Source organism: Rhodococcus sp. KRD175 (genome assembly GCF_017168275.1).
Taxonomy (GTDB): Bacteria; Actinomycetota; Actinomycetes; order Mycobacteriales; family Mycobacteriaceae; genus Rhodococcoides; species Rhodococcoides fascians.
The window spans coordinates 289,241-519,926 of record NZ_JABFAQ010000002.1 but is presented as its reverse complement, the minus strand read 5'-3'; the positions used below and the strand labels follow the sequence as shown (position 1 = coordinate 519,926).

Annotated in this window: 179 protein-coding genes, 1 tRNA gene and 1 riboswitch (1 of these 181 only partly in view); of the genes, 64 read left to right on the top strand and 116 right to left on the bottom strand. The window is 65.5% G+C overall.

Translation table 11 applies throughout. The features are described 5' to 3' along the window. The 5 genes from J1M81_RS02930 to J1M81_RS02910 all read left to right on the top strand — a co-directional run. Positions 1 to 524, top strand: partial view of a benzoate/H(+) symporter BenE family transporter gene (locus J1M81_RS02930; RefSeq protein WP_052061588.1) — the 3' end only. The gene continues 694 nt to the left of window position 1, outside the view; 524 of the gene's 1,218 nt are visible here — the last part of the coding sequence; its start codon lies beyond the left edge, outside the window; it ends in the stop codon at positions 522 to 524. A gap of 113 nt (positions 525 to 637) precedes the next feature. Further along, positions 638 to 982, top strand: coding sequence for a nuclear transport factor 2 family protein (locus tag J1M81_RS02925; RefSeq protein ID WP_032370559.1), 345 nt, complete (start codon positions 638 to 640; stop codon positions 980 to 982). Then, positions 979 to 1,818, top strand: a complete 840-nt coding sequence (locus tag J1M81_RS02920; RefSeq protein ID WP_206497554.1) for an SDR family NAD(P)-dependent oxidoreductase — start codon at positions 979 to 981, stop codon at positions 1,816 to 1,818. Before J1M81_RS02925 ends, J1M81_RS02920 begins: the two co-directional genes overlap by 4 nt. Positions 1,819 to 1,957: 139 nt before the next feature. After that, positions 1,958 to 2,404, top strand: coding sequence for a VOC family protein (locus tag J1M81_RS02915; RefSeq protein WP_206497553.1), 447 nt, complete (start codon positions 1,958 to 1,960; stop codon positions 2,402 to 2,404). 443 nt (positions 2,405 to 2,847) lie between these two features. Further along, positions 2,848 to 4,446: a TPM domain-containing protein gene (locus tag J1M81_RS02910; RefSeq protein ID WP_032400737.1), complete on the top strand. Its 1,599-nt coding sequence runs from the start codon at positions 2,848 to 2,850 to the stop codon at positions 4,444 to 4,446. A 51-nt stretch (positions 4,447 to 4,497) separates the two neighbouring features. On the opposite strand, the gene J1M81_RS02905 is transcribed toward J1M81_RS02910, so the two are convergent. The 4 genes from J1M81_RS02905 to J1M81_RS02890 all read right to left on the bottom strand — a co-directional run bounded on the left by J1M81_RS02905 (position 4,498) and on the right by J1M81_RS02890 (position 7,415). Further along, on the bottom strand, positions 4,498 to 6,135 hold the full coding sequence (locus tag J1M81_RS02905; protein WP_206497552.1) for a cation:proton antiporter family protein: 1,638 nt from the start codon (positions 6,133 to 6,135) through the stop codon (positions 4,498 to 4,500). Between the two features lie 202 nt (positions 6,136 to 6,337). Beyond that, the gene (locus J1M81_RS02900) at positions 6,338 to 6,793 is read right to left on the bottom strand and encodes a tellurite resistance TerB family protein (RefSeq protein ID WP_027497122.1); all 456 of its coding nucleotides are present in this window, start codon (positions 6,791 to 6,793) and stop codon (positions 6,338 to 6,340) included. A 142-nt stretch (positions 6,794 to 6,935) separates the two neighbouring features. Then, positions 6,936 to 7,268 (bottom strand): hypothetical protein, encoded by a 333-nt coding sequence (locus tag J1M81_RS02895; protein ID WP_027497121.1) that lies wholly within the window; start codon positions 7,266 to 7,268, stop codon positions 6,936 to 6,938. A gap of 6 nt (positions 7,269 to 7,274) precedes the next feature. After that, on the bottom strand, positions 7,275 to 7,415 hold the full coding sequence (locus J1M81_RS02890; protein WP_155290166.1) for a hypothetical protein: 141 nt from the start codon (positions 7,413 to 7,415) through the stop codon (positions 7,275 to 7,277). 30 nt (positions 7,416 to 7,445) lie between these two features. On the opposite strand from J1M81_RS02890, the gene J1M81_RS02885 reads away from it, so the two are divergent. From J1M81_RS02885 to pabB, 3 genes are all read left to right on the top strand, one after another. Further along, complete coding sequence (locus J1M81_RS02885) at positions 7,446 to 7,784, top strand: RNA polymerase-binding protein RbpA (RefSeq protein WP_027497120.1); 339 nt, start codon at positions 7,446 to 7,448, stop codon at positions 7,782 to 7,784. 276 nt (positions 7,785 to 8,060) lie between these two features. Further along, the gene (locus J1M81_RS02880) at positions 8,061 to 8,456 is read left to right on the top strand and encodes a chorismate mutase family protein (protein ID WP_027497119.1); all 396 of its coding nucleotides are present in this window, start codon (positions 8,061 to 8,063) and stop codon (positions 8,454 to 8,456) included. Between the two features lie 10 nt (positions 8,457 to 8,466). Next, complete coding sequence (gene pabB / locus J1M81_RS02875; protein WP_032400739.1) at positions 8,467 to 10,542, top strand: aminodeoxychorismate synthase component I; 2,076 nt, start codon at positions 8,467 to 8,469, stop codon at positions 10,540 to 10,542. Between the two features lie 54 nt (positions 10,543 to 10,596). On the opposite strand, the gene J1M81_RS02870 is transcribed toward pabB, so the two are convergent. The 7 genes from J1M81_RS02870 to J1M81_RS02840 form a co-directional block, all read right to left on the bottom strand. After that, complete coding sequence (locus J1M81_RS02870) at positions 10,597 to 11,193, bottom strand: hypothetical protein (protein ID WP_206497551.1); 597 nt, start codon at positions 11,191 to 11,193, stop codon at positions 10,597 to 10,599. 99 nt (positions 11,194 to 11,292) lie between these two features. Next, positions 11,293 to 38,046 carry a non-ribosomal peptide synthase/polyketide synthase gene (locus tag J1M81_RS02865; RefSeq protein WP_206497550.1) on the bottom strand — a complete coding sequence of 8,918 codons (26,754 nt, stop codon included), beginning with the start codon at positions 38,044 to 38,046 and terminating at the stop codon, positions 11,293 to 11,295. Positions 38,047 to 38,682: 636 nt separating this feature from the next. Beyond that, positions 38,683 to 40,260: an apolipoprotein N-acyltransferase gene (gene lnt / locus J1M81_RS02860; protein WP_206497549.1), complete on the bottom strand. Its 1,578-nt coding sequence runs from the start codon at positions 40,258 to 40,260 to the stop codon at positions 38,683 to 38,685. Further along, positions 40,250 to 41,845: an amidohydrolase gene (locus tag J1M81_RS02855; RefSeq protein ID WP_032400741.1), complete on the bottom strand. Its 1,596-nt coding sequence runs from the start codon at positions 41,843 to 41,845 to the stop codon at positions 40,250 to 40,252. The genes lnt and J1M81_RS02855 overlap by 11 nt, the downstream gene beginning before the upstream one ends. A gap of 17 nt (positions 41,846 to 41,862) precedes the next feature. Next, on the bottom strand, positions 41,863 to 42,399 hold the full coding sequence (locus J1M81_RS02850) for an FxsA family protein (RefSeq protein ID WP_032400742.1): 537 nt from the start codon (positions 42,397 to 42,399) through the stop codon (positions 41,863 to 41,865). Between the two features lie 81 nt (positions 42,400 to 42,480). Beyond that, positions 42,481 to 43,137 carry a response regulator transcription factor gene (locus tag J1M81_RS02845; protein WP_027497113.1) on the bottom strand — a complete coding sequence of 219 codons (657 nt, stop codon included), beginning with the start codon at positions 43,135 to 43,137 and terminating at the stop codon, positions 42,481 to 42,483. Between the two features lie 16 nt (positions 43,138 to 43,153). Next, positions 43,154 to 44,314, bottom strand: a complete 1,161-nt coding sequence (locus J1M81_RS02840; protein WP_032400743.1) for a sensor histidine kinase — start codon at positions 44,312 to 44,314, stop codon at positions 43,154 to 43,156. Between the two features lie 17 nt (positions 44,315 to 44,331). Here J1M81_RS02840 and J1M81_RS02835 point away from each other — a divergent pair, with 17 nt between their 5' ends. The 3 genes from J1M81_RS02835 to J1M81_RS02825 are packed head-to-tail and all read left to right on the top strand — an operon-like array spanning position 44,332 to position 47,994. Further along, complete coding sequence (locus J1M81_RS02835) at positions 44,332 to 45,099, top strand: TSUP family transporter (RefSeq protein ID WP_032370548.1); 768 nt, start codon at positions 44,332 to 44,334, stop codon at positions 45,097 to 45,099. Between the two features lie 10 nt (positions 45,100 to 45,109). Next, positions 45,110 to 46,636 (top strand): TldD/PmbA family protein, encoded by a 1,527-nt coding sequence (locus tag J1M81_RS02830; RefSeq protein ID WP_032382028.1) that lies wholly within the window; start codon positions 45,110 to 45,112, stop codon positions 46,634 to 46,636. After that, positions 46,633 to 47,994 carry a metallopeptidase TldD-related protein gene (locus J1M81_RS02825; protein WP_032372417.1) on the top strand — a complete coding sequence of 454 codons (1,362 nt, stop codon included), beginning with the start codon at positions 46,633 to 46,635 and terminating at the stop codon, positions 47,992 to 47,994. The genes J1M81_RS02830 and J1M81_RS02825 overlap by 4 nt, the downstream gene beginning before the upstream one ends. Before the next feature lie 39 nt (positions 47,995 to 48,033). Here the strand turns inward: J1M81_RS02825 and J1M81_RS02820 are convergent, their stop codons facing one another. The 3 genes from J1M81_RS02820 to cobN all read right to left on the bottom strand — a co-directional run bounded on the left by J1M81_RS02820 (position 48,034) and on the right by cobN (position 52,552). Further along, positions 48,034 to 48,459, bottom strand: a complete 426-nt coding sequence (locus J1M81_RS02820; protein ID WP_027497108.1) for a VOC family protein — start codon at positions 48,457 to 48,459, stop codon at positions 48,034 to 48,036. Between the two features lie 88 nt (positions 48,460 to 48,547). After that, positions 48,548 to 48,928 carry a PPOX class F420-dependent oxidoreductase gene (locus J1M81_RS02815; RefSeq protein WP_027497107.1) on the bottom strand — a complete coding sequence of 127 codons (381 nt, stop codon included), beginning with the start codon at positions 48,926 to 48,928 and terminating at the stop codon, positions 48,548 to 48,550. Positions 48,929 to 48,946: 18 nt separating this feature from the next. Further along, entirely contained in the window at positions 48,947 to 52,552 is a 3,606-nt protein-coding gene (gene cobN, locus J1M81_RS02810; protein ID WP_032372418.1) for a cobaltochelatase subunit CobN, read from the bottom strand. 67 nt (positions 52,553 to 52,619) lie between these two features. After that, positions 52,620 to 52,751, bottom strand: a riboswitch (cobalamin riboswitch). A gap of 82 nt (positions 52,752 to 52,833) precedes the next feature. Here cobN and cobG point away from each other — a divergent pair. Genes cobG through J1M81_RS02795 form a run of 3 tightly spaced genes read left to right on the top strand, consistent with a single transcriptional unit; the run spans position 52,834 to position 56,135 of the window. Then, positions 52,834 to 53,964: a precorrin-3B synthase gene (cobG, locus tag J1M81_RS02805; protein ID WP_045841901.1), complete on the top strand. Its 1,131-nt coding sequence runs from the start codon at positions 52,834 to 52,836 to the stop codon at positions 53,962 to 53,964. Between the two features lie 54 nt (positions 53,965 to 54,018). Further along, positions 54,019 to 54,645, top strand: a complete 627-nt coding sequence (locus tag J1M81_RS02800) for a precorrin-8X methylmutase (RefSeq protein WP_032372419.1) — start codon at positions 54,019 to 54,021, stop codon at positions 54,643 to 54,645. Then, positions 54,642 to 56,135 (top strand): precorrin-2 C(20)-methyltransferase, encoded by a 1,494-nt coding sequence (locus J1M81_RS02795; protein ID WP_032372420.1) that lies wholly within the window; start codon positions 54,642 to 54,644, stop codon positions 56,133 to 56,135. The genes J1M81_RS02800 and J1M81_RS02795 overlap by 4 nt, the downstream gene beginning before the upstream one ends. On the opposite strand, the gene J1M81_RS02790 is transcribed toward J1M81_RS02795, so the two are convergent. From J1M81_RS02790 to J1M81_RS02780, 3 genes are read right to left on the bottom strand one after another with little or no spacing between them, the layout of a single operon-like run. Beyond that, positions 56,118 to 56,864 carry a cobalt-precorrin-6A reductase gene (locus tag J1M81_RS02790; RefSeq protein WP_206497548.1) on the bottom strand — a complete coding sequence of 249 codons (747 nt, stop codon included), beginning with the start codon at positions 56,862 to 56,864 and terminating at the stop codon, positions 56,118 to 56,120. The genes J1M81_RS02795 and J1M81_RS02790 overlap by 18 nt on opposite strands. Further along, positions 56,861 to 58,153: a precorrin-6y C5,15-methyltransferase (decarboxylating) subunit CbiE gene (gene cbiE / locus J1M81_RS02785; RefSeq protein ID WP_241257591.1), complete on the bottom strand. Its 1,293-nt coding sequence runs from the start codon at positions 58,151 to 58,153 to the stop codon at positions 56,861 to 56,863. Before cbiE ends, J1M81_RS02790 begins: the two co-directional genes overlap by 4 nt. After that, a complete protein-coding gene (locus J1M81_RS02780; protein WP_206497547.1) occupies positions 58,126 to 58,884 on the bottom strand; it encodes an SDR family NAD(P)-dependent oxidoreductase in 759 nt (252 codons plus the stop codon). Before J1M81_RS02780 ends, cbiE begins: the two co-directional genes overlap by 28 nt. Before the next feature lie 64 nt (positions 58,885 to 58,948). Between J1M81_RS02780 and J1M81_RS02775 the strand changes: the two genes are divergently transcribed. Beyond that, positions 58,949 to 59,362, top strand: a complete 414-nt coding sequence (locus J1M81_RS02775) for a TIGR03618 family F420-dependent PPOX class oxidoreductase (RefSeq protein WP_032365855.1) — start codon at positions 58,949 to 58,951, stop codon at positions 59,360 to 59,362. Here the strand turns inward: J1M81_RS02775 and J1M81_RS02770 are convergent. Both J1M81_RS02770 and J1M81_RS02765 read right to left on the bottom strand, forming a co-directional pair. Then, entirely contained in the window at positions 59,359 to 59,892 is a 534-nt protein-coding gene (locus J1M81_RS02770; protein WP_230595113.1) for a nucleotidyltransferase family protein, read from the bottom strand. The two genes, J1M81_RS02775 and J1M81_RS02770, sit on opposite strands and share 4 nt — an antisense overlap. Positions 59,893 to 59,942: 50 nt before the next feature. Further along, on the bottom strand, positions 59,943 to 61,073 hold the full coding sequence (locus J1M81_RS02765) for a Xaa-Pro peptidase family protein (protein ID WP_032372424.1): 1,131 nt from the start codon (positions 61,071 to 61,073) through the stop codon (positions 59,943 to 59,945). A gap of 27 nt (positions 61,074 to 61,100) precedes the next feature. Between J1M81_RS02765 and J1M81_RS02760 the strand changes: the two genes are divergently transcribed. After that, positions 61,101 to 62,078, top strand: a complete 978-nt coding sequence (locus tag J1M81_RS02760; protein ID WP_032400843.1) for a 5'-3' exonuclease — start codon at positions 61,101 to 61,103, stop codon at positions 62,076 to 62,078. 6 nt (positions 62,079 to 62,084) lie between these two features. Here J1M81_RS02760 and J1M81_RS02755 read toward each other — a convergent pair whose 3' ends face one another. From J1M81_RS02755 to pafA, 7 genes are all read right to left on the bottom strand, one after another. Beyond that, positions 62,085 to 63,077, bottom strand: a complete 993-nt coding sequence (locus J1M81_RS02755; RefSeq protein WP_206497546.1) for a DUF4333 domain-containing protein — start codon at positions 63,075 to 63,077, stop codon at positions 62,085 to 62,087. Between the two features lie 122 nt (positions 63,078 to 63,199). Beyond that, the gene (locus J1M81_RS02750) at positions 63,200 to 65,974 is read right to left on the bottom strand and encodes an RNA helicase (RefSeq protein WP_051365148.1); all 2,775 of its coding nucleotides are present in this window, start codon (positions 65,972 to 65,974) and stop codon (positions 63,200 to 63,202) included. Between the two features lie 27 nt (positions 65,975 to 66,001). Beyond that, positions 66,002 to 66,973: a twin-arginine translocase subunit TatC gene (gene tatC / locus J1M81_RS02745; protein WP_027497094.1), complete on the bottom strand. Its 972-nt coding sequence runs from the start codon at positions 66,971 to 66,973 to the stop codon at positions 66,002 to 66,004. A 109-nt stretch (positions 66,974 to 67,082) separates the two neighbouring features. Then, positions 67,083 to 67,349: a Sec-independent protein translocase subunit TatA gene (tatA, locus tag J1M81_RS02740; protein WP_027497093.1), complete on the bottom strand. Its 267-nt coding sequence runs from the start codon at positions 67,347 to 67,349 to the stop codon at positions 67,083 to 67,085. A gap of 85 nt (positions 67,350 to 67,434) precedes the next feature. Further along, on the bottom strand, positions 67,435 to 68,430 hold the full coding sequence (locus J1M81_RS02735; protein WP_032372425.1) for a YafY family protein: 996 nt from the start codon (positions 68,428 to 68,430) through the stop codon (positions 67,435 to 67,437). Continuing rightward, positions 68,427 to 69,419 (bottom strand): YafY family protein, encoded by a 993-nt coding sequence (locus tag J1M81_RS02730; RefSeq protein WP_032372426.1) that lies wholly within the window; start codon positions 69,417 to 69,419, stop codon positions 68,427 to 68,429. The genes J1M81_RS02735 and J1M81_RS02730 overlap by 4 nt, the downstream gene beginning before the upstream one ends. Positions 69,420 to 69,512: 93 nt before the next feature. Continuing rightward, entirely contained in the window at positions 69,513 to 70,871 is a 1,359-nt protein-coding gene (gene pafA / locus J1M81_RS02725; RefSeq protein ID WP_174557245.1) for a Pup--protein ligase, read from the bottom strand. A gap of 76 nt (positions 70,872 to 70,947) precedes the next feature. On the opposite strand from pafA, the gene J1M81_RS02720 reads away from it, so the two are divergent. Continuing rightward, positions 70,948 to 72,417, top strand: a complete 1,470-nt coding sequence (locus J1M81_RS02720) for a bifunctional phosphatase PAP2/diacylglycerol kinase family protein (protein ID WP_032391417.1) — start codon at positions 70,948 to 70,950, stop codon at positions 72,415 to 72,417. Between the two features lie 37 nt (positions 72,418 to 72,454). On the opposite strand, the gene prcA is transcribed toward J1M81_RS02720, so the two are convergent. The 5 genes from prcA to arc form a co-directional block, all read right to left on the bottom strand. After that, entirely contained in the window at positions 72,455 to 73,228 is a 774-nt protein-coding gene (prcA, locus tag J1M81_RS02715; protein ID WP_027497088.1) for a proteasome subunit alpha, read from the bottom strand. Continuing rightward, on the bottom strand, positions 73,225 to 74,166 hold the full coding sequence (prcB, locus tag J1M81_RS02710; RefSeq protein ID WP_027497087.1) for a proteasome subunit beta: 942 nt from the start codon (positions 74,164 to 74,166) through the stop codon (positions 73,225 to 73,227). The genes prcA and prcB overlap by 4 nt, the downstream gene beginning before the upstream one ends. Then, complete coding sequence (locus tag J1M81_RS02705) at positions 74,163 to 74,357, bottom strand: ubiquitin-like protein Pup (RefSeq protein WP_027497086.1); 195 nt, start codon at positions 74,355 to 74,357, stop codon at positions 74,163 to 74,165. The genes prcB and J1M81_RS02705 overlap by 4 nt, the downstream gene beginning before the upstream one ends. Before the next feature lie 195 nt (positions 74,358 to 74,552). Then, positions 74,553 to 76,052, bottom strand: a complete 1,500-nt coding sequence (gene dop / locus J1M81_RS02700; RefSeq protein WP_027497085.1) for a depupylase/deamidase Dop — start codon at positions 76,050 to 76,052, stop codon at positions 74,553 to 74,555. 81 nt (positions 76,053 to 76,133) lie between these two features. After that, positions 76,134 to 77,897 (bottom strand): proteasome ATPase, encoded by a 1,764-nt coding sequence (gene arc / locus J1M81_RS02695; RefSeq protein ID WP_032365854.1) that lies wholly within the window; start codon positions 77,895 to 77,897, stop codon positions 76,134 to 76,136. Positions 77,898 to 78,081: 184 nt separating this feature from the next. Between arc and J1M81_RS02690 the strand changes: the two genes are divergently transcribed. Beyond that, complete coding sequence (locus tag J1M81_RS02690) at positions 78,082 to 78,567, top strand: hypothetical protein (protein WP_032365805.1); 486 nt, start codon at positions 78,082 to 78,084, stop codon at positions 78,565 to 78,567. A gap of 22 nt (positions 78,568 to 78,589) precedes the next feature. On the opposite strand, the gene J1M81_RS02685 is transcribed toward J1M81_RS02690, so the two are convergent. Beyond that, positions 78,590 to 79,405, bottom strand: a complete 816-nt coding sequence (locus tag J1M81_RS02685; RefSeq protein ID WP_045841903.1) for a tRNA (adenine-N1)-methyltransferase — start codon at positions 79,403 to 79,405, stop codon at positions 78,590 to 78,592. A gap of 369 nt (positions 79,406 to 79,774) precedes the next feature. On the opposite strand from J1M81_RS02685, the gene J1M81_RS02680 reads away from it, so the two are divergent. Both J1M81_RS02680 and J1M81_RS02675 read left to right on the top strand, forming a co-directional pair. Then, on the top strand, positions 79,775 to 80,671 hold the full coding sequence (locus J1M81_RS02680) for a RecB family exonuclease (RefSeq protein ID WP_371828014.1): 897 nt from the start codon (positions 79,775 to 79,777) through the stop codon (positions 80,669 to 80,671). After that, positions 80,668 to 81,480: a thioesterase family protein gene (locus J1M81_RS02675; protein ID WP_032365804.1), complete on the top strand. Its 813-nt coding sequence runs from the start codon at positions 80,668 to 80,670 to the stop codon at positions 81,478 to 81,480. Before J1M81_RS02680 ends, J1M81_RS02675 begins: the two co-directional genes overlap by 4 nt. Positions 81,481 to 81,513: 33 nt before the next feature. Here J1M81_RS02675 and hisG read toward each other — a convergent pair whose 3' ends face one another. From hisG to metH, 4 genes are read right to left on the bottom strand one after another with little or no spacing between them, the layout of a single operon-like run. Continuing rightward, positions 81,514 to 82,365 carry an ATP phosphoribosyltransferase gene (gene hisG, locus J1M81_RS02670; RefSeq protein WP_032372777.1) on the bottom strand — a complete coding sequence of 284 codons (852 nt, stop codon included), beginning with the start codon at positions 82,363 to 82,365 and terminating at the stop codon, positions 81,514 to 81,516. Between the two features lie 48 nt (positions 82,366 to 82,413). After that, a complete protein-coding gene (locus J1M81_RS02665; protein WP_027497080.1) occupies positions 82,414 to 82,677 on the bottom strand; it encodes a phosphoribosyl-ATP diphosphatase in 264 nt (87 codons plus the stop codon). A gap of 59 nt (positions 82,678 to 82,736) precedes the next feature. Next, a complete protein-coding gene (locus J1M81_RS02660) occupies positions 82,737 to 83,405 on the bottom strand; it encodes an HAD family phosphatase (protein WP_032365803.1) in 669 nt (222 codons plus the stop codon). Next, positions 83,398 to 86,967 carry a methionine synthase gene (gene metH, locus J1M81_RS02655; RefSeq protein WP_032365802.1) on the bottom strand — a complete coding sequence of 1,190 codons (3,570 nt, stop codon included), beginning with the start codon at positions 86,965 to 86,967 and terminating at the stop codon, positions 83,398 to 83,400. The genes J1M81_RS02660 and metH overlap by 8 nt, the downstream gene beginning before the upstream one ends. 104 nt (positions 86,968 to 87,071) lie before the next feature. Between metH and J1M81_RS02650 the strand changes: the two genes are divergently transcribed. The 8 genes from J1M81_RS02650 to J1M81_RS02615 all read left to right on the top strand — a co-directional run bounded on the left by J1M81_RS02650 (position 87,072) and on the right by J1M81_RS02615 (position 99,813). Next, positions 87,072 to 88,052, top strand: coding sequence for a PAC2 family protein (locus J1M81_RS02650; protein ID WP_230073645.1), 981 nt, complete (start codon positions 87,072 to 87,074; stop codon positions 88,050 to 88,052). 101 nt (positions 88,053 to 88,153) lie between these two features. Next, positions 88,154 to 88,501, top strand: a complete 348-nt coding sequence (locus J1M81_RS02645; protein WP_032365800.1) for a hypothetical protein — start codon at positions 88,154 to 88,156, stop codon at positions 88,499 to 88,501. Next, complete coding sequence (gene nirB, locus J1M81_RS02640) at positions 88,501 to 90,990, top strand: nitrite reductase large subunit NirB (RefSeq protein WP_032365799.1); 2,490 nt, start codon at positions 88,501 to 88,503, stop codon at positions 90,988 to 90,990. The genes J1M81_RS02645 and nirB overlap by 1 nt, the downstream gene beginning before the upstream one ends. Continuing rightward, positions 90,987 to 91,286: a Rieske 2Fe-2S domain-containing protein gene (locus J1M81_RS02635; RefSeq protein WP_032400754.1), complete on the top strand. Its 300-nt coding sequence runs from the start codon at positions 90,987 to 90,989 to the stop codon at positions 91,284 to 91,286. The genes nirB and J1M81_RS02635 overlap by 4 nt, the downstream gene beginning before the upstream one ends. Positions 91,287 to 91,508: 222 nt before the next feature. Next, the gene (locus J1M81_RS02630; RefSeq protein WP_308051208.1) at positions 91,509 to 92,984 is read left to right on the top strand and encodes a TIGR02677 family protein; all 1,476 of its coding nucleotides are present in this window, start codon (positions 91,509 to 91,511) and stop codon (positions 92,982 to 92,984) included. Continuing rightward, a complete protein-coding gene (locus J1M81_RS02625) occupies positions 92,981 to 94,396 on the top strand; it encodes a DUF2398 family protein (RefSeq protein ID WP_032370531.1) in 1,416 nt (471 codons plus the stop codon). The genes J1M81_RS02630 and J1M81_RS02625 overlap by 4 nt, the downstream gene beginning before the upstream one ends. 4 nt (positions 94,397 to 94,400) lie before the next feature. Further along, positions 94,401 to 98,585, top strand: coding sequence for a TIGR02680 family protein (locus J1M81_RS02620; RefSeq protein ID WP_032400756.1), 4,185 nt, complete (start codon positions 94,401 to 94,403; stop codon positions 98,583 to 98,585). Further along, positions 98,575 to 99,813 (top strand): DUF2399 domain-containing protein, encoded by a 1,239-nt coding sequence (locus tag J1M81_RS02615; RefSeq protein ID WP_206497545.1) that lies wholly within the window; start codon positions 98,575 to 98,577, stop codon positions 99,811 to 99,813. The genes J1M81_RS02620 and J1M81_RS02615 overlap by 11 nt, the downstream gene beginning before the upstream one ends. Here the strand turns inward: J1M81_RS02615 and mshC are convergent. The 5 genes from mshC to J1M81_RS02590 form a co-directional block, all read right to left on the bottom strand. Beyond that, positions 99,810 to 101,051, bottom strand: a complete 1,242-nt coding sequence (gene mshC / locus J1M81_RS02610; RefSeq protein ID WP_206497544.1) for a cysteine--1-D-myo-inosityl 2-amino-2-deoxy-alpha-D-glucopyranoside ligase — start codon at positions 101,049 to 101,051, stop codon at positions 99,810 to 99,812. The genes J1M81_RS02615 and mshC overlap by 4 nt on opposite strands. Before the next feature lie 24 nt (positions 101,052 to 101,075). Continuing rightward, on the bottom strand, positions 101,076 to 101,849 hold the full coding sequence (locus tag J1M81_RS02605) for an SCO1664 family protein (RefSeq protein WP_169879440.1): 774 nt from the start codon (positions 101,847 to 101,849) through the stop codon (positions 101,076 to 101,078). A gap of 35 nt (positions 101,850 to 101,884) precedes the next feature. Continuing rightward, positions 101,885 to 102,475 (bottom strand): DUF3090 domain-containing protein, encoded by a 591-nt coding sequence (locus J1M81_RS02600; protein WP_027497067.1) that lies wholly within the window; start codon positions 102,473 to 102,475, stop codon positions 101,885 to 101,887. Between the two features lie 135 nt (positions 102,476 to 102,610). After that, on the bottom strand, positions 102,611 to 103,330 hold the full coding sequence (locus J1M81_RS02595; protein WP_027497066.1) for a histidine phosphatase family protein: 720 nt from the start codon (positions 103,328 to 103,330) through the stop codon (positions 102,611 to 102,613). 25 nt (positions 103,331 to 103,355) lie between these two features. Beyond that, the gene (locus J1M81_RS02590) at positions 103,356 to 104,186 is read right to left on the bottom strand and encodes an undecaprenyl-diphosphate phosphatase (RefSeq protein ID WP_371831429.1); all 831 of its coding nucleotides are present in this window, start codon (positions 104,184 to 104,186) and stop codon (positions 103,356 to 103,358) included. A 211-nt stretch (positions 104,187 to 104,397) separates the two neighbouring features. Between J1M81_RS02590 and J1M81_RS02585 the strand changes: the two genes are divergently transcribed. The 4 genes from J1M81_RS02585 to J1M81_RS02570 all read left to right on the top strand — a co-directional run bounded on the left by J1M81_RS02585 (position 104,398) and on the right by J1M81_RS02570 (position 108,342). Further along, on the top strand, positions 104,398 to 105,330 hold the full coding sequence (locus J1M81_RS02585) for an aldo/keto reductase (RefSeq protein ID WP_032365792.1): 933 nt from the start codon (positions 104,398 to 104,400) through the stop codon (positions 105,328 to 105,330). A gap of 65 nt (positions 105,331 to 105,395) precedes the next feature. Then, positions 105,396 to 106,400: a hemin ABC transporter substrate-binding protein gene (locus J1M81_RS02580; protein WP_371831430.1), complete on the top strand. Its 1,005-nt coding sequence runs from the start codon at positions 105,396 to 105,398 to the stop codon at positions 106,398 to 106,400. Continuing rightward, positions 106,397 to 107,464 (top strand): iron ABC transporter permease, encoded by a 1,068-nt coding sequence (locus tag J1M81_RS02575; RefSeq protein WP_205024473.1) that lies wholly within the window; start codon positions 106,397 to 106,399, stop codon positions 107,462 to 107,464. Before J1M81_RS02580 ends, J1M81_RS02575 begins: the two co-directional genes overlap by 4 nt. Next, positions 107,461 to 108,342 carry a heme ABC transporter ATP-binding protein gene (locus J1M81_RS02570; protein ID WP_206497541.1) on the top strand — a complete coding sequence of 294 codons (882 nt, stop codon included), beginning with the start codon at positions 107,461 to 107,463 and terminating at the stop codon, positions 108,340 to 108,342. The genes J1M81_RS02575 and J1M81_RS02570 overlap by 4 nt, the downstream gene beginning before the upstream one ends. On the opposite strand, the gene J1M81_RS02565 is transcribed toward J1M81_RS02570, so the two are convergent. After that, the gene (locus tag J1M81_RS02565; protein WP_241257590.1) at positions 108,317 to 108,850 is read right to left on the bottom strand and encodes a hypothetical protein; all 534 of its coding nucleotides are present in this window, start codon (positions 108,848 to 108,850) and stop codon (positions 108,317 to 108,319) included. The genes J1M81_RS02570 and J1M81_RS02565 overlap by 26 nt on opposite strands. On the opposite strand from J1M81_RS02565, the gene J1M81_RS02560 reads away from it, so the two are divergent. From J1M81_RS02560 to J1M81_RS02550, 3 genes are all read left to right on the top strand, one after another. Beyond that, positions 108,849 to 109,874 (top strand): YncE family protein, encoded by a 1,026-nt coding sequence (locus tag J1M81_RS02560; RefSeq protein ID WP_206497540.1) that lies wholly within the window; start codon positions 108,849 to 108,851, stop codon positions 109,872 to 109,874. The two genes, J1M81_RS02565 and J1M81_RS02560, sit on opposite strands and share 2 nt — an antisense overlap. A gap of 81 nt (positions 109,875 to 109,955) precedes the next feature. Further along, on the top strand, positions 109,956 to 110,195 hold the full coding sequence (locus J1M81_RS02555) for a DUF5703 family protein (RefSeq protein WP_027497059.1): 240 nt from the start codon (positions 109,956 to 109,958) through the stop codon (positions 110,193 to 110,195). Positions 110,196 to 110,273: 78 nt separating this feature from the next. Next, positions 110,274 to 111,344, top strand: coding sequence for a quinone-dependent dihydroorotate dehydrogenase (locus J1M81_RS02550; protein WP_206497597.1), 1,071 nt, complete (start codon positions 110,274 to 110,276; stop codon positions 111,342 to 111,344). 65 nt (positions 111,345 to 111,409) lie between these two features. Here the strand turns inward: J1M81_RS02550 and J1M81_RS02545 are convergent, their stop codons facing one another. Then, positions 111,410 to 111,937: a YbhB/YbcL family Raf kinase inhibitor-like protein gene (locus tag J1M81_RS02545; protein ID WP_027497057.1), complete on the bottom strand. Its 528-nt coding sequence runs from the start codon at positions 111,935 to 111,937 to the stop codon at positions 111,410 to 111,412. 16 nt (positions 111,938 to 111,953) lie between these two features. Beyond that, complete coding sequence (locus tag J1M81_RS02540; RefSeq protein ID WP_080729261.1) at positions 111,954 to 113,312, bottom strand: M20/M25/M40 family metallo-hydrolase; 1,359 nt, start codon at positions 113,310 to 113,312, stop codon at positions 111,954 to 111,956. Positions 113,313 to 113,505: 193 nt separating this feature from the next. Here J1M81_RS02540 and J1M81_RS02535 point away from each other — a divergent pair. The 5 genes from J1M81_RS02535 to J1M81_RS02515 all read left to right on the top strand — a co-directional run bounded on the left by J1M81_RS02535 (position 113,506) and on the right by J1M81_RS02515 (position 119,466). Next, positions 113,506 to 113,591 (top strand) — tRNA-Leu (locus J1M81_RS02535). Positions 113,592 to 113,733: 142 nt separating this feature from the next. Then, the gene (locus J1M81_RS02530; protein WP_032372440.1) at positions 113,734 to 115,197 is read left to right on the top strand and encodes an SDR family NAD(P)-dependent oxidoreductase; all 1,464 of its coding nucleotides are present in this window, start codon (positions 113,734 to 113,736) and stop codon (positions 115,195 to 115,197) included. A 134-nt stretch (positions 115,198 to 115,331) separates the two neighbouring features. Continuing rightward, on the top strand, positions 115,332 to 116,828 hold the full coding sequence (locus J1M81_RS02525) for a glutamate-cysteine ligase family protein (RefSeq protein WP_032372441.1): 1,497 nt from the start codon (positions 115,332 to 115,334) through the stop codon (positions 116,826 to 116,828). 38 nt (positions 116,829 to 116,866) lie between these two features. Beyond that, complete coding sequence (locus tag J1M81_RS02520; RefSeq protein ID WP_037219349.1) at positions 116,867 to 118,132, top strand: trans-acting enoyl reductase family protein; 1,266 nt, start codon at positions 116,867 to 116,869, stop codon at positions 118,130 to 118,132. 5 nt (positions 118,133 to 118,137) lie between these two features. Beyond that, positions 118,138 to 119,466, top strand: coding sequence for a CoA transferase (locus J1M81_RS02515; RefSeq protein WP_283348091.1), 1,329 nt, complete (start codon positions 118,138 to 118,140; stop codon positions 119,464 to 119,466). Here J1M81_RS02515 and proP read toward each other — a convergent pair. Further along, the gene (gene proP, locus J1M81_RS02510) at positions 119,455 to 120,885 is read right to left on the bottom strand and encodes a glycine betaine/L-proline transporter ProP (protein ID WP_371831431.1); all 1,431 of its coding nucleotides are present in this window, start codon (positions 120,883 to 120,885) and stop codon (positions 119,455 to 119,457) included. The two genes, J1M81_RS02515 and proP, sit on opposite strands and share 12 nt — an antisense overlap. A gap of 306 nt (positions 120,886 to 121,191) precedes the next feature. On the opposite strand from proP, the gene J1M81_RS02505 reads away from it, so the two are divergent. Both J1M81_RS02505 and J1M81_RS02500 read left to right on the top strand, forming a co-directional pair. Then, positions 121,192 to 121,662, top strand: a complete 471-nt coding sequence (locus tag J1M81_RS02505) for an OsmC family protein (protein ID WP_032372444.1) — start codon at positions 121,192 to 121,194, stop codon at positions 121,660 to 121,662. Continuing rightward, positions 121,659 to 122,696, top strand: a complete 1,038-nt coding sequence (locus tag J1M81_RS02500; RefSeq protein ID WP_094717472.1) for a nucleoside hydrolase — start codon at positions 121,659 to 121,661, stop codon at positions 122,694 to 122,696. The genes J1M81_RS02505 and J1M81_RS02500 overlap by 4 nt, the downstream gene beginning before the upstream one ends. A gap of 12 nt (positions 122,697 to 122,708) precedes the next feature. On the opposite strand, the gene meaB is transcribed toward J1M81_RS02500, so the two are convergent. From meaB to mutA, 3 genes are read right to left on the bottom strand one after another with little or no spacing between them, the layout of a single operon-like run. Further along, positions 122,709 to 123,707 carry a methylmalonyl Co-A mutase-associated GTPase MeaB gene (gene meaB / locus J1M81_RS02495; protein ID WP_032365780.1) on the bottom strand — a complete coding sequence of 333 codons (999 nt, stop codon included), beginning with the start codon at positions 123,705 to 123,707 and terminating at the stop codon, positions 122,709 to 122,711. 2 nt (positions 123,708 to 123,709) lie between these two features. Then, on the bottom strand, positions 123,710 to 125,980 hold the full coding sequence (gene scpA, locus J1M81_RS02490; protein ID WP_032372446.1) for a methylmalonyl-CoA mutase: 2,271 nt from the start codon (positions 125,978 to 125,980) through the stop codon (positions 123,710 to 123,712). Continuing rightward, complete coding sequence (gene mutA, locus J1M81_RS02485) at positions 125,977 to 127,857, bottom strand: methylmalonyl-CoA mutase small subunit (protein WP_206497538.1); 1,881 nt, start codon at positions 127,855 to 127,857, stop codon at positions 125,977 to 125,979. The genes scpA and mutA overlap by 4 nt, the downstream gene beginning before the upstream one ends. 200 nt (positions 127,858 to 128,057) lie before the next feature. Between mutA and J1M81_RS02480 the strand changes: the two genes are divergently transcribed. Genes J1M81_RS02480 through J1M81_RS02470 form a run of 3 tightly spaced genes read left to right on the top strand, consistent with a single transcriptional unit; the run spans position 128,058 to position 129,911 of the window. Next, positions 128,058 to 128,774 (top strand): TVP38/TMEM64 family protein, encoded by a 717-nt coding sequence (locus J1M81_RS02480; RefSeq protein WP_032400764.1) that lies wholly within the window; start codon positions 128,058 to 128,060, stop codon positions 128,772 to 128,774. A 31-nt stretch (positions 128,775 to 128,805) separates the two neighbouring features. Further along, positions 128,806 to 129,405: a hypothetical protein gene (locus tag J1M81_RS02475; RefSeq protein WP_206497537.1), complete on the top strand. Its 600-nt coding sequence runs from the start codon at positions 128,806 to 128,808 to the stop codon at positions 129,403 to 129,405. Further along, positions 129,402 to 129,911, top strand: coding sequence for a hypothetical protein (locus tag J1M81_RS02470; protein ID WP_094715397.1), 510 nt, complete (start codon positions 129,402 to 129,404; stop codon positions 129,909 to 129,911). The genes J1M81_RS02475 and J1M81_RS02470 overlap by 4 nt, the downstream gene beginning before the upstream one ends. Here J1M81_RS02470 and J1M81_RS02465 read toward each other — a convergent pair whose 3' ends face one another. From J1M81_RS02465 to J1M81_RS02455, 3 genes are read right to left on the bottom strand one after another with little or no spacing between them, the layout of a single operon-like run. Continuing rightward, on the bottom strand, positions 129,912 to 131,096 hold the full coding sequence (locus J1M81_RS02465) for an SPFH domain-containing protein (RefSeq protein WP_032370513.1): 1,185 nt from the start codon (positions 131,094 to 131,096) through the stop codon (positions 129,912 to 129,914). It abuts the gene before it with no gap. Between the two features lie 5 nt (positions 131,097 to 131,101). Next, positions 131,102 to 131,533: an NfeD family protein gene (locus tag J1M81_RS02460; RefSeq protein WP_027497041.1), complete on the bottom strand. Its 432-nt coding sequence runs from the start codon at positions 131,531 to 131,533 to the stop codon at positions 131,102 to 131,104. Between the two features lie 56 nt (positions 131,534 to 131,589). Beyond that, a complete protein-coding gene (locus J1M81_RS02455) occupies positions 131,590 to 132,396 on the bottom strand; it encodes a DUF3097 domain-containing protein (RefSeq protein WP_032365846.1) in 807 nt (268 codons plus the stop codon). A gap of 76 nt (positions 132,397 to 132,472) precedes the next feature. Here J1M81_RS02455 and J1M81_RS02450 point away from each other — a divergent pair, with 76 nt between their 5' ends. Next, the gene (locus tag J1M81_RS02450; protein WP_048318436.1) at positions 132,473 to 133,306 is read left to right on the top strand and encodes a hypothetical protein; all 834 of its coding nucleotides are present in this window, start codon (positions 132,473 to 132,475) and stop codon (positions 133,304 to 133,306) included. A gap of 83 nt (positions 133,307 to 133,389) precedes the next feature. On the opposite strand, the gene J1M81_RS02445 is transcribed toward J1M81_RS02450, so the two are convergent. From J1M81_RS02445 to J1M81_RS02410, 8 genes are all read right to left on the bottom strand, one after another. After that, on the bottom strand, positions 133,390 to 134,469 hold the full coding sequence (locus J1M81_RS02445) for a ferrochelatase (RefSeq protein WP_032365774.1): 1,080 nt from the start codon (positions 134,467 to 134,469) through the stop codon (positions 133,390 to 133,392). 102 nt (positions 134,470 to 134,571) lie between these two features. Then, entirely contained in the window at positions 134,572 to 135,396 is an 825-nt protein-coding gene (inhA, locus tag J1M81_RS02440) for an NADH-dependent enoyl-ACP reductase InhA (protein WP_027497037.1), read from the bottom strand. A gap of 60 nt (positions 135,397 to 135,456) precedes the next feature. Continuing rightward, positions 135,457 to 136,179: a 3-oxoacyl-ACP reductase FabG1 gene (fabG1, locus tag J1M81_RS02435; protein ID WP_032365773.1), complete on the bottom strand. Its 723-nt coding sequence runs from the start codon at positions 136,177 to 136,179 to the stop codon at positions 135,457 to 135,459. A 66-nt stretch (positions 136,180 to 136,245) separates the two neighbouring features. Further along, positions 136,246 to 137,244, bottom strand: coding sequence for a VWA domain-containing protein (locus tag J1M81_RS02430; protein WP_027497035.1), 999 nt, complete (start codon positions 137,242 to 137,244; stop codon positions 136,246 to 136,248). Continuing rightward, positions 137,241 to 138,227 carry a DUF58 domain-containing protein gene (locus J1M81_RS02425; protein ID WP_032388402.1) on the bottom strand — a complete coding sequence of 329 codons (987 nt, stop codon included), beginning with the start codon at positions 138,225 to 138,227 and terminating at the stop codon, positions 137,241 to 137,243. The genes J1M81_RS02430 and J1M81_RS02425 overlap by 4 nt, the downstream gene beginning before the upstream one ends. Then, positions 138,224 to 139,543, bottom strand: a complete 1,320-nt coding sequence (locus J1M81_RS02420; protein ID WP_032391432.1) for a MoxR family ATPase — start codon at positions 139,541 to 139,543, stop codon at positions 138,224 to 138,226. The genes J1M81_RS02425 and J1M81_RS02420 overlap by 4 nt, the downstream gene beginning before the upstream one ends. Before the next feature lie 266 nt (positions 139,544 to 139,809). After that, complete coding sequence (locus J1M81_RS02415; RefSeq protein WP_371831426.1) at positions 139,810 to 141,360, bottom strand: NlpC/P60 family protein; 1,551 nt, start codon at positions 141,358 to 141,360, stop codon at positions 139,810 to 139,812. A gap of 403 nt (positions 141,361 to 141,763) precedes the next feature. Further along, positions 141,764 to 142,306: a DUF6676 family protein gene (locus tag J1M81_RS02410; protein WP_057474701.1), complete on the bottom strand. Its 543-nt coding sequence runs from the start codon at positions 142,304 to 142,306 to the stop codon at positions 141,764 to 141,766. A 347-nt stretch (positions 142,307 to 142,653) separates the two neighbouring features. On the opposite strand from J1M81_RS02410, the gene J1M81_RS02405 reads away from it, so the two are divergent. Together J1M81_RS02405 and J1M81_RS02400 are read left to right on the top strand one after the other, a co-directional pair. Further along, positions 142,654 to 145,464, top strand: coding sequence for an aconitate hydratase (locus tag J1M81_RS02405; RefSeq protein ID WP_032387342.1), 2,811 nt, complete (start codon positions 142,654 to 142,656; stop codon positions 145,462 to 145,464). A 117-nt stretch (positions 145,465 to 145,581) separates the two neighbouring features. Further along, positions 145,582 to 146,163 (top strand): TetR/AcrR family transcriptional regulator, encoded by a 582-nt coding sequence (locus tag J1M81_RS02400; RefSeq protein WP_027497031.1) that lies wholly within the window; start codon positions 145,582 to 145,584, stop codon positions 146,161 to 146,163. Here the strand turns inward: J1M81_RS02400 and J1M81_RS02395 are convergent. Next, positions 146,151 to 147,782, bottom strand: coding sequence for an ABC-F family ATP-binding cassette domain-containing protein (locus J1M81_RS02395; protein WP_027497030.1), 1,632 nt, complete (start codon positions 147,780 to 147,782; stop codon positions 146,151 to 146,153). The genes J1M81_RS02400 and J1M81_RS02395 overlap by 13 nt on opposite strands. Before the next feature lie 156 nt (positions 147,783 to 147,938). On the opposite strand from J1M81_RS02395, the gene J1M81_RS02390 reads away from it, so the two are divergent. Genes J1M81_RS02390 through J1M81_RS02380 form a run of 3 tightly spaced genes read left to right on the top strand, consistent with a single transcriptional unit; the run spans position 147,939 to position 150,874 of the window. After that, positions 147,939 to 148,727, top strand: a complete 789-nt coding sequence (locus J1M81_RS02390; RefSeq protein WP_206497535.1) for an SDR family oxidoreductase — start codon at positions 147,939 to 147,941, stop codon at positions 148,725 to 148,727. Further along, positions 148,724 to 149,866: a lycopene cyclase family protein gene (locus J1M81_RS02385; RefSeq protein ID WP_032400765.1), complete on the top strand. Its 1,143-nt coding sequence runs from the start codon at positions 148,724 to 148,726 to the stop codon at positions 149,864 to 149,866. The genes J1M81_RS02390 and J1M81_RS02385 overlap by 4 nt, the downstream gene beginning before the upstream one ends. Positions 149,867 to 149,917: 51 nt before the next feature. After that, a complete protein-coding gene (locus J1M81_RS02380) occupies positions 149,918 to 150,874 on the top strand; it encodes a Ku protein (protein WP_206497533.1) in 957 nt (318 codons plus the stop codon). A gap of 21 nt (positions 150,875 to 150,895) precedes the next feature. Here J1M81_RS02380 and J1M81_RS02375 read toward each other — a convergent pair whose 3' ends face one another. Genes J1M81_RS02375 through J1M81_RS02345 form a run of 7 tightly spaced genes read right to left on the bottom strand, consistent with a single transcriptional unit; the run spans position 150,896 to position 157,434 of the window. Beyond that, a complete protein-coding gene (locus tag J1M81_RS02375; RefSeq protein ID WP_027497026.1) occupies positions 150,896 to 151,276 on the bottom strand; it encodes a metal-sulfur cluster assembly factor in 381 nt (126 codons plus the stop codon). After that, positions 151,273 to 151,770, bottom strand: a complete 498-nt coding sequence (gene sufU, locus J1M81_RS02370) for a Fe-S cluster assembly sulfur transfer protein SufU (protein WP_027497025.1) — start codon at positions 151,768 to 151,770, stop codon at positions 151,273 to 151,275. Before sufU ends, J1M81_RS02375 begins: the two co-directional genes overlap by 4 nt. Then, a complete protein-coding gene (locus J1M81_RS02365) occupies positions 151,770 to 153,062 on the bottom strand; it encodes a cysteine desulfurase (RefSeq protein WP_032372457.1) in 1,293 nt (430 codons plus the stop codon). Before J1M81_RS02365 ends, sufU begins: the two co-directional genes overlap by 1 nt. Before the next feature lie 2 nt (positions 153,063 to 153,064). Beyond that, a complete protein-coding gene (sufC, locus tag J1M81_RS02360) occupies positions 153,065 to 153,841 on the bottom strand; it encodes a Fe-S cluster assembly ATPase SufC (RefSeq protein WP_206497532.1) in 777 nt (258 codons plus the stop codon). A 39-nt stretch (positions 153,842 to 153,880) separates the two neighbouring features. Continuing rightward, positions 153,881 to 155,110, bottom strand: coding sequence for a Fe-S cluster assembly protein SufD (sufD, locus tag J1M81_RS02355; protein WP_371831427.1), 1,230 nt, complete (start codon positions 155,108 to 155,110; stop codon positions 153,881 to 153,883). After that, a complete protein-coding gene (sufB, locus tag J1M81_RS02350; protein WP_027497021.1) occupies positions 155,111 to 156,556 on the bottom strand; it encodes a Fe-S cluster assembly protein SufB in 1,446 nt (481 codons plus the stop codon). Further along, positions 156,553 to 157,434, bottom strand: coding sequence for a metalloregulator ArsR/SmtB family transcription factor (locus J1M81_RS02345; protein ID WP_032391608.1), 882 nt, complete (start codon positions 157,432 to 157,434; stop codon positions 156,553 to 156,555). Before J1M81_RS02345 ends, sufB begins: the two co-directional genes overlap by 4 nt. A 217-nt stretch (positions 157,435 to 157,651) precedes the next feature. Here J1M81_RS02345 and mptB point away from each other — a divergent pair, with 217 nt between their 5' ends. From mptB to J1M81_RS02325, 4 genes are all read left to right on the top strand, one after another. Further along, positions 157,652 to 159,310: a polyprenol phosphomannose-dependent alpha 1,6 mannosyltransferase MptB gene (gene mptB, locus J1M81_RS02340; RefSeq protein ID WP_239536226.1), complete on the top strand. Its 1,659-nt coding sequence runs from the start codon at positions 157,652 to 157,654 to the stop codon at positions 159,308 to 159,310. Further along, on the top strand, positions 159,307 to 160,251 hold the full coding sequence (locus tag J1M81_RS02335; RefSeq protein ID WP_032365765.1) for an ABC transporter ATP-binding protein: 945 nt from the start codon (positions 159,307 to 159,309) through the stop codon (positions 160,249 to 160,251). The genes mptB and J1M81_RS02335 overlap by 4 nt, the downstream gene beginning before the upstream one ends. 2 nt (positions 160,252 to 160,253) lie before the next feature. Next, positions 160,254 to 161,048 (top strand): ABC transporter permease, encoded by a 795-nt coding sequence (locus J1M81_RS02330; RefSeq protein ID WP_371828113.1) that lies wholly within the window; start codon positions 160,254 to 160,256, stop codon positions 161,046 to 161,048. 67 nt (positions 161,049 to 161,115) lie between these two features. Then, a complete protein-coding gene (locus J1M81_RS02325; protein WP_206497531.1) occupies positions 161,116 to 162,120 on the top strand; it encodes a heme A synthase in 1,005 nt (334 codons plus the stop codon). A gap of 190 nt (positions 162,121 to 162,310) precedes the next feature. Here J1M81_RS02325 and J1M81_RS02320 read toward each other — a convergent pair whose 3' ends face one another. Further along, positions 162,311 to 162,685 (bottom strand): hypothetical protein, encoded by a 375-nt coding sequence (locus J1M81_RS02320; protein WP_027497017.1) that lies wholly within the window; start codon positions 162,683 to 162,685, stop codon positions 162,311 to 162,313. Between the two features lie 135 nt (positions 162,686 to 162,820). Between J1M81_RS02320 and J1M81_RS02315 the strand changes: the two genes are divergently transcribed. Then, positions 162,821 to 163,786, top strand: coding sequence for a quinone oxidoreductase (locus J1M81_RS02315; RefSeq protein WP_206497530.1), 966 nt, complete (start codon positions 162,821 to 162,823; stop codon positions 163,784 to 163,786). A 28-nt stretch (positions 163,787 to 163,814) separates the two neighbouring features. Here J1M81_RS02315 and J1M81_RS02310 read toward each other — a convergent pair whose 3' ends face one another. Next, on the bottom strand, positions 163,815 to 164,819 hold the full coding sequence (locus tag J1M81_RS02310; RefSeq protein ID WP_206497529.1) for a heme o synthase: 1,005 nt from the start codon (positions 164,817 to 164,819) through the stop codon (positions 163,815 to 163,817). A gap of 444 nt (positions 164,820 to 165,263) precedes the next feature. Between J1M81_RS02310 and tkt the strand changes: the two genes are divergently transcribed. Genes tkt through pgl form a run of 5 tightly spaced genes read left to right on the top strand, consistent with a single transcriptional unit; the run spans position 165,264 to position 171,692 of the window. Next, positions 165,264 to 167,363: a transketolase gene (tkt, locus tag J1M81_RS02305; protein ID WP_206497528.1), complete on the top strand. Its 2,100-nt coding sequence runs from the start codon at positions 165,264 to 165,266 to the stop codon at positions 167,361 to 167,363. A 3-nt stretch (positions 167,364 to 167,366) separates the two neighbouring features. After that, positions 167,367 to 168,491, top strand: coding sequence for a transaldolase (gene tal, locus J1M81_RS02300; RefSeq protein ID WP_027497013.1), 1,125 nt, complete (start codon positions 167,367 to 167,369; stop codon positions 168,489 to 168,491). 3 nt (positions 168,492 to 168,494) lie between these two features. Continuing rightward, a complete protein-coding gene (gene zwf / locus J1M81_RS02295; protein ID WP_027497012.1) occupies positions 168,495 to 170,051 on the top strand; it encodes a glucose-6-phosphate dehydrogenase in 1,557 nt (518 codons plus the stop codon). Then, entirely contained in the window at positions 170,048 to 170,956 is a 909-nt protein-coding gene (opcA, locus tag J1M81_RS02290; RefSeq protein WP_027497011.1) for a glucose-6-phosphate dehydrogenase assembly protein OpcA, read from the top strand. The genes zwf and opcA overlap by 4 nt, the downstream gene beginning before the upstream one ends. Further along, positions 170,949 to 171,692, top strand: a complete 744-nt coding sequence (gene pgl, locus J1M81_RS02285; protein WP_027497010.1) for a 6-phosphogluconolactonase — start codon at positions 170,949 to 170,951, stop codon at positions 171,690 to 171,692. The genes opcA and pgl overlap by 8 nt, the downstream gene beginning before the upstream one ends. Before the next feature lie 300 nt (positions 171,693 to 171,992). Here pgl and ppc read toward each other — a convergent pair whose 3' ends face one another. The 15 genes from ppc to rpe all read right to left on the bottom strand — a co-directional run bounded on the left by ppc (position 171,993) and on the right by rpe (position 188,202). Then, positions 171,993 to 174,824 (bottom strand): phosphoenolpyruvate carboxylase, encoded by a 2,832-nt coding sequence (ppc, locus tag J1M81_RS02280; protein WP_206497527.1) that lies wholly within the window; start codon positions 174,822 to 174,824, stop codon positions 171,993 to 171,995. Between the two features lie 51 nt (positions 174,825 to 174,875). Further along, complete coding sequence (gene secG / locus J1M81_RS02275) at positions 174,876 to 175,109, bottom strand: preprotein translocase subunit SecG (protein ID WP_027497008.1); 234 nt, start codon at positions 175,107 to 175,109, stop codon at positions 174,876 to 174,878. Positions 175,110 to 175,228: 119 nt separating this feature from the next. Then, a complete protein-coding gene (gene tpiA, locus J1M81_RS02270) occupies positions 175,229 to 176,014 on the bottom strand; it encodes a triose-phosphate isomerase (protein WP_206497526.1) in 786 nt (261 codons plus the stop codon). A gap of 3 nt (positions 176,015 to 176,017) precedes the next feature. Next, the gene (gene pgk, locus J1M81_RS02265) at positions 176,018 to 177,229 is read right to left on the bottom strand and encodes a phosphoglycerate kinase (protein WP_206497525.1); all 1,212 of its coding nucleotides are present in this window, start codon (positions 177,227 to 177,229) and stop codon (positions 176,018 to 176,020) included. A gap of 5 nt (positions 177,230 to 177,234) precedes the next feature. Then, positions 177,235 to 178,254, bottom strand: a complete 1,020-nt coding sequence (gene gap, locus J1M81_RS02260) for a type I glyceraldehyde-3-phosphate dehydrogenase (RefSeq protein ID WP_008716538.1) — start codon at positions 178,252 to 178,254, stop codon at positions 177,235 to 177,237. 121 nt (positions 178,255 to 178,375) lie between these two features. Next, positions 178,376 to 179,359 carry a DNA-binding protein WhiA gene (gene whiA / locus J1M81_RS02255; protein WP_027497005.1) on the bottom strand — a complete coding sequence of 328 codons (984 nt, stop codon included), beginning with the start codon at positions 179,357 to 179,359 and terminating at the stop codon, positions 178,376 to 178,378. After that, the gene (gene yvcK / locus J1M81_RS02250; RefSeq protein ID WP_206497524.1) at positions 179,350 to 180,378 is read right to left on the bottom strand and encodes a uridine diphosphate-N-acetylglucosamine-binding protein YvcK; all 1,029 of its coding nucleotides are present in this window, start codon (positions 180,376 to 180,378) and stop codon (positions 179,350 to 179,352) included. The genes whiA and yvcK overlap by 10 nt, the downstream gene beginning before the upstream one ends. Beyond that, positions 180,375 to 181,241, bottom strand: a complete 867-nt coding sequence (rapZ, locus tag J1M81_RS02245; protein ID WP_027497003.1) for an RNase adapter RapZ — start codon at positions 181,239 to 181,241, stop codon at positions 180,375 to 180,377. The genes yvcK and rapZ overlap by 4 nt, the downstream gene beginning before the upstream one ends. A gap of 86 nt (positions 181,242 to 181,327) precedes the next feature. Then, the gene (gene uvrC, locus J1M81_RS02240) at positions 181,328 to 183,421 is read right to left on the bottom strand and encodes an excinuclease ABC subunit UvrC (protein WP_206497523.1); all 2,094 of its coding nucleotides are present in this window, start codon (positions 183,419 to 183,421) and stop codon (positions 181,328 to 181,330) included. Between the two features lie 80 nt (positions 183,422 to 183,501). Continuing rightward, positions 183,502 to 183,975, bottom strand: a complete 474-nt coding sequence (locus J1M81_RS02235; protein ID WP_027497001.1) for a PH domain-containing protein — start codon at positions 183,973 to 183,975, stop codon at positions 183,502 to 183,504. Next, positions 183,972 to 184,469: a 6,7-dimethyl-8-ribityllumazine synthase gene (ribH, locus tag J1M81_RS02230; protein ID WP_027497000.1), complete on the bottom strand. Its 498-nt coding sequence runs from the start codon at positions 184,467 to 184,469 to the stop codon at positions 183,972 to 183,974. The genes J1M81_RS02235 and ribH overlap by 4 nt, the downstream gene beginning before the upstream one ends. Next, complete coding sequence (locus tag J1M81_RS02225; RefSeq protein ID WP_255182425.1) at positions 184,466 to 185,797, bottom strand: bifunctional 3,4-dihydroxy-2-butanone-4-phosphate synthase/GTP cyclohydrolase II; 1,332 nt, start codon at positions 185,795 to 185,797, stop codon at positions 184,466 to 184,468. The genes ribH and J1M81_RS02225 overlap by 4 nt, the downstream gene beginning before the upstream one ends. 87 nt (positions 185,798 to 185,884) lie before the next feature. Next, the gene (locus J1M81_RS02220; protein ID WP_027496999.1) at positions 185,885 to 186,496 is read right to left on the bottom strand and encodes a riboflavin synthase; all 612 of its coding nucleotides are present in this window, start codon (positions 186,494 to 186,496) and stop codon (positions 185,885 to 185,887) included. Next, complete coding sequence (gene ribD / locus J1M81_RS02215) at positions 186,497 to 187,489, bottom strand: bifunctional diaminohydroxyphosphoribosylaminopyrimidine deaminase/5-amino-6-(5-phosphoribosylamino)uracil reductase RibD (RefSeq protein ID WP_045841913.1); 993 nt, start codon at positions 187,487 to 187,489, stop codon at positions 186,497 to 186,499. It lies immediately after the preceding gene. 38 nt (positions 187,490 to 187,527) lie between these two features. Continuing rightward, positions 187,528 to 188,202, bottom strand: coding sequence for a ribulose-phosphate 3-epimerase (gene rpe, locus J1M81_RS02210; protein ID WP_032365752.1), 675 nt, complete (start codon positions 188,200 to 188,202; stop codon positions 187,528 to 187,530). Between the two features lie 36 nt (positions 188,203 to 188,238). Here rpe and J1M81_RS02205 point away from each other — a divergent pair, with 36 nt between their 5' ends. Continuing rightward, positions 188,239 to 188,628, top strand: coding sequence for an MmcQ/YjbR family DNA-binding protein (locus tag J1M81_RS02205; RefSeq protein ID WP_032372467.1), 390 nt, complete (start codon positions 188,239 to 188,241; stop codon positions 188,626 to 188,628). Here J1M81_RS02205 and J1M81_RS02200 read toward each other — a convergent pair whose 3' ends face one another. The 19 genes from J1M81_RS02200 to J1M81_RS02110 form a co-directional block, all read right to left on the bottom strand. Then, entirely contained in the window at positions 188,629 to 190,098 is a 1,470-nt protein-coding gene (locus tag J1M81_RS02200) for an RsmB/NOP family class I SAM-dependent RNA methyltransferase (RefSeq protein WP_032372468.1), read from the bottom strand. It abuts the gene before it with no gap. Then, positions 190,095 to 191,018 carry a methionyl-tRNA formyltransferase gene (gene fmt, locus J1M81_RS02195; RefSeq protein ID WP_032372469.1) on the bottom strand — a complete coding sequence of 308 codons (924 nt, stop codon included), beginning with the start codon at positions 191,016 to 191,018 and terminating at the stop codon, positions 190,095 to 190,097. The genes J1M81_RS02200 and fmt overlap by 4 nt, the downstream gene beginning before the upstream one ends. A gap of 87 nt (positions 191,019 to 191,105) precedes the next feature. After that, positions 191,106 to 191,525 carry a PadR family transcriptional regulator gene (locus J1M81_RS26980; RefSeq protein WP_032372470.1) on the bottom strand — a complete coding sequence of 140 codons (420 nt, stop codon included), beginning with the start codon at positions 191,523 to 191,525 and terminating at the stop codon, positions 191,106 to 191,108. 513 nt (positions 191,526 to 192,038) lie between these two features. Further along, the gene (locus J1M81_RS02185; RefSeq protein ID WP_196249498.1) at positions 192,039 to 194,006 is read right to left on the bottom strand and encodes a primosomal protein N'; all 1,968 of its coding nucleotides are present in this window, start codon (positions 194,004 to 194,006) and stop codon (positions 192,039 to 192,041) included. Positions 194,007 to 194,162: 156 nt separating this feature from the next. After that, positions 194,163 to 195,377 (bottom strand): methionine adenosyltransferase, encoded by a 1,215-nt coding sequence (metK, locus tag J1M81_RS02180; protein WP_032372472.1) that lies wholly within the window; start codon positions 195,375 to 195,377, stop codon positions 194,163 to 194,165. A gap of 180 nt (positions 195,378 to 195,557) precedes the next feature. Next, the gene (gene coaBC, locus J1M81_RS02175; protein WP_032372473.1) at positions 195,558 to 196,811 is read right to left on the bottom strand and encodes a bifunctional phosphopantothenoylcysteine decarboxylase/phosphopantothenate--cysteine ligase CoaBC; all 1,254 of its coding nucleotides are present in this window, start codon (positions 196,809 to 196,811) and stop codon (positions 195,558 to 195,560) included. 23 nt (positions 196,812 to 196,834) lie between these two features. Beyond that, complete coding sequence (rpoZ, locus tag J1M81_RS02170) at positions 196,835 to 197,140, bottom strand: DNA-directed RNA polymerase subunit omega (RefSeq protein WP_008716576.1); 306 nt, start codon at positions 197,138 to 197,140, stop codon at positions 196,835 to 196,837. Between the two features lie 72 nt (positions 197,141 to 197,212). Next, the gene (gene gmk, locus J1M81_RS02165) at positions 197,213 to 197,824 is read right to left on the bottom strand and encodes a guanylate kinase (RefSeq protein ID WP_032372474.1); all 612 of its coding nucleotides are present in this window, start codon (positions 197,822 to 197,824) and stop codon (positions 197,213 to 197,215) included. 5 nt (positions 197,825 to 197,829) lie between these two features. Then, positions 197,830 to 198,150 carry an integration host factor, actinobacterial type gene (gene mihF / locus J1M81_RS02160; protein ID WP_206497522.1) on the bottom strand — a complete coding sequence of 107 codons (321 nt, stop codon included), beginning with the start codon at positions 198,148 to 198,150 and terminating at the stop codon, positions 197,830 to 197,832. A gap of 205 nt (positions 198,151 to 198,355) precedes the next feature. Further along, on the bottom strand, positions 198,356 to 199,186 hold the full coding sequence (gene pyrF / locus J1M81_RS02155) for an orotidine-5'-phosphate decarboxylase (protein WP_032372475.1): 831 nt from the start codon (positions 199,184 to 199,186) through the stop codon (positions 198,356 to 198,358). Next, a complete protein-coding gene (gene carB / locus J1M81_RS02150; RefSeq protein WP_206497521.1) occupies positions 199,183 to 202,524 on the bottom strand; it encodes a carbamoyl-phosphate synthase large subunit in 3,342 nt (1,113 codons plus the stop codon). The genes pyrF and carB overlap by 4 nt, the downstream gene beginning before the upstream one ends. After that, complete coding sequence (gene carA, locus J1M81_RS02145; RefSeq protein WP_371828006.1) at positions 202,524 to 203,765, bottom strand: glutamine-hydrolyzing carbamoyl-phosphate synthase small subunit; 1,242 nt, start codon at positions 203,763 to 203,765, stop codon at positions 202,524 to 202,526. The genes carB and carA overlap by 1 nt, the downstream gene beginning before the upstream one ends. Then, on the bottom strand, positions 203,651 to 204,157 hold the full coding sequence (locus J1M81_RS02140; RefSeq protein ID WP_032372477.1) for a hypothetical protein: 507 nt from the start codon (positions 204,155 to 204,157) through the stop codon (positions 203,651 to 203,653). Before J1M81_RS02140 ends, carA begins: the two co-directional genes overlap by 115 nt. Positions 204,158 to 204,161: 4 nt before the next feature. After that, positions 204,162 to 205,478 carry a dihydroorotase gene (locus J1M81_RS02135; protein ID WP_027496982.1) on the bottom strand — a complete coding sequence of 439 codons (1,317 nt, stop codon included), beginning with the start codon at positions 205,476 to 205,478 and terminating at the stop codon, positions 204,162 to 204,164. Then, entirely contained in the window at positions 205,475 to 206,443 is a 969-nt protein-coding gene (locus tag J1M81_RS02130) for an aspartate carbamoyltransferase catalytic subunit (protein ID WP_032372478.1), read from the bottom strand. Before J1M81_RS02130 ends, J1M81_RS02135 begins: the two co-directional genes overlap by 4 nt. Beyond that, the gene (pyrR, locus tag J1M81_RS02125) at positions 206,440 to 207,027 is read right to left on the bottom strand and encodes a bifunctional pyr operon transcriptional regulator/uracil phosphoribosyltransferase PyrR (protein WP_032372479.1); all 588 of its coding nucleotides are present in this window, start codon (positions 207,025 to 207,027) and stop codon (positions 206,440 to 206,442) included. Before pyrR ends, J1M81_RS02130 begins: the two co-directional genes overlap by 4 nt. Positions 207,028 to 207,168: 141 nt before the next feature. After that, positions 207,169 to 207,723, bottom strand: coding sequence for a transcription antitermination factor NusB (gene nusB / locus J1M81_RS02120; protein ID WP_032370491.1), 555 nt, complete (start codon positions 207,721 to 207,723; stop codon positions 207,169 to 207,171). Between the two features lies 1 nt (position 207,724). Beyond that, the gene (efp, locus tag J1M81_RS02115) at positions 207,725 to 208,288 is read right to left on the bottom strand and encodes an elongation factor P (protein ID WP_027496978.1); all 564 of its coding nucleotides are present in this window, start codon (positions 208,286 to 208,288) and stop codon (positions 207,725 to 207,727) included. Positions 208,289 to 208,364: 76 nt separating this feature from the next. Further along, the gene (locus tag J1M81_RS02110) at positions 208,365 to 209,456 is read right to left on the bottom strand and encodes a Xaa-Pro peptidase family protein (RefSeq protein WP_032372481.1); all 1,092 of its coding nucleotides are present in this window, start codon (positions 209,454 to 209,456) and stop codon (positions 208,365 to 208,367) included. Between the two features lie 115 nt (positions 209,457 to 209,571). On the opposite strand from J1M81_RS02110, the gene J1M81_RS02105 reads away from it, so the two are divergent. Beyond that, a complete protein-coding gene (locus J1M81_RS02105; protein ID WP_032372786.1) occupies positions 209,572 to 210,222 on the top strand; it encodes a B-4DMT family transporter in 651 nt (216 codons plus the stop codon). Between the two features lie 102 nt (positions 210,223 to 210,324). On the opposite strand, the gene aroB is transcribed toward J1M81_RS02105, so the two are convergent. The 13 genes from aroB to J1M81_RS02040 form a co-directional block, all read right to left on the bottom strand. Continuing rightward, positions 210,325 to 211,437, bottom strand: a complete 1,113-nt coding sequence (gene aroB, locus J1M81_RS02100) for a 3-dehydroquinate synthase (protein WP_032372482.1) — start codon at positions 211,435 to 211,437, stop codon at positions 210,325 to 210,327. A 10-nt stretch (positions 211,438 to 211,447) separates the two neighbouring features. Continuing rightward, positions 211,448 to 212,002 (bottom strand): shikimate kinase, encoded by a 555-nt coding sequence (locus tag J1M81_RS02095; protein WP_032372483.1) that lies wholly within the window; start codon positions 212,000 to 212,002, stop codon positions 211,448 to 211,450. Beyond that, entirely contained in the window at positions 211,999 to 213,186 is a 1,188-nt protein-coding gene (gene aroC, locus J1M81_RS02090; RefSeq protein ID WP_206497520.1) for a chorismate synthase, read from the bottom strand. The genes J1M81_RS02095 and aroC overlap by 4 nt, the downstream gene beginning before the upstream one ends. Positions 213,187 to 213,198: 12 nt before the next feature. Further along, a complete protein-coding gene (locus J1M81_RS02085) occupies positions 213,199 to 213,786 on the bottom strand; it encodes a prepilin peptidase (protein ID WP_080736532.1) in 588 nt (195 codons plus the stop codon). A gap of 162 nt (positions 213,787 to 213,948) precedes the next feature. Then, positions 213,949 to 214,761, bottom strand: a complete 813-nt coding sequence (locus J1M81_RS02080) for a shikimate dehydrogenase (RefSeq protein WP_206497519.1) — start codon at positions 214,759 to 214,761, stop codon at positions 213,949 to 213,951. A 1-nt stretch (position 214,762) separates the two neighbouring features. After that, positions 214,763 to 216,196, bottom strand: coding sequence for an endolytic transglycosylase MltG (mltG, locus tag J1M81_RS02075; protein ID WP_206497518.1), 1,434 nt, complete (start codon positions 216,194 to 216,196; stop codon positions 214,763 to 214,765). Further along, complete coding sequence (gene ruvX / locus J1M81_RS02070; RefSeq protein WP_206497594.1) at positions 216,193 to 216,726, bottom strand: Holliday junction resolvase RuvX; 534 nt, start codon at positions 216,724 to 216,726, stop codon at positions 216,193 to 216,195. The genes mltG and ruvX overlap by 4 nt, the downstream gene beginning before the upstream one ends. 2 nt (positions 216,727 to 216,728) lie before the next feature. Further along, on the bottom strand, positions 216,729 to 219,398 hold the full coding sequence (alaS, locus tag J1M81_RS02065; protein ID WP_206497517.1) for an alanine--tRNA ligase: 2,670 nt from the start codon (positions 219,396 to 219,398) through the stop codon (positions 216,729 to 216,731). Between the two features lie 43 nt (positions 219,399 to 219,441). Continuing rightward, a complete protein-coding gene (locus J1M81_RS02060) occupies positions 219,442 to 220,749 on the bottom strand; it encodes a replication-associated recombination protein A (protein WP_241257633.1) in 1,308 nt (435 codons plus the stop codon). 133 nt (positions 220,750 to 220,882) lie between these two features. Further along, a complete protein-coding gene (locus J1M81_RS02055; RefSeq protein WP_206497515.1) occupies positions 220,883 to 222,052 on the bottom strand; it encodes a kinase in 1,170 nt (389 codons plus the stop codon). 153 nt (positions 222,053 to 222,205) lie between these two features. Further along, the gene (locus J1M81_RS02050) at positions 222,206 to 223,114 is read right to left on the bottom strand and encodes a transglutaminase family protein (protein WP_032382091.1); all 909 of its coding nucleotides are present in this window, start codon (positions 223,112 to 223,114) and stop codon (positions 222,206 to 222,208) included. After that, positions 223,111 to 225,795 carry a circularly permuted type 2 ATP-grasp protein gene (locus tag J1M81_RS02045; protein WP_206497514.1) on the bottom strand — a complete coding sequence of 895 codons (2,685 nt, stop codon included), beginning with the start codon at positions 225,793 to 225,795 and terminating at the stop codon, positions 223,111 to 223,113. Before J1M81_RS02045 ends, J1M81_RS02050 begins: the two co-directional genes overlap by 4 nt. A gap of 126 nt (positions 225,796 to 225,921) precedes the next feature. Then, positions 225,922 to 229,311 (bottom strand): DUF2126 domain-containing protein, encoded by a 3,390-nt coding sequence (locus J1M81_RS02040; RefSeq protein ID WP_032400787.1) that lies wholly within the window; start codon positions 229,309 to 229,311, stop codon positions 225,922 to 225,924. 230 nt (positions 229,312 to 229,541) lie between these two features. On the opposite strand from J1M81_RS02040, the gene J1M81_RS02035 reads away from it, so the two are divergent. Continuing rightward, on the top strand, positions 229,542 to 230,519 hold the full coding sequence (locus J1M81_RS02035) for a hypothetical protein (RefSeq protein ID WP_206497513.1): 978 nt from the start codon (positions 229,542 to 229,544) through the stop codon (positions 230,517 to 230,519). The last annotated feature ends 167 nt before the right edge of the window (positions 230,520 to 230,686 follow it).

The following is a 230,686-nucleotide window of genomic DNA, read 5'->3' as shown; positions in this document are numbered from 1 at the left end:
TTCCGCTGTACCTCGTGACCATGGCTTCACAGAACGTCCCGGGTGTAGCGGTCATGGCCGGTCTCGGCTACCAGGTTCCGTGGCGGCGATCGATGCTCGTGACCGGCGCAGGCACCCTGCTCGGCGCGACCGCCGGCGGGCATGCGATCAACCTGGCTGCAATCAGCGCCGCCCTGGCTGCCGGGCCGGACGCGGGTGTGGACCGCACTCGCCGATGGATTGCAAGTCTGACTGCGGGAATCGTCCTGATGTTGCTCGGCGTGGCGTCGGCGTCGTTCGGCACACTCGTTGCACTTGCCCCCGTCGGTGTCATTGCCGCGGTCGCCGGACTAGCCCTACTCGGGACACTCGCCGCGTCGTTGACCGCCGCGTTCGCTGATCCGGTAGAGCGAATCCCCGTCGTCATCACTTTTGTGACCGCCGCGTCCGGCACAGTCATCGTCGGTGTCAGCGCTGCCTTCTGGGCGCTCCTGGCCGGGCTGGCTGCACGCTTGCTGCTGGGCAAGCCACGGTCCGCCGCTTGACGTCCTCGGTAACAGCGTGAGTCGACGGGGAGCCGGGGCGAGTGCCGGGCACAGATACCGGTGTGCCGATTCGGTATTGACCTTCCCCCTAGGGGAGGCATCACCGTGGTGTCATGATCACAGAATGGGATGGACTCCCGGACAACGTGAAGAAGTTCATGACCGCACTCGATGTCCGACAGGGCGCTCGCGCGATCACCGTGTTCACCGCAGATGCCGTCGTGACCGACGAGGGCCACGACCACTCGGGCCGAGACGAGATCGAGGCCTGGCTGACCGCCTCGGTCAATGAGAGTGAGTACACCTACACATCGGAGTTCACGGGAGCGACCGCGACCGGCACGACCGTCGACGTCACGCAGCACCTGGAAGGCAATTTTCCCGGGGGAGTCGCCGACCTGCACTACCGTTTCACTCTGGACGGCGCGCTGATCAACCGGTTGGTGATCGAGCCATGAGCAAGCGATGGTTCATCACCGGTGGCACCCCAGGCGGCTTCGGCATGGCGTACGCCGAGGTGGCGCTGGAGGCGGGGGAGCGCGTGGTACTCACGGCGCGGCGTCCAGGGGAACTGGCGTCGTGGGCCGATCAGTACGGTGACCGCGTTCTCGTCGTGCCTGTGGATGTCACGGACGCGGCACAGGTACTGCAGGCGGTACGAACGGCCGAAGAGCATTTCGGCGGTATCGACGTGCTGGTCAACAACGCCGGTCGCGGCTGGTACGGATCGATCGAGGGAATGGACGAAGCCTCGATCCGGGCAATGTTCGAGCTGAATTTCTTTGCAGTACTGTCCGTTACGCGAGCCGTGCTACCAGGAATGCGCACCCGCAGAAGTGGGTGGATCGTCAACGTATCCTCAGTGGCCGGACTTCTGGCGGCGGTCGGATTCGGCTACTACAGCGCTACGAAATACGCGATCGAAGCCGTCACAGACGCTCTGCGCCAGGAGGTTGCCGAGCACGGCATCTCCGTGTTGGCGGTCGAACCAGGGGCTTTCCGCACCAACGCCTACGCTGGATTCGCCGACGAGCCTGTCGCGGAAGCGATTCCGGATTACCACGACATGCTGGAACAGGTTCGTGCCGATTTCGTCGACATGAACGGGGTGCAGCCGGGCGATCCGTATCGTGGTGCCCGTGCGGTGATCCAAGCGATGGCTCAGGACCCGCCGCCACGCCGACTGATCCTCGGCAACAGCGGGTACGACGCCGTGATCGGTGCGCTGGAACAAAACTTGGGCGACATCCGGTCGAACGAAAGGCTGTCTCGGAGCGCGGATTTTCCGGAGTAACCGAGTTGGTGGAGCTCGCTGATTCTGCCGCGGCTGCACGAGGGGACCGGTGAGATCCAGCGGTTGATCGTCGGAGGCGGACTGATGAGAGCCGAACAGAAGCGCAATTCGTGAAACATGCCAGGCGTAGGCTCCTGGCATGTCGTTCAGAATCCTTCGCTCCGACCACGTCGGCTTCGCCGTCGGTTCCCTCGATGACGCCCTTCGGTTCTGGATCGATGGTCTCGGCGCGGTCCTCGAAAGTACCGGTGAGATGGGTGGAGAGTTTCTGGGAGAGGTCACCGGAGCGCACGGGGCTACAGTCCGGATGGCGGTGGTATCCGTTGCGGGTCAGACGATCGAACTGCTGGAATATCGCAACGTCCAGGGAGAGCAGGGATCCTCTCGACCACACGATCCTGGTTTCGCGCATCTTGCCTTCGAGGTCGACAACATCGACGCGGTCCTGACGCGAATCGCGAACTTCGGGTGGACGGCGCAGGGAACTCCTCAACCTATTGCCGGCGGGGCAAAGGTGGGCACCCGCGTGATGTACGCGGTGGGTCCACACGGAGAGACGATCGAATTCATGGAGCCGCCGCAGTGACAACCGATTACCCAGGTCGATCGAACGTTCAGGACAGTACCTGACATAATGTTGATTATCGGCAAAATGCCGACCTGCGGTTCGCTGAGATCGACTTGTGGTTCGCTGCTGCCCAACAACTTTCCTCGACGCAGTCGATTCGGCTGAAGCCCTTCGTTGTCCGAAGTCTGCGTCGACGCGACGCGTCCCGGTGGTATCGAAATGCCTGCGGGAAATGTGACGGGCTTCCGGTCGACAGCTATCGCAGCCGGCCCGCTGACTGCCCGCTGTCATGGGATCGGCGCACTGCGGACCGGACGGCACCCTCTCCCTCTCTGCTCCTTCCTCCCCGTTGTTTCGTCACTGTGACGAAACAACGGGGAGGAAACCCGTTCTGGATATCCACTGCCGCGTCGGCCGATTGTGCTGGCTACCGTAGACGAACTCTGGTTAGAGTTCGTTCGATGGACGCCTTTCTCGAGACATCCCGTCGCCGGAACTTCCACCGCCGAGTTGCTGCAGCCGTACTGATGGCCCTCATTGCATCGTTCGGCCTCGTTGGCTGCTCCGACGATCCGTCCGGCGGAGACGCCGGCTTCGAGGGTTTGACCTCGGGTCAGCGTGTCTACGACCGAACGGGTTTTTCCCTGAATCCGGCGCAGACCGCGGACATCCAACGTCAGTTGGAGAACTTGAAGTCCGACACCGGTGCGGACGTGATCGCGTACGTGCGTGAGCTCGACGCGGACCCCGACGACACGTTGGATCAAGTAGAAGACCTGCAGCAGAGATGGGTGTCCCTGACGGGCGTCGACCAGGACACTGCAGGCGCAATACTGATCAACCGGGAGCCTGGAAAGATCGACGAGGCTCGCGCGGGCATCTTCGTCGGCTCCACGTACGACGACGGTAACGTTCCGCGGGACGAACAAGAGGCCATCATCGAGGACACACTGATTCCGCCGCTGCGAGATGGAGATGTCGCAGGAAGCCTGACCGCGGGCATAGATCGCCTGGCGTCCGACATTCGCACCGGTCCGCCGGTGACTGCCTTGGACAGATTCGCCGACGGTCCGGGCTCGACCTGGCTGCCGTGGGCCGGTTCGGTGATCGCGCTTCTCGGGCTGCTTCTGGTGGGAACGGTGTTTCGGGCCCGAGCGAAACCGACTGTCTCCCAACAATATCCGACGACCGTTCGACCGGACCAGGCCACCGATGCAGCGTACGCGACCGCCCTGGTGCACCGCAGCGCGCAGCCCAGCGGCGTACCGGGGACCGTACTGGCGCTTGCCACCGCCGATGCGCTCACCTTCGAGCAGGACAAGAAACCGGGAAAGGTCGACAAAGGGACAGTCAAGATCAGGCTTGTCGACCGAACCCGTGCCCGCGGCGAGGTTCAACAGGCGGTCTGGTCGATGCTCGCCGAACGAGCCGAGGACGATGTCGTACCCGGCGACGAGTTGAAGAAGATCGCTCGAGGCCCCGGTACAACCAAAGAACTCGTGGAGAAAACACTGCGGGACAGCGGATTCGTCGCCGACGGCTCAGGTCGACGCCGGACAGCGTTGGCCGGTCTGGGCCTACTCGGCGGCGCTCTCGCGATCGGAGGAATTGCCGTGGCGACGTCGGGTGCACCGACGATGTGGCCCGCGGTGGTGTTGTCAGGACTTCTCTTCGTTGCAGGACTGTGGACGGCGATCGCCTACTCACGCTTCTCGGTCGCGGGCCTGGACGCCTCTCGCCCCTGGGAGGCGTACCGCGACGGACTGAAGCAGGCCGCCAAGGACAACGACGAGTCGGTCGATCTGAACCTAGCTCTGCCGGACATCGTTGCGTTCGGCTTGGCCCCGTTCTTTCGGAAACGACTCGAGGCCGCAACCGACCCCGGGAGTGACACGCCGCTACGAGCCTTCACATCACCCGCGGATGCCGACTATGCGGCGGGTGTCCCGGTGGTCCTCCCCTGGTCTGCGTTCTCCGGTGTGTTCGTCTCCAGCAGTAGCGGATCCGTTGCGTCCGGTGGAGGTGCAGGTGGAGGAGGCGGAGCGGCAGGCAGTACCTGACGACTCCCCCATTCGTTTCCGGCGAGCGCCTCCATCACTCGCACCGCCGGCCTATCCGGTGTTGTCCGGTGTACGCGGCTCGTCGGGCTCGGAGTCGGTGCGATCATCGATGTATTCCGGGGTCGAATGCCCCACTTGGTCGGCCAGTTCCAATCCCGCGCCGGCGTAGACGTTGAAGGCGATATCGACGCCCTGGTCTTTTGCCCACTGCACCTCGTCGTCGTACCGTGCGACCGCCGCCACTGTTCCGCCGAAGCCGGACTCTCGCAGACACGCCAGTGCAGTGACGTTCGCACCGTGCCGCGGCATGGCGAGCACCGCGATCCGGACGGAATCCGATCTGCGTAGTCGGTGCCAGAAGTCGAGGTCGGTGGCATCGCCCTCGATGACACGCAGTCCCTGCTCGGCCAGTCGACGGATGCGCGGGCCGTCGTAGTCGACTCCGACGACGTCCAATCGGTAGTGCTCGTTCAGTCGCTGGTAGGCCGCGAACCCCACACGCCCCATGCCGATGACGACGACCTCGGCGTCGCCGGCATCACCGGGGCGTTCCTCGGGGTGGAGGCTCCGCTCGTCCTGGACGGGCAGCCGGCTCGCCATCTTCTCGACCATCAGGTGGCCGCGGCCGTTGACCAGCGCGGACACCACGAAACTCAGAGCCACCGCGATCGACATCTCGACCAACCACGTAGGTGCCAGCAGCCCGGTCGTCACTCCGACAGAGACGACGATCAGACCGAACTCCGAGTAGTTCATCAGACTCAGTCCTGCGAGCAGGGCCGTTCGATACCGGAGTTTCATCGCGGCGAACAGCGCTACGTAGAGCACGGATTTGAGCGGCAGAACGAGCATCATCAGCAGAGCGACAACGAGACTGGGCACATCGGGCAGCCCGGACAGGCCTATCGAAACGAAGAAGCCCACCAACAGAAGTTCCTTGAGGTGGAACAGAGACCGTGCCAGTTCCGACGACGCGGAATGCGAAGCCAACAGGACGCCGATGATCAAGGCGCCGAGGTCACCTTTGAGGCCCAGCGTCGAGAACAGTGCGTACCCCGGAACCAGAGCCATCACGATGCCGAACAACGACTGCATCTCGCCGTGCCCCAGCCCGCTCCAGATTCTCCGAAGAATTCGCGTGAGCGGCCACAGCAGGACGAGGGTGAAGGCCCATGGGCTGGGCAGAGTGCCGCTGGTGACCGTCAGGAAGACGACAGCGACGATGTCCTGCATGACGAGAACGCCGATGGCGACCCGGCCGTAGAGCGCATGCGACTCCCCCCGCTCCTCGAGTACCTTGACGACGAACACGGTGCTGGAGAACGACATGGCGAAGGCCAGGAGTGCGATGGTCGTCAGGCTTTGCCCGGACAGCATGGCGAGGCCGGCCACGGCGGCCAACCACAACACCGTGGTTCCGAGCGCGACACTGATCGCAAGATGGACCGACGTGGTGAGCCAGACCTCGCGGCGCAACAGAATGCGGAGGTCGAGCTTGAGGCCGATGGCGAACAACAGCAGCGTGACCCCCAAGTCGGCGAGCAGGTCCAGCTGCGGCACCTCACCGATATCGAGAGCGTTGATGACGAACCCAGCGGCCAGAAAGCCGACCAACGGAGGTAGTCGCACCGCCATGGCGAGTCCGCCGAGGCCGAATGCGATGACGAGATAAATCGCGGCAACAGTCATGCTCGGTCTCCTCGGTCACGGATCGATCGGTCCGCTGACGCGTCGACGACGTCTTTGCACCCAGCCGGAACGAGCAAAGTAACCCGCGGAGTAGGAAATTGCAGGACAGATGGAGTTCGCGGACGACAACGGCGACCGTCGACGTCTGACGTCGTCGGTCGCCGCAGACCTCATCCGGTCTCGATGCCCACGCCGGGGCGGGTCAGAGCTCGAACTCGGCCGGGTCGATTCCCACTGCGAAGCATGCGTTGCGAACGGCGGCCTTTTCGTGATCGTCGAAATGCCCGTCGGCACCGCCGATGATGATGCCGATCTGGATGACGGCACGGGCCTGGTCCGGCTTGGACTTCAACTTGCCGATCGTGGCGGTGGCCTCGACCTTTCCGAAGTCGAAGTCACCCTGCAGCTTGTCGCAATACCAGTCGAACTTCTGACGGAGCTCGTCGGACTCGAAGACTCGGAGAGCTTCGTTTCCGGCAATCAGCGCTGCCGTCTTCTGCCGCTCGGCCGGATCGATCGTGCCGTCCGCGGCTGCGATGAGAGCGCACATCGCCATGCTGCCGTTGGCGAACTCCTTGTTCTTGAACTGGCTGGTCTTGGTTTGCAGCTGCCCGTTCAATTCCTGTGCTTTGGACTTGAGTTGATCCCAGAACGCCATGGAGCTCCTCTGTGTGTCTTTGCGTCCGCGCAAGGCGCGCGTGCGTCGCCCATTGTCCACGGAGTCGGTGAACAACGACGAGAGCGATGTCGTCGACTGTCGCGCCGCCCGAAAGACGACCAGCGAGGAGCCCCGGAAATACTCAGCGCAGCCGCTCGGCATCGTGTGCTTTCGCCACGAGTTCGATACACAGGCGTTGCAGTTCGTCGGCGGCGGCGCCTTCTGCCACGGCGGTACTGACGTCCTCGGCCGCGCATCGCAGTTCGAATGCGCGATCCGCAACGGCCGACGCTTCTTCGGCGGTCAGCACAACGGCGTCGACGGGAATGGACGTCCCTTTGACGGCACTGCGCTGCTCGTACGCACGTTGTCTGCACGATTGTCGGCAGTACCGTCGTTTGCGGCCGGTGCCGACATCGTCGATGGGACGTCCGCACCACTCGCACGTCTGGTTGCGACGGGTTTTCACGGACATGGTCGCTCAGCCTACTTTGCCGGCGAGGTAGGATGCCTTGATCTGCGCGGGCGAGCCGGGAACGAACGGACGCACGACGACGTTGTAGATCAGTGGGTGGACGACGAAGCTCGGCCGCGCCGAAACCGGCCGGTGGAATCGGCGCACATACCTACTATCGATGGAGAGGACTTCACTATGGCAGATCGTGTACTTCGAGGTAGTCGACTGGGAGCCGTCAGCTACGAGACCGATCGTGATCACGACCTGGCACCCCGCCGCGTGGCTCGCTATCGCTGCGACAACGGTGAGGAATTCGACGTACCGTTCGCCGACGACGCCGAGATTCCCGGTACGTGGGCGTGCCGTAACGGACTCGAGGGTTCTCTGATCGAGGGCACCGCGCCCGAGGCCAAGAAGGTCAAGCCTCCCCGTACCCACTGGGACATGCTCCTCGAGCGCCGTTCGGTGGACGAGTTGGAAGAGTTGTTGAAGGAGCGCTTGGATCTGCTGAAGGTCAAGCGACGCGGAGCCTGATCTCCTGACCGATGCACCGCCCGATTGGAAAACAATCCGGCGGTGCATTTTTTCTCCCGGTGGGAAACCTGGAGATTTTTTTCGGGCGAGTGGTGTGATTATTGTCGTTCAGCGTCCGTTTTCTTCGAGTTTGAGTGGCGCGAAAACGGCTCGGGATGACACCATCGAACATCGCATGTAGTCGGTTACCGAGTCTGTGATGATCGCGGTAACAAATGTCGGCTGCGACCGATAATCATCAGCACCGTAGTCGTCGAAAACAGGGGGCATCAACTCGTGAGCCAGGGTTCCGATCAGTGTCTGCACGACGATCCGCGGACGGCGGCGTCCGACTCGGAATCGGACGGACGCGTTGCGGTCGGCGAACAGAAGTTGGCGGAATTGCGCCGCGAATTGGACGGTATCGACGAGGTCTTGCGCGCAGCCGTACGCGACCGAATCGATGTGTGTGTACGGGTGGCCCACGTCAAACGCGAATTCGGTATTCCCATGATGCAGCCGGGCCGGGTGGGCGTGGTGACCGAACGGGCTCGTGAGTTCGCGTCCGCGAACGGATTGTCGCCCGACTTTCTCGAAGAGTTGTACAAGTCGATGATTGCCGAGGCGTGTCGCGTCGAGGATCTCATCATCGATTCTCCGGGGCCAGAATCTGGCTTCGAGGGCGAACGATAGAGGTACGTCGATGACGATCAGAACCCTCCTGGTGGACAATTACGACTCGTTCACCTACAACCTGTACAGCCTCCTCGCCGAGGTCAACGGCCGACCACCGACCGTGGTCAAGAACGACGTCGCGTGGTCTTCCCTCGACTTCGCCGCGTTCGACAACGTCGTGATCTCGCCCGGTCCCGGCCGCCCGGACGTCGAGCAGGACTTCGGTATCAGTGGTCGAGTGATAAGCGAATCCGGTCTCCCGATTCTGGGTGTCTGCCTCGGCCATCAGGGGATGTGCCACCTCTTCGGGGGCGAGGTCGATCTGGCCCCCGCACCGATGCACGGCCGCACCACCGACATCACGCACACCGGGGTGGATCTGTTCGAGGGGATTCCTTCGCCGTATTCCGTGGTGCGCTACCACTCTCTGGTCGTCACCCGGACTCCCGCCGACTTCGAGGAAGTCGCCTGGACCCCGGACGGTCTGGTGATGGCGGTTCGTCATCACAGCAAGCCGTTGTGGGGAGTGCAGTTCCACCCCGAGTCGATCAGCACCGAATACGGGCGTGAGCTGCTGGCGAATTTCCGCGATCTGACGCTAGCGCGGTCGAGCGCAGCGAACGCAGCGGGGACCCACGATTCGATGTTCACCATCGAAACCCGCACTATCGACAGCGATTTCGACTCCGAGCGCGTGTTCCAGACGCTGTTCGCGCACGACACCAAGAGTTTCTGGCTGGACGGAAGCGCCGCACTCGAGCCCGAGTGCCGATTCACCGTCATGGGCGATTGCTCCGGGCCGCACGCCGAATATGTGACGTACTCGGTAGCCGAGACGATGGTGACCGTCGAGGGCTCCGACGGCACGAAAGAACACATCCACTCGACGTTCTTCGACTACATCGACGCCCAACTACGTCGCCGAGCTACTCCCCCGCGGCACGATCTTCCGTTTGCATTCGGACTGGGCTACGTCGGCTACCTCGGGTACGAACTCAAGGCCGATACGGGCGGGCAGCTGGTGCACACCTCGGCGACCCCCGACGCCTCGATGGTGTTCTCCGATCGGGCGTTGGTGTTCGACCACGAGGCCGGCACCCTGTACTTGATGGGGTTGGCCGATACCCCCGGGGATCCGGTCCTCGCGCAGTGGTTCGACTCGGTCACCGCAACGCTGAGTGGACTGTCCGAGAAGGCGCAGACCGTGAGTGCGCCCAGTGGGATACCTGCGTCCGGTGCTCCGTTGCTCGGCGCAGAGCTGTCCCTGGAGCCACGGCTCAGGCACGATCGCACGCATTACCTCGACCTCATCTCTCAGTGCCTCGCCGAAATCCGTTCCGGTGAAACCTACGAGGTCTGCCTGACGAACACTGCCACCGTGGCCGGTTCCATCGACCCCGCGGCGACGTACTCCTACATGCGGGAAATCAATCCCACCCCGTACAGTGCCTTCTTGAATTTTCCCGACGTCTCGGTCCTGAGCGCCTCCCCCGAGCGATTCCTGCGTATCGACGCCGACCGCATCGTGGAGTCCAAGCCCATCAAGGGAACTCGGCCGCGCGGGGCCACCCCCGAAGAGGACAACGCACTCAAGGCCGACCTCGTCGCGAACGAGAAGGACAAGGCCGAGAATCTGATGATCGTCGATTTGGTGCGTAACGACCTGGCTCAGGTGTGCGTTCCTGGTTCGGTACACGTGCCGAAGCTGTTCGACGTCGAAACCTATGCTCCCGTGCACCAATTGGTCTCCACGGTTCGTGGCCGGCTGCGTGACGACGCGTCGGCTGCCGACTGCATCAGAGCGGCGTTCCCCGGCGGCTCGATGACCGGCGCTCCGAAGATTCGCACGATGGCAATCATCGACAAGCTCGAAGATGGGCCGCGCGGAGTGTATTCCGGTGCCATCGGCTACTTCTCGATCACGGGTACGGCAGATTTCTCGATCGTCATTCGCACGATCGTGGCGACCGAGCACGAGGTCACGTACGGCGTTGGAGGCGCGATCGTCGCGCTCTCGGACCCCGACGAGGAGTTCGAGGAGACGATGGTCAAAGCGGTGTCGATGCGTCGAGCCCTCACTGGCCGGACAGCGAACAGCGGGTAGAGCGCACGCGCTCTACCCGCTGTTCCACATCCCTCGGCCAGTGGCCGTCGTGCTCTACGCAGTGGTGAAGTACTCGAACACCGCAGGCTGAGCTTCGGGGTTGGCGTTGTTGATTCCGATGACCGTGCCGGCGACCGTACCGATCACGGTTCCGATGATGCAGCCCGAGATGAAGTTCGGGAAGATCGAGACGCAGCCGATGGCGAAGCCGAGGCCTGCACCGATGGCCGTGCCGACGCCGCCGCCGTTGTTCCAACCGATGGCGAGCTGGTTGACCATGTTGTCGAAGGCCTGCTGCTTGGTCTTCGCGCCTGCGACCTCAGCGACAGGAACGGTCTGCGGGGTGAGAGTGAGTTCCCGACCTTCGGCACCGATCAGGGGCGCAATGGAGTAGACGGTTCCATTGATGGAGTACTCCAGCGGGATCGACGCCACCGTGGAGCCGGCCTGGTCGACGATCGACACCGTCTCGCTCGTCGCATCGACGCGGAAGAGACCGGCGTCGAGGATGGTCTTGACGGTTCCATCCGGGTTGACCGACGTCTGGTAGGTCATCGACTCCGACGTCGGATCCGCTACGGCCTGGCCTGCGCCGGTGGCTAGGGCTGCGGTCAACGCCACCGCGACCGTTGCTGTTCTGATCAGTTTCACTGTGTCCCCTGGTAGTAGTGATTCGCATTCGACCACTCGAGTATCGAAAGCCGATGGTATTCGAGCGAGTGCTCTTTCACGGAAGAACACTCGCAAACGTTATGGATATGTATTGCCCAGATGTGCGTCGACAACCGGACCGATCACCGAGACAGCATCGGGATTGGTCATTTCGTTGTGGAAAACGTCCACACCGTGGATGACGATATCTCCTGACACGTACGGTCGCCATTCCTGTGGTGACCGAACAATTCCGTCACTCGCGCCTTTCGTTGCAGAAAAGAACAAAACATTTCCGTCGAACACGTCCGGGATGAACTCGGCCATGATTCGCGTCGAGTTCTCGAATCCTGCATTGATTCTGCGCAAATGATCCGCCGTGACACCGGTGGTCTGCCCCAGGGATTCGTCGAGCAGTTCGACACCACGTTCGTAGGTCAACGGCTCGGACGACGCCTGAGCAGTCAGATCCAGCCCCAGACCCGCGAGCAGGTTCTCGACGCTCAGCTCACCGTCGGCCGTCTCGTCATGGCCGTCGACGTAGCTGTCCAGCAACGCGAGAGTCTGCACTTCGCTGCCGGTGCTGCGTAGTTCCACGGCGATCGCATGGGCGAGCGAACCACCGAGCGACCACCCGAGCAGGTGGTACGGACCGACCGGCTGGACAGCCCGGATCTCGTCGGCGTACCGGTGCGCGAGGTCTCGAATCGAGCCGAACGGCGTGCCTTCCACGATGCTGGGCAACTGCAGGCCGTACACGGGACGGTCGTCACCGATCTGGGACACCAGGCCCGCATATCCCCACGACAACCCGATTCCGGGATGGACGCAGAACAGTGGTTCCTTGGAGCCTGTGCTGCGCAGTGGGATGACCACTCCGAACACCGAATCCAGTTGCGCACCGGACGAATCGACGTCCGACGCGACCCGAGCCGCGAGCCCTGCCGGGGTCGGATCGACGAACAACGCCTGCAGCGGGACGCGAACTCCGACCGCGTTCTCGATGGCCGGGCCGATCTTGGTTGCCACCAGCGACGTGCCACCGAGCTCGAAGAAGTTGTCGTCCATACCGACTCGTTCGACACCCAACACCTCGGCGAACGCGTCGGCGATGGCTGCTTCGAGATCGGTACTCGGTGCCCGATACGGCGTCGTCGACACCGTCAGTTCCGGCACCGGGAGCGCGCGTCGATCCAGCTTGCCCACCGGAGTGAGTGGGATGTCGGCGAGTTCGATGATCGTCGACGGGACCATGTGGCGCGGAAGAACGGTCGCGACACTGTCGCGCAATGCCTCGACGTCCACCGATGCACCCTCGGCCGGCAGGACGTAGGACACGAGAACCGTATCTCCCGACGCCGCATTGTGACCGATGGTCGCCGCGAAGCCGACCTCGTCGTGATCGGTGAGCGCGGAGTCGATCTCGCCGAGCTCGATACGGAATCCGCGGACCTTGACCTGGAAGTCGCTGCGTCCGACGAACTCGAGCACACCGGTACTCCCCCAGCGCACGACGTCACCGGTTCGGTACATCCGCTCACCGGCGGTACCGAACGGGTCTGCGACGAAGCGTTCGGCCGTGAGCCCGAACCGTCGCAGGTATCCGCGTGCCGTACCGGGGCCTGCGATGTACAGCTCGCCCGACACCCCGGCCGGGACCGGCCGCAGACGTGCGTCGAGCACGAGGAACCGGAATCCGGTACCCGGCCGGCCGACGTCCACCGCGCCGCCTGGCATCAACGGACCGCCGACACTCGCCTGAATGGTCGTCTCGGTCGGACCGTAGCCGTTGAACATCTTGCGGCCCGGTGCCCACTTCGCCACCAGTTCCGGAGTGCAGGCCTCGCCGCCGACGGCGAGGACGCGGACCGTGCCCAAACGTGTTTCGTCGATCGAGGACAACGCCGCCGGAGTCAGGAATGCGTGTGTGACATGTTCCGATTCGAGCAGGTCGGCCAGTTCGCTGCCGCCGAACGTTCCCGGCGGCACGATCACCACGGTGGCACCGACGCCGAACGCCATCGTGAGCTCGTACACCGAGGCGTCGAAACTCGGCGAGGCGATGTGCGACACCCGCGAATCCCGGGTGGGACGGAATCGATCGATCACCTCGGCCTGCAGGTTGGCCAGGCCCCGGTGCCGCACTGCGACGCCCTTCGGGCGGCCGGTCGAACCCGAGGTGTAGATCAGGTACGCCGGGTGGTCGAGGTGCAGCGTCGCGGTGCGCTCGGCATCGGTGACTGCGGCCACGGGATAGCGCGAAAGCTCCGATGATGTCTCGGGATCGTCCAGGACGAGCCACGGCACGGTGTCGGGCAGCGACTGCCGACTGTCGACGTCGGTCAATCCCATTGCCGCACGCGAATCTTCGAGCATGTGCGCAATGCGGTCGGCCGGGTAGTTCGGGTCGACCGGCAAGAATGCCGCACCGGTCTTGGCGACCGCCCACACCGACAGAACCGACTCGATGGACCGAGGCAGTGCCAAGGCGACGAACGTTTCCGGTCCGACGCCGTAGTCGATGAGCATTCGCGCGATTCGGTTCGACCAACTGTCGAGGTCGGCGTAGGACAGGCTCACGCCCCGATACGTGACGGCGACCGCGTACGGGTCGAGCGCCACCGAGGCGGCGAGCATTTCCGGCCACGTTCGCAACGCGACGTCGGCGGACCCGCGAGCCGGTGCCAGAGCCTGCTTCTCGTCGGCACCGAGAATGTCGATATCCCCCACCGCGGTGAGTCGATCGTTGCCGACGGCGTCGAGTACGCGAACCAGTCGCGCCGCGATCGCATCGACGGTGGACGCGTCGAACAGCGAGGTGGCGTAATCGAACGCTGCCTCGAATCCGGTCGGTCGCCCGTCGTCGTCGAAGGTCTCGGACACCAGGAGTTGCAGATCCTGCTTGGCCACGGGGACGTCGAAGTCGAAGCCCTCCACGCGCAGATCCGGTAGCTCGAGGGACGCCTTCTCGTTGTTCTGGAACGACAACGCCACCTGCGACAGCGGTGCATACGCCGTCGATCGCGTGGGATTGAGCACCTCGACAATGCGCTCGAACGGCATCTCGGTGTGATCGAAGGCGTCGAGGTCGTGTGCTTTCACCTGCGTGAGCAGATCCACGAACGAGGCGGAGTCGTCGATCCGGCTGCGCAACACCAAGGTGTTGACGAACATGCCGACGAGATCATCCAGTGCCGCGTCGCCGCGCCCTGCCACCGGAGTGGTGATCGCGATGTCGTCGGTACCGCTCAGGCGCGCCAGCACCACCGCGAACGCGGCGTGCAACACCATGAACATACTGACGTTCTGCTCGCGGGTGATCTCGACGAGTGCCCGATGGATCTCGGCGTCGACGGTGAAGCGAACCCGGCCACCCCGGAAATCCTGCGTGGTGGGCCGCGGGCGATCGGTGGGCAACGGCAGCAGATCGGGTAGACCTGCGAGCGCCGTCGACCAGTACTCGAGCTGGGCCGCGGCCACGCTCGACTCGTCCTTCTCGTCGCCGAGCAACGAACGCTGCCACAGCGTGTAGTCGGCGTACTGCACCGGCAAGGGCTCCCAGCCCGGCGCTGCTCCCGTGGTGCGCGCCGAGTACGCGAGCACCACGTCTCGTGCCAGCGGTGCCATCGAGGCTCCGTCGGCCGCGATGTGATGCACCACCATCGCCAGCACGAAGACGGGCTCGGCATCGGTATCGGCACCCACGACGTGGAACAGCTCGACGTGCACCGGAATCTCGGTGGTCACGTCGAATCCACGACCTGCCAGGTGCGCCACCCGGTCGGTCAGCACACCGGCATCGATCGATTCCGGCTCGACCACCGGAGCCACCTCGACGGCCGGATGTACGAGCTGGACCGGGAAGTCCGGTCCGTCCGGGAACGTCGTCCGCAGCGATTCGTGCCGCTCGAGGACGTCGACGACTGCCGCGGCGAGGGCCGCAGTATCGAGCTGCCCGGTCAACTTGACGACCAGTGGCACGTTGTACGCCGCCGAGGTGGTGTCGAACTGGTTGATGAACCACATGCGTTGCTGTGCGAGAGACAGCGGGATGTGATCAGGACGTTGTGTCGCAACGAGATTCGGACGCTGCGTCCGTGTGGACGTTGCGCCGACCGCGCTCGCCAATCCGGCGACGGTCGGCATCTCGAAGATCGTGCGCACGCCGATCGTGGTGCCGAGTTCGGCGTTGACGCGGGCGATGACGCGCGTGGCGCTGAGCGAGTCTCCACCGAGCTCGAAGAAGCTGTCGTCGGCACCGACCCGATCGACGTCGAGAATCTCGGCGAACACGGCGGCCACGGTGAGCTCGGCCGGCGTGCTCGGCTCGCGGTACGACGTTGCCGACCCGAACTCGGGCACCGGCAACGCGGACCGATCGAGTTTTCCGACCGGCGTGAGCGGAATGGCGTCGAGCACCACGATGGCTGCGGGAACCATGTGCGACGGCAACATGCCGGCCAGGTGGTCACGCAGGACACCGGTATCGAACGCGTCCGCCGCGCCCTCGGTGGTTCGTACGTACGACACCAGGACGGTCGCTCCCGAGGGACCCGGACTGCCGAAGGTCGCGGCGAAGTCCACGGACGGATGCGATGCGAGTGCCGCGTCGATCTCGCCGAGTTCGATGCGGAAGCCGCGAACCTTGACCTGCGAATCACTTCGACCGACGTATTCGATCGTCAGATCCGGCGACCACCGCACCACGTCTCCGGTGCGGTACATCCGCGAGCCGGGCGCGCCGAACGGGTCGGCGACGAATCGCTCCGCCGTCAGGCCCAATCGATCGTGGTAACCGCGGGCGAGTCCGACACCCGCGAGATAGAGCTCACCTGCGACGCCGACAGGAACGGGCTGCAGCCGTGAATCGAGCACCACCTCGTACACGCCGCGAACAGGACCACCGATCGAGACGGTGTCACCTGCAGTCATCGGCGTGCTGATGTTGGACATGATCGTGGCCTCGGTCGGACCGTAACCGTTGTAGAGATTCCGGCCCGGTGCCCACTTCGCGACCAACTCGGCCGGTACGGCCTCGCCACCGACGACGACGTCGGCGAACGTGTCGAGCCCGCTCGGGTCGACCGACGCCAGAGCCGACGGGGTGATGAAGCCGTGGGTGACCGACTCCGCTGCCAACAGTGCCGCGAGTTCGTCGCCGCCGTACACGGTGGGCGGCACGATGATCATCGTCGCGCCGACGCCGAAGGCGAGTAGGTACTCGAGCACGGATGCATCGAAGCTCGGGGACGAGACGTGCAGTGTGCGTGAGTCTTTGGTGATTCGGTATCGCTCGCGCTGCTCGGTTGCGAAGTTGTCGAGACCGGAGTGCGTGACGACGACACCCTTGGGCACACCCGTCGAACCCGAGGTGTAGATGGTGTACGCCGCGCTTTCGAAGGCGATGCGTCCGTTCCGCTCGGTGGCGTCGATCGGCTCGTCGCTCACTGCGTTCGGGCCGTCCGTCGCCAGATCGTCGAGGACGATCCAGGGCACGGTCGACGGCAGGTCGTCGAGATGGGCGCGGGTGGTGACGCCGAACGTGGCACCGGAGTCGGCCAGCATGTGCTCGATGCGATCGGCCGGGTAGTTGGGATCCACCGGTACGAATGCCGCGCCGGATTTTGCGACGGCCCAGACCGTCAGCACCGATTCGATCGATCGTGCGATACCGAGTGCCACGAAGGTCTCGGTGCGCACGCCGTGGCCCAGCAGAATTCGAGCGAGTCGGTTGGACCGACGGTCCAACTCCCGGTACGTCATTTCGCCGTCGGTGCTGCGCAGTGCGATGGCGTCCGGGTTCACCGCGGCAGCGTCGGAGAAGATCTCCGGCAGCAGCCGGGCCGAGCGTCCATCGGGTCCGAACACCGGTGCCAGCGAGGCGAACTCGGCGTCACCGAGGAGTCGCAGCCGTCCCAGTGGCTGCTGTTCGTCCTCGAGCACGGCGTCGAGGACACGCTCGACGCGATCGACGATGGCGTGCACGGCATCGACGTCGAACAGTTCCGGCAGGTACTTCGCCTTCAGGTTCAGGCGTTCGTCGACCGACGAAACCAGAGTAAGCGGGTAGTGCGCTGCGTCGGTTCCGAGAATGTCGGTGACCTGCATACCGGCGAAATCGGTTGCCGCAGAAGCGCCGGCCCGGTCGACGGGGTACGACTCGAACACCGTCAAGGTGTCGAAGGCCACGCCTGCACCTGCTGCGCGTTGGATATCGGTCAGGCCGAGGTAGTGGTGATCCAACAGCGATGCCTGCTCGGCCTGAACCCGATCGACCAGTGCGCCCAGCGTTTCGCTCCGGTCCAGCGTGACACGGACGGGCAGGGTGTTGATGAACAGCCCGATCATGCCCTCGATACCCGGAACCTCCGGCGGACGACCCGACACCGTCGCACCGAACACGACGTCCTCGCGTCCGGTGAGGGTGGCCAGCACGACGCCCCATGCGGTCTGGACGAGGGTGTTGAGGGTCGATCCACGGCGAGCAGCGAAGTCACGCAGTGCCGCGGTGGTCTCGACCGACAACGACCGCTCGGTCTCCCGCGACACGGTGGACAGTTGCCGGCCACGATCGTCGGTGACCAACAGCGTGGGTTCTTCCACGCCGGCCATGGCACTGATCCATTGCGCGGTGGAGATCGCCACGTCGCGTTGGCGCATCCACGCCAGGTAGTCCCGGTAGGCAGGAATACGCGGCAGCATCGAGTCGTCGGACTCGGTGACGTAGAGCGTGATGAGTTCCTTGACGACCAGAGGCGTCGACCATCCGTCCAACAGGATGTGGTGGTTGGTCAGCAGCAGACGCCAGTGATCGTCGGCCAGGGTGATGAGCGTGAACCGCAGCAGCGGTGCCCGGTCCATCTCGAAGCGCACCGCACGGTCGGCCTCGAGAACTGCCTCGAGGGCCACCTCGACATCGGGCTCCCCTCGAAGATCGATCTCGGACCACGGAACAGTGACCGAACTCTGCACGATCTGCAGTGACTCGCCGTTGCTGTTGTGTACGAACGCTGCTCGCAGGTTGGGATGGCGAGAGACCAGTTTGTCGACGGCAGCATGCATCCGCGTCGCATCGACAGTTCCCCGGAGCTCGAGGCCCAGCTGAACCATGTACGCGTCGACACCCGAACCGGCACTGCCGATCTCGCCGGCCAGACGAGCGTGGAACAGCAAGCCGGCCTGCAGAGGCGACAACGACCACACGTCGTCGAGATTCGGGAACTGCTCTTCCAGAGCATCGATGGATGTCTGATCGATGTCGACCAGCTCGAGATCCGACGGCGTGAAGCCGCCCGCACCGCCGGCCGAGGCGTGCTCGGTGATCGAGGTGAGGGCCTGCGTCCACAGTTCGATCAACCTGCCGACCTCGTCGGCGTCGAGAACGCCCGCGGGGAAGGCGAACGTCGCGTCGAGCTGCGGGCCGTCGGGGGTCGAGGTGGTGACAGCGTTGATGTCCAGCGCCGCAGGCACCGGCATGTCCGGATTCTGCGCGTCGCCGAGCTCTGCGTCGGCCACCGGGATCCAACCCACGTCGTCCATGCCTTCGGTGGATCCGGTGGAGAACCGGCCGAGGTAGTTGAAGCTGACCTGTGGTGCGGCGAAGCCGGACAGAGCCTCGGCTGCAGCGGAATCGAGGTACCGCAGCATGCCGTAGCCGATGCCGTGATCGGGGATCTCGAGCAGCTGTTCCTTGATTGTCTTGACCAGAGCACCGGCCGACGCGCCGCCTGCCAGAGCGTCGGCGACGTCGAGCGACCCGAGATCGAGACGCACGGGGAAGATGGTGGTGAACCAGCCGACGGTCCGACCGAGATCGGCACCGGGCACCACCGCGTCCTCGCGGCCGTGACCCTCGAGAGTCACGAGAGCGTCCCGCACCGCATCGCCGCGTTCGCGACGCCACGCGGTCAAGGCCAGAGCCAAACCAGCCAGCAGGCCGTCGTTGACGCTGCCGCGGAACACGTCTGGGACAGTGGTCAACAGGCGCTCGGTGACCTCGACCGGCAGGGACGTGCGGACACGCTGCACGGTGGCGTCGACGTCGATTCTCTTGTCGAGCGGGCGAGAACCGATCGTCGGGTCGGCTCCGTCGAGGATCCGACGCCACAGTCCGAGCTCGTCGGTTCGGGCGGCCGTGACCTCGGTGAGTCCGGTGGACCACCGACGCATCGAGGTACCGATCGGAGCCAGTTCAGGCTCCTGGCCGGCGACGATCCGACTCCATGCCGTGGCGAGGTCGGGAACCAGAATGCGCCAGGACACGCCGTCGATCACGAGGTGGTGGGCGACCACGAGCAGTCGACCCGAGCCATTGGGGCTCTGGAACCACACCATCTGCACCATGACGCCGTCGGCCGGAACCAGACGATCGGCAGCGGCGTCGAGCTCGGCCGCGGCAACGACGGAGAATTCGGGGCCGTCGACGGATTCGACCGAGACCGCGTGAAGGACGCTCGCAGCCGAGACTGTTCCGACCGGAGACACATCCTCGTGCCACTCCCCGTCCGCGTCCTGGTAGAGGCGCGCACGCAGCATGTCGTGACGATCGAGCACCGCTGCCACCGTGCGTTCGAGCGTCTCGCGCTCGATGCCGACCGGAAGCTGAAGCAGCGCTGTTTGTGTGTAACGGCCGAATTCGGTGCTGCGGTCCAACATCCACCGCACGACCGGGGTGAGCGGCATCGGGCCGACTCCCCCACCGTCGAGTTCTTCGAGCACCACGGCGTCGCCGCCGAGAACAGCGACCTCCGCGAGAGCGGCCACGGTCTTGCGCTCGAAGATGTCGCGGGGAGCCAGCACCAGCCCGGCGGCCTTGGCGCGCGAGACCAACTGGATCGACATGATGCTGTCGCCGCCGAGTGCGAAGAACGAATCGTCGACGCCGACGGTATCGAGCCCGAGAACGTCCGCGAACAGACCGGCCAGGATCGATTCGACTTCGGTTGCGGGCAAACGACTTTCGGTGACGTTTGCCGAGAAGTCCGGTGCCGGGAGTGCACGGCGATCGAGTTTGCCGTTGGCGGTCAGCGGCAGCTCGTCCAGGACGATCAACGCTGCGGGCACCATGTACGAGGTCAACGAGTTGCCCACGAAGTCGAGAACGGCCGCATGGTCGAGCGCGCGACCGGCCTCGGCCACGACGTAGCCGATCAGGCGATCACCGAAACCGTCGTCGCGGACGGCGACCACGGAAGCCGCTACCCCATCGAATGCCAGTAGCGCGCTTTCGATTTCGCCCAGTTCGATACGGAAGCCGTGCAACTGGACCTGCATGTCGCTTCGACCCAGGTATTCGAGAGCCCCATCGCGATTCCACCTGGCGGTGTCGCCGGTGCGGTACATACGCGCACCCGCATCGCCGGAGGGGTCGGCAACGAAACGCGTTGCGGACAGCCCTGCTCGGCCGAGGTATCCGCGAGAGAGCTGTGCCCCGGACACGTACATCTCCCCCACGACGCCGGGCGGAACAGGATTGAGACGGGTGTCGAGCACTGCGACACGCAGAGCCGGGATCGCCTGGCCGATGACGCTGGCCGAAGCGGACGCCGCGAACTGCTCGGTCAGAGCCAGGTGGCTCACGTGGACCGTCGTCTCGGTGATGCCGTACATGTTGACCAGGGTCGGCGAGGTCTCCTCGTGCCGTGCGTACCAGCGACCGAGCTGCCCGAGATCGAGTGCTTCTCCACCGAAGATGACGTACCGCAGCGACAGTGCGTCCGATCCGTCGGCGGATCCACCGGCCGCGGTTGCCACACGATCGGCTTCGGCGAACTGGTAGAACGCCGTCGGTGTCTGGTTGAGAACCGTGACCTTCTCACGAATCAGCAACTCGCGGAACAGTTCCGGCGAGCGTGCGGTGTAGTAGTCGACGACCACGAGAGTGCCGCCGTGCAGCAGTGGTCCCCACAGTTCCCACACCGAGAAGTCGAACGCGTAGGAGTGGAACATGGTCCACACGTCGCGGTCGTCGAAGTGGAACAGATCCGTGGTGTTCGCGAACAGCGTCGCCACGTTACGGTGCGCGATCTGCACACCCTTGGGACGTCCGGTACTACCCGAGGTGTAGATGACGTAGGCGATCGAATCGGCATCGGTGGTGCCGATGCGGTCGGCGTCGGTCAGCGGGGCTCCGGACACGCTTGCCAGCTCGGCGACCGCTTCGGGTGCATCGAGCAGCAGCATCTCGACATCGGAAGCAGGCACCGATGCACTGTCGGCGACGGTGGAGATCACACAGACCGGTGACGCGTCGTCGAGCATGAAGGCGAGCCGGTCGGCCGGATAGCCGACGTCGATCGGGAGGTAGCCGCCGCCGGATTTGACGACCGCCAGCAGAGCAACGATCAGCTCCTCGGTACGCGGCATCGCAACCGCCACCAGGGACTCCGACGTCACACCCCGAGCCACGAGGATGCGTGCAAGTCGGTTCGAGCGGTCGTCCAGCTCGGCGTAGGTCAGCGAGCGATCGCCGAACACGACTGCCTGTGCTTCGGGGAACTGCGCAGCGGCAGCGGCGAAGCGGTCGGCCAGTGTCGCATCGGTCGCCGTGTGGCCGTCGTGGTTCCACTGCCGGGCCATGGCGTCGAGTTCACCCGGCAACAGGATGTCGATGTCGCCGACAGCACGATCGGGATCGGCGGTCACGCCGGCGAGGACGGCACCGAATCGAGTCGAGAACTCGTCCACGGAGATCTCGTCGAACAGGTCGACCGCGTAGGTGATCGCAGCGGTCATACCTGCCGGAGCACCGGAGTCGTCGAACCGTTCCGCGACGGTCAGCTGGAGGTCGAACTTCGCGACGTGGGCGTCGATGTCGACGGCCTCGACGGTGAGTTCGGGTAGCTCCAGTGCCGCCGAGGTGTTGTTCTGGAATTCGAGCAGTACCTGGAACAACGGCGAGTGATCGGTGGAACGCGCCGGATCGAGGACGTCGACGAGACGCTCGAACGGCACGTCGGTGTTGTCGAACGCCGCCAGGTCCGCGGTACGGGTCCGGCGGAGCAGCTCGGTGAACGAGAGATCGGGTGCTACCTCGGTGCGCAGAACCAGAGTCCCGACGAACATGCCGACCAAATCGTCGAGCGCCGCGTCGCCACGCCCGGCGATGGGCGTGCCGACTGCGATGTCCTCGGTCCCGCTGAGGCGAGCCATGAGGATCGACCATGCTGCATGCATGGCCATGAACACGGTCGCGTCGTTCGCGCGGGCGAGGTCCACCAGGCCGGCGTGGACGTCTGGCTCGATCTCGAACCGAACACTGTTGCCGCGCATCGACTGCCGTGCCGGGCGAGGATGGTCGAGCGGAAGCGGCAGCAGCTCGGGTAGATCCGCGAGAGTGGACTTCCAGAACTCGAGCTGCTGTGCTGCTACCGAGCTCGGGTCGGACTCGTCGCCGAGAACCGAGCGTTGCCACATCGCGAAATCGGCGTACTGAACGTCGAGTGGTGCCCACATCGGAGCTACTCCCGACACGCGAGATCCGTATGCCACCATGACGTCTCGGGCCAGCGGTGCCATGGACGCGCCGTCGGCGGCAATGTGATGCACGATGATCGACAGCACGAAATCCTCGGGTGCCGTTCGGTACAGAACGGCCCGGAAGGGCAGGTCCTTCGACACGTCGAATCCGCGGGCGGCAGCGGACGAGATCGCGGTGACGATCTCGGTGGCATCGACGTCGACGACGTGCAGATGGGTCGTCGCCGCGTCGGTGCCGAGAATGTGCTGCTCGGGCCGATCGCCGTGCGAGGGGAACACGGTGCGCAGCGACTCGTGCCGCGCCAGCACGTCACCGATCGCAGCGTTCATTGCCTCGATGTCGAGACGGCCTGTCAATCGAACCGCGAGCGGGATGTTGTAGGCGGCCGAGTCGACGTCGAACTGGTTGATGAACCACATTCTCTGCTGAGCCATCGACAACGGAATCGAGCTCGGGCGAGGCTTCGCAGCGAGCGCCGGACGGCGCGCGGCACCGGCCGGGTTGCTGTGCACTCGCACCGCCAACGACTCGACCGTCGGTGCCTCGAACAACGCACGAACGCTGACAGCGGTGTCGAGGGCTGCATTCACCCGAGCGGTGAGGCGGGTGGCGCTCAGCGAGTCTCCACCGAGATCGAAGAAGCTCGAGTCGATGCCGACGCTGCCCACGCCGAGAACCTCGCCGAAGATGTCGGCGATGATTCGCTCGGTCTCGTTGCGAGGAGCGCGCGAGTCGCTGCCGAGGTGCAGATCCGGGGCGGGCAGCGCCTGTCGATCGAGCTTGCCCGCGGGCGTGAGCGGGATCGACTCCAGGGCAACGAACGCCGTCGGAATCATGTGTGTCGGAAGCGAACTCGACGCCCGAGTGCGCAGCGTCGTCACATCGATTTCGTGGCCGGGCCGCGGAAGAACGTAGGCGACCAGGATCGTGTTTCCGGCAGGTCCGTCGACACCGATCGTCGTAGCGAATTCGACTGTCGGATCATCGGTCAGCACCGCGTCGATCTCGCCGAGCTCGATACGGAAACCGCGCACCTTGACCTGGAAGTCACTGCGTCCGACGTACTCGAGGGTGCCCGACTCGGTCCACCGCACGACGTCGCCGGTTCGGTACATACGCTCGCCGGGCTCGCCGAACGGGTTCGCGACGAACCGCTCTGCCGTCAGACCGAATCGCGAATGGTAGCCACGCGCCAGGGCGGGGCCGGCGAGGTAGAGCTCTCCTGCGACACCGACCGGTACCGGATGCAGACGCGAATCCAGCACTACTTCGCCGAAACCGATTGTCGGCGAGCCGATATCGATGGGCGAGCCCACGTGCAGCTGGTCACTGACGGAGGAGAAGATGGTGGCCTCCGTGGGGCCGTACGCATTGAACATGCGCCGGCCCGGTGCCCACCGTGCGACGAGCTCGGGCGGACACACGTCGCCACCGGTTGCAACGACGCTCAGTTCGGTCAGACCGTCGGGGTCCACCGAGGCGAGGGCCGCGGGAGTCACGAACGCATGCGTGACGTGCTGCTGCGCCAGGAGCTCGCCGAGCTCCACGCCGCCGTACACGGAGGTGGGTGCGATCACCATCGTGGCGGCACCCGAGATCACCATGGCCAGCTCGAGAATGGATGCATCGAAGCTCGGTGACGCGAACGCGAGAACCCGAGCGTTCGGAGTCACCTCGAAGCGAGACCGTTCTTCCTCGGCCAGGTTGGCCAGGCCGCGATGAGTGACGGTGACGCCTTTGGGAACTCCGGTGGAGCCGGAGGTGTAGATCAAGTACGCGACCTGGTCGATGTGTACCGGTCGAGTGCGGTCGGAGTCGAGAACCGGTGCGGTCGAACGGTTCGCGAGATCGCGGCGAGTGTCGTCGCGGTCGAGGACGGACCACGTAGCCGAGCCCAGACCCTCGACGGCACCGACGTGTTCGGTCGACGTGACGCCGATGGACGCGCCGGAGTCGACCAGCATGTGCTCGACTCGATCACGGGGGTAACTCGGATCGATCGGCAGGAAGGCCGCACCGGTCTTGGCCACGGCCCAGATTGCGAGAACCGATTCGATGGAGCGCGGCAAAGCAAGTGCCACAACGGTTTCCGGACCTGCTCCGCGGGCGATCAACGCACGTGACAGCGCAGACGACCGAGTGTCCAATTCGGTGTAGGTCAGTGTCCGACCTGCGCTCCACACTGCCGTACCACCGGGGTTGCGGGCAGCAGCATCGGTGAGGATGTCCGGCAGGAGGCGCTCGGTCGTGGAAGCGGGACCACGTACCGGGGCCAGCCTGTTCGATTCCTCCGAGGACAGCAGCGACAGCGATGCGACCCGTTGGTCGGTGTCGGTCGCGATCGCCTCGAGAACACGCACGATTCGATCGACGGTGGCGACGACGACACTGTGCTCGAACAGCTCGGGCAGGTACTTGGCTTCGATGTGCAATCGGTCGTCGACCATCGCGACCAGGGTCAGCGGATACTGGGCGGTGTCGCTGCCGTCGTGCACGTCGTGCACCCGCATGCCGGCGAGATCGGTCTCGGCCGACAGACCCGCGCGGTCCATCGGATACGACTCGAACACGGTGAGCGTGTCGAACGCGACCGCGGGACCGACGGCACGCTGGATATCGGTCAGGCCCAGGTAGTGGTGATCGAGCAGCGAAGCCTGTTCGGCCTGCACCCGATCGAGGTACTGGCCGAGTGTCTCGGCTGGATCCAGCACGATGCGCACCGGCAGCGTGTTGATGAACAGACCGACCATGGACTCGATATCCGAGACCTCCGGCGGACGTCCCGAGACGGTGGCACCGAACACTACGTCCGTGCGACCGGTCAACGTGCCCAGCACCATCGCCCACGAAGCCTGCACCATCGAGTTCATCGTGATGCCGCGTGCCCGGGCGAGACTGCGCAGTCGTTCGGTCTGCTCGATGTCCAGGGAAACCAACGCGCGGCCGGCCAATGTCGACTCCTGGCGACGGCTCTCGACCGGCGTCAGCAGGGTGGGTTCGGCGAGACCCGCGAGGGCTTCCGTCCATGCCGCACGAGCTGCCGAGTGATCACGCCGCGACAACCACGACAGGTAGTCGCGGTACGCAGGTACGCGCGGAAGAACGGCGTCGTCGCCGTCCACGACGTAGAGCGTGAGCAGGTCCTTGAGGAGCAGCGGCGTCGACCATCCGTCGAGCAGGATGTGGTGGTTGGTCATCACCAGACGCCACTCGCCCGGGGCCAGCGTCACGAGCATGAAGCGCAGCAACGGCGCCTGTGCCATGTTGAATCGCGTTGCGCGGTCGTCGTGTTCGATTCGCTCGAGCTCGGCTGCGCGATCGTCGACGCTCAGCGACGACAGGTCGACCGAGGTCCACGGCACATCGACGTCGTGATGCACGATCTGGATGGATTCGCCGTCGTTGTTGTGCACGAACGCCGTGCGCAGGTTCGCGTGGCGCCGCAGTAGGGCCTGGGCAGCGCGGCGGAAGCGAGCCTCGTCGACGTCCCCGCGGAGGTCCAGCACCAGCTGGACGATGTAGGCATCGACGGACTGATCCGACAGTTCGGCATGGAAGAGCAAACCGGCCTGCAGAGGCGTCATCGACCAGATGTCGTCGAGAGTCGGGTACACCCGCTCGAGATCGTCGATGGACTTCTGGTCGAGGCTCACCAGATCGAGATCGGACGGGGTGAACCCGCCGGTCCCCGGCCGCTGAGCGAGCTGCGTCAGCGCGGTGAGAGCCTGCTTCCACAACTGGGCGAGTTCGGTGACCTCGTCGGCATCGAGCACGCCCGTCGGGAATGCGAAGGTCGCCTCCAACCGAGGTCCGGTCGGTGTCGCCGTGGTGACCGCGTTGATGTCGAGCGCAGCGGCGACCGGCAGGTCCTCGTCCTGAGAATCGCCGACGCCGGAGTCGTCGACCGGCAGCCACCCGTGTCCGCGGAGCTCGTCCGGAACGTCGGTGCTGTATCGACCGAGGTAGTTGAAACTGACCTGGGGTGCCGGGAAGTCACGCAGTGTCGCACCGGCCTCCTCGTCCAGGTAGCGGAGCATGCCGTACCCGATGCCGTGATCGGCAACGGCGAGCAGCTGCTCCTTGACGGACTTGACCAGCGCTGCGGCCGCGTCCCCTCCGGCGAGAGCGTCGTCGAGGTCGATCCCGTCGAGGGTCAGTCGAAGTGGGTAGATGGTGGTGAACCAACCGATGGTGCGGCTGAGATCGGCTCCCGGAACCACATGGTCCTCACGGCCGTGGCCCTCGAGAGAGATCAGTGCGTCGGACACGACGACACCGCGGTTTCGTCGCCACACGGCTGTCGCCAGAGCCAGAGCGGCCAGCAGACCGTCGTTGACGCTGCCGTGGAACGCCTCGGGCAGAGCCGTCAACAGGCCCTCGGTGACATCGGTCGACAGAGTGACCTCGACCTTGTCCACCGTTCCATAGACGTCGATCTCGCGGTCGAGTGCGCGTGAACCGATGAGCGGATCGGGATCGGCGAGCGCGTCCCGCCATACTGCGAGCTCGTCCGAACGCGTTGCGGTGACCTCACGCAGGCCGTGCGCCCAACGACGCATCGAGGTACCGACCGGGGCCAGTTCCGGTGTGCTGCCGCCGATGATCTGAGCCCACGCCGACGCGAGGTCGGGCACGAGAATTCGCCACGAGACGCCGTCGATCACGAGGTGGTGCGCGACGACGAGCAGTCGGCTGCCTTCGGAGCCGGCGTCGAACCAGACCATCTGAATCATGACACCGGCATCGGGTGCCAGACGATCCACTGCTGCAGCGGCTTCCGACCTGGCCTGATCCGAGAACTCCGGTCCCCGAACACTGTTCGACTCCACCCGGCGGACGACGGACTGCGCCGTCACGGAACCGATCGGGAGCACCTCCATCGACGGCTCTCCGGTACGGTGCAGAACTGCACGGAGCATGTCGTGGTGATCGAGGACGGTCTGAACGGTTGCTTCGAGAACGTCGAGCTCGATATCGGACGGCAGTGTCAGCACGGCAGTCTGTGTGTGCTTGTCGAGTACCGACGTGCGGTCGAGCATCCAGTGCACGATCGGGGTGAGCGGGACGTCTCCGACGCCGCCGCCGGGCAGCTCGTCCAGCACGAGCGGAACGGTCCCGTCGCCGGCCGCGACGACCTCGGCCAGTGCGGCAACGGTCTTGTGCTCGAACACATCTCGCGGGGACAGAGCCAGCCCTGCCGCTTTCGCGCGGGAGACGAGCTGAATCGACATGATGCTGTCTCCGCCGAGCGCGAAGAAGGAGTCGTCGACTCCGACGCGATCGAGGCGAAGCACCTCGGCGAACAAACCGGCAAGCGTCTTCTCGACGGCATTGTCGGCGTCGCGTCCCGAGGTGACCTGAGCGGACCAGTCGGGTTCGGGGAGGGCTTTGCGGTCGAGTTTGCCGGCCGGAGTCAACGGGATCGACTCCAACATCACGAACGCCGAGGGCACCATGTGCGCAGGCAGCACCGACGCCGCATGATCACGCAGCACACCGGCATCGAACGACGCACCGGCCACCGGCAACACATACGACACCAACACCGTCGACCCCGCCGCGGACTCACGCCCGACAGTGACCACGAAATCGACACCCGACACCGACGCCAACACCGAATCGATCTCACCCAACTCGATGCGAAAACCACGCACCTTCACCTGAAAATCGCTGCGCCCCACATACTCCAACGCACCCGAGGCATTCCACCGCACCACATCACCGGTGCGATACATCCGCGAACCCGCACCACCGAACGGATTGGCCACGAACCGCTCCGCCGACAACCCCGACCGCGCGTGATACCCACGAGCCAACGCCGGACCCGCCAGATACAACTCACCCACCACACCCACGGGCACCGGATTCAACCGCGCATCCAACACCACCTCCGCGAAACCGATCGTCGGCGAACCGATATCGACCGACTCCCCCACCACCAACGCCGACGAAATCGACGAGAAGATCGTCGCCTCCGTCGGACCGTACGCATTGAACATCCGCCGACCCGGCGCCCACCGCGCCACCAACTCCGGAGCACACACATCACCACCGGTGACCACGACCTCCACCGAATCCAACCCCACCGGATCCACCGACGCCAACGCCGCCGGAGTCACGAACGCATGCGTGACCCGCTCCTCAGCGAGCAACGACGCCAACTCCACCCCACCGAACACCATCGCCGGCGCAATCACCATCGTCGCCCCACCCGAGAACGCCAACACGAACTCGAGAATCGACGCATCGAAACTCGGCGACGCGAACGCCAACACCCGAGACGACGGCCCCACACCGAACCGAACCCGCTCCTCGGCAGCCAAGTTCCCCACACCACGATGAGTGACCACCACACCCTTGGGCACACCCGTGGACCCCGAGGTATAGATCAGATACGCCGCATCATCGAGACGCAACACACCCGAACGCTCGGCATCCAACACCGGAGCAGGCGAAGCGAACGCCAGATCCGCCACCACATCGGCATCGTCGAGCACCACCCACGACACCCCACCCACACCCGCAACCGCATCCAGATGCGCACCCAACGTCACACCCACCACAGCACCGGAATCGACCAACATGTGCTCGATCCGATCCACCGGATAATTCGGATCCACCGGCAAGAACGCACCACCGGCCTTCGCCACCGCCCACACCGCCACCACGGACTCCACCGACCGCGACAACGCCAACGCCACGAACGACCCCGGACCCACACCACACGACATCAACACCCGCGCCACACGCGACGACGCCGCATCCAACTCCCCATACGAAAGCACCCGCGAACCCGACACCACCGCAACACCACCGACACCAGCAACACCGACCGCACCAGCCAACAACTCCGGCAACACCACACCCGCAACAGAACGCGGACCACGAACCGGAGCCAACGCTGAGTACTCGTCGCTCGAGAGGATGTCGATGTCGCCGACGCGAACGGACGGCGTGGCCGTCACAGCGTCGAGGATCCGCACCAGACGATCGGACATGACACGCACGGTGTCGGCATCGAAAAGTTCTGTGGCGTAACGGAAGCTGGCTTCGATGCCGACCGGGTTCCCGGAAGCGTCGAACTCCTCGGAGACCGTGAGCTGCAGGTCGAAGTTGGAGATGTCGTTGGGCAGTTCGATGCCCTCGATCGACAGCCCGGGCAAGGTCACCGTCGGTCGATCGGTGTGCTGGAACTCGAGCATCACCTGGAACAACGGGGCGTGAGCGGTGGACCTGGCGGGGTCGACTGCGTCGACGACCCGCTCGAACGGCACGTCCGCGTGGGTGAAGGCCGCCAGGTCGACGGTGCGCACATCGGCCAACAGATCCTCGAACGGAGTCGACCCGGGCACCTGGGTGCGGAGGACGAGCGTGTTGACGAACATGCCGACGAGCTCGTCGAGTGCGGCATCGCCTCGACCGGAGATCGGTGTGCCGACCGAAATGTCCTCGGTACCGGACAGCCGTGCCAGCAGCACGGCCAGAGCGGCGTGCACGATCATGAACGAGCTCGAATTGTGCTGCGCAGCAACGGCGACGAGCCGAGCATGCACTGCGGGGTCGATCGCGAACGAGACGGTGTCGCCGCGCAAGGACGCCACTGCCGGACGCGGACGATCGGTCGGCAACGGCAGCACTTCCGGGCTACCCGCCAACGCGTCGACCCAGTACGTCACCTGCTTCGCCATCAGGGAGTCGGGATCGGATTCCTCGCCGAGGAAACGGCGCTGCCACAGCGCGTAGTCGGCGTACTGCACCGGCAATGGTTCCTGGCTCGGCGCATGACCTGCAGCGCGGGCGCTGTACGCCACCATCAGGTCGCGGGCGAGCGGCGCGCTGGAGAAGCCGTCGGACGAGATGTGATGGACCACCATGACGAGTACGTGTTCGTTCTCGTCCTGACGGATCAGGCGGACGCGCAACGGAACATCGGCCACGACGTCGAAGCCGGCACCGGCGACGGCGCCGATGAGCTCGGCGACCTGCCGGTCGTCCTCTGCGGGAACCGGAGTCAGGTCCGGAACGGCCGATGCCACGTCGAGGACGGACTGCACGGGGCCGTCGTCGGTGAGCGGGAACATCGTTCGAAGAGACTCGTGGCGTGTGAGCACGTCCGCTATGGCCGAGCGCATCGCGTCGACGTCGAGGATGCCGCTCAGGCGCATCGCGAACGCGACGTTGTAGGCAGCCGACTCGGTGTCGTACTGATTGATGAACCACATCCGCTGCTGTGCCAGCGACAGCGGCACCACTGCGGGTCGTTCCTGTGGCACCAACCGAGGCGTCGGTGCGGAGTCCTGTGTGCTGACGTCGATGCCCGCGGACAGCGATCGAACAGTCGGTGAATCGAACAGATCTCGGATGCCGATGTCGGTTCCGAGGGCGGCATTGACGCGTGCGACGAGGCGCATCGCGATCAGCGAGTTGCCGCCGATCTCGAAGAAGCTCGAGGTCGCGCTGACCTGTGCGACGCCGAGCAGATCCGCGAAGACGCCCGCGACGATCTCTTCGACCGGATTCTCCGGTCCGACGAATTCGGACGCAGCAACGGTGAACTCGGGGGCCGGCAGTGCCTTTCGGTCGAGCTTGCCGCTGGCATTGAGAGGAAGTGAGTCGAGTACGACCACATGCGAGGGCACCATGTACCCCGGCAGCCGGCGTCCGGCTTCGGCGATCACCTCGGCCGAGTCGACCGCGTGACCGGACGCGGAGACCACGTAGGCCACCAACGTCTCGCCGGTGTTCGGATCCTTGTGCACCAGAGCGATTGCCTGGGCGACGGACTCCGAGCGCAACAGTACCGCTTCGATCTCGGGAAGCTCGATACGCAGACCACGCAGCTTCACCTGGAAGTCGGTACGGCCGATGTACTCGAGTTCGCCGTCGGCGCGCCAACGAACCAGGTCGCCGGTGCGGTAGAGACGTTCACCCGGCTCGCCGAACGGATCGGCGACGAAGCGATCGGCGGTGAGATCGCCGCGGCCGACATAGCCGCGAGCGAGCTGAACTCCGGCCAGGTACAGCTCCCCGGGAGCACCGATGGGGGCCGGTCGAAGCGACGCGTCGAGCACGTACAGACGGGTGTTCCAGACCGGCGAACCGATGGGAATGGACACGCCGTCGTGGCCGGTGACGTGGTAGTAGCTGACGTCGACGGCGGCCTCGGTAGGACCGTAGAGGTTGTGCAGCTCGGCCTGGGAGAACTGCGCGAACTGCGCGGCGGTGGCGGGCGGAAGTGCTTCGCCACTGCAGAAGACGAGCCGTAGTGACACACAGTCCGCAGCCCGAGCTCCGGCTGCGAACACCGCGAGCATCGACGGCACGAAGTGCGCGGTGGTGATGTGTTCGGCCGCGATGATCTTCGACAGGTACACCGGGTCGCGATGGCCGTCGGGCTCCGCCACGACGAGCTTGGCACCGACCTGTAGGGGCCAGAAGAACTCCCACACCGATACGTCGAACGTGGCCGGGGTCTTCTGCAACACCGTGTCGGCGGGCGCGAGGTGGTACTCGTCCTGCATCCACAGCAGTCGGTTCACGATGGCCGAGTGCGTGACGGCGACGCCCTTGGGTCGGCCGGTGGAGCCGGAGGTGTAGATCACGTAGGCGGTGTTGGCTCCGTGCAGGCTTCCGAGGCGGTCCTGGTCGGTGATCGAGGAGCGGTCGCGATCGGAGACGTCGAGAAGATCCACCGCGAGAACGGGAGTGGCGACCGCGATGTCGATCCAATCGCGGCTCGTGGTGAGAATGCACACCGGCTGAGCGCTCGACAGCACGTAGGACGATCGCTCGACCGGGTGATCGGGGTCGATCGGTACATAGGCACCGCCGGCCTTGACGATCGCGTACATGCCCACTAGCAGATCGATCGAACGTCGGATCGCGAGCCCGACGTGGGACTCGGGCCCCACGCCCAGTGAAATGAGATGCCGTGCAAGCTGATTGGCGCGCTCGTCCAGCTCCAGGTAGGTGATGTGCTCGTCCTCGAAGACGAGGGCGGTCGAGTACGGACTGCGCAGCACCTGACGGTCGAACAGACTGCTCAGAGTCATGTCGACGGCCCCGGTGTGGAGCTGCCGGTGGACCGGATCCTCGATGAGACGTGCGGTGTCGTTCCACTCGAACAGTACGAGTTCTCGTTCGGCCGGGGACAGAATGTCGATGTCGCCGGTACGAATGTCCGTCGAGCTGCCGATGGTCGCGACGATCCTCAGGAACCGGTCGACGAAACGGTCGATGGTCTCGGGATCGAACAGATCCGTTGCGTACGTGAACGACGCCGACAGGGAGCCGGACTCGTCGACCGGTTCCTGGTCGACGCGAAGCTGCAGGTCGAATTTCGCAGTGTCGGTACCGATTTCCTCGAACTCGACGACGAGTTCGGGTAGCTCGAGCACTGCGGTGGCGTTGTTCTGGAATTCGAGGAGCACCTGGAACAGGGGTGAATGATCGGTCGACCTGGCGGGATCGAGTACGTCCACGAGCCGCTCGAACGGAATGTCGGTGTTGTCGAAGGCCGCGAGGTCGGAGCTACGAGCGCCGGCGAGCAGTTCGGCGAAGCTGGCCTGTGGCTCGACCTGCGTGCGAAGAACGAGGGTTCCGACGAACATTCCGACGAGATCGTCGAGTGCTGCGTCCCCTCGGCCGGCGATCGGGGTGCCGATGGCGATGTCCTGGGTGCCGCTCAGGCGCGCGAGGAGCACGGCCAGAGCGGAGTGCACCACCATGAACAGAGTCGACTCGTGTTCGGCAGCAACCGAAGACAGGCGAGCTGCGACATCGGCCGGAATGGTGAACGGTGTGACGCTGCCGCGCATCGACTGACGGGTGGGGCGTGGTCGGTCGAGCGGCATCGGTAGTACGTCGGGAAGGTCGGTCAGCGCGGACTTCCAGAATTCGATCTGGCGTGCTGCCACGGACGTGGGGTCGTTCTCGTCGCCGAGCACGTCGTGCTGCCACAGCGCGAAGTCTGCGTACTGCACCGGCAGTGGCGCCCACGTCGGCTGCGAACCCGCGGATCGAGCACTGTAGGCGACCATGACGTCGCGGGCGAGCGGTGCCATCGAGGCACCGTCGGCAGCGATGTGATGGACCACGATCGAGAGCACGAAGCTCTCCGGGCCGGTGCGGTACAGAACCGCCCGGAAAGGGAGATCGACGGTGACGTCGAATCCCGTTGTGGCGGAGATACGTACGAGCGCGTCGACGGCATCGGCAGCCACGTCGACGACGCGGAGCGGAAGGTTCGGTCCGGTGACGTTCTCGGGCGGAAGTATCACCTGATTCGGCAGGTCGCCCACTGTGGGGAACACCGTGCGCAGCGACTCGTGTCGAGTCAGCACGTCGCCGACGGCAGCGGACATCGCATCGACGTCCAGCCGGCCCGACAGGCGAACGAGAAGAGGAATGTTGTACGCAGGCGAGGATGCATCGAACTGATTGATGAACCACATACGTTGCTGCGCCAGCGACAGCGGAACGGACTCCGGCCGATCGGCGGGAACCAGTGCCGGGCGACGGTGCAGCGATGCGCCCGTCGACTCCGCACGGTCGGCGAGGGTGCGAACCGTCGATGCCTCGAACAGATCGAGGACCCGCAGATCCGTACCCAGAGCTGCGTTGACGCGGGCGATCAAACGTGTTGCGACAAGGGAGTTTCCGCCGAGATCGAAGAAGCTGTCGGTGACGCCGACACGATCGAGCTCCAGTACGTCGCAGAACACGGCAGCCACAGCCGCCTCGTACTCGGTTTCCGGCGACTCCGTGGTGCTCTGCGAACCCAGCTCGGGTTCGGGGAGGGCTTTGCGGTCGAGTTTGCCGGCCGGAGTCAACGGGATCGACTCCAACATCACGAACGCCGAGGGCACCATGTGCGCAGGCAGCACCGACGCCGCATGATCACGCAGCACACCGGCATCGAACGACGCACCGGCCACCGGCAACACATACGACACCAACACCGTCGACCCCGCCGCGGACTCACGCCCGACAGTGACCACGAAATCGACACCCGACACCGACGCCAACACCGAATCGATCTCACCCAACTCGATGCGAAAACCACGCACCTTCACCTGAAAATCGCTGCGCCCCACATACTCCAACGCACCCGAGGCATTCCACCGCACCACATCACCGGTGCGATACATCCGCGAACCCGCACCACCGAACGGATTGGCCACGAACCGCTCCGCCGACAACCCCGACCGCGCGTGATACCCACGAGCCAACGCCGGACCCGCCAGATACAACTCACCCACCACACCCACGGGCACCGGATTCAACCGCGCATCCAACACCACCTCCGCGAAACCGATCGTCGGCGAACCGATATCGACCGACTCCCCCACCACCAACGCCGACGAAATCGACGAGAAGATCGTCGCCTCCGTCGGACCGTACGCATTGAACATCCGCCGACCCGGCGCCCACCGCGCCACCAACTCCGGAGCACACACATCACCACCGGTGACCACGACCTCCACCGAATCCAACCCCACCGGATCCACCGACGCCAACGCCGCCGGAGTCACGAACGCATGCGTGACCCGCTCCTCAGCGAGCAACGACGCCAACTCCACCCCACCGAACACCATCGCCGGCGCAATCACCATCGTCGCCCCACCCGAGAACGCCAACACGAACTCGAGAATCGACGCATCGAAACTCGGCGACGCGAACGCCAACACCCGAGACGACGGCCCCACACCGAACCGAACCCGCTCCTCGGCAGCCAAGTTCCCCACACCACGATGAGTGACCACCACACCCTTGGGCACACCCGTGGACCCCGAGGTATAGATCAGATACGCCGCATCATCGAGACGCAACACACCCGAACGCTCGGCATCCAACACCGGAGCAGGCGAAGCGAACGCCAGATCCGCCACCACATCGGCATCGTCGAGCACCACCCACGACACCCCACCCACACCCGCAACCGCATCCAGATGCGCACCCAACGTCACACCCACCACAGCACCGGAATCGACCAACATGTGCTCGATCCGATCCACCGGATAATTCGGATCCACCGGCAAGAACGCACCACCGGCCTTCGCCACCGCCCACACCGCCACCACGGACTCCACCGACCGCGACAACGCCAACGCCACGAACGACCCCGGACCCACACCACACGACATCAACACCCGCGCCACACGCGACGACGCCGCATCCAACTCCCCATACGAAAGCACCCGCGAACCCGACACCACCGCAACACCACCGACACCAGCAACACCGACCGCACCAGCCAACAACTCCGGCAACACCACACCCGCAACAGAACGCGGACCACGAACCGGAGCGAGACGCGCACGTTCGGCGGCAGAGAGCAACTCCACGTCACCGACGGCACGCTGTGGGTCATTCGTCAGTGCGTCGACGATGCGCACCAGACGACGACCGATCTGAGCAACACTGCCGGCATCGAACAGTTCTGTGGCGTAATCGATGACGACATGCGGAGATTCGGACTCGTGAACCGTGACGACGAGATCGAAATCTATTCCGTCGCGCGGAAGCGGAGACTCCCCGAAGCGGAGCGCGACCTGGGCGAGGGGGTTGTGCGAGCCGGTTTCGGCCGAGCCGAGTGCTCGGGCTATCTCTGCGAAGGTGGCATCGGCGTGGGCCGACGCATCGACGAACTCTGCCGCGGTGGTGCCGACGAAGTCCGAGAACGACTGACGGCCGTCGGGGCGGGTGCGCAGAACAACCGTCTCGCCGCGGCCGGAGGGTACTGCGATCGAGACGTCGTCGGTGGATGCGAGACGCGAAAGAAGAACGGCCACAGCGGATTCGAGCACGACGAACGGGGTGGTCGAGCTGTCGTCGGCGAGCCGGCTCACGGCATCCCACGCTGCGGACCCCAGGGCAACCTCGTGCGATGCACGAACATGCCCGATGCGCGAAGGCCGGGGGCGGTCGGTCGGCAGCGCGAGCAGGTCCGGTGCATCGGCCAGTCGATCGACCCAGTGGGCTACGTGCGCCGCAGCGCGTCGGCGGCGGCGACCTTCGAGGGCGCTGTCCGGATGAACTTGCAGGACGGGCACGTCCGGGCCGGAGGCGATGAATTCGGTGACCATGTCGACGAAACTGGAGTGATGCGTCGTCAGGTCGTTGTCGTCGTAGCGGTTGGGGTTTGCCCGGAAATCGACGAACGTTCTTGCAGGAGTACCACTCTGGTAAACGTTGACGAGGAGGTCCTCGACCGGGCCGGACGTGACGATGTTGAATTCGCCGACGATCGAGCCGAGCTGAATCTGCTGATGGAACAGCATCATGTTGACCATCGGGCCGGCGAGTTGTTTGTCGCTTCCCGTGGCTGCCAACTCGCGCCGGATGTCTTCGATGCTGAACCTCTGGTGCCGCAACGCACCCATCAGCTCGAGCTGTACCTGCTGTACGAGTTCACCGACGGTGGCCTTCTCGGAGACGCGCATCGGAATGGGTGCGACGTTGACCAACATTCCGCCGGATCGACGGAGGAGGGCCGTGGTGCGCGCGGACACGGGGATGTTGACCAGGACGTCTTCTCGCCCGGTCATGCGCGAGAGGTAACAGCCGAATGCAGCGATGAACACCGCGGCGGCCGTCCCGCCCTTCGTCGAGTCCGACGCTTCGAGTTCGGTGACGACGTCATCGGGCAGTGCGACACTGCGCAGCTTGCTGGCCGCGATGGTACGACCGGGTGTGTTGGACAGCGTGGCACCGTCGTGGATGCCCGCGGCCCTCGATGTCCAGTACTCCTTGTCCGTCTCGAAACGAGTGGACGTCCGGTACTCCTGATCGAGGTCGTACAGTCGCCGAAGTTCGGCTGCCTTGTTCGGCTCGGGTTCGACATTCTCGACCGCTGCGGTGTAGAGCGCAGCGGTGCGCTGGACCAGTGTCATGGCACCGTAGCCGTCGAGGGCGACGTGGTGGATCTTGCTGTACCAGAGGTTGCGTTCGTCCTCGACCTGAAGAATCCAGCTGTCGACGAGCGGATCGTTCTCCATGTCGACCGGCTTGACGTAGTTCTCGTCTATCCACGCCAGCGCCGACGCCATCGGATCGTCTTCGCCGCGAAGATCCAGGTAGTGCACCGACTGAACTATGCCGTGGTCGACCGTCTGAACCGGCTCCCCGTCGATCTGGGCCAGGCGCAGGTAGGCAGACTGGAACTCGTGGCCGGCGCGGGCCGACGCCTCCTGGAGAACCGCTATGTCGAGTGGTCCGCGCAGATCGACGTATTGGGCGATACAGACAGCGACGTCAGGCGCGAGTTGTTGCGCAAACCACATTCCGCGCTGCGCCGAGGACAGCGGGAAGGAATTGTCGAACCCTGTTCCGGTCGGCGGGACCTGAGAGCCACCGGTGGTCACTGCGCGCATTCACTTGCCTTTCGGCGGGACGGAGGCACCGGCAAAAGCCGACGTCGAACCCGTGGAATCGGAGCCTTCGGCCTGGTGAGAGATCTCCGGCCGCGGCGGCGTCTGCGCGCGATTGAGCAATTCTGGCGTCCGTTCTGGTCTGCGTTCGTATCGGTCCACACACACTCGATGGCGGTTGTGGGGCTGTTTGGATTCGTCGCCTGGAGCTTGTCGGATTGAAACAGGGAAGAACCCCGTTTTCACCGGGCGGGCTGCATCGCGGGAACCTCACGCGAAGTAGAGCCGATCGACGGTGTCCGTGAACTCAGGAACACGGTTCCCCCTCCCTGTCAGGCGCTCGATCCGGACGCGGCATCGATGCCGATTGTTCGCTCCCCTGACATCGTGACCGAGGCGGCGTTCGGGGGCACGACGGCGGCCGCATCCTGGACCTCCAACACCTCCAGCGGCTTACAAAGATACAACATCGGCGAAGTTCTTTTGTGCGGTAGTCCTAGTGGGCATCGATTGTTCGGGGAAGCTTGTTACAAGATCGCTTGTGTGCGCCACCCGACCGCCGTTTTTACATCGAACGAATGATTGTGATTCGGACCGTCGATGCGCCGAATACCGACCCGAACGAACTTGACGACTGTTTCATTCCCGAAGCCGTCGACGTCGGACGCCGACGAGCGTCGCGATCAACCCCAATGCCGCGGCCAGAATCAGCGCCAGCTCCGCGCCGAAACCGATGCGTGTTGCCGGTGTGAGCGAGCTCCGCAGTTCGACCGTCGATACCAGTACATCCGGCTCGAAGAGCGGGGTTTGCTGCAGGACGTTCCCCTCGGGTCCGACTACGGCACTGACGCCGCTCGTCGCGGCAACCACGACGGTGCGTCCGTGTTCGACGGCTCGCACCCGCGACATCGCCAGCTGTTGATACGTCATTTCGGTATCGCCGAACGTGGCGTTGTTGGTGGGGATCGCGATGAATTGCGCACCCGAACGAACGGACTCGTCGAGGGCCCGATCGAATGCGACTTCGTAACACGTGGCTATTCCGGCCGCTATTCCTGCAGCGTGTACGACACCGTTTCCATTTCCAGGAACGAAATAGCCCGCTCGATCGGCGTATTCCGAAAACAGCCGAAAAAAACTTCGGTACGGCAAGTATTCACCGAAGGGCTGAATGATCTTCTTGTCGTGCCGCTCCCCTGGTCCGTCGGCACCGTTCCACGCGATGACGGAATTGGTGTTCGTGTTGTTCGCGTTGACCAGGACGGTGCCCACAAGAATCGGGGCACCGACGGCAACCGACGCCTGCGTGATGAGCGTCGCAGCGTCGGAGTTGCGCAGCGGGTCGATATCCGATGCGTTCTCCGGCCACACGACGAGATCCGGCGCGGGTTGCCTGCCCGCGTCGACATCGGCGGCCAGCGCCATCGTCTCGCGCACATGGTTGTCCAGTACCGCGCGTCGCTGCGCGTTGAAGTCCAGCCCCAGGCGAGGAACACTGCCCTGAATGGCAGCGATCGTCGCCGTGCGATCGCCGTCCCCGGTGTCGTTCGTGTGCAGAGTCGGGATCAGCGACACCGCAGCGATCGATGCGATCGCCGTGGTCACGACCGGTCCGACGAGCGATCGGGCGGTGACGCGACGCGTGAGTGTCAGCACCAGCGCGGCCAGTCCGGTACCGGTGAGCGCGACCCCGAAACTGAGCAGCGGTGCGCCTCCGATGCTCGCCAACGGAAGCAACCAGCCCTCGGGTTGTCCGAACGCCAGCCGGCCCCACGGAAACCCTCCGAAAGGAACGCTCGACCGAAGCCACTCGGCGGCGCTCCACATCAGGGCCATCGACAGCGGCCACCACGCGCTCCGCGCAACCAGCACGGCCGTCATACCGAACAGACCGAGGAACACCGATTCGGCTGCGGCCAGCGCGAGCCACGGCACCGGGCCGACGTAGACGCCGATCCACGGGAGCAGAGGAACGAAGAAGGCGAGGCCGGCCACGTAGCCGTATCCGAATCCGCCTTTCAGCGACACCGATCGGCGGCCGCCGAACCCCGTCAGAACCAGTGCCAGTACTGCGATGCCGATGGGTGCCAGAAACCAGAGCGTTCGCGGCGGAAAACTGGCGAAGACGAGCGCGCCGGCAACGGCAGCCAGGACGGTCGACAGCGCAGGTCCGTACAGCCGGGTCAGTCGCGCGGTCGAGGGGTTCTCACTGCTCATGAACGACCCGTCCACGGTGCACCGTCATCGAGCAGCGGGGACCGACGGACGACGCCTCGAGGCTGGGCAGCGGTGCCACGCCCGCACGGGGGTCGGTCGACCACCGTTGAACGCTGTCCTTCGGTGCTCGCACGACGAGCTCGTCCACGTCCCACACCGCAAAGGACGCGGGGGCTCCCGGCACCAGTGTTCCGGCCAAACCGTCGCGCACTCCCCCCGCCCGCCATGCACCGCGCGTCGCAGCCGAGAACGCAGCACGGGGCGACACCGAGCTCCCCGGAGTGCGGTGGTTCGCCGCAGCGCGGACCGTCGCCCACGGATCGAGGGACGTCACCGGCGCATCGGAGCCGAACGCCAGCGAGACTCCCGCAGACGCCAGGCGTGCGAACGGATGGAGTTCGGCAGCGCGCTCGGCACCCAGACGCGCGGCGTAGAGGCCGTCGGCTCCGCCCCACGCCGCGTCGAACGCCGGCTGCATGCTGGCGATGACGCCCCACGACGCCAACAGGTCGGCTTGCTGCGCGGACACCATTGCCACGTGCTCGAGCCGGTGTCCGCAGGACGCGACGGCGGGTGTGCCCAGATCGGCGACCACCCGGCCGAATGCAGTGACGGCGGCCGACACAGCGGCGTCGCCGATGACGTGGAAGCCGGCCTGAATTCCGGCCGTCGTGCAGGCGGCGATGTGTGCAGCTATGGCGTCGACATCTGCGTACGACACACCGGTTCCGGGACCATCGGCGTACGGCGAGCTCAACCATGCGGTGTGCGACCCGAGGGATCCGTCGACGAAGATATCGCCTGCCAATCCGTGGGCACCGGTCTCTTCGAGCAACTCACGGGCGCGTTCGGCGGTATCTGCCAGCTCGCCCCAGTAGCCGCGTATTTCGACGCCGTGCTCGGTGTTCATGAGTTCGCGGAAATCGTCGATGCCCGACACCACCGGTCCCGCACATTCGTGAACCGCGACGATCCCGTGCGCCGCGGCGTCGTCCAGCGCAGCAGCCCTTGCTCGGCGTCGGGTGTCGGCGGTGAGCAGCGAGCGAGCGGTCTGCCGAGCACGATGGTGCGCGTCTGCGGTCAGTGGAGACTGTTCGGAGTAGCCGGAAGTGGCGTCGGCAGCGGACGCGGCGAACCGCAACCGGGTGGATACGGCGGCAGAATGCGAGTCGACTCGGGTGAGGTACACCGCTCGTCCGGGAGCAGCCGCATCGAGTTCGGCGGTGGTGGGAGGACGTTGTTCGGACCAGGTCGACTCGTCCCAACCGTGACCCCAGAGCAGTTCGTCTTCCGAGGATGCCGCATGTTCTCGCACCATGCGCAGGCACTCTTCGATCGACGTGGACCGGCTCAGGTCCAGGCCGATCAGCGACAGTCCGAGGTCGGTCACGTGAACGTGCGTGTCCACGAACGCCGGAGCAACGAAAGAACCGGCCAGATCGGTGATGGGAACGCCGGGGTGCAAGGCTCTTCCGGTGCGATCCTCACCGATCCAGCTGATGATTCCGTCGGTCACGGCCATGGCGGTGGCATCGGGAGCCGAAGGACTGTAGATCCGTCCGCCGCAGAACAATTCGGTGGTCACGAGCGACCAGTCTGCCCCTACCGGTGGGGCTTGGGGAAATCCCCGGCAGCGGGATCGACGCGGCCCGGGTCGATCACCTCACCCTCGAGAACGAGCGACGGCCCGGTGGTTCGTGGTCCGCGATTCTCGTCGGCCGTACGGTCGTCGAGTACCTCACCGTCGATGACCGTGGGGCGCATGCGCCGAGTGGACGCCGCGACTCGGGGCAGCCACCGCGCGGCCGCCCACAGCACGGCAGGCCGGAGCAGCCAGCGAGTCGGTGGGATCAACAGCAACAGGCCTACCACCGTGGTCACCAGGCCGGGCACGAACATGGCCACCGACCCTGCAGCGAAGAGTGCGCCGTCGGCCACGGCTCCCTCGGCCGAGCGTTCACCCTGCGATGCGCGTCGCAGGCCGTCCAGTACCCGCCGGCCTTGCGAACGGACCAGCAACGAACCGACCAACGATCCGGCGATGAGCAGCACCACGGTCCACAGCACACCGAGTGCACTGCCCACAGCGACCAGGGCTGCAACCTCGACCACGACGTAGAGCACGAACAGAGCGAGCATGACGGTCCTTTCTTCGCTTGGTCCGTACAACGTCCGGCACAGTCGTTTTTCTCCCGATGCGTCCTGTTTGCCTGGAGATTCTCAGGATCCGGGTCTGACGAGGCCGGATTCGTAGGCGAGTACGACGGCTTGCACTCGGTCACGTACTCCCAGTTTGGTCAGTATTCGGCCGATGTGGGTCTTGATGGTCGCCTCGGACAGGTGCAACACCGTCGCGATCTCGGCATTGGACAGCCCGGTTGCCAGGTGCGCCATGACCTCTCGCTCACGCCCGGTCAGGCCGTCCAGTACCGATGGGTCGACGGCCGGCTCGGTGCGCTCGACGAACCGCGACAACAGCCTCTTCGTGACTTTCGGTGATACGACGGCGTCACCCGCAGCCACGCTCCGAATCGCGGATACCAGATCCTCGGGCGGTGTGTCCTTGAGCAGAAATCCACTGGCTCCTGCCCTGAGCGCACCGAGTACGTGCTCGTCGAGATCGAACGTCGTCATGACCAGAACCCTGGTGTCCGATCCCGATTCGGTGATCGCTCGAGTGGCGGAGACCCCGTCGATCCCGGGCATGCGGACGTCCATCAAGACCACGGCGGGCGCCAACCGTGCCACGGCTTCGATGGCACCGGAGCCGTCGGACGCTTCACCGATCACCTCGATGTCGTCCTGGGCTTCGAGCACCATGTTCAGGCCCATTCGCATCAGTTCCTGGTCGTCCACGACGACAACGGTGATCGGCACCGACACAACCTAACGCCTACTCGATCGGCAGTCTCGCCCGCACGAGCCAGGAGCCCTGGGGTGTTCGACCGACCTGCAACGTGCCCTGCAACACCGCGACTCGCTCCCGCATCCCCACCAGTCCGTGTCCTCCGCCACGGGTCGGTGGCGCCGCACTGCCGGTGCCGTTGTCGGAGATCTCGACGGTGACGGTGTCTGCTTCGCGTGCGACCCGCACGACGGCTCGTGGGGCATGGCCGGCGTGCCGAAGAACGTTCGTCAGCGATTCCTGGACGAGTCGGTGTACGCCGAGACTGATCGCCGGACTGATGTCGTCGAGATTGCCCGTCTGTTCCAACTCGACGTTCAGGCCCGCTCGACTCATCATTTCCACGACGCGGGCCAGACCGGCCGTGCCGTACTCGGGCATGTCGTCCGCGTCGGGGGTCGTTCGCAGCAGTGCGACCGTTCTACGCAGTTCGGCCAGCGCCTGCCGGCCCGTCGCCGAGATGTTGGCCACCGCCTGCTCGGCACGTTCGGGGTTGCGCCGGATGGCATACGACGCCCCGTCGGCCTGGACCACCATCACGCTCACCCCGTGGGCGACGACATCGTGCAGCTCGCGCGCGATGCGTGTTCTTTCCATGAGCACGGCCTCCTCGGCGCGGCGATCCCGGTCGTACTCGGCCACGATCAGTCGGGCCTCCATCGCCTCGTCGTATGCGCGTCGGGCACCGAGGAATTCGGCAGCGACCCACGACAGTGCGTACAGCAGAGCGCTGAACAGCAGCGTCGTGAACAACGGCTGGTGGAAGAGCAACAACGACGACACCGAGTAGGCGGCCACACCGGCGGCGTAGACGGCCCCCTGCGCGCGGCCGACGTAGGCCACCAGGGTGTAGAGCATGATCGGCAACGCCAGTGCGGCCGGATGGCCGTTGGAGGTATCCCCGACCATGGCTCCCCACACGTCGGCGACGAACGTCGACACGAGCGCCACGGCCGCCACGGACCTGGGGAACCGACGCCGCCACGCGACGGGAACGGTCAGGACCACCGAGAAGGCCAGAAACAACGGCCCGTTCAGGCCGTCGGCCGAACTCACGAAAACGAGAATCTCGATGACGAAAAGCCCACTGGCGAGCAGTGCGTCGGCCACGAACGGTTGGCCACGGAGCCACAGGCTGAATCGACGCATGTGATTGAGTTTGCCGTATGACTGTCGCGGACTGGGGATTGTTGATGGCCGCCGCGACGGCAGCAGGATGGGTCGACGCCGTGGTCGGCGGCGGCGGTCTCATTCTGTTGCCGGCGATCTTGCTCGTGGCACCGCAACTGACACAGCAGGCAGCCCTCGCGACCAACAAGGCGACCGCAGTCTTCGGAACAGTCGCCGCCGTCGTCACGTTCGCCCGCAAGGTCTCGCTCGACTGGAAGGTGCTCGTTCCTGCCGGCGCGATCGCGGCGACGACCTCGGCGGCGGGCGCTGCCGCGGTGTCGTTGATCGACCGCGACCTCTTCGTGCCGATCATCATGGTCGTGCTGGTCGGCGTTGCGGTACTGGTGACCTGCCGACCGACCATCGGTCGTACCGCGGCACCGTCGCCCCCGACCCATCGCAAAGTTCTGATCGTGATCGGTCTCGCCGCAGCCGGCATCGGGTTCTACGACGGCATTCTCGGACCCGGCACCGGCACCTTCCTCATCATCGTCTTCGCGACGATGCTGGGCACCGAATTCGTCCGCAGCGCCGCGATGGCAAAGGTGATCAACGTCGGCTCCAATGTCGGTGCGCTGACCTACTTCGCATTCACCGGCAGTGTGTACTGGCAACTCGGTGCTGCGATGGCCGCCTGCAATGTCGTCGGTGCGGTACTCGGTTCGAGGACGGCGGTCGCCAGGGGTGCAGGCTTCGTCAGGATCGTGTTGCTCGTCGTCGTGATCGGCATGGTCCTACGCCTCGGCTGGCAACAATTCGGCTAGCGTCACAGTCGTGACGACACCATCGGACCGGTCGGTCGACGCCGATTTCCTCGCCCTCCCCCTGCGAGAACTTGCCGACGCGGCCCTGAGCGCGGCGCGCACGGCCGGAGCCTCGCATGCGGACTTCCGGGTGCAGCGGCTGACGACCCAGTCGATTTCACTGCGCGACGGCTCGGTGCAATCCGCCGTCGACGCGGGGGAAATCGGGTTGGCGGTGCGCGTGGTCGTCGACGGCACCTGGGGTTTCGCCTCTCACGCCGAGCTGAGTACCGACGCGGCTGCCACCACGGCGCGGCGTGCGGCCGAGGTGGCGACGGCGTTACGCGTGCTCAACCGCGAACGGGTCGAACTCGCGCCCGAACCGGTGTACTCGGACGCGGTCTGGGTCTCGCAGTACGAGATCGACCCGTTCGACGTTCCCACCACCGACAAAGTGGCGCTGCTGGCCGAGTACTCGGCCAGGTTGTCCGCCTCCGACGGCGTCGACCACGTCACGGCGTCGGTGCTGCAGGTCAAGGAACAGTCGTTCTATGCCGATTCGGCGGGCAGCTCGATCACTCAGCAACGGGTACGACTACACCCTCAGTTCGAGGCCACTGCCGTGGACCGAGCGGCCGGTGCGTTCGATTCGATGCGGACATTGGCACCGCCGGTCGGACGCGGCTGGGAATACCTCGGTGAACACAGCACGTGGGACTGGGCGGACGAACTCGCGCGCATCCCGGAGTGGCTGGCCGAGAAGGTCAAGGCCCCGTCGGTGGTGGCAGGTCCGACGGATCTCGTCATCGATCCCACCAACCTGTGGCTCACCATCCACGAATCCATCGGACACGCAACGGAATACGACCGAGCGATCGGGTACGAGGCCGCCTACGCCGGGACGTCCTTCGCCACACCCGATCAGCTCGGAACCTTGCGTTACGGCTCACCCATCATGCACGTCACCGCAGACCGGACCGAGGTGAACGGTCTCGCCAGTATCGGCTACGACGACGACGGCGTGGCCGCGCAGAAGTGGGATCTGGTTCGCGACGGAACACTCGTCGGCTACCAACTCGATCGGGTCTTCGCCCCGAGGCTCGGACTGGAACGGTCCAACGGATGCTCCTACGCCGACTCCGCACATCACGTTCCGATCCAACGCATGGCGAACGTGTCGTTGCAGCCCGATCCCGACACCGACCGGTCGACCGAGGAGGTCATCGCCGCGGTCGAGGACGGTATCTACGTGGTCGGCGACAAATCGTGGTCGATCGATATGCAGCGGTACAACTTCCAGTTCACCGGACAACGCTTCTACCGGATTCGAAACGGTGTGCTCGACGGCCAGGTGCGCGACGTCGCCTATCAAGCGACGACGACGGATTTCTGGGGTTCGATGGAACTGCTCGGAGGTCGCTCCACCTGGAAACTCGGTGGGGCATTCAACTGCGGCAAGGCCCAACCCGGTCAGGTCGCCGCGGTCAGTCACGGTTGCCCGGTCGCACTGTTCCGCGGGGTCAACGTCCTCAACACCCGATCGGAGGCAGGTCGATGATCGAGCCGCAGCAGGTGATCGAACGTGCGTTGGCGTGTGCGAACGTCGACGACACCGTCGTCCTCGTCACCGACTCCAGCGACGCGACGCTTCGGTGGGCGGGCAATTCGATGACCACGAACGGCGTCTCCACTTCGAGGCAGTGGGTGGTGGTGTCCATCGTCCGGAACGGGGACGTGGCGCGGGTGGGTTCGGTGTCGTCCACCAGTGTCGATCCGAGCGAGATCGCGGACGTCGTGCGTGCCAGTGAAGCAGCGGCCCGCGCCGCCGAGCCTGCGGACGACGCGATGCCGCTGCTGACCCCCGATTCCGAGCCGGACGGCTGGGATCGACACGCGCAGGCCACGTCGATCGACGTGTTCGGTTCGCTGGCAACGGAACTGAACGTCGGATTCGACGGCCGAGACACGTTGTACGGATTCGCCGAGCATCGCGTCGACAACGTGTGGCTCGGAACCTCGACCGGAGTGCGACGCACGTTCACACAGCCGACCGGGTCGATCGAAGTCAACGGAAAGCGGTCCGGGGCGAGTGCCTGGGTGGGAAAAGGTACAGCCGATTTTCGCGACGTGTCGGCGGCATCGATGCTCGGAGAATTGTCCACCAGGCTGGGCTGGGCGCAGAACACCGTGGAGCGTCCCGCCGGTCGGTACGACACGGTGTTGCCGCCCTCCGCCGTGGCCGATCTGATGATCTACCTGATGTGGACCATGGAGGGGCGCGGGGCCCAGGAGGGGCGCACCGCACTCTCGCGGGCCGGTGGCACCCGAGTCGGCGAGAAGCTCACCGAGCTGCCGCTGACGCTGCACTCCGACCCGCGCGAGCCCGGTCTCGGGTACGCGCCGTTCGTCGCGGCGGGCTCCTCCAGTGATGCGGTGTCGGTGTTCGACAACGGTCTCGGCATCGACCGGGTCGATTGGATCCGGGACGGCGCGATCGCAGCACTGGCCTATACACGCGCCGGAGCCCGGAAGTTCGAGGTACCCGTTGCCGTCCCCGGGGAGAATCTGATCCTCACCGGCGGCAGCGACACCGGGATCGACGCGATGGTCGCGTCGACCGAGCGCGGGCTGTTACTGACGACACTGTGGTACATCCGAGAGGTCGATCCGACCTCGTTGCTGCTCACGGGTCTCACCCGCGACGGTGTCTACGCCATCGAGGACGGCCGGATCATCGGAGCCGTCAACAACTTCCGGTTCAACGAGAGTCCTCTGGATCTGTTGCGACGTGTCACCGAGGCCGGACGGACCGAGGCGACACTGCCGCGCGAGTGGAAGGACTGGTTCACTCGCACGGCAATGCCGCCGCTGCGCATTCCGGACTTTCACATGTCCTCGGTCAGCGCCGCGCAATAGGGTCTGCGGGGTCGTTCCCGCAGGCCCTGCGTCCGACCGTTACTTGTCGGGTCCGGACAACTCGAGAGCGATGTTGTCGGGGTCGCGGAACTCCACGATGGACAGTCCGGGCCCTGCGTCCTTGATGCCCTCGTGCGCGATGCCGAGCTCATCGAGCGTCTTGACTGCATCCTCGAGCGCGGCACGGGTATCGACGGTGAAGCTGAGGTGGTCCAGCCCACAACGATCTTCGGCGAAGGTGTCGTCGCTCGGCGCGACCGGGCGCAGACCGAGCAAACCCCCGCCGAACTTGTAGATCACGCCGCCGAAGAGGAACCACAGGGCTTTCTTGGTCTCCTCGTCCGCGTCGGGATCCCAGGCGTAGGCCACCTCGAAGCCGAACACCGAGTCGTAGAACGATCGGGATCGGTCGATGTCACTGACGGTGAGTCGGACATGGTTGTAATCGGTCACTGCAATAGGCACGTGGTGCTCCGTTCCGGCAGCAGGGGAAGCCGCCTCATGAAGCATTCGGAACTGCGCATACCAACGATGGTGTCGTCGTGCAGACCGGTTACGCGGGAGTGATCGCGAGCCCGACCGAGCCGCTCTTGCCCCTTCGAAGAACGCTGCCCTTCACGGTGAGCCAGCCCAGGATGCCGTACTTCGACACTATCGCCGCGCGCGCTTTCTCGGTGCCGGCTGCATCGAGGATCTCGGCTGTCGCGTCGACCGCGTCGCCCTGGGGTTTGCCGCGCATGTCGCACGGTGCGAGCAGAACCTTCGAGTTACGGCGAATGCGCTTGACCTTCCACGAATCCGACACCGTCCACACGAGCAGACGATCACCGTCGAGCGCACCCCAGAGCGGGGTCGGTACGGCGGTGCCGTCCTTCTTGAACGTCGTCAGCAGTACGTACTTGCCCTTGGCAATGTCCTCGAAGGTGGCAGTCATACCGAGAAGGGTACGTCGCTACTCCCCCTCGAGCTCACCTTCGGTTTCCAGGTACACCTGGCGCAAGCCGTCGAGAACCTGCTTGTCCGGCTCGGCCCACATCTTGCGCTCCGCGGCCTCGAGCAGTCGTTCGGCAATACCGTGCAGTGCCCAGGGATTGGACTGTTGCATGAACTTCTGGTTCTGCTCGTCGAGCACATAGGTCTCGGCCAACTTCTCGTACATCCAGTCCTGCACCACATCGGTGGTGGCGTCGTAACCGAACAGGTAGTCCACGGTCGCCGCCATCTCGAACGCACCCTTGTAGCCGTGCCTGCGCATGGCTTCGAGCCACCGAGGGTTGACGACCCGAGCGCGGAAGACGCGGGCGGTTTCTTCCGAGAGTGTGCGCGTGCGAACCGATTCCGGCCGCGTGCTGTCACCGATGTATGCCTCGGGCGACTTTCCGGTCAGCGCGCGCACCGTCGCGACCATGCCTCCGTGGTACTGGAAGTAGTCGTCGGAATCGGCGATGTCGTGCTCACGTGTATCGGTGTTCTTGGCGGCCACGGCAATACGCTTGTACGCAGTGCGCATGTCGTCCGACGCGGGTACTCCGTCGAGTCCGCGGCCGTAGGCGAAGCCGCCCCAGGTGGTGTACACCTGAGCGAGGTCGTCGTCGCTGCGCCACGTCTTGCTGTCGATCAGCTGAAGCAACCCGGCGCCGTACGTTCCTGGCTTCGACCCGAAAATGCGTGTCGTAGAACGTCGTTCGTCACCGTGTTCGGCCAGATCGGCCTGCGCGTGTGCACGGACGTAGTTCTGCTCGGGCTCCTCGTCCAACGCAGCCACCATCCGAACCGCGTCGTCGAGAAGGGCGAGCACGTGCGGAAACGCGTCACGGAAGAATCCACTGATCCGAACCGTCACATCGATGCGAGGGCGGCCGAGCTCGTCGAGGTCGATCACCTCGAGGCGCGTCACCCGGCGCGAGGCCTCGTCCCACACCGGGGAGACTCCGAGCAGAGCGAACACCTCGGCGATGTCGTCGCCCGAGGTGCGCATGGCCGAGGTGCCCCACACCGAGAGACCGACGGATTTCGGCCACTCGCCGTGATCCTGGCGGTAGCGTGCGAGCAGGGATTCTGCCATCGCCTGACCGGTCTCCCACGCCAGTTTCGACGGCACGGCCTTCGGGTCGACCGAGTAGAAATTGCGGCCGGTAGGAAGCACGTTGATCAGGCCGCGCAGCGGTGAACCGCTCGGACCCGCCGCGATGAACCCGCCGTCGAGAGCGTGCAACACCTGCTCGATCTCGCGGGAAGTTCCGCGTAGACGCGGTACCACCTCGGCGGCGGCGAACCTCAGAATCTCTGCGACCACGTCACCGTGTTCGCCCGCAACCCGCTCGGCCTCGGCCGGTTTCCACTGCGTCGCTTGCATTGCCGCGACCAGTCCGTGCGCGACGGCCTCGATGCTGTCGACGCGCGTGCGTTCCTCGTCGCCGTCCTCGCTGAGCCCGAGAGCTTCGCGTAGACCGGGCACCGTCTGCTCGCCGCCCCACATCTGCCGAGCGCGCAGCATCGCCAGCACCAACTCGACCTCGGCATCGCCGACGGGCTCCTGGCCCAGGATGTGCAGCCCGTCGCGGATCTGCACGTCCTTGATCTCGCACAGCCATCCGTCGACGTGCAGCAGCATGTCGTCGAACACTTCCTCGTCGGGACGCTCGTCGAGTCCGAGGTCCTTGTGCATCTGTGCCGCGGTCATCAGTGTCCAGATCTGCTGGCGAATGGCCGGTAGCTTGGCCGGATCGAGAGCCGAAATGTTCGCGTGTTCGTCCAGCAGCTGTTCGAGCCGAGAGATGTCTCCGTAGCTCTCCGCTCGCGCCATCGGCGGGATGAGGTGATCGACGAGAGTGGCGTGGGCTCGCCGCTTGGCCTGTGTGCCCTCCCCCGGATCGTTGACCAGGAAGGGATAGATCAGCGGCAAGTCGCCCAATGCAGCGTCGGTGCCGCAGGAGGCGGACATGCCGAGGGTCTTGCCGGGGAGCCATTCCAGGTTTCCGTGCTTACCGAGATGAACCATCGCGTCGGCCCCGAAGCCGCCGTCCTCGCGGGCTGCGGAGATCCACCGGTAGGCGGCCAAATAGTGATGGCTCGGCGGCAGATCCGGGTCGTGATAGATCGCAACGGGCTTCTCACCGAATCCGCGCGGCGGCTGAACCATGATGACCACATTGCCGAATTGCATTGCTGCGATGACGATCTCACCGTCGGGATCAGCGGAACGATCGACGTAGAGATCACCCGGTGCCGGTCCCCAATGTTCGATCACACCCTCGCGAAGGTCGTCGGGAAGCTGCTCGAACCAGGTTCGATACCGGGCCGCCGAAATACGAATGGGATTGCCCTCGAGCTGGGCGTCGGTGAGCCAGTTGGGGTCCTGACCGCCACGGGCGATCAGGGCGTGGATCAGTGCGTCGCCGTCTCGGGCCGCCAGACCGGGCACCGAATCCGGGCCCTCGAGCGGTCCGAGGTCGTAGCCTGCCTCACGCATGTCCGACATCAACGCGATCGCGCTGGCGGGAGTGTCGAGGCCGACGGCATTGCCGATGCGGGCATGTTTGGTGGGATACGCCGAGAACATCAGGGCGATTCGGCGGTCGGCGGCCGGGATGTGTCGGAGCCGCGCATGGCGGACGGCGATGCCGGCAACGCGTGCTGCTCGCTCGTGGTCCGGAACGTAGGTGGTCAGGCCGTCGTCGTCGATCTCCTTGAACGAGAACGGAACCGTGATGAGGCGGCCGTCGAATTCCGGGACCGCGACCTGCGTGGCCACGTCGAGTGGGGAGAGTCCGTCGTCGTTCTCGGACCACGTCGCGCGGGAACTCGTCAGGCACAGACCCTGCAGGATCGGAACGTCGAGGGCGGCGAGTTCGGCGACATCCCAGGCTTCGTCGTCGCCGCCTGCCGAAGCACCGGCGGGTTTGGTGCCGCCTGCAGCCAGCACGGTCACGATCAAGGCATCCGCCGACTTCAGCGTCTCCAGCAAGTCGGCTTCCGCCGTGCGCAGTGACGCACAGTAGATCGGCAGTGCGTTCGCCCCGGCGTTCTCGACTGCGGCGGCGAGGGCATCGATGTAGGTGGTATTTCCGGCGAGATGCTGAGCGCGGTAGTACAGAATCGCCACGGTCGGGCCGTCGGAGTGCTGGGCGGAGTTCCGCTCGAGGTGGCCCCACGTCGGCAGGTGTCGAGGTGCGTCGAAACCGTGACCGGTGAGCAGCACTGTGTCGGACAGAAAGTTGTACAGCTGCCGCAGATTGCCCGAGCCGCCCTCGGCCAGATAGTTGTGCGCTTGGGCGGCGACGTTGGCGGGCACCGTGGAGATCTCCATCAGATCCGCATCCGGGGCCTGCTCGCCGCCCAGCACGACCACGGGCAAACCGGTGGCCAGGACGGCCTCGATTCCCGACTCCCACGAGCGACGCGATCCGAGAATGCGGACGATGATCAGCTCGGCCGATTCGGCCATCGACGGGATGTCTTCCGCCAGCAGGCGGGACGGGTTGCCCCACGTGAAATCGGCCCCACTGGCGCGGGCACTGAGCAGATCGGTGTCCGATGTGGACAGCAACAGAAACACGGGTAACGCCCTCCTCGGGGTTTCGCGCCCCTGGATCGGTGAATCGTCCGAGCTCGTCGGTGAGAGGGTCCGACTCCCGCCCCGTCCCGAAGGCACGATCCTCGAGAACAGGTCCCATGAACCATTCCCGACGGGCTGCTCTCGACGAACTACAGGGCGGTCACGGTGGCGCGACCGTACCGGGATTTCACCGGTTTCCTCTCGGCCGGAGCCGTGAACATCGAATGCTACCGGTGCCGGGACGAGATCGGGCCACCCGTGGCACTTGTAGCCTGGTGAACATGAGTTCGCCCAGTAGGTCCGTGCCCGACGGCTGCCCCGGAGCTCTGTCGACGCACCGAGCGGCGGACGGTCCGTTGGCCAGAATCCGGCTCCCGGGCGGCCTCGTGCTGCCGGAGCAGATGCAGGTCCTGGCCGAGGCCGCGGCCGAGCTCGGTGACGGCTCGCTCGAACTCACGTCGAGGGGCAACATCCAGGTTCGTGCGGTCTCGGACCCGGACGAGCTCGCGAACAGGTTGGCCGCGGCCGGGTTGCTGCCGTCTCCGACGCACGAGCGCGTGCGCAACATCCTCGCCTCGCCGCTGTCGGGCCGGGTCGGCGGACTCACCGACGTCCGCAGTCTCGTCGGCGAGCTCGACGCTGCCGTGTGCGCTCGCCCCGAGCTCGCCGAACTACCCGGCCGAACATTGTTCGCCCTGGACGACGGCCGTGGGGATCTGTGCGGACTCGAACCCGACTTCGGGGTGTACGCCCAGGCCGACGGGTCGTTTGCAGTGCTGTTGGCAGGACGCGACAGCGGTGTACGCGTCGACCGCGAGCACGTGGTCTCGACTCTGCTCGACTGCGCGGATGCCTTCGTCCGGTTGCGCCACAAGGAATGGCGACTGGCGGAACTGGACGGCGGTGCCGCGCGCATCGTCGACGTGCTCGGGTTGCAGGCCGGACCGGTACTGGCCATGCCCGCGCCGGTCGAGGTGCCACCGATCGGCTGGCTCGATCAGGACGACGGCCACGTTGCGCTCGGCGCAGGTCTGGCCAACGGCGTCCTCGGCGCGCGGTTGGCCGAATTCCTCGCGGCCGTCGATCGTCCGCTGATCGTGACGCCGTGGCGATCGCTGATCGTGGGTGATCTGGACGAGGAACCGGCCGAACAGGTCGTTCGAGTTCTCGCACCCATGGGCCTGATCTTCGACGCCGCGTCACCGTGGATCCGAGTCAGTGCCTGTACCGGATCGCCCGGCTGCGAGAAGTCCCTCGCCGACGTCCGAGCCGACCTCGCGGCCGCGGTCGACGCGCGGATGACGCCACGGGACGAGCGGCAGCATTGGTCCGGTTGCGAGCGTCGATGCGGCCGACCCAAAGGCGAGGTGACCGACGTCATTGCGACGGGAATCGGCTACCAGGTGTCCTGAGCACCTGGAGACCGGCTTCCGGCTGAGGGGTCCCTCTCCCCTATCGTGACACGCATGCACGACTACATCCGTGACGGCGCGGAGATCTACCGCCAGTCTTTCGCAACCATCCGTGCCGAAGCGGATCTGTCTCGGTTCACCCCGGACGTCGCCCAGGTCGTCGTGCGCATGATTCACGCTGTCGGTGAGATCGACCTGACCGAGACGATCGGCTTCACGCCCGACGTGGTGGAGTCCGCCCGAACTGCTCTGCGCGCAGGGGCACCCGTGTTGTGCGACGCCAACATGGTTGCCGCCGGTATCACTCGTCGCCGTCTGCCGGCCGACAACGAGGTGCTGTGCACCCTGTCCGATCCTCGGGTACCGGATTTGGCTCGGAGTATGGGCACCACGAGAACCGCTGCAGCGCTGGAGTTGTGGGGTGACAAGCTGGGCGGTGCCGTCGTCGCGATCGGAAACGCGCCGACCGCCCTGTTCCACCTCATGGAAATGCTCGCGGCCGGGGCTCCGAAGCCCGCAGCCATCGTCGGCGGCCCGGTCGGATTCATCGGCGCGGCGGAGTCGAAGGAAGATCTGATCGCCGCCGAACTCGGCGTGGAGTATCTGGTCGTCCGGGGCAGACGCGGTGGCAGCCCCATCACCGTCGCCGCGGTCAATGCCATTGCGAGCGAACAAGAATGAGCTCCAGCGGAAAGTTGTGGGGAGTGGGCGTCGGCCCGGGCGACCCGGAGTTGTTGACCGTCAAGGCCGCTCGCGTGATCGGCGAGGCCGACGTCGTCGCCTTCCACAGTGCTCGGCACGGTCGCAGCATCTCGCGCGCCCTCGCGGCCGGTTACATGCGCGACGGGCAGATCGAGGAACACCTGGTGTATCCGGTGACCACGGAGGCGACGGCTCATCCCGGTGGGTATCAGGGGGCCATCGACGAGTTCTACGAGTCCGCTGCCGCACGGCTCGCCGCTCATCTCGACGCCGGCCGATCGGTTGTGCTTCTGGCCGAGGGCGATCCACTGTTCTACAGCTCGTACATGCACATGCACAAACGCCTGGCACACCGGTTCGAGGTCGAGGTGGTTCCCGGCGTGACCTCGGTGAGTGCTGCATCGGCCGCCCTGGCGACTCCACTGGTGGAGCGCGACGAGGTTTTCACCGTCCTCCCCGGCACCTTGCCGGTGAACGAGCTCACTCGCCGACTCCGCGGCACCGACGCCGCGGTCATCATGAAACTCGGTCGAACCTATCCGACCGTGCTCGATGCACTGGAACGATCCGGCAGGCTCGACGAAGCGCGGTACGTCGAGCGGGCCAGTACAGCCGAGCAACGCGTCCTCGATGCCGCCGACGCGGACAACGTGCCGTACTTCTCGATGATCGTCGTGCCGAGTCCGTCGAATCGAACCGAACTTCCCACCAGTACGGGCGAAGTGGTCGTGGTCGGTCTCGGTCCGGGCGACGACGTGTGGACGACGGACGAAGTGCGAGCCGAACTCGCGGCAGCAACCGATCTGGTCGGATACATCACCTACATCGATCGAGTTCCTCAGCGACCCGGCCAGATTCGGCATGCGAGCGACAACAAGGTCGAATCCGAGCGCGCGGCATTCGCCCTCGACCTCGCCAAACAGGGTCGCCGCGTCGCTGTGGTGTCCTCGGGTGATCCGGGTGTGTTCGCGATGGCGACAGCGGTCATCGAGGTTGCAGCCGAACAGCAGTGGAGTTCGGTACCGGTACGCGTGGTCCCGGGAATGACGGCAGCCAATGCTGTTGCCAGCCGCGTCGGCGCGCCGCTCGGGCACGATTACGCCGTCATCTCCCTCTCCGACCGCCTCAAGCCCTGGGACGTGGTGGCCCGACGGCTCTCGGCAGTGGCCGAAGCCGACATGGCGATCGCGATCTACAACCCCGCCTCGAAGACTCGCACCTGGCAGGTCGCGGCCATGAAAGATGTTCTGCTCGAACATCGTTCACCGGAGACGCCGGTGGTGATCGGGCGCGCGGTAGGCAGTGCGCAGGAATCGGTGCGCACCGTGACCCTCGGCGAACTCGATCCCGAGTCGATCGATATGCGATGCCTGCTCATTGTCGGCTCCTCGATGACGACGGTGGTGGAGACCGGAAGCGGTCCGAGAGTGTTCACGTCGCGGCGCTACCCGTCAGGGAGTGACGCGTAGGCGTTCGATCAACCACCGAGCGGCGGCATCGACCTCGTCGACCGTCGACGCCGAGGTGTCGGCGGTGGGTCGCGAGATCATCAGCACGGGAATCAAGGCCGATCGCGCCGCGTCGACCTTGGCGCGGGTCATCGTGCCGCCGCTGTTCTTGGTGACCAGCACGTCTATCCGGTTGTCGGCGAGCATTGCCGACTCGTGCGCGAGGTCGAACGGCCCGCGGCCCAGTTCCAGGGTGGCGCGAGGGGGAACGGCACCGGTCGGTGGATCTATCGAACGAATCAGGAACCACGCATCGGCGACTCCGGCGAAATGGTGAACGCCCTGCCTGCCGATGGTGAGGAACACCCGACTACCCGGTTCTATCGATGCGGCCGCCTCGGGGAGGGATGCCACGGTGGTCCAACGGTCGTCCGTCGACGCGATCCACGGCGGCCGGGTCAGCACGAGATGAGCGACACCGGTTGTCCGAGCAGCGAAGTCGGCATGCGCGGTGATGGTGGCGGCAAACGGATGCGTTGCGTCGACCAGTGCGTCGACGGCGTTGTCTCGAATCCACTGTGCCAATGCGTCGGCACCGCCGAAACCGCCGATCCTGGTATGGCCCGACACCGGCGCCGGCTCGGCGACGCGCCCGGCCAGCGAGGTGATCAACTCGATCCCGGGCACGCCGGCCACGGCGGCCGCGAGTTGCCTGGATTCGGACGTGCCGCCCAGGAGTAGGACCTTCACTGCTCGTCCGCATCCGCCCCGTCGGGCGCACCCCAGGGTTTCGTCACGCACCACTGGGTGACCGGCAGTTGTGGTCGCCAGGTGGTGAAGGAGCCCAACGGCTCACCCCGGTAGATCTGGAACCGGCGCAGCCTGCCGCCGTATCGTGCAGCTGCCGAGAGCAGCAGTGAATCCGATTCTGCGGTCACCGAATTGGCGACCAATCGGCCACCCGGACGCACGGCCGCCCAGCACCGCTCGATCATGTCCGGCTCGGTCGCCCCGCCGCCGACGAACACCGCGTCCGGAACGCCTGCACTGCCGGGGACCTCGTCGAAAGCTCCGGGCGCAGTGCCGAGCACGGCCAACCCGGGCACCCCGAGCCGTTGTGCGTTGGTTGTGATCTGGTGTCGACGATCCGCAGACGACTCGAATGTCACTGCACGACACGATGGATCGGTGCGCATCCATTCGATGGCGATCGTCCCCGAGCCCCCGCCGACGTCCCACAGGACCTCGCCGGGTCCGGGCGCCAACGCACACAGCGTCAGTGCGCGCACTTCCTGCTTGGTCATCTGACCGTCGCCGGTGTACTGCGAATCGGGCAGGCCCGGAACGCGAGTGAGTCTGGTGGCGCCTCGATCTCGAACGCATTCGAGCGCGACGACGTTGAGCGGGTCGGCGTCGGCGAACGTCGATTCCGTCGCCGTCCCCCGGGTGACTCGTTCGGCCGGGCCGCCGAGTTGTTCGAGCACACTCACCGTGCTGGCACCGAAACCGTTGTCACGCAGGAGCGCACACACGTCACCCGGTGTCGAGCTGCCTCGGCTCAGTACGAGAAGTCGACGACCGTGGCCCAGTTCCGGGAGGACGGTCTCGACCGGGCTGTTCACCAGCGACACCGTCGTGGTGTGCGCGAGCGACCAGCCCAGACGCGCACAGGCGAGCGAGACCGACGACGGTGCGGGATACACCCTCAGACGTTCGGCGCCGAATTCGCGAGCCAGGCTCACACCGATACCGTGAAACATCGGGTCGCCACTGGCCAGCACACACACGGTCCGGCCGTCACAGGAGTCGATCATCGGCCGCAGGCTCGGTAGCAACGGACTGGGCCACGCCCGAGCGTCGGCGCACCTGTCCACCACGCCGGCAAGCTGCCTCGCCGACCCGAAGACGACATCTGCCTGCTCGACCACGACACGTGCGACAGCAGACAGTCCGTCCCAACCGTCCGCGCCGATTCCCACCACTGCGATGGGGTGAGGGTCGGGCTCCGCCATCAGCGCGGCATCCTGCGCCACAGCCATTGCGGAAGCAGTCGCATCGCGAAGAACACCGGGCGAAGAGTGCCGGGGATCCACACCGTCGACTTCCGGCTGCGCAGCGCAGCCACCACCGCGGCGGCCACCTGATCGGGTGTGCTGGACATCGGTGCCGGGTCCATGCCCTCGGTCATCGAACCGATGACGAACCCTGGGCGCGCGAGCAACAGATGGACGCCGGTGCCGTGCAGGGAATCGCTCAGTCCGCTGGCGAAGCCGTCCAGACCCGCTTTGGCCGAGCCGTAGACGTAGTTGGCCCGCCTCACCCGGATACCCGCGACGGACGAGAAGACCACCAGATCGCCGCTCTTCTGCGCCCGCAGTACCTTCGCGGCGTGGGTGAGGACGGAAGCCTGGGCCAGGAAGTCGGTCGTGATCACCTCCAGCGCATGCCCGGCGTCGTCCTCGGCGCGCGTCTGATCCCCCAGAATCCCGAACGCCAACACCACGATCCCGATGGGCCCGTGCCGTTCCACGACGGAGCGCAGGATTTCCTCGTGGGTGGCCATGGCGTTCGCGTCGAACTCGACCGCATCGACGGTCGTCGCGCCTGCCTGCAGCACACGTGACCGTTGCGTCGCCAGGTCGGAACTGCGCCGAGCGGCCAGTACGACGGTTCGTCCCGGTGCCAGCCGAGTGGCGACCTCGAGACCGATCTCGCTTCGGCCGCCGAGCAACAACAACGTTCCCGAGGCGGGTTCAGATCGTCTGCTCACGCCGAACAGTCTCTCCGATCGAGCCCCGCTCGTGGCAGTCGGGGCACGTCACTACAGTCGAGTCATGGCCGCTACCCCCGCTGACGCGACTGCCCTCACCGACGAGGCGATCGAATTCCTCACCGAACGGCACCTCGCCACGCTGACGACGTTGCGTCCGGACGGCACGCCCCATGTCGTCGCCGTCGGGTTCACCTACGACGCGGACGCCCACGTCGCCCGTGTCATCACCAACAACGTGTCGCAGAAGGCGATCAACGCCGGCCGCGGTGCCTACGCCGCCGTCACCCAGATCGACGGTGCCCGCTGGCTGACGTTGGAGGGTCCGGCCACCGTTCGTGACGACCACGAGTCGGTCGCCGATGCGGAGAACCGCTATGCCCGACGCTATCGAGTGCCGCGGGAGAATCCGACCCGCGTCGTCGTCGAGATAGCGGTGCGGCGGGTACTGGGCAGCCGCTCGCTGCTGCGACGCTAGTCGTCCGTCGGCCAGGGTAGAACGGTCAGGTTCGGCCATTCGGTGGTCCACCGCGCGGCCTTCGCCTCGTAGACGTGCCGCATCGGTAATCGCGGATTCGGCCGGACGATCCCGGCGAACAGGTCTTCGAAGCCGTGTGGGGCATAGACGCGGTCCATACCGTGGGAGTCCACGGTGATTCCGAAACAGCACGTGGTCGACACGAAGTGGTCGATGGCATCCTCGGAGCTTCGGTACGAAGCCAACGTCGCTCCGAAATGCTGCTCGTACCACAGGTGTACACGCGCTTGATTACGCACTTCGACGTCGACCCCGAGGTCGGCGAACACGTCGGCCGCGGTCTCGATCACGTCGTTCTCGGCGGCGTACGACAGATCCGTGTCGTCGAAGTAGAAAAAGTCGTAGTCGCGAATTCCGGCCCCGAGATCTCGGTCGGCGAGGTGATTCCACACGGTTTGGAACAGACCGCCCGCCGTCAGGTACCAACCCGAGAGCCCGAGCTGCGGCGCACGCCGAAGTACCTCGGCCACAATCGGATTCGTCCTGACGACGGAGACGAACTCTACTTGGCGGCCGTCGGTCACACCGGCAGCACGGCGAGACCGTGGGGGCGGAGATTGACCGATTCGCACCCGTTCGCCGTCACGACGACGATGTCCTCGATCCTGGCACCCCACTGCCCACGGAAATAGATGCCCGGTTCGATGCTGAACGCCATTCCCTCGGTGAGAGTGATGTCGTTGCCCGCCACGATGTACGGCTCCTCGTGCACCGACAGGCCGATACCGTGTCCGGTGCGGTGCAGGAACGCCTCTCCCAGACCGGCTTCGACCAACACCTCGCGTGCGGCTGCGTCGATGGACTCCGCGCTGACTCCCGGCGACACAGCGTCGACTGCGGCCTGCTGAGCTCGCTCCAGTACCGCGTACCGGGTAGCGACCTCGGCCGAAGGCTCGCCGAGACTGTAGGTGCGAGTGGAGTCCGAGTTGTATCCCGGCGCAACGGGTCCACCGATGTCGACGACGACCACGTCGCCGGCCTCGACGACACGATCGGAGACCTCGTGGTGCGGATCGGCACCGTGCGGACCGGAGCCGACAATGATGAATTCCGGTGCGGTATGGCCTTCCTCGACGATCGCCGTCGCGATGTCTGCCGCGATCTGGGCTTCGGTTCGGCCCACTCGGAGCCACTCGCCCATCCGGGCGTGAACCCGGTCGATGGCATGACCGGCTCGACGCAGAGCATCGATCTCGGCGTCGTCCTTGATCATCCGCAGCTGGCGCAGAACGTCTGTCGCCAGTACCGGCACGGTCCCGAAAATCGTTGCCAGCGGCACGAAGTGCAGGGCGGGCATTGCGTCGGCGACAGCGGTCTTGCTGCCGGCCGGGACGGCCGCAGCCACGAGCGCGTACGGATCGACGCCGTCGACCCAATCGACGAGCGTCAGTGACAGGTCCCCGGCGGCGGAGTCACCCAGCGCGGCGAGTTCGAGCCGCGGCACGACGATGCTGGGAGTGCTGCCGTCGGCCGGCACCACCAACGCGATGAGACGCTCGAACGAGCTGGCCGTGGACCCGATCAGATACTGCAGATCCGGGCCCGGAGTGATCAGCAGGGCGTCCAAGCCTGCGTCCGACGTCAGGCGGGCCGCGCGCGCGAGCCTGGAGGCGTAGACATCGCTGGGAAAACGAGAAGAATCGACACTCATACCTTCAGGCTAGTGCCGTACGGCAAGATGAGCCCCATGACCACCCCCGGAAAGTCGCCGTTGCTGCTCCTCGACGGCGCGAGCCTGTGGTTCAGGGCCTACTACGCTCTGCCCGAGTCGATTACGGCGCCCGACGGCCGTCCCGTCAATGCCGTGCGAGGTTTCCTCGACATGATCTCGGCCCTGATCACGCGAACCGAACCGAGCCGATTGGCTGTATGCCTCGACCTCGACTGGCGTCCACAGTTCCGAGTGGACCTCGTTCCCTCGTACAAGGCTCACCGGGTTGCCGACGCCGCGCCGGATGTGGCCGAGAGCGAAGAGGTTCCCGAGACCCTGACGCCACAGGTGGACATGATCATGGACGTCCTGGCGGCGTTGGGAATTGCCACCGCGGGGGCCGCCGGCCTCGAGGCCGACGACGTGCTCGGAACCTTGGCTGCACAGGAACGACGCGATCCCGTCGTCGTGGTCAGCGGCGACCGAGATCTGTTGCAGGTGGCGGCGGACGAACCGAACGAGGTACGGGTGCTGTACGTGGGTCGAGGCTTGGCCAAGGCAGAACTCTTCGGCCCGGTCGAGGTGGCCGAGCGGTACGGCGTCCCGTTGCACCGCGCGGGAGCGGCCTACGCGGAATTGGCGCTTCTGCGCGGCGATGCGTCGGACGGGCTACCGGGTGTCAAGGGTGTCGGTGAGAAGACGGCCTCCACACTCATGCTGCAGTACGAGTCCGTCGCGGCCCTGCGTGCGGCGGCACTCGATCCGGAGTCGGACATGGCCAAGGGAATTCGGGCGAAGCTGGCCAACGCCAGCGACTACCTCGATGCGGCACTCCCAGTGGTGCGGGTCGTCACCGATGCCGACGTCGTCCTGTCGAGGTCGGACGAGATTCCGGCGGAACCGGCAGATCTCGAGGCACTCGACACGCTCGCGGAGACCCTGGGAATCAGAAACGCCGTGGACCGCCTCGTCTCGGCGATGGCGGCCACGGCGTCGCAGAATTGACCGGGGCTATTTCGGGAGTGAGACCTCGTAGTCGGCGTCGTCGTTGAGGAACGTCAACGTCACCTTCTTGAACGCCCCGTCGACCGTCAGCGTGCAATCGACGCTGGTGCCGGCCTTGACTTCGATGTTCTGCGGGCACGACACCCCCGAGACGTTCGTGGCACCGTAGGACTCGGTCAACACCGTGCGAATACCGTCCTGAGCAGCCGTCGTATCGAGGGTGGTCGTGCGCCCGAACGCGAAGTACAGCACTGCCGCGACCACGGCCACGACGGCGATGACGGAGCCCGCGATGATCAGCGGCTTCTTGGACTGCGCGCCACTGCGACCGGGACCTGGCTGCTGGCCCGGGAACTGGCCCGGATACTGCAGTCCGGGATAGTGCTGACCGGGATACTGCTGATTCGGATTCTGCCCGCCCGCGAAGGGAGGCTGCTGACCGTACTGGCCGGCACCGTACTGCCCACTGCCACCGAATTGTTGTGGTGCGTAGGGGTTTTGGTAGGCGGCGTCACCGGCAGGCTGCTGTCCGGTCCCCGGATACGGTGCCCCGTACGGCTGTCCCGCCGGGTATTGCGCGGTCGGATTCTGTGCGGTGGGATTCTGTGCGGTCGGATTCTGCGGGTTGTAGCCCTGCGGGTACTGCCCCTGCGGACCCTGAACCTGAGGATTCTGACCCTGCTGCGGGTAGGGCCCGGCCGGATACGCGCCCTGGGGGTATTGCCCCTGGGGATACGCGCCCTGAGGGTATTGCCCCGGGGGAGTTTGCCCCTGGGGAGACTGGCCGTACGCGCCTCCGGAAGGTTCGCCGTACTGCGTGGTCGGGGTGCCGGTGGGCGGCGCGTACTGTCCCCACGCCGACGGAGTCGGAGTCTGCGATTCGGATGTCGCCGCAGCTTCGCCGGTGGAAGCTTCCTGCCCGTCCTTCGCGGCACCGTCCTGGTCCGGCGTTCGTGACCAACTGTTGTCGGGGTCGGTCGGACCGTATGGGCCGCTCATCTCGCCTCCACTGAAATCTCGAATCCGTCGGGGGTACAGTATCCCGCTTGTCGCTGCGTCCGCTGTACCGACCCGGCAGTCCGGTTTCGGCCCGTCACGCAGCGCCGGTCACGCAGCATCGGTCACGCGGCATCGACGGCCACCACTCCTTGTCGCAGCGCGGCGACGGCACGGGCGGCGGTTCGCGACAGCTCGGGTTCGGGAGCGGCGAGCCGGACCTGGTCGAGCAGGTCGATGACCTGCCGACACCATCGGACGAAGTCGCCACCGGACAGCGCCTTGCCGTTGTCGCCTGCCGCGACCAGTGCGTCGACGAGCGAATGGTCGGAAGCCCACTTGTAGATCGCTTTCACGAAGCCCATGTCCGGCTCTCTGGTCGGTGGCAGTTTGTGCCGAACCTCGTCGGCCCGCAGCTCGTGCCACACCCGCACGGTCTCGGTCAACGCGTGCCTGATGGGTCCGGTCGGGCCGTGTGGGGTGATGTCTCCCTCGGAGCGGGACTCGTAGACCACGGCCGAGACCACTGCGGCCAACTCTGCGGCCGACAATCCCTGCCACAGTCCGCCTCGCAGGCATTCCGCGACCAGAAGATCGGATTCGGAATAGATCCGGCTCAATCGCGCACCGTCGTCGGTCACCTTGGGATCCTTGCCCGGGGTCACGTAACCGCGGTCCGCCAGCAAAGCCAGAATGCGGTCGAACGTTCGGGCCAACGAGTTCGTCGTGGCGGACACCTTCTGCCGCATCGACTCGGTCTCCCGGGCCAGCCGGTTGTAGCGTTCGCCGGTTCGAGAGAGTTCCTCACGATCCGGCCGGCTGTGCACCGGATGTGAGCGGATGGCCCGACGCAGGGTTGCCAACTCCTTGTCGTCGGCGGCGGTCGACTTTCGTCCCACTCGATCGGAGGGCTGGGATATGCCGCGGGTGACCAACGCCGCCGCCAGATCCCGACGGGTCTTGGCGGTGCGGTGATCGACGAACCGTGGCAATCGCATGGAGCCGAGAGGTGTTGCCGGCGTAGGGAAATCGGCAGCGGACAGACGACCGGCCCATTTGTCCTCGGTCAGCACGAGCGGCCGCGGATCGCCGCGATCGTCGTCCGGTTCGAGTACCACCGCCAGTCCGCTGCGCCGTCCGGACGGCACCGAGATCACGTCGCCGCGGCGCAACGCACGCAACGAGTCGACGGCTTTGTCCCGCCGATCGGACCTGTTCTGACGCTCGAGGGTCTTCTCTCGATCCTTCAGACGCTCGCGCAGTCGCGCGTACTCGAAGTACTCCCCGTCGGGGCCACCGAGCGTTGCGCCGAGCGCCTCCAACGTCTTCATGTTCTTCTCGATACCGCGGACCATGCCGACGACGGACCGGTCGGCCTGGAACTGAGCGAAGGACCGTTCGAGCAACTGCCGTGAATCCGCTGCCCCGAACTGTTCGATCAGATTGATCGACATGTTGTAGGCGGGCGCGAAAGAGCTCCGGAGGGGAAACGTTCGCGTCGACGCGAGTCCGGCCACCTCGGTCGGTTCGGTACCGGGCTGCCACAACACCACCGCGTGACCCTCGACGTCGATGCCGCGTCGCCCGGCCCGGCCGGTCAGCTGGGTGTACTCCCCCGGTGTCAGCTCCGCGTGCGTCTCACCGTTGAATTTGACCAGCTTTTCGAGCACCACGGTTCGGGCAGGCATGTTGATTCCGAGAGCCAGAGTTTCGGTGGCGAACACCGCTCTGACCAATCCCTTGACGAACAGCTCCTCGACGGTGTGGCGGAAGACCGGCAGCATTCCGGCGTGGTGCGCGGCGAAACCGCGTTCGAGCGCATCTCGCCATTCCCAGAAGCCGAGCACCTCCAGATCCTCGCGTGGGAGTTCGGAGGTGTGCTTCTCGACGATGTACCTGATCTCCTCGGCCTGCTCCGGCGTCGTCAGAACCAGCCGCGAACGCATGCACTGAGTCAGGGCCCCGTCGCAGCCTGCACGACTGAAGATGAACGTGATGGCCGGGAGCAGACCTTCCTCGTCCAGCTTGGCAATCACGTCGGGACGAGCCAGCGGACGGTTTGCACCTCCGCCTCCCTGGTGGCCGCCGCGTCCGCCGCCCCCGCTTCGACCTCCGCGTCCTCGACTGTGCGGTGCGTGCCACCGATCCATGGAGTCCAGCGACTGACGCTGCTTGACGTGCCGCACCAGGTCTCGGTCCACGACGACCTTCTGGTGGCCGTCCGGTGACTGTGCTCGGGTGTCGAAGAGATCGAACAACCGACGGCCCACCATGATGTGCTGCGAGAGCGGAACGGGACGGTTCTCGTCCACGACGACCGAGGTGTCGCCGCGAACGGTACTCATCCACGCGCCGAACTCCTCGGCGTTGCTGACCGTTGCGGACAGGCTCACCAGACGCACGTCGTCGGACAGGTGCAGGATCACTTCTTCCCAGACCGCACCTCGGAACCGATCCGCCAGGTAGTGCACCTCGTCCATCACCACGTGCGAGAGCCCGCGCAGTGCGTCGGAGGATGCGTAGAGCATGTTGCGGAGCACCTCGGTCGTCATGATGACGATGGGTGCATCCGGATTGATGGACGAATCACCGGTCAACAGACCGACCGTCTCGCGTCCGTATCGCGCAGTCAACTCTGCGAACTTCTGATTGCTCAGCGCCTTGATGGGGGTGGTGTAGAAGCATTTGCGACCGGCAGCGAGGGCCAGGTGCACCGCGAACTCGCCGATCACCGTCTTGCCCGCACCGGTCGGGGCGCAGACCAACACCCCGTGACCGTTCTCCAACGCAGTGCACGCATCCACCTGGAAGCGGTCCAACGGAAAGCTCAACTCCGCGGAAAATCGTTGCAGTTCAGTGGGTTCTGGCCTGGACCGGGTGTCGACAACAGCCTCGCTCATGGTCGCGCCCCGACGCTGGGACTCACATCAGATCGTGTCGTCGTACTGGGCCTGTGTTCGGGTCGCAGTGCCGATACCGCCCACCGGCGGTGTCGGTGCGACAGCGTGTGGGGCCTGGATAGAACTTGCGCCTTCGATGCGTGTTGCTTCGTCATCTGACACATCACCCCATTCGTCTCTTCTCTTGCGCAACTTACGCTTGTCGTGAATCCGCGCAATCTGCACTGCCATCTCGAAGAGCACCGTCAGAGCCAACGCCAAGGCCAGCATCGAGAAGGGATCCTGTCCGGGCGTCGCGATCGCCGCGAACACGAACAGTCCGAAGATCAACCCGCGACGCCACGCCTTCAGGCGTTCGTAGGTGAGAACACCGACGAAGTTCAACCCGACGACCAGCAGCGGTATTTCGAAGCTGACACCGAAGATGATCAGAAGATTGATCAGAAAACCGAAGTACTGATCGCCGCTCAGTGCCGTGATCTGGACGTTGTCGCCGATCGACAGCAGAAAGTGCAAGCCCTTGGCGACGACGAAGTAGGCCAGAATCGCTCCGGTCACGAACAGCGCAGCGGCACCGGTGACGAAGGAGACTGCGTAACGGCGTTCGTTGGCGTACAGGCCGGGAGTGATGAACGCCCAGATCTGGTACAGCCAGATGGGGCAGGCGAGCACGACGCCTGCGGTGAACGCCACCTTGAAGCGCAACAGGAACTGGTCGAACGGGCCGGTGGCGAGCAGGCGGCACTGATCGTCGTTGCTCAGATCCGCACGCAGGCTCGGGTCCAGGGTGCAGTACGGGCCTCGGAGCAGATCGCCCAGGCTTTCGACGCCGAAGATCGTGTGTGAGTACCAGAAGAATCCGAATGCAGTGGTCACCGCGATGGCCAGCAGCGACCAGAGCAGCCGGGTTCGCAGCTCGTACAGGTGATCGACCAACGACATCGTGCCGTCGGGATTGACTCGACGCTTACTGCGCCGTGGATCGAACGGAATGCGCATGGTGTTCTACGGTCAGCCTTCTTCGGTCGGCAGGCGGCACGAGGCCGTCACCGACAGCAGTGAACCTTCGGTGCCGACGCGGCACCGAAGGTGTGCTGAGCGGCGTCGCTCAGGCAGACTTCGCGTCGTGCTGGGGTGTGGTCTCGGTCTGCGCCACGGGTGCCGGGGAGGGCAGCTGAGCGGGTGCGGCCGGCTGCTGTGCAGTCGCGGTATCGGTGTCGGATTTGCCGTCGTTCTGCATCTCCTTGACCTCGCTCTTGAAGATGCGCAACGAGCGTCCGAGTCCACGCGCAGCCTCGGGCAGCTTCTTGGAACCGAACAGAATGATGACGACCACCGCAACGATGGCCCAGTGCCAGGGACTGGTGAATCCCATGTGAACCTCCTGAGATCAGATGAATCGAGCGTACCCGACGGCGGGCGGTGCGCTCGGCAACGGAGCGCACCGCTTCACCTCACGTTCATGTTGCGACGCCGCCGCCGGTGTCGGTGGCGTCGAGCTCCGCGTAGGCAATCAGGGCGGATCGCGCGCGATCGCGGACGGAATTCACCAAGGATTCAGGTCCCAGTACTGTTACGCCACCGCCGAACCCGAGGGTCAACCGGGTCATCCACTGCAGCGTCGCGAAACGCATGGTCACCTCGATGGACCCGTCCGAATCGGCGGCTACCTGCGTCATCGGGTAGTAGTCCAGAATCCAGGTGAACGCAGGTGAGACGCGTAACCGCGCTTGGGACAGAGAGGGGTCGTCGTTGAAGATCTCGAACGCGTCCTCGTCCTGCACCGATTCCGGCGGAGACGACGGTTCGTCGAGTTCGGTGGCCGAATCGATGCGATCGAATCTGAACAGCCGAACGCCCTCGGCACCGCGACACCATGCCTGCAGATAGCTGTTGTCGTCGACCACCACGGTCCTGATCGGATCGACGATGCGCTCGGTGAGCACGTCTCGCGACGCCGAGTAGTAGGTGAGTTCGAGTGCGTGCCGGGCTCGGAGCGCAGACCGTACGGTGCTCGACACCGGACCCTCCTCCGCGTCGGCCGTGTCGTGGTCGGACGAGAGCGGCACGTTCGCCGCCGCCGACCCGGCCGCGGTCTCGATCTTCGCGATCGCCCGCTGAGCGGCCGACGGATCGACCATCCCCGGCATCGAGGTCAACGACCGAAGTGCGACCAACAGTGCGGTGGCCTCGGTGGACGTCAACCGCAGCGGCCGGTCGATCCCGGCGGAGAAAGTGACGTCGATGCTCTCCTCCGAGAACGACAGATCGATGAGGTCACCCGGTCCGTATCCGGGCAGACCGCACATCCAGAGCTGATTGAGATCGGCCATCAGCGTCGCGGTGGTCACGCCCAGTTCCCGAGCGGCCTCCTCGGCGCTCAACCCCGGATTGGCCATGAAGAAGGGCACCATGTTGAGCAGGCGGGCCAACCGCACCGACAGACGCGCGCTCATCGTTCGTTCTCCAGTTCGGCTGCAGTCTGCAATGTCGAGATGACATCGGCCCTCAGCTCTGGCGGGGCCAACACCATCGCGTCGGGACCGTGACCGGCGATGAGCCGCGAAATCCAATCCCAGGACCGTACCGGAACCTCGACGACAGTTCCGGTACGCGACCCCACCGTCTGCTCCCCCACCACGGTGCCCATCCTCCGCAGCTCCGTCGCCCGACCGTCCTGGAGCCACACTCGCGCGGTACCCGACACCGAGGACGTGCCCGCGACGCGGCGGACGATGTCCTGAAGATCGATACCGTCGGGCTTGCGGACACTCTGAGGTGATCCGAAGGCTTTGACGTCGTCGCCGATCCGGGACAGTCGGAAGGTTCGGGTGTCGTCTCGGTCCACGTCGTGTCCAACGAGGTACCACCGTCCCCGGAACGTCACAACGCCCCACGGCTGGACGGTTCGGGTGACGAACGGCTCGGTCAACGAGGGTCGATGTTCGAACCGCACCGACTTACCCTCGTCGATCGCCGCGAGCAGGGCGCCCAGTGCGGGCTCGGACCCGCGGGTTCGGGCCGGAACGGCCGTGACGGCAGCGGCCGACTCGTTCTGGTCGACCTGAATACCTGCGGCGCGCAGTTTCAGCAGCGCACTCTGGGCCGCGGAGGTCAGTTCCGGTGATTCCCACAGTTTGACGGCCACCGCGACCGCAGCCGATTCCTCGCTGGTGAGATCGATGTCCGGCAGCTCGTAGGCATCTCGGTTGATGCGATAACCCTCGACACCACCGAACCGCGTAGCGATGCCGGTCTCGAGGGGCACCCCGAGATCGCGCAGTTCGTTCTTGTCACGCTCGAACATCCTGCTGAACGCTTCGAGGCTCGTCGAGTCGTCGTACCCGGCAACGCTCTCGCGGATCCACTCCGCGGTCAGGAACTGACGCGTCGACAACAGACAGATGACCAGGTTCATCAGGCGTTCGACTTTGGTGGTGGCCACGACAGTCGAGCCTAGTTGTTCACCGCCCGCCGGAGCTGTAGCGACCCGAGTTGCCTGGATCGCTACCCGACCTCCAGCCGAGTCGCGTCCGGACTACATCGATGCGATGAGTCGCTCGACGCGCTCGTCGACCGAACGGAACGGGTCCTTGCACAACACCGTTCGCTGCGCCTGATCGTTGAGTTTCAGGTGTACCCAGTCGACGGTGAAGTCGCGTCCGGCTTCCTGGGCCGCGGTGATGAACTCACCGCGCAGCTTCGCGCGTGTCGTCTGCGGCGGCAGATTCACCGCTTCGTCGATCTGCTCGTCCTCGGTGACTCGCTTGACCAGACCCTTGCGCTGCAGCACGTCGAACACTCCCCGTCCACGCTTGATGTCGTGGTACGCAAGATCGAGCTGAGCGATCTTGGGATCGGAAAGTTCCATCGAGTAGCGGTCCTGATACCGCTCGAACAGCTTGCGTTTGATGACCCAGTCGATTTCGGTGTCCACCTTGGCGAAGTCCTGCGACTCGATGGCATCGAGTGTGCGTCCCCACAGGTCCACCACCTGGGTCACCTGAGCATTGGGCTCCCGCGTCTGGAGATGCTCGACGGCCCGGGAGTAGTACTCACGCTGGATTTCGAGTGCACTGGCCTGGCGGCCACCGGCGAGGCGGACCGGCCTGCGACCGGTCAGATCGTGGCTGACCTCGCGAATGGCTCGAATCGGATTGTCCAGCGCGAAGTCTCGGAACGAGACGCCTGCCTCGATCATCTCGAGTACGAGTGCGGCCGTCCCCACCTTGAGCATGGTCGAGGTCTCGGCCATGTTGGAATCGCCGACGATGACGTGGAGCCGGCGATACTTCTCGGCATCGGCGTGCGGTTCGTCGCGGGTGTTGATGATCGGCCGCGAACGAGTGGTGGCCGACGACACGCCTTCCCAGATGTGCTCGGCGCGCTGCGAGAGGCAGAACGTCGCGGCCTTGGGTGTCTGCAGCACCTTGCCTGCGCCACAGATCAATTGGCGGGTGACCAGGAACGGTAGGAGTACATCCGAGATGCGCGAGAATTCGCCCGCTCGCTGGACGAGGAAATTCTCGTGGCAACCGTAGGAGTTGCCCGCCGAATCGGTGTTGTTCTTGAACAGGTATATGTCTCCGCCGATGCCCTCCTCGGCGAGACGCTGCTCGGCGTCGATCAGCAAATCCTCGAGTACTCGCTCGCCTGCGCGATCATGGGTGACCAATTGCAGCAGGCTGTCGCATTCGGCAGTGGCGTACTCGGGATGCGAACCGACGTCGAGATAGAGGCGAGCGCCGTTGCGGAGGAACACATTCGAGCTGCGGCCCCACGAGACCACGCGACGGAAGAGGTAGCGGGCCACCTCGTCCGGACTCAGGCGTCGGTGTCCGTGAAAGGTACATGTGACACCGAACTCGGTCTCGATGCCCATAATTCGTCGCTGCACACTTCGACACTACAACGCAAGCCACCGATGGATGTGTCGGAGCGCCTCGATGGCGTCCATGCCTAGGCTGGGCCCTATGACTTCCACGCCAACGTCTGTTGCGGCCTCGGTTCACGCGTGGGACCTGTCCCTGGTTTCACGAAGCGCGGCATTGCGCTCGAGCAGGGCGGATGCAGGGCTCCGCGCGTTGAGCACGGCCGCCGATCACAGTCGCCTGTGGCTCGGAGCTGCCGCACTTCTCGGCGCGGCCGGTGGCTCGGCCCGACGCGGCGGCGTGCGGGGGCTGATCGCCGTGGCGGGTGCGAGCGCCGTGGCGAACGGTCTGCTCAAGCCGGTGTTCCCGAGGTCGAGGCCGGATACCGAGCTGGTTCCCGTACTGCGCCGGGTGCTCGCCCCGCCGGTGTCCTCGTCGTTTCCCTCCGGTCACTCGGCGTCCGCGGCCGCCTTCGTCACCGCGGTCGCCATCGAATCACCGAAGGCAGGATTGCTGTTGGCTCCGGTCGCCGCAGCAGTCTGCTATTCCCGGGTTCACGTCGGCGTCCACTGGCCCACCGATGTCGTCGCCGGAGCGGCGCTCGGTTCGGCGGTCGCGCTGTCGACCCGCCGCTGGTGGGCCGTGCGTTCGGCGAAGCCCGCCGATCTCGGCTCGCCGGTCGAGGTCGAGGCACTGCCGGGCGGACGGGGACTGTTGGTGCTGGTCAATCCCGGATCCGGTGACGGTTCGGAGGCGGTACCGGACGCCATCCGTCGCGAGCTCCCCGACGCCGACCTCTTCGTACCCGATCCCGAGAGGGACTTCAACGAGCAACTGGAAGAGAGAATTCGGAACACGACGCCGCGTGCTCTCGGAGTGTGTGGAGGCGACGGCACGGTCGTCAGCGTCGCCGCCTCGGCCGCCCGTAACGGCCTGCCACTCGCCGCGTTTCCGGGTGGCACTCTCAACCACTTCGCTCGCGACACCGGTCTGACCGCAGTCGAGGACACCGCCGCCGCCGTCGAGGCGGGCACCGCCGAACTGGTCGATATCGCCGAGGTGGACGTCGACGGCCGCAGTGTGTCGTTCGTCAACACCGCGACGTTCGGGGGTTACCCCGACTCGGTGCGGTTACGGCAGAAGCTGCAGAAGCGAATCGGTAAGTGGCCGGCCGCTGCGGTTGCGATGACACGAGTGCTCGCGGCTGCAGAGCCACTGAACATTCGACTCGACGGGGTGCCGCACTCGGTGTGGATGCTCTTCGTCGGCAACGGTACCTACGATCCGATCGATCAAGTTCCCATGTCGCGCAGCAGCATTCATACCGGCACCCTCGATGTTCGCTTTCTCCCGTCGGAACCCAAGGCATCGAGAACACGACTGCTGTGGGCGACGATCACAGGAACGCTCGGCTCGTCGCCTGCCTACGTGCGCAGTGTGGCGCAACGCTTGACCGTCGAGGTGGACGGTGCCCCGGTTGCCCTCGCGGCTGACGGCGAGGTCGTCGGAGACGGCACGACATTCCAGTTCAGCAGCGACAAGAACGGCCTCGTGCTCTACCGGAAGCGATAGAGCACGAGGCCGTCGACCTCGATCCGAAGTGTGGGGACTACTGCGGAGTCTCCGGCTCCGAGGAGCCGTCGCCGGTCGCGGACGGTGCCGATGCGGGCAACATATCCGCCAGAGCAGCTCCGGCGATACGCCGGAACGCTCGACGCGGTCGCCCCTGATCCAGGACGGCCACCTCCAGGGCCGACACCTCGAGAACCTTCTTCTCGGGCTCGGCACCGGCAGTCGCAGGCGACGTCGGACCGGCGGTGAGCGCGTCGACGGCGATACGAACTGCGTCCGCCAACCCGAGGCCGGACCGGTACGTATCCTTCAGCGCGGCCACGATGGGCTCGGTGGTACCGCCCATGACGACGAAATCCTGTTCGTCGACGATGGAGCCGTCGTACGTGATGCGGTACAGCTGCGTGGCCATCGGCTCGTCCTGATGGGACACCTCGGCGACGCAGATCTCGACCTCGTACGGCTTGAGCTGCTCGGTGAAGATGGTGCCCAGTGCCTGGGCGTAGGTCTTCGCCAACGACCGGCCGGTGACATCGCGTCGATCGTAGGTGTATCCCTTGATGTCTGCGTGCTGGATGCCGGCCTTGCGTAGGTTCTCGAACTCGTTGTACTTGCCGACGGCAGCGAAACCGATGCGGTCGTAGAGCTCACTGACCTTGTGCAGCGCGGTCGAGCGATTCTCGGCGACGAACAGGACCCCGTCGGCATACGCCAGCACGATGACGCTGCGGCCGCGGCCGATTCCCTTGCGCGCCAATTCCGAACGATCGCGCATGATCTGTTCGGCAGATGCGTAATACGGCATCGTCATAGCGCGCTACCCCCTTCGCTGACTTCCTGGCCTGCTCGGGTGTGGTGGTCCGTGCCGCCGGTGTGTGCTGCGCTCTCGGTTCGTTCTGCCAGAACCGATCGGGCCGCAGCCGATATGCGATCGTGCGCGACGTCGTCCGCACCGACGCTCGTGATGGCAACTGCCGTCGGGTAGATGCCGCGGGTGACATCGGGACCACCGGTGGCCGAGTCGTCGTCGGCGGCGTCGTACAGCGACTCGACTGCAGCCCGAAGCGCCTCGTCCTCGGACATTCCGGGGCGGTACAACTTCTTGAGCGCGGATTTGGCGAACAACGAGCCCGAACCCACTGCGTGATAGCCCGACCGCTCCTCGTAACGCCCGCCGACCACGTCGTACGACACGATGCGTCCGGCTCTGTCGGGATCGGAGATGTCGATGTCGAATCCGACCAGCAACGGCACCGCAGCCAGTCCCTGCATCGCCGCACCCAGATTGCTCCGAACCATCGACGACAACTTGTTGGCCTTGCCGTTGAAGGTGAGCGGCACGCCCTCGATCTTCTCGTAGTGCTCGAGTTCGACAGCGAACAGACGAACCAATTCGATTGCGATACCCGCAGTTCCGGCAATGCCCGCAGCGGAGTACTCGTCGGTGACGTAGACCTTCTGCATGTCACGGTTGGCGATCAGATTGCCCTGAGTGGCGCGCCGATCACCGGCGATCAGCACCCCGCCCGCGTAGGTGAGGGCGACGATCGTCGTACCGTGCGGAGCGATGCCGGACTTGTCGGTGGTGCCGTTGGCGGCGTGGGACGCCAGGTCCGCGGCGAGGCCGCTCTCCGGCAGCAGGTGCGGGGCGTGCTGACGGAGGTAGTCGGAGAAGGACGAGCTACTGGACCCCAGCGGAATCGCCGGTCCGTCGCCTGCCGACCGTGGGTCCGAACGATCCACCGTCACTGGCCGCCCTTCTGAACGTAGGCGCGGACGAAGTCCTCGGCATTCTCCTCGAGAACGTCGTCGATCTCGTCGAGAAGATCGTCGGTCTCCTCGGCCAACTTCTCGCGCCGTTCCTGGCCACCGGCCCCCGTGTCGCCTGGGACCTCGTCGTCGCCGCCGCCGCCCGAGCGCCGTGTCTGCTCCTGAGCCATAGTCGCCGACCTCCTCTGTGTATCGAGAAAACAGATCTACTGCACGGTCGCCGGGTCATCCGAGGCGCACCGGCGTGGATGTGCAAGTGCTACCGAACGTTCCGCCGAAAGTGCACGGACCTTTACCCTACCGACAGTCCGACCTCGCCGGTTGGCAAGACACCGCCGAACGACCCATTCGAATGCCCTGGACGATCAGGTGGTGAGCTGGTCGACCAGTTCCGCTGCACTGTCCACGGACTCCAGCAGGGCACCGACGTGGGATTTCGTTCCCCGCAACGGCTCGAGCGTCGGAATCCGTACCAACGAATCGCCACCGAGATCGAAGATGACCGAGTCCCAGCTCGCCGCGGCGATGTCGGCACCGAATTTGCGCAGGCATTCGCCGCGGAAGTAGGCCCTCGTGTCGTCGGGCGGTGTGCCGACCGCATCGAGAACTTGCTGCTCGGTGACGAGACGATCCATCGAACCGCGGGCGACCAACCTGTTGTAGAGCCCCTTGTCGAGGCGAACATCGGAATACTGCAGGTCCACCAGGTGCAGCCGCGGAGCGGACCAGCCGAGGCCCTCACGCTGTCGGAACCCTTCGAGCAGTCGCAATTTCGCCGGCCAGTCCAGCAGATGCGCGCACTCCATGGGATCGCGCTCGAGCAGGTCCAGCACCATCGCCCACTTGTCGAGCACGTCCAGTGCTCGTGCGTCGTCGCTGCCCTCGGCAGCCACGAACTTCGCCGCCCGCTGGTGGTAGATCCGCTGCAGCGCAAGGCCCGTCAGTTCGCGGCCGTCGGCGAGTGCCACGGCCTTGCGCAGGGTGGGATCGTGGCTGATCTGATGGACAGCCGTGACCGGCCTGGCCAGCTGCAGATCCGACAGGTCGACGCCCGCCTCGATGAGGTCGAGCACGAGGGCCGTGGTTCCCACCTTGAGGTAGGTCGACATCTCCGCCAGGTTGGCGTCGCCGATGATGCAGTGCAGACGTCGGTACTTGTCTGCGTCTGCGTGCGGTTCGTCCCTGGTGTTGATGATGCCGCGCTTGAGGGTGGTCTCCAGTCCGACCTCCACCTCGATGTAGTCCGCTCGCTGCGAGAGCTGGAACCCGGCCTCGTCGCCCGACTGGCCGATACCGACTCGCCCGGAGCCGGTGATGACTTGCCTGGAGGCGAAGAACGGCGAGAGCCCCGCGATCACCGCCGAGAACGGTGTCTCACGCGACATCAGATAGTTCTCGTGCGTGCCGTACGACGCGCCCTTGCCGTCGACGTTGTTCTTGTACAGCTGCAGGCGCGGAGCCCCTGGGACGCTCGACGCGTGCCGTGCGGCCGCTTCCATGACGCGTTCGCCTGCCTTGTCCCAGATCACCGCGTCCAGTGGGTCCCGCACCTCCGGGGCCGAGTACTCGGGGTGCGCGTGATCGACGTACAGGCGGGCACCGTTGGTGAGAATCATGTTCGCCGCACCGATTTCGTCGGCATCGATGACCGGAGCCGGTCCGCTGAACCGTCCGAGATCGAAGCCTCGTGCATCGCGCAGCGGTGATTCCACCTCGTAGTCCCAGCGGGTGCGCTTGGCGCGGGGCACTCCTGCGGCTGCCGCGTACGCCAACACCGCCTGGGTGGACGTCAGGATCGGGTTGGCGGTGGGTTCGGTCGGTGAAGAAATGCCGTACTCGACCTCGATACCGATGATGCGCTGCATAAGTCGAGCCTAGACGGCCGACGGATGCAGTTCGGGGCGCGCCCTGTGCGGACGCGCCCCGAAAACTGCCCAGCGGTGGATCTACAGGTACTGACCGGTATTGGCCTCGGTGTCGATCGCCCGGCTCGCGCTGGCGTTCTTGCCGGTGACCAACGTGCGAATGTAGACGATTCGCTCGCCCTTCTTGCCCGAGATCCGAGCCCAGTCGTCCGGATTCGTGGTGTTCGGCAGATCTTCGTTCTCCGCGAACTCGTCGACGATGGAATCGAAAAGGTGCTGAATCCGCAGTCCGGCGTTTCCGGTTTCGAGAACCGACTTGATGGCGTACTTCTTTGCCCGGTCGACGATGTTCTGGATCATGGCCCCGGAGTTGAAGTCCTTGAAATACAGAACTTCCTTGTCCCCGTTGGCGTAGGTGACCTCGAGGAACCGATTGTCGTCACTCTCGGCGTACATGCGCTCGACGACGCGATCGATCATGCCCCGGATGCACGCCGCGCGATCGCCGCCGAACTCGGCGACGTCGTCGGCGTTGACCGGAAGCGAATCGGTCAGGTACTTCGAGAAGATGTCCTGTGCCGATTCGGCGTCGGGACGCTCGATCTTGATCTTCACGTCGAGTCGGCCGGGTCGCAGGATCGCCGGGTCGATCATGTCCTCGCGATTGGACGCACCGATCACGATGACGTTCTCTAGGCCTTCGACACCGTCGATCTCGGCGAGCAGCTGCGGAACGACCGTCGTCTCCACGTCGGACGAGACGCCGGAGCCGCGGGTACGGAAGATCGAGTCCATCTCGTCGAAGAACACGATGACCGGGGTGCCCTCGGACGCCTTCTCTCGTGCCCGCTGAAAGATCATGCGGATGTGACGCTCGGTCTCACCGACGAACTTGTTGAGCAGCTCGGGGCCCTTGATGTTGAGGAAGAACGACTTCGCCTCCCGCGCATCCTGGCCACGTGCCTCGGCGATCTTCTTGGCCAGCGAGTTGGCAACGGCCTTGGCGATCAACGTCTTTCCACACCCGGGAGGGCCGTACAGCAGCACGCCCTTCGGCGGACGCAGTGAGTACTCTCGGAACAGATCCTTGTGCAGGAACGGCAGCTCTACGGCGTCCCGAATCTGCTCGATCTGTCGACCGAGACCGCCGATGTCCTCGTATCCGACGTCCGGAACCTCCTCGAGAACGAGATCCTCCACCTCGGCCTTGGGAACGCGCTCGAACGCGTAGCCGGCCTTGGTGTCGACCAGCAGCGAATCCCCGGGACGGAGCTTCCGTGACGGCTCGTCCGGGTCGACCGGTCCGTCGTCGTTGACCATGTCGATCAACGGTTTGGCCAGCCAGACCACCCGTTCCTCGTCGGCATGTCCGACGACGAGAGCGCGCGATCCATCCCCCAGAAGCTCTCGGAGAGTGCTGATCTCGCCGACCTGATCGAAGGTGCACGCCTCGACGATGGTCAACGCCTCGTTCAACCGCACGGTCTGTCCCGGAGCGAGCGTGTCGGCCTCGATGTTGGGTGAGCACGTCAGTCGCATCTTCCGACCGGACGTGAACACGTCGACTGTGCCGTCCTCGAACACGCTCAGCAGGACGCCGTATCCGCTCGGCGGTTGACCGAGACGGTCCACCTCCTCGCGCAGCGCGATGAGCTGTTGTCGGGCCTCCTTGAGAGTGTCGAGCAACTTCGTGTTGCGCAGCGACAAGGAATCGACCCGGCCCTCGAGCTCGCGTACCTGCTCGGGGGACTCCCCCAGTTGGCGCCGTAGCGACGCGACTTCGGCTCGCACGGCGTCCAGTTCGGCTCTGGCCGCGGCCACATCCGGATTGTCTGTTGAGCTCATGAGCGACTCCTCCCAGTGACGATCTATCAACGCTACCGGCAGCGGCGCGGAGATGCGGACCGACACCTCGAACGGGGTCGGCATCCACTCTGCTCGGCGGCCTCGAAAGGCCATCCCAGTTCATGTTAGCCTCACCTGACCAATCGATCGACAGACGACGGAATCAGGGGCCTCACCAGTGAAAATGCGTATTCTCTCGGCAAGCGTCGCAGTAGCCGCGGTGGCTCTGGTGGGTGCAGGATGCAGTTCGAGCGATGAATCCGATCACGCCGATCACAATTCCGCGTCGACCAGCGACTCCATGCCGACGACCACCGCCGGGCCGGCTGTCACAGCACCTACCGTCGCCGAATTGCAGACCTCGCTGCAGCAGCTGGTCGCACCGGACGTGGACGCAGCGACCAAGGCTGCGGCAGTGGAGAACGGTCAGGCGCGCCTGACGAACCTGGAGACGATGACCGCCGCACTGGCGAACTACGGAGCGATCACCTTCGAGGTGTCGGAACCGACCGTCGCCGGTGAGACGTCCACCGCGGACGTCGCCATCGCCACTCCACGCGGGACCGCGGCTCCGGCACCGCAGACCTGGGTGCTGATCGATGGCACCTGGAAGCTGTCGGACGCCAGCACGTGCCAGATCCTGGCCATGGGCCAGGCACCCTGCGTCTGAGTCGGCAGCCGAGCCTGCAGCGTCAGCCCTTACCGGAACGACGCTGCGGTTTCGGGGTCACGGTGCCCTCGGCGAGGCGTCGAACGCTGACGAGGAATGCCGTGTGTCCCTGCATGCGGTGCTCGGGGCGAACCGCGAGACCCACCACGTGCCAGCCGCGAACCATCGACTCCCACGATCGAGGTTCGGTCCAGCACTCCTGTGCGCGTAGCGCCTCGACGACCTTGGACAGCTGCGTCACCGTGGCCACGTAGACCAGCAGCACCCCACCGGGGACGAGGGCCTTGGACACCGCGGGCAACGCGTCCCACGGCGCGAGCATGTCCAGGACCACCCGATCGACCTGCTCACCCGGACGATCGACACCGAACTGGTCGACGTCTGCCACGGTCAGGTGCCAGTTCGACGGGCGCTCGCCGAAGAACGTCTCGACGTTCTTCACGGCATAGTCGGCGTGGTCCTGCCGGATCTCGTAGGAGATGACCGTTCCTGCTGTACCGACTGCACGCAGCAGTGAGCACGTCAGAGCGCCGGATCCTGCACCGGCCTCGAGCACCCGTGCGCCGGGGAACATGTCACCCTCGTGCACGATCTGCGCCGCGTCCTTGGGGTAGATCACCTGGGCACCGCGGGGCATCGAGAGCACGTAGTCGGTCAGCAGCGGCCGCAGCGCGAGGTAGGGGGTGCCGTTGACGGAGGTGACGACGCTGCCCTCGTCGGCACCGAGCAGTTTGTCGTGAGTGATGCCGCCGCGGTGAGTATGGAATTCCTTACCGGCTTCCAGTACCACCGTGTAGTGACGACCCTTGCCGTCGGTGAGCTGAACTCGATCGCCCACTCGAAACGGCCCACTGCGGGCGGGACCGGTCTCCGCCGGTGCGTCTGCAGCTGTGGCGTCGGCAGCTGGAGTGGCCTCCGCGCCGGACGTGACATTCGGGTCGAGTTCGATCTCGTCGGTCGTGGCAGTGACCACGTCGTCCGCACTGGGCAGCGATGCGTCGACCGTGGCGTCGAACGCGGCGTCGGCCTCGAATCCGTCGGTCGACGCGGATGTGGAATCACCGGAGGACACAGCGGACCTGCTTTCGTTGCGATGTGACGCTCGGCCTCGATCGGCGGGCGTCGGGGGACGACTCGACGTGCCAGACTACGGCCTTCACCGAAGATGTCGGACCAGCGGCATAGTCTCGCAGTCGTGAGTATTTCCGTGTCGAGCCCCATCGACTTACCTCTTCTCGATGTCGGTGACAGCGCCGACGTACCGCGTTCGAGGTCCGGCAACCGCAGTACCCCGGCTCTGTCTCCTTCTCGCGCAGGTGATTTCAAGCAGTGCCCACTGTTGTATCGCTTCCGTGCCGTGGACCGGCTTCCCGAGGTCTCCACCGAGGCACAGGTGAAGGGAACTGTGGTGCATGCCGCACTCGAGGCCCTGTACGCACTCCCTGCCCGCGATCGAGTGCCCACCACTGCGCGCGACCTGGTGGACCCGGCCTGGGATCGGGTCGTGGCCGAGTCACCCGACATCGCGTCGCTGGTTCCGGCGGACGACCGTCCGGCGTTTCTCGACCGGGCTCGTGCCCTGGTGGACGGGTACTACGAACTCGAAGATCCCACGCACTTCGATCCCGAGTCCTGCGAACAGCGCGTCGAGATCGCGTTGGACGACGGAACGCCGCTGCGCGGATTCATCGACCGGATCGACGTCGCACCCAACGGAATGATTCGCGTCGTCGATTACAAGACCGGACGTGCGCCGCGTGAGTTCACCGAATCCAAGGCTCTGTTCCAGATGAAATTCTATGCGCTGATGATCATGCGCATGCGCGGAGTCGTTCCCGCGCAACTGAAGTTGATGTACCTCGCCGACAAGCAGGAGCTGACATACGCACCGGACGAGGGTGAGCTGCTGCGCTTCGAGCGCATGCTCTCGGCCATCTGGAAGGCGATTCTGGCGGCCGGTGAGACCGGCGACTTCCGCGCCAAGAAAGGCGCACTGTGCAAGTGGTGCGATCACCGGGCACTGTGCCCCGAGTTCGGCGGCACTCCCCCGCCGTACCCCGGTTGGCCGCAGGCGGCTGCGGAGCAGGAGGAGACGGAGCTGTGACGAGTCCGGACGCCTTCTTCGTTCCTGCCGGTGTCGACGACGACGGTTACGAGATCGTCACCGCGACCGAGCACACCGTCAGCCTGTGGGCACCGACGATGCAGCACGGCGCTCCGCCGTCCGCGTTGTTGGTCCGCGCACTCGAGCGGGTCGACGCCAGACCCGATACTCGAATCAGCCGGGTGGTCGTCGACATTCTCGGACCTGTTCCGGTGTCGGACATCACGATTCGCGCATGGACGGCGCGGCCGGGCGCTAATGTCGAACTCGTCGTCGCCGAACTGTGGGCTCGAGGATCAGCGGGGCCGGCGCGAGCGGTGGCGCGGGGCAGCGCATGGCGTATGCGTACCGAGCCCACCGACGACGTCGTGCACGTGGGAGATTCGGTGATGCGACCGGTGAGCGCCGGCGTCGACAGCACCTTCGGCGGACTCTGGACCTCCGGATACCTCGACGCGGTCGAGTTCAAGTTTCTCACCGAGCTCGGCGCAGCGGGGCCCGGTGAAGTGTGGGCGAAGCCGACTCCCGTTCTGGTGCAGGGTGAGTCGATGACGCCACTGGAACGGCTGTTCTCGATTGCCGACATCGCCAACGGTGTGGGTGCGAAATTGCCGATCGAGCAGTGGACGTTCCTGAACACCGATCTGACGGTGCACGTCTTCCGCGAACCCCAGGGTGACTGGATCGGAGTGTCGGCCGAGACGTCGACGGGTCCGGACGGCATCGCCATGTGCGCAGGCACCCTCAGTGACGAACTGGGGCCGGTCGGGCGCATCGCGCAAACAGTGCTGGTTCGCCGACGCGCGTGATCGTGGCGGAACGACGGGCGTTCCGCCACGCACTCAGAACGCTCGGCAGGACCTGATGTCGGAGGCGAGAATGGCTTTCGCGCCCAGTTCCGCGAGCTCGTCCATCACGTTGTTGTGGACCTTGCGAGAGACCATGGCGCGCACGGCAACCCAGTTGTCGTCGACCATCGGTGCGAGCGTAGGTGATTCGATGCCGGGGGTGATCTTGACGGCTTCGTCGAGGATCGACTTGGGGCAGTCGTAATCGAGCATCAGGTACTGCTGGGCGAAGACGACGCCCTGTACGCGAGCGATCAACTGCTTGCGTGCGGAGTCGGTGCCCGGCGTGCCTGCGCGCTCGATGAGAACACCCTCGGAATCGCACAAAGATTCGCCGAACGCGACGAGATTGTTCTGACGCAGTGAGCGACCCGACTCGACCACGTCCGCGATGGCGTCGGCGACACCGAGTTGAATGGAAATCTCCACGGCCCCGTCGAGACGGATCACCGTGGCCTCCAAGCCGCGCTCGGCCAGGTCCTTACGCACGAGATTGGGGTACGAGGTGGCGATGCGCAGTCCGCCCAAGTCCTCGGGTGCCCATTCCTTGCCCGCGGGTGCCGCGTAGCGGAACGTCGACCGGCCGAATCCGAGCGCCAGGCGCTCTTCGACCGCTGCCCCGGAATCGAGAGCCAGGTCTCGTCCGGTGATGCCCAGATCGAGCTGGCCCGACCCGACGTAGATGGCAATGTCCTTGGGACGGAGAAAGAAGAATTCGACCCCGTTGGCCGGGTCGAGGACGGTCAGATCCTTGGAGTCGCTCCGACGCCGGTAGCCGGCCTCGCTGAGGATCTCGGCGGCGGATTCGGACAACGCGCCCTTGTTGGGTACGGCTACACGCAGCATGGAGTTTTCCTTCATCGGTGAGTTCACAGGAGACGTTCGGGCCTTGCCTCACAGATGTCGGTAGACGTCCTCGAGCTCGATTCCCCTACCCACCATCATGACCTGAACCCAGTACAGCAGCTGCGAAATTTCTTCGGCGAGTGCAGCGTCGCTCTCGTGTTCGGCGGCGATCCACACCTCGCCGGCCTCTTCGAGGACCTTCTTTCCCTGGAAATGAACACCTGCGTCCAACGCAGCGACGGTGCCCGAGCCCTCGGGGCGGGTCTTCGCGCGGTCGGTGAGCTCGGCGAACAGGGAATCGAAAGTCTTCACGGATTCGTATTCTTTCACGTCGGTATCCAGCGGAATCAATTCGGTCGAGATTCGAGGAGTCAGGCCGCCCAGGCCCGCCGGACGTCGTCGGCGGTCAGTCCGACCAGACCGTCGCGGATGGTGTATCCCGGCGCTGCCGGAACAGCCACCTCAGACGGGACGACCAGTACCGGGCAGCCTGCAGTATGTGCGGACAGGGAACCTGTCGGAGAATCCTCCACTGCAAGGCAGGCACCGACGTCGACGCCGAGCAGCGCGGCACCCCGCAGGTACGGCGCCGGGTGCGGTTTCCCGAACTCGACCTCGTCGCCGCTGACGGTGATGTCGAAGTAGTCGCGCCCGAGTGTCTCCAGTGCACGCTCGACGAGCCCACGTTCGGTGTTGGTGACCAATCCGGTCGCCAGGCCCATGTCGCGTACGAGTGCAAGAGCATCCTTGGCACCGGGCCGCCACGGAATACCTTCGGCGAACATGTCGCCGACGCGCGTGGTCAACCACTCGCGGCCCTCGGCCAGGTTGTCGTCGGTGACCGCAACCGATGCATTGGCCAGCACTTTGCGCAAGGCGTCTCGCATCGAATTGCCGAGGGTGCTCTCGCGTACTTCCGCGCTGAGTTCGGTTCCCAGTGTGCGGGAGTACTCACCGATGGCCACGTCCCAGATCTTCTCCGAGTCGAGCAGGGTGCCGTCCATGTCCCACAGGACACCGTGCAGGTGGGTTCTAGACATTGAAGTACTTGGCCTCCGGGTGGTGAAGTACGAACGCATCGGTCGACTGTTCGGGGTGCAGCTGCAGTTCCTCGGAGAGCTTGACGCCGATTCGCTCGGGTTCGAGGAGTGCGGCGAGCTTGATCCGGTCCTCGAGATCGGGGCATGCCCCGTAGCCGAACGAGTAACGAGCTCCGCGGTATTCGAGTTTGAAGTACCCCTCGGCCTCGGTGGGATCCTCCGCGGCGACCGATTTGCCGTCGGACAGTTTCAGTTCCTCGCGCACTCGGCGATGCCAGTATTCGGCGAGAGCCTCGGTCAGCTGAACTCCGATCCCGTGCACCTCGAGGTAGTCGCGGTACGCGTCGGCTGCGAACAATTCGTTCGCGAAGTCCGCGATGGGCTGCCCCATGGTGACCAGGTTCATCGGCAGCACGTCGACTTGCCCGGATTCCCTTGCCGCAGTGCGTGATCGGACGAAGTCCGCGATGCAGAGGAAGCGGTCGCGGTGCTGACGCGGGAACGTGAACCGAAAGCGTTCGGGCGCATCGGGTTCGGGCTCGGTGAGCACGACGACGTCGTCGCCCTCCGAAACGGCCGGGAAGTATCCGTACACCAATGCGGCGTGCGCGAGAATGCCGTCCGTACTGAGCCGATCCAGCCAATACCGAAGGCGCGGTTTGCCTTCCGACTCCACCAGATCCTCGTAGGTCGCGCCCTCGCCCTTGCGGGCTCCTCGCAGCCCCCACTGCCCCAGGAACAGGGCACGTTCGTCGAGCAGGCCCGAGTAGTCGGCGAGGGACACGCCTCGGACGATGCGGGTGCCCCAGAACGGCGGTACCGGAATGTCGATGTCCGCGGCGACGTCGGATCGCTCGGGTACCACGACCGGAGCCTCGGCGGCCTTGCGCTTCTCCGCGATGCGCTTCGACCGTTCGTGGCGCTCTTTGCGTTCGGCAGCCTTGGCTTTCGCGGCGAGCGCCTCGGGGCTGTCGGGGGCCGGACCGCCGCCGCGCTTGGTGGTCATGATGGTGTCCATCAAACGCAGGCCTTCGAACGCGTCCCGCGCATAGTGCACGTCGCCTTCGTACACGTCCTGCAGATCGTTCTCGACGTACGACCGCGTCAAAGCAGCGCCGCCGAGGAGCACCGGAAATTGCTCCGCCACGCCGCGGGAGTTGAGCTCGATCAGGTTGTCCTTCATGACCACCGTCGACTTCACCAGCAACCCGGACATGCCGATCACGTCTGCGCGTTTGTCCAACGCGGCTTCGAGAATGGTCGAAATCGGCTGCTTGATACCGAGATTGACCACCTCGTAGCCGTTGTTGCTCAGGATGATGTCGACGAGGTTCTTGCCGATGTCGTGCACATCGCCCTTGACGGTACCGAGCACGATTCGACCCTTGCCGTCGTCGTCGGTGGCCTCCATGTGTGGCTCCAAGTACGCCACGGCAGCCTTCATCACCTCGGCGGACGCGAGCACGAACGGCAACTGCATCTGGCCGGAACCGAACAGCTCGCCGACGGTCTTCATGCCCGACAGCAACGTCTCGTTGATGATCTCGAGAGGCGGCTTCTCGGCCATCGCGGCGTCCAGATCTGTGTCGAGGCCGTTGCGTTCGCCGTCGACGATGCGGCGTTCGAGCCGCTCGAACAACGGCAGCCGACCCAGTTCCTCGGCGCGCGATTCCCGGGCCGATGCTGCCGAGACGCCCTCGAACAGCTGCATGAGCTTCTGCAACGGGTCGTAGCCTTCACGGCGGCGGTCGTACACCAGATCCAGAGCGGTCTCGCGTTGCTCGTCGGGAATCTTGTTCATCGGCAGGATCTTCGACGCGTGCACGATGGCGGTGTCGAGGCCGGCCTGGGTGCACTCGTGCAGAAAGACCGAGTTGAGCACCTGCCGGGCAGCAGGATTGAGGCCGAACGAGATGTTCGACAACCCGAGGGTGGTGTGCACCTTCGGATACTTCTCCTTGAGCTGCCGGATCGCCTCGATGGTCTCGATGCCGTCGCGTCGAACCTCTTCCTGGCCGGTGGAGATCGGGAAGGTGAGGGTGTCGACGATGATGTCCTCGTGGCGCAGGCCCCAGTTCTCGGTGATGTCGGTGATCAGGCGATCGGCGACACGCACCTTCCATTCGGCAGTACGCGCCTGCCCCTCCTCGTCGATGGTCAGAGCGACGACGGCGGCACCGTGTTCCTTGACCAGACGCATGATCTTCTGGAACCGCGAGTCGGGCCCGTCGCCGTCCTCGTAGTTGACCGAGTTGACGGCGCTACGTCCGCCGAGGTGCTCGAGGCCGGCCTCGAGCACGGCCGGTTCGGTGGAGTCGAGCATGATCGGCAGCGTCGACGCAGTCGCCAATCTGCTGGCGAGTGCGGCCATGTCGGCGGCACCGTCGCGGCCGACGTAGTCGACGTTGAGGTCCAACATGTGCGCGCCGTCGCGGGTCTGATCCTTGGCGATGTCGAGGCACTTCTCGTAGTCCTCGGCGAGCATCGCGTCACGAAATGCCTTGGAGCCGTTGGAGTTGGTGCGCTCACCGATCATCAGGATGCTGGCGTCCTGCTCGAACGGCACGGCGGTGTAGAGCGAGGAGACGCCTGGCTCCGGGGCCGGCTGCCGTTCCAGCTTCGTCGCCCCGTGCACCATGTCGGCAACCTGACGAATGTGCTCGGGGGTGGTGCCGCAGCATCCGCCGACGAGTGCCAGCCCGTACTCGCGGACGAAACCGCTCAGAGCGTCGGCCAATTCGGGGGCGGTCAGTGGGTATTCGGCACCCTTCGCGCCCAACGTCGGCAGTCCGGCATTGGGCATCACCGATACCGGAAGACGGGAATGCTTGGACAGGTGGCGCAGGTGTTCGCTCATCTCGGCGGGGCCGGTGGCGCAGTTCAGTCCGATCATGTCGATGCCCAGCGGTTCGAGCGCGGTGAGGGCTGCACCGATCTCGCTGCCGACCAGCATTGCGCCCGTCGTCTCGACCGTCACATGGGTGATGATCGGGATTCGGACGCCGAGCTTGTCCATGGCGTGCTGGCTACCGATGATCGCGGCCTTGACCTGCAGTAGGTCCTGGCACGTCTCGACCAGAATGGCGTCGGCACCGCCGTCGATCATTCCGAGCGCAGCCTCCGTATACGCATCGCGCAGCCGTGCGAACGGGGCGTGGCCGAGTGTGGGGAGCTTGGTTCCGGGGCCCATGGAACCCAGGACGTACCGATCCATCCCGTCGCGGCCGGGTCCCATTTCGTCCGCAGTCTCGCGGGCGAGCCGGGTGCCTTTCTCGGCCAACTCGCGGATTCGATCCTCGATGTCGTAATCGGCCAGGTTGGGCAGGTTGCATCCGAACGTGTTCGTTTCCACGGCGTCTGCGCCGGCCGCGAAGTACTCGCGATGAATCTCGCGCAGCACGTCGGGCCTGGTGTGGTTCAGAATCTCGTTGCATCCCTCGAGGCCGAGAAAGTCGTCGAGAGTGAGGTCGGCGTCCTGGAGCATCGTGCCCATTGCTCCGTCGCCGATGACAACGCGACGTGAAATCGCATCGAGCAGACCGGGCTTGTGTTGATCGGGCATCACTACAGAGTAGTGGGCACCACGGTTACCTCGAGTCGTAGGCTGTCGTGGTGAGTCCCCGAAACCTCGATGATCAGTCCCCGCCCGACGACGGTACCGACAAAATGGACAAATCAGGTGCCGACGCGGACATCCCCTTGGACGCCGCGCTGATCGAGGCCGTGCAGGATGCTGTGGCGAACGCCACAGACGCCGACGCCGACTACGACGAGGACGATCTGAACGACGACATTCCCGAGCTGCGCTCCCCCATACTGGTCGCCGCTTTTGAGGGCTGGAACGACGCAGGCGATGCGGCGAGCGGCGCGGTCGAACATCTGGAGCTGATCTGGGACGCCAGCCCACTGGCCGAGCTGGACTCCGAGGACTACTACGACTACCAGGTCAATCGGCCGACCGTTCGTCAGGTCGACGGGGTCACCCGCGAGATCGAGTGGCCGTCGACTCGATTGTCGGTGTGTTCACCGCCCGGCAGCGACCGTGACGTGGTCCTGTTGCGCGGTATCGAGCCCAACATGCGGTGGCGCAGCTTCTGCGACGACCTGCTCGAGTTCGTCGAGCAGCTGGGCGTCGAAACTGTCGTCATTCTCGGCGCGCTGCTGGCGGACACCCCGCACACCAGGCCCGTCCCGGTCACCGGCACTGCCTACAGCACCGAGTCGGCCGAACAGTTCAACCTCGAGCAGACCCGCTACGAGGGGCCCACCGGTATCACCGGCGTTCTGCAGGACGAATGTGTCAAGGCAGGTGTGCCGGCCGTGTCGTTCTGGGCTGCTGTCCCCCATTACGTGTCGCAGCCACCGAATCCGAAGGCCACCGTGGCGTTGCTGCAGCGGGTCGAAGACGTACTCGACATCGAGGTGCCGCTCGGAGAGCTGCCCACGCAGGCCGAGGAGTGGGAGGAGGCGGTCAACGAGATGACCAAAGAGGACGAGGAGATCAGCGAATACGTGCGCAGCCTCGAGGAGCGTGGTGACGCCGAGGTGGACATGTCCGATGCGATCGCCAAGATCGACGGCGACGCCATCGCCGCCGAGTTCGAGAAGTACCTCCGGCGGCGCGGCCCGGGCAACTTCGGGCTCTGACCCGAACGCACACGAGGAGCCGGGAGCCGGTGAGGTCTTTCTGATGCCGACGTAACGTCACCGCAGCGGTGGCGTCACCCCGACACCGGAGCCTCGTGGGTATGGCCAGCACACCGCGATTTCTGCAAGGCGTCTTCTCCTTCACCGGCAACGGTCTGGACAAGCCCGAGTTGATCGATCCCAGCCTGAGTTTCGTCGTCCCCGAGGGGGTGACGGCTCAGCCGCTGTACTTCCGGGGCGGTAATTCGAGCGATGAACTGGTGGTCGTGACCTTGCTGCGCGACGGCAGCCCGATGCGTATGTTCCCGATGGGGGCCAAGAGCGGCGTCAACATTCCGTTGCGGGTCGTCGAGGACGTCGATCCCGATACCGTGCTCGAGCTGGTGATCGCGGCCCCCGCCGGAACCAACGGAGAGGTCGTCGTCGACTTCGGTCTGGTGCTGGTCTGATGACTGCGGGAAGACAGCGATTGCTGGTGATCGGCAACGGAATGGCCGGTGCCCGGACGGTCGAACAGATCCTCGAGCGAGACGGCAGCTCGCTGTTCGAGATCACGATGATCGGCGACGAACCGTACGGCAATTACAACCGCATCATGCTCTCCCACGTGCTGTCCGGTGAGGCCACCGTCGACGACGAGGATCTCGTTCTCAACCCCATGAGTTGGTACAGCGAGAACGGCGTGACGTTGCACGTGGGCGATCGAGCGGTGTCGCTCGACCGGTTCTCCAAAACAGTTGTCTGCGAAAGCGGTCGGTCCGTCGACTACGACGTACTGATCATTGCCACCGGTAGCAACACGTTCTTCCCGAACATGGACGGTCTGCGCGAGTCCGACGGCAGACTGGCACGTGGGGTGTTCGGATTCCGCACGATCGCCGACACCAACGGCATGTTGCAGATGGCGCAGTCGCGCGACGACGTGTCGGCGGTGGTGATCGGCGGCGGACTGCTCGGTCTCGAAGCAGCGTACGGACTGCGGACGCAGGGGCTGGACGTGAACGTGGTGCACTCCCCCGGGCACCTGATGAACCAGCAGCTCGACGAGCGCGGTGGACGGGTGTTGCGCAACAAGATCGAGTCGCTCGGCGTCGGTGTCCACACCTCGAAGAGAACCACCTCGGTGTTGCGGTCGGACGACGGTACCGTCATCGGCGTCGGTTTCAACGACGGCACCTCGCTGGACGCCGACATGGTCGTCGTGACCGCCGGAATTCGGCCCAGTGTCGATTTCGCCCGCGCCGGCGGCCTGGTCATCGAACGCGGAATCGTCGTCGACGACCAATTACGTTGCGAGGACGAGGGTTCCATCTATGCCGTCGGCGAATGCTGTCAGCACCGCGGTGAGGTGTACGGCCTCGTCGCGCCCCTCTGGGAGCAGGCCGCTGTCCTGGCCGATGTACTCACCGGTGCCGATCCCGCTGCCGCGTATCACGGTTCGCGTCTGACGACCAAGCTCAAGGTGGCCGGCGTCGACGTCGCGTCGATGGGGATCACCGCGCCCGAGCGCGACGACGACGAATTCGTTCAGTTCTACGAACCACGCAGTGGCACGTACAAATCGGTCATCGTGCGGAACAACAAGCTCGTCGGCGCCACTCTGCTGGGCGACATCTCCAAGGCCAACTTTCTCACCCAGGCGTTCGACGAGAAGGTGCCGCTGCCCGACGAGCGCATCAGCATGCTCTTCGACATGGGAACGCCCTCTGCGGCAACAGGAGCCGCGGAGCTGGCAGACGACGTTCAGGTGTGCAACTGCAACGGCGTCACCAAGGGCGCCATCGTGGCCTGCGTGCACGCCGGTGCCAAGAATCTGAGCGATGTGACCGCGAAGACCCGAGCAGGCAAGGGATGTGGGTCCTGCAAGGGGTTGGTGAAAGACATCATCGCGTGCGCATCCGGTGGCGCGGTCGAAGCGGACCCCACCGCAGACCGGTACGTGCCGTGTATCCCGATGACGAAGCCGGAACTGATCGAAGCAATCAGATCGCGGGACCTCCGGGCAGTCTCGCAGGTGTTCACGGCGCTTGCGACCGACGGCGTCGAGGACGCCGCCGCCAAGATGCCGCTGGCGTCACTGCTGCGCACCGTCTGGGGTCCGGATTGGGTGGACGAGCGCGGCGCACTGTTCATCAACGACCGGGTGCACGCCAACATTCAGCGGGACGGCACGTTCTCGGTGGTACCGCAGATGAAGGGTGGCGTCACTACCCCGGATCAACTGCGCAAGATCGCCGACGTCGCCGACAAGTACAACGTGCCGCTGGTCAAGGTCACCGGCGGACAGCGCATCGACCTCCTCGGGATCAAGAAGGAAGACCTACCCAAGGTGTGGGGCGATCTGGACATGCCCTCCGGCTTCGCCTACGGCAAGAGCATGCGCACGGTGAAAACCTGTGTGGGCAGCGACTTCTGCCGCTTCGGTCTCGGCGACTCGACGGCTCTCGGCATCGCGCTCGAAGAGCGGTTCCAAGGCTTGGAGACTCCCGCGAAACTCAAACTCGCGGTCGCCGGCTGCCCGCGCAACTGCTCGGAGGCGCTGTGCAAGGACTTCGGCGTGGTCTCGGTCGGCGAGGACAGGTGGGAGATCTACGTCGGCGGCGCGGCCGGGGCTCACATCCGCAAGGGAGATCTGTTGGCCACCGTGACGGGAGCCGAGGAGGTGATGACAGTGGCAGGCAGATTCATCCAGCACTATCGGGAGAACGCGCAGTGGCTCGAACGGACGTACGCCTGGGTTCCGCGCGTCGGCTTGGAGGAACTGCAGAGCGTTCTGATCGACGACCGTGACGGCATCGTCGCCGGACTCGACGAGCGACTGCAAACATCGGTCGACGGCTACGTGGACCCATGGCAGGACCGCACGGCACCCAAATCGCCTGCGCAGTTCGCACCCTCGCTGCCACTGCTCCCGCTGCCACAGGTGCCGGTCCGATGAGCGTCCCGGTGGGAGCGTTGGAAGACCTGACTCCCGGCGAGGGACGGGCCTACGTCGTGGATGGCAAACAGGTCGCGGTGTTCCTGCTAAGTGACGGCTCGGTGCGGGCGATGGACGCCGTCTGTCCGCACCGGGGCGGACCACTGGCCGACGGCCAGATCGACGGGTCCGTAGTCGTCTGCCCACTTCATCAATACGCCTTCTCTCTCGACGACGGCACCTGCCCGAGCGGCATCGACCCGGTGCGCACCTACCCCGCGGCCGTGGTGGACGGAAAAGTGATCGTGGAGCTGTAACCGGCACGGTCGAACAATTGGCACTCCTACCCCCCGGGTCATTCCGCAGGCTCCCCTCCTCCCACCAGGGTCATTCCGCAGGCTCCACTCCTCCCACCAGGGTCATTCCGCAGGCTCCACTCCTCCCACCAGGGTCATTCCGCAGGCTCCACTCCTACCCCCTACCCTGTTCCAGTGACCGAATCAGGCGAGGACGCACGGCTGGGTGCCGCGAATGCGTTCGTGGAGGAAGACCGTCTCGGTCTCTTCTCGTTCGCCGTCGCCGAGAAAAGATCCGAATACCTGGCAGTACTGCGGGCGTTCGACACCGCTCGCGCGAACTACGTGGTGTTGCTGCACTCGGGCGAGGTCGCCGATCTCATCGCTCGTAGCCCCGGGCGTCACGACGCGCTGACCACACTGGACATCGCACCCCTGCTCGATCAACTCCACACCTGGGGTCTGCTCGAACGCAGCTACGACGGCACCCGCGCCGCGACCCTCGCCGAATACCGCAACCGGCACTTCGTCTACCAGTTCGGTCAGGCCGGCTACAAGGCCTACCGCGCGGTCGAGGACGTGCTCGGTGCGCGCCTGGACGACGCCTCGCTGTCCCGGCTGGTGCTGCCCGAGCTGCTGGCCGACATGCACGAGCTGGCCGAGGCGAACCGTCAGGCCGACGGCGACCGCATCTACCGCAAGCTCAGCAGACTCGATTCGACGTTGTCGGAGATGGCGACCCGCGCCGCCCACTTCTATCTGGTGCTGGGCGACCTGGTGCGCACCACCGAGATCACGCCCGAATCGTTCTTGGCGCACAAGGATGCACTGCTCACGCACATGCGTGAGTTCAGCTCCGATCTCACCCGCTATGCCCCCAAGTTGGCGGAAGCGATCGCACTCGTCGAGAGCACCGGCATCGAGGAACTCGTCGACCGTGCCGCGATCAGCGACGAACGAGTCTTTCTCTCCGTCGACGAACGGCGAGCGGACTGGACCGACCGATGGGCCGGGTTGTCGCACTGGTTCGTCGCGGCCGAATCCGAGCTCAGCGAATCCGAGCGCCTCCGCGAGGGCACGATGAGCGCGATCGCTGCTGTGCTGTCACTGCTGCGGCGCGTCACCGAAACTCGGAAGGGCGGTGTGAGTCGCGAGAGCCAACTGCGTCACCTCGCCGGCTGGTTCGCTGCTGCTCCCACCGAGGACAGCGCACATGCTCTGTTTCACGCCGTGTTCGGCCTCGGCCGACCCCGGCACCTGTCGATGGTCCATCCCGACGCCGACATCATCCCCATGTCCCGATCATGGTGGGAGGCACCGCCGGTCGAGATCTCGCGCACGCTGGCCGAGACCGGACGCACTCCGACTCCCGGCGTTCCAGGGCGGGTACAGCGCAACGACGGCGGCATCAGACGACTGCGCGAGCAGCAACTCGAGTCGCAGCGATCACGCAGTGCCGCGGCGCAGTCGCTCGCCTCGGCCGGAATCCACGACCGCATTCTGAACGAGCAGGAAACCGAAGTGTTGCTGAGCCTGCTCAACGCCGCGTTGACTGCCCGGGTACGCGTGAGCGGACGCACCTCGGACTCGTCCGGATCGGACAGTGGCGTGCGCCTGACGCTGAGCGACAGCGACCGTTCGACGATCGTGCGCACCAGCCGTGGCCGATTGCATCTGGACCGCCTCGCCCTCGACGTCAGTGAGGTGGCCCGCCGGTGAGAGCACGTGAAATCTCCTCGCTCGCGCTGGATTCCTACCAGCGGGCTGCCCGAGTCGCGTTGTCCAACCACCTGGTCACCGCGACGTACCCCGATCGAATCGCGTTACCGCTGCTGCGCAGGTGGGCAACCGAACTGCGTGAGGATCTCCTGGAGCTGTTCGGCTACCGCTTCGAGGTCACCGAGACGACCGCGCGTCTGTTCCCCGTGATCGATCGTCTCGACGACAGTCAACCCGCGCGAACGCCGTCCGAGCGGGTGTTCGACCGCCGCAGGTACGCGTATCTGGCGCTGGCGCTTGCCGCGCTCGGTCGGGCCGGAAACCAGATCACTCTGTCCGAACTCGCCGATCACGTGGCGACGGAGTCGAGTCAGGTGGACGGCGTCGAACTCACGACCGACCGCGCGAGCGACCGAGACGCATTCGTCGACGCGATCGGATGGCTGGCCACGCGTGGTGCGATCTCGCTGGCCGACGGCGACGCCACGGGCTGGGCGAACAATCCGACGGCCGGTGAGGCCCTGTACGACATCGACCGATCGGTGGTCGTCGCGATGTTTCGGCCGCCGCGTGCCGTGCAGCACCTGCGTTCGATTCGTGGCCTGCTGGCCGGCTCGGATGCCCCGATCGATCCCGAGGATTCCGATCTCGGACACATCGAGTCCGGGCGTGAGGCAGACCCGAAGGAAACGCTGCGTGCGGTACGCCGAGCGTTGGTCGAACACCCCGTCGTCTATCTCGACGATCTCGACGGAGACGCACGCACCGCCCTGACCGCCTCGCGCACCGTCGCCGACGTCGAGTTGCTCACCGGTCTCGTTGCCGAGCGTCGCGCCGAGGGCGTGGCCCTCATCGACACCTCGGGACGGTTGTCCGACCACCGCTTTCCCAGCACCGGAACGATCGCTCAGGTGGCGTTGCTCATCGCGGGAGAAATCTCCGATCGGGTCGTGGATCCCGACGCTCCGGCGCTCACAACGCATCCGCTACCTGCGAGCGACCTACTCGTCGAACAGCTGGACGACGCGATCCCCGGCGGCGGAATCTTCGGCGACCTGGCCGATTTCGGATTTCCCGCCGATCCGACGACGGTCGAGAACTCGGCTGAGCGCACACAGTACCCGCTGATCGAGGACAGTTGGCTGGTCTCGGTCGTCGACGATCTCGTGGACCGATTCGGTCGCACGTTCGCGGCGCAGTGGCAGACCGACCGGGATGGTCTGCGCATACGAGCGATCGCGCTGTTGCATCGACTTCGGTTGATACACAGCGTGTCCGGCGGCGTGCTGGTACTGCCGGTGATCGCTCGGTACCGAGACGTGATGGTCAGCGTGCGTGACCGAGCCCCGCAGGACTCGCTGTTCGGCACCGAACAAGCCCCCAGTACCGATCCATCCGAAGTAGAGGCTTGAGCAGATGACCGCACACTCGAATCGCTTTCGGCCCACGCGCGCCGGAATCGTCAACCTGTGGGACTACCGGGATCAGGAGTTCTCCTTCGCCGACGGTCGATTGGTACTGCGCGGACCCAACGGATCCGGCAAGACCAAAGCGCTCGAAGTGCTGTTTCCCTTCGTCCTCGACGGCCGGATCGAACCGCGCCGGCTCAATCCGTTCGCCGGTGAAGAACGAACGATGAAGTCCAACCTGCTCTACCGAGGGCAGGAAAGCGCGCACTCGTACGTGTGGATGGAGTTCGGCCGCGGCTCGCGCGAGGACCCCGAATCGGTGACGGTCGGAATCGGTATGCGGGCGAGCCGTCACAACGACAAGGTGACCCGCTGGTACTTCGTGGCCGACGGCCGAGTGGGCGTCGACTTCTCGTTGTTGGGCTCCGACGACCGGCCGCTCACGAAGAAGCAGTTGGCCGAACAACTCGGCAGCGATGCACTGACCGATCGTCCGGTCGACTACCGCGCCGCGATCGATGCCCGGATGTTCGGGCTCGGCGCGCAACGGTACGACCAGTTGATCAATTTGATTCTGACACTTCGCCGTCCGCAGTTGGCCAAGAATCTCGATCCGAAAGGGTTGTCCCAGGCGCTGACCGACGGTCTGCGTCCCCTCGACGAGCAACTGGTGCTCGAGGCAGCACGTTCCTTCAGCGACATGGAGGAAGTCGGACGCGCGCTGGAGGGACTGGCCCAAGCCGATCAGGCGGCCAGGAACTTCGTGTCGGTCTACTCCAAATACCTTTGCGTACAAACCCGTTCGGACGTCGAACAAGTCTCGCGTCGGCTCGAAGCCGTGACGCACGCGACCACCGCACACTTCGCCGCCGCCGCCCTGAAGGACCGGCGTCTGCTGGAACGGGCGGCCGCAGAGACTCGATTCGACGAGGCCGAGCGTGCGCTCGATCAGGCCGTCGCGGACCGGGAGACCCTGCAGCGCTCGAGCGCGTACGAGGGCAAGCAGCAACTGGACGATCTCGCCGAATCCGCTGCGAAGCTGGAGGTCTCGACGGCGCAGCAGGCCGATCGCGCACGCAAAGCGCAAGCAGAACTGGAGCAGCGCACGGCCGAGGCGGCCCGGGCGGATTCGGCACTCCGGGACTCCGTTGCCGGAGTGACTCGCGCAGAGGACGAGCTGCAGACTGCGGCCGAGGACGCGGGCATCGTGTGGACACCGCTGCCCGGCACGGCGCGCAGTGATCAGATCAGTACCGCGCTTCGTGGGCACGCCGAGGAACGGGACGGCGACGTACGTGCAGTGCGTGAGGCGCTGGCCACCGTCGAGAAGGCGTCGACGGAACGCGCTCGCGCGGAGAAGGCCGCAACGAAGGCGCGCGAGTTGCTCGAAGCAGCCGCGGCTGCCGTCACCGAGGCCGAGGCGACGGTGGACCTGGAGAAGGCGCAGTTCGCTTCGGGCCTGCGGGCCTGGTGGTCGAGCAACTCGTCGCTCTACTCCTCCGCGGGCATCACCTCCGCTGTGTTCGAGGCCCTCGACGCAGCCCTGGCAGGCATCGGCGACGACGACGCCCCGAGCCTGGAATCCGTGCTCGCCGAGCAGACCTCGGACGGTATCGACGCGATTCGCGCCCGGCAGGCACAGGCACGCGTCGACGTGGCCGCGCGCGAGGCCGAGGTGAAGGCGCTGCGGGGCGAACTGTCCCTGGTACGAGCCGAACACGACGATGCCCCACCACCGTTCGCAGCGCGCACCGACAGCCGAGCAGATCTCCCGGGCGCACCGCTGTGGCAACTGGTTCGGTTTGCCGATGCGGTCTCCTCTGCCGACGCGGCGGGGATCGAATCCGCACTGCAGGCCGCGAACCTGCTCGACGGGTGGATCCACCCGACCGCAGACTCCCCCGTCGACGCGACGTCGGAGCAATATCTGTCGCCGCTACCGGTGGCCGCGAGGCCGACCGGGTCGACGCTCGCGTCCGTGCTGGAACCCGAGCCCGGTACTGCCGTCCAGGAATCGCGAATTCTCGATGTACTGAATTCGATTGCATTGCAGCAGGATCGAAACGACCCCTCGGACAGTTCTGTCTCGATAGGCGTCGACGGTCGGTACTGGCAGGGAGTGCAGCAGGGTCGCCACGCAAAACCGGATGCCGAGTACATCGGTGCCACGGCGCGGGCGCGTCGGCGAGAGCAGCGCATCGCCGAGCTCGGTGCTGCGATCGATTCCGCGACAGCCGAACTCGCGACCGCGACCGCCGCCGAGCTGGCGGCACGCGAGCTGGTGCAGGCGTTGAACGCGGCCGCCAAGCAGCTCCCCCGAGTCTCGGCCATCGTGAAGGCGCAACGTGCCGTCACGGCAGCCGCAGGCGCGCTGCGCACCTCGAAAGATGCGTCTGCAGCGGCAGACAGAGAATTCGACCAGGCGATCGCCGACCTGTCCGCGAAAGAGAAACAACTGCGCTCCGTCGCCGTGGCCCATCGCACCCCATACCTGGGCCGCGATGTCGATGCCCTCGCCGCAGCGATTCGCCATTTCGAGCATCAGGGCGCAGCGGTCATCCGTAAACGCAGCGACCACGCACGCGAGACCGAGCGGGCGCGCGAGGCCACCAACCGCCTCGAGGAGGCCACCGGACTGGCCGAGGAACTCGCCGAGGAAGCCGCGATAGCCGACGAGAGCTATCGGCAACAGCTGCAGCGTCTGGAATTGCTGAGCGAGAAACTCGGTGCCACGGCCGAACAGATCAACACCGATCTCGACAACGCGCGCGATCGCATCGAGAAGTGCCGAGCCGAGCAGCGAGCAGCCCGAAAGGCGGACAAGGAAGCCGGCGAGGCGATCGGCAAGGCCGAGGGTGCATGCAACACGGCGCTCGAGAGCCTGCGCGCCGCCGTGACCGAGACCCTGGGTGATGCCGTCCGACTGGCACCGTACGCCCGCAAGGATCTGCTGCACATCCTCGGCGTGCACGAGACGTACACGTGGCCGGCCAGCGACTCGGCGTGGCTGACGGTCGAACAGATCCTGTATCGGGTTCAGCAGGCCGCCGGCCCCGACGACGACGTCCCGGTACTTCCACCGGTGGTGCTCGCGCTGCATTCGGCTCTCGACACGGCGACGGCGTCGGTGAAAGTGAGCGACTCGAGCCGGAAGTCGACACGAACGGCGCTGACGAGCGCACTGCAGGAGTTCGACTCGCAACTGGCCGCTTCCGGTCAGGACTACCGCCTGCAGTGGGACGCACCGGACGGGTTGACGGTGGTACGCGTGCAGGACGAGCAGGGCTATTCCTCGGTCGGAGACTTCGCCGATCGCATCGGTGCGGCCCGGGCCGACCAGGAACTGCTCTTGACCGAGCAGGAACGCCGAATTCTCGAAGACGCGCTGCTGACCGGGTTGGCGCAGCAGATTCACGAGCGCACCGTCGACGCGCGTGAGCTGATCGCACAGATGTCCGCCGAGATGAAGCAACGCCGTATGTCCTCGGGCAACACGATCGGCGTGCACTGGGTGCTCGCGGACAACCTCGACGACGGTGCGCGGGCAGTGTCCAAGCTGCTCGACCGCGATGCCTCGGCGCTGAGCCAGGACGATCTGGCCGCGATGCGCGCACACTTCGCATCGGAGATCAGGATCGCTCGTGCGGCACATCCGGAACGGTCGTATCCCGAGATCCTTTCCGCGACACTGGACTATCGCCGGTGGCGGGTATTCGCGTTCACGCTCATCAGCGGCGACGGCAACGAGGATCGCCTGACCGTCGCTCGTCACAGTGCGCTCTCGGGCGGTGAGCAATCGGTGTCGCTGCATTTGCCGCTGTTCGCCGCGGCGCACGTGATGCTCTCGTCCGCCGATCCGCATTCGCCGCGGTTGCTGGCGCTGGACGAGGCGTTCGCCGGTGTCGACGACAACGGTCGTAGCGAATTGCTCGGACTGAGTGTGCAATTCGACCTGGATCTGTTCATGACCGGTTACGACCTGTGGATCACCTACGCGGACGTCCCCGGTTGCGCACACTACGATTTGGCGCACTCGACCGCCGAGAACACCGTCAGCGCAGCACTTCTGGTGTGGGAGAACGGTGAATTGTTCGCCGAACACGACGGCACCGACCTCGCAGCAGCCCTCGGATCACCGTTGACCCGCCGGGTGCCGACCCGAACGGAAGGTGGGCTGGAGTTTGGCCGGTAACAGTGAGTGGCGAGGCAGCGTCGAATTGGCGGCGCTGCTGGACGCTGCGCGAAAGAAGTTGGAGTCCAACTGGCTTCGTGTCGGCGGCAACATCACCGTCGACCTGAGTGATGCGCCGGAACTGTGGCGTCTGTGCAGTGCCATCTCGAAGTCCAACTCCAGCCTGCACTCTCGGGCACGGAGCACCCGTCTCGATCTCGAGCGGTTCGACGCGTGGTTGAGCCATCCGCTCAACGGCGGTATCGGTCTGATCGACACCCTCGCCGGTCAGGCACCGCTGCAGGACAAGAAGCGCATTGCGGCCGACAAGGCTCAGGTGCGCGCCGATGCGCTCGACCGGGCGCGTGCGGCGCTCGGCGGTGGTACCGATCGCGAGTGGATCGAGCACTGGATCGCGTCGTTGCTCAATCAGGACGGCACCCTCGGTGGCCGCGTCGCCGTCGACGCGCTCGGGGTCGCAACGCAAGTCCTGGCGCTGCTTCCGGTGGACGGGATGTCGCTCACCGAGCTGGCGGAACTGGCCACCGGTGATACCAAGGCCCTCACGGGCGGCGGTGCCGCGAAACTCGTCCTCGATGCATTGTCGTTGCGCGAGAACGTGCCTCGACCCGTCGATCCAGTGGGGATCAGAGCGCTGTGGGAAACGGCAGGAGTGTCGGTCGACGCCGTGTCGAGCCGGGTACTGGTTCTCGGCTACCGCGTCGCAGAGACGCACTCCGTGGCTCGCTGGCTCAACGAAGCAGCCGACGAGGGCGTGCCCTTTCCCGTCACCGTGGACATGCTCGCGCGCGGCCCTCTCACCAACAGCTCGTCGACCGTGTTCGTGTGCGAGAACGTCGCTGTGCTCGCGGCCGCAGCCCGCTCTCTCGGCTCGAACTGTGCCAGCTTGATCTGCACCGACGGTCAGCCCTCGGCCGCAGTGCATCGGCTGCTGGCTGCGCGCGCCCCCGGCACCACGATCGAATGGCGTGCCGATTTCGACTGGGCCGGAATGCACATGGTGACCCGCGCACTCGCCCGGTACGACGCGGTGCCGTGGCGAATGGACGTCGACTCGTACCGCCGCGCACTGGACGCGCGCAACTCGGAAGCACTGAAGGGGCATCCCACGGACACTCCGTGGGACCCGGAACTGGCTGCTGCACTGCGTGATTCGGGACGAGCGGTCATGGAAGAACGCCTGATCCCGGATCTGCTGACGGATCTACGCCTGGGGCCCGCGGACTAACGCAGCGGAACTCCGAGCAGCGCATCGACCGCATCGGCGAAAGTGCCGGGTGCGCTCGCATCCGATCCACCGCGCTCCACTGCGAAACTTGCCCACGCGTCGAGGGCGTCGAGAGCCTTGGGTGTGTCGAGGTCATCGGCCAGATGCTGACGCAGGCGGTTGACGACGTCGTCGGCCGACGCTGCGGACTCGAGCGCCGCTGCTCGACGCCACAGCGCGAGGCGGGTGTGTGCTCGCTCGAGGACCTCGTCGGACCACGGCCGATCCTGCCGGTAGTGGCCCGCGAGCAGGCCCAGCCGCACCGCGGCCGGATCGACGTTCTCTGCGCGGAGCTTCGAGACGAACACCAGGTTGCCGCGGCTCTTGGACATCTTCTCGCCGTCGAGACCGATCATTCCCGTGTGCACGTAGTGCCGGGCGAACCGAGGGTCACCGGTTGCCGCCTCGGCGTGTGCCGCCGAGAACTCGTGGTGCGGGAAGATGAGATCGCTTCCGCCGCCCTGGATGTCGAAACCGGTTCCGATGCGATTGAGTGCAATGGCAGCGCATTCGATGTGCCAGCCCGGTCGGCCGGGGCCCCACGGCGACGGCCACGACGGTTCGCCGGGACGTACCGCGCGCCACAGCAGCGCATCGAGTGAATCGCGCTTGCCCGCACGATCGGGATCTCCGCCGCGTTCGGCGAAGAACGTGTCCATGGTGGGGCGGTCATAACCGGATTCGTAGCCGAACTGCTCGGTTGCGTCGGCACGGAAGTACACGTCGGGGTACTCGGCGTCGTCGACGACGTAGGCAGCGCCGGACGCCATTAGCTTCTCCACCAGTTCGACAACTTCCTCCACCGACTCGACGGCACCGATGTAGTCGTGCGGAGGCACGACCCGCAGAGCCTCCATGTCGGCGCGGAACAGCTCGATCTCGCGCGCACCGAGATCGCGCCAATCCTCACCGTCACGATTCGCGCGCTCGAACAGCGGATCGTCGACATCGGTGACGTTCTGCACGTAGTGCACGTCGATACCCGCATCACGCCACAAGCGGTTGATCAGATCGAACGTCAGATACGTTGCCGCATGTCCCAGGTGGGTGGCGTCGTACGGGGTGATTCCGCAGACGTACATGCGAGCGGTCGAACCGGGGGTGACCGGACGGACCTGGCGATCTGCGGTATCGAACAACCGAAGCGCTGGACCCTGTCCTGGGATTGTCGGGATCTCCGGGCTGGACCAAGAATGCATGCAGCCGAGCCTATCCGAGCCCGTTCAGAAGGCGGGCCACGGTATCGGTCTGCTCGATCGAGGTTCCGGCATGACCGGGCGCGCGATCAGCTGCTGGGCCCGATCCAACACCGCAACGGTTTCGGCCAGCGTTATCTTGTCGACCAGCCGTGGAGCGATGACGGTGTCGAAGGTCTCGACGAACCGCACGACGTCGGCCATCAGAGCATCGTCGACCGCCTGGCCTGCCCACCCCCAGAGAACCGTGCGCAGCTTGTTCTCGGCGTGCAGGCAGATGCCGTGATCCACCCCGTAGACATAACCGTCGAGACCTTCGAGGGCATGCCCACCCTTGCGATCTGCATTGTTGAGAATGACGTCGAGAACCGCCATCCGCTGCAAGCGTGGATCGTCGGCATGGATCAGAGCGATCTCTTCGCCATCGCCGTCGTAGGCCTGCAACACCGGAATCCAGCCCGCCGGAACGAGATCGGGACGGCAGATGTCGACCAGGTCCACGCGGCCCTCGACCCGCTCCTCGGGAGTATCTATCCACTTCTGCACCATGCCGGGACCGAACGGACCGTCGCGCAGCACCGTGGGCGGAATCACGCCCCACCCGAGCGCCTCGGAGATCTCGTACGACGCCACCTCCCGCCCGGCGAGGGTGCCGTCGGGAAAGTCCCAGAGCGGCACCTCGCCGCGCACGGGTTTGTACACGCACCGCACTGCCGAGTCGCCGTCGCCCGCCTCGCACACGAGGGTGGCGTTGGACGCCGAAACCACCCGGCCGACGACAGTCAGCTCGCCGGTCTCCATGGTCTCGCGGCCCTCGAAGGGAGGTAGTTCGACGGTCAAGACTCGTCGACCTCTGTCACCGGACCGAAGGTGGCACCGCGGCGGTAGCCGTTCGTCCTGATGCAGACGTGTCCCTCGGGGGCGAGCGGCAGGCCGCACAGCGGGCACGGCGCTCGGCCGGCCGCCACGACCAGCTCGGACCGCGCTGCGAACTCGCGAGCCTGAACGGGTGTCAGAAACACTCGAACCGCGTCGGGGCCCTCGTCGGTGTCGTCGAGCACGACGGATTCGTCGACCTCGACCTCACTGACGGCCAACAACTCCACCACGACGGCATTGGCGTCGGCGTCCCAACCCAACCCCATCGTGCCGACCCTGAATTCGGTGTCGATCGGGGTCACCAACGGGCTGGTGTCGAGTGTCTCGGCCTCCTCGGTCGGCACATCGGTACCGAAGCGACGCTGCACCTCCTCGAGCAGCAGTCCCATTCGATCGGCCAGCACCTGTACCTGCTGCTTCTCCAACGCGACCGAGACCACTCGGGCATCGTGCACCGCCTGGAGAAAGAACGTTCGGTCACCCGGCTCACCTACGGTCCCGGCGACGAAACGATCAGGGGTGCGAAAAACGTGTATGGCGCGCGGCATTGCACCTCCTAACGACTCGAAAAGCTCCGCGAAACGAATCGCGAACTTCCATTATCGGCCACAGATCGACCGTGGACGGTATTGCTCGCCCTCCAGCCTGCCACCGATCGGGAGATCGGCGGCGAACCGGCATCTCTAGGTGCCCGCGCCGCCGCCCACCACTGCATCGGACGAGTCTGCAACGTCGGGTTTCGCGCCGGCTTCGTCGGACGTCGGCTCTTCCGCCTTCGGCACGAACACGCTCAAGTCGGATCCGGTGTCGTTGGTCCGCAACACGAACGGCCGAGTCGAGGTGTAGCGCACGACGCTGATCGACGCCGGATCGGCAACGATCCGCTGGAAAGAATCGAGATGTGCACCCATCGCATCGGACAGCACCGACTTGATCACATCCCCGTGAGAGCAGGCCACCCACAGCACATCCCGGCCGTGGTGGGCGGCCAGCCGCGCATCGTGCTCCCGTATCGCCTGGACCGCGCGTTGCTGCACCGTAGCCAAGCCTTCGCCTTCGGGGAACACCGCCGCGGACGGATGCTGCTGAACGACCTTCCACAGCGGCTCGGCCAGCAGCTCCTTGATGGTTCGACCGGTCCATTGTCCGTAGTCGACCTCGACGATCCTGTCCTCGACCATCGGAGTCAGCCCCAACCGAGTGGCCAGCGGTTCCACGGTCTGCTCGCACCGCAACAACGGAGAGCGCACGATCTCCACGACCGGGAGGACCCCCAGCCGTTCGGCAACCGCCTGTGCCTGCTCTCGGCCCCGGTCGTCGAGCTCCACCCCTTCGCTCCGACCTGCGAGCGTGCCCGCAGTGTTCGACGTCGAACGTCCATGGCGAAGCAAGATGACTGTCATTGCTCCGAGCCTAACGAGGAACGGTTCACGTAGCCGAGACAACCCCGCCGGCCAGCAGACCCAGAACAACGACACCGAGCACGATGCGGTAACCGACGAACCAGTACAGCGAATGGTTCGCGACGAACTTGAGCAGCCAGGCGATCGAGGCATAACCCAGGCCGAACGCGATGATCGTGGCCACCAGCAGCTGTGGTCCCGACGCGGCGAGGCCGGAGCCGACCGGCTCGAAGGCGTCGGGCAGCGAGAACAAGCCGGACGCCGTGACGGCCGGGATGGCAAGCAGGAACGAAAAGCGCACTGCAGCTTCGCGTTCGAGTCCGAGAAACAGGCCAGCGCTGGTGGTGGCTCCGGAGCGGGACACTCCGGGAATCAGCGCCAGGCATTGAGCGAGGCCCATGACGATGCCGTCCCTGGTGGTGAGTTTCTCGATCGGCCGTTCCTTACGGCCCAGCTTCTCCGCGACGGCGATGACTACGGCGAAAGCGATCAGCATGAACGCGATGAGATACAGATTGCGCGCACCGGTGCGGATCTGATCCTTGAACAACAGACCCAGAATGCCGATCGGGATGGTGGCGATGATCACGTACCACCCCATGCGGTAATCGAGACCCCGTTCTTCTTTCCTGCGCAATCCGACGAACCAGGCCTTGATGATTCTGACGATGTCGCGCCAGAAGAACAGCAGGACAGCGGCTTCGGTACCCAGCTGCGTCACCGCGGTGAACGACGCGCCGGCGTCCTCGTTCCAGAAGACCCCCGACACGATTCGCAGATGCCCGGAAGAGGAAATGGGAAGGAATTCCGTCAGTCCCTGGACTGCGCCGAGGATCATCGCCTGCAGCCACGTCATGTCGATCATGCGGCGCCCCGTCCCAGCGTCGAAGTGGACGATTCGATTGTTGCCGGCGCGTGGGCGAGTGCCCGCCCCCTGGATTCGCGATTCACGGGGACGACCGTACCCGGCGCGGCACTTGCGCACCGAGCGGCGCGGCGCACTACTGTGCACTGGCGGCAGGCCAGTACGAACCCGACGATCACAGGCAAAAGGACATTCGGCACATATGAAGCAGAGATCGGTCGGCACCAGCGGACTTCGGGTGTCGAGGCTCGGCCTCGGCACTCTCGGGTGGGGCAGCGGGACCGATGGGGACGACGCTGCGGCGCAGTTGTCGGCGTTCGCCGAGGCGGGCGGCACCTTGGTCGATACGTCTCCGGCGTACGGCGACGGTCGAGCTCAGCGAGTACTCGCGGAGTTGCTCGACGATGTGGTTCCTCGGCAGGACTTGGTGATCAGCAGTGCCGCGGGGGTCGGTTCGCGGTACGGCCGATATCACGTCGATTGCTCGAGGCGCGGACTGCTCGGTCAGTTGGACGCAACGCTGCGTGAGCTCGGTACCGACTATCTCGACCTGTGGCAGGTGGCCACGTGGGATCCGATGACCCCGGTCGACGAGGTGGCGGCGACACTCGACTACGCCGTCTCGAGTGGACGGGTTCGCTACACCGGTGCCCGCGGGTATCTGGGCTGGCAGTTGGCCACGGCTGCCGGTGCGGCCGGTATCGGACGGATCGTGTCGACGCAGGCGGAGTACTCACTGTTGGCCCGTGGGATCGAGGACGAACTGGTTCCCGCCGCCCTGCACCACGGCATCGGCATCCTCGCGGCGGTTCCCCTGGCAGGTGGTGTCCTGACGGGTAAGTACCGCAACGGGATTCCGGCCGATTCGCGCGGGGCCGACGAGCTACACGCCGACGCGGTGAATGCGTACCTGACCGACTCGGCGGTAGGTGTCGTCGATGCGGCGGTCACGGCCGCCGATGGCCTTGCCACCTCTCCCCTGGTCGTCGCACTTGCGTGGGCTCGTGATCGTCCCGGGGTGAGCAGTGCGATCGTCGGTGCCCGCGATCTGGCCCAGTTGATGGGTGCTCTGATGGCCGAGGAGCTCGAACTGCCGGCTGCCATCACGTCGGCCCTGGACGACGTCAGCGGTTGATCGCAGGTGCTGCTCGGCCTGGGGTGAGGTCAACCGAAGGTCGGGCAGGCTAACCTATGGTCGTGATCGTCAAACGCCTCGCCGCCGCGCTGCTGACGGCCGGACTGCTGGTGTCGTGTTCGGTGAACAACTCCGCGGCCCCGGACTCCGGCACGATCGGCCCCCGCACCGCCGTCGTCGACGACCCTGATCCGACGCCCATCGCTGTCGATCCGGTTGCCGAACTCCCGGTCACCGTCACCGGTTTCGACGGCGTGCCCGTCACCATTTCGGACAACAGCAGGATCGTGGCGGCCGACCAGTACGGCACCCTCGCCGAAACGGTGTTCGCGCTCGGACTCGGTGACAATCTCGTCGGGCGCGACACCTCGGCGTCGTTTCCCGCGGCAGCAGACGTACCCGACGTCACCCCTACCGGCCACTCGCTCAGTGCCGAAGGCATTCTCGCGCTGTCGCCGACGGTCGTCCTGACCGACACCAGTATCGGCCCGCGCGCTGTCCAGGATCAGATTCGGGCCGCGGGAATTCCGGTCGTCTACTTCGACCCCGCTCGAACTCTGGCCGGGGTAGCAGGACAGATCGACGCTGTTGCGGCGGCTCTCGGGGTTCCCGACGCCGGTTCCGCACTCGCGCAACGGGCAACCGAAGAGATTGCCGCCGCGACACAGAACGCGCCTCGATCCGACGCGTCGCTGAAGGTTGCGTTCTTGTACATGCGTGGTCCGGCGATCAAGATGCTCGCCGGTCCGGGTTCCGGAGCGGACGCTCTCATCGAGGCGATCGGTGCTCGGGATGCAGGGGTCGAATCGGGTCTGACCGAACAGTTCGTCCCGGTGACCAGTGAGGCACTCATCGCTGCGGCACCCGACGTGATTCTCATGATGACCAAGGGGCTGCAATCGATCGGCGGGATCGACGGGCTCGAGCAGATACCCGGTATCGCGCAGACGCCCGCCGGCCAGCAGCGTCGGGTGGTCGACATGGACGACGGCACCGTTCTCAGTTTCGGTCCGAACACCGGAAAGGTGCTGGCTGCATTGTCGAAGGCCGTCTACGAACCTGCCTCATGAGCGACGTGTCGTCTGCACGGTCGCGGTCGGGTACGACGCGAGTGGTCTCGACGTTCGTCGCGCTGGCGGTCGTGCTGATGGTGCTGGCCTTGGTGTCGGCTGTCGTCGGGCAGGTACCGACGACTCCGGCGGAAGTGTTGGGGAGTTTGACGCATCGGGTGGGCCTCGACATCGGCCCGCTGCCCGCTCACCCCAGCGGCGAGGTGACCCTCTGGCAGGTCCGGTTTCCTCGGCTGACCCTCGCGATGCTCGTCGGTGCCTGTCTGGGATGCGCGGGTGCACTGCTCCAAGGTGTGTTCGCCAACCCTCTCGCCGAACCCGGTGTCGTCGGCGTGTCGTCGGGCGCGGCTGTCGGTGCGAGCTCGGTCTTCGTCCTGGGCGGCAGCTTTGCCGGGGTCTGGACCGTTGCGCTCGCAGCCTTCGTGGGCGGACTCGTCACCACGATTGCGGTCTACTTCCTGGCTCGCAATGCCGGCCGAACCGAGGTGGTGACCCTCATCCTCACCGGAGTCGCCGTCAATGCGTTCGCGGGCGGCGTGATCGCGTTCTTCACGTTCGTCGCCAGCCCGGCCGCTCGCGACCAGATCGTCTTCTGGCAGTTGGGATCCCTTGCCGGTGCCACGTGGCAGTCGGTCGCGGTGGTCGGTCCGCTGGCCTTGGTCGGGATCGGAGCGTCGTCGATGATCGCCCGCCGACTGGACCTGCTCGCACTCGGTGAGAACGTGGCGCGCCATCTCGGCGTGAACGTCGAGCGCCTGCGTCAGTTCGCCATCGTGGTCGTCGCAGTGCTCGTCGCGTCCGGAGTGGCGTTCACCGGGATCATCCTGTTCGTGGGTCTGGTGGTACCCCACGCCATGCGCATGGTGCTCGGTCCGGCGCACCGGGTACTCATCCCTGCCAGCGCACTCGCGGGAGGCGTGGTCCTCCTCGGGGCCGATCTCGTCACGCGGACGCTCGTGGCGAACGTCGACCTTCCGCTCGGGATGGTGACCTCGTTGGCGGGCGCACCGTTCTTCTTCTGGCTGCTGCGCCGCACCCGGGCTCGTCAGGGCGGCTGGGCATGATCGGGAAGTTCGGTGGACACCGTTCCGACATTCCTGCCGACCCGACACCGGGTTCACGCACCCTGGTCGCCGTGGGGGTCGGCGCACACCGCGGTGACCGGGCCGTTCTGAACAACGTGCATCTCGAGGTCGTCGTCGGAGAGATTCTGGCTCTCGTGGGCCCGAACGGGGCGGGTAAGTCCACGTTGCTGTCGGTCCTGTCCGGAGACACCGAGCCCAGTTCCGGATCGGTACTGCTCGGCGAGAGACCACTGTCCCGCTTCCGGCCGGTCGACCTCGCGCGACGACGCGCCGTGCTCCCGCAACAGCACGCGATCGGGTTCGCATTCACCGCCGAGCAGATCGTGCGGATGGGCCGAGCTCCGTGGACCGGAACGTCGGCGGTACGCGAGGACGACGCGCAGGTGGCCGCCGCCATGGCCGCCTGCGACGTGTCCGAATTCGCCGGACGTCCGTTCGGTTCCCTATCCGGCGGTGAGCAGTCCCGAGTCGCGTTGGCCCGTGTCATGGCACAGCGCACCGCCACGATCATGCTCGACGAACCCACCGCGGCGCTCGATGTGGGACACCAGGAGTCGGTGATGGCCGTGGTGCGTTCACTGGCCGCGTCCGGTCGTGCCGTGGTTGTCGTACTGCACGATTTGGGTCTTGCTGCGGCCTACGCCGATCGGGTCGCGATTCTCGACGCAGGCGAGCTGGTGGCTACGGGACCGCCCCGGGAGGTTCTCACCGCCGAGCGGCTCGGCCGGATCTACCGACACCCGGTCGATGTCTTCGACCACCCCGTCACCGGTGAGCAACTGGTGATCCCGAAGCGGGGGGCTGGAGTGAAGCCTGCGGAACGACCAGGGTTCAGAAACCCTCCAGCGCAGAGTTGACGCGATTGAAGAAGGCCCGGACTGCCGTGTCTCGCAGTGACACATCCGACAGCTGCTGAGCGTGAGCGACTGCGTCACGAACCACCCCGATGATGCTGCGTTCGTCGGTCAGATCGATCTCGGTGACCGAGTGCTCGGCGACGGCGTCCACTTCGGTTCGATCCGGCACGGCCGTCACGACATCGGCCCGATAGATCTTCACGTAGAGCGTGCTGCGCTGCACTCTGAACGCGAACGCGCGTCCGTCGTCTGTTCTGCCGAAGCCGTTGGCGTGCGTACCCGCATTCACTTCCTCGACCACGAAGTGCGTTCCTTCGGATCCCACATCCGCTCCCATGTCGTGCTCGTTCACGAATTCGATGCCGATCGAACACGCTACCGTCTCCGCGCCCCCGACGAACGGCACCGAGTCCCGGGCTGTCGATTTCGCCGAGTTCGACGCGCGCTGGTACAGATGTGGCAGCGCCTTACCAGGGGCAGTCACCACAGGAAGTAGGTTCGGTTCCATGCGAACACCGTCGGCACGTACGGCCAGGACGGCAGTGGCGTCCGCGCTCGCCGTCGTCACACTCGTCGGTTTGGGTGGCTGCTCGAGCGAGGACGAGAACGCCGACGAGATCTCCGTCGAGCCGCAGCCGCCTGCCTTGTCCCCCGCGACTGCAGTGGCTCCGGCCGGAGTCGTCCGCGCCTTCGCTCCCGTGGACGCACTGACTTTCGATTCTGCAACGCGCACTCTGGTTGCTTTGACCGACGCGTCGACCACCGTGAGCCTGGTGGACGGGGAGGCGTCGAGCGAGCCCCGCGTGGTGGATCTGGGCGGATCCGCTGCAGAGCTGGTCGCCGGACGCGACTCGAGTGTCTTGGTTCCGATGGACGGAGTTCTCTCGCGAATCACCGTGGCAGACGCTCAGCGCACCGATACTCCGGTCGACGGCCGGACTCTGTCGGCTGCCGATCTACCCGACGGCACCACGGCGGTGGGTGACGCCACCGGGCGTATCCGCATTCTCGACGCCGCCGGAAAGGTGACGAGCACGGTCTCAGGACCGGGCGTGACCTCGGCCGACGCGTTGGCCAGCACACCGGACGGTGTCTCGGTACTCGATCGCCGCCAGACCTCGATCACCGATCTGAACCTCGACGACGACACCCTCGGTGTGGCCCTGCGCGCGGGCGAAGGCGCCGCAGAGATGACCAGCGACGAGTACGGACGACTTCTGGTCACCGACTCGACCGGCACCGAGCTGCTGGTCTTCACCTCGCACGATCTGCTGATGCGGCAACGGTTTCCGGTCGGGTCCGCGCCCTGGGCGATCGCCTACGATGAACAATCCGGTATTGCATGGGTCACCTTGCCGGCTCGCAACGAGGTGGTCGGGTACACACTCGACACCGGAATTCCGGTCGAGGCGCAACGGTTGCCCACTGTGCGACAGCCGAACTCGGTTGCCGTCGACGCGGATACCGGCGATCTGTACGTGGGATCGGCGACCGGGGACGGGCTGCAGCGCATCCCCGCCGCGGGCCGTTGACCTGCTGAATCGGCAGGAGACGGTACCCGCAGGAACGACCCTCGAGAATGGTGGAGGCACGTGAACGCACACGAGAATTCGATGCCGGGCCGAGCGAAGATGCCCGTCGGGTGGGAGGTGTCCCCGTCCGACGACTGGGAGTACGTCCCTCTCCGGTTGCCACCGGACGTCACTCGCGTGACCGCATCGATGCGGCTCGCGATTCAGGCCGAATTCGGCGGCTGGGAGCTGTCTCGGGTACGTCTGTACACCGACGGAAGTCGCCGCGTGTTGCTCAAGCGCAAGAAGACCGCACATCATGTGCCGGAGCCCGGAATCTGACCGGCTCGACGGCAGCACCGATCGACTCCGAACAACGACCCTGAAGTACCGACCTGAAAGAAGACCGTGGGAGACCGTCTGTACCGCGTCCTGTTGCGCCTGATGTTCCTCGTATCACCGGAGAGGATTCATCACCTCGCGTTCGGTGTTCTCAGGGCTGTTGCGGCGCTTCCTCCGCTTCGTAAGCTGGCAAGTGCACTGTTCGTCGTCGACGATCCGCGGTTGCGTTCGACGGCGTTCGGCATCGAATTTCCGGCCCCCCTCGGGCTTGCCGCCGGGTTCGACAAGAACGCCGATGGTATCGATGCGTGGGCCCCGCTGGGGTTCGGGTTCGCCGAGATCGGCACCGTGACTGCGCAGGGTCAACCCGGCAATCCGACGCCTCGGCTGTTCCGGCTGCCTCTCGACCGCGCGATCATCAATCGCATGGGCTTCAACAACCACGGTGCGCAGTACGCGGCCGCGAAACTGCGTTCGCGCAGAACACGGATTCCCATCGGTGCGAACATCGGCAAGACGAAGATCGTCGAGCCGGCGGACGCCGCCGCCGATTACACCACCAGCGCCCGGTTGCTGGGGCCCCTGGCAGATTTTGTCGTCGTCAACGTCAGCTCCCCCAACACGCCGGGTCTACGAGATCTGCAGGCCGTCGAATCGTTGCGGCCGATTCTGGTTGCCGTGCAGTCGGTGGTGTCGGTGCCGGTTCTAGTCAAGATTGCGCCGGACCTGTCCGACGAGGACATCGACGCCGTCGCTGATCTGGCTGTCGAACTCGGCCTCGACGGCATCGTGGCGACCAACACGACTGTCTCTCGCGACGGACTCCGTACCGACGCGGAGGCGGTCGCGGCCATCGGTGCAGGCGGGCTGTCCGGTGCTCCACTGCAGGCTCGCTCGCTGGACGTCATTCGGCGCCTCTACCGCCGGGTCGGGACGCAGCTGACGCTGATCTCGGTGGGAGGAATCGAAACGGAAGAGCAGGCCTGGGAACGTATCGTTGCCGGTGCGTCCCTGGTGCAGGGATACACCGGGTTCATCTACGGCGGACCGCTGTGGATCAGGAACATCAACCGTGGTCTGCTGTCCCGACTCGAGCAGCACGGATTCGCTCGTCTGGCCGACGCAGTGGGTTCGGAGAACAAAATCTGACCGCCCCTCGTCGTGCGCGTTTTGCGTACCCAGAGGTACGCAAAACGCGCACGACGAGACCCAGATCAGGCCTCGTAGGTACCCGTGATCACGGCACGTCCGATGGCGTGCGAGAACAGGTTGAACCCGAGGTACGCCGGGGTCGCCGTCTCGTCGACCTCGAGCCGATCGACGTCCACGGCGTGCACCGCGATGAAGTAGCGGTGTGGGCCGTGGCCTGCGGGCGGGGCAGCACCGATGTACCGGAACAGGCCCGCGTCGTTCTTCAGCGTCACGGCCGTACTGGGCACCCCGGTTCCACCGTCGTCGCCTGCTCCCGAGACCAGCGACGTCGTCTCGACCGGAATGTTCGCCACGGCCCAATGCCAGAACCCCGAGGCGGTCGGTGCGTCGGGATCGTAGACCGTCACCGCGAAGCTCTTGGTGCCCTCGGGAAATCCGGACCAGGACAGCTGCGGGGAGTTGTCGTGTCCACCGGCTCCCATGATTCCGCTGACCTGCTGGGCCTTCAGGGGCTTGCCGTCCTGCACATCCTCGGACGTCAACTCGAAGGACGGTAGGTCCGGAAGCGAGTCGTATGGGTTGTACGCCACGATGGTTCCTTTCGTATCAGCTGTGCATCAAGAAGTGCTCGAGCACCTGTGTGCCGAACTCCAACGACTCCACGGGTACTCGTTCGTCGATGCCGTGAAACAACGCCGCGAAATCGAGTTCGGGCGGAAGCTTGAGCGGAGCGAACCCGAAACAACGAATTCCGATGCGCGCGAACGCCTTTGCGTCGGTACCGCCGGACAACATGTACGGCACGGTGCGCCCGTTGGGGTCGTGCGCGAGGACGGCGTCGTTCATCGCGTCGACGAGATCCCCGTCGAACGTGGTCTCGTACGGTTCGAGCTTGGTGATCCACTCGCGTTCGACATTCGGGCCGATCAGTTCGTCGACCTCCTTCTCGAAGGCCGCCTGGCGGCCGGGCAACACGCGGCAATCCACCACGGCTGTCGCGGTCTGCGGGATCACGTTGGCCTTGTAGCCGGCCGAGAGCATCGTGGGGTTCGCCGTGTCACGCAGGGTCGCGCCGACGATGCGGGCGATGCTGCCGAGTTTGAGCAGCGTGCCGTCGATGTCCGGTGACGTCGGATCGAAGTCGAGTCCGGATTCCTCGGAGACCGCCTGCAAGAACTGCGATACCGACTCGGTGAGCACCAGGGGAAATGTGTGATTGCCCAGTTTCGCCACGGCCTCGGCCAGGTAGGTCACGGCGTTGTCGTCGTGCAGGAACGATCCGTGTCCGGCCCGCGCCTTCGCGGTCAGCCGCATCCACGCCAGACTCTTCTCGGCGGTTTCGACCATGTACAGCCGCTTCTCGGTGCCGTCCGGTCGAGCGACCGTCAGAGAGAACCCGCCGACTTCGCCGACTGCCTCCGTCACGCCCTCGAACAAATCCGGTCGGTTGTCGACCAGCCAGTGCGATCCGTACTTGCCGCCCGCCTCCTCGTCGGCGAGGAACGCGAACAGGATGTCGCGGGGCGGAACCGTGCCGTTCGACTTGAACTGGCGGGCCAGCGCCAGTGCCATCCCGACCATGTCCTTCATGTCCACGGCACCTCGACCCCAGACGTAGCCGTCTTCGACGGCTCCGGAGAACGGGTGCACACTCCAGTCGGCCGGCTCGGCCGGGACGACGTCGAGGTGTCCGTGTACGAGCAGAGCTCCACGGGACGAGTCGGCGCCGCGCAGCCAGGCGAAGACGTTGCCGCGTCCGGGGGCACCGGATTCGACGTACTCGGTCTCGTACCCCACCTCTTCGAGCTTGCTCGCCACCCATTCGGCGCATTCCTTCTCGCCGACCGTGGTGTCGAGTTCGCCGGTGTTCGAGGTGTCGAACCTGATCAGAGAGCTGACCAGCTCCACCACTTCGTCGAGAGCGACGGTGGGAGCGCGTTCTCCTCGGCTTCGGGCATTGCTCACTTCGGGATCGTTCGAATCGTTTGCCACATCGTCGTTCCTACCATCACCGAGGTGTCGGGGCACCACCGAAAACCGCTCGACGCATGAACTGACGTGGGGATTTGGGTTATCGGGAACCCGTCGGATAATCTTACGCAGCGCACAGCGACCAGCTGTGAGAGCAACAAGAGAATATGCGGCAACGGTCGCACATGTCCGAGTGGCGGAATGGCAGACGCGCTAGCTTGAGGTGCTAGTGTCCTATTAACGGACGTGGGGGTTCAAGTCCCCCCTCGGACACCGTCTGAATGTTGTTCACAGACAAAGATTTTCAAAGATCTGAGTTGAGACAGACGAAACTGACCCTGATTCTTCGGAATCGGGGTCTTTTTCGTTGTTCTCACGTCGACGGCTCGACCGGGCCGATGCTAGGAGACTGAAGATGGACTCGATCGACCCCACCGATCTCGACACGTGTCTGCGGGTGCTCGCACAAGCCGCCGAGCTGGACAAGAATCATCCGGATTCCATCGCCGTCCAGCGGGCGTCCGGTGCCATGTTCAAAGATCTCAAGCGTGCTCGACGCGTTGCCGCACGGAACGCCGTCAGCGCAGCCGACCGGGCCGTCGTGGCGGCCACGGCGACCGGATCCCCGGATCGTATCGACGACGAGACCGCAGGTCTGTCCCTCACCTCGCGCGCCGAGGGTGAGATCGCGGGCACCTTGATCAGGGCGCGCCCGTGCTACATCTGCAAGCAGCGCTACACCGATGTCGATTCGTTCTATCACCAGCTGTGCCCCGAGTGCGCGGCTCTCAACCGCGGTAAGCGAAACGCTCGGACCGACCTGTCGGGGCGACGTGCACTGTTGACCGGTGGCCGAGCGAAGATCGGGATGTACATCGCGCTTCGACTGCTGCGCGACGGTGCCCATACGACCATCACCACCCGCTTCCCCAACGATGCGGTGCGGCGATTCGCCGCGATGGACGACAGCGACCAATGGCTCCATCGTCTGCGCGTCGTCGGCATCGACCTACGAGATCCGGCACAGGTTGTCGCTCTTGCGGATTCGGTGGCGGCCGAGGGACCGCTCGACATTCTGATCAACAACGCTGCGCAGACGGTCAAGCGCTCCCCCGGCTCGTACAGCGCGCTGGCCGACGCCGAAGCGGAACCGTTGCCCGCGGCACTGACCGACGGTGCCGGGCCGGAACGGATCACGTTCGGCAAGACCAGCGACGCCCACCCTGCGTCGTTGGCCAGCTCGTTGCCGGCCACGGCGATCGGCGGTCAGCAGGTCTCGGCGACTCTGAGCGCAGACGACGTTGCGTCTCTGGCGATGGTGGCGGGTTCGGTGACAGCGGAGCGCATCGAGAACGGACTGGCGATCGACGCGGGCGGCCTGGTGCCCGACCTCGCCGAGACCAACAGCTGGATTCACACCGTCGAGCAGGTCGATCCGGTCGAGTTGCTCGAAGTGCAGCTGTGCAATTCCGTGGCACCGTTCATCCTCGTCTCACGCCTGCGCGCGTCGATGGAGGCGTCGCAGGCTCGACGCAAGTACGTGGTCAACGTTTCTGCCATGGAGGGTCAGTTCGGTCGGGCATACAAGGGCCCGGGGCATCCGCACACCAACATGGCCAAGGCGGCACTGAACATGCTGACCCGCACCAGCGCCAAGGAGATGGTGGAGAGCGGCATCCTGATGACCGCCGTCGACACCGGATGGATCACCGACGAGCGCCCGCACCCCACCAAGATGCGGCTGGCCGACGAGGGCTTCCACGCGCCGCTGGATCTGGTCGACGGTGCTGCGCGGGTGTACGACCCCATCGTGCAGGGCGAACTCGGAATCGATCTGTACGGCTCGTTCCTCAAGGATTACCAGCCCTCGCCCTGGTGACGATCGGCCCCGGGGTCGTTCCTCCGGGCGATTCTGCACGTGGATGCCCCGGAGCAACCCCGGGCTGCGATACTCGGAAACGACGCCGTCTCGCGTGAGCGAACGGCACCGAGACACAGCGTTAGGCGGTCACCATGGGCGAGGATGTCGAACGCCGAAAGTTCACCAGACAGGACCGACACCAGTTTCGGCAGAAGGTTCAGGACTGTCTCGACGCGTTGGCCATCATGTTGGCCGACGAGACGTTCCAGGTCGGCGAACCCCAGATCGGCATGGAGATCGAGCTCAACCTCGTAGACGAGGACATGGCACCGTCGATGGCCAATGCCGAAGTACTCGACGCCATCGCCGATCCTGATTATCAGACCGAGCTGGGCCAGTTCAACATCGAGATCAACGTCGATCCTCGACCGCTGCGGGGCTCGTCGATCGCCGAGTTGGAGACGGATCTGCGGCGATCGCTGAATGCTGCCGACGAGCGGGCCCGTGGCTCGGGTAGTCGACTTGCCATGATCGGCATGCTCCCGACTCTGACGAAGGAACACTTCGAGCATCGGTGGCTGTCGGCGAATCCGCGATACGACCTACTGAACCAGCAGATCTTCGCCGCCCGTGGTGAGGACATCGAACTGAAGATCGCGGGCGTGCGTCTGCCCGGGTCTGCGGCCGCCGAGAACCTCGATATCGTGACCGACACGATTCTGCCCGAGGCGGCCTGCACGTCCGTCCAACTGCATCTGCAAGTCGCCCCTGACGAGTTCGCGTCGTATTGGAATGCCGCACAGGCGTTGTCGGGTGTTCAGGTCGCGCTCGCCGCGAACTCGCCGTTCCTCGCCGGGCGTGCACTGTGGCACGAGACCCGCATACCGTTGTTCGAGCAGGCCACCGATACGAGGCCGCAGGAGCTCAAGAACCAGGGAGTTCGCCCGCGAGTGTGGTTCGGGGAGCGATGGATCACCTCGATCTTCGACCTGTTCGAGGAGAACTCGCGCTACTTCCCCGCCCTGCTCCCGGTGAGCAGCGAAGAGGACCCCAAAGCCGCTCTGGCCCGAGGTGACACACCGTCGCTGTCGGAACTGCGGATGCACAACGGAACCGTGTACCGGTGGAACCGGCCGATTTACGATCGGTCCGGCGACGGGCACCACATCCGGCTCGAGAACCGCGTTCTGCCTGCCGGACCGACAGTCGTCGACACCCTCGCCGATGCCGCGTTCTACTACGGCACCGTACGGGCTCTCGCGGATGCCGATCGGCCCCTGTGGTCGCAGATGTCGTTCGATGCCGCCGAGGAGAACGTGCACTCCGCGGCGCGCGGCGGGTTCGATTCGATGCTCTACTGGCCCGAGGTCGGCTGGGTGAGTCCGCAGGAGCTGGTACTGCGCCGATTGCTTCCGATGGCCGAGGCCGGTCTCGCCGCGTACGGCGTCGACTCTGCCGTACGTGACCGCTATCTCGGCATTATCGAAGCGCGGTGCCTGGCCAAGCAGTCGGGTTCGGGGTGGCAGCGAGCCGCCGTCGTCGCGCGCGAACGGGCCGGCGATACTCGGGAGCAGGCTCTCGCGGGGATGTTGGGAGATTACGTGGACAGGATGGACACGGGAGAACCCGTGCACACCTGGACCCACTAGCCGACGCTGCCGGCGGCGTTCGCGTTAGTGTCGTAACCATGACTACGTCCGACTCGGATTTCACCTCAGGCCCCGACCGCACCCACGACATCGTCGTCTACGGCGTCACCGGATTCGTAGGAAAGCTGACGGCGAAGTACCTCGCCGAACACGCGCCTGCCGACACCCGTATCGCGCTGGCAGGCAGGTCCACCGGACGCATCGAGGCAGCGCGAAAGGAACTGGGACCCACCGCCCAGAACTGGCCCGTCATCGAAGCCGACGCCGCCGACACCGCTGCGCTGCGATCCATGGTCGAATCGACCCGAGTCGTCATCACGACGGTCGGCCCGTATGCCAAGTACGGCATGCCACTGGCAACTGCGTGCGCCGAGGCCGGAACCGACTACGTCGACCTCACCGGCGAGGTGCTCTTCGCTCGCGAGAGCATCGACACCAACCACGAGATCGCACAACGTACCGGTGCCAGGATCGTCCACTCGTGCGGGTTCGACTCGGTTCCGTCCGACATCGGTGTCCACGCTCTGTACGAGGCCGTCACGGCCGACAATGCGGGCGAACTCACCGACACCACGCTCGTGGTCACCTCGATGTCGGGCGGGGTCAGTGGCGGTACCGTCGACTCGCTCCGTGGTCAGATCGAGGCCATGAAGAAGGACAAGCGGGCCCGACGCATCGCGGCCCGTCCGTATTCGCTGAGCCCCGATCGAAGCCTCGAGCCTCAGCTCGGCCGCCAACTCGATACCGTGCTCATCGACGGAAAGAAGATCGATCCGAGCCTGCGCGGGTGGAAGGCTCCGTTCGTGATGGCCTCGTACAACACACGAGTCGTGCGGCGTACCAATGCACTTCGAGACTGGGCCTACGGGAAGCAGTTCCGGTACAGCGAGGTGATGAGCGTCGGCTCGTCCGTCGTCAGCCCGGTGCTCGCCGGTGCACTGTCGGCAGGACTGTTCGTCGGAGTGTCGGCCATGACGGTACTGCCGGGCAAGGTGCTCGATCGCATCCTGCCCAAGCCCGGTAGCGGCCCCAGTGAAAAGGCCCGAGAGAAGGGCCATTTCACGGTCGATCTATACACCCTGACGACGTCCGGGGCGCGATACCGGGCCCGGGTCAAAGCGTCCGGCGACCCCGGCTACAAGGCGACGGCGGTCATGCTCGCCGAGTCCGCACTCGCGCTGGTTCTCGGTGGAGACGCACTGCCGAAAGCCAGCGGAGTTCTCACTCCCGCGACGGCCATGGGCGACGTTCTGGTGGACCGTCTGAATGCGGCCGGTATGGAGATCTGGGCCAAGCGGAACTGATTGCGGTGCAGGGAACGTCGGGCACGACTGGATATCTCGCATCGACACTTCCGGTCGCGGCGCTCGCCGCCGAGTCGGTCGGTGCCCTCGGCACCGCCGTCGCCCAGTTGCAAAGCGCGCTGGGATCGGTGACGACGGATTCCGAGACGGTGACGCCGACAGCGTCCATGGCGCGTATCACCGCGTCGTTCATGGGCGACACCGTGTTGCGGATCGACGGCGAGCCGGTGCAGGGTTTCGCCGATCTGTCCGGCTTCTTCCCGGTGTCCGACGGTTGGGTGAGAACCCACGCCAACTACCCACACCACCGAGAGGCATTGCTCGGTGTGGTGGGCCTCGGTGGCGCCGGCTCGGCGGAGTCGATCGACGTGTTCGGCGATCGACTCCGTGGAATGTCCGGGTTCGAGCTCGAAGAGCTGTGCGCGGCGTCGGGCGCTCTGGCCGTGCGGGTCCGCACGGAAGATCAATGGTCCGCTCACCCCGCTGGTATTGCCGCGAGCTCCGGTCCGGTCGTTACACGAAGTGCGGCCGATCCGGCTGCCCGAGTGCGCATTCCGTCGTTCCGGCTGCTTTCGTCGCTTTGGCCACACGGTGCCGAATACCCGTTGGCGGGTATCCGGGTGCTCGATCTGACGCGGGTGATTGCCGGTCCTGTCGCTACGCGCGCTCTCGCACTTCTCGGTGCCGACGTGCTCCGTGTCGATTCGCCCCGGCACCCGGAGTTGCCCTGGCAGCATCTGGAGAACGGCCAGGGCAAGCGGTCGGCCCTGCTGGACCTGGACACGGCGGAGGGACTCGATCGGATGCTCGGGCTCCTCGACTCGGCCGACGTGCTCGTCACCGGGTATCGGCCGGGGGCCCTCGATCGTTTCGGCCTCGAACACCGGGCGGACCTCGTCCACGGGCGCATCAGCGCATGGGGCACAGAGGGTCCCTGGTCGCGGCGGCGGGGCTTCGACAGCCTCGTTCAGGCTGCGAGCGGTATCTCTGTTCTGGAAGGCCGTGACGGTCGGCCCGGTCGGCTTCCGGCTCAGGCGCTCGATCATGCGAGCGGTTATCTGCTGGCTGCCGGAATCGTCTCGGAACTGGCGGCGCGCGTAGAAGGGTCGGGCGCTGCGGCACCGGTCGACGTAGCGCTCGCAGCAACGGCGGCGTGGCTGACCGGTCTTCCCGGGCGCGACCCCGAACACGGCCCCGCCGCGCTACCGCCACCCGAGTGCGTGGTCACGCACGGCTCGGTGACGGCAGCGCGACCGGTGTTCGACTGCTACTCCGACTACGCGTACCCGGCTCACGTCTGGGGTAGCGACGAGGCCGGTTGGTTACCGCGCTGACCGGTCTGCGGAGCTACTCCCGGTCAGTGCAGAAGCCTCGGTGTACAGATCCTTGGCCTCCTCGGTCGAATCCACCTGGGGCGGAGAACCATCGAGCGGCTGAGTAGCCGACTCGCGGAGGAAACCGACGGCGATCAGACCGATGACGCCGCTGATGATCAGGTAGTAGGCCGGGATCATGGTGCTGCCGGTGGAACTGACCAGGGCCGAGGTGACCAGCGGTGTGGTGCCGCCGAAGATCGACACCGACAGGTTGAATCCGATCGACAGTGCGGCGTAGCGCACGCGCGTCGGGAACAGTGCAGGCAAGGTGGAGGCGCTGGGTGCGGCGAAGCACGCCAACACCACTCCCAGCAGCAGGCACGCAATCAGAGGCCCGATCCATCCGCTGCGCTGAATCAGCAGAAAGCACGGGATGGCCAGGACTATCTGTCCGATGGCACCGAACACGAACACCGGCTTGCGGCCGATTCGGTCGGTCAGCCGACCGACGGCCACGATGATGGACACGACCACGACCATCGCGGACAAGACCAACAGATCGGCGCTGAGCTGGCTGCGACCGACGACCTCGGTGAAGTACGTGGGCAGGTACGAGGTCACCATGTAGTTGGTGACGTTGTACAGCAACACGATTCCTATGCAGATGAGCAGTGCTTTCCAATGGACCGTGAAGATCTTTCCGATCGAGCTGCGTCCGGTCTCCTGCGCCTTGACCTTGGAGTCGTGCTCGTCGAGTTGCTTGCGGAACGCGGGGGTGTCCTCGAGCTTGAGGCGCAGGTACAAACCGATGATGCCCATCGGTCCGGCAATGAAGAACGGTATGCGCCAGCCCCATTCGATCATGGTGGCGTCGCCCAGTACCGCATTGAGAATCGTCACCAATCCGGACCCCATCGCGTATCCGACGAAAGTGCCGAAGTCGAGCCAACTGCCGAGAAAACCACGTCTTTTGTCGGGTGAGTATTCGGCGATGAAGGTCGTGGCACCGCCGTATTCACCACCGGTCGAGAATCCCTGAACCAGGCGGGCGACGAGCAGCAGGATGGGAGCCCAGATTCCGATCGAGTCGTAGCTGGGAATCAGGCCGACGGCCAACGTACCGATCGACATCATGATCATGGTGGCGGCCAGGACCTTCTGGCGTCCGATGCGGTCGCCGAGAGGGCCGAAGAAGAGTCCACCGAGTGGCCGTACTACGAACGCGGCCGCGAACGTGGCGAAGGTCGACAGCAACTGGACTGCGGGTGACGCGTCCGGGTAGAACACCTTGCCCAGTGTCGCGGCCAGATAGCCGTACACACCGAAGTCGAACCATTCCATCGTGTTGCCCAGTGCCGCTGCAGACACGGCCCGCTTGAGCATGGGCTGGTCCACGACTGTGATGCTCTCTTCCGACATCGCCGGCTTGCGACGCATACGTTTGAAGAATGCGTCACGCCGCAGACGCTGTACGTGGCGCTGGCCCCATTTCGGGATCTGGGGTGACGACTCGGGCGATTCTGGACCTTGCGCAACCGTCATTGCAGCAACGTTAGCGAGCGCAATGACCAGCAGACAAACGCCGAAACGGACATCGGCACGCACGAGCGTATATTCCCCCAGGTAGAGGACGGTCGATCGAATCTTGGCCACTACCTTGACAATTGGCGCATTGATCGCAATACGGACAGGTCTCCTCGGCGTGCGTGACGACGGTGGACGGCGGCCTGGCACGATGGACCCATGCCCACCCATGACTACGCCCTGGCCGTGAGCTGGACCGGCAATCTCGGACACGGGACGGCGAATGCAGCCGCATACGACCGCGATCATTTGGTCACGGCACCCGGAAAACCCGATCTCTCGGCCAGTTCCGATCCGAGCTTTCGAGGCAATCCCGAGCGGTGGAATCCAGAGGAGCTACTCGTGGCGTCGCTGTCGAGCTGCCACATGCTGTGGTACCTCGGGTTGGCCGCCGCGTCGCACGTGACCGTCACCGACTACGTCGACTCCCCCACCGGGGTCATGACCGAGCAATCCGACGGCTCGGGGCAGTTCGTCGAGGTGACCCTGGCTCCGGTAGTGACGGTCGCCGAGTCCTCGATGGTGACCCGTGCGGAGGAACTGCACGCCGAGGCCGCAGCCAAGTGCTTCATCGCCCGATCGGTCAACTTCCCGGTCCGCCACAACCCGACGACTCGGGTGAACGCATGACCGTACCGATGATCGTCGACGTCGACACCGGGATCGACGACTCGCTCGCACTGCTCTACCTGTTGGCCACCGACGAGGCCGAGATCCTCGGCATAGCGTCCACCGCCGGTAACGTGCCGGTGAACCAGGTCGCCGCGAACAACCTGGCCTGGCTCGACCTGTGCCGCGCGGCCGATATCGAAGTGTCGCTCGGTGCGCAGGTGCCGTTGGTGGCACCTTTGATGACCACCGAGGACACTCACGGACCGCAGGGCATCGGATATGCGGAGCTGCCGGTGTCGAGTCGGGACCTGTCCGCACGCGATGCCACCACGATGTGGATCGAGTTGGTTCGCTCGCGACCGGGTGAGATCACCGGTCTCGTCACCGGTCCGCTGACCAATCTCGCGCTGGCGGTCCGCCGAGACCCCGAGTTGCCTCGGCTTTTGAAGCGATTGGTGCTGATGGGTGGTGCTTTTCAGCATCAGGGCAACACGACGCCGACGAGCGAGTGGAACATCGCGGTGGACCCCGAGGCTGCAGCGGAGGTCTTCGCCGCTTTCTCCGGACTACCCGAGGACCGGCGTCCGATCGTGTGCGCACTCGACATCACCGAGACCATCGAGATGACACCCGAGCACATTCGCCTTCTCGGTGAACGCGCCGGAAGCGTTCCGGCCGAGCTGATCTCGTCGACCGATGCGCCGGGGACGCGATCGACGGCCTCGAACCCGATCGTGCGCCATTTCTCGGACGCGGTCCGCTTCTACTTCGAATTCCATCGCGATCACGAGCAGGGCTTTCTGGCCCACATGCACGATCCGTTCGCCGCTGCAGTGGCGGTGCAACCGGATATCGCCACCTACCGGCACGCGACCGTGGACGTGGAACTGGTCGGAACCCTCACTCGCGGAACGACGGTGGCGGATTGGCGCGGAATGTGGGGCAAGCCTCCGAACGCAGCCATCGCCACCCACGCCGATCCTCAGGCGTTCTTCGATCAGCTCGTCGAACGCGTCGGCGAGCTGGCGGCGACTCTGTACCCCGCCCAGTAGGGACAGCAGACGTCAGGAATCGAAGGCGTCGAGTAGTTCCTGAGCGGCCAATGCGGCCGTGAGCGACCCGTCGCGCACGCGAGATTCCACGTCGTCTCGAATTGCCTTCACCGACGGGCTCTGAGCCAACCGGCGCAGTAGCTGATCGTTGACCATCGTCCACGTCCAGTCCACCTGCTGCTTGCGACGCTTCTCGGCGAACTCGCCTGCGTCACGGAGCACCTGCTGGTGGCGGAGCACCGTGTTCCAGAACTCGTCGAGGCCGGTGCCTTCGATGGCGCTCATCGTCAACACCGGGGGCTTCCAGATCGCATCGTGCGGATAGATCAGCCGCAGCGCACCCGCCAACTCTCGCGCCGCGTTCTTCGCGTCGGTCGCGTGCTTGCCGTCGGCCTTGTTGACGGCCACCAGATCTGCGAGTTCGAGAACGCCCTTCTTGATGCCCTGCAACTGATCCCCGGTACGCGCAAGCGTGAGGAACGTGAAGCAGTCGACCATGTTCGCGACGGTCACCTCGGACTGGCCCACGCCCACGGTCTCGACCAGGATCACGTCGAACCCTGCGGCTTCGAGCAAGACGATGGTCTCTCGAGTCGCGCGGGCCACTCCGCCCAACGTTCCCGAGGTCGGCGACGGCCTGATGTATGCGTTCTCCTGCACCGCCAAGCGCGACATACGGGTCTTGTCACCCAGGATGGAACCACCGGTCCGCGTCGACGACGGATCGACGGCCAGCACCGCGACCCGGTGGCCCTGTTCGATCAACCGCATTCCGAGCGCATCGATGAACGTCGACTTCCCGACCCCCGGAACCCCGGTGATGCCCACCCGGTGCGATCCGCCGGCGTCGGGCAGTACCCGGAGGAGCAACTGCTGCGCCAAGTCGCGATGGTCCGCGCGGGTCGACTCGACCAACGTGATCGCCCGCGCGAGGCCGGATCGTTCGTTCGCTCGGACCGACTCGGCCACCGCATCGATGTCGATGACGCGGCCCTTGTTCGGAGAGTTCATATTCAGGCGTTGGCCTCGCGTGGTGCATGCCCGAGCGCAACGGACAGCTTCTCCACCAGGCCGATCGCCGCGTCGGCGATGACGGTGCCCGGAGGGAAGATCGCCGCGGCACCCGCCGCGTAGAGCTCGTCGAAATCGCCCGGGGGGATGACGCCACCGACGACGATCATGATGTCCTCGCGCCCGACGTCGGCCAAGGCCTGTCGCAAGGCAGGCACCAGCGTCAGATGGCCCGCCGCCAGCGACGACACTCCGACGACATGGACGTCGTTATCCGCCGCCTGCCGGGCCACCTCCTCGGGCGTCTGGAACAACGGACCGACGTCGACGTCGAAGCCGATGTCGGCGAACGCCGTGGCAATGACCTTCTGGCCTCGGTCGTGTCCGTCCTGCCCCATCTTGCACACCAGAACACGAGGACGACGGCCCTCGTCCTCGGCGAACTGTTCGACCAACGCGGTGGCACGGGTGATGTTCTCGGATTTGCCTGCCTCGTCGCGGTACACACCACTGATTGTCCGGATTTCGGCCTGGTGGCGCCCGTAGACCTTCTCCAAGGCGTCGGAAATCTCACCGACGGTGGCCATCTTGCGGGCGGCATCGATGGCGAGAGCCAGTAGATTGTTCTCCATGCCCGGCTGATCCGACGCTGCGGCCCGAGTCAGGTTCGCCAATGCCGCCTCGACCTCGGCGGTGTCCCGCTCGGCACGAAGACGCTCGAGCTTCTCGATCTGTTCTTTTCTCACCTTCGAGTTCTCGACCTTGAGTACCTCGATGGTGTCGGGCTCGTCGGGCACGTACTTGTTGACGCCCACCAGCGGTTGGCGCCCGGAGTCGATGCGCGCCTGGGTACGAGCCGCCGCCTCCTCGATGCGCAACTTCGGAATGCCTTCGCCGATGGCCTGCGCCATGCCGCCCGCTTCCTCGACCTCCGCGATGTGTGCGCGAGCCCGATTCGCCAGCTGATGGGTGAGCCACTCGACGTAGTGCGACCCGCCCCACGGATCGATCGGCCGAACGGTGTTGGATTCCTGCGCGATGAGTAGCTGAGTGTTGCGGGCGATACGGGCCGAGAAGTCGGTCGGCAACGCCAGTGCCTCGTCGAGCGCGTTGGTGTGCAGGGACTGCGTATGGCCCTGGGTCGCGGCCATGGCTTCGACACAGGTGCGGGCGACGTTGTTGAACACGTCCTGTGCGGTCAGCGACCAACCCGACGTCTGCGAATGAGTGCGCAGGGAACGGGATTTGGCACTCTTGGGCTCGAATTGTTGGACGAGCTCGGCCCACAGCAGGCGCCCCGCGCGGAGCTTGGCAACCTCCATGAAGAAATTCATTCCGATGGCCCAGAAGAACGACAGTCGCGGTGCGAACGTGTCGATGTCCATGCCCGCATCCAGACCGGCCCGGATGTACTCGACACCGTCCGCAAGGGTGTAGGCGAGTTCGAGATCGGCTGTGGCACCGGCTTCTTGGATGTGGTAGCCGGAGATGGAGATCGAGTTGTACTTCGGCATCTTCTCGCTGGTGTACGCAAAGATATCCGAGATGATGCGCATCGACGGCTTCGGCGGATAGATGTAGGTGTTGCGCACCATGAACTCTTTGAGGATGTCGTTCTGGATGGTGCCGGCGAGTTTCTCCGGCCCGACGCCTTGCTCCTCCGCGGCGGCGACGTACAGCGCCAGAATCGGCAGCACCGCTCCGTTCATGGTCATCGACACCGAGACGCTACCGAGGTCGATGCCGTCGAACAGCTGACGCATGTCGTAAATGGAATCGATTGCCACCCCGGCCATTCCGACGTCACCCTGCACTCGCGGGTGATCGGAGTCGTAGCCCCGGTGCGTGGCCAGATCGAACGCCACGGACAGGCCTTTCTGCCCGGCCGCGAGGTTGCGGCGGTAGAAGGCGTTGGACTCGGCCGCGGTGGAGAATCCGGCGTACTGACGAATGGTCCACGGCTGGTTGACGTACATCGTGGGATACGGCCCGCGGAGGAACGGCGGAGCACCCGGATAGCTGTGCAACGGGTAGCCCTCTGCCTCGGCGGCGTCCCGGTCTGCCTCGGTGTACACCGGCTTGACGTCGATGCCCTCGGGAGTGGACCACACCACCTGCTCGGGGGTGTAGAAGTTCGCCTTGGCACCGTTCTTCACGTGTGTGGCCACGTCCTCCGCGGACGGCGACGACGGCGTCGGCTCGTCGGGATCGACCAGCGGTACGTCGGCGAAACTGCCGATGGTGTGCGAGATTCGGTTCTCGTCGGTACTCACTTCGAGGCTCCCAGCGTGTCGAGAAGTTCGGTCAGCACGGCGACGGCGTCGACCTTGGCGGTCAGGAATCCATCGGGACGGGACGGGCCGTCGACGCCGGCGAAGATCTTTTCCGGGCCGGCGAGCAAGACCCGCGAGACCCCTGCTGCACGCAGAGCATCCACGGCAGTAGCGGCCTCGTCGCCGTAGCGCTTGTCGGTTCCGCACACCACGGCGATCGAGGCTCCCGACGCTTCGACAGCACCGGCGACAGCGTCGACGCCCAGGGGGCCGGGGTTGACCGCTTCGATTCCCCCCGACGCCAACAGATTGGACGCGAAGGTCGTCCGGACGTTGTGCTCGGCGACGGTCCCCAACGGGACCAGTAGCACCTGGGGCCGCGAATCATGTTGGGCCAGATAAGAATCGGATCGATCTCGGAGCGACTCGAATGCCCGGCCGTACCGATACACGGGTGCCGAGCCGGCAGGCTGCGTCTGCTCGGGAGTCAGGGGGGCCTCGGCCAGATTCGGAAACTCGTTGACACCGGTCAGCGGAGTGATGCGATGCGCGATGTCGGAATCGCGCTCTGCACGGGTCTTCTCGATGTCGGCGACCAGCGAACCGTCCGCGGTTGCTGCAGCGAATCCGCCCGACGCTTCGATGGTCTGGAAGAAGTCCCACGCCGTCGCGGCAACCGCAGCCGTGAGTTCCTCGATGTACCACGAGCCCGAACCCGGATCCAGAACCCGACCCAGATGGGCTTCCTCCAGCAGGAGCAACTGAGTGTTTCTCGCGATACGGGCAGCGAACGTCTTGGACACTCCGGCGGCGCCACCGTTCAGTGCCGCGTCGAACGGCAGCACCGTCACCGAATCCGCACCACCCACTCCGGCGCCGAACGACGCAAGAGTGGTACGCAGCATGTTCACCCACGGATCGCGCTGCGACATCATCGCTTCCGACGTCACCGCATGCTGAGGAGCATCACCGGCGTCGGGCGCACCGCACACCTGCGCAATCCGTGCCCACAGAATGCGAGCAGCGCGAAACTTGGCAATGGTCTGGAACTGGTCGTCGGTTGCCGCGAATCGAAACTCGATCTGGCGCAAAGCATCCGAGACGGCCACACCGTTCTCGGTCATCGAACGGACGTACTCGAGTCCGGCCGCGATCGACGCACCCAGTTCCTGCGCATCCGACGCACCGAGATTGTGGAACACGGTGCCGTCGACGGTGATGGCACGCATCGACTCGGCGCGGTCGATGCACGCGCGAGCCAGTTCGAGTGCCTCGGCCATCGCTATGGATTCCGTGCCTGCCACTGCAGCAGTGAGAGTGTCCACTCCGAGCCTGACGTCGACGGCGGCGCGATCGTCGATCTCTGCCGCATCGAGAACGTCGAACAGTGCCGTCGCTGCCGCGCGAACATCCCTGCGGGCATCGATCGTCAACGGGGCCAGCTCGAGCAGCACACCACGGAGAGCCTCCGACAGATCCGACGGATCCAACCCACGCGACCCCACCGTCAACCAGAGCGCACTGGTGCCGTTGGCGAGCGAATCGAGGATCTGACCGTTCAGCGCGGGCACACCGTCACGAACGTCGGAACCGTGACGCGTGCACACCTTCCAGCCCGCGTTGACGTCCCGATGCGGATCACGCCCCCGCAGGTACGGAAACTGCCCCGGCAACGGACCCTCGGGGCGCTCGTCGAACGCGGTGTACAGCGGAGACACCGTGATTCCGTCGTACGTCGTGGAATCGAGAAGATGTTCGGGATCGGCAGGCAGATCGGCCACATCGACCCGGCGAGACTTGGCCAGGACCCCGGCCACCGCCTGCTGCCAGGCCGCGTGGGCACTGCGTGCGGCATCTTCGTGCGACGCGATGGACACGTGTGCTGCTCCCTCGGTTCGGCGGGCAGTCCTACACCCGACTTGAAGTGATGCTAACCCCACCTACATGCAGGCTATCGTGAGGATCACCTCACGTTCGGTGACCCACGCCGCAGGCTCCGCTCCCGCCCCTTTTCGGTCACTCCGCAGGCTCCGCTCCCGAACCGTTCTGTCATCTCACGCCGGTACTCTTGCCTCTCGTGACCCGGCACCTGCGCGACCTTCGTCTGATCGCGCTACTGGCGGTGATCGTCGTCCTGGCTGTCGTTGCGGTGTTCGCCCCGCATCCGAGCGTCGAGCAGATGCGCCAGTGGGGCACCTCGGTCGGTCCTGCGTTTCCGCTCGTGTTCTTCGCCGTCCATGCACTGGTGACCATTGCACCCATTCCCAGAACCCTGTTCACATTGAGCGCCGGAGTGCTGTTCGGGCCATTCACCGGTCTGGCGGTGACGATCGGTGCCTCTACGGTCAGCGCTGTCCTCGCCCTGCTGTTGGTTCGGGCGATCGGGCGAGAAGCCGTGGCGTCGCGGATGTCGCATTCGGCTCTCGACTCTGTCGACGAGAGCCTGCGCCGACGAGGGTGGCTCGCGGTCGGCTCTCTGCGATTGATCGCCCCGGTGCCTTTCTCTCTGGTGAACTACGCCTGCGGTGTGTCGGCGGTTCGACTCGTACCCTTCGCTCTGGCCACTGCCGCCGGCATGCTGCCCGGCACCCTCGGGATCGTGGTGATCGGTGGAGCAATCGGCGGGCAGACCCATCCCGCACTGCTGGTGCTGTCCGGGATCTGCATTGCGATCGGCGTGAGCGGGTTGTTCGTCGACTGGCGGTTGTCGCGGACTCGTGAGGCCGCGTCGGCACCGGAGAACAGGCGTCAGGGTGAGAACCTTGATTCGGGACAATCAAGCCTGGAAGCTTGACTTGATCCAATCAACGCTCTAGCCTTGTCGAATGTTCGTCATGACCGTCGACCAGCGTCGCAGCAGACGCGACATCGATCGCGTGCCCGATCTACTGGACCGCTATCGAGATTTCGATCTGATCCGCCCGTTCGAACGCACCGCAGGCGACGAGGTCCAGGCCGTCTGCGAGGACGCAGCAACCGTCGTCGCGATCGCCCTCGACCTGGTGGCGACGCCGCATTGGAGCGTGGGAATCGGCGTCGGTTCGGTCGAGCTTCCGTTACCCGACACGACGCGCGCCGGCCGGGGCCAGGCATTCGAGGCTGCCCGAGACGCCGTCACCAGAGCGAAGAACGCGCCTGCTGCGCTCGCCGTCACCGGACCCGAGCCGGAAGCGGCCGAGGACGCCGAAACCGCATCGACCTTGGTTGCCATACTCGTCGCTCGTCGCTCGGACCAGGGCCGAGAAGCGGTTGCGCTCATGGCAGAGGGAATGTCGCAGACCGACGCGGCCGAAAGGCTCGACATCAGCAAACAGGCTATGTCGCAACGACTTTCCGTCGCCGGCTGGCACGTCGAAAACGCCGGCCGCACCCTTGCCGCGAGGTTGTTGAACGCGGCGAACACGACAGGAAGCCACACGTCATGATCGTCGTCGCCCTCGTTCTACTGGCTCTGACGGCAGGTGTCGCCCTCGTCCCGGCCGGTGACCGCGTCAGGCTGTGGGTCCCCACCGCGGCTGCCTCGACTCTGCTCACCGCAGCCGCTGTGCTTGCCACGCTCGCCGGGCCGGCACACGGCGTCGGTCATGCAGTCGGAGTCGTCCTGAGCGTTGCCGTGGCCGCCGTCGGCGGCACCGCCGTGGTGCCGAGCGTCTTTCGCGTCGCCAGACGACAGAACGACTCGACCGACGACGAGCCGGTCGAGCCGCTGCGTGGAGGGTTGACGATAGGAATTCTCGAACGTGTTGCCGTTGCGGTATCCATTCTCACCGGCTGGCCCGAGGGAATCGCCATCGTACTGGCGGTCAAAGGACTTGCGCGCTACCCCGAACTGCGCGAATCCCACGCCTCCGAACAGTTCATCATCGGCACCTTCGCCAGCGTTCTGTGGGCACTGGCAGCAGCGGGCGTGGGATTCGCGATCAATTCGTGATCAGCGCGCTTCCGGTTCTGCCTCGGGAGATGCCGACAGGGCACCGATATCCAGACCCTTGGACAGCTCCGGAGATGCGGCCAACGACGTGTCCACCGGCTTACGGGCCACCGCCTCGGCGGCCTTGACGGCTTCGGCGACAGCCGGATCGGTCTTTGTCTCGAACCACTCTGCAACCTCGTCCGAGTCGTCCTCGGGCTTCGGCTCGTTGCCCGCGGACTCGTTGGGCTCGTATCGGAACACCCCGTCCTCGCCTGGGGCTCCGAGGGTCTTGGCGAATCCCTTGAGAGCGTCGCCGAAATCGCTCGGGATCATCCACACCTTGTTCGCGTCGCCCTGCGCCATCTGAGGCAACGTCTGCATGTACTGGTAGGCCAACAGTTCTGGAGTGGGCTTACCGGCCTTGATGGCACCGAAGACCTTCTCGATGGCCTTCGCCTGCCCCTGAGCCTCGAGGTACTTCGCGGCGCGATCACCCTGAGCCCGCAGAATTCTGGACTGACGCTCACCCTCGGCAGTGAGGATGGCCGCCTGCTTGCCGCCCTCGGCTGCGAGGATTCGGCTCTGCTTGTCGCCCTCGGCTGTCTTGATCGCCGATTCACGGTGCCCCTCGGCCGTGAGAATGGTCGCGCGCTTCTCGCGGTCGGCCTTCATCTGCTTCTCCATCGATTCCTGAATCGAGGGTGGCGGATCGATGCTCTTGAGCTCGACGCGGGCGACTCGAAGACCCCACCGACCGGTGGCCTCGTCCAGCACCACTCGGAGCTGACCGTTGATCGAATCACGGGACGTCAGAGTCTCTTCCAACGTCATTCCGCCGACGACGTTACGCAGCGTGGTCGTGGTCAATTGCTCGACACCGACGATGTAGTTGTTGATCTCGTACACGGCCGACTGTGGATTGGTCACCTGAAAATAGACGACGGTGTCGATCGACACCGTCAGGTTGTCCTTGGTGATGACCGGCTGCGGCGGGAACGAGACGACCCGTTCTCGCAGATCGACTTTCGCACGGATGCGATCGACGAACGGGACGAGGAACGTGAGCTGACCGGACACGGTACGCGTGTACCGACCGAGTCTTTCGATCACTGCTGCCTCGGCTTGCGGGACGATCGAGATGGACTTGGCCATCAACACGGCGACGAACGCAACGATGACGGCCAGTGCTATGAGTGCTTCCACTGGCTTTACGGTCCCTTCCATACGACGGCGGTGGCACCGTCGATTTCCATCACGGTCACGGTGGTACCGGGGGCGTAGACCTCTGTCTCGTCCAACGGACGCGCGGTCCACACCTCGCCACCGAGTTTGATCTGGCCTTCGTGCGCAGTGACCTGTTCGAGCACGACTGCACTCTTACCGGTGAGAGCCGCAACCCCCATCGGGGTGTCCGGCGGATGTGCGAAGCGCCGCAACAAGATCGGACGCAGACCCAGAACCAACGCCAACGACAACACGCCGAAAACGATTGCGTCTGCCCATACCGGGAAGTCGGTCAACGCCGACACCCCGGCGGTACCGAGCGCACCGCCGGCGATCATCAGTAGGAAGAAGTCCCCCGTCAGTGCTTCGGCACCGGCAAGCACAACCGCCGCTATGAGCCACAAGATCGCTGCCACAAGCTCCATCCTGGCACGAATCGGACATCCGCCGACGGATCAGCTGGTCGTAACAGCTACTCGGTGACGAAATCGACCAACTGTTCGACGGCACCGATCAGTGGAGCCTCCAGATCTCGGAAGCTCGACACCGACGAGTACACCCGCCGCCATCCTTCTTGCGGAGTTCCCCAGCCCAGCTCTCGACAGATTCCGGTCTTCCAGTCCTGACCGCGCGGAATCTTCGGCCACGCCGCAATGCCGACCGCCGACGGCTTGACGGCCTCCCACACGTCGATGAACGGATGGCCGGTGACGAGAACGTGTTCGCCCAACGATCTGGTCATCTTCGATTCCTTGGACCCGGTCACCAGGTGGTCGACCAGGACCCCGACGCGACGGCCCGGGCCGGGGCCGAAATCGGCCAACCGCTCCCCCAGATTGTCCAGGCCCTCGAGATGTTCGACGACCACGCCCTCCACTCGAAGGTCGTGTCCCCACACGCTTTCCACCAGGGCCGCGTCGTGCACACCCTCGACCCAGATACGGCTGGCACGAGCCGTCCGGGCTCGCAGGCCCTCGACCTTGGTGGATCCGGACGCCGATCTGGTCGGTTTGGCCGCGGTCGCGGGCTTCGGGCGGACCAGCGTCACCCGGCGGCCGTCGATCAGAAATGCGGCCTCGCGCAAGGCGAACAGTCGCGTCGTTCGGGCGCCGTCCTCGAGTCGGACGAAATCTCCGTCGTACGTGCGCTCGAAGCCGACCACAGCACCGCAATAACCCGAACCCGCGTCCTCGACCACCATGCCGCGCTCGGCCGGCACCTCCGGTGCCGGAACCTTCCGCATGCGACTGTGCCCTTTGAGAATGTCTCCGCCGTACATGTCGTTCACGGCGACCAACGCTAGCGATACCGGCGTCCCGAGCGCGGTTCGCCACGCCGACCTATGCTCGTGAGTCGTGTGTTCTCCGAGTGCAAGTCTTGCCCTGTGGGCCGGTTCCTGGCTGGCCGGTGTCGGTTCGCCGGACGACGTCATCGACGCGATGTCCGAGTGGGCACCGATGCATCTGGTCGGTGCCGGTGACGACGAGGCAGCAACGACGTACGGGCTGCGCTTTCCGGGCTACGCAGAGGGCATCGCCGGGGCGCTCGCCGCGGTCCGAACCGCCGCGAACGCAGGACCCTCACCCGCAGCCGGGGAGGAACGGATACGTCTGGTGCTGCCCGCAGCGGGCGCAGTGGCCGAACTGCCGGCCCGGACAGAATTCTCTCGTGCAGCGATCGGTGCCGAGCAGGCGGTGATGATCGGTACCCCGGGCTCCGCCGGAATCGGGGTGGTACCCGTCGTCGAGGGCCCCGACGTGCTGCGCTGGACCGTGTATTCGATCGACGTTCCCTCTCACGCCCACCGAGATCGAGGTCTCGGTGAGGCCGAGTACGAGATGCGCGAGGCCGTGCGCGGCGCGGCGAATGCACTCGCACAGATGCAATCGCTCCCCACCCGCACTCTCGAGGCCGACCCGCGCACTCGCATCGCCGAGCTCATCACCGACGCTGCACAGCACCGCTATCCCCCCGAGATGTCCGAACGCGCCTTCCGAGTGCTCGAATCGGCCGATCGGGTCGCGGCAATCCTTACCGTCGCCGCCGGATCGACTCCCTCGGAGGCACCGACTGCTGCCGCAGCGGCCGCCCGAGAAGAACTCGTCCGGCCGCTGTGGGCCGCCGTGCGCACGGCCCGGACCATCGCCGTGGCGACGAGCATCGGTGCCTCGATGCAGTCGGCCCGATGACCGACAGGACCGACACGTAGCGGTCCTGTCGGGGCTGGGCCGCGAGACAGGCAAGAGGCCACCCGTCAGGCAGGAGCCGCCAGTCAGGCAGGTGCCGTCGCAGGCCGCGATGGACGCGTCGGCTGCTCGCAACATCCGACGGCACATCGATTGCCGTCGAGGGTGGATCCGTAGCCGGGAACGCTGCCGAGTCCTCGGCACGTCCCGCCGACGCGATACTCGTCCACCAGCTCCCTGATCATCTTCGGGAATCGAGCATCGGAACCGGGCGTACCCGCGCGAGCGAACGCCATCCCGAGTTCACGGGCCTTCTCCTCGGCTTCGGTGTCGAGATCCCACACCACTTCGAGGTGGTCGGACACGAAACCGATCGGGCACACGATCACCGCGTCGACGGACTTCTCGGACAGTGCTTCGAGATGATCGCAGATGTCGGGGTCGAGCCACGGAACCTGCGGTGGTCCGGAACGAGACTGCCACACCAGATCGTATTCGGTGCTGCCGGATGCGGCCGCGACCAGACGCGACGCCTCCGCAACCTGCCGGCTGTACAGATGGCCACCATCCGCGGGTGGGCCTGCATTGGCGTCGGCTGCCGACGGAATGGAATGCGCAGTGAACACCAGCCGCGCTCCTGCCCGATGCTCCTCTGGCAGAGACCTGCGCGCGGCATCGACGGCCTCGGCGAACGCCTCGACCATCAACGGGTGGTCGTAGTACTGACGGATCTTGAGCAAATGCGGGGCGTCGTCCCCCACCGATGCACGGGCCCTGGCGATGTCCTCGTGGTACTGCCTGCACCCGGAATACCCGCCCCACGCGGAAGTCGGGAAGACGAGCGCGGAGCGGACGCCGTCCGCCTTCATCGTCGCAACGGTGTCCTCGACCATCGGATGCCAATTGCGATTACCGAAGTAGATCGGCAATTCGATTCCGGCCGAATCGAACTCGGCCTGCAGTGCGGCGATGATGTCGCGATTGAGTTCGTTGATCGGTGACACGCCACCGAAGTGCATGTAGTGCTCGACGACGGCGTCGAGACGCTCGGGCGGCACACCACGTCCGCGAGTGACGTTCTCGAGAAACGGGCGAACGTCGGCGGGCTTTTCCGGTCCGCCGAACGAGAGCACCAACAGTGCGTCGAAATCTCCAGGGGTGGTCATGAATCCATTGTGCCCCTGTCGCAGCAGGGCTGCGGCAGGGGCACAATCGGTCGACGAAACCTACGGTGAGCGAGCCCACGTCGGACTCCGCTCACCGACGTGTCACATGTTTTCGGGCAGGTACGTGTTGTGGCTCGCTCCGCCGTCGACGTACACGATCGACCCGGTGGTTCCGGGCAGCCAATCCGACAGCAACGCGACGATCGACTTGGCGACGACGGTCGGATCGTTGACGTCCCATCCAATGGGAGCGGCGCCGTCCCAGTACACGTTCAGCTGGTCCATCTTGGCCGCATCGCCGGTCGCGGTGCCCGCAATCGCCTTGGCGGCAAGAGTCCTGATCGGTCCTGCTGCAACGAGATTGGAGCGGATACGCTTGGCTGCGCCCACTTCCCGTGCCACGTAACGATTCACCGACTCGAGAGCAGCCTTGGCCACGCCCATCCAGTTGTAGTACGGCATCGACGTCCGCGGATCGAAGTCCATTCCGACGATCGAGCCACCCTCGTTCATGACCGGGAGCACGGCACGCGCGAGAGATGCGTAGCTCCACGCCGAGATCTCGAATGCCCTCGCCGCGTCGGGGCCGGGGCCGTCGAGGAACGGCTTGGCATCCGGGCCCATCAGGGTGCGAGGTGCGAATGCGATGGAGTGCAGAACTCCGTCGATACCCTCCGGCGCTACTTCACGAATTCGGTCCGCCAGCGCGGCGAGGTGCTCCTCGTTGGTGGCGTCGAGCTCGATCGCCGGGGGCACCTCCTTGGGCAGCCGCTGCGCGATGCGGTCGATGAGCCGCAGCCGATCGAACCCGGTGATGATCACCTTGGCACCCTGCTCCTGCGCCATGGCCGCGGCGTGGAACGCGATCGACGCGTCGGTGATGATGCCGGTGATGAGAATGGTCTTGCCTTCGAGCAATCCGCCCATAATGCTACGTCCTTAATTCGGAGGTGAGTATCTATCGAAATCGTTGTGCGAGAGGGTTTCTCAGTGCCCCATGCCCATGCCGCCGTCGACGGGAATGACAGCACCGGACACGTACGACGAGTCCGGACCCGCAAGGAAACTCACGACTGCTGCAACGTCCTCGGGCTGACCGAGACGCTGAAGTGGAATGTATTCCTTCGCCTTGCCGCGCAAGTCGTCCGACAACTCTGCGGTCATGTCGGTTTCGATGAATCCCGGTGAGACGACGTTCGCCGTGATGGACCGCGAACCCAACTCCCTCGTGATCGACCGGGCCATGCCGATGACTCCGGCCTTGGACGCCGCGTAATTGATCTGCCCCGGCCCGCCGGCCATCGCGACAACGGAACTGAGGAAGATCATCCGACCCCAGCGCGCGCGCAGCATGGCCCGGTTGGCGCGCTTGGCGACTCGGAAGGCTCCGGTCAGGTTCGCATCGATGACCCGCTGGAACTGCTCCTCGGTCATACGCATCAGCAGGGTGTCGTCGGTGATGCCCGCGTTGGCGACGAGTACCTCGACGGGTCCGTGCTTCTCCTCGACCTCCTTGAAGGCCGCGTCGACCGAATCGGAGTCGGTGACGTCGCAGACGACCCCGAGCAATCCGTCGGGTGCCCCGGATCCGCGGTGGGTGACGGCCACCTTGTGCCCGTCGGCACTGAGCCGTTGGGCGATGGCCAGACCGATACCCCGGTTACCTCCGGTGACGAGTACCGATCGCGCGATGAAGTCAGGTGTGGACATGCCTAGCAACCTATCTGTTCGTCCTGGAATGACAAAGCGAAACTTACTGGTGAGTAATAACAGCGATCACGGCAATCGTTGCCGCATCACCAACGCCGAACCGAGCCCGGCGGAGATGCACAGGACACCGAGGATCAACCAGGGTCGCGATGCGTCCCCGCGGGTGATCTCGAAGCCGATCTGCTCCTCCAGGGTGTCGTAGACGTCTCGGAGGCCCTCGAGCGAGGAAGCCGTGAAGAAACTCCCTCCGGACAGAGTCGCGATCTCGCGCAACGACGGGTCGTCGACCGGAACGGGCACGCGCTCGACCCCGCCTCCACCTTCGTCTTCGATCTCGACCGACCCGTAGCTGGTGCCGAACGAGATCGTCGAGATCGGCACTCCCTTGTCCTTGGCTGCGCGCGCTGCGGTGTAGCCGCCTCGTGGATCGTCGAGGTTCTGGGGAACGGTTTGCTTACCGTCGGAGAGCAGCACGATGCGGGCCGGCGGTGCCGCGTCGCCACCCCCGAGGATCGCGCCGAGAGTGTCGATCGACTGCAGCGAGGTGAAGATTGCTTCACCGGTGGCCGTACGCTCGCTGAGCTGCAGTTTGTCGATTGCCGACTTGGTGGCGTCGCGGTTGGCCGTGGGTGAGACCAATACCGAGGCAGTGCCGGCGAATGCGACGAGACCGAGGTTGATGCCGGGTGTGAGGCCATCGGCGAACGACTTCGCTGCTTCTTGGGCCGCAGCCAGCCGAGTGGGTTCGACGTCCGTCGCTTCCATGGACAGCGACACATCGATGACGAGCATGACCGTCGCGCGGTTGCGTGGAACACGTTGATCGGCAGTGGGGCCTGCCAACGCGACGGTCAGGAACATCAGCCCGACCAGTACCAGTGCGGTCGGGAGATGACGCAGACGATTGGGCCGGTTCGGCGCGACCGACTCGAGCAACTCCATGTTGGAGAAACGCAGCACGTGCTTCTGCTTGCGGCGTTGAATCCAGACGTACCCCGCCGTCAGGGCGAGGACGACGACGAGAAACGCAAGCCACCACGGCGCAGAGAAATCGGTGAGGCTCATCGCGAACCTGCCCTCGCGGTATTGGTGAAACCGGAGCCGATGGTGTGCCTGCGAGCAGTGACGAAGCGGACGACATCGGCGATCCAGTCACCGTCGGTGCGCAGAGTCAAACGCGGTGCCCCGCATCGGCGCAACGCTTTCTCCACGTCGTCGCGGTGTGCTGCGGCTGCTCGCGCGAAGTCGGCGCGGAGCCTGGGCGTCGCGGCGAACTCCCGAGTGCGGCCGGACTCCGGGTCGTGCAGAACCACGTCTCCCACATCCGGAAGTTCGAGGTCTCGCGGATCGAGTACCTCGACGGCCAGTACGTCGTGTCTGGCAGAGATCGCCCGCAGTGATCGCTCCCAGTCGATCGGGCCGAGGAAGTCGCTGATCACCACGGCCAGACCGCGACGGCGTTCGGGACGCCGCAGCGCCTCGACGGCATCGCGAAGATCTCCTCGGACGCCATCCGCGGCGGACGGTGTCGTAGCGATCGTCCGCAGCATCGACTGGCTGTGTACCCGCCCACCGCGCGCCGGGATTCGCGTCGTCGTCGCGCCGGTGGCCACGACAGCTCCGATGCGATTACCACCGCCGCCGGTCAGGTGGGTGATGGCAGCCGAGGCCGCGACCGCGAGATCGCGCTTCTCGCACCCCGCGGTTCCGAAGTCGAGGCTGGCCGACAGATCGACGACAAGCCACGTTTCCAGTTCGCGATCGGCCACCGACTGCCGCACGTGTGGGTGTGTCGTCCGGGCAGTGACCGACCAGTCCATCTGCCGAACGTCGTCACCGGGCTGATACTCGCGCGCGTCCCCCGGTTCGGATCCCGGGCCGGGTATCAGGCCGAGGTGGTCGCCGTGTAGAACGCCGTCGAGACGCCTCCGCACCGTTATCTCGAGCGTGCGCAGCGCAGCGGCCAACTTCGGATCACGCAGTTCGCCGGACCGAAACGACGGCGGACGTGAGACCGCACCTCGGCCGGCACTGTCGGCTGCGCTCACTGACCCGGCGAACCGGTCGACGATGCATCACCCGACGGCTTGTGCAGCGACGGAGCGGGTTCGCCGGCCGGACCGCCCGGTGGGCGCTGCTCGGGTCCGGGCTGGGGTGCCGAGCCGGGCCCTTGCCCGGGGAACTGCGGCTGACCCGGGTACTGCCCCTGGGTCGGGCTCTGTCCCTGCCCCGGATTCTGTCCCTGCCCCGGGTACTGCCCCTGGGCCGGATACGGTCCCTGAGCCGGATACTGCGGCCCCGCTCCCGGGAACTGCGGTGTGCCCTGTTGACCACCGAAGGGCTGACCGGGTGCGGTGCCGTTGTCCTGCGACATCGGAACCGCCTGCGGCGACACCTGCGGTAGTCCGACGGTCTGCAGAATGCGGGAGATCACGGTCTCGGGCGTCACTTCGTCGGCGAGGGCATCGTAGGAGAGCACCAGCCGATGCCGGAGCACGTCGGGAATCACCTCGAGCACGTCCTGAGGAACGACGTAGTCGCGGCCTCGCAGCAGGGCGAGGGCGCGGGACGCAGCGATGATGCCGAGGGTCGCACGCGGGGAGGCCCCGTATGCGATCCAGCTGCCGACATCGTCCAACCCGAACTGTTCGGGCGTGCGGGTGGCGGCGATGACCCGAACCACGTAGTCGACGAGCGCGTGGTGCACGAACACCGAACTGGCCAGGTTCTGCAGACGGACCAACTCGACAGGGTCGAGTATCTGCTTGGGCTCGGGGGCCTTGATCCCCATGCGGTAGACGATCTCGCGTTCTTCTTCCACCGTCGGATAGTCGACGACGATTTTGAACAGGAAGCGGTCGCGCTGGGCTTCCGGGAGCGGGTACACGCCTTCGTTCTCGATGGGGTTCTGCGTCGCCATCACCAGGAACGGATCGGGCATGGGGAACGTCCTGCCACCGATGGTCACGTGCCGCTCGGCCATGACTTCGAGCAGCGCCGACTGGACCTTCGCCGGTGCTCGGTTGATCTCGTCGGCAAGGACGAAGTTCGCGACGACCGGGCCGAGTTCGGTGTCGAACTCTTCGCGGCCCTGACGGTAGATGCGGGTTCCGACCAGGTCGGTGGGTACCAGGTCCGGGGTGAACTGGACGCGGGAGAACGAGCCACCGACAACGCGGGCGAACGTCTCCACTGCGAGGGTCTTCGCCACGCCGGGAACGCCTTCCAGCAGCACGTGCCCACGGGCCAACAAGCCGACCAGAATGCGCTCGACCAGACGATCCTGACCGACGATCACCCTTTTGACCTCGTACACGGCCTTCTCGAGAAGCCGAACGTCGTCGGCGAGATCGGGACTGTCCACCCGCTCCGGCTCCCCACCCTGCGGATTCGGACTCGAAGACCCGATCTGTGTCGGCTCCTCGTCGTTCGAAATCCGGCCGTCACGTGATGTCACCAAGAATTCACCGCTTTCAGTCGATCATCGTCGGGCACGTTCCATACCGCCGAGATCAACTATTCCAGGTGATGCTCGCGCGCGCCGAAACCCACCCCTGACCCGCGCGCCGGAGTGGAGCCTGCGGAACGACGCAGAAGTACCGAACAGCGACCTCGGGAGCGACAGCGAGCTCAGGACACCATGCGCACGGCGTACGGCGTCATACCGCTGTATCTGACGTCGGAGACCTTGACCACCGATCCGGATTGCGGAGCCTCGAGCATCTTCCCGTCGCCGAGGTAGAGCGCGACGTGCTGACTGGCGTTCGGTCCGTAGAAGATCATGTCGCCACGCTTCATCTGCGACGACGGAACCTGCTTGCCTGCCGTGTACTGGTAGCCGGTGTAGTGGGGCAGAGAGATGCCCAGACCTGCGAATGCGTAGATCATGAGGCCGGAGCAGTCGAAGCCGACCTTGTTGTAGTCGCCGTAACTGTCTGCGACTCCGCCGTCTCGGATTCCCTTGGTCGGCCCGTTCTCGTCGCCGCCGCCCCAGGAATACGGAACACCGAGCTGGCTCATCCCGCGGTCGATCGCCAATTCCACGGCAGCACTGCCCGTGACCGACGGTGTGGTCGAGGGCTTGGGCTTGCTGGGTGTGGGCTTGCTGGGTGTGGGCTGGGTCGGAGTCGTGGTTCCGCTCGAACTGTCGGAGTCGGTAAACGAACTCGAGTCGTCGTCGACATCGACGTGCGAGCGTTGGCCCTCGGCGATCGCAGCGGCTCGCTGTTGTGCGGCCAGGTTGGCCGACACCCGGGCCGCCGCCTGAACCGCGGCCTCGCGAGCGGCAGCTGCGGCTGCTGCTATTGCTGCGTCCTCTGCTGTCTTCTGCGCCTCCCAGTCGCTGTATGCGGCTCGTTGACCCTGGAGGCCGGCCACATTGCTGCGGGCTGCGTCGAGCTCGGTCTGAGCGGCGTCTCGCTGGGACTCGATGGCGGCTTTCTGATCGGCCTCGGCTTGCAACGCTGCCTGCGCTGCAGCGATGGCCTGCTCGGCCTCGGCTTTCTTCGATTCGGCTTCGGACGCTGCCGCGTCCGCCTGCTGCTTGGATTCGCGGGCGGCCGAGTCCCGGTTCGCCTGCTCGGTCCGGGCCCGCTGGAGGCTGTCGAGCACGGCATTCTGGCTGTTGGACAGCACCTTCAGGACCTGGGCGCGGTCGAGAACGTCGTCCGGTCCGCTCGAACCGAGGAACGACGCCATCGAGGCGACGCCCGAGCCCTGGGTGTAGCTCGATTTGGCGAATTCGTCGAACTTGCGCTGGGCTGCCTGAATCTGTGTGCCTGCATCGGCGAGCGCCTGCTGCGCTGCTCCCACGACTGCTGCGGCCACGTCAGCGGCGTCCCGGGCGTTCTGCAGGTCGACCAGGGCTTTGTTGACGCCTTCTCGCTTCACGGCAACCTCGTCGTCGAGCTGTGCGAGTTGCTGGTTGGCGGATGCGATCGCGTCGATCAGCTGTCCGACCTGCCCCAGGCGTGAGTCGACGGCGCTGCCGGCCGCGGCGATGTCGGTATCGGACGGGTTGGGCGGGGGTGGCGGTACCGCGGCGGCGACTCCGGGCATGGTCGCGGTCAGCGCGAGAACCAGACCGGCACCTGCCAGTACGAATCGGGTACGGACGAGCGCTCTGCGGCGCGTGCCGCGAACTGGACGTCGGCTCACAAATGTCTCCCTCGGGTCCGGCATTCACTCGGGTCCCGAGAGGACCGTCGTGCCGTCGAGGCGTTCCCCGTTCCCACCCCGATCGCAGGTGACGGTGAACATGTTCGCCGGGCGGGAAAGTGGCGCGCAGCGACACGACAGGTGCGAACCACGTCAGTCACACCCGAAGCAGTGGCCTCCCGAGTTCCCCACGGATGACACCTGCCTTCTGCGACACTCCTTCCCCAGCAGTGCCAATGGCACCGTACGACACTTCGCACACTAAAGAAACTCCAGTCACAAATGACACATTTGTAATTCCACCAGGCACAATGCCGTGAACTCGGTGTTTGCCCGAAACAATTTTTCGGACTTTTTCCGGACCGCCGTCCGGTGGCGCGATCACGCGTCGGTGTCGGTCGGTCGAATGACGAATGTGCGCGCTACGTCAGCGCTCGACGGGCTGCGCTTCGTGCGGGTCGGCAGTGGCCGACCGCGCGCGGTATCGCCGGACCTTCACAGCGGCTGTCAACGCGGCTACCGCGGCGACGATCACCACCAGCCCACCCGTCAGCAAGCCCCACGGAGTCTGGTCCTCGACGAGGGTGTCGACGAAGTTGTCGGCGGCGACGACGTGATTTCCGGTGTAGGTGCGATCCTGCCCGGCTTCGAGTGTCACTCGGCTGATCGAGTCGCTGAAGGTTCCGACCTGCCCCGGGCTCAGCACCAACACCGTTCCGCCCTCGCGGGCACCGACCGCAGTGGCGAGGTCGCGTAGCTGCGAATCGTGGCGCGGTTCGTCGGGGACGATCACGATGCTCAGATCGATTCCGTGGTCCTCGGCTCGGTTCACGGCGGCCGTCAGTCCGTCCTGCTCGCCCGCAGGAGCGCTGACTCCCGACTCGCGGACCGTGGCGACGATGCTGTCGACGTCCAGACCTGCCGGGATATCGGTGGCAAGTGGGGAAACAGCGTGGATCGGCTCAGTCATCTCTCGTCCAGTCGGTAGGAACCAGTCGCGTGGAACCCTACGTCACGGTGCCGTGGATTCTCGGGAGGCAGGTATGCCCGACGCGGCAACTGAGGCCGCCCTTCATTGCGTCGCACGAAGCACTACGTGAGGATTGTGACGTGGGTCGTTCTCTCGGTGTCCACCGCGAAACGGACCCGCACGTTTTCACAGGACAAGCGTACTGTTAGACTTCCATCGAGACACTGCCCGAGGGTCCGCAAGCAATCCGCACGCCGGATGCCATGCCGAGACACACGGTCAGCGCCTCGCTTCAACCGTCGACACAGCCCCGTCGGCGGTGTGCCTCATAGACGAGTGGAGCTGAAGTGACCGCAAGTAACAATTCATTCGGTGCAAAGGGCACCCTCGAAGTCGGAGAGAACTCGTACGAGATCTTTCGGCTGTCGGCCTTGCCCGGTGCCGAGAAACTGCCCTATGCACTGAAGGTCCTCGCGGAGAACCTCCTTCGCACCGAGGACGGTGCCAACATCACCGCCGACCATATTCGCTCGATCGCGTCGTGGGATCCCTCGGCCGACCCGAGTATCGAAATCCAGTTCACCCCTGCACGAGTCATCATGCAGGACTTCACCGGCGTTCCGTGTGTCGTGGACCTCGCCACCATGCGTGAGGCCGTGACCACCCTCGGCGGCGACCCCAACAAGGTCAACCCCCTCTCCCCCGCCGACATGGTCATCGACCACTCGGTCATCCTCGACGTGTTCGGCCGCGCCGATGCACTCGAGCGCAACGTCGACCTCGAGTACGAGCGCAACGGCGAGCGTTACCAGTTCCTGCGTTGGGGCCAGGGCGCCTTCGACGACTTCAAGGTCGTCCCGCCCGGCATGGGCATCGTGCACCAGGTCAACATCGAGTACCTCGCACCGACCGTCATGACCCGCAAGGGCCAGGCGTACCCCGACACCTGCGTCGGAACCGACTCGCACACGACGATGGTCAACGGCCTCGGCGTGCTCGGCTGGGGCGTCGGCGGAATCGAAGCCGAAGCTGCCATGCTCGGCCAGCCCGTGTCGATGCTGATCCCGCGTGTCGTCGGCTTCAAGCTCTCGGGCGAGATTCAGCCGGGCGTCACGGCCACCGACGTCGTTCTGACCGCCACCGAGATGCTGCGCAAGCACGGCGTCGTCGGAAAGTTCGTGGAGTTCTACGGCGAAGGTGTGGCCGAGGTTCCCCTCGCCAACCGCGCCACCCTCGGCAACATGAGCCCCGAATTCGGCTCCACCGCAGCCATTTTCCCGATCGACGAAGAGACGATCAACTACCTGCGCCTCACCGGCCGCAGCGACGAGCAGCTCGCTCTCGTCGAGGCGTACGCCAAGGAACAGGGCATGTGGCACGACCCGAAGAACGAAGCCGTGTACTCCGAGTACATCGAGCTCGACCTCAACACGGTCGTCCCGTCCATCGCAGGCCCGAAGCGCCCGCAGGACCGAATCCTGTTGTCGGAGTCCAAGGTTGCGTTCCGCAAGGACATCCACAACTACGTGGAGGAGAACCACCCGGCGCACGAGGGTGACAGCAAGCTGGACGAGGCCCTCAACGAGTCGTTCCCGGCCAGCGATCCCGCGTCGCTGAGCTTCGCAGAAGACGATGCAGTCGACGTGCGGTCCGCCGCATACGGCTCCGAAGGTCGCCCGAGCAAGCCGGTTCGTGTCATCACCGATGAAGCAGGCGAGTTCGTCCTCGACCATGGCGCCGTCGTGGTGGCAGGTATCACCTCCTGCACCAACACCTCCAACCCGTCGGTCATGCTGGGCGCAGCACTGCTCGCTCGCAACGCCGTCGAAAAGGGCCTGTCCACCAAGCCGTGGGTCAAGACCAACATGGCACCCGGTTCGCAGGTCGTGACCGACTACTACGAGAAGGCCGGCCTGTGGCCGTACCTCGAGAAGCTCGGCTACTTCCTGGGCGGCTACGGCTGCACCACGTGCATCGGTAACACCGGCCCGTTGCTCGAGCCGATCTCGAAGGCGATCAACGACAACGATCTTTCGGTGACCGCCGTGCTGTCGGGCAACCGCAACTTCGAGGGTCGCATCTCCCCCGACGTCAAGATGAACTACCTGGCGTCGCCGCCGCTGGTCATCGCTTACGGCCTTGCGGGCACGATGGACTTCGACTTCGAGACCGACCCGCTCGGTAACGACCACGAGGGCAACCCGGTCTACCTCAAGGACATCTGGCCGTCGTCGCAGGAGATCGAGGACACGATCAAGTCCTCGATCAGCCGGGACATGTTCAGCAAGTCCTACGAGACGATCTTCGCCGGTGACAGCCGCTGGCAGAACCTGTCGACCCCCGAGGGCGACACGTTCGAGTGGGATCCCAACTCGACGTACGTGCGGAAGCCTCCGTACTTCGACGGCATGACGATGGACCCGGCTCCGGTCGAGGACATCAAGGGTGCCCGCGTGCTGGCCCTGCTCGGCGATTCGGTCACCACCGACCACATCAGCCCGGCAGGACCCATCAAGGCCGGTACGCCTGCCGCTCAGTACCTCGATTCGCACGGCGTGGAGCGCAAGGATTACAACTCGCTCGGATCGCGTCGTGGCAACCACGAGGTCATGATTCGCGGAACGTTCGCGAACATCCGTCTGAAGAACCAGCTGCTCGACGACGTGTCGGGTGGCTACACCCGCGACTTCACCCAGGACGGTGGCCCGCAGTCGTTCATCTACGATGCGTCGCAGAACTACCAGAAGGCCGGCATCCCGCTGGTCGTGCTGGGCGGCAAGGAGTACGGCTCCGGAAGCTCCCGTGACTGGGCGGCCAAGGGCACCTCGCTCCTGGGCGTCAAGGCGGTCATCACCGAGTCGTTCGAGCGCATCCACCGCTCCAACCTCATCGGCATGGGCGTCGTTCCGCTGCAGTTCCCGGCAGGCGAGAGCGCCGCGTCGCTCAAGCTCGACGGCACCGAGACGTTCGACATCATCGGCGTCGAGAAGCTGAACGAGGGCACCACCCCGAAGACGATGGCGGTGACCGCGACCAAGGAAGACGGAACCAAGGTCGAGTTCGACGCCGTGGTCCGTATCGATACCCCCGGTGAAGCGGACTACTACCGCAACGGCGGAATCCTGCAGTACGTCCTGCGCAACATGATCAGAGGCTAGTCACACGGCACTGTAGACAAACGCCACGCAGAGCGATGGGCCCGGAACTCGATACGTGTTTCGGGCCCATCGCCGTATCGGTACGGGCCCCTTCATCGGAAAGTAGGAGTTTCACACGTGCCCAAGGTCAGTGAAGACCACCTGGCGGCCCGCCGCAGCGAAATTCTCGACGGTGCGCGTAAATGCTTCGGAGAGTTCGGCTACGAGGGCGCGACCGTGCGACGCCTCGAGGAGGCGACGGGCCTCTCCCGCGGAGCCATCTTCCACCACTTCAAGGACAAGGACGGTCTCTTCCTCGCGTTGGCGCAGGAGGACGCCCGGCGCATGGCAGAAGTCGCTGCGACGCAGGGTCTGGTTCAGGTGATGCGAGACATGCTGGCTCAGCCGGAGCAGTTCGAGTGGCTCGGAACGCGGCTCGAGATCACCCGACGACTACGAACCGACGCCGACTTCCGAACCAGCTGGGCGGAGCGTTCGGCCGAACTGACCGATGCGACGCTCGGCCGACTCGAGCGCCAGAAGACGGCAGGAAAACTACGGGACGACGTGCCGAACGATGTTCTGGCCGACTACCTGGACCTCGTTCTCGACGGTCTGGTCGCCAGAATCGCGTCGGGCAACGGCGGGTCGAACCTGTCGGCCATTCTGGATCTGGTCGAAGAATCGGTGCGCAGGCGCGACCCTGGTCAGGCCAGCTGAATCAGTTCCAGGTAGTCCTGCGACCAGTGGTCCTCGGTGCCGTCGGGAAGGAGGATGACACGTTCTGGTGAGAGCGCCTCGGCGGCACCCGGATCGTGAGTCACCAGAACGACAGCACCCTTGTAACTGCGCAGTGCGTCGAGAACCTGCTCGCGTGAGATCGGATCGAGGTTGTTGGTCGGTTCGTCGAGCAGCAGAACGTTCGCAGCCGAAGACACCAGTCCGGCCAGCGCCAGACGCGTCTTCTCGCCGCCGGACAGCGTTCCTGCGGGCTGTTCGAGCTGGGGTCCGGTGAACATGAAGGCGCCGAGTAGCGATCTGAGCTCCTGCTCGCCGGTGTCGGGTGCCGCATGCCGGATGTTCTCCCACACCGACGCCATGTCGTCGAGGGTGTCGTGCTCCTGGGCGAAGTAACCCACGCGCATGCCGTGGCCGGGTTCGATCTCTCCGGTGTCTGCCTTCTCGGTTCCGGCCAGAATGCGCAGCAGTGTCGTCTTGCCAGCACCGTTGAGCCCGAGCACCACCACGCGGCTCCCCCGGTCGATCGCCAGATCGACGCCGGCGAAGATCTCGAGCGACCCGTACATCTTGGTCAGGTTCTTGGCCATCAACGGTGTCTTGCCGCAGGGAGCAGGCTCAGGGAAGCGAATGTGCGCAACCTTGTCCGATACGCGCTCCGCATCGAGGTTGGCCATCAGCTTGTCTGCGCGCTTCGCCATGTTCTGTGCCGCAACGGCTTTGGTTGCCTTGGCACCCATCTTGGCGGCCTGGACGCGCAGCGCACCCGCCTTCTTCTCCGCGTTCGCGCGTTCGCGACGGCGCCGTTGCTCGTCCGTGGCGCGTGCGTCGAGGTACTTCTTCCAGTTCATGTTGTAGATGTCGGCCTCACCGCGCACGGCATCGAGGAACCACACCCTGTTCACGACATCACCGAGCAGTTCGACATCGTGACTGATCACGATGAGTCCGCCCTCGTGGTTCTGCAGGAAACTGCGCAACCAGGTGATGGAATCGGCGTCGAGGTGGTTGGTGGGCTCGTCGAGCAGCAATGTGGTGTTCGAGCGTCCGCCACTGCCGTCGGATGCGGCGAACAGAATGCGGGCGAGTTCGACGCGTCGGCGCTGACCACCGGACAGGGTTCGCAGCGGTTGACCGAGAATGCGGTCGGCCAAGCCGAGGCTGTTGCAGATGCGAGCCGCTTCGCTTTCGGCTTCGTAGCCGCCGAGGGACGCGAACCGCTCTTCCAGCTCGCCGTACTTACGGACGGCTTTGTCGAGCAATGTCTCGTCGGCAACCTCGGCCATCAGAGCCTGCTGCTTCTCCATACTGTGCAGGAGGGTGTCCAGCCCGCGGGCCGACAGCACCCGGTCCTTGGCCAGCACGTCCAGATCGCCCTCTTTGGGGTCCTGCGGGAGATAACCGAGGTCTCCGGTGCGTACGACCTCACCGGCATACGGTTCGCCCTCGCCCGCCAGGATGCGCAGCGTGGTGGTCTTTCCGGCACCGTTGCGGCCGACCAGCCCGATGCGGTCACCTGCCTGCACGCGGAGCGCGGGCCCCTCGGTGGACAGAAGGGTCCGCACACCGGCACGAACTTCGAGGTCGGTGGCGGTGATCACGCGTGAGCTCCTAGCGATTGCCGAACAAGATGAGTGCTCGTCGACCGACGAGCGAGCAATGAAAGCGCCGTAGGTCGGCACAGCAAACCCCCATTTTAGCTCAGCATTCACGTGCCTCCACCCAGGAACGCAGGTGACCCCGGTAACGTCTGAGCGATGACCGACGTCACCGAAACGGCCACTGCCAGCCCAGCCCTGCCCCTCGACCTCACCGGACGGACCGCACTGGTCACCGGGGGTAGTCGAGGCATCGGCCGCGCGATCGCCGCAGAACTGCTCGCGCGCGGTGCCAACGTGGCCATCACTGCGCGTAAGCGGGAACCGTTGCTGGCCGTCGCGGCGGAACTCGGCGACTCCGTACTCGCGCTGGACGGTAACGCGGGCGACCCGGAACATCGGCGCACCGCAGTGGACCGCACCGTCGAGACCTTCGGTTCGCTGGACATCCTGGTCAACAACACCGGTATCAACCCCGTCTACGGCTCGCTGATGGATGCCGACCTCGTCGGTGTCAGCAAGATCTTCGACACCAACGTCGTCGGCACGCTCGGCTTCGTGCAGAACGCGTTCCATGCGTGGATGGGAGAACACGGCGGTGCGGTCGTCAACATCGCCAGCGTCGCAGGCATCCGCTCCACCGGAGTCATTGCCGCGTACGGCGCATCCAAAGCTGCGTTGATTCGGCTCACCGAGGAGCTGGCATGGCAGCTCGGTCCGAAGATCCGCGTCAACGCGGTGGCGCCGGGCGTGGTGAAGACCAAGTTCGCCGAGGCGTTGTTCGCCGGCGGCGAAGAAGCAGCAGCGGCCGGCTACCCGATGAAGCGACTCGGTACCCCCGAGGACGTGGCATCGCTCGTCGCGTTCCTGGTCTCGGACGCGTCCTCGTGGATCACCGGCGAGACGGTGCGCGTCGACGGTGGCCTGCTCGCCACCGGCGGAATGTGAGCGACCTGTCGGCCGACGTCGCCGTGGTCGGGCTGGGACCGGCGGGTCGCGCGATCGCCCACCGCTGCGCGGCCGCGGGTATGGACGTTCTCGCACTCGATCCGCACCCGTCCAGAACCTGGACGCCGACCTACTCGGCATGGGCGGACGAATTGCCGTCATGGCTCTCGGAGTCCGCAATCGCCTCGACTGCACACAGGCCCGCAGTGTGGACCGATCGGCATCGCGTCATCGACCGGACGTACTGCGTGCTCGACACCCATGCCCTGCAAGCCTCGCTGGCTCTCGACCTCGTACGAGTGCACGCGGGCACCGCAGTCGACGTCACCGGCACCCGCGTCACCACCGTCGACGGGACGGTCGTCACGGCTCGCCACGTCGTCGATGCGCGAGGAACGCTCGACTCGCGTGATCTGGCGCAACAGACCGCATACGGAATCGTCGTCGAGCGGGAACGCGCCGAGCCCATTCTGGAAGGCTCCGACGCCTGGTTCATGGATTGGCGTACCGACAACGGCGTACGACCCGGTGAAGTTCCGAGTTTTCTCTATGCCGTCGCACTCGACGACCACCGCGTTCTGCTCGAAGAAACGTGCCTGGTCGGCAGGCCTGCCCTCCACCTCGATGTACTCCGGACTCGTCTGCACCATCGTCTCGCCCGACGCGATCTCGTGCCGACCGGGACCGAGGACGTCGAGCGGGTGCGCTTTTCGGTCGAACCTCCGCCGCGCTCGCGGCTGCACACCCCACGAAGCGGGCCCGTCTTGTTCGGGTCGCGGTCGAATCTGATGCATCCGGCGACGGGATACAGCGTCGCCGCGTCGTTGGCGTCTGCCGATCACCTGGTCGACGGACTTCGCACCGGCAAGCCGGGGAGCCGACGTGCACTCCACACCTGGACGGTGCAGAAGCTACGCAATCTGGGGCTGCGCACTGCGTTGAGCCTCGAGCCGGAGATGGTGCCGCAGTTCTTCGCCAGCTTCTTCTCGCTGCCGGTCGAACTCCAACGCTCGTACCTGTCCGGTCACGACGACGCCATGGGGACCATGACCGCAATGCTGAGAATGTTCCCTACGCTTCCGGTCTCGGCCAGGCTCGCCATCGCGCGCACCGTCGTCCACGCTCCGAGACGCGGCTGAGTTTCTCGGCAACGGTCGACACACAGGCGCCCGGTCGGCGATCATGAACACATGCGCAGCATTTGGAAAGGCTCGATCGCCTTCGGACTCGTCAACGTTCCGGTGAAGGTCTACTCGGCCACCGAGCAACACGACATCCGGTTTCATCAAGTGCACGCAAAGGACGGCGGACGAATCAAGTACGACCGCATCTGCCAGGAATGCGGAAAATCGGTCCAGTTCGCCGACATCGACAAGGCGTACGACTCGCCCGACGGCGAGCGCGTGATCCTCACCGACGACGACTTCGACAAACTCCCCGCTGCCGAGAAGCACGAGATCCCCGTTCTCGAATTCGTTCCGACCGAGCAGATCGATCCGATCCTCTACGACAAGAGTTACTTCCTGGAGCCCGACTCGTCGTCGCCCAAGGCGTACGTACTGCTGCGAGAGACGCTGGAAGAAACCGAACGCACCGCGCTCGTCCATTTCACGCTGCGACAGAAGACGCGGCTGGCCGCCTTGAGGGTCCGTGACAACGTGCTGGTCATCCAGACTCTGCTGTGGCCGGACGAGGTACGAGCCGCAGAATTCCCGTCGCTCGACGACGCCCCGTCGGCGCGCCCGCAAGAAGTAAAGATGGCGACGTCGCTCGTCGAGAGCATGTCCTCGGAATTCGATCCGACGGAGTACACCGACGACTACCAGATCGAACTGCGCAAACTGATCGACGAGACACTGGCGAACGGTGGCGAGAAGGTCATCCACACCGAGGCCGAATCACAGGACGACGGCGAGGACGCAGAGGTCGTGGATCTGGTCGCCGCCCTCCAGCGCAGCGTCGAGGCCGCGGGAAAGAACGCGAAGTCGGGGTCCGATTCGTCGACATCATCATCGTCGAAATCTTCGTCGTCGAAGACACCGGCCAAGAAGACCACCGCGCGAAAGACGCCGGCAAAGAAGGCTCCGGCCAAGAAGGCCGCAGCGAAGAAGGCTGCCCCGTCCACCGACGAAGCGAAGGGTGCGTGACGGGGCAGCCGGACCGGACCGTCAGACGGTGAAGCCGAGGGCCCGAAGCTGCTCGCGTCCGTCGTCGGTGATCTTGTCCGGTCCCCACGGCGGCATCCAGACCCAGTTGATCTTGAGGTCGGCGGCGAGCCCACTGCGCACGAGCGCACCACGGGCCTGATCCTCGATGACGTCCGTCAACGGGCAGGCCGCCGATGTCAGTGTCATGTCGACGGTGACGATGTCCTCGGCGTCGATCTTGATGTCGTAGACCAAACCGAGATCGACGACATTGATTCCCAGCTCGGGGTCGACGACGTCGCGCATCGCTTCTTCGAGGTCCTCGAGCACCTTGATCTCGTCGGCGGTGAGTTCCACCGGCGTCGTCGTCACAGCCGGTGTGGTCTCTGTTGCGTCGGTCATGATTGCTGTCCTCCGGAAAGTGCCGACTGGGCGGTCTCGCCCGTCGTAGCTGTCGTATCTGCGTCCACTACTTGAACAACCGCATCCTTGAAAGCCATCCAACCCAGCAAGGCGCATTTCACGCGAGCCGGATACTTGGCCACACCGGCGAACGCAATGCCGTCGCCGATGACGTCTTCGTCTCCCTCGACGGTACCTCTGCTGCCGACCATCTCGCTGAACGAATCCACGGTCTTCAGGGCGTCCTGAACTGACAAGCCGACCACCTGATCGGTCAGCACCGACGTGGCGGCTTGGCTGATCGAGCAACCCTGGCCGTCGTACGAGACGTCCGCAACGGTGCCGTTGTCGACGTGAACCCGCAGAGTGACCTCGTCGCCGCAGGTGGGATTGACGTGGTGCACCTCGGCACCGAACGGCTCGCGCAGTCCACGACCGTGCGGATGCTTGTAGTGATCGAGGATCACTTCCTGGTACATCTGTTCCATTCGCATCAGGCGTGTCCCTCCTCACCATTGCGGTCGGTGCCGAAGAACGATTGCGCGCGACGAATCGCGTTTGCGAGCACCTGCACTTCCTCGACCGTGTTGTACAACGCGAAAGACGCCCGCGCGGTCGCTGCCACTCCGAAGCGCCGATGCAGTGGCCACGCGCAATGATGACCGACGCGAATGGCGACGCCTTCGTCGTCGAGAATCTGCCCCAGGTCGTGTGCGTGGATACCGTCGACGACGAACGACACTGCCGAACCTCGATCGACGTTCTCCGTCGGGCCGATGACTCGAACGCCGTCGATCTTTGCGAACTCGGCGAGAGTGGCTGCGACCAAAGTCTTTTCGTGAGCTGCCACGGCGTCGATACCGATGTTGTCGAGGTACCGCACGGCGGCACCGAGCCCGATGACCTGCGACGTCATGGGCACACCGGCCTCGAAGCGTTGCGGCGGAGGCGCGAACGTCGTCTTCTCCATCGTGACCGTCTCGATCATCGATCCGCCGGTGATGAACGGTGGCATCGCATCGAGCAGCGCGGCCTTGCCGTACAACACTCCGACACCCGAGGGTCCCAGCATCTTGTGGCCGGAGAACGCTGCGTAGTCGACGTCGAGGTCGTGGAAATCGACCTTCATGTGGGGCACGGATTGGCACGCGTCGAGAACGACGAGCGCGCCGACAGCTCGGGCGCGACGCACCAACTCCTCGACGGGAGCGACGGCACCGGTCACGTTCGACTGGTGGGTGAACGCGACGACCTTCACCGCGGACGACAATTCCAGCGAGTCGAGGTCGATTCGACCGTCGTCGGTCACCCCGTACCACCGCAGAGTTGCGCCGGTACGGGCCGCAAGCTCTTGCCACGGAACGAGATTGGCGTGGTGTTCGAGTTCGGTGACGACGATCTCGTCACCGGGTCCGAGATGACGATCGAAGCGCTGATCGGCCAACACGTACGTCACGAGGTTGAGCGACTCGGTTGCGTTCTTGGTGAAGACGATCTCGTCGACGTCTGCACCGACGAACGCGGCGATATCCGCCCTGGCTCCCTCGTACGCGTCGGTGGCTTCCTCGGCCAGCTGATGCGCCCCGCGGTGCACCGCCGCGTTACAGGTGGTGAGGAACTCGCGTTCGGCGTCGAGTACCTGCACCGGCCGCTGCGAGGTTGCGCCGGAATCCAGATACACCAACGGCTTTCCGTCGCGGACGGTGCGCGAGAGGATAGGAAAATCGCGGCGAACGGTAGCGACATCGAACGATGTCGCTACCGCCACAGCTGCCGGTGCAGCCATACTCATGCTCCGGTGGTCGCGGCCTGCGTGTAGCCGGCGTAGCCGTTGGCCTCGAGCTCGTCGGCCAGCTCGGCGCCGCCGGACTTGACGATCTCACCGTTGACGAAGACGTGCAGGAAGTCGGGCTTGATGTAGCGAAGAATACGGGTGTAGTGCGTGATCAGCAGCACTCCCCCGTCTTCACGCTCCTTGTACTTGTTCACGCCCTCGGACACCACGCGCAAAGCGTCGACGTCGAGGCCGGAATCGGTCTCGTCGAGGATGGCGATCTTCGGCTTGAGCAGTCCCAGCTGCAGGATCTCGTGACGCTTCTTCTCGCCGCCGGAGAAACCCTCGTTGACGTTGCGCTCGAGGAAGTTCGCCTCGATTTCGAGCTCGCTCATGGCGGTTTTGGCTTCCTTGACCCAGTGCCGCAGCTTGGGGGCTTCGCCGCGCACGGCGGTGGCGGCGGTGCGCAGGAAGTTCGACATCGACACTCCGGGCACCTCCACCGGGTACTGCATCGCCAGGAACAGACCTGCGCGGGCGCGCTCGTCGACGCTCATCTCGAGAACGTCTTCACCGTCGAGGGTGATGGTGCCGGAGGTGACGGTGTACTTCGGGTGGCCGGCAATGGCGTACGACAAGGTGGACTTGCCGGAGCCGTTGGGCCCCATGATCGCGTGCGTCTCGCCGGACTTCACGGTCAGGTCGACACCTTTGAGGATGTCGATCGGCTCGGCGGACGAGTCGGTGTTGGCGACGCTGACGTGCAGATCGCGGATTTCGAGTGTGGACATCAAAGTTCCTTTGTGCAGTCGAGAAAGGTTCGGTTGGGCCTACGCGCCGACGACGGCGAGCTCGGTCTCGATGGCAGCATCGAGACGCTCGCGTACGGCGGGGACCGGAATCTTGTCGATGATTTCGTGGAAGAAGCCGCGGACGACCAGTCGGCGGGCCACCTCCTCCGAGATGCCGCGAGCACGCAGGTAGAACAGCTGCTCGTCGTCGAATCGGCCGGTAGCACTGGCGTGCCCTGCTCCGACGATCTCGCCGGTTTCGATTTCCAGGTTCGGTACCGAATCGGCGCGAGCGCCGTCGGTGAGCACGAGATTTCGGTTCAGTTCGTACGTCTCGGTGCCCTCGGCCTCGGCGCGGATGAGAACGTCGCCGATCCATACGGTGTGTGCGTCGACGGTGCCGGGTCCGGTTTCACCCTGGAGCGCGCCCTTGTACATCACGTTCGACTTGCAATGCGGAGCCGAATGGTCGACGAGCAACCGCTGCTCGAGGTGCTGACCGGCGTCGGCGAAGTACACACCGAGCATGTTCGCGTCACCGCCGGGCGCGCTGTAGCGCACGGTCGGGCTGATGCGCACCAAGTCGCCGCCGAGGCTGACGTTGTAGTGGCGCAACACCGAGTCACGACCGAGCAGGGCGTGGTGGGCGGCCACGTGCACCGCGTCCGACTGCCAGTCCTGGATCAGCACGACGTGCAACTGCGAGCTGTCACCCAGCACGAACTCGACGTTCTCGGCGTACGTGCCGCTGCCGCGCTGATCGATCACCACGGTGGCGCGAGCGAACGTGCCGAGGCGAATCTGCACGTGTCCGTAGGCGACGTGGTCGACGCCCGGTCCGTCGATGGTGATCTCGATCGGCTCCGCTACCTCGACCTCGTTGGGAATGCTGACGATCGTGGCCTCGGTGAAGGCCGAATATGCCTGTGCAGCAATCCGATCGGCAGGCACGCCGGCCTTCCCGAGTCGATCGTCGTCGCGTCCCACGGTCTCCACGACCACCTGGTCCGCAGCCCCGACGGTGACCTGAGCGGTCCCGTCGGCGACTGCCGAACCGTCGTGCAGGCCGCGAAGGCGACGCAGCGGCGTGAAGCGCCACATTTCGTCGCGGCCCGACGGCACCTCGAACGCGTTCACGTCGTACGACGTGAATTGAGCGCCCTTGTTGGCGACGAGCTTCGACTTGTCTTCCTTGGCGGAATCGGGGTTCTCGGATGCCGGGTTTTCCGATGCCACGGCACCCATGACTCCGGTGAGGGGGTTGTTCACTTATCCGACCGACCCTTCCATCTGCAACTCGATGAGCCGGTTGAGCTCGAGCGCGTACTCCATCGGCAGTTCGCGAGCAATGGGCTCGACGAATCCGCGGACGACCATGGCCATCGCTTCGTCCTCGGTCATGCCGCGGCTCATCAGGTAGAACAACTGATCGTCGCTGACCTTCGAGACAGTGGCCTCGTGACCCATCGACACGTCGTCCTCACGGATGTCGACGTACGGGTAGGTGTCGGACCGACTGATCGTGTCGACCAGTAGGGCGTCGCACTTGACCGTCGAACGCGAGCCGTGCGCGCCCTTGTTGATCTGGATCAGACCGCGGTAGGACGTCCGTCCACCGCCACGGGCGACGGACTTGCTGACGATGTTCGACGACGTGTGCGGTGCCAGGTGCAGCATCTTGGAACCGGTGTCCTGGTGCTGATCGGGCCCTGCGAACGCGACCGAGAGAACCTCGCCCTTGGCGTATTCGCCGGTCATCCACACAGCCGGGTACTTCATGGTGACCTTGGAGCCGATGTTGCCGTCGACCCACTCCATCGTTGCGCCTGCTTCAGCCTTGGCGCGCTTGGTGACCAGGTTGTAGACGTTGTTCGACCAGTTCTGAATGGTCGTGTACCGGCAACGACCACCCTTCTTGACGATGATCTCGACCACGGCGGAGTGCAGCGAATCGGACTTGTAGATCGGCGCGGTGCAGCCCTCGACGTAGTGCACGTAGGCACCCTCGTCGACGATGATCAGCGTGCGCTCGAACTGGCCCATGTTCTCGGTGTTGATCCGGAAGTAGGCCTGCAGCGGGATGTCGACGTGCACGCCCGGCGGGATGTAGATGAACGATCCACCGGACCACACTGCGGTGTTCAACGCAGAGAACTTGTTGTCGCCCGCGGGGATGACGGTGCCGAAGTACTCGCGGAACAGCTCCGGCTGCTCCTTGAGTGCGGTGTCGGTGTCGAGGAACAACACACCCTGCGCCTCGAGGTCCTCACGGATCGAGTGGTAGACGACCTCGGACTCGTACTGAGCTGCGACACCGGAGACCAGGCGCTGCTTCTCGGCTTCGGGGATGCCGAGCTTGTCGTACGTGTTCTTGATGTCCTCGGGCAGATCGTCCCACGTAGCGGCCTGCTTCTCGCTGGACCGCACGAAGTACTTGATGTTGTCGAAGTCGATGCCGTCCAGGTCGGAACCCCAGTTGGGCATGGGCTTGCGGTCGAAGGTCTTGAGAGCCTTCAGACGGGCTTCGAGCATCCACTCGGGCTCGCTCTTCTTGGCCGAGATGTCACGGACGACAGCCTCGGACAAGCCGCGCTTGGCGCTCGCGCCGGCCACGTCGGAATCGGCCCAGCCGTATCCGTAGGTGCCGAGCGATGCGATGGTCTCGTCCTGAGTCAGCGGCGCGGCGGGTGTCACCTGGTCTGGTGTGACGGTCATGCGGGCTCCTTCCGGAGGCGTGTGCGTTCTCCGACACGGGGCTGCGTGTCGGACGTCATCTTGTGTGAACTATCTGTCGATACGTCGGTACCGGATCGACCGCTCCTCGATCGCGTCGAGGTGAGCGGTACGTGTGTGGTGCAAGCGCAGTTGCCGTTCGCAATGGTGGCAAGACGCTGCACATGCGTGCCGAGGATCTCGGCGAACGCTGCTTGTTCGGCCTCGCACAGCTCGGGAAACTCTGCTGCGACGTGCGACACCGGGCAATGGTGTTGGCAGATCTGCACTCCGTTGCCGACTTGCCGCGTGGTGGCCGAGAATCCCGCCGCACTGAACGCGTCGGCAATTCTTCCCGCCGCCGTTTCCACGGCATGTGCGTCGGAACCGGTCGCGGGTTCGACGTCGGCAACGATGGTGTTGACGCGTTGCCGCGCGAACGTCTCGATGGCGTCGTTGCCACCGATCTTGCGCAGCTGCCGCATGGCGGCTCCGGCCAGATCGTCGTAGGTGTGGCCCAGCCGATTGCGGCCGGCTGCCGTGAGCTGAAAATGCTTGGCCGGTCGCCCGCGTCCACGCTGACGTGCTCCCGCCGGGGTGGTGATCCTGGCCTCGCCTGCATCGATGAGCGCATCGAGGTGGCGCCGGACACCGGCCGCGCTCAATCCCAGGCGAGTGCCGATATCGGACGCGGTGATGGGGCCTTCTTCGAGCAGTAGGGTGACCACTGCGCCCCGCGTCTGCCCCTCGGGGGCCGATGCCGGTCGCACCGACGACGCGCCTGCTCCGGCGGTCGATGGATCGACGCTTTCCGGACGCACGAGCGAGCTCTCGGTTGTTTTCACAACACCAGTGTGACGGAATTGTTTCACCTGGTCCAGCAAGGGTGCCCTATCCCTCAGGTGAATCCGAGCCGGGCGACGAAGGCCGCGGAGTCCGGAGGACCGGGTGAATCGCGCCATGGCACACAGCTACGCTCCCACTGTGCCATCGACCGAGAGTGAGCAGAGTTCCGAGAACTCGCCTTCCGCGACCGGTGCCAGCTCGTCCCCCGATCCCGAGAACCCCGAATCCACGCGCGGCACGCTGCTGCACAGGATGATTCTCACCCCTGCTCGGCGCGTGTTCGGCCTGGAACCGACCCCACCGGGTGCCGGTGTCGCCACGTTGCACGGCGACGAGCCGGAGGCACCCGGTCTCGATCCCGCCGAGACCGTTCAGCTACGCAACATTCGCCGTTTCGGAGCCGCGGGCGCGCTGCTGATGGCGATCGGCGCGCTCGGCGCGGGTGCGCAGCCGGTACTGCAGAACCCGATCGCGGGCGTCCGGTTACTGAGCCTGCCGTCGCGCATGGCCACGTCGGCTCTGACGGTGACCATGACGGGAACCGTCGTCGTGGTCCTCGCGTGGCTACTGCTCGGCAGGTTCGCGTTGGGGCGGACGCGATCGGGCGCGACTCCTCGCCGCCTGTCACGATCGCAGATGGACCGAACTCTGCTGCTGTGGATCCTGCCGCTGAGCGTCGCACCGCCTATGTTCTCGCGCGACGTCTACTCCTACCTGGCCCAGAGCGAGATCACGGCCCGCGGTCTCGACCCCTACGAGATCGGCCCCGTGGATGCACTGGGGGCCGACAACGTCCTGACCCGGACGGTGCCCAACATCTGGCGAGAGACTCCGGCACCCTACGGTCCGCTGTTCCTGTGGATGGGGCGCGGGATCACGTACTTGACCGGCGAGAACATCGTCGCCGGCATTTTCCTGCACCGACTGCTCGCCTTGGCGGGAGTCGCGCTGATCGTCTGGGCGCTGCCGCGTCTCGCACGCCGCTGCGGGGTCGCGTCGGTCACGGCACTGTGGCTCGGTGCCGCGAACCCGCTGTTGCTGTTCCACCTGGTCGCCGGAATTCACAACGAGGCCCTGATGATCGGGCTCATGCTCGCGGGTACCGAATTGGCGCTGCGCGCGATCGAGCGCCCGGGTGCGTTGCGCAGCACCGATATCGCGTTCCTCATCGGTGGAGCGGGTGTGATCGCACTCTCGTCGACGATCAAGATCCCGTCGCTGATAGCGCTGGGGTTCGTCGGAATGGCGCTGTCGAGACGGTGGGGCGGCACTCTGAGATCGGTCGTCTACGCTGCGCTGCTGCTCGGCACGATCGCCGTCGCCGTCCAAGTCGTCGTGAGCCTCGGCAGCGGACTCGGATTCGGATGGATCCACACTCTGGGTACCGCGGGGGTGGTGCGCAGCTGGATGTCGATTCCCACGATTCTCGGCTTGGCCACCGGATTCGTCGGCGTGCTGCTCGGCCTCGGCGATCACACCACCGCTGTGTTGAGTCTCACTCGGCCGATCGCAGCCGTCGTCGCCGGCGTCATCGTCATCCGCATGCTGGTCGCTGTTCTGAGGGGTCGACTGCACTCGGTGGGAGCGCTGGGGGTGGCGCTGGGAGCAGTGGTTCTGCTGTTCCCGGTAGTCCAGCCCTGGTACCTGCTGTGGGCGGTGATCCCGCTGGCAGCATGGGCCACCACTCCGTCCTTCCGGCGTCCCGCCATTGCCTTCTCGTCCTTGGTCAGCGTGATCCTCATGCCGAACGGCAGCGAATACCAGCCGTTCCAGATCGTGCAGGCCGCAGTGATGACCATCCTGACCATCGTCGTGTTGTATCTGCTGACACGGAACCGGCTGCCGTGGCCCACGCGCAGCGGACCACCGGCACCCGAGCGGCACACCGACGAATACGCTGAGTCCTCGTGATCTCCGGGACGTCGAATGCGGCGCAACCTGTCGTGCAGTTGACCGACGTGCGCAAGTCCTACGACGGCACCACCGCCGTCGACGGACTGAGCCTGAGCATCGGTGCGGGTGAAGTTCTCGCGCTGCTCGGCCCGAACGGTGCCGGAAAGACCACCACCGTCGAGATGTGCGAAGGCTTCGTCGTACCCGACAGCGGCACGGTCAGAATCCTCGGCCTCGACCCCATCGCCGAGTCCGCCCAGCTCCGACCCCGCATCGGCGTCATGCTGCAGGGCGGCGGTGCCTACCCGGGGTCCAAGGCGGGCGAAATGCTCGAGCTCGTCGCCTCGTACTCGGCCGACCCTCTCGACACGACGTGGCTGCTCGACTGTCTGGGCCTGACCTCGGCGGTCCGCACACCCTATCGACGGTTGTCCGGTGGCCAGCAGCAGCGACTGGCGTTGGCCTGTGCCATCGTCGGCCGCCCCGAGTTGGTGTTTCTCGACGAACCGACAGCCGGACTCGACGCCCAGGCCCGACTGCTGGTGTGGGAATTGATCGACGCACTTCGACGGGACGGCGTCGGCGTTCTACTGACCACACATCTGATGGACGAGGCCGAGCAGCTGGCGGATCGGTTGACGATCATCGACAACGGTCGCGTCGTCGCCTCCGGATCCCCGTCCGAGCTCACCAAGCAGGGAGCCGAGGGACAGTTGCGCTTCTCCGCTCCCCCCGGTCTCGATCTGTCCCTGCTCGACGCGGCCCTGCCCTCCGGTTACGTACCGTCGGAGACGTCACCGGGGTCGTACGTCGTCACCGGAGTGATCGAACCGCAGATCCTGGTGGTCGTCACCTCCTGGTGCGCACAGCAGAACGTGTTGGCGACGGAGTTGCAGGTCGATCAGCGGCGGCTCGAGGACGTCTTCCTCGAACTGACCGGCAGAGAATTGAGGATGTGACGGTGCGCAGAGAAGCCCGGCTCGCCGACAACCGTTTCGAGACAGGACTGTTCGCGCCGCGCCCACAGCCGGCGTCGGCCGCTCGGATGCTGTTCGCGCAGTCGCGTCTCGAGCTGAAGTTGTTGCTGCGCAACGGTGAGCAGCTGCTGCTGACGATGTTCATTCCGATCACGCTGTTGATCGGACTCACCCTGCTGCCGTTCGGTGAGCTCGGCGACGACCGCGTCGCGCGGGTCGTGCCGGCTGTGATGATGGTGGCCATCATGTCGACGGCATTCACCGGACAGGCGATTGCCGTCGGGTTCGATCGTCGCTACGGCGCCCTCAAGAGACTCGGTGCCACGCCACTCCCACGGTGGGGAATCATCGGCGGCAAGTCGGTAGCCGTCGTGATCGTGGTGATCATGCAGTCGGTTCTGCTGGGCTCGATCGGCGTCGCCCTCGGCTGGCGACCGAGTGCGGCAGGCCTGCTGCTCGGGGCGGTCGTCATCGCTTTGGGAACGGTGACGTTCGCCTCGATGGGGTTGCTGCTCGGCGGCACCCTGCGGGCGGAGATCGTGTTGGCATTGGCCAACGTCGCCTGGTTCGTGATGCTCGGGATCGGCAGCGCGGTGTTCGTCGACGACCAGATTCCGCAGGGCCTGCAGAACGTCGCACGGATAGTCCCGTCCGGCGCACTCGGCGAGGCGCTCAACCGCGGTGTGGCCTCGTCGTTCGACCTCTTCGGGGTCGCCGTGCTGCTCGTCTGGGCTGCGGTCTGCGGCACTCTCGCGGTCCGAACCTTCAAATTCACCTGAGCGAGGCTTTCCGCCGGTCGCTCTACCCAACGACGCTGTGTAGTTGATCGGCGTTTACCATCGTGGAGTGCCCTACCTCCTACGGAAGCTCTACGGCGTGTTCCTGCGCCTCGTGGCCTATCTGCCCCTGCCCTCGCTGCGGGTACAGCGGGTGCTGGCATTCATCGCCATCCTCACCCAGGGCGGCATAGCCGTCACCGGTGCGGTGGTTCGAGTGACCGGCTCCGGGCTCGGGTGCCCCACCTGGCCACAGTGCTTCCCCGGAAGCTTCACGCCGGTCGGAGTATCCGAGGTTCCGGTGCTGCATCAGGCCGTCGAGTTCGGTAATCGACTGCTCACCTTCGTGGTGGTCATCGCCGCTGCGGCCGTCGTTCTCGCTGTCACTCGCGCGGCCCGGCGGCGCGAGGTGTTGCTCTTCGCGTGGTTCATGCCGCTGGGAACCGTCGTGCAGGCCGTCATCGGTGGCTTCACCGTGTTGACCGGCCTGCTGTGGTGGACAGTGGCCATTCACCTCGTGGTGTCGATGGCAATGGTCTGGCTGGCTACCCTGCTGTTCGTCAAGGTGGGTGAAACCGACGCCGCGCCGAAGTCGTTGCCCACCGTCCCCGCCGCGCTACGCGGGCTCACTGCTCTGTCCGGCGTCGCGCTGACCGGCGTACTGATCGCCGGGACGATGGTGACCGGTGCCGGCCCGCACGCCGGCGACAAGAGCATCGACGAGCCGGTACCGCGCCTGGGCATCGAGATCGTCACGCTGGTGCACGCCCACTCGCAATTCCTGGTCGGGTATCTCGCGCTGCTCGTCGGGCTCGGTTTCGCCCTGTACGCGGTCGGAGCGCCGACTGCCGTCAAGCAGCGGCTGCACGTTCTGGTGGCGATCGTGCTGGCCCAGTCCCTGATCGGCCTGGTGCAGTACTTCACGGGCGTTCCCGCAGTACTCGTCGCGTTCCACGTTGCCGGTGCCGGTGCCTGCACGGCTGCCACGGCTGCGCTGTGGGCATCGTGCAGAACACGCGGTCCTGCGGTTGCCGATCGGGAAGCCGACGTGGACAGGGTCGCCGCAGCGTCCTGAGGCCCGGCAGTCTTCGGGTGTCGGCTCCTCAGCAGGCTCGACACGCGGGTGTCCAAGCACGGCAGTTTCGAATCATAGCGGAGGGGCAGCCGACCTCCCCCTCAGATGGCCGACTGCCCCTTCACTGACTTCGACGCATCGGACCGCGAGACGGTTCCCGTCGAGTCGAAAAAACTTTGCGGCTCTCGTCCTACCCGACGATGGCCTGGTTACGGGCCTTCGGGAACTTCTTCTGCCGAGCGACCCAGCCGGCCATCTTCTCGTAATGGCCCGGTGCCGGATTGACCGAACTGACCAGCTCGCGGTCCCACTCCGCCTCGGTCAGTTCGTCGAACCTGGCGACGATCGCGTGTGCGACCGCAGTGGACGGAACCACCTGATCTCCGAGCACTCCGTCTGCGCCGACCAGCGTGAGCCGGGTTCCGGCCCGACCGATGGGTTGGATCACCACACTTGCCGAGTTGCCGTGATCGGCGAGAAAAGCCTTCACAGCCGCGAGAGTTCCCTTCGGAACCTCGTTGGACGTGTCCTTCTCGTTGCCCGCACTGTCGATTTCGGTAGCCATGCAGACACGATACCGAGGTCGTCCACCGTGCCGGCATCGGCCCGCCGAATCGCTACTGATCGGTAACTTGTCGCACCGGTCGTGGAAGCGTGCCTCCGCCCTCGAACTCACATCGCTCCCGTGTAGAACAGGGATATGCGTGCCATTCGAGTAGACAACACCGGCGGACCCGAGGTCATGGTCGTCGTGGACGTGCCCATTCCCGAGCCCGGACCGGGGCAGGTTCTCGTGCGCGTCGACGCCATCGGGATCAACTACATCGACACCTACTTCCGCCGCGGCATGTATCCACGGTCCCTGCCCTACGTCCCCGGCGACGAGGGTTCCGGAGTTGTCCACGAGGCCGGCCCTGACGTCACCGCGTTCGCTCCTGGGGACCGCATCGCCTGGGCGGCCGCGCCGGGTAGCTATGCCGAGTTCGTCGTCGTGGACGCCTCGTCCGCCATATCCGTTCCCGACGGCGTTCCGGCCGATCAGGCGGCGTCGGCGCTGCTCCAGGGCATGACTGCGCACTACCTGATCGAGTCCACCTACCCGGCGCGCAGCGGCGACACGGTCCTCGTGCACGCGGGCGCGGGAGGCGTCGGACTACTGCTGACCGAGATGGCGGTCGGAAAGGGCGTACGGGTCATCACGACGGTGTCCACCGATGCCAAAGCAGAGCGGTCGGTCCAGGCCGGTGCCGCCCACGTACTGCGGTACGACGACGACATTGCGGCCCAGGTTCGCGAACTGACCGGCGGCGAGGGAGTCCATGCCGTCTACGACGGTGTCGGAGCCGACACGTTCGAGGCCAGTCTGGCGTCGCTGCGTATCAGAGGCACGCTGGCCCTGTTCGGTGCTGCGAGCGGCCCGGTACCGCCGTTCGACCCACAGCGGCTCAACGGGGCCGGATCGGTGTTTCTGACCAGGCCCACTCTGGCGCATCACATACGGGACCGAGCCGAGCTCGAATGGCGTGCGGGCGATGTGTTCGACGCGTTGGCGAGCGGCGCTCTGACGGTCGAGGTCGGCGCTCGCTACGCGCTCGAAGATGTCGCGCAGGCACACATGGACCTGGAAGGACGTAAGACGACCGGTTCGATCGTTCTCGTCCCCTGATCGGGTGCAGATGTGAGGAGGCGCTCGCTCAGGAGACCAGCTGGGCGAGCGTCTGCCAGCCGAGGACAGAGTCGACGGCGAGGCCGCAGAACACCAGCGCCAGGTATTCGTTGGACAGGATGAACAGCTTGAGAGGCTTGACCGGTGTTCCAGCCCGCACGCCTGCGTACAGGCGATGCGCCACGACGAGGAACCAAATTCCCGATGCCACCGCGATCACCGCGTAGACGACGCCGGAGCCCGGGGCCAGTGCCAACGTCGCAGCAACCGTGGCCCACGCGTAGAGCACGATGTGCTTGGTCACCTTGGTCTCCGACGCGACGGCAGGGAGCATCGGGACGTTGGCCGCCTGGTAGTCCTCCTTGTAGCGAAGCATCAAGGCCCAGGTGTGCGGCGGTGTCCACAGGAAGATGACGAGGAACATCACCAGCGCCTGCCAGCCGATCGTGCCGGTGACGGCGGACCAGCCGATCATGACCGGCATACAGCCGGCGGCACCGCCCCACACCACGTTCTGCGAAGTTCGGCGCTTGAGCACCAGGGTGTAGACGAAGATGTAGAAGCAGATCGTGACGACGGCCAGCACGCCGCTGAGGAGGTTGGTCGTCGCCCAGAGCCAGAAGAACGAGAACACCCCGAGGACGAGACCGAACACCAGTGCGTGCGACACAGGCATCGCGCCGCGGGCCAACGGCCGCTTCTCGGTGCGCTTCATCACCTTGTCGATGTCTGCGTCGACCACCATGTTCAAGGTGTTCGCGCTCGCCGCGGCCAGCATTCCACCGAACAGTGTGGTGAGAATCAGCCACGGGTCCACGTGACCGCGATCTGCCAGCAGCATCGCGGGAATGGTCGTGACGAGAAGTAGCTCGATGACCCGAGGCTTCGTCAGCGCGACATAGGCCAGGAAGAGAGCCCACGCTCTGCGCGGCGCCGACGCCGGCGCGGCGTATTCGGTGTCGCCCTGGTCGTCTGCTCCGAATCCGGGGCCGCCGGCGAAACCGTGTCCGCCCGGCTGCTGCCCAATTCGCACTGCGTCTCCTCGCACGACTGTCGTTCTCTGGCGCTCGGCCACTTGCCACGCGCCGTCGGGCACGCGGGTTCGTTCCTGGCGGCCGACCGATCCTGGGAGAACCGCCTCACGAGGACCTCGGCCACCGACGCGCACGCGGATGGTCCCGGTTCGGAAATTGCCCCCGGGAGCCGTCGAGCATGCGCCTACTACAGACGATGGTAGACGGCGGGGTTTGCACGTCCAATTCGCAGGGCACCCAAACCGAAGAACGATGCGGCGACGCCACACACGTTCGTGCTCCGACGGGGGAAGGCACGACAGTAGCGTCGGTCGGAACTAGGCTGGTGGGGGACGTCCTTCGGCATCGACTACGTTCGCGCCTCACGCAGGCGCTGTGCAGTTACCGCCGAGCGACGAATCCTCGGAGCCACAACTCGAACGAATGTCAGGAGATTTCTGCTCGTGTCGATCACAGACGATATTGACGTCCTCACCACGGCGCACCACCCCAGCGACTGGACGGACCTGGACACCCGGGCGGTCGACACCGTTCGTGTCCTGGCAGCGGACGCAGTGCAGAAGGTCGGCAACGGCCACCCCGGAACCGCGATGAGCTTGGCTCCCCTCGCGTACACCCTCTTCCAGCGCACCATGCGCCACGACCCCACCGACACCCACTGGATCGGCCGCGACCGGTTCGTACTGTCGTGCGGTCACTCGAGCCTCACCCTGTACTTGCAGCTCTACTTGGGCGGTTTCGGTCTCGAGCTCGCAGACATCGAAGCACTGCGGACCTACAAGTCCAAGACCCCGGGGCACCCCGAGTTCCGCCACACCGACGGCGTCGAGATCACCACCGGCCCACTCGGCCAGGGACTGGCATCCGCTGTGGGAATGGCAATGGCATCGCGCCGTGAACGCGGACTGTTCGATCCCGAACCTGCGCTCGGCGAGAGCCCGTTCGATCACTTCATCTACGTGATCGCCTCCGACGGCGACATCGAAGAGGGCGTCACGTCCGAGGCGTCGTCGCTCGCTGGCACCCAGCAGCTCGGCAACCTGATCCTGTTCTACGACGACAACAAGATCTCGATCGAGCACTCGACCGACATCGCCCTGTCCGAGAACACCGCGGCTCGGTACGAGGCCTACGGGTGGCACGTACAGGTCGTCGAGGGCGGCGAGAACGTCACTGCGATCGAGGACGCCATCGAGGCCGCCAAGGCCGTCACCGACAAGCCGTCGATCATCGTGCTGCGGACCATCATCGGGTTCCCGGCTCCGACGATGATGAACACCGGTGCCGTCCACGGTGCCGCGCTGGGCGACGAAGAGGTCGCGAAGGTCAAGCAGGCCCTGGACTTCGACCCGGCCAAGACGTTCGAGGTCAGCGACGAGGTCATCGGCCACACTCGCAAGCTCCAGGAACGCGGCCGCGCCGCACACAACGAGTGGATGACGCAGTTCGAGGCCTGGGCAGCCCGTGAGCCCGAGCGCAAGCAGTTGCTCGACCGTCTTCAGCAGGGCACGCTGCCCGAGAACTGGACCGACGTGCTGCCCACGTGGGAGCCCGGCAGCAAGGCCGTCGCCACGCGTGCGGCGTCGGGCGAGGTCCTCAACGCCGTCGGACCCGTTCTTCCGGAACTGTGGGGCGGCTCGGCCGACCTCGCAGGCAGCAACAACACCACGATCAAGGGTGCGAAGTCCTTCGGCCCCACGTCGATCTCCACCGACGACTGGGACGCCGAGCCCTACGGCCGCACGCTGCACTTCGGTATCCGCGAGCACGCCATGGGTGCGATCCTGTCGGGCATCGTCATGCACGGTCCGACCCGCGCGTACGGCGGAACGTTCATGCAGTTCAGCGACTACATGCGGCCGTCGGTTCGCCTGGCGTCGCTGATGGACATCGATCCCATCTACGTATGGACCCACGACTCCATCGGCCTCGGCGAGGACGGCCCGACGCACCAGCCGGTCGAGCACCTCGCGGCCCTGCGTGCGATTCCCAACCTGTCTGTCGTACGCCCCGGTGACGCCAACGAGACGGCCTACGCCTGGCAGTCGGTGCTCGCCAGGTCGAGCAGCAGCGGGCCCGTCGGCCTGGCGCTGACGCGTCAGGGCATCCCGATCCTGGAAGGCACCAGCTTCGAGGGCGTCTCGAAGGGTGGCTACATCCTCTCCGAGTCCTCCAAGGCCGCTCCCGACGTCGTCCTGATCGGCACCGGTTCCGAACTGCAGTACGCAGTGGAGGCCCAGAAGCTGCTCGAGGCGCAGGGCATCGCGGCACGCGTGGTGTCGATGCCGTGTGTCGAGTGGTTCGAGAGCCAGGACCAGAACTACCGCGACCAGGTCATTCCGACCACCGTCAAGGCGCGGGTGTCCATCGAGGCCGGCATCGCGATGCCGTGGTGGAAGATCGTCGGCAGTTTCGGCGAGATCATCTCGCTCGAGCACTACGGCGAATCTGCCGATGCGGCAACACTTTTCCGCGAGTTCGGCTTCACGGCCGACGCCGTCGTCGCGGCCGCGCAGCGCTCCATCACCAACGTGAAGGGATAACTCATGACCCAGAACAAAAACCTTGCCGAGCTGTCCGCCGCCGGAATTTCGGTCTGGCTGGACGACCTGTCCCGCGACCGCATTCGGTCGGGCAACCTCAAGGACCTGATCGACACCAAGAGCGTCGTCGGCGTGACGACCAACCCGTCGATCTTCCAGGCCGCATTGAGCAAGGGCGATGCTTACGACGAGCAGGTCACCAAGCTCGCCGGCGAAGGTGCCGATGTCGAGACCACGATTCGCACCGTCACCACCGACGACGTCCGTGAGGCGTGCGACATCCTCGTACCGCAGTACGAGGCCAGCGCGGGCGTCGACGGCCGCGTGTCGATCGAGGTCGACCCCCGCATGGCGCACGACGCGGACAAGACGTACGAGCAGGCCGTCGAACTCTGGAAGATCGTCGACCGTCCGAATCTCCTCATCAAGATTCCGGCAACCGAAGAAGGCATCCCCGCCATTGCCAAGGTGATCGGTGAGGGAATCAGCGTCAACGTGACCCTGATCTTCTCCGTCGAGCGCTACGAGCTGGTCATGAACGCGTACCTCGAGGGTCTCGAGGCCGCCCGCGCCGCCGGTCACGACCTCGACAAGATCCATTCCGTGGCGTCGTTCTTCGTGTCCCGCGTGGACAGCGAGATCGACTCCCGCCTGGACGCCATCGGCACCCCCGACGCCGAGGCCCTCAAGGGCAAGGCCGCGCTGGCCAATGCGCGCCTCGCGTACGTGGCGTACCAGCAGGTCTTCGAGGTAGCTCCTCGGTTCCGCGAACTCGCGGGCAACGGTGCACGTCCGCAGCGGCCACTGTGGGCTTCGACGGGCGTCAAGTCCGACGCCTACCCGGACACCATGTACGTCACCGAGCTCGTCTCTCCGAACACCGTGAACACGATGCCGGAGAAGACCATGGACGCGGTCGCAGACCACGGCGAGATCGTCGGCGACACCGTCTCGGGTAAGGGACCGGAGTCGCAGGAGATCTTCGACCGCATCTCCGCCCTGGGCATCGACCTCACCGACGTCTTCCTGACGTTGGAGAACGAGGGCGTCCAGAAGTTCGAGGCTGCGTGGAACGAGCTGCTCGAAGCTACCGAGGAGCAGCTCCGCCAAGCAGGTCAGAAGAGCTGACCTGTGCCCACCGCAGACACAGAAAACCTGAATTCCGCGGACTGGCGTAATCCACTTCGCGACGCGCGAGACAAGCGGCTCCCCCGCATCGCCGGGCCGTGCAGCATGGTCATCTTCGGGGTGACCGGTGACCTCGCGCGCAAGAAGCTCATGCCTGCGGTGTACGACCTGGCGAACCGGGGGCTCCTACCCCCCGGTTTCGCCCTGGTCGGCTTCGCTCGCCGTGAGTGGCAGAACCAGGATTTCGAGAAGATCGTGCACGACTCGGTACGCGATCATGCTCGAACTCCGTTCAGCGAAGAGGTGTGGAACACCCTTGCCGAGGGCTTCCGGTTCGTTCAGGGTTCGTTCGACGACGATGCCGCGTTCGACGAGTTGTCGCGGACTCTCACCGAGCTGGACACCACCCGCGGCACCGGCGGAAACCATGCCTTCTACCTCTCGATCCCACCCGGCGCGTTCCCCGTTGTACTGCAGCAACTTTCACGCTCCGGTTTGGCCCAGGCGCAGGACGGCAACTGGCGACGCGTCGTCATCGAGAAGCCGTTCGGTCACGATTTGCAGAGCGCCAAGGAGCTCAACGCGATCGTGAACCGAGTGTTCCCCGAGGACACCGTCTTTCGGATCGATCACTACCTGGGCAAGGAGACGGTGCAGAACATTCTCGCGCTGCGCTTCGCCAACCAGTTGTTCGATCCGATCTGGAACGCGCACTATGTGGACCACGTGCAGATCACGATGGCCGAGGACATCGGATTGGGTGGCCGCGCAGGCTATTACGACGGAATCGGGGCAGCGCGCGACGTCATTCAGAACCATCTCCTCCAGTTGCTCGCCATCACTGCGATGGAGGAGCCGGTGAGTTTCAACCCCACCGAGTTGCAGTCCGAGAAGATCAAGGTGCTCTCGGCGACCAAGCTCGCCGAGCCGCTCGATCGCACGTCCGCCCGCGGGCAGTACTCCGCCGGGTGGCAGGGCAGCCAGAAAGTGAAGGGGCTCAAGGAGGAAGAGGGGTTCGACTCCGAGTCCAACACCGAAACCTACGCCGCCATCACCCTCGAGGTCGACACTCGGCGCTGGGGTGGAGTCCCGTTCTATCTGCGAACCGGAAAAGCGTTGGGCCGCAGAGTCACCGAGATCGCAATGGTGTTCAAGCGCGCCCCACATCTGCCGTTCGACGCCACCATGACCGAAGAACTCGGTCAGAACGCACTGGTCATTCGAGTCCAGCCGGACGAGGGCGTCACGATGCGCTTCGGTTCCAAAGTTCCCGGGTCCAGCATGCAGGTGCGCGACGTCAGCATGGACTTCAGCTACGGCCAGGCGTTCACCGAGTCATCTCCGGAGGCGTACGAGCGACTGATACTCGACGTTCTCCTGGGTGAGCCCTCACTGTTCCCGGTCAACGCCGAAGTGGAACTGTCGTGGAAGATTCTCGACCCGATTCTCGAGTACTGGGCCTCGGGCGGCACCGCCGAACCGTACGAGGCCGGCACCTGGGGTCCGTCCTCGGGTGACGAGATGATGCACCGCACCGGACGCGAATGGAGAAGGCCGTGATTGTCGACATTCCCGCCACCACGACGGCCGAGGTCGGCAAGAAGCTCGTCGAGGTTCGTGAGGCAGGTGGCGCGGTCACCATCGGCCGCGTGCTGACCTTGATCGTCGCAAGCCGTGATGCGAGCAAGGCCGAACGGGCGATCGATGCCGCGAACGAGGCGAGCCGAGAACATCCCTGTCGCGTCATCGTCCTCATCCACGGTGATCGGTCCGCCGAGTCGAGTCTCGACGCCCAGATCCGCGTCGGTGGAGACGCCGGCGCGTCCGAGGTCGTCGTACTGCGACTGAACGGCGAGCTCGCCGATCACGAACACAGCGTCGTCATTCCCTTCCTGCTGCCGGATACGCCGATCGTCGCGTGGTGGCCGGACGAGGCACCGACGGTACCGGCGAAGGATCCACTGGGCCGGTTGGCGATCAGGCGGATCACCGACGCCACCAATTCGTCGGATACCACCGCAGCGATCAAGGGACGGCTGAGCAGCTACACCGAGGGTGATACGGATCTGTCGTGGAGCCGAATCACCTACTGGCGCGGCCTGCTGGCGACTGCCCTCGATCAGGCACCGTTCGAGGCCGTCACCTCGGCCACCGTGTCGGGACTGGCAGAGGAGCCGGCACTCGACATTCTGGCCGGCTGGCTGGCGGCGAAGCTCGACGTGCCGGTCTACCGGCGAGCCGGCGAGCTCAAGGTCGAGCTGACCAGGGAGAACAGCAGTATTTCGCTGACCCGTCCGCAGACCGGAAAAACCGCCACACTGCGGCGTACCGGTCAGCCCGACGCTCAGGTTGCTCTGGCACGTCGCAACACCCGCGAGTGCCTGGCCGAGGAACTGCGGCGGCTCGACACGGACGAAATCTACGAACTCGCCCTCCACGGTCTGTCGAAAGTGAGCTATGAGTAATCAGTCGGTCCTCCGATACCTCGACGCACAAGGGCTGGTCGATGCCGCCCGCACTCGCTTCGTCGACGTTGTCGTCGCGGCGCAGGCCGAGCGCGGTGTCGCGTCGGTGGTGTTGACCGGAGGCGGGACGGGAATCGCCCTCCTCGAGGCACTGCGCGCGGATTCCGGTGCCATCGACTGGTCACGGGTGGACATCTACTTCGGTGACGAGCGTTTTCTCCCCTCGGGAGATCCCGAGCGCAACGAGGTCCAGGCATCGGACGCGCTGCTGAAGCACGTGGACGTGCACCCGGATCGACTGTTCACGATGGCGACGTCGGACGGTGCCTACGGCTCCGACCCGGAAACGGCTGCGGCGGCGTACGCACAGACGCTGCACTCACGGGCCGACGACGGTCAATGCCCCGACTTCGACATCCACCTGTTGGGCATGGGCGGCGAGGGCCACATCAACTCGCTCTTCCCGCACACCGACGCGGTGCGCGAGCAGCATCGCTTCGTCGTGGCCGTCGAGGACTCCCCCAAGCCGCCACCGGTACGCATCACACTCACCCTGCCCGCCGTCCGGAGGGCGAAGCACGTGTGGTTGCTGGTGTCCGGTGCAGGGAAGGCCGAGGCCGTTGCCGCCGCCGTCGGCGGAGCAGCGTCCGACGACTGGCCGTCGGCCGGTGCCATCGGCGCGGAATCGACGGTCTGGTTCGTCGACGAGGCAGCGGCCTCACAGCTGGACCGGTGATCGGCTCGAGCCACAGCTGACAGCAGACGTACTGCGGCGTCGATTCAGGAGATTCACTCCCCTGAATCGACGCCGTAGTCGTTCGAACCGACGCCGTCTGAAGCACTGCCGTCCGAACCACGCATGGACTCGCCGTCGTCACCGAGTCCGCCTCGGAAGTCCGCATACCGCGATCGAGCGATCACCCGATACGCCGTCCCGTCCCGCCACGCGTCGAGAGTGTTTCTGCACGTCCTCATACCCGGTTGGACGCAGACTGTCGGCCACCGGTTCCGCGGCAGCGCAGCGAGACGTACGGTGCTAGCCGCTGTTGCGTAGTGCCGTAGCCAGGCCGTTCATCGTCAGCAGGATTCCCCGTTTGACCCGTTCGTCGTCGTCGCCGTTGCGGTATCGACGCAACATCTCGACCTGCATCTGGTTGAGAGGTTCCAGGTACGGGAACCGGTTGTGTACCGATCGCTCCAGCGCCGGGTTGTCCTCCAGCAATCGACTGTGACCGGTGATCTTCAGATACATCCGAACGGTGGTGGCGTGTTCGGCCTCGATCATGCCGAAGATGCGTGCACGGAGGTCGGCGTCGGGAACGAGTTCGGCATACCGAGCGGCGATGCCCAGATCGGACTTGGCCATGACCTGCGCCAGGTTGGACAGCACAGTGCGGAAGAACGGCCACTTCCGATACAGATCCGCAAGCACCTCCAGCTTGGAGTCGTCGTCACCGACCCACTCCTCGAAGGCCGATCCGGTGCCGTACCAGCCGGGCAGCATGACGCGGCACTGACTCCACGACATCACCCATGGGATAGCACGCAGGTCGTACACGGAATTCGTCGGCTTGCGCGACGCCGGACGCGACCCGATGTTCAGCTCGCCGACCTCGGCAACGGGCGTGGACGTGCGAAAGTACTCGACGAACCCGGGCTCCTCGTGCACCAGCCGGCCGTACGCCGCCCGAGCCTTGGCCGCGAGGTCGTCCAGAACGTCGTAGGCGGCCTCGGCGCCGTCACCCAATCCTTCGAGGTCGAGCAGCGTCGATTCGAGCGTGCCCGCGACCAACGATTCGAGGTTGCGCCGCGCCATCGACGGTTCGGCGTACTTCGCTGCAATGATCTCGCCCTGCTCGGTGAGACGAAGCGATCCCTGCACCACGCCGGGCGGTTGCGCCAGAATCGCGTCGTAACTGGGGCCACCGCCGCGCCCGACCGTGCCACCGCGACCGTGAAAGAGCCGCAACCGAATTCCTGACTTACGGGACGCTTCGAGCAGGTCGAGTTCGGCACGGTACAGCGCCCAGTTGGCCGCGAGATAGCCACCGTCCTTGTTCGAGTCCGAGTACCCGAGCATGACCTCCTGGTTCATACCTCGACCGGCCACGAGAGCGCGATAGATCGGAACGTCGAGAGTGGCGAGCAGCGTCGCGGCACCCTGCTGCAGGTCCTCGATCGTCTCGAAGAGCGGCACGACACCCACCGTCGACCTGGGTGCCGAACCGTCGACGCCGGGATCGAAGATCCCCGCCTCCTTGAGCAGCAGGGCCGCCTCGAGCATGTCACTGACGGACTGACACATGCTGATGATGTAGTTCTGAACGGTGTCCGGGCCCAGGTGGTCGATGGCCTCCTTGGCCGCCTTGACGATGCCCAGTTCCTTCGCAGCGAGGTCGCTGAGTTGCGCGGTGGGCCCGATCAGGGGACGCCGAGTGGCGAGTTCGTGGGACAGCACCGACACGCGCTCGTCCTCACCGAGCGACCGATAGTCCTGATGAACCCCGGCCCAGGCCAACAGCTCCGCGACCACTTCCTCGTGGGTCTCGGAGTTCTGACGCATGTCCAACGCCTGGAGATGAAATCCGAACGTCTCGACCGATTGCCGGAGTCGAAGCAGTCGATCGTCGGCGATCAGACCGTCTCCGTCGGCCCGGAGCGCGCGGTCGAGAGTGTCGAGATCGTCGAGGACTTCCTGCGGGCTCGCATACTGGTTGGCACCGAGATCGATTCCGGACACCGGAACCGCATCGAGAACCGCCCGTGCCGTTGCTGTCAGACGGGCCCGGATACCGACAACGGCAACACGGTACGGTTCGTCGGCCCGGCGATCGTCCGGTTCCGCCGACGCCTCGGCCAGAGCTTCCAGTTCCTCGGTGACCGCGACCAGCCGCGCGGACATCGACAACTCTTTCTCCAGCGCAACCAGTTCGTCGAGGTAATGCTCGAACGCCACGAAACCGGCCTGATGGGTGGCCGTGTGCACCACGTCGCCGGTCACGTTGGGGTTACCGTCGCGGTCTCCACCGATCCACGACCCCGGCCGGAGTATCGGCCGCGGCAGCAGGTCGTCCTCCGGCCATCGCGCTCGCAGCGCCGCGCGGACATCGGCATTGAGGGCGGGCATGACATCGAACAGCGAGGACTCGAAGTAGCGGAGACCCACTTCGATCTCGTCTTGGATGCGCAATCGCGACAGCCGAATCAGGGCGGTTTCCCACAGCGTCAGCACCTGCCGGCGAATCTGCACGTCGATCGCGGCCAATTCCTTTGCGGCTCCGGCGGCTTTGCCCTCCGGGGCAGCCGACGCGACCTCGCGCCGACACATCAGTGCGGTGATCTTCGATTGGACGTCGAACACCGTTCGACGACGCGTTTCGGTGGGGTGCGCGGTGATGACCGGTGCCACCAACGCGTCGGTCAGCGCGGCGGCCACCTGCTCTCGCGACGGAGCGGCGGCGTCGATCTTCGACCACGTTGCGTCCAGGCTGCTGTCCTGCGGCGGGTCTCCGTTGTCCAGATGAATGGCACGTCGACGCTCGCGGTGGAGATCCTCGGCCAGGTTCGCGAGCAACGAGAAGTGGCTGAACGCGCGGATCAACGGAATAGCTTGCGCCACTTCGACATCGGTGTACCGGCCGACAGAGTCGTCGCGTTCGATCTCCGAGCGGCGCACTGCGAAGGATTCCACTCGCGCGGACTCGATGAGCTCGAAGACCTCGTCGCCCTCGTGTTCGCGAATGATCTCACCGAGGATGCCGCCGAGATAGCGGATGTCCTCCCGCAGCGGCTCGGTCAACTCTCGCCCGCGAGCTGTCGGTGTGACGAATGCCGGGGAACCGACTGACTCGTAAGAGGATTCGCTCATCCCCCCAGTATCGTCGCTCGGCCGTCAACTCGCACTCGGAGCCGGGACGGATCAGGTGTACTTGATCTCGAGACCGATCCCGAGGATCGCGATGAGCCAGATGAGGCCGGTGAAGACAGTGAGGCGGTCGAGGTTCTTCTCGACGACCGTGGAGCCGGACAGGCTGGACTGCACGCCGCCACCGAACAAGCTGGACAGACCGCCACCCTTGCCGCGATGCAGCAGGATCAGCAAGATCAGCGCCAGGCTGGTGATGACCAGCAGAATATCCAGAAACAGATCCATGTCCACCTCAAACTCGATTCGATGCCCTCAGCAGCCTACCTGGCCCCACGAACGACTTCGGACACCCCGCCGAAGCGAGGTGTCCGAAACCAGTTCTGCGCAGCGGTGACGATGGCCGATCAGGGCAACGGTCCGCCTGCGGCAATCGCCGACAATGTGGCGAACTCGTCCGCCTTGAGCGAAGCGCCACCGACCAGCGCGCCGTCGACGTCGGGCTGACCGACGATCTCGCCGACGTTCTTGGCGTTGACCGAACCGCCGTACAGCACGCGGACGCCCGCGGCGACCTCGGCCGACGCCAATTCCTTCAATTCTTCCCGAATGGCACCGCACACTTCCTGAGCGTCCGACGCCGAGGCCACGCGTCCCGTGCCGATGGCCCATACCGGCTCGTAGGCGATGACGACCCTGGCGATGTCGTCGGCCGAGAGGCCGTCGAGCGAACCGCGGAGCTGAGCCACGTTGTAGGCCACGTGCTCACCGGCCTCACGAATGTTCAGACCCTCGCCGATGCACACGATCGGTGTGAGCCCGTTCTTCAGGGCAGCCTTCGTCTTCGCCAGCACGACGGCGTCGTCCTCGCTGTGCAACGTGCGTCGCTCGGAGTGGCCGACCACGACGAAGGTGCATCCCAGCTTGGCCAGCATCGACCCGCTGATCTCGCCCGTGAATGCGCCGCTGTCCTCGGCGGAGACGTCCTGCGCACCGTAGGTGAGCAGGAGCTTGTCGCCTTCGATCAGCGTCTGGACGCTGCGGATGTCGGTGAACGGCGGAATGACCGTGACGTCCACCTTGTCGAAGTACTTCTCGGGCAGCGAGAAGGCGATCTTCTGCACCAGCGAGATGGCCTCGAGGTGGTTGAGGTTCATCTTCCAGTTGCCCGCGATGAGCGGCTTACGTGCCATGCGTTACGCCTCCAGGACGGATAGACCGGGCAGCTGCTTGCCCTCGAGGTATTCGAGGGATGCACCGCCACCGGTGGAGATGTGCGAGAAGCCGTCGTCGGGCAGCCCGAGGGTGCGTACCGCAGCCGCGGAATCACCACCACCGACCACGCTGAACGCGCCCTTCTCGGTGGCTCCGATGATCGCCTCTGCGATGCCCTTGGTACCGGCCGAGAACTGGTCGAACTCGAAGACGCCTGCAGGTCCGTTCCAGAAGATCGTCTTCGCATTGGACAGCACGACGGCGAAACGACTGACCGAGTCCGGTCCGATGTCCAGACCCATCCAGCCGTCCGGAATTTCGGATGCCTTGACGGTCTTGGACTCGGCGTCGGCCGCGAACTTGTCTCCGACGACGATGTCGACAGGAAGATGGATCACGTCGCCGAAGCGCTCGAGCAGGTCCTTGCAGACCCCGATCTGATCCTCCTGCAACAGCGAGTTACCGACCGAATAACCCTGGGCGGCAAGGAAAGTGAACGCCATGCCGCCGCCGATGACGAGGGTGTCGACCTTGGGAGCCAACGCCTCGATGACGCCGAGCTTGTCCGAGACCTTGGAGCCGCCGAGCACCACCGCGTACGGACGAGCCGCATCCTCGGTCAGCTTGGCCAACACCTCGACCTCGGCCGCGACGAGTGTGCCCGCGTAGTGCGGAAGCAGCTGCGCCGCGTCGTAGACCGACGCCTGCTTGCGGTGCACGACGCCGAATCCGTCGGAGACGAATGCCGCATCGTCGCCGGCCAGAGCAACGAGCTCACGAGCCAGTGCGGCTCGCTCGGACTCGTCCTTGCTGGTCTCACGCGGATCGAAGCGGATGTTCTCGAGCAGCAGTACGTCGCCGTCGGTCAGGCCCTCGGCGCGTGCCTCGGCGTCCTGACCCACAACGTCTCCCGCGAGCTGGACGTGCCGGCCGAGCAGTTCGCCGAGCTTGGCAGCGACCGGAGCCAGACTGTACTTCGCATCGGGCTTGCCGTCGGGGCGACCGAGGTGAGCGGTGACGATGACCTTCGCACCGGCCTCGACCAGTGCACGAAGGGTCGGAATCGACGCCTGGATGCGGCCGGGGTCGGTGATCGTGCCGTCCTCGAGCGGGACGTTGAAGTCCGATCGCACGAGGACGCCACGTCCTTCGACACCGGCATCGAGCAGATCCTGCAGTGTCTTGACAGCCATCGGTGTCAGAGGGACTTGCCGACGAGACCGATGAGGTCGGCGAGGCGGTTGGAGTAGCCCCACTCGTTGTCGTACCAGGAGACGATCTTCACCTGGTCGTCGATGACCTTGGTCAGCGGCGCGTCGAAGATCGACGAGTGCGGGTCGGTGACGATGTCCGAGGACACGATGGGATCGGTGTTGTACTTCAGGATGCCCTTCAGCGGGCCCTCCGCGGCAGCCTTCATCGCGGCGTTGATGTCCTCGGCGCTGGCCTTCTTCTTCAGCAGAGCGGTCAGGTCGGTGACAGAGCCGGTGGGGATCGGCACCCGAAGTGCGTAGCCGTCGAGCTTGCCGAGCAGCTGCGGGAGAACCAGGCCGATGGCCTTGGCTGCACCGGTACCGGTGGGGACGACATTCAGAGCTGCGGCACGTGCACGACGCAGATCGCTGTGCGGGCCGTCCTGCAGGTTCTGATCCTGCGTGTACGCGTGAATGGTCGTCATGAGACCCGAGACGATGCCGAACTCGTCGTCGAGAACCTTGGCGATGGGGCCGAGGCAGTTGGTGGTGCACGACGCGTTGGAGATGATGTTCTGGCTGCCGTCGTACTTGTCGTCGTTGACGCCCATGACGATGGTGATGTCCTCGCCCTTGGCGGGCGCGGAGATGATGACCTTCTTGGCACCGGCGTCGATGTGACCCTGAGCCTTCGCAGCGTCGGTGAAGATGCCGGTGGACTCGACGACGACGTCGACACCCAGGTCACCCCACGGAAGTGCGGACGGTCCCTCACGCAGCGACAGAGCCTTGATCTTCTGGCCGCCGACGACGATGGTGTCTTCGCCTTCGAGCGAGACGTCGTGCGGCAAGCGGCCCAGGATCGAGTCGTACTTGAGCAGGTGTGCGAGCGATGCGTTGTCGGTCAGGTCGTTGACAGCAACGATTTCGATGTCGGTGGTACCGAGCGCCTTCTGCGCGTCGACAGCCCTGAAGAAGTTACGCCCGATGCGGCCGAAGCCGTTGACGCCTACCCGGATCGTCACTGTTCGCTCCTAAAAGTTGTGAAAACAGATGTCTGGTCGTGCCTGCATGCGGGGTGCCACACGCGGTTCCTACCCTAGTGTGCGCTTCGGCGGAGCGCGCGCATCACTCGATCGAGGCGCTCTACGCCTCGTCGAGCAGCTCTGCGGTGACCGCCGACTCGGTGTCGGGTATCCCGGTCTCCTTCGCTTTCCGATCGGCCATGGACAGCAGACGCCGGATCCGACCGGCCACCGCATCCTTGGTCATCGGCGGATCGGCCAACTGACCGAGTTCCTCCAGTGAGGCCTGGCGATGCTGAACCCGAAGCGATCCTGCCGCAGCGAGATGATCGGGTACGTCGTCGCCGAGAATGTGCAGAGCCCGCTCGACGCGAGCGGCGGCCGCAACCGCGGCCCGAGCGGACCGGCGCAGGTTGGCGTCGTCGAAGTTGGCCAGACGGTTGGCGGTGGCCCGCACCTCGCGGCGCATCCGGCGCTCCTCCCACACCAACCGGGTGTCCTGAGCGCCCATGCGTGTGAGCAACGCTCCGATTGCTTCGCCGTCTCGTACGACGACTCGATCGGTGCCGCGCACCTCACGTGCCTTGGCTGCCACGCCGAGGCGCCGAGCGGCACCGACGAGGGCGAGCGCCGCTTCGGGCCCGGGGCAGCTGATCTCGAGCGCGGACGACCGGCCCGGCTCGGTGAGCGAGCCGTGGGCGAGAAACGCGCCGCGCCACGCGGCCTCGGAGTCGCCGACGGTGCCGCCCACGACCTGAGCGGGCAGGCCACGCACGGGACGCCCACGGAGGTCGAGCAGTCCGGTCTGGCGGGCCAGAGCCTCACCGTCCTTGGCCACGCGCACCACGTACCGAGACGTCTTGCGCAGGCCTCCGGCACTGAGCATGTGGACATCCGAGGAGTAGCCGTACAGCTCGAAGATCTCGCGTCGCAGCCGCCGTGCGATGGAGCCGAGATCCACCTCGGCCTCCACCACCACTCGACCCGCGACGATGTGCAACCCGCCGGCGAAACGCAGCAGGGCGGACACCTCGGCCTTACGGCAGCTGACCTGACTGACGGTGAGCCTGCTCAGCTCGTCCTTGACCTCCGCTGTCATGGCCACGAAGTGATCCCCTCTCTGCGCGCCGCTGTCGGTGCCGAGCCGTCGGTGGACGACACGATGGCTCCGAGAGCAGCAGCCAGGTTTCCGTAATGATGTGCGTGAGTGCCGGTTTCGGCAACGTCGACGTAGACGACCCCAGCGCCGAGCCGGGCAGCGGCGCGCGCCACGTGCTCGCGGTTGCTGCCCTCCGGGACCGAGGCGGAATCGACCAACACGTGGTCGATTCCCAAATCAGGTGCGTGTTGGGAGAGTACGTGGACATGGCGCTCGGCGGAGAATCCGGTGGTCTCCCCCAGCTCCGGTGCCAGGTTGAGTACGAGCACCTTGGGCGCGCTTGTGTGCGCCAGTGCAGCGAGCTGATCCGGCACCAGAACGTGGGGAATGACACTCGAGAACCACGATCCGGGACCGAGCACGACCAGGTCCGCCGCCGCGATGGCGGCCAGCGCCTCCGGCGACGCAGGCGGGTCCGGTGGCAACAGCCGCACGCGCCGGACCTTGCCGGGCGTCGTGGCGACGGCGACCTGACCGCGAATGACGCGACTCACGCGTGGGTCGTCCTCGAGGCCGGATACATCGGCTTCGATGTCGAGCGCAATCGGTGACATCGGCAGCACTCGTCCGTCGATACCGAGCATGTGCACCATCTCGTCGAGGGCAGCTATCGGGTCGCCGAGTACTTCGGTGAGCCCGGCGAGAACCAGATTTCCCACCGAGTGGCCGGCCAAGGCACCGGTGCCCCCGAATCGGTGCTGAATGACGTCGGTCCACAGCTGGGTTCTGGCATCCGAGCGGGCCAGGGCAGCCAGCGCCATCCGGAGATCTCCGGGCGGGATGACGCCGAGTTCTGCCCGCAGACGACCCGAGGACCCGCCGTCGTCGGCGACCGTCACGACCGCAGTGACATCGCTGCTGAGCAGCCGAGCTGCCGACAGCGTCGCGTACAAACCATGGCCGCCGCCCAGAGCGACGATCTTGGGACCCGAACCCGATACCGGACGGTGCGGAGTATCGCTCATTCGCGGCCCAGATCACGGTGCAGGACGCGGACCGATACGTCCCCCTGTTCGGCGAGAATACCGGCCAGGGCCTCCGTCATCGCGACGCTTCGGTGTTTTCCTCCGGTGCAGCCCACGGCCACCGTCATGTATCGCTTGCCTTCCCGCACGTATCCCTCGATGGTCAGATTCAACAGGTGCGTGTACGTCTGCAGGTAGTCGTGCGCCCCGTTCTGTCCGAGGACGTAGTCGCGCACATCCGCGTCCTGACCGGTGTGTTCGCGCAGTTCGGGCACCCAGTGCGGATTGGGCAGAAAACGCACGTCGCAGACCAGGTCGGCATCCATCGGTAAGCCGTACTTGAAGCCGAAGGATTGGACCGTCACGCCGACGCCGACAGTGTCAGCGGCCCCGAAGACCGTTTCGATCTTGCGCCGAAGCTGGTGCACCGACAACGAGGTCGTGTCGACGGTCAGGTCGGCGGCCGCCTTGACCTGCGCGAGCCGTAGTCGCTCGGCCGTGATCCCCTCGGTCAGAGTTCCGTCCTGGCCGTCGTTCTGCAACGGGTGACTGCGCCGATTCGATTCGAACCGCTGGACCAGCACGGCGTCGGACGCATCCAGGAACAGCACGCGATTGCGCACACCCTTGGAGTCGAGTTCCTTGACCACCCAGCCCAGATCGCCGGTGAACAGGCGGCTGCGCACGTCCATCACCAAGGCGAGACGCTCGATACGGGGCTGCGACTCCAGCCCGAGATCGACCATCTTGGAAATGAGCTCGGGCGGCAGGTTGTCGGCCACGTACCAACCCAGATCTTCGAGAATCTTGGCGGCCGTGCGCAACCCGGCGCCGGACACGCCCGTGACCAACGCCACTTCGATGCCGTCGTGCGGCGAGTCGGCCCGCTCGTCGGGGTTTCCGGGGTGCGGCTCGGACGGTGGGTGTGCCTGTGTCTGGTGTTCGCTCACTACGAAGCCTGTCCCGCCGATTCCACACGCGGTTCGATCGCATGGTCGGCCGTGTTCTCGCCCGGTGTCGTTGCCGTTGCGCTGCCATCATCGCCTACATCGGCCCCGCTCGGGTCGGAACCCAATGCGGCCAGCACCGACCTGGCGGTGGTCGCGCCGATTCCGGGGACCTCGACGATCTCTTCGACCGTTGCCTTCTTGAGATTGGCCACCGATCCGAAATGCGCCACGAGCGCGGTTCTCCTCGACTCGCCGAGCCCGCGCACCGAGTCGAGGGCCGACGCAGTCATACGGCGTGATCGCTTGCTTCGATGGAAGGTGATGGCAAATCGGTGCGCCTCGTCGCGCACTCGCTGCAGGAGATACAGAGATTCACTCGTGCGCGGCAGGATCACCGGATCCTCCTCCCCCGGTACCCACACTTCTTCCAGTCGTTTGGCGAGCCCGACGACGGCGACGTCGGTGACACCGAGTTCGTCCAGCACTGCTGCGGCCGCTGCGACCTGTGGTGCACCGCCGTCGACGACGAACAGGTTGGGCGGATAAGCGAACCTGCGTGGCCTCCCGGTTTGGGGATCGAGCGCGGCTTCGGGAGCCAGATCGCCGCCGCTGCCGACAGCGTTGGCTCCGTCTGCAGAATGACGGAGGAAACGACGCCGGGTCACCTCGGCGATGCTGGCGACGTCGTCGGAATGCCCGTCGCCTGCCGCTTCCTTGATCGCGTAGTGGCGGTAGTCGCTCTTGCGCGGCAATCCGTCCTCGAACACGACCAGTGACGCGACCACATCGGTGCCCTGTACGTGCGAGATATCGATGCATTCGATTCTCAGCGGCGCCGAATCGAGGTCGAGCGCCTCCTGAATACCTTGCAGCGCAGCAGATCTCGATGTCAAATCACCCGCACGCTTCAGCTTGTGCTGCTGCAGAGCCTCTTTGGCGTTGCGTTCGACGGTCTCGGCCAGTGCCTTCTTGTCGCCGCGCTGCGGAACCCGCAACGTGACGTTGGATCCACGCAACTCGCTGAGCCACACCTGCACTTCGTCGGCGTTGTCCGGTAGCACCGGCACCAGAACCTCGCGAGGAACGGCGTTGGACCCGCCGTCGTCGGTGCCCGGGGTCTGCGCGGACAACGCCGCCTGTTCGCCGTAGAACTGGGTGAGAAACTGTTCGACGAGGGCGGGGAGGTCGGCCTCGTCCTGCCGTTCGATCACCTCACCCGCCTTCTCGACCACCCACCCGCGCTGTCCCCGTACGCGGCCACCGCGGACGTGGAAGACCTGAACGGCGGCTTCGAGGGCGTCGGTGGCGAATGCGACCAGATCTGCGTCGGTACCGTCACCGAGCACCACGGCCTGCTTCTCCAACGCCCGACGCAGCGCGCCCACGTCGTCACGTAACCGTGCCGCGGTCTCGAAGTCGAGATCCTCCGAGGCCGCCTGCATCTTCTTCTCGAGCTGTCGCACGAGTTTGTCGGTCTTGCCGGCCAGGAAGTCGCAGAAGTCCTCGACGGTACTGCGGTGTTCTTCGGCACTGACGCGTCCCACGCACGGCGCCGAGCACTTGTCGATGTACCCGAGCAGGCAGGGGCGCCCGATCTGGTTGTGCCGCTTGAAGACTCCGGTCGAGCACGTTCGTGCCGGGAACACGCGCAGCAGCAGGTCGAGCGTCTCGCGAATGGCCCACGCATGAGCGTAGGGACCGAAGTAGCGCACGCCCTTACGGCGGGGTCCGCGGTACACGAACAGGCGTGGGAATTCCTCGTTCATCGTCACCGCGAGCATCGGGTAGCTCTTGTCGTCGCGGTAGCGGACATTGAACCGTGGATCGAATTCCTTGATCCAGTTGTACTCGAGCTGCAGTGCCTCGACTTCGGTGGTGACCACCGTCCACTCCACGGACGCCGCGGTGGTGACCATCTGCCGGGTCCTCGGATGCAGCGAGGCCACGTCGGCGAAGTAGGAATTGAGGCGACTGCGCAGGCTCTTGGCCTTGCCTACGTAGACGACGCGACCGTGCGGATCGCGGAATTTGTACACGCCCGGTTCCACCGGGATGGTTCCGGTGGCCGGACGATAGGTAGCGGGGTCGGACACGCCTTCCACGTTAGCGGTCGGGTCCGACGTTCTCCGCATCTCCAGCTCAGCAGCGGTGCACGAGAGCGTGCGGCAGAGAGTCAGTCCTGATCGACGCGAGCGGGCGCGTACTCGCGCTCGAGCGCACGGAACTTTCGAACGGCCGCGACGGCGTGCTCACGATCGTTGGACTGGATGGCCATCACATTGATGAACTCGTCATCGGGGATGTCGACCCTGGCCCACATCGCCCCGTCGGGAAATGACAGGCCGCGCACGAGGTCCCACTCGATCATCCGCTCCGAGAACACGTTTCGGACCGCCACACCTGCCGGACCGACGCGAATGCGCGGGCGGGTGAGCAGCAGAGCCAGGCCCGCCAGCAACACGCCTATTCCCGCCATCGCCAGCTGATCGGCGGTCCTGAAGTAGACCCCGGTCGGCGACACCCGAAGCAGCACCGCGACAGTCGAGTGAGCGACGACGAGCAACACCGCGGCAGCGATCGCGTACCGGGCCGACTTACGGGACTTCACTTCCATGTCCCATTCGGACGGAGATTCGTCGCGCGTCATTGGAAGTCCTGATTCGTCCACGGCTGCCGGAGGTGCTTGAGGGTCAGGGCCGTGTCGATGGCGGCCGCGGTGGCCTGCCCACCCTTGTCCTCGAACGAGTCGGGCAGACCGGCGCGATCGAGCGCCTGCTGCTCGTCGTTGGTGGTCAGCACCCCGTTGGTGACCGGAGTGCCCTCGTCGAGCGATACCCGTGTCAGGCCTGCTGTGACGGCATCGCAGACGTACTCGAAGTGCGGTGTGCCGCCGCGGATGACCACGCCGAGAGCGACGACGGCATCGTGGGTGCGAGCCAGGGCCTGGGCGACTACGGGTAGTTCGATGGCTCCGGCGACGCGAATGACCGTGACGTCGCGTACCCCGGCGGACTCGGCTTTGCGGAGCGCACCGGCGAGCAGCGCCTCGGAGACCGTCCGATGCCACTGACCGGCCACGACAGCCAACTTCAGATCACTCGCGCCTGCGAGCTGCAGGGTGGGTTCGCCGTCGCCGCTCATGGGTTGACCCCGTTCTCGCGGACAGGAGTGGAGCCTGCGGAATGACCGTTGTCACCAGGAGTGGAGCCTGCGGGGTGTGCGGGGTCATTTTGCTCGAAGTCGTCCAGGCCGACCAGGTCGTGGCCCATGCGGTCGCGTTTGGTGCGCAGGTAGGTCAGGTTCTCGGCGTTGGCGCGCAACGGCATCGGCACCCGCTCGGTGACGTGCAGGCCGTAGCCGTCGAGCCCGACTCGTTTGGCCGGATTGTTGGTGAGCAGGCGCATGGACGAGACCCCGAGGTCGACGAGGATCTGGGCACCGATTCCGTAGTCGCGGGAGTCTGCGGGCAGACCGAGCTGCAGATTGGCGTCGACGGTGTCCGAGCCTGCGTCCTGGAGTTGGTAGGCCTGGAGTTTGTGCAGCAGGCCGATTCCGCGTCCTTCGTGTCCTCGCATGTACAGCACGATTCCGCGATCCTCGGCCGCCACCATTTCGAGGGCGGCGTCGAGCTGAGGGCCGCAGTCGCAGCGCAACGATCCGAAGACGTCGCCGGTGAGGCATTCGGAGTGCACCCGGACCAGCACGTCGCTGCCGTCGGCGTCGGGGCCGGAGATGTCGCCGCGCACCAGCGCGACGTGCTCGACCTCGTCGTAGATGCTCTGGTAACCGACGGCCCGGAAGGTGCCGTGGCTGGTGGGGATTCGCGCGTCGGCGACGCGGACGACGTGCTTCTCGTGCTTACGACGCCACGCGATCAGGTCGGCGATCGAGATCAGTGCGAGGTCGTGTTCGTCGGCGAACACCCGCAGCTCGTCGGTCTGCGCCATCGCTCCCTCGTCCTTCTGGCTGACGATCTCGCAGATGACTCCGGCGGGGCGGAGGTCGGCCATGCGGGCGAGGTCCACGGCCGCCTCGGTGTGGCCGGGGCGGCGCAGTACGCCGCCTTCCTTGGCGCGCAACGGGACGACATGGCCGGGGCGGGTGAAGTCGTTCGCTCCGGTGTCGGGGTCCGCGAGCAGGCGCATCGTGGCTGCTCGGTCGGAGGCGGAGATACCGGTTCCGATACCTTCTCGCGCGTCGACGGTGACGGTGTACGCCGTTCCGTGTTTGTCCTGGTTGGTGGCGAACATCGGCGGCAGGCCGAGTCGGTCGCAATCCTCACCGGACAACGGGACACAGAGGTAGCCCGAGGTATAGCGGACCATGAAGGCAACCAGTTCCGGGGTGGCCTTCTCGGCGGCGAAGATGAGGTCGCCTTCGTTCTCGCGGTCCTCGTCGTCGACGACCACCACTGCTTTGCCCGCAGCGATGTCCGCAACTGCGCGCTCGATACTGTCGAACCTGGTCACGAAAGTGCGCTCCATAGGTCTCGGGCCTGGCTCAGCGCCCTGGAAATGTCTCCGATGCACCGTTACCTGCGTGCACTTCAACAGTACTTACTGTGCGTCGATCGCCTGCAGCCGCTCCACGTACTTGGCGATGACGTCGACTTCGAGGTTGACCGGTGAACCCACCTCGGCCGTGCCGAGTGTGGTCAGGTCGAGGGTGGTGGGGATCAGCGAGATCTCGAACCAGTGCCCGCCGTCGTCGACTCCGAGCCCGGACACGGTGAGCGAGACACCGTCGACCGTGATGGATCCTTTCTCGACGACGTAGCGCGCTACCGACGTGGGCATGGTGATGCGCACGACGGTCCAGTTCTCGGACGGGCTGCGTCCGGCTACCGTGCCGGTTCCGTCGACGTGTCCTTGGACGAGGTGCCCGCCGAGCCTGCTACCGAGTGCCGCTGCGCGTTCGAGGTTGACGCGACTGCCGACATCCAGAGCGCCGAGGCTCGATCGGTTCAACGTCTCCTGCATGACGTCGGCGGTGAATCCGCCGTCGGGAAGTACTTCGACGACGGTCAGACACACTCCGTTCACCGCGATGGAATCCCCGTGGCCGGCATCGGAGGTCACCACCGGGCCCCGGACGGTGAAGCGAGCGGCGTCGGGCAGTTCGTCCTTGGCCACGATCTCGCCCAGCTCTTCGACGATTCCGGTGAACATCTACTTCGCTCCTTCGGGCACGACACTCAGAAGAACGTCGTTGCCGATCATGGTGACTGTCTCCGTGCGGAACCGAATTGCGTCGGCAATTGTTCCGATCCCCGCATTCTCCACCGCAGCCGGGCCGGTCCCCAACACCGCAGGTGCGATGTAGGCGACAACGCGGTCCACGAGACCGGCGGCGAGGAACGCGCCTGCCAGAGTCGGACCACCTTCTATCTGAATGTCGGTGTACTCGCTCAGCGCGTCGATCACCGCAGCCGGGTCGTGTGTGTCCAGAAACACCGTCGGTGCCTCCGGACCGCGGATCGCGGCGGTCGCCGGTGCGGGCCTCGATCCGACGACGACTCGAACCGGCTGATGCGATGCCAGGGTGCCGTCGGGGCGACGAGCAGTCAGCCGTGGATCGTCGGCCAGTACGGTTCCGGTTCCGACGACGATGGCGTCGAGCTTGGCCCGTTCGGCGTGCACGTGCGCCCGCGCCTCGGGTCCGGTGATCCACTGGCTCGTTCCGTCGGCGGCGGCGCTGCGTCCGTCGAGCGTCGCGGCGTATTTCCAAGTGACGTGCGGCCGTCCGGTGCGTTGTTTGTGCAGCCAGGCCCGCAGTGGCCCCTGCTGTACCTCGCGCGTCCCCACGCCCTGTTCGACGCGAATCCCGGCGTTCCGCAGTGTGTCTGCCCCGCCGGACGCGAGCGGGTTCGGATCCGCTATCGCGAACACGACCGACGCGACCCCGGCTGCGACGAGAGCCTGCGAGCACGGTCCGGTGCGGCCCGTGTGGTTGCACGGCTCGAGTGTCACCACCGCGGTGCCGCCGCGCGCACGGTCGCCGGCCTCGGTGAGTGCGACGATCTCGGCGTGGGGGCCGCCGGGTGGACGGGTGGAGCCGGAGCCCACCACGATGCCGCGGGCGTCGAGGATCACGGCACCGACCGCGGGGTTGGGGCTGCTGATGCCCCGAGCGGCCTCGGACGCGTCGACGGCCAGAGCCATCGCCTCGACGACCGACACGGCCGAGCCCGGGGCATCGGTCACGACAGGTGGTGCGATGCGCGGGCGGCCCGGCCGCGGAGATCACGCACTGCGGCGGCGGGATCGGCGGTGTTGTACACGGCCGAACCGGCCACGAAGCAATCGATGCCGGCCTCGGCGGCCTGCTCGATGGTGTCGGAGTTTATGCCGCCGTCGATCTCGACCACCAAGCGTAGATCTCCGGAATCGACAAGTGCCCGAACAGCTTTGGCTTTGGACAGTACTTCGGGCATGAACGACTGCCCTCCGAAACCGGGCTCCACACTCATCACCAGCAGAGTGTCGAAGTCGCGCAGAATCTCGAGGTAGGGCTCGATCGGGGTACCCGGCTTCACCGACAGGCCGGCTTTCGCACCGGCGGCCCTGATGTCGCGCGCCACGGCGCTGGGGTCATCCGTTGCTTCGGCGTGGAACGTGACGTTGTATGCCCCGGCCTCGGCATACGGCGGGGCCCAGCGCGCCGGATCCTCGATCATCAAGTGGCAATCGAGGGGAATGCTCGTTGCTTTGAGCAGACTCTCGACCACCGGTAGCCCGAGGGTGAGGTTGGGGACGAAGTGTGCGTCCATGACGTCGACGTGGAGCCAATCGGCCCCCGCGACGGCATCGGCTTCGGCGGCGAGGCGCGCGAAATCGGCGGACAGAATCGAGGGAGCGATCATCGGGGAAACCACGACTGGTGAGCCTAGTCGAGCCGGTATCGTGCCGACATGGCCACCATGGACTCCGCGAGCGCCGTCCTTGCCGAATTGCCCGAAGTCACCGAAAGCGTTCGGTACGGGAATCCCGCCTGGGGCATCGGCAAGCACGTGTTCGCGTGGGTACGACCGTTCAGCAAGGCCGACCTGAAACGATTCGGCGACGAGACCCCGCCCGCCGGACCGATCCTGGCCGTCAGGACTGCCGACCTGCACGAGAAGGAAGCCATCCTCGCCGCACATCCGCGCTCGTGCTTCACGATCCCGCACTTCGACGGGTTCTCTGCCGTTCTGATCGACGTCGACAACGCCGAGGACGACGAACTGCGCGAACTCCTCGTCGACGGGTGGCTGGTGTACGCACCCGCAGACGTGGCCGAGGCGTTCCTGGCCGGAGGGTGATCAGACCGGCTTGCGCAGCGCCGCCATGAACATCGCGTCGGTACCGTGCCGATGCGGCCACAGTTGCACCGACGGGCCGTCACCCAGTTGCGGTACTCCCGGCACGAGCGCGCGGGTGTCGAGCTGTTCGACGCCGTACCGGCGTACGGCGTCTGCAACGACGGCCGCTGTTTCGGACAGATGCGGCGAGCACGTCGAGTACAGCACCACCCCGCCGGGCCGGACCAGATCGATCGCTGCCGCCAGCAATTCCTTCTGCAGGGTGACCAATGCCGCCACGTCGGACGGTTGGCGACGCCACCGCGCTTCGGGGCGACGACGCAGCGCTCCGAGACCGGTGCACGGCGCGTCGACGAGCACGCGGTCGTAACCCGCGTCGAGTCCGGACTCGCGGCCATCGACGGTGTGCACCGTCACCGGTAGGTCCTTGGTGGTCTTGGACACGAGGTCGGCGCGGTGCGGGGTCGGTTCGACGGCGTCGACCCGTGCGCCGTCGATCTCCGCCAGGGCACCGAGCAGGGCGGCCTTGCCGCCCGGACCGGCGCACAGGTCCAACCATCTGCCACCGTCGTCGCCGAGCAACGGTGCCAACGTCAGCGCGCGGCCGACGAGCTGACTGCCCTCGTCCTGGACTCCGGCCAGTCCGTCCCGGACGGCATCGAGCTTGCCGGGGTCGCCGCCGTCGAGGTGCACCGCGTACGGCGAATAGGGACCTTCCTCTCCCCCGGTGATCAGCGCCAGTTCTTCGGCGGAAATCTCTCCCGGTCGCGCGACGAGGTGGACCGAGGGACGCGCGTCGTCCGCCTCGAGCACCGCGGCGAGTTCCCCGGCATCGGCTCCGAGCGCATCGGCGAAGGCCTGCGCAATCCACTTGGGATGGGCGTATTCGAATGCCAGGTGACCGACCGGATCCGCCGTCGTCGCCGGTGCCAGCTCGTCGACCCACTGCGCTGCGGTTCGCTCGGACACTCGTCGCAGCACGGCGTTGACGAAACCTGCCTTGCCGGAACCGAATTCGGAGCGGGCGAGATCTACCGACGTGGCGACGGCTGCGTGCGGGGCAACCCGGGTGCGCAGCAGCTGATAGGCCCCGAGCCGAAGGATGTCGAGCAGTGGTCCGTCGATCTCTGCGGCAGGCCGCCCGGCCGCGTGTGCGATCACGGCGTCGAGCACACCCCGAGCGCGTGATGCGCCGTAGGCGAGTTCGGTGGCCAGCGCGGCATCGCGAGAATCCAACTTGCGCTCGCGGAGCAACCCGGGCAGCACCAGGTTCGCGTACGCATCGCGCTCCCGCACCGCTTTGAGCACGTCTCTGGCCGCACGCCGTGCCGGATCGATCGCGTCGACCGCACGGGGTCCGGTGCCCTGCGGCGGCCGGTTCCCTTTGGGCCCACGTGCCCCCGGTGACTTCTTGACGTACTTGCGGGGCTGGCTCGACTCGCGCTTACGAGGCCTGTCGGGCTCTGTCATCGTGCCACCGCCGTATCGTCCAGCCGAGCGCCGCGCGCCCAGTCGAGTGCCCTCATGACCTTCTTGCCCTGAGGTTGAATATCGCCGAGAACGACTGCGCCGGTTCCGGTTCCGATGTGTACACCGGTCTTGCGTACGTCGATCGTTCCCGGCTCCAACGTGTCCGGCGACAGCTGAACAGGAGCGATCTTGACGCGGAGATCCCCGATGGTCGTCCACGCGCCCGGGGCCGGTGTGACGGATCTGATGTGTCGGTCGACGAATGCCGCGGATCTCGTCCAGTCGATGCGCGCGGCATCGACTGTCACTTTGCTCGCGTAGGACACACCGTCCTCGGATTGCGGTAGCGCTGCCGCCGTTCCGTCCTCGATCGCGTCCAACGTCGCGGCGAGCAAGTGGGCTCCGCTCGACGCCAGACGCCCGAGCAGATCACCCGTGGTGTCGGAATCCCGAATCCGTTCGGTGGTGACACCGAGTACCGGACCGGTGTCCATCCCGACGTCGAGAAGGAACGTCGATGCGCCTGTGACGTCGTCGCCCGCGGCGATCGCGGCCTGTACCGGTGCCGCGCCACGCCACGCGGGCAACAGTGAGAAGTGCAGATTGATCCAGCCGTACCGAGGTATGTCGAGTACCTGTTGCGGCAACAACGCGCCGTACGCAACGACCGGGCACACGTCGGGGGCGAGGTCGGTCAGCGCCGCCACAAACTCCGGGTCCGACGGCCTCGCGGGAGTGAGCACCGGGATGCCGTGCTCGTCCGCCAACACTCCGACGGGCGAGCGCACGGTCTTGCGTCCACGGCCGGCTGCGGCATCGGGCCGGGTGACCACGGCGATCACCTCGTGCCGTTCGGACTCCACCAGTCGCGCGAGTGACGGGACCGCAGGTTCCGGTGTTCCGGCGAAGACGACGCGCACTGAAGGCAACTCCCTGGGATGGACGAAACGATGTCGGTTGTCCATCCTAGGGAGTCACGGCAGCGTGCGACGATTCCGCACCGACGATCACGTCGCGTCGGTGCTGTCGGAACTGTCGGAAGCGTCCTCCGCGAGGATGCGATACAGCGATCGGCGTGCCTCGATGAGCACCTCGGCTGCCTGGTCGACCTGACGCACGGTTCCGACTCCGGCCACCTGACCGGCAGCTCCCATCAATTGTCCGATCAGTGCCCGAAGATCACGCGCATCGACGCCGACGGAACCGGCTACGTCGTCCCAAGGACTGCCGAGATCTGCTCGATGGTCGTCGACATGACGCCTGCCCTCGGCCGTCAGTGCTGCCGTCTTCCGGCCGGCCACCTTGTCGATCAGCACCAAGCCCTCGTCTTCGAGCTGCGACAGGGCCGGGTAGATCGATCCCGGGCTCGGCTTCCAGGTTCCGTTGCTCTTCTCGGCGATCTGCTGGATGAGTTCGTAACCGTGCATCGGCCGGTCCTCGAGCAGCAGGAGGATCGCCGCGCGGACATCGCCACGTCGGCCCCGACCGCCTCGGCCCCGACCACGACCGAAGTCGGCATTCGGCCCGAAACCGCCGGCCCCGACACCACCGGGCCACATACCGTCACGCCCCCGCCCGACAGGACCTCCCCGACGTCTGCCGTGTTCTCCGTGACCTCTCCTTCCCCGACCTCTCTCGTGTCGTTCTCCGCCTTCTGGTTCTCCGTCTTCTGCCGGGCCGTGCTCGTCGTCCTGCGCAACCCACATCTGGAACGGCGCGCCACGTCGGCGCGGGTCTCCGTGCCGATTGCCTGCGAGTCCCATCCGGGGACCTCCGCGGCGTCCGAATTCGTGTGCAAAGCCTTCGAATGCGTAGTTCATCTCGTTCTCCTTAGTATCGATTGAACAAGTCGACGATATATCGGCAATAGAACTTTAACAAGGCCCTGAGGTTGCCTCTCTATCTGGACGTAGGGAACGCGACAGGACAGAGAAAGCCCATCACCCGATCCGAATGGGATCGATCTGAATCCGTACGCCCGCGCCGAGCTTCTTGGCGCTTCGGGACGCCTGCGCAGTCGACAGCGCTCGCGCCAGCGCTGCTCCGGTGCTTCGCGGAACCCGGATCAGCAGCCGCTGCACGTCTCCGGACAACCCGTCCTCGCTGCTCCCTGCCGGTGCGCGTTGACCGTCCGGGAGATCGACGGGACCCAGTACCTCCACCGTCTCGGGCAGATCTGCACTGTCGACCAACGCTGTGATCGCGTCGGTGGTCCCGTCGATCGCCGCCACGTGAACGGCCGGTGGAAACCGAACCTCGACTCGTTCGTCCAGCTGACTGCGCGCGTGCCACAGCGGATCCCAGCGCACCAGGGCCTGGACGGTGGGGATCTCGGACTCGGCCACCACGACCACACGTCCCCCAGCCGCCCCGGGCCGAACCATCGACGCAGCCGTCATCCAGCGGCGCAGTGTCTCCTCTGCCGCACGCAGATCCGCCCGGCCCAGCAGCGCCCAACCGTCGAGCAGCAGCGCGGCGCCGTATCCGCCGTCCACGGTCGGCTCGGCACCGACGGTCGACACCACGAGCGAACCACCGGGGCGCACGGTATCGAGGACGGTGGCCCCACCGGAGTTGTGTATCGGCACGCCAGGGAAGGCGCGGCCGAGCTCCTCGGCCGTGCGTCCCGCTCCGATCACCACGGCGCGCAGGTTGCGAGACCCGCAGACCGTACAGCGGTGTGCGGCATCGGCGATTCCGCACCAGGAACACGTCGGGCTGCCCGCGCCGTCGCTGCCCGGAGCCGAGGGCAGGGCGAGCGGACCGTTGCAGCGTCGACACCGAGCCGGATGGCGGCACTTCGCACACGCCAGCGACGGAACATAACCGGCGCGTGGAACCTGAACCAGCACAGGGGTATCCGCTTTCAGCGCCGCACGTGCGGCCTCGAAAGCGATCGCCGGTAGCCGCGCGACCCGGGCTGCCGGATCCCGAGCGAGCGCGTGGTCCGAGTCGGCCAGCGCGACCACGTGAGGTTGCCGTTCACGCACCAGCTCACGTGGGGCGACCAGGTCGTGGGCCCAGCCGGAATCGACGAGAGCCTCGGCCTCGGCCGTCCGGGAATGTCCGCCGACGACGACCGCGGCTCCCGACACGTGCGACCGGAGCAACGCCACCTCACGTGCATGCGGATACGGTGAGCGTGGTTCGGCGAAACTGTCGTCGCCGTCGTCCCAGATCGCGATCAGGCCGAGGTTCGACACGGGCGCGAACACCGCACTGCGTGTCCCTACCACGACAACGGGGCCCGACCTCAGACAGCGCAACCACTGCCGGTACCGCTTGGCCGGTCCCAAACCGGCCGACAGCGCCACCACACGGTCGGCCCCGACTGCCGCGGCGCATGCACCCTCCAGGCGATCGAGATCCCGTTGGTCGGGCACCACGACCACTGCGGACCGTCCGCTCCCCACGGTGACGGCAGCCAATTCGGCCAATCGAGCGGGCCACACCTCGCCGGGTAGGGCCTGCCACACCGCACGCGGAACACGGTGCTCGCCAAGGGCATCGAGGAAATTGGAGCCATGGGTATACGCCGCCCAGCCCGTGCGATCGACGACCGGCTCTGCTGCCTCGTCGACGACCGGAGGGGGCTCTGCCTCGACCCGTGCGTGGCGAGCCGGAACCGCCAGACGCAGCACATCCGCTCGCGTTCCTGCGTAGCGATCGGCCACCGCCGACACCAACTCGGCGATCTCGGGAGTCAGTACGCGCTCGGCGGACACGACCCGGTCCAGCCAGCCGAGACGACCGGGATGGTCGGTCTCGGCCAGCCTGGCGAGTACGAACCCGTCGACGAGCCGGCCGGCAAAACGAACGCGTACCCGCACACCGGGCTGGGCATCGTCGCTGACGTCCTCGGGAACGAGGTAATCGAACTCGCGGTCGAGGTGCGGCAGCGGAAGCATCGGAAGAATGCGCGCGATCGGCAGATCGGTTGCCGCTACCGGCGTCACACCAGCCACCGCACCTCCTTCTCGATCGTCACCCCACACTCGTCGTGGGAGCACCGAGCCGGTGCGAACAGGGTACGTGCGGCAGCATCGCTGCCGGAGTGGAGGGACCTACAGGCCTGCCGCATCCCGGAGCTTGTCGGCGCGATCGGTGGATTCCCACGGAAGATCGATGTCGGTACGTCCGAAGTGACCGTACGCGGCCGTCTGCGCGTAGATCGGGCGCAGCAGGTCGAGGTCGCGGATGATGGCACCGGGACGGAGGTCGAAGACCTCGCTGATCGCCGCCTGAATACGCGCGGGATCGGTCTTCTCGGTGCCGAACGTCTCGACGAACAGACCGACCGGTGCTGCCTTGCCGATCGCATAGGCCACCTGCACCTCGATGCGGTCGGCCAGACCGGCTGCGACCGCATTCTTGGCGACCCACCTCATTGCGTATGCGGCGCTGCGGTCGACCTTCGACGGGTCCTTGCCCGAGAATGCTCCGCCGCCGTGCCGAGCCATGCCGCCGTACGTGTCGACGATGATCTTTCGGCCGGTCAGACCGGCGTCTCCCATCGGACCACCCAGCACGAACTTTCCGGTGGGATTGACCAGCAACCGGACGTTCGAGGTGTCGAGAGTCGGTACGTCCAGCTCTGCGAGTACCGAGCCCAGGACCTTCTCGCGGATGTCGGGAGTGAGCAGGTTGTCGAGGTCGATGTCTGCTGCATGCTGCGTCGAGATCACGACGGTATCGAGACGAACGGCGTCGTCCCCGTCGTACTCGATGGTGACCTGAGTCTTGCCGTCCGGACGCAGATACGGCAGCACACCGCTCTTGCGAACCTCGGTCAGTCTCCGAGAAAGCCTGTGTGCCAACGCAATCGGCAGTGGCATGAGCTCGGGCGTATCGGTGTTGGCGTAGCCGAACATCAATCCTTGGTCGCCGGCACCCTGACGGTCGATCTCGTCGTCGGACAATCCTTCGACGCGGGCCTCGTGCGAATGGTCGACGCCCTGCGCGATCTCGGGTGACTGCGCGCCGATGGCGACGTTCACACCACAGGAGTTTCCGTCGAATCCCTTGGCGGACGAGTCGTATCCGATCTCGAGCACCTTCTCGCGCACGATCTTCGGGATGTCGGCGTAGGCGGTGGTGTTCACCTCACCTGCGACGTGGACCTGGCCCGTGGTGACGAGCGTCTCCACCGCCACTCGGGCTCGCGGATCCTCGGTGAGAAGAGCGTCGAGGATGGAATCGCTGATGGCGTCACAGATCTTGTCTGGATGACCTTCTGTAACGGACTCGCTGGTGAAAAGCCGACTACCGGACTTGCTCACGGACTTCCTCTCGACGCATGTTCTTGCCCGACCCGACGGCTGATGCCGGCCGAGCACTCCACGAAAATTGATGTTCCCTCGGTGTTATCGCCCCTGTGGGAGCCACGCAAACCTTTACGGCGCTGTCGCCCTGGTACCCAGAACGCTAGCTGCTACGACATCGATCGTGCACCCTCGACATCAGCGGGTGTCCGAAGTGGGCCGCGTATCGCGGGAGCGAAGCATCTGGGCGACCGAATCCAACACCCTGCTGGCGAGCAGAGCTTTCGAGCCCTCCCCCAGCGCGGCCTCGGAGCCGTCGGACCCCAACAACCAGCCGTCGTTGTGGTCGACCTCGAAGGCCTTGCCGTCACCCACCGCATTGACGACGAGCAGATCGCAGCCTTTGCGTTCGAGCTTGGCTCGCGCGTAGGTGAGCACGTCACCGTCGGCGTCGCCCGTCTCGGCGGCGAATCCGACGATCACCGTCGACGATCGGACGTCTCCGCTGTGCCGAGCCGACACGAGACCGGCGAGGATGTCGTCGTTGCGGACCAGAGGGATCGACGACGGTTCGTTCGAGCCCTTCTTGATCTTGCTGCTCGCGATGGACTCGGGTCTGAAGTCGGCGACCGCAGCCGCCATCACCACTGCGTCGACGTCGGTCGCATACGAGCGCACCGCGTCCTGCATATCGGACGCGGTCTTCACGTGGACCACATCGACCGCCGCGGGTGCCTCGAGGTCGCTGGTGTACCCGGCGATCAAGGTCACGTGGGCACCGCGCTGGGCTGCGACGCGAGCCAACGCGTACCCCTGCTTGCCGGAACTCCGATTCCCCAGAAAACGAACGGGATCGAGGGGTTCCCGCGTACCACCGGCCGAGATCAGAATTCGCCGTCCCTCGAGATCGCGCGGCATCGCGTCCGCACGTTCGGTCAGCAGCATGGCGAGAGCGAAAATCTCCTCGGGCTCGGGCAGTCGGCCCGAACCGGTGTCGCGTCCGGTCAACCGGCCGGACGCAGGCTCGATCACCTGGGTACCGCGCGATCGGAGCGTGGTGACGTTCGCGACGGTGGCCGGGTGTTCCCACATCTCCGTGTGCATGGCCGGGGCCAACACGACGGGGCACCGAGCGGTCAGCAACGTCGCGGTGAGCAGATCGTCCGCCCGCCCGCCCGCGATTCGAGCCATCAGGTCCGCGGTGGCCGGCGCGACGACGACGAGATCCGCTTCCTGCCCCAGCCGGACGTGCGGCACCTCGGGCACATCGGCGAACACGCCGGTGTGCACCGGCTGGCCGGACAATGCCTCGAATGTTGCGCGGCCGACGAATTCGAGCGCCGACGCAGTCGGAATCACTCGAACCTGATGGCCGTTCTCGGTGAATTTTCGAATGAGCGCACAACTCTTGTAGGCGGCGATACCGCCGCCTACTCCGACGACCACATGCACGTCAGGTGTCCCCTGTCGGGTTCTTATTCGCCTTCGGTGTGCTCGAGGAGGTCTGCGTGAATCTCGCGAAGCGCGATGGACAGCGGCTTTTCCTGCAGACCGGGCTCGACCAGCGGTCCCACGTATTCGAGGATTCCGTCACCGAGCTGGTTGTAGTAGTCGTTGATCTGGCGTGCACGCTTGGCTGCGTAGATGACGAGGGCGTACTTCGACGAGGTGCGCGCGAGCAATTCGTCGATGGGTGGATTGGTGATGCCGAGCGGCGTGTCGTAGGCCGGCAGAGCGCTGCGTCCGTCGAAGTCGGAAACGGCCGCTGAAGTGCTGCTCACTGATGATCTCCTGAAATTGCATCGTTGGTGCTACGAACTAGCTGGTCGGGGCCTCGTGCGCCGTGAATATGGTCAGCTGTTACCGACCGACGACCTACCGACCAACAAGGATACCAACTGTTCGCACGAATGGTCGACATCGGTATTGACAACGACCGTGTCGAACTCGTCCTGTGCCGCCAATTCCACCCTCGCCGTTTCCAGCCGCCGCTCGGTGGCGGCGCTCTCCTCCGTCGCTCGACCTACCAGACGAGAGACCAGGTCTTCCCACGTCGGCGGTGCCATGAACACCAGCAGGGCTTCCGGCTTGGACACCCGAACGGCACGCGCACCGGCCAGATCGAGCTCGAGCAGCACCGGACTGCCGGCTTCCAGAGCGGCGTCCACTGCGGCTGCAGGGGTTCCCGACCGCTGCAGGCCGCCGTGGATACTCGCCCACTCCAACAGCTCACCGTCGGCGATCATCCGGTCGAACTCCTCGGACGACACGAAGTGGTAGTCCTGACCATCCACCTCGCCGGGCCGCGGCGATCGCGTCGTGACCGACACACTGAAGACCAGCTCCGGTAGCGCCGCGCGCACGAGCCGAACGACACTGGACTTGCCGACGCCGGAAGGGCCGGACAGCACCACCAACCGGCCCCGCTTCTTCTCCGGCGCGGACGTCGCCGCAGTGTCACTCACCGTCGTCAGGCCTCGAAATCGAACTTCGTCAACAGCGCTTTGCGCTGCCGATCCCCGAGTCCGCGCAGTCGACGAGTGGGCGCGATCTCCAACTCCGTCATCAGCTCCGCGGCCTTGACCTTGCCCACCTTCGGCAACGCCTCGAGCAATGCGGATACCTTCATCTTGCCGAGAATCTCGTCCGTCTCGGCGTCCTTGAGAACCTGCTTGAGGTCGGTGCCGCCGCGCTTGAGGCGCTCCTTGAGCTCGGCGCGAGCCTTGCGGGCGCTAGCTGCCTTCTCGAGGGCAGCAGCGCGCTGCTCGGGGGTCAACTGGGGAAGGGCCACTGTCGGTTCCTCCGTCTTCTCGTTTCGGGGCGAGCGACCGGTCCGATCAGGATCGGTACGCCGCTCATCGGTAGGTGCCTGCCGAGGACCATCCGTGCAGGGGTTCCCGGTCGATTCGCATTGTCGTCGGCAGCGTTAGCGACCGTACCGACGACGGGCGCTCACCGCTAACCCACCCCCACACGCTCGCCGACGCGACCATGGACTATGCGAGACCCGCTTCGATCTCGTCACGCAACTGCGTCGCCGCCGCACGCAACGCCGTCACCGACGGACCCGCCGCCAGCACACTCCGAGAGGAGTTCGGCAACAGCAGCTCTCGGCAATCACGGAAGATCTCTGCCAGATCGTTCACCGTGGCACCTTGGGCACCCAAGCCGGGCGCGAGCACCGGCCCGCGGTAGCCCGACAGATCGAGGCCGTGATCGCGGGTGGCGCCGACCACCAGGCCCACCGTGTCCGCATCGACACGGTTGCGCGCAGCCGCCGCGTCGACGATCGACTGCGCAACGGACCCACCCGTCGACATCGACGCGTGCTGCAGCGCGGAACCTTCCGGATTCGACGTCCGGGCAAGGACGAACACACCGCGGTCGTTTGCGACAGCTCGGTCGATCGCCGCACCCAACGAGTCGAACCCCAGGTACGGCGACACCGTGACGGCATCGGACGACAACGGAGAACCCGGCTCCAGCCACGCCTGCGCGTACGCATCCATCGTCGTTCCGATATCGCCGCGCTTGGCATCGGCGATCACCAACGTGCCTGCGTCCCGCAACACCCCGACAGTGCGCTCGAGAACCGCATAGCCGGCTGAACCGTACGACTCGAAGAACGCCACCTGAGGCTTGACGACAGCCACCTCACCGACGAACGCCTCCACACACAGCTCGGCGAAGACCTCGAGACCGTCCGCCGAGCGCGGCAGGTCCCACGCCTCGAGCAGAGCCGGATGCGGATCGATGCCGACGCACAGCCGACCGCGCGCGGCGACCGCTGCCCGGAGCCGGTCCGACCAACTGTGGTGATGACTCACGGCAGAACCAGGCCTTCCTTCAGACCCGCATGCAGATCCTGCAGGGAACGAACACCGATTCCACCGGCGATGGCGGCCTCGATGCCCTGCACTGCGGCCGACGCACCCTGCACCGTGGTGATGCACGGAATGTTCTGCGCCACAGCGGCAGAACGGATTTCGTATCCGTCGACGCGGGGACCGGAGTTGCCGTACGGGGTATTGATGACCATCGCGATGTCGCCGGCCAGGATGCGGTCGACGATCGTCTGCTCACCCTCCGGGACATCCTCGCCCGACTGCTTGTACACCTGCTCGCACTTGATTCCGTTGCGCCGCAACACATCTGCGGTTCCTTCGGTGGCCAGGATGTCGAACCCGAGATCGGCGAGTCGTTTCACCGGGAAGATCAACGACCGCTTGTCCTTGTTCGCCACCGACACGAATACTGCACCGCCGGCGGGCAGCGAACCGTACGCGGCGGTCTGACTCTTGGCGAAGGCAGTGCCGAAATCGAAGTCGATACCCATCACCTCACCGGTGGACTTCATCTCCGGGCTGAGCAGTGTGTCGACGCCGGTTCCGTCCGCGCGGCGGAACCTGTTGAACGGCAACACCGCTTCCTTGACGGCGATAGGCGCACCCGCCGGGACGGTGCCACCGTCTCCGGTCTCCGGCAGGATTCCCGCAATCCGAAGTTCGGCGATGCTCTCCCCCAACATCACTCGGGCGCAGGCCTTCGCCAGCTGCACGGCCGTCGCCTTGGACACGAACGGCACCGTCCGGCTGGCCCGAGGGTTGGCCTCGAGGACGTACAGAATGTCGTCCTTGAGGGCGTACTGCACGTTCAGCAGGCCCTGGACACCGATTCCCTTCGCGAGGGCTTCGGTCGATCGACGCACGTTCTCCAAGTCGGTCTTGCCGAGCGTGATCGGCGGGAGCGCACATGCGGAGTCGCCGGAGTGGATGCCGGCCTCCTCGATGTGCTCCATGATGCCGCCGATGTACACCTCGGTGCCGTCGCACAGCGCGTCGACGTCGATCTCCACGGCATCTTCCAGGAACCGGTCGACCAGCACCGGTCGGTCGTCCGAGATCTCCGTCGCATTGGAGATGTAGGTCGCCAGGGATGCCTCGTCGTAGACGATCTCCATACCGCGTCCGCCCAGCACGTACGACGGGCGCACCAACACCGGGTAACCGATTCCTGCGGCGATCTCACGCGCCCCGTCGAACGTCGTCGCGGTGCCGTACTTGGCTGCCGGCAGTCCTGCCGCGTCCAGTACCTTGCCGAACTCTCCGCGGTCCTCGGCGAGGTCGATGGCCTCGGGAGAGGTTCCGACGATGGGTACGCCTGCGGCTTTCAGTCGCTTCGCCAGACCGAGCGGGGTCTGTCCGCCCAGCTGCACGATGACCCCGCGCACCGTTCCCGACGCCGCCTCGGCCCGGTACACCTCGAGCACGTCCTCGAACGTCAGCGGCTCGAAGTACAGGCGATCGGCGGTGTCGTAGTCGGTGGAGACGGTCTCGGGGTTGCAGTTGACCATGACCGTCTCGTAGCCGGCCTCGGACAGCGTCAGCGCCGCGTGCACACAGCTGTAGTCGAATTCGATGCCCTGACCGATGCGGTTGGGACCGGATCCGAGGATCAGGACCTTGGGCCGGTCCGGCTGCGGGGCAACCTCGGTCTCGGCTTCGGGGTCGAGCTCGTAGGTGCCGTAGTGGTACGGGGTCTTGGCCTCGAACTCCGCCGCACAGGTGTCGACAGTCTTGTAGACCGGGTGCACACCGAGCTCGTCGCGCAGCGCCCGCACTCCGTCCTCACCGTCGAGTTCGGGTCGCAGAGCGGCGATCTGGCGATCGGACAGACCGTGGTACTTGGCCTGACGCAGCAGCGCCTCGTCGAATTCGGCCGCCTCGCGAACCTGGACGCCGAGTTCGTGGATCTGCTGGAACTGGTCGAGAAACCACGGGTCGATCTTGGTCGCCTCGAACAGCTGCTCGGGGGTGGCACCGAGAGCGAAGGCCTTCTCGATCCCGTACATCCGACCGTCCTGCGGAACGGACAGGTCCTTCAGCAACGCGTCCAGACTTTCTGCCTCGACCTCAGGGCCGGTCCAGTAGCCCGCGCGCTTGGTTTCGAGCGAGCGCATCACCTTGCCGAAGGCCTCGGTGAAGTTGCGGCCGATGGACATCGCCTCGCCGACGGACTTCATCGTCGTGGTCAGCGTGCCGTCGGCACCGGGGAACTTCTCGAACGCGAATCGCGGTGCCTTGACCACCACGTAGTCCAGCGTCGGCTCGAAGCAGGCCGGCGTCTCCTTGGTGATGTCGTTGACGATCTCGTCGAGGGTGTACCCGATGGCCAGCTTGGCGGCCATCTTGGCGATCGGGTAGCCCGTGGCCTTGGACGCCAGAGCCGACGAGCGTGACACGCGCGGGTTCATCTCGATGACGACCAGTCGGCCGTCGGCCGGATCCATGGCGAACTGGATGTTGCAGCCACCGGTGTCGACGCCCACCTCGCGCAGGATGTCGATGGAGAGGTCGCGCATCTTCTGGTACTCGCGGTCGGTCAGCGTCATCGCGGGCGCAACGGTGACCGAGTCACCGGTGTGCACGCCGACCGGGTCGACGTTCTCGATGGAACAGACGATGACCACGTTGTCGCGGCCGTCACGCATGAGCTCGAGCTCGTATTCCTTCCAGCCGAGGATGGACTCCTCGATCAGCACGTTGGCCGTCGGGGACGCCGCCAGGCCGCCTCCCGCGATCCGAGTCAGGTCCTCGTCGTTGTAGGCCAATCCCGAACCGAGCCCACCCATCGTGAACGACGGCCGGACGACGACCGGGAAACCGAGCTCGGCGACGGTCTCGCGTACCTCGTCCATCGTGTAGCAGACGGCCGACTTGGCGGATTCTCCACCGACCTTGGCGACGATGTCCTTGAACTTCTGTCGGTCCTCGCCGCGCTGGATCGCGTCGAAGTCGGCACCGATCAGTTCGACGCCGTACTTGGTGAGAATGCCCTGATCGTGCAGAGCGACAGCAGCATTGAGAGCCGTCTGTCCGCCCAGGGTCGCGAGTACGGCCTGGATGGGGTGGCCCTGCTCGGCCTCGCGAGCGAAGATCTTCTCGATGAACTCCGCGGTGATCGGCTCGACGTACGTCGCGTCGGCGAACTCCGGGTCGGTCATGATCGTGGCCGGGTTCGAGTTGACGAGGCTGACCCGCAGGCCTTCCTCACGAAGCACTCGACACGCCTGGGTGCCGGAGTAGTCGAACTCGCAGGCCTGGCCGATGACGATCGGGCCGGATCCGATGACCAGGACGTGGTTCAGGTCTGTGCGGCGTGGCATTACTTCTTCTCCTGAAGGACGCTGGTGAAACGGTCGAAGAGGTAGGCGGCGTCGTGCGGGCCGGCCGCGGCCTCGGGGTGGTACTGCACCGAGAAGGCGCTGCCGCCGATCAGCTCGACGCCCTCGACGGTGCCGTCGTTGGCGCAGGTGTGGCTGATTCGTGCTCGACCGAAGTCGGTGTCGAACTCCTCGCCGGCTTCACCTTCGAGTGCGAACCCGTGATTCTGCGCGGTAATCGCGATGCGACCGGTGGTGTGCTCGATGACCGGGATGTTCATGCCGCGGTGGCCGAACTTCATCTTGTACGTGCCGCGACCCAGTGCCCGCCCGAAGATCTGGTTGCCGAAGCAGATGCCGAACAGCGGCAGCTCTCGTTCGAGTACCTGCCTTGTCAGCGCGACACTCGTGTCTGCCGTGGCCGGGTCTCCCGGGCCGTTGGACAGGAACACACCGTCCGGGTTCAGTTCGAGAACCTGCTCGATGCTGGTGTTCGACGGCACCACGTGCACGCGGATACCGCGCTCGGCGAACATTCGTGGAGTGTTGGTCTTGATGCCGAGATCGACTGCCACGACGGTGAATCGAGCGTCGCCGGTCGGTTCGATGGTGTACCCGGCACCGGTGGTCACCTCGCCGGCGAGATCCGCGCCGAGCATGGACTGCTGACCGGTCACCTGCTCGAGCATCTCTTCAGAGGTGCCAAGGGCGTCGCCCGAGAACACTCCCGCCCGCATCGAACCGCGCGTACGCAGGTGCCGAACCAGGGCACGCGTGTCGATTCCGGCGATGCCGACGACGTTCTGCGCCTCGAGCTGGTCTTGCAGCGTTCCGGTCGAGCGCCAGCTCGACGTCCGGCGCGCTGGATCTCGAACGACGTAACCGGCGACCCAGATCTTGTTGGGATCCTGGGCACTGGCCGCCTCGCCGTCCTCCTGGTTCCAGCCGGTGTTACCGATCTGCGGAGCCGTGGCCACCACGATCTGGCGGTGGTAGCTCGGATCGGTCAGCGTCTCCTGGTATCCGGTCATACCGGTGCAGAAGACGGCTTCGCCGAGCGTGCGTCCCTGGGCCCCGAACGTGGTGCCGCGGAACGTCCGGCCGTCCTCCAGAACAAGAACTGCGCTGCTCACGCGGTTTCCTCCTTGGTTTCTCCGGTGAAACCCTCTGTCCACACCGGGTAGATCTGCTTGTCGTCGGCCCTGAAGCCGGTGTCTATCTCGGTCCCCGTCGGCAACTCCCATCGGATCACCAGGAGACCGTCCTTGGTCATGACCTTGCCCGCGAGTCCGCGCTCGGTACGGATCGCCCGGATCGATTCGTTCGGAATCCAGATGGGTGACTCGCCGTCCCGATCGAGGAGGATTCCCTTCTCGTGTCGTGACAGCTCGCCGGTGGCGCGGTGGCCGATGTCGCCCACGGCGATCCGGTCCTGCCAACTCGGCGCAATGGTGCTGCCGACGTAGAGCCCGGTGGCCGGCTGGATTCGGTTGGCACCCAGGTCGTCCGGCACGGCCGGGAACTCGCCGATGCGTCCTTCCTGACGCTTCTGACGCCCGCGCCAACCCCGGAAGATCAGCGCGATCATCAGCGCCCAGAACAGGATGAAGCCGATGACGATGAGAACTCTGTCCACGGCTCTACTCCCCTGCCCTGTTCGCCACGACTCCGTCGCGGACGGTGATACGTCCACGGAAGACGGTCGTGGTCACCTTGGACGAGAAGCTCATGTCCTCGAACGGTGTGTTGTGTGCGACGCTGGCGAGCTTCTTGCCCGACACCGTCCAGTCGGCCTTCGGATCGACCAGCGTCAGGTTGGCGATTTCGCCCACCTCGATCGGACGGCCCTGATCGGCCAGGCCGACGATCTCGGCCGGACGTTCGCTCATGACCCTCGCCACACCGCGCCAGTCCAGCAGACCCGGGTTCACCATCGTGTCGACGACGATCGACAGCGCGGTCTCCAGTCCGAGCATCCCGGGCCGCGCGATGGAGAACTCACAGCACTTGTCCTGCTCGGCATGCGGTGCGTGATCGGTTGCCACGCAATCGATCACGCCGTCGGCAAGACCCCTGCGCAACGCGTCCACGTCGGACTTCTCGCGCAACGGCGGGTTCACCTTGTTGACGGCGTCGTACGTCTCCAGACGCGAGTCGTCGAGGAGCAGGTGATGGGGCGTTACCTCGGCGGTGATCGAAATTCCCTGCCCCCGAGCCCATTTCAGCAACTCGACGGTGCCGGCAGTGGAGGCATGGCAGATGTGCACCCGCGCATTCGCGTCCCGAGCGAGCAGGGCATCGCGCGCGACGATCGATTCCTCGGCGGCACGGGGCCATCCGGTGAGACCGAGCCGGGCGGCGTTGGGACCCTCGTGAGCGACCGAACCGACGGTCAATCGCGGTTCTTCCGCATGCTGGGCGATCAACACTCCGAGCGAACTCGAGTACTCCAGTGCGCGACGCATGATCAAGGGATCGTCGACGCAGTGGCCGTCGTCGGAGAACATCTTGACCCGACCGACCCCGGCAGCCATCGTGGCCATCTCGGCCAGCTGCTTGCCTTCGAGCCCCACGGTGACGGCCCCGACGGGGTGCACGTCGACGAGCCCGACTTCCTGTCCGCGGCGCCACACATGGTCGGTCACGACGACCGAATCCGCGACCGGCGAGGTGTTGGCCATGGCGAACACGGCGGTGTACCCGCCCAGAGCGGCTGCGGCGGAGCCGGATTCGATGGTCTCGGTGTCTTCCCGACCGGGCTCCCGCAGATGGGTGTGCATGTCGACGAATCCGGGCAGCAGAACCTGGCCGCGCGCCTCGACCACGTCGGCACCGTCGGCGTCGACGTCAGGCCCGATCTCGACGATCTCCTCGCCAGTGATCAGGACGTTCGTTTCGGGGCCCTCGCCGTACAGCAGGACTCCACGCAGCAGTACCGACGGTGCCGGAGCGGTCATGATGCTCCCCCGTCCGAACCGACCAGCAATCGGAACAGGACTGCCATCCGCACGTGAACTCCATTCGTAACCTGTTGCAAGACTGCAGTTTTGGGTGAGTCAGCCACCGAGGACGCGATCTCCATACCGCGCAGCATCGGCCCCGGATGCAGCACCACGGCGTGCTCGGGCAGCAAGTCGAGTCGGCGCTGCGAAAGCCCGTACGTGATCGAGTACTCCCGCGCCGACGGAAAGAACCCGCCGTTCATCCGCTCGGCCTGCACCCGAAGCATCAACACCGCGTCCAACCCGGGTAGCTCGGCATCGATGTCGTGCGAGACCCGAACCGGCCAGCCCTCGACACCGACCGGCAGCAGAGTCGGTGGCGCTACCAGCACGACGTCGGCTCCGAGGGTGGACAGGAGAATCGCGTTCGATCGCGCTACCCGGCTGTGCAGAACATCGCCGACGATCGCGATCCGGCGACCGGAGATATCGCCCAGGCGTTGCCGAACCGTCAGGGCATCGAGTAGCGCCTGAGTGGGGTGTTCGTGGGTACCGTCGCCCGCATTGATGACCGCAGGACCGGCACCAGCGGAACGACCATCGAGACCAGCGCCTTGGTCGGCGGTCCACCGGGCGATCTGGTGCGCGGCACCGGACGCAGGGTGGCGGACGATGAGTGCGTCGGCACCGGCCGCACGCAGGGTCATCGCAGTGTCGCGGAGGGACTCCCCCTTGGATACCGACGAACTGCTGGCGCTGACGTTGATCACGTCGGCACTCATCCATTTGCCCGCGACCTCGAACGACACCCGTGTTCGGGTGGAGTTCTCGAAGAAGACGGTCATGATCGTCCGGCCGCGCAATGTCGGCAGCTTCTTGACCTCGCGACCGAGCAGTGCCTGCTCGAAACGTTCGGCCTCGTCGAGTAGTTCGGTGGCGGATTCTGCGGTGAGGTCGGCGACCGACAGCAGGTGTTTCATCGCGTCGATCCTCCCTCGGACAAGCTGACGCCATCCCGCCCGTCGTGCTCGGAGAGCAGCACCGAGACGTCCTCGGAGCGGGCCGTGGGCACGTTCTTGCCCACGTAATCCGCCCGGAGGGGAAGTTCGCGGTGGCCGCGATCGATCAGGACCGCGAGTTGGACGGCGCGAGGGCGTCCGACATCGCGCAGCGCGTCGAGCGCCGAGCGGACGGTACGGCCGGAAAACAGCACGTCGTCGACCAGAACGACCAGGGCATCGTCGACTCCGCCGGTCGGCACCGAGGTGCGTTCGAGTGGACGGTGCGGCTTGTTGCGCAGATCGTCGCGGTACAGGGTGATGTCGAGCGAGCCGAGCGGGGGCCGCACGCCGGAGAACGCCTCGATACGTTCGGCGAGACGCTCGGCCAGAGTGGTACCGCGAGTGGGAATGCCCAGCAGCACGACACGCGGCGAGTCGGGAGCGTCGAGCGCGGTCTTCTCGATGATCTGGTGAGCCATACGAGAGATGGTCCGACCTACATCGGCTGCGGACAGCAACTCGCGGACGGCAGAATCGGCGGATGAACTTTCGGGCGCAGGCAAACTACGACCTCCTTCTCCGCCTCTCTGGACGGATCGTTAAAGGATGTCTGGCACTAGAACTGCGTAAAGCCTAGCAACGCTCTGCGAACCGGACCCACCAGGCTCGCAGAGCGTTCGGTCACACTGCCGTGGACGGGTGTGTCACTGATCGGAGTCGACCGTCGCATCGTCCGGGCCTGCGGCCTGGGGACGCGACGACACAGCTGCCGCAGCGGCGCGAACCTGCGGTGCCACGAGCACGATCTGGCCGAGTACACCGTTGACGAAGCCCGGCGAATCGTCGGTGGACAGCTGCTTGGCCAGCTCGACGGCCTCGTCGACAGCAACGACCGGTGGGACGTCGGTGGCGTGGAAGAGCTCCCACACCGCGACCCGCAAGATCGCCCGATCGACTGCGGGCAGGCGGCCGATCGTCCAATCCTTGAGATGATCGGCGATCACGCCGTCCAGTCGGTCCAGGTTCTCTGCCACCCCCTCGACCAGCGTGGAGGTGTACTCACTGACCGGTGCGATCGTGTCGTCGCCGCGCGCGAGTTCGATCCGTTCGCTGGTCAGATTCACCGGGTCGACGTTGCGCGCTTCTGCCTCGAACAGGAAATCCACGGCACGCTTGCGGGCCTTGTGGCGCGCACCCAGCTTCTTCGCGCCGGGGACGCCGTTCTGCGAACCGGAGGATGTCGACTTCTTCGATGACACGTTAGGAGTTCACACGCCCGAGGTAGTTGCCGTCACGGGAATCGACCTTGAGCTTGTCGCCGGTGTTGATGAACAACGGCACCGAGATCTCGGCTCCGGTCTCGAGCGTGGCCGGCTTGGTGCCACCGGTCGAGCGGTCTCCCTGCAGGCCGGGGTCTGTGTGCTTGACCTCGAGCTCGACGGTGACGGGCAGCTCGACGTACAGCGGGACGCCCTCGTGCATCGCGACCTGGACGCGAAGGTTCTCGAGCAGGAATCGCGCGCCGTCGCCGACGGTCGCCTCACCGATGGAGAGCTGATCGTAGGTGTCGGCATCCATGAACACGTAGTCGCTACCGTCGTGGTAGAGGTACGTCATGTCGCGTCGGTCGACCGTTGCGGTCTCGACCTTCACACCGGCGTTGAACGTCTTGTCTACGACCTTGCCCGACAGCACGTTCTTGAGCTTGGTTCGCACGAACGCAGGCCCCTTACCGGGCTTGACGTGCTGAAATTCGATGATCGACCACAGCTGGTTCTCCAGGTTGAGAACCAGTCCGTTCTTGAAATCGCTGGTGGAAGCCACTTGCTTCGCGTCTCCTCAATCGTTTGTGCGCGTGACGCGCCGTCGGTCACGTGCGGGATTCGCTCCCGCCCGCGCGCTAGACGGACGTGAGTTCCTTGCTTGTCAGGGTGAGCAGTTCCGGACCCTCGTCGCGAACGACGAGTGTGTCCTCGATCCGAACGCCGCCGCGGCCGGAGAAGTAGACACCCGGTTCGACGGTGACCGCTGCACCGCTCAGCAGTGTACCGGTGCTCGACTTCGCGATTCCCGGCGCTTCGTGAATTTCGAGGCCGACTCCGTGACCGAGCCCGTGCAGGAAGTACTCGCCGTACCCTGCCTCCTCGATGACCGACCGCGATGCGGCGTCGACCGAAGCGGTCTCGATACCGGGTGCCAGCGCCTCGCGACCTGCGGCCTGCGACCGCTGCACCAGTTCGTACAGCTCGCGCTGCCACTGCGCCGGCTCGCCGATGACGAAGGTGCGCGTCATGTCCGAGTGGTACCCGGCCACCAGCGCGCCGAAGTCCAGCTTCACGAAGTCCCCCTCGGCCAGTACGGCGTCGGTCGGCCGGTGATGCGGCACCGCGGAGTTCGCCCCGGCGGCAACGATGGTCTCGAACGAGACGGCGTCGGCACCGTGATCGAGCATCAGCGATTCGAGCTCGCGAGCCACCTCACGCTCGGTCCGGCCCGCGCGAATCCCGCCGCCGCTCAGAAGCTCGGCGAGCGCGTCGTCGGCGGCGCGGCACGCGTCTCGAAGCACACCCACCTCGTACTCGTCCTTGACCATGCGCAGCGATTCCACGACTCCCGGCGCACGCACCAGTTCGAGGCCGCCGTCGAGCTCGGCCCACGCCCGATGGGCGTCGACCGTGACCACATGACTCTCGAAGCCGACACGGGTGCCGCGACCGGAAATACCGGAACCGAGCAGGTGCAGCGCCGACGGGCGGTCGATCTCTGCGCGCAGATCGGGAACCTGCTCGGCGACCTGGGTGACGTAGCGGCCGTCGGTGCAGATCACTGTTCGCTCGTCACCTCCGGTCGACACGAGCAGCGCGGCATTCGAGCCGGTGAAGCCGGTCAGGTAGCGCACATTGAGCAGGTCGGTGATCAGAATCGAGTCGAGGCCGTCCTGGGTCAACAGCTCTCGCAAGGCACCGCGGCGGGCGCCGAAATCAGCAGACATGTTCCCGACATTACTGGTCGGCCGTCAACGGATCGGGAGCCTCGGCTGCGCCGCCCCCACTGCGAACCTGTGGGCCCCGACACACAATCGGCCACGTGCGGATATGCTGTGCCGCATGACTGGGTGGGCAGTGCGTGGCATAGGTATGGCTTTGATCAACGTCGTCGCTCGACTGCTGCTGGGGGCAGCGGTGTCGATGTGGCCTCTGAGCGGTTCGGCGCTGCGATGGGTGGCGTATGCCCTCGTCGTGCTCGTCATCGCCGTCTGGGCCGGCATCGACGGGATCCGCGACCGACGCAGGAACCCCGACCCGGACAAGGGCGAGGACCTGACGATGGTCTGGCTGAAGGCTGCTGTGGTCGGCGGACTGCTCGCCGGATTGCTCAGTTGGATCATCGATTTCTTCGTCGACTTCAGCCTGGGTCAGAACGGACTGATCTTCGAGCTGACCTCGGGCGCAGCGTTCACGATCCTGACGGTGTTCGTCGTCGCGAGCATCGCGATGTTCGTCGGCAGGCAGATCGTCAACCGCGAGGCGAAGAAGAAGTTGGCCACCTCCGACGCCGAGCGAGCACACGAGCGCCAGCTGGTGAACGCGGGCTCGGCCGAGCAGGCGGACCGGGCGGGCACGCGGTCGCAGGCCGAACCGCAATGGGCACCCGAGCACGGCGAGGCCGACACCGAGGTGTTCTCGGCTGTCGACGCCGACGGCAAGCCCCGGATGGACAAGCGCGGCAACCGTCGCGGGAGCGCCGACGCCTCCTGATCCACGCGACACACGTCCAACGGGCGGTGGTCGATGCAGTGTTTGCATCGACCACCGCCCGTTGTGTGTTCGGAGTGTGTCCCAGGCCTACAACACCCGGATCTACAACATGATGGCGGAACCACCGGCCGCCGGAGCCTCGCGCCCCACAGCCGAGAAAGCCGCGACGAGCAGAGCCGGATCCGGGCCCTCGAGTCGACCGGGCTTGGCCAATCCGTCCAGGACGACGAATCGAAGCAAGCCTGCGCGGTTCTTCTTGTCCGTCTGCATTCCCTTGAGCAGATCCGCGAACGCGTGCTCGTCGTAGGTCACCGGCAGGCCGACCGATTCGAGAATCGCCCGATGGCGGTCCGCGGTCGCGTCGTCGAGCCGGCCCGCCAGACGACCGAGCTCGGCGGCAAACACGAGCCCGACCGACACCGCAGCTCCGTGCCGCCAGCGATACTGCTCGCGTCGCTCGATGGCGTGGGCGAGGGTGTGCCCGTAGTTCAGGATCTCCCGTAGATTCGATTCCCGCAGATCGGCGGCCACGACCCTGGCCTTGACTTCCACGGACCGTCTGATGAGCTCCGGCAGTACGTCGCCGGTCGGATCGAGCGCCGCAGCGGGGTCTGATTCGATGATGTCCAGAATCACCGGGTCGGCGATGAAGCCGGTCTTGATCACCTCGGCCAGGCCCGACACGATCTCGTTCTTCGGCACGGTCTCGAGTGTCGCGAGGTCGACCAGCACCGCGGCCGGTTCGTGGAACGAGCCGACCAGGTTCTTGCCGGCATCGGTGTTGATTCCGGTCTTTCCACCGACGGCGGCGTCGACCATGGCCAGCAGAGTCGTCGGAACGTGGACGATTCGAACGCCGCGCATCCACGTCGCCGCCACGAAACCGGCGAGATCGGTGGCCGCGCCGCCGCCGAGCGAGACGATGGCGTCACTTCTGGTCAGGCCGATGCGTCCCAGCACCTCCCAGCAGAATCCGGCGACCGCGAGGTCCTTGCCGTCCTCGGCGTCCGGAACTTCGATGCGGTGTGCATCGATCCCCTTGTCCGCCAATGCAGCTCGCACTGCTTCGGCCGTCTCGGCCAGGGGTGGCTGATGGAAGATCGCGACCGTCGCGGTTCCGGCGAGCTCGTCGACGAGGTCCGTCAACAGGCCTCGGCCGATGATCACCGGGTACGGGTTGGCACTCTCGACCTGGACGCGTACGGGCTCTGTCATCGAATCACCTTCATCTACTGGGGGTTTCGTCGTTCACTTCGCGAACGGGCACCGGTGCGAGAGCAGTGAGCTTGGCCACCAACTGATTCACGACTCGGGCCGGACTACGACTGTCCGTCCGCACTCGCACGGTGGCAACCGAGCGATAGAGGGGGCGGCGGTGACGCATCAATTCCTGGTACTTGGCGCGCGGGTCCGGGCCCGCGAGCAGTGGCCGAGACGTGTTGGCTCCAGTTCGCCGAAGCCCCTCCGACACACTGATTTCCAGATAGACCACAGTGTGCGCGGCGAGCAGCTTTCGGGTTGCAGCCGACAATACGGCTCCGCCGCCGAGGGAAAGAATGCCGTCGTGCGAGGCCAGGGCATCGGCGACGATCCGCTCTTCGATCTCGCGAAATGCAGGCTCACCGTCGTGCGAGAAGATATCGGCGATGGTTCGCCCGGCTTTTCGTTCGATGGCCACGTCGGTATCGAACAGATCCAGATTCAACGCCTGGGCCAGTCGCCGTCCGATGGTCGATTTTCCTGCACCCGGCGGTCCGACGAGGACCGCGTACGGGCTCATCGCGGAGGTCGGGCGGCGGTGCCCTTCACGTAGTGGTCGACGTTGCTCGTCGTCTCCGCCAGCGAATCCCCACCGAACTTCTCCAACGCTGCCTGCGCGAGTACAAGGGCAACCATCGTCTCCGCCACGACTCCGGCGGCCGGAACAGCGCACACGTCCGAGCGCTGGTGGATGGCAACCGCTTCGTCGCCGGTCGACATGTCCACCGTCGACAGCGCGCGGGGAACCGTGGAGATGGGCTTCATCGCGGCGCGCACCCGCAGAGCCTCACCGTTGGTCATTCCGCCTTCGATCCCGCCCGCGCGGTTCGTCGAGCGGAGAATTCCGTCGGGCCCTGGCTTGATCTCGTCGTGTGCGACACTGCCGCGTCGGCGCGCGGTCTCGAAACCGTCGCCCACCTCGACACCCTTGATCGCCTGGATGCCCATCAGCGCAGCCGCCAGTCTGGCGTCGAGCTTGCGTTCACCCGAGACGAACGAGCCGAGGCCGACCGGCAGTCCGTGCACGACGACCTCGACGATGCCGCCGAGGGTGTCGCCGTCTTTCTTGGCGGCTTCGATCTCGGCGATCATGGACTCCTCGGCGGCCTTGTCGAAGGCCCGCACCGGAGACTCGTCGATGGCATCGATGTCCGCGCCCGCGGGCGGCGGGCCGACGTAGGGATCCGAGGCACCGATGGAGATCACGTGCGAGACGACGTCGATGCCGAACGCCTGCTTCAGGAACAGCCGCGCGACCGTTCCGATCGCCACCCGCGCCGCGGTCTCACGCGCACTGGCACGCTCGAGCACCGGACGTGCGTCGTCGAAGCCGTACTTGAGCATCCCGGAGAAATCGGCATGCCCGGGTCGTGGTCGAGTCAGTGGAGAGTTACGGGCCAGATCGGCGAGGACGGCCTCGTCGACGGGGTCGGCCGACATCACCTGTTCCCACTTCGGCCATTCGGTGTTGCCGACCTCGATCGCCACCGGCCCGCCCATGGTCCGGCCGTGACGAACGCCGCCCGTGAGGGTCACCTTGTCCGCTTCGAACTTCATGCGGGCACCGCGGCCGTAACCGAGGCGACGGCGAGCGAGTTGGCGAGCAATGTCGTCCGAGGTCACCTCGACTCCCGCGACCATTCCTTCGAGGATGGCGACGAGAGCGGGTCCGTGGGATTCTCCGGCAGTTATCCAGCGCAGCACTCGAACATCTTTTCACGCCGTGGCCGCCGCAACTGCCAGCAGGGTGGCCGCGCACATCGACGGCCCGTGCGCGATGCGCGCACAGGGGTATCCGCAGGCCGCCGCGACCGACCCCACCACGGCTGTGGCCACCGGCGCCGCCAACGCCGCGACGGTCCACCCGGCTGTACCGCCCAGGCAAGCGATCGAACCCACCGACCAGGCGAGCTTGACGTCACCCGCGCCGAACGCCCTCGGCGCACCGAGATGAACCACGAGGTAGATGCCGAACAGCAGCCCGCCGCCCAGCAGAGCCTGAGCTGAACCCGTCGCCACCAGCACTGCCGGAACCACGACCGCACCGGGAACGGTCAACACGTTCGGCAGCCGGCGACACCCCAGATCGACGGCGATCAGCGCAGCGAACCACCACGTCAGTACGCACCAGGTGATCAGCCCCCACGACGCGGCATGCGGGCTGTCCCCGAATCTCCACCACGCCCACCCGGATCCGAGGACACACAGCGCCGGTAGAAGACGCGGCTGCCATCGACGCAACACGACGCGCAGCACCACACCGACCACAGCACCGACCGTGACAGCAACACCCAGACTCCACATGGCTCGAAGCGTCGCACCGAGACGAACCGAGTCGCGCGCACAATCCAGGTCACGAAAAGACCTGTGGACAACCGCCACCCTGTGAACAACCGTCGCCCTGTGCACAGCCGATGATCGACGGGTGCCGATGGAGGTTGCCAGTCGGTCGACCACAGAACGCGGCTACCGAACGACGCCGAGCGCCTCTCGCATGGCCGATCGTGGTGCCGGCATACCGGTGAATTGCTCTACCTGCCCGTAGGCCTGGTTGAGCAGCATCGACAGTCCGCTGATGACGGTTCCGCCGGCGTCGTCGACCGCAGCGGCGAGTGCGGTCGGCCAGGGGTCGTAGATCGCATCGAGTACGACGGGTGCCCGGCCGAGAGCGGCCGCGAAGGGGGCAACCCCGGCTGCGGGGACGGTGCTGACCAGCACGGCCGACGCCGCTGCGACGTCGGCGAGCCCGGGATCGGTGAACTGTGCGAAGTCGGCGCGGAGCCCGGCGGCCACCGCGCACCCGAGAGTGGCCGTCGCACGATCGGCCGATCGAGCAACCACCGTGACCGACGCGGCACCCAGTGTTGCCAGGGCCACGATCGCGGGTCTCGACGTACCTCCTGCACCCACCACCGTCACGGCGGCACCGGTCAGATCGTCGATTCCAGCATCTCGCAGTGCGCCGACGACACCGTCCACGTCCGTGCAGTCCGCCCGCCATCCCGACGCCGTCCGCAGCAGAGTGTTGGCCGACCCGGCCAGGACGGCGCGTTCGGTACGTTCCGACGCGTACGTCAGAGCAGCGACTTTGCCGGGCATCGTCACCGACACGCCGACCCAATCCGGCCCGAAACCGTCGACCAGTCCGGGAAGTTGCTCGGCAGTGCACTCGATACGGTCGTAGGTCCACTCGTCGAGGCCGAGGGCGCGGTAGGCCGCCCGATGGAGCACCGGTGACTTCGAGTGCTCGATCGGGCTGCCGAGTACGGCGGCACGCATGTCAGCGGCCGCTGTCGAGGAATCCGGCTTCCACCTTGCCGATGTTGGCCAGGTGCTCGTCGTAACTGCGGGTGAACAGCGTCTCCCCAGCCTGGTTGATGGTCACGAAGTACAGCCAGTCTCCGTCGGCCGGCATCTCGACGGCCTGTACCGCACCGATGCTCGGGGACGAGATCGGAGTGGCGGGCAGCCCTTCGCTGGCATAGGTGTTCCAGGGCGTCACCGTGGCGCGATCGGCGTCGGTGGTGGCCACCTCGGTGGTGTCGAGCGAGTAGTTCACCGTCGAGTCGAATTCGAGCTTCTGCGGCACCGCGAGACGGTTGAGGATCACCCGCGCCACTTTGCTGAAGTCCTGTGGCAGGGATTCACGCTCCACCAACGAGGCCGCGACGAGTGTGTCGTACGGGGTAAGTCCGGAGTTGCTGCCCGCGGTGAGGATTCCGGTGTCCTCGTACCGGGTGGCGCTCTCGGACACCAGTTGTTTCAGGATGTCCGCAGGAGCGGCGCTGGGATCGAAGTCCCACGTTCCGGCGGCGATCAGACCTTCGAGCTGGCGGTCTCGGTCCGGCACGCCCTCGACGCGGTCGGTTGCCCACTGCGGCACTCCCAGGGCCGCCGGATCGTCGACTGCTCCTGCTGCGTTGAGATCGTCGTAGCTGATGCACGTCGGACTGCCACTGCCGGTCCGATCCACGCAGCTGGCCTCGGAAATCAAGGTATAGATCCCCTTCTTGACCGAACCGGTGTTGACGTCTCTCGCGTCGTGGAGTTGACGCCCCTCCGAGATGACCATGTTTCCCACCCGCGAGGCAGGATCCACCAGCTCCTCGACCGCGCGGGAAGCCGGAACACCGCTGGTGAGCAGGTAGAAGCCCGGCTGGACCGACGTGATCGCATTGTTCTGCAGCGCAGCTTCGAGGAACGCTCCGGAACTCGCCACCACGCCCTTGTTCGCAGCCTCGGTACCAATTTGCTGGGCGGTGTCGTTGGGATGGACCTGAATCACGACTCCGTCACCGGACGAACCGGCCGCGAAGTCCTCGTTCGGTGTCGTTCGATTCCCGAACTTGTTCACTGCGAAGTACCCCCCTCCTGCCACGGCGACGACCAACAGCAGCCCGAGAACCAGGGCGACGACTCGGCCACGACGCTTCCGGCTGGACGCAGCGCGTTCCCTGCGACCGGCGGCGCGGCTCCGACCCACGGCCTGCGGCATCGCTCCGGCATCCGGGTCGACTACCGGGCCGCCGCCGGCCTCGCGATCCGCACGACGGGTGCCCTGCGTATGCGGTTCACTGCGTTGCGGCGGCCGGGACCGATTCATACTCCGGTGGAACTCACTGCCCTCGTCCACGCGATACCCGATCGGATCGGTGTGGGCCTCGTCCGGGGCCACCCGCCGTCGACCCCGATCATCGGACCCATGGTTGCTCACTCGTCGACCTCCGTCGATCCTGAATTCGTCGTTGCTCGGTGCGCCGCGGCCCGTCGTTCGTCGAGCCAACCCTGCAGTATCGCTACCGCGGCGGCCTGGTCGATGACCGATCGCTGATCCTTCGCGCGCACACCACTCTCCCGTAAGGCACGCGACGCGCTCACCGTAGTCAGTCTCTCGTCCGCCATGCGAATCGGCACGTCGCCCAACCTCCTGTGCAGAGAACGGCCGAATCTCTCCGCCGCGTCGACTGCACTTCCACGTTCACCGCGCAACGTCCGAGGCAGTCCGATGACGACCTCGACGGCCTCGTACTCGGCAATGATCTCCGCCACCCGGACGACGTCCGGCGCATCGGGCCCCTTGACCTTGGACCGCGGCACCGTTTCGACGGGCGTCGCGAGGACACCGTCGGGGTCGGACGACGCGATGCCGATGCGAACGCTCCCGACGTCGATGCCGATGCGTCGGCCGCGGCCCGGATCGTCGACGCCGGGTCGATCGGGGCCTCGCCCCTGAGTCGGCACGATCGTCAGTGGGTGGTGAGTTCGGTCAATCGCGCCCGAGCGGCGTCGATCCCTGCGGCGATGCCCGCGACATCCGAGCCCGATCCCTGGGCGAGTTCGGGCTTGCCACCACCTCGGCCACCGATGCTCGGGCCGAACGACGCGACCAGCTCGCCGGCCGCGATTCCGGTCTCCTGGGCGGCCTTGTTCACCGAGACCACGAACGGGACCTTGCCACCGACCGTGCCGAACAGCACGACCACGGCCGGATCCGTCCCGAGTCGGCCGCGGATGTCGGTGGCCAGCGTGCGCAGGTCGTTCCCGCCGACGCCGTCGGGTGCCTGCGCGACGACTGCTCGCACGTCACCGAACCGTTCGGCCTTACCGACGTACTCTCCCGCCGAGGCCAGTACGGCCGCGGCCTTGACCGACTCCAGTTCCTTCTCGGCGACCCGAAGACGCTCCACCAGGTTCTCGATGCGCGCCGGCACCTCCTCGGACGGGACCTTCAACGACGACGCGACGCCGGCCAACAGCGCGCGTTCCTTCGCCAGGTAGCGGTACGAGTCGAGGCCGACGAAGGCTTCGACGCGGCGTACTCCCGAGCCGACCGAGGATTCGCCGAGGATGGTGACCGGACCGATCTGCGACGAGTGTTGGACGTGAGTGCCACCGCAGAGTTCCATCGAGAACGGCCCGCCGATCTCGACCACGCGGACCTCGTCGCCGTAGTTCTCGCCGAACAGCGCCATGGCCCCCATCTTCTTGGCGCTGTCGAGGTCGGTGACGAGGGTGTTGACCTCGTAGTCCGAGCCGACCGCATCGTTGGCGACATTCTCGATGTCGTCGCGCTGCGCCTCGGACAACGCGCCCTGCCAGGAGAAGTCGAAGCGCAGGTACCCCGGCTTGTTCAGCGAGCCTGCCTGCGTCGCATTGGGTCCGAGCACCTGGCGCAGTGCGGCGTGCACCATGTGCGTGCCCGAGTGTCCTTGGGTGGCGCCCTTGCGCCAGGCGTGGTCGACGTCGACATGCACGGTGTCGCCCTCGGTGATCTGGCCGGCGTCGACCACGGACTTGTGGGTCCATACCTTCTTGGCGATCTTCTGCACATCGTTGACCTTGACGGTCAGGCCGGGTGCGGTGATGGTGCCGATGTCGGCGATCTGACCACCGGATTCCGCGTACAGCGGGCTGCGGTCGAGGATGATCTCCACGCTCTCGCCGGCGACCGCGGTCGGAACCCGAACGCCGTTGGAGATCAACGCGAGAACCGTTGCCTCGGAACCGAGTTCGTCGAACCCGGTGAACTCGGTCGGCGAACCGTCGACGAAATCCTTGTAGACGGTGAGGTCGGCGTGTGCATGCTTGCGCGCGCGGGCGTCCTCTTTGGCGCGAGTGCGTTGCTCGGCCATCAACGAGCGGAATCCGTCTTCGTCCACGGACAGTCCGGCCTCGGCGGCCATTTCGAGCGTCAGGTCGATCGGGAACCCGTAGGTGTCGTGCAGCGCGAAGGCTTCGGCGCCGCCGATCTTTTTCGCGCCCGACGCCTTGACGGCCTCCGCGGCACCCTCGAACAGCCGCGAGCCCGACGTCAGGGTCTTGAGGAAGGCGGTCTCCTCCCCCACTGCGACGGTGAGGATGCGATCGAAGTCCGTGACCAGGTTGGGGTACGACTCGGCCATGGTGTCGCGGACGACGGTGATGAACTGCGCCATCGTCTCGTCGGGTGCGCCGAGGAGTCGCGCGGATCGGACGATGCGACGCAGCAGGCGCCGAAGCACGTAGCCGCGGCCGTCGTTGCCGGGATTGACTCCATCGGAGATCAGCAATGCAGCGGTGCGCGCGTGGTCGGCGATGACGCGGAAGCGGACGTCGTCGTCGTGGTTACTGCCGTAGGTCCGACCCGACAGCTCCTCTGCCTTGGCGATGACCGGCCGCACGAGATCGGTCTCGTACACGTTGTCGACGCCTTGGAGCAGGAATGCGACGCGCTCGACGCCCATGCCGGTGTCGATGTTCTTCTTCGGCAGTGGGCCGAGGATCTCGAAATCGTCCTTGCTGATGCCTTGGCCGCGTTCGTTCTGCATGAAGACGAGGTTCCAGATTTCGATGTACCGGTCCTCGTCGGCTTCGGGGCCGCCTTCGGCACCGAACTCGGGGCCTCGGTCGTAGTAGATCTCCGAGCAGGGCCCACAGGGTCCGGGGATTCCCATGGACCAGTAGTTGTCGGCCATTCCACGACGCTGGATGCGTTCGTCGGGCAGACCGGCGATCTCCTTCCACAGCTCGATCGCCTCGTCGTCGTCGAGGTAGGCCGTGGCCCAGATCCGCTCGGGATCGAACCCGTACCCGCCGTCTTCGACGCTGTCGGTCAGCAGGGTCCAGGCATGCTTGATCGCGTCACGCTTGAAGTAATCGCCGAACGAGAAGTTTCCGGCCATCTGGAAGAACGTGTTGTGCCGAGTGGTGATACCGACGTTCTCGATGTCGAGGGTGCGCACGCACTTCTGGACGCTCGTCGCCGTCTTGTACGGCGGCGTCTGCTGCCCGAGGAAGAACGGCACGAAGGGAACCATGCCCGCATTGACGAACAGCAGGTTCGGATCGTCGAGGATCAACGACGCACTGGGTACTTCGGTGTGTCCCGCCTTCACGAAATGGTCGAGGAAACGCCTGCGGATCTCATGGGTCTGCACTGATACAGGTTAGCGTCGTCAGACCCTGTGCCGATTCGAGGGCCTATCGGCCTCGGATGATGCGCCGCAGTTTCCCCACCCTGGTCGCGATTTCGCGCTCGGCACCGTGTTCGGTGGGCTCGTAGTAGTTCACGCCCACCAGTTCGTCGGGCGGATACTGCTGTCCCAGCACGCCACCCGGACTGCTTTGCGGGTATTTGTATCCGACCGCGTTGCCCAACCCCTGGGCACCCTTGTAGTGGCCGTCGCGTAGATGCGGAGGCACCGATCCGGACTTGCCTGCGGCGACGTCGGCCATGGCCGCTCCGAGTGCGCCGATCACGGCACCGGACTTGGGCGCTGTCGCCAGGTGAATGGTTGCCTGCGCCAGCGCCAGTCGCGCCTCCGGCATTCCGATCATCTGCACGGCACTCGCCGCGGCGGTGGCCGTCTGCAGTGCGGTGGGATCGGCCATCCCGATGTCCTCGCTCGCATGGACGACGAGCCGCCGCGCGATGAAGCGGGCGTCCTCCCCCGCGGTGATCATGCGTGCGAGGTAATGAAGTGCGGCATCGACGTCGGATCCCCTGATCGACTTGATGAACGCGCTGATGACGTCGTAGTGCTGGTCGCCGTCACGGTCGTAGCGCACCGCGGCCTTGTCGACACTGGCCTCGACCGTCGCGAGGTCCAGCATTCCGTCGGTTGCGGCACCCGCTGCCGCCTCGAGGGCCGTCAACGCTCGGCGGGCGTCACCGGCCGCGAGCCGCACCAGGTGGTCCATTGCGTCCTCGGCGATGGTCACCGCACCGTCCAGGCCTCGGGGATCGTTGGCCGCACGGGTCAGCAACAGTTCGATGTCCTCGGAGCGGAGCGGCTGCAATTGCAGCACCAGCGATCTCGACAGCAGTGGTGACACCACCGAGAAGGACGGATTCTCCGTCGTGGCGGCCACGAGCAACACGATTCGGTTCTCGACGGCGGCGAGCAGTGCGTCCTGCTGCGTCTTGGAGAAACGGTGGACCTCGTCGATGAACAACACGGTCTGCTCACCGGACAACAGCCGGCGGCGCGCGAGTTCGATGACGTTGCGCACTTCCTTGACCCCGGCCGACAGGGCGGACAACGCCTCGAACTTGCGACCGGTCGCCCCCGAGATCAACGACGCCAGCGTGGTTTTTCCTGTTCCGGGCGGGCCGTACAGCATCACCGAGGACGCTCCGGATCCCTCGACGAGACGACGCAACGGTGCGCCGGGTGCCAGCAGATGAGACTGTCCGACGACCTCGTCGAGCGTCGTCGGTCGCATGCGTACAGCGAGCGGTGCGTCGGGTCGCGTGTACGTGGAAGTAGGACGCGGCTCGTCGATCATCGGATCCGGTGCCGCGGGTGGATCGAACAATCCGTCGCCGTCCGACTCGTCGTCCGAGATGTCACTTCCGAAACCGCCGCTCACCGGTCGAACGCTACCGATTCGACGGTACGAAAGGCGAACGCGTTCGCGCTCAGCGGTCCCGCTTCGCGCGCAGAGCGGACACGACCGACTCGGCGTAGTCGGCGATATCGGGCTCTCCCGAACGCACTGCGCTGTCCTGGAGCACCGACCACCGCGAAATCAGCGCCTGCGACCGCGGTACCGACAGCTGGTGTGCGCGCGCCGCGGCAATTCGAGTGTGATCGTCGGGTAGGAACCAGTACGTGGTCAGCCACACCCAGATCAACCTCGCGTCGAGCAGCTTGGTCGCCAGCACGTGGTCGTCCGCCAGTGCAGGCCAGATGCCGACGACCTCCGAACGCCACGCGTCGATCATGGCCTGCTCCCGATCGTGCGAGAGCTCGAAACTGCACAGACACCCCGGGAACGACGCCAACGCGTACGTGATGTCGAGAGTGGCGTCTCGAAAACCGCCCCACTCGTAGTCGAGGAATCGAACGCCTTCGTCGTTGACGATGATGTTGTCGGGACACAGATCCGACGGGCTGAAGGCACGGAACGCCCCGTGAGCGAACAGCCGTCCGCTGCGCGAGACCCGTTCGAGAAGGACGTCCGGTGGTGCCCCTACTCCGAGCAATCCGGTCAACATGCCGGGTACCGCGGCGAGGGCGTCGGGTATCTGCGCGGAAATTCCGTCTGCCGAGTCGGGCTGGCCGACCCGCCGAAGCAATGCTGCGAAATCGTCCTCACGGCCCACGGTTGCCGCATGCATGCGCCCGAGCGCCTGAGCCATGGCCATCAACGAGTTGGTGACCATAGATTCATCGGAACTGCGCAGCAGCGTGGGGATCGCACTGGCGTCACCGAGGTCGCTCAGAATCAACAGCCGAGCATCGAGATCGTAGGCGTGCAGCTCCGGCCCCGGCCTGCTGTCGGTGGCCAGCGCATTCGCGAACTGGTACGAGGCGGCCTCGCGTAGAAATGCACTCGACCCGGCGACATCGGTGAGCTCGGAATGCAGCTCCGATTCTCCGGGAAGATCGCGCACCTGCTTGATGACAAGGGTTCGCGGAAGCTGAAAAGGATTCTCGGACACCTTCACTCGCAACACGATGGCTTGGCCACTACCCCCGAGGTCGACGGGATCGATCAGCGTCACCGGTGCCCCGGTGCGCTTGGTCAGTAGTCGCTGGGCTGCTGCCACTACCTCGGATACAGGGTCTGCAAGTGTTGCGGTCATCGTTGTCCAAGCTACCTGTTCGCTACGTCGTACTGTGCCGTGTCGTCGGCTACGAAAGAGACACGATTGTCCGTTTTGCGGCTTTCGAGATCCCATTCGTAGACCCGACCAGCTGGCCGGTTACCCCGAAGCCACCAAAGTATGCAGCGCGAACTACATCGGTGCAACGTCGACCGAGACCGCGATCGTGCTCTTCTCGGCCTCGGTGTAGATGACCCCGCGCAGCGGCGGAACGTCGGCGTAGTCACGGCCCCAGGCGACCGTCGCATATCGCTCGTCGACCAGCTGATCATTGGTCGGATCGAAGGCCAGCCAGCGGTCGTCGGGCATCCACACCGCGGCCCACGCGTGGGTCGCATCGACACCGATCATGCGTTCCTTGCCCGGTGGCGGTTCCGTGGCGAGATAGCCCGACACGTACCGTGCAGCCAACCCCTGCGACCGCAGACAGGCGATGGCCAACCGAGCGAAGTCCTGACAGACCCCCGAACGTGCGGCGAGGACGTCGACCACGGTGGTCGATACCGTCGTGGACCCGGACAGATACCGAAAGTCGGTGAAGATTCGGTGCGTCAGATCGACGATGACGTCCGCGAGCGGACGCCCCGGCGTGAAACTGGGCGCGGCGTACGCTCGCACCTCGTCCGTGATCTCCGGCGTCGGCAGATCGAGGGCGAACTCCACCGCCGATGAACGTGCCGACTCCGCTGCATCGGTCCTGGTGGGGTCGAACATGGCCATCCGGGCCGATTCCCACGGGGCAGTCGCAGGCCACGACGTGGTCTCGTCCACCGGCCGCGGGTACACCTCGACGAGCGAATCCGCCGTGACGACCAGCTTCTCGTGATCGTTGGTCACGTGGAAGTACACGTCTTCGTTGCCGTAGACATCGACGCCGAACGATTGATCGGTGGGTGGCGGCTCCACCGTGACCGACTTCTCGACGCAGTGCTGCCCGTCCATGTCCCGCGGCGCGAGAAATCCTCGCCCGTAGGACGACGTGACGCGATCGGAGTAGGTGTACGTGGTGATGTGCTTGATTCGGTACCGACGACTCGTCATCGTGCCCCGCTTCCGATCCGCGCACCGACGCTGCCCCACAGCGGCTGGGTACCGCCCGGCAGCGACATGTGCGTCGCGAGAACAACTCGGGACAGTTCTTCGAGCGAATCGTGAATACCGTCCACGAGATCGATCAGTTCCACCCGCCGCCCGGTGGCGTCGACCGACTCCAGATCACCCGGGTCGACGCGCCGCAACCGAACCCGCATCTGCTCGACGAGTTGTTCGGGCCGCGAGCTACCGGACGCATCCGGTAGCGCCCCGAGGTCGTCACGAAGGCGGTCGAGTTGGTACACCAGTGCGCGAGGGTTGCCGGCGTCGAACAGCAGGAGCTGCGCAACTGCAGCCGGCCGTGCACGACCACTGTTGCGTCGGCGATAGATCACCGAGGACTCTGCCGCAGACAGCACCGAATCGATGACCGCCTGTTCGGTGGACGGCGTCAGGGCGTGACTCAGAGTCGCTGACAGCAACGCTGTCAGTTGCAATCCCCGCTCTATTCGCTTGCCCGCGTCCATCAGGTACCAACCGGCGTCGCGAACCATCGACTCCGACGCCAGTCCGGACAGCGCGAGCAGACCGCGCAGCACGCTCGATTGCGATGCAGCCAGCTGGGCACCGTTGTTGACGGCCGACTCGCCCAACTCATCGAGCGCGGTGTCGATGCGAGCGAGCACTGCCCAGGTGTCGTTCGAGAGTTGATCGCGCACCGCACGAGCTGCCTGTTGCATCCGATCGACCGACTGCGCCAGTGAACCGAGGCGCTCCACCGAGAGCATCAGCGAACGCATTTCGGCCATCGCATCGGCGCGGATCGTCTCGTCCAGGAATCCCGGTCCCGTGCGCGATACCTTCGTGACCGCTTCCAGCAGAAGCGGCAGGCTGTCGCTGCCGTCGAGCCACGGCATCGAGCGATAGTCCTGATCCCGATCCCGGGCGGCGATGAGCAGACGTGTCATGTCCTCCGCGCGTTCGCTGTACCGACCGAACCAGAAGAGATCGCCCAGCACACGCGGGGAACTGACCACCTCGACGTTGGACGCGGCGTACTGCGGCAACTCCTCCACCGTGGCAGGCGGGGTGTGCGGAGCAGAATCGGCCGGAGTGACCCTCTCCACCGACTTGACCCACACGTCCTTGGAGGCGACGGTGATCAGTGGTTCGGTGACCGGCGCCGTGATCATGACCTGACCCAGACCGCCTCGCATCGGGGTGTAGCCGACCCGCTGCGCGACGGTGAACAAGCGCATTCCGACCTGGGCCGGAGCAACCGCCAACTGCTCCCCCGACCCGCTGCCCCAGGACGAACCCACCGGAGCCAGCGAGAACTCCGGCACTTCCTGACCGGTCCATTTCCACGGAGCTGCCTCGACCTCGTCCCACAGCGCCCGGGCCGCCTGCTCGGTGAGATCGTGACCCACGACCGCGCGTCGGGACACGGTGGATCTCAATACCAGCGATCGGAAGCGAGTTCGCATGTGCGAGAGTGCGATCGGATCACCACCCCAATAGGTGGGGACCGAATCGAGAGTCAGATCCTCATCCAGCAGAGCCCGGCTCAGAGCCGGCAGCAACGGTGTCAGTGCGGGATTCTCGAGGACTCCGCTACCGAGAGTGTTGACCACGCTCACCGCACCGCGCCGCAGGACCTCGACCAGACCGACCACACCCAGATGCGAATCCGGACGCAGATCGAGCGGGTCGACGAACTCGGCGTCGACGCGTCGTAACACCACGTCCACCCGTCGCAGTGTGCCGAGCGAACGCATCCACAAACAGCCGTCCCGCACCACCAGATCGGCGTTCTCGACGAGCGGAAAGCCCAGAACCGTTGCCAGATAGGCCTGGTCGAATGCCGTCTCGGAATGCGAACCCGGCGTCAACACCACCACGACAGGATCCTCGGCGGACGCGGGTGCAGCGTCACGCAGAGCCAAGCGCATCGCCCGAGCGAAAGTCGACAACGGCCTCGGATTGCTCGCCTGGAACAACTCGGGCATCGCCCGCGACATCACTCGGCGATCGGCCAGCGCATACCCCACCCCGGACGGTGCCTGAGTGCGATCCGCAACGACCGAGAACCGGCCGTCGGACCCGCGCGCGATGTCGGCTGCGTGCATGAACAACTGATGCGGACCCGGAACGGTGATGGCGTGAGCAGGCCGAAGATAGCCGGGGTTGCCGAAGATGAGCTCGGGCGGAATCAAACCGCGCCGGACTGTCTCCTGCGCTCCGTAGATGTCGGTCAGGATGGCGTCGAGCAGTTGCGAACGCTGGACCAGCCCCGCTTCGAGCCGATCCCATTCGTCCGCTGCAACGACGTACGGGACGCTGTCCAGTCCCCACCGCACAGAACTGGGCCCGGGCTCGTTGCTGCCCGTCGGAATCGGGTTGTAGGTGATTCCGTGGTCGTCGACCAGCCGACTGACCCGAGACTGCAACGTCTGCATCGCACCCGGGCCGGCGTCGCGCATACCGTCGACCAGCTCCGCCCAGTGCGGACGCACCGTGTCGTCGGCACCGAGCATCTCGTCGAACAGATCTCTACGACCCGTCACGGCCTCACGTCGACCGTGGTATTCGAGCCACGGTGACACCAGGTCGGGTGACACGGGGTCGGGCGCACCGGCCGCCGTCTCGTTGCGGCCCGCCTCACTGTGAGCGGTATCCACGGGCACCATCGAGCCGTTGTTCCTTCCGTCGGTCGATCACACTCCGTCGCCGGATGAGGTGTGGTCGTTGCCGAATCCACCCGTTCCGCGTCGGACCGCAATCGCTACCGGTCGACTCGTTCTTTTCTGCCCGCCTCAGGACGTGTGAACCCCGGTCCGGCGCAGGTCCAGCATGCCGGGCGCAGTCACGTCGATCGCTTGGCGAGCGTGCATCTCGAGCAATCTTGCTATGTCCACCTTGCCGGACGTGAACCCGCCCTCCTCGAACCGGCCGTTGCGTCGCGCTTCCGCCTCCACCGAGTTGACCGGTGGACCGTCGTACGACCGTCCGCCGGGGTGCACCACGTGATACGAACACCCACCGACTGCGCGCCCGGTCTGCATCTCCACCAGATCGAATCGCAAGGGACTCTGCACCTCGATCGTGGGATGCAGCGCGCTCGGCGGCTGCCAGGCGCGATAGCGAACTCCGGCGACCTGGACGTCCTGTCGCTCGGTGCGCAACATCGGTACCGGCACCCCGTTGCAGGTCAACAGGTAGCGGCCCACATCGGCACCGGCAACGCGAACCTGGATGCGCTCGACCGAGGAGTCCACGTAGCGCGCCGTGCCCGACGACGTCGACTCTTCCCCGAGCGTGTTCCACGGCTCGATTGCACCGCGCAGTTCGATCTCGGCATCGCCGACGACGGTGGTACCGATGCGCGGGAAACGAAACTCGGTGAACGGGTCCAGCCAGCTGGTGTCGAATTCGATGCCGTGCTCGCGAAGATCCTCGGCGACCCGGCCGATGTCACCGATCACGAAGTGCGGCAACATGTACCGACCGTGCAGGTTGGCACCGTGCCGAATCAGTGGTGCTTCGAGCGGGGTATCCCAGAATCGCGAGACCATCGAGCGCACGAGCAAGGACTGCACCATCGCCATCTGATGATGCGGCGGCATCTCGAATCCGCGAAGTTCGAGCAGACCGAGCCTGCCGCGGGTGGAGTCGGGGCTGTACAGCTTGTCGATGCAGAACTCGGCACGGTGCGTGTTCCCGGTGATGTCGGTGAGCAGGTGCCGCAGCGCCCGATCGACGACCCACGGCGATGCCGAACGGTCGGCACCGGTCAGACGCTTGATCTCGCTGAACGCAACCTCGAGCTCGTAGAGCGACTCCTCACGACCTTCGTCGGCTCGGGGGGCCTGCGAGGTGGTACCGATGAATCGACCCGAGAACAGGTACGACAGCGACGGGTGACGTTGCCAGTGTGTCAACAGAGACACCAGCAGGTCCGGTCGGCGCAGCACCGGCGAATCGGACGGTGTGACGCCACCCAGGGTGATGTGGTTGCCACCGCCGGTGCCCCGGGTGGTGCCGTCGTTGTCGAAACCCTCGGTACTCAACCGTGATTTACGCGCCTCGAGATACAAGCGCTCCATCAGCTCGTTCTGCTCCGCCCACGACGACGTCGGCTGAACGTTCACCTCGATGACCCCGGGATCCGGAGTGACCGTGAGGGTTTGGATACGGGGATCCGAAGGCGGGCCGTAGCCCTCGAGGACGACCGGTGTCTCGATCGCGGATGCGGCGCGCTCCACCCGAGAGACCAGATCGACGAAGTCGTCCAATCGATCCATCGGCGGCATGAACACGTGCAGTACGCCGTCGCGTACCTCGGCGACCAGTGCGGTCACCGCAGTTCCACCCACTCCGGACGTCTCCCGCACCGCCTGCGCGTAGCGTGACTCGGCCGGGTCGACGGCCCGGGGTGGTTGCTGCGTCAGCTGCGGGGTCGGCAGATCGGGTTTCGGTGCGGTGGGATCGGCCGGGTTCTCGACCGGCCCCCCGTCCCACGAGATCGCTCGTAGCGGCAGACGGAGCCCGGCGGGAGAATCCCCCTCCAACAACACGATTCGCCCACGTCGCAGCTTCCAGTCGGCGCTTTGCCAGCCAGTGCCGTCCTCGGTCCGCGAGATCGGCAACACGAATGCCGCCGGTTCGTCGGTACTGGCGTCGAGCCGTTCGAGGAGAAGCCTTCTCGCAGCTGCGGAATCTGTCCCCGGTTCGAGATCGTCGGCGTCGGCCGGCGGATCCCCGTAGGGCTGACGCACCAGATCCAACAGCTTGACGAGCGGGTCCTCGTAGGCCGGACGCGCTTGCGAGGCGGGCAGACCCAATCCGTCGACCAGTCGGTCGATCAGCTTCTGCGATACTGAATTGTCGACTGGATCAGGACGCAGATCGTCCGCCGACCACGGATCGGCTATGAGGTCCGAGTCGTGCCACAGTGCCTGGCCGTCGGTGCGCCAGAACAAACCCACCTGCCATCGTGGGAGAGGCTCACCGGGATACCATTTGCCCTGGCTGCGCTGGACCATGCCGTCGGGCGCGTAGATGGTTCGAAGTCGTTCTGCGAGAACGCTGGCCAGCTTGCGCTTGTGCGGACCGTCTGCGGTGGTGTTCCACTCGGGCGCTTCCTGGTTCTCGATGGCGACGAACGTCGGCTCACCACCGACGGTCAATCGAATGTCCTGATCGAGCATGCGCCGGTCGATCTTCTCGGCCGTGGCCTCGATCGCGTCCCACTGCTCGGCCGTGTACGGCAACGTTGTACGCGGATCCTCGTGAACACGCACCACCGTGTTCGAGAAGTCCAGTTCGGCTGTGCATTTGCTCGTCGCGCCGGAAATCGCGGCCGCGGTCGACGGATGCGGCGTGGCCGACAGTGGAATGTGACCCTCGCCCGCGAACAAGCCCGAGGTGGGGTCCATTCCGACCCAACCGGCACCGGGGAGGTACACCTCGGTCCAGGCGTGCAGGTCGGTGAAGTCCTCGACCGGCCCGGACGGACCGTCCAGCGATTTCACGTCCGAGGACAATTGGACGAGGTAACCCGAGACGAAACGCGCGGCCAGGCCCATCTGACGAAGGACCGACACCAGCAACCACGCGGAGTCACGGCACGATCCCACGGCGGACGTCAACGTCAGGTCCGGGGTCTGCACTCCGGGCTCCATCCGCACTGAGTAGCCGACGTCCGCCATCACGGCCTGATTGGCCATGACGAGAAAGTCGATGGTGCGCAACGATTCTCCGCGCTCGACGACGGCGGCCTGCAGCTTCTCCACCCACGCGGACACGACCGGCCCGGGCCCGGAACCGGCCTTGTCCTCGTCCACCGGGCGAAGATAGGGCTCGAGATCGGGCAGATCGTGTTCCTCGTATGCGAAGCCGAAGTGCTCCGCCCATTCCTCGACGAAAAAATCCAACGGATTGATCGACGCCATGTCCGCAACGAGTCCGACCGTGATGGACAGATGGTCGGTTCGCTCGGGGAACACCACGCGGGCGAGAAAGTTGCCGAAGACGTCCTGCTGCCAGTTGACGAAATGCTCGGCCGGCTCGATCTTCAGCGAATACGCCTCGATGGGAGTGCGCGAATGCGGTGCCGGTCGCAGCCTGATCTCGTGCGGAAAGATCTTGACCGTGCGGTCGAATCGGTAACTGGTGCGATGTTCGAGTGCAACCTTGATGCCCACGGCGAGCCCCTCGTGATAGTCCCGGTATGGGTAGAAACAACAACCCTAGTGGGCCCCGGCCCGGTGCGCTCGGCAAGAATTCGAACCATCGACGATGCCCGACGGTATTCGGGCCCGCACGACCGTCCACGTGTCGAACGCCTTGACACAACTCAGCGGTCTACGGTTCGCTCAGCTTCGAAAATGCGGACGAATCGTCGACGTACCACGCCAGACATGAAGGGTGAATCGTGAGTGAAAACCCGCCCGACGGACCGCAATACGGTCGCGGACCCAACCCGGACAAGCCGGACCCGAACACGCCGCAGACACCGGGAAGCGGGTACCCACCGCCCGGCAACTACCCGCCTCAGGGCGGCTATCCTCCCCCTCCCGGAAACTACCCACCGCCGCCCGGAAACTACCCACCTCAGGGTGCGCCCGGTGGCTATCCACCCCCGCCCGGCAATTACCCACCGCCGCCCGGGAACTACGGGAACTACGGAAATCAGAACTACGGACAGACACCTCTCGGACCCAACCCCGGTCGACTCGACGTCGGTGCTGCACTGAGCTACGGCTTCGACAAGTTCAAGGCCAACACCGGACCGTGGCTCGGTATTACGGCCATCGTGTGGGCGGTCAGCGTCGCCGTGTTCATCGTCACGTTCGCGTCGACCCTGACGGCCGCGGTCGCTGCTGCCGACCGAGGTGAAAGTACTGCCGTCGCGGCGACGTCGGGCGCATTCCTGGTGGTGACCACGATCGCGACATTCGTGTCCTACTTCGTGAATGCGGCATACGTACGGGGAGCGTTGGACGAAACGGGTGGGCCACAGAAGCCGACGTTCGGCAGGTTCTTCCAACTCACGAACGTTCCGCAGATTGCGGTACTGGCTTTGATCTGGACGGTGGCCAGCGTCGTGCTGAGCTTCGTTCCGTTCCTTGGCACCGTCCTGCTGATCGTGATCGGTTTCCTCGCGAACTTCGCACTGACTTTTCTGATCGATCGAAACCAGTCGGCGATCGAGTCGATCAAGTCGTCTATCGACCTGACGGTCAAGAACTTCGGCCCGGTCCTGCTGCTGTTGCTGGCCCTCGCCGCCATCAACTTCATCGGCATTGTGCTGTGCGGCCTCGGTCTGCTCGTCACCCTTCCGGTCTCGGTGATCGCCACCAACTACGCCTACCGCGTACTCACCGGCGGGCCCCTGACTCCCGCGCGCTGATCTCGCACCACGACAGACGCGAATGTCCCCGTAACGCACTGGCGGGTTCTAACGATCCCCGCAACACCCTCGATTTGAGGGAGTTGCGGGGATCGTGGCATGTGCTGGGTTGAAGGTGCGGTTTTTCGAGGCGTTGGACCGTGAGGACGGGAATGTCAGCGCGGCCG

Bases quoted from the DNA above. Each gene is read 5' to 3' on its own strand.
- meaB (WP_032365780.1), bottom strand. From the start codon at position 123,707: ATGAACTCTCCGAACAAGGGCCGCGTCATCGACATCGATGCGGTGGCC.
- J1M81_RS02060 (WP_241257633.1), bottom strand. From the start codon at position 220,749: ATGATCGACGAGCCGCGTCCTACTTCCACGTACACGCGACCCGACGCA.
- J1M81_RS02910 (WP_032400737.1), top strand. From the start codon at position 2,848: ATGGACGCCTTTCTCGAGACATCCCGTCGCCGGAACTTCCACCGCCGA.
- J1M81_RS02220 (WP_027496999.1), bottom strand. From the start codon at position 186,496: ATGTTCACCGGAATCGTCGAAGAGCTGGGCGAGATCGTGGCCAAGGAC.
- J1M81_RS02055 (WP_206497515.1), bottom strand. From the start codon at position 222,052: ATGACCGCAACACTTGCAGACCCTGTATCCGAGGTAGTGGCAGCAGCC.
- aroB (WP_032372482.1), bottom strand. From the start codon at position 211,437: ATGACAGAGCCCGTACGCGTCCAGGTCGAGAGTGCCAACCCGTACCCG.
- J1M81_RS02560 (WP_206497540.1), top strand. From the start codon at position 108,849: ATGCGAACACCGTCGGCACGTACGGCCAGGACGGCAGTGGCGTCCGCG.
- prcA (WP_027497088.1), bottom strand. From the start codon at position 73,228: ATGACGATGCCGTATTACGCATCTGCCGAACAGATCATGCGCGATCGT.
- ribH (WP_027497000.1), bottom strand. From the start codon at position 184,469: ATGAGCGGCGACGGCGAACCCACCCTGCAGCTCGCAGGCGCGAGTGAT.
- J1M81_RS02620 (WP_032400756.1), top strand. From the start codon at position 94,401: ATGACCGCACACTCGAATCGCTTTCGGCCCACGCGCGCCGGAATCGTC.
- J1M81_RS02645 (WP_032365800.1), top strand. From the start codon at position 88,154: ATGGCCAGCACACCGCGATTTCTGCAAGGCGTCTTCTCCTTCACCGGC.
- J1M81_RS02570 (WP_206497541.1), top strand. From the start codon at position 107,461: ATGATCGGGAAGTTCGGTGGACACCGTTCCGACATTCCTGCCGACCCG.
- nirB (WP_032365799.1), top strand. From the start codon at position 88,501: ATGACTGCGGGAAGACAGCGATTGCTGGTGATCGGCAACGGAATGGCC.
- J1M81_RS02835 (WP_032370548.1), top strand. From the start codon at position 44,332: ATGACTGTCGCGGACTGGGGATTGTTGATGGCCGCCGCGACGGCAGCA.
- J1M81_RS02635 (WP_032400754.1), top strand. From the start codon at position 90,987: ATGAGCGTCCCGGTGGGAGCGTTGGAAGACCTGACTCCCGGCGAGGGA.
- fabG1 (WP_032365773.1), bottom strand. From the start codon at position 136,179: ATGTCCACACCTGACTTCATCGCGCGATCGGTACTCGTCACCGGAGGT.
- J1M81_RS02755 (WP_206497546.1), bottom strand. From the start codon at position 63,077: ATGAGCGGCCCATACGGTCCGACCGACCCCGACAACAGTTGGTCACGA.
- J1M81_RS02920 (WP_206497554.1), top strand. From the start codon at position 979: ATGAGCAAGCGATGGTTCATCACCGGTGGCACCCCAGGCGGCTTCGGC.
- J1M81_RS02605 (WP_169879440.1), bottom strand. From the start codon at position 101,849: ATGGAGACCGGCGAGCTGACTGTCGTCGGCCGGGTGGTTTCGGCGTCC.
- tatC (WP_027497094.1), bottom strand. From the start codon at position 66,973: ATGCGCATTCCGTTCGATCCACGGCGCAGTAAGCGTCGAGTCAATCCC.
- cbiE (WP_241257591.1), bottom strand. From the start codon at position 58,153: ATGGCTGTGGCGCAGGATGCCGCGCTGATGGCGGAGCCCGACCCTCAC.
- J1M81_RS02505 (WP_032372444.1), top strand. From the start codon at position 121,192: ATGCCCACCCATGACTACGCCCTGGCCGTGAGCTGGACCGGCAATCTC.
- J1M81_RS02815 (WP_027497107.1), bottom strand. From the start codon at position 48,928: ATGACTGCCACCTTCGAGGACATTGCCAAGGGCAAGTACGTACTGCTG.
- J1M81_RS02735 (WP_032372425.1), bottom strand. From the start codon at position 68,430: ATGAGCGCGCGTCTGTCGGTGCGGTTGGCCCGCCTGCTCAACATGGTG.
- J1M81_RS02720 (WP_032391417.1), top strand. From the start codon at position 70,948: ATGACTTCCACGCCAACGTCTGTTGCGGCCTCGGTTCACGCGTGGGAC.
- J1M81_RS02390 (WP_206497535.1), top strand. From the start codon at position 147,939: ATGACCGACGTCACCGAAACGGCCACTGCCAGCCCAGCCCTGCCCCTC.
- J1M81_RS02865 (WP_206497550.1), bottom strand. From the start codon at position 38,046: ATGCGCGCAGTGACCACCGGTGGCTCTCAGGTCCCGCCGACCGGAACA.
- dop (WP_027497085.1), bottom strand. From the start codon at position 76,052: ATGCAGCGCATCATCGGTATCGAGGTCGAGTACGGCATTTCTTCACCG.
- J1M81_RS02500 (WP_094717472.1), top strand. From the start codon at position 121,659: ATGACCGTACCGATGATCGTCGACGTCGACACCGGGATCGACGACTCG.
- tatA (WP_027497093.1), bottom strand. From the start codon at position 67,349: ATGGGATTCACCAGTCCCTGGCACTGGGCCATCGTTGCGGTGGTCGTC.
- J1M81_RS02045 (WP_206497514.1), bottom strand. From the start codon at position 225,795: ATGGTGCCCGTGGATACCGCTCACAGTGAGGCGGGCCGCAACGAGACG.
- J1M81_RS02850 (WP_032400742.1), bottom strand. From the start codon at position 42,399: ATGCTCGCTCTGTTCGTGCTCTACGTCGTGGTCGAGGTTGCAGCCCTG.
- J1M81_RS02775 (WP_032365855.1), top strand. From the start codon at position 58,949: ATGGCCGCTACCCCCGCTGACGCGACTGCCCTCACCGACGAGGCGATC.
- tal (WP_027497013.1), top strand. From the start codon at position 167,367: ATGACCCAGAACAAAAACCTTGCCGAGCTGTCCGCCGCCGGAATTTCG.
- J1M81_RS02885 (WP_027497120.1), top strand. From the start codon at position 7,446: ATGGCAGATCGTGTACTTCGAGGTAGTCGACTGGGAGCCGTCAGCTAC.
- J1M81_RS02320 (WP_027497017.1), bottom strand. From the start codon at position 162,685: ATGGCTACCGAAATCGACAGTGCGGGCAACGAGAAGGACACGTCCAAC.
- lnt (WP_206497549.1), bottom strand. From the start codon at position 40,260: ATGAGCAGTGAGAACCCCTCGACCGCGCGACTGACCCGGCTGTACGGA.
- J1M81_RS02705 (WP_027497086.1), bottom strand. From the start codon at position 74,357: ATGGCTCAGGAGCAGACACGGCGCTCGGGCGGCGGCGGCGACGACGAG.
- J1M81_RS02455 (WP_032365846.1), bottom strand. From the start codon at position 132,396: ATGTACGGCGGAGACATTCTCAAAGGGCACAGTCGCATGCGGAAGGTT.
- mptB (WP_239536226.1), top strand. From the start codon at position 157,652: ATGATTCTCACCCCTGCTCGGCGCGTGTTCGGCCTGGAACCGACCCCA.
- hisG (WP_032372777.1), bottom strand. From the start codon at position 82,365: ATGCTGCGTGTAGCCGTACCCAACAAGGGCGCGTTGTCCGAATCCGCC.
- pgk (WP_206497525.1), bottom strand. From the start codon at position 177,229: ATGGCTGTCAAGACACTGCAGGATCTGCTCGATGCCGGTGTCGAAGGA.
- J1M81_RS02415 (WP_371831426.1), bottom strand. From the start codon at position 141,360: ATGCCGGACCCGAGGGAGACATTTGTGAGCCGACGTCCAGTTCGCGGC.
- yvcK (WP_206497524.1), bottom strand. From the start codon at position 180,378: ATGAGCGATACTCCGCACCGTCCGGTATCGGGTTCGGGTCCCAAGATC.
- tpiA (WP_206497526.1), bottom strand. From the start codon at position 176,014: ATGGCACGTAAGCCGCTCATCGCGGGCAACTGGAAGATGAACCTCAAC.
- J1M81_RS02840 (WP_032400743.1), bottom strand. From the start codon at position 44,314: ATGCGTCGATTCAGCCTGTGGCTCCGTGGCCAACCGTTCGTGGCCGAC.
- cobG (WP_045841901.1), top strand. From the start codon at position 52,834: ATGAGTTCGCCCAGTAGGTCCGTGCCCGACGGCTGCCCCGGAGCTCTG.
- J1M81_RS02375 (WP_027497026.1), bottom strand. From the start codon at position 151,276: ATGACCGACGCAACAGAGACCACACCGGCTGTGACGACGACGCCGGTG.
- J1M81_RS02525 (WP_032372441.1), top strand. From the start codon at position 115,332: ATGGGCGAGGATGTCGAACGCCGAAAGTTCACCAGACAGGACCGACAC.
- J1M81_RS02430 (WP_027497035.1), bottom strand. From the start codon at position 137,244: ATGAGCCTCACCGATTTCTCTGCGCCGTGGTGGCTTGCGTTTCTCGTC.
- J1M81_RS02470 (WP_094715397.1), top strand. From the start codon at position 129,402: ATGATCGTCGTCGCCCTCGTTCTACTGGCTCTGACGGCAGGTGTCGCC.
- pabB (WP_032400739.1), top strand. From the start codon at position 8,467: ATGACGATCAGAACCCTCCTGGTGGACAATTACGACTCGTTCACCTAC.
- J1M81_RS02575 (WP_205024473.1), top strand. From the start codon at position 106,397: ATGAGCGACGTGTCGTCTGCACGGTCGCGGTCGGGTACGACGCGAGTG.
- J1M81_RS02130 (WP_032372478.1), bottom strand. From the start codon at position 206,443: ATGAAACACCTGCTGTCGGTCGCCGACCTCACCGCAGAATCCGCCACC.
- J1M81_RS02900 (WP_027497122.1), bottom strand. From the start codon at position 6,793: ATGGCGTTCTGGGATCAACTCAAGTCCAAAGCACAGGAATTGAACGGG.
- J1M81_RS02585 (WP_032365792.1), top strand. From the start codon at position 104,398: ATGAAGCAGAGATCGGTCGGCACCAGCGGACTTCGGGTGTCGAGGCTC.
- sufC (WP_206497532.1), bottom strand. From the start codon at position 153,841: ATGTCCACACTCGAAATCCGCGATCTGCACGTCAGCGTCGCCAACACC.
- J1M81_RS02520 (WP_037219349.1), top strand. From the start codon at position 116,867: ATGACTACGTCCGACTCGGATTTCACCTCAGGCCCCGACCGCACCCAC.
- J1M81_RS02235 (WP_027497001.1), bottom strand. From the start codon at position 183,975: ATGACGCGCGACGAATCTCCGTCCGAATGGGACATGGAAGTGAAGTCC.
- J1M81_RS02365 (WP_032372457.1), bottom strand. From the start codon at position 153,062: ATGGCTGCACCGGCAGCTGTGGCGGTAGCGACATCGTTCGATGTCGCT.
- J1M81_RS02205 (WP_032372467.1), top strand. From the start codon at position 188,239: ATGGCCACCATGGACTCCGCGAGCGCCGTCCTTGCCGAATTGCCCGAA.
- J1M81_RS02530 (WP_032372440.1), top strand. From the start codon at position 113,734: ATGGACTCGATCGACCCCACCGATCTCGACACGTGTCTGCGGGTGCTC.
- J1M81_RS02590 (WP_371831429.1), bottom strand. From the start codon at position 104,186: ATGACGTGGCTGCAGGCGATGATCCTCGGCGCAGTCCAGGGACTGACG.
- J1M81_RS02600 (WP_027497067.1), bottom strand. From the start codon at position 102,475: ATGCCGCGCGCCATACACGTTTTTCGCACCCCTGATCGTTTCGTCGCC.
- sufB (WP_027497021.1), bottom strand. From the start codon at position 156,556: ATGACCGTCACACCAGACCAGGTGACACCCGCCGCGCCGCTGACTCAG.
- J1M81_RS02565 (WP_241257590.1), bottom strand. From the start codon at position 108,850: ATGGAACCGAACCTACTTCCTGTGGTGACTGCCCCTGGTAAGGCGCTG.
- pgl (WP_027497010.1), top strand. From the start codon at position 170,949: ATGAGTAATCAGTCGGTCCTCCGATACCTCGACGCACAAGGGCTGGTC.
- J1M81_RS02080 (WP_206497519.1), bottom strand. From the start codon at position 214,761: ATGCGTGCCGCCGTACTCGGCAGCCCGATCGAGCACTCGAAGTCACCG.
- J1M81_RS02760 (WP_032400843.1), top strand. From the start codon at position 61,101: ATGAGCCCCATGACCACCCCCGGAAAGTCGCCGTTGCTGCTCCTCGAC.
- proP (WP_371831431.1), bottom strand. From the start codon at position 120,885: ATGCGTCGCAAGCCGGCGATGTCGGAAGAGAGCATCACAGTCGTGGAC.
- J1M81_RS02110 (WP_032372481.1), bottom strand. From the start codon at position 209,456: ATGTCTGCTGATTTCGGCGCCCGCCGCGGTGCCTTGCGAGAGCTGTTG.
- J1M81_RS02795 (WP_032372420.1), top strand. From the start codon at position 54,642: ATGAGCTCCAGCGGAAAGTTGTGGGGAGTGGGCGTCGGCCCGGGCGAC.
- metH (WP_032365802.1), bottom strand. From the start codon at position 86,967: ATGCCCGATCAACACAAGCCCGGTCTGCTCGATGCGATTTCACGTCGC.
- J1M81_RS02410 (WP_057474701.1), bottom strand. From the start codon at position 142,306: ATGACTGAGCCGATCCACGCTGTTTCCCCACTTGCCACCGATATCCCG.
- J1M81_RS02380 (WP_206497533.1), top strand. From the start codon at position 149,918: ATGCGCAGCATTTGGAAAGGCTCGATCGCCTTCGGACTCGTCAACGTT.
- J1M81_RS02905 (WP_206497552.1), bottom strand. From the start codon at position 6,135: ATGACTGTTGCCGCGATTTATCTCGTCATCGCATTCGGCCTCGGCGGA.
- J1M81_RS02185 (WP_196249498.1), bottom strand. From the start codon at position 194,006: ATGCTTCCGCTGCCGCACCTCGACCGCGAGTTCGATTACCTCGTTCCC.
- J1M81_RS02895 (WP_027497121.1), bottom strand. From the start codon at position 7,268: ATGTCCGTGAAAACCCGTCGCAACCAGACGTGCGAGTGGTGCGGACGT.
- J1M81_RS02085 (WP_080736532.1), bottom strand. From the start codon at position 213,786: ATGTGGAGTCTGGGTGTTGCTGTCACGGTCGGTGCTGTGGTCGGTGTG.
- J1M81_RS02660 (WP_032365803.1), bottom strand. From the start codon at position 83,405: ATGTCTAGAACCCACCTGCACGGTGTCCTGTGGGACATGGACGGCACC.
- J1M81_RS02595 (WP_027497066.1), bottom strand. From the start codon at position 103,330: ATGACAGTCATCTTGCTTCGCCATGGACGTTCGACGTCGAACACTGCG.
- sufU (WP_027497025.1), bottom strand. From the start codon at position 151,770: ATGCGAATGGAACAGATGTACCAGGAAGTGATCCTCGATCACTACAAG.
- secG (WP_027497008.1), bottom strand. From the start codon at position 175,109: ATGGATCTGTTTCTGGATATTCTGCTGGTCATCACCAGCCTGGCGCTG.
- ribD (WP_045841913.1), bottom strand. From the start codon at position 187,489: ATGGCTCTGGCCGTCGACGCGTCCGAGGCCGCTCGGGGCATCAGCAGC.
- J1M81_RS02200 (WP_032372468.1), bottom strand. From the start codon at position 190,098: ATGACAGAGCCCGACAGGCCTCGTAAGCGCGAGTCGAGCCAGCCCCGC.
- J1M81_RS02800 (WP_032372419.1), top strand. From the start codon at position 54,019: ATGCACGACTACATCCGTGACGGCGCGGAGATCTACCGCCAGTCTTTC.
- J1M81_RS02925 (WP_032370559.1), top strand. From the start codon at position 638: ATGATCACAGAATGGGATGGACTCCCGGACAACGTGAAGAAGTTCATG.
- J1M81_RS02050 (WP_032382091.1), bottom strand. From the start codon at position 223,114: ATGACGAGTCGTCGGTACCGAATCAAGCACATCACCACGTACACCTAC.
- carA (WP_371828006.1), bottom strand. From the start codon at position 203,765: ATGGGAGTTGCCGACGGGGACCGAGATAGACACCGGCTTCAGGGCCGA.
- J1M81_RS02650 (WP_230073645.1), top strand. From the start codon at position 87,072: ATGGACAAATCAGGTGCCGACGCGGACATCCCCTTGGACGCCGCGCTG.
- J1M81_RS02135 (WP_027496982.1), bottom strand. From the start codon at position 205,478: ATGACCGCTCCGGCACCGTCGGTACTGCTGCGTGGAGTCCTGCTGTAC.
- J1M81_RS02445 (WP_032365774.1), bottom strand. From the start codon at position 134,469: ATGACCACCCCTGGAGATTTCGACGCACTGTTGGTGCTCTCGTTCGGC.
- J1M81_RS02915 (WP_206497553.1), top strand. From the start codon at position 1,958: ATGTCGTTCAGAATCCTTCGCTCCGACCACGTCGGCTTCGCCGTCGGT.
- carB (WP_206497521.1), bottom strand. From the start codon at position 202,524: ATGCCACGCCGCACAGACCTGAACCACGTCCTGGTCATCGGATCCGGC.
- arc (WP_032365854.1), bottom strand. From the start codon at position 77,897: ATGAGCTCAACAGACAATCCGGATGTGGCCGCGGCCAGAGCCGAACTG.
- J1M81_RS02750 (WP_051365148.1), bottom strand. From the start codon at position 65,974: ATGAGCGAGGCTGTTGTCGACACCCGGTCCAGGCCAGAACCCACTGAA.
- J1M81_RS02105 (WP_032372786.1), top strand. From the start codon at position 209,572: ATGACTGGGTGGGCAGTGCGTGGCATAGGTATGGCTTTGATCAACGTC.
- J1M81_RS02825 (WP_032372417.1), top strand. From the start codon at position 46,633: ATGATCGAGCCGCAGCAGGTGATCGAACGTGCGTTGGCGTGTGCGAAC.
- ppc (WP_206497527.1), bottom strand. From the start codon at position 174,824: ATGAGCGAATCCTCTTACGAGTCAGTCGGTTCCCCGGCATTCGTCACA.
- mshC (WP_206497544.1), bottom strand. From the start codon at position 101,051: ATGCATTCTTGGTCCAGCCCGGAGATCCCGACAATCCCAGGACAGGGT.
- J1M81_RS02315 (WP_206497530.1), top strand. From the start codon at position 162,821: ATGCGTGCCATTCGAGTAGACAACACCGGCGGACCCGAGGTCATGGTC.
- J1M81_RS02475 (WP_206497537.1), top strand. From the start codon at position 128,806: ATGTTCGTCATGACCGTCGACCAGCGTCGCAGCAGACGCGACATCGAT.
- J1M81_RS02095 (WP_032372483.1), bottom strand. From the start codon at position 212,002: ATGAGCCCGTACGCGGTCCTCGTCGGACCGCCGGGTGCAGGAAAATCG.
- inhA (WP_027497037.1), bottom strand. From the start codon at position 135,396: ATGGGCGGATTGCTCGAAGGCAAGACCATTCTCATCACCGGCATCATC.
- J1M81_RS02765 (WP_032372424.1), bottom strand. From the start codon at position 61,073: ATGAGTGTCGATTCTTCTCGTTTTCCCAGCGATGTCTACGCCTCCAGG.
- J1M81_RS26980 (WP_032372470.1), bottom strand. From the start codon at position 191,525: ATGCACGGTTACGAACTCATCCAGCAGATCGCCGAGAAGAGCAACGGA.
- J1M81_RS02690 (WP_032365805.1), top strand. From the start codon at position 78,082: ATGCGTATTCTCTCGGCAAGCGTCGCAGTAGCCGCGGTGGCTCTGGTG.
- J1M81_RS02555 (WP_027497059.1), top strand. From the start codon at position 109,956: ATGCCGGGCCGAGCGAAGATGCCCGTCGGGTGGGAGGTGTCCCCGTCC.